Source organism: Sporosarcina sp. So3-204 (assembly GCF_058068165.1).
This window is the reverse complement of the sequence record NZ_CM176485.1, coordinates 807,403-1,038,088: the sequence shown is the minus strand read 5'-3', so window position 1 is coordinate 1,038,088 and position 230,686 is coordinate 807,403. Positions and strand designations below refer to the sequence as shown.

235 protein-coding genes, 1 tRNA gene and 1 other annotated feature (2 of these 237 running past the window's edge) are annotated in these 230,686 nt (G+C 37.7%); of the genes, 35 read left to right on the top strand and 201 right to left on the bottom strand.

The features are described from left to right. From AC3RV6_RS04990 to AC3RV6_RS04690, 61 genes are all read right to left on the bottom strand, one after another. Positions 1-1,624, bottom strand: partial view of a chemotaxis protein CheW gene (locus tag AC3RV6_RS04990; RefSeq protein WP_489748357.1) — the 5' portion only. 431 nt of this gene lie to the left of the window's left edge; the window shows 1,624 of its 2,055 coding nt (coding positions 1-1,624); it begins with the start codon at positions 1,622-1,624; the stop codon falls past the left edge of the window. Between the two features lie 13 nt (positions 1,625-1,637). Beyond that, positions 1,638-2,783: a protein-glutamate methylesterase/protein-glutamine glutaminase gene (locus tag AC3RV6_RS04985; RefSeq protein ID WP_489748356.1), complete on the bottom strand. Its 1,146-nt coding sequence runs from the start codon at positions 2,781-2,783 to the stop codon at positions 1,638-1,640. 1 nt (position 2,784) lies between these two features. Then, positions 2,785-3,651 (bottom strand): MinD/ParA family protein, encoded by an 867-nt coding sequence (locus AC3RV6_RS04980; RefSeq protein WP_489748355.1) that lies wholly within the window; start codon positions 3,649-3,651, stop codon positions 2,785-2,787. Next, a complete protein-coding gene (locus tag AC3RV6_RS04975) occupies positions 3,644-4,756 on the bottom strand; it encodes a flagellar biosynthesis protein FlhF (RefSeq protein ID WP_489748354.1) in 1,113 nt (370 codons plus the stop codon). Before AC3RV6_RS04975 ends, AC3RV6_RS04980 begins: the two co-directional genes overlap by 8 nt. After that, complete coding sequence (flhA, locus tag AC3RV6_RS04970) at positions 4,753-6,786, bottom strand: flagellar biosynthesis protein FlhA (RefSeq protein ID WP_489748353.1); 2,034 nt, start codon at positions 6,784-6,786, stop codon at positions 4,753-4,755. The genes AC3RV6_RS04975 and flhA overlap by 4 nt, the downstream gene beginning before the upstream one ends. Before the next feature lie 22 nt (positions 6,787-6,808). After that, positions 6,809-7,891 carry a flagellar biosynthesis protein FlhB gene (gene flhB, locus AC3RV6_RS04965; RefSeq protein ID WP_489748352.1) on the bottom strand — a complete coding sequence of 361 codons (1,083 nt, stop codon included), beginning with the start codon at positions 7,889-7,891 and terminating at the stop codon, positions 6,809-6,811. A 1-nt stretch (position 7,892) separates the two neighbouring features. Then, positions 7,893-8,669, bottom strand: coding sequence for a flagellar biosynthetic protein FliR (gene fliR, locus AC3RV6_RS04960; protein WP_489748351.1), 777 nt, complete (start codon positions 8,667-8,669; stop codon positions 7,893-7,895). Between the two features lie 4 nt (positions 8,670-8,673). Continuing rightward, positions 8,674-8,943 (bottom strand): flagellar biosynthesis protein FliQ, encoded by a 270-nt coding sequence (gene fliQ / locus AC3RV6_RS04955; RefSeq protein ID WP_489748350.1) that lies wholly within the window; start codon positions 8,941-8,943, stop codon positions 8,674-8,676. A gap of 12 nt (positions 8,944-8,955) precedes the next feature. Further along, on the bottom strand, positions 8,956-9,621 hold the full coding sequence (gene fliP / locus AC3RV6_RS04950; RefSeq protein ID WP_489748349.1) for a flagellar type III secretion system pore protein FliP: 666 nt from the start codon (positions 9,619-9,621) through the stop codon (positions 8,956-8,958). Then, positions 9,614-10,267, bottom strand: a complete 654-nt coding sequence (locus tag AC3RV6_RS04945; protein ID WP_489748348.1) for a flagellar biosynthetic protein FliO — start codon at positions 10,265-10,267, stop codon at positions 9,614-9,616. The genes fliP and AC3RV6_RS04945 overlap by 8 nt, the downstream gene beginning before the upstream one ends. Positions 10,268-10,273: 6 nt before the next feature. Continuing rightward, on the bottom strand, positions 10,274-10,636 hold the full coding sequence (locus AC3RV6_RS04940) for a response regulator (protein ID WP_489748347.1): 363 nt from the start codon (positions 10,634-10,636) through the stop codon (positions 10,274-10,276). A 19-nt stretch (positions 10,637-10,655) separates the two neighbouring features. Beyond that, complete coding sequence (gene fliY / locus AC3RV6_RS04935) at positions 10,656-11,828, bottom strand: flagellar motor switch phosphatase FliY (RefSeq protein ID WP_489748346.1); 1,173 nt, start codon at positions 11,826-11,828, stop codon at positions 10,656-10,658. Continuing rightward, on the bottom strand, positions 11,818-12,819 hold the full coding sequence (gene fliM / locus AC3RV6_RS04930) for a flagellar motor switch protein FliM (RefSeq protein ID WP_489748345.1): 1,002 nt from the start codon (positions 12,817-12,819) through the stop codon (positions 11,818-11,820). The genes fliY and fliM overlap by 11 nt, the downstream gene beginning before the upstream one ends. Before the next feature lie 23 nt (positions 12,820-12,842). After that, a complete protein-coding gene (fliL, locus tag AC3RV6_RS04925; protein ID WP_489748344.1) occupies positions 12,843-13,274 on the bottom strand; it encodes a flagellar basal body-associated protein FliL in 432 nt (143 codons plus the stop codon). Then, complete coding sequence (locus AC3RV6_RS04920; protein WP_489749191.1) at positions 13,264-13,491, bottom strand: flagellar FlbD family protein; 228 nt, start codon at positions 13,489-13,491, stop codon at positions 13,264-13,266. The genes fliL and AC3RV6_RS04920 overlap by 11 nt, the downstream gene beginning before the upstream one ends. A gap of 358 nt (positions 13,492-13,849) precedes the next feature. Continuing rightward, positions 13,850-14,722 carry a flagellar basal body rod protein FlgG gene (gene flgG / locus AC3RV6_RS04915; protein ID WP_489748343.1) on the bottom strand — a complete coding sequence of 291 codons (873 nt, stop codon included), beginning with the start codon at positions 14,720-14,722 and terminating at the stop codon, positions 13,850-13,852. Positions 14,723-14,804: 82 nt separating this feature from the next. After that, on the bottom strand, positions 14,805-15,185 hold the full coding sequence (locus AC3RV6_RS04910) for a TIGR02530 family flagellar biosynthesis protein (protein ID WP_489748342.1): 381 nt from the start codon (positions 15,183-15,185) through the stop codon (positions 14,805-14,807). A 16-nt stretch (positions 15,186-15,201) separates the two neighbouring features. Beyond that, positions 15,202-15,876 (bottom strand): flagellar hook assembly protein FlgD, encoded by a 675-nt coding sequence (gene flgD / locus AC3RV6_RS04905; RefSeq protein ID WP_489748341.1) that lies wholly within the window; start codon positions 15,874-15,876, stop codon positions 15,202-15,204. Between the two features lie 4 nt (positions 15,877-15,880). Then, a complete protein-coding gene (locus AC3RV6_RS04900; RefSeq protein ID WP_489748340.1) occupies positions 15,881-17,179 on the bottom strand; it encodes a flagellar hook-length control protein FliK in 1,299 nt (432 codons plus the stop codon). Positions 17,180-17,216: 37 nt separating this feature from the next. Further along, complete coding sequence (locus tag AC3RV6_RS04895; RefSeq protein ID WP_489748339.1) at positions 17,217-17,828, bottom strand: MotE family protein; 612 nt, start codon at positions 17,826-17,828, stop codon at positions 17,217-17,219. A 1-nt stretch (position 17,829) separates the two neighbouring features. After that, positions 17,830-18,282 carry a flagellar export protein FliJ gene (gene fliJ, locus AC3RV6_RS04890; RefSeq protein WP_489748338.1) on the bottom strand — a complete coding sequence of 151 codons (453 nt, stop codon included), beginning with the start codon at positions 18,280-18,282 and terminating at the stop codon, positions 17,830-17,832. After that, a complete protein-coding gene (fliI, locus tag AC3RV6_RS04885) occupies positions 18,279-19,610 on the bottom strand; it encodes a flagellar protein export ATPase FliI (protein ID WP_489748337.1) in 1,332 nt (443 codons plus the stop codon). The genes fliJ and fliI overlap by 4 nt, the downstream gene beginning before the upstream one ends. 2 nt (positions 19,611-19,612) lie before the next feature. Next, on the bottom strand, positions 19,613-20,383 hold the full coding sequence (locus AC3RV6_RS04880; RefSeq protein WP_489748336.1) for a FliH/SctL family protein: 771 nt from the start codon (positions 20,381-20,383) through the stop codon (positions 19,613-19,615). Then, positions 20,376-21,389, bottom strand: a complete 1,014-nt coding sequence (gene fliG, locus AC3RV6_RS04875; RefSeq protein ID WP_489748335.1) for a flagellar motor switch protein FliG — start codon at positions 21,387-21,389, stop codon at positions 20,376-20,378. The genes AC3RV6_RS04880 and fliG overlap by 8 nt, the downstream gene beginning before the upstream one ends. 17 nt (positions 21,390-21,406) lie before the next feature. Further along, positions 21,407-22,996: a flagellar basal-body MS-ring/collar protein FliF gene (gene fliF / locus AC3RV6_RS04870; protein ID WP_489748334.1), complete on the bottom strand. Its 1,590-nt coding sequence runs from the start codon at positions 22,994-22,996 to the stop codon at positions 21,407-21,409. A gap of 70 nt (positions 22,997-23,066) precedes the next feature. Further along, entirely contained in the window at positions 23,067-23,375 is a 309-nt protein-coding gene (fliE, locus tag AC3RV6_RS04865) for a flagellar hook-basal body complex protein FliE (protein WP_489748333.1), read from the bottom strand. Between the two features lie 23 nt (positions 23,376-23,398). Then, on the bottom strand, positions 23,399-23,860 hold the full coding sequence (gene flgC, locus AC3RV6_RS04860; RefSeq protein WP_489748332.1) for a flagellar basal body rod protein FlgC: 462 nt from the start codon (positions 23,858-23,860) through the stop codon (positions 23,399-23,401). 2 nt (positions 23,861-23,862) lie between these two features. Then, on the bottom strand, positions 23,863-24,255 hold the full coding sequence (gene flgB / locus AC3RV6_RS04855) for a flagellar basal body rod protein FlgB (RefSeq protein ID WP_489748331.1): 393 nt from the start codon (positions 24,253-24,255) through the stop codon (positions 23,863-23,865). 293 nt (positions 24,256-24,548) lie between these two features. Then, positions 24,549-25,325, bottom strand: coding sequence for a GTP-sensing pleiotropic transcriptional regulator CodY (gene codY / locus AC3RV6_RS04850; RefSeq protein WP_489748330.1), 777 nt, complete (start codon positions 25,323-25,325; stop codon positions 24,549-24,551). Positions 25,326-25,413: 88 nt separating this feature from the next. After that, positions 25,414-26,814: an ATP-dependent protease ATPase subunit HslU gene (hslU, locus tag AC3RV6_RS04845; RefSeq protein ID WP_489748329.1), complete on the bottom strand. Its 1,401-nt coding sequence runs from the start codon at positions 26,812-26,814 to the stop codon at positions 25,414-25,416. Next, entirely contained in the window at positions 26,815-27,354 is a 540-nt protein-coding gene (gene hslV / locus AC3RV6_RS04840) for an ATP-dependent protease subunit HslV (protein WP_489748328.1), read from the bottom strand. It abuts the gene before it with no gap. Between the two features lie 12 nt (positions 27,355-27,366). Continuing rightward, positions 27,367-28,266, bottom strand: a complete 900-nt coding sequence (xerC, locus tag AC3RV6_RS04835) for a tyrosine recombinase XerC (RefSeq protein WP_489748327.1) — start codon at positions 28,264-28,266, stop codon at positions 27,367-27,369. Positions 28,267-28,544: 278 nt separating this feature from the next. Then, complete coding sequence (gene topA, locus AC3RV6_RS04830) at positions 28,545-30,626, bottom strand: type I DNA topoisomerase (RefSeq protein ID WP_489748326.1); 2,082 nt, start codon at positions 30,624-30,626, stop codon at positions 28,545-28,547. 115 nt (positions 30,627-30,741) lie between these two features. After that, positions 30,742-31,629: a DNA-processing protein DprA gene (gene dprA, locus AC3RV6_RS04825; protein WP_489748325.1), complete on the bottom strand. Its 888-nt coding sequence runs from the start codon at positions 31,627-31,629 to the stop codon at positions 30,742-30,744. A gap of 61 nt (positions 31,630-31,690) precedes the next feature. Continuing rightward, positions 31,691-32,593, bottom strand: coding sequence for a succinate--CoA ligase subunit alpha (gene sucD, locus AC3RV6_RS04820; protein ID WP_489748324.1), 903 nt, complete (start codon positions 32,591-32,593; stop codon positions 31,691-31,693). 17 nt (positions 32,594-32,610) lie between these two features. After that, positions 32,611-33,771: an ADP-forming succinate--CoA ligase subunit beta gene (sucC, locus tag AC3RV6_RS04815; RefSeq protein ID WP_489748323.1), complete on the bottom strand. Its 1,161-nt coding sequence runs from the start codon at positions 33,769-33,771 to the stop codon at positions 32,611-32,613. A 119-nt stretch (positions 33,772-33,890) separates the two neighbouring features. Continuing rightward, a complete protein-coding gene (locus tag AC3RV6_RS04810) occupies positions 33,891-34,181 on the bottom strand; it encodes an EscU/YscU/HrcU family type III secretion system export apparatus switch protein (protein WP_489748322.1) in 291 nt (96 codons plus the stop codon). Continuing rightward, positions 34,178-36,082: a hypothetical protein gene (locus AC3RV6_RS04805; RefSeq protein ID WP_489748321.1), complete on the bottom strand. Its 1,905-nt coding sequence runs from the start codon at positions 36,080-36,082 to the stop codon at positions 34,178-34,180. The genes AC3RV6_RS04810 and AC3RV6_RS04805 overlap by 4 nt, the downstream gene beginning before the upstream one ends. Further along, positions 36,079-36,861 (bottom strand): ribonuclease HII, encoded by a 783-nt coding sequence (rnhB, locus tag AC3RV6_RS04800; RefSeq protein ID WP_489748320.1) that lies wholly within the window; start codon positions 36,859-36,861, stop codon positions 36,079-36,081. Before rnhB ends, AC3RV6_RS04805 begins: the two co-directional genes overlap by 4 nt. A gap of 134 nt (positions 36,862-36,995) precedes the next feature. Next, positions 36,996-37,847 (bottom strand): ribosome biogenesis GTPase YlqF, encoded by an 852-nt coding sequence (gene ylqF / locus AC3RV6_RS04795; protein ID WP_489748319.1) that lies wholly within the window; start codon positions 37,845-37,847, stop codon positions 36,996-36,998. A gap of 17 nt (positions 37,848-37,864) precedes the next feature. Beyond that, entirely contained in the window at positions 37,865-38,437 is a 573-nt protein-coding gene (gene lepB, locus AC3RV6_RS04790; protein WP_489748318.1) for a signal peptidase I, read from the bottom strand. A gap of 100 nt (positions 38,438-38,537) precedes the next feature. Next, a complete protein-coding gene (gene rplS / locus AC3RV6_RS04785; protein WP_489748317.1) occupies positions 38,538-38,882 on the bottom strand; it encodes a 50S ribosomal protein L19 in 345 nt (114 codons plus the stop codon). Between the two features lie 131 nt (positions 38,883-39,013). Continuing rightward, on the bottom strand, positions 39,014-39,751 hold the full coding sequence (gene trmD, locus AC3RV6_RS04780; RefSeq protein ID WP_489749190.1) for a tRNA (guanosine(37)-N1)-methyltransferase TrmD: 738 nt from the start codon (positions 39,749-39,751) through the stop codon (positions 39,014-39,016). Beyond that, positions 39,751-40,266, bottom strand: coding sequence for a ribosome maturation factor RimM (rimM, locus tag AC3RV6_RS04775; RefSeq protein ID WP_489748316.1), 516 nt, complete (start codon positions 40,264-40,266; stop codon positions 39,751-39,753). Before rimM ends, trmD begins: the two co-directional genes overlap by 1 nt. 81 nt (positions 40,267-40,347) lie before the next feature. Beyond that, positions 40,348-40,581 carry a KH domain-containing protein gene (locus AC3RV6_RS04770; RefSeq protein ID WP_489748315.1) on the bottom strand — a complete coding sequence of 78 codons (234 nt, stop codon included), beginning with the start codon at positions 40,579-40,581 and terminating at the stop codon, positions 40,348-40,350. A 15-nt stretch (positions 40,582-40,596) separates the two neighbouring features. Then, positions 40,597-40,869 carry a 30S ribosomal protein S16 gene (rpsP, locus tag AC3RV6_RS04765; protein ID WP_489748314.1) on the bottom strand — a complete coding sequence of 91 codons (273 nt, stop codon included), beginning with the start codon at positions 40,867-40,869 and terminating at the stop codon, positions 40,597-40,599. 112 nt (positions 40,870-40,981) lie between these two features. Then, the gene (ffh, locus tag AC3RV6_RS04760; RefSeq protein ID WP_489748313.1) at positions 40,982-42,337 is read right to left on the bottom strand and encodes a signal recognition particle protein; all 1,356 of its coding nucleotides are present in this window, start codon (positions 42,335-42,337) and stop codon (positions 40,982-40,984) included. Positions 42,338-42,348: 11 nt separating this feature from the next. After that, a complete protein-coding gene (locus AC3RV6_RS04755; protein ID WP_489748312.1) occupies positions 42,349-42,684 on the bottom strand; it encodes a putative DNA-binding protein in 336 nt (111 codons plus the stop codon). A gap of 72 nt (positions 42,685-42,756) precedes the next feature. Next, positions 42,757-43,770 carry a signal recognition particle-docking protein FtsY gene (ftsY, locus tag AC3RV6_RS04750; RefSeq protein WP_489748311.1) on the bottom strand — a complete coding sequence of 338 codons (1,014 nt, stop codon included), beginning with the start codon at positions 43,768-43,770 and terminating at the stop codon, positions 42,757-42,759. A 62-nt stretch (positions 43,771-43,832) separates the two neighbouring features. Further along, positions 43,833-47,390 (bottom strand): chromosome segregation protein SMC, encoded by a 3,558-nt coding sequence (gene smc, locus AC3RV6_RS04745; RefSeq protein WP_489748310.1) that lies wholly within the window; start codon positions 47,388-47,390, stop codon positions 43,833-43,835. A 3-nt stretch (positions 47,391-47,393) separates the two neighbouring features. Beyond that, the gene (gene rnc / locus AC3RV6_RS04740) at positions 47,394-48,155 is read right to left on the bottom strand and encodes a ribonuclease III (protein WP_489748309.1); all 762 of its coding nucleotides are present in this window, start codon (positions 48,153-48,155) and stop codon (positions 47,394-47,396) included. 201 nt (positions 48,156-48,356) lie between these two features. After that, on the bottom strand, positions 48,357-48,593 hold the full coding sequence (acpP, locus tag AC3RV6_RS04735) for an acyl carrier protein (RefSeq protein ID WP_489748308.1): 237 nt from the start codon (positions 48,591-48,593) through the stop codon (positions 48,357-48,359). A 135-nt stretch (positions 48,594-48,728) separates the two neighbouring features. Continuing rightward, on the bottom strand, positions 48,729-49,475 hold the full coding sequence (gene fabG / locus AC3RV6_RS04730) for a 3-oxoacyl-[acyl-carrier-protein] reductase (protein WP_489748307.1): 747 nt from the start codon (positions 49,473-49,475) through the stop codon (positions 48,729-48,731). Next, positions 49,475-50,419: an ACP S-malonyltransferase gene (gene fabD / locus AC3RV6_RS04725; RefSeq protein WP_489748306.1), complete on the bottom strand. Its 945-nt coding sequence runs from the start codon at positions 50,417-50,419 to the stop codon at positions 49,475-49,477. Before fabD ends, fabG begins: the two co-directional genes overlap by 1 nt. Beyond that, positions 50,416-51,408, bottom strand: a complete 993-nt coding sequence (gene plsX, locus AC3RV6_RS04720) for a phosphate acyltransferase PlsX (RefSeq protein WP_489748305.1) — start codon at positions 51,406-51,408, stop codon at positions 50,416-50,418. The genes fabD and plsX overlap by 4 nt, the downstream gene beginning before the upstream one ends. After that, the gene (gene fapR, locus AC3RV6_RS04715) at positions 51,408-51,989 is read right to left on the bottom strand and encodes a transcription factor FapR (protein ID WP_489748304.1); all 582 of its coding nucleotides are present in this window, start codon (positions 51,987-51,989) and stop codon (positions 51,408-51,410) included. The genes plsX and fapR overlap by 1 nt, the downstream gene beginning before the upstream one ends. 150 nt (positions 51,990-52,139) lie before the next feature. Beyond that, positions 52,140-54,188 carry an ATP-dependent DNA helicase RecG gene (recG, locus tag AC3RV6_RS04710; protein ID WP_489748303.1) on the bottom strand — a complete coding sequence of 683 codons (2,049 nt, stop codon included), beginning with the start codon at positions 54,186-54,188 and terminating at the stop codon, positions 52,140-52,142. After that, positions 54,169-55,074, bottom strand: coding sequence for an L-serine ammonia-lyase, iron-sulfur-dependent, subunit alpha (sdaAA, locus tag AC3RV6_RS04705; RefSeq protein WP_489748302.1), 906 nt, complete (start codon positions 55,072-55,074; stop codon positions 54,169-54,171). The genes recG and sdaAA overlap by 20 nt, the downstream gene beginning before the upstream one ends. Positions 55,075-55,087: 13 nt before the next feature. Then, positions 55,088-55,750 (bottom strand): L-serine ammonia-lyase, iron-sulfur-dependent subunit beta, encoded by a 663-nt coding sequence (gene sdaAB, locus AC3RV6_RS04700; protein ID WP_489748301.1) that lies wholly within the window; start codon positions 55,748-55,750, stop codon positions 55,088-55,090. A gap of 130 nt (positions 55,751-55,880) precedes the next feature. Further along, on the bottom strand, positions 55,881-57,530 hold the full coding sequence (locus AC3RV6_RS04695) for a DAK2 domain-containing protein (protein ID WP_489748300.1): 1,650 nt from the start codon (positions 57,528-57,530) through the stop codon (positions 55,881-55,883). An 18-nt stretch (positions 57,531-57,548) separates the two neighbouring features. After that, entirely contained in the window at positions 57,549-57,911 is a 363-nt protein-coding gene (locus AC3RV6_RS04690; protein WP_489748299.1) for an Asp23/Gls24 family envelope stress response protein, read from the bottom strand. Between the two features lie 223 nt (positions 57,912-58,134). On the opposite strand from AC3RV6_RS04690, the gene rpmB reads away from it, so the two are divergent. Then, positions 58,135-58,323, top strand: coding sequence for a 50S ribosomal protein L28 (rpmB, locus tag AC3RV6_RS04685; RefSeq protein WP_489748298.1), 189 nt, complete (start codon positions 58,135-58,137; stop codon positions 58,321-58,323). A gap of 38 nt (positions 58,324-58,361) precedes the next feature. On the opposite strand, the gene spoVM is transcribed toward rpmB, so the two are convergent. The 13 genes from spoVM to gmk form a co-directional block, all read right to left on the bottom strand. Continuing rightward, complete coding sequence (spoVM, locus tag AC3RV6_RS04680) at positions 58,362-58,508, bottom strand: stage V sporulation protein SpoVM (RefSeq protein WP_489748297.1); 147 nt, start codon at positions 58,506-58,508, stop codon at positions 58,362-58,364. Between the two features lie 13 nt (positions 58,509-58,521). Then, positions 58,522-59,172: a thiamine diphosphokinase gene (locus tag AC3RV6_RS04675; protein ID WP_489748296.1), complete on the bottom strand. Its 651-nt coding sequence runs from the start codon at positions 59,170-59,172 to the stop codon at positions 58,522-58,524. After that, a complete protein-coding gene (rpe, locus tag AC3RV6_RS04670) occupies positions 59,169-59,837 on the bottom strand; it encodes a ribulose-phosphate 3-epimerase (protein WP_489748295.1) in 669 nt (222 codons plus the stop codon). Before rpe ends, AC3RV6_RS04675 begins: the two co-directional genes overlap by 4 nt. A gap of 4 nt (positions 59,838-59,841) precedes the next feature. Further along, positions 59,842-60,753, bottom strand: a complete 912-nt coding sequence (gene rsgA / locus AC3RV6_RS04665) for a ribosome small subunit-dependent GTPase A (RefSeq protein WP_489749189.1) — start codon at positions 60,751-60,753, stop codon at positions 59,842-59,844. Continuing rightward, positions 60,737-62,746 (bottom strand): Stk1 family PASTA domain-containing Ser/Thr kinase, encoded by a 2,010-nt coding sequence (gene pknB, locus AC3RV6_RS04660; protein ID WP_489748294.1) that lies wholly within the window; start codon positions 62,744-62,746, stop codon positions 60,737-60,739. The genes rsgA and pknB overlap by 17 nt, the downstream gene beginning before the upstream one ends. After that, positions 62,743-63,501 (bottom strand): Stp1/IreP family PP2C-type Ser/Thr phosphatase, encoded by a 759-nt coding sequence (locus AC3RV6_RS04655; RefSeq protein ID WP_489748293.1) that lies wholly within the window; start codon positions 63,499-63,501, stop codon positions 62,743-62,745. The genes pknB and AC3RV6_RS04655 overlap by 4 nt, the downstream gene beginning before the upstream one ends. A gap of 44 nt (positions 63,502-63,545) precedes the next feature. Beyond that, positions 63,546-64,907: a 16S rRNA (cytosine(967)-C(5))-methyltransferase RsmB gene (gene rsmB / locus AC3RV6_RS04650; RefSeq protein WP_489748292.1), complete on the bottom strand. Its 1,362-nt coding sequence runs from the start codon at positions 64,905-64,907 to the stop codon at positions 63,546-63,548. Next, entirely contained in the window at positions 64,904-65,845 is a 942-nt protein-coding gene (gene fmt / locus AC3RV6_RS04645; protein WP_489748291.1) for a methionyl-tRNA formyltransferase, read from the bottom strand. Before fmt ends, rsmB begins: the two co-directional genes overlap by 4 nt. Then, positions 65,842-66,348 carry a peptide deformylase gene (gene def, locus AC3RV6_RS04640; RefSeq protein WP_489748290.1) on the bottom strand — a complete coding sequence of 169 codons (507 nt, stop codon included), beginning with the start codon at positions 66,346-66,348 and terminating at the stop codon, positions 65,842-65,844. The genes fmt and def (AC3RV6_RS04640) overlap by 4 nt, the downstream gene beginning before the upstream one ends. Positions 66,349-66,370: 22 nt before the next feature. Then, positions 66,371-68,782: a primosomal protein N' gene (gene priA, locus AC3RV6_RS04635; RefSeq protein ID WP_489748289.1), complete on the bottom strand. Its 2,412-nt coding sequence runs from the start codon at positions 68,780-68,782 to the stop codon at positions 66,371-66,373. Next, on the bottom strand, positions 68,779-69,984 hold the full coding sequence (gene coaBC, locus AC3RV6_RS04630; RefSeq protein WP_489748288.1) for a bifunctional phosphopantothenoylcysteine decarboxylase/phosphopantothenate--cysteine ligase CoaBC: 1,206 nt from the start codon (positions 69,982-69,984) through the stop codon (positions 68,779-68,781). The genes priA and coaBC overlap by 4 nt, the downstream gene beginning before the upstream one ends. Positions 69,985-70,109: 125 nt before the next feature. Next, entirely contained in the window at positions 70,110-70,334 is a 225-nt protein-coding gene (gene rpoZ, locus AC3RV6_RS04625) for a DNA-directed RNA polymerase subunit omega (RefSeq protein ID WP_489748287.1), read from the bottom strand. Beyond that, entirely contained in the window at positions 70,335-70,955 is a 621-nt protein-coding gene (gmk, locus tag AC3RV6_RS04620; RefSeq protein WP_489748286.1) for a guanylate kinase, read from the bottom strand. It lies immediately after the preceding gene. 130 nt (positions 70,956-71,085) lie between these two features. Here gmk and AC3RV6_RS04615 point away from each other — a divergent pair, with 130 nt between their 5' ends. After that, the gene (locus tag AC3RV6_RS04615; RefSeq protein ID WP_489748285.1) at positions 71,086-72,777 is read left to right on the top strand and encodes an Rqc2 family fibronectin-binding protein; all 1,692 of its coding nucleotides are present in this window, start codon (positions 71,086-71,088) and stop codon (positions 72,775-72,777) included. A 474-nt stretch (positions 72,778-73,251) separates the two neighbouring features. On the opposite strand, the gene AC3RV6_RS04610 is transcribed toward AC3RV6_RS04615, so the two are convergent. Both AC3RV6_RS04610 and AC3RV6_RS04605 read right to left on the bottom strand, forming a co-directional pair. Beyond that, positions 73,252-73,488 carry a DUF1450 domain-containing protein gene (locus AC3RV6_RS04610; RefSeq protein ID WP_489748284.1) on the bottom strand — a complete coding sequence of 79 codons (237 nt, stop codon included), beginning with the start codon at positions 73,486-73,488 and terminating at the stop codon, positions 73,252-73,254. 1 nt (position 73,489) lies between these two features. Beyond that, the gene (locus AC3RV6_RS04605) at positions 73,490-74,458 is read right to left on the bottom strand and encodes a cupin domain-containing protein (protein WP_489748283.1); all 969 of its coding nucleotides are present in this window, start codon (positions 74,456-74,458) and stop codon (positions 73,490-73,492) included. A gap of 121 nt (positions 74,459-74,579) precedes the next feature. Between AC3RV6_RS04605 and AC3RV6_RS04600 the strand changes: the two genes are divergently transcribed. Continuing rightward, on the top strand, positions 74,580-75,449 hold the full coding sequence (locus tag AC3RV6_RS04600; RefSeq protein WP_489748282.1) for a LysR family transcriptional regulator: 870 nt from the start codon (positions 74,580-74,582) through the stop codon (positions 75,447-75,449). A 162-nt stretch (positions 75,450-75,611) separates the two neighbouring features. Here the strand turns inward: AC3RV6_RS04600 and pyrE are convergent, their stop codons facing one another. From pyrE to AC3RV6_RS04375, 45 genes are all read right to left on the bottom strand, one after another. Continuing rightward, positions 75,612-76,244, bottom strand: coding sequence for an orotate phosphoribosyltransferase (gene pyrE / locus AC3RV6_RS04595; RefSeq protein WP_489748281.1), 633 nt, complete (start codon positions 76,242-76,244; stop codon positions 75,612-75,614). Next, on the bottom strand, positions 76,245-76,955 hold the full coding sequence (gene pyrF / locus AC3RV6_RS04590; RefSeq protein ID WP_489748280.1) for an orotidine-5'-phosphate decarboxylase: 711 nt from the start codon (positions 76,953-76,955) through the stop codon (positions 76,245-76,247). Beyond that, a complete protein-coding gene (locus AC3RV6_RS04585; RefSeq protein WP_489748279.1) occupies positions 76,952-77,866 on the bottom strand; it encodes a dihydroorotate dehydrogenase in 915 nt (304 codons plus the stop codon). The genes pyrF and AC3RV6_RS04585 overlap by 4 nt, the downstream gene beginning before the upstream one ends. After that, the gene (locus AC3RV6_RS04580) at positions 77,863-78,639 is read right to left on the bottom strand and encodes a dihydroorotate dehydrogenase electron transfer subunit (RefSeq protein WP_489748278.1); all 777 of its coding nucleotides are present in this window, start codon (positions 78,637-78,639) and stop codon (positions 77,863-77,865) included. Before AC3RV6_RS04580 ends, AC3RV6_RS04585 begins: the two co-directional genes overlap by 4 nt. Further along, positions 78,636-81,833 carry a carbamoyl-phosphate synthase large subunit gene (carB, locus tag AC3RV6_RS04575; RefSeq protein ID WP_489748277.1) on the bottom strand — a complete coding sequence of 1,066 codons (3,198 nt, stop codon included), beginning with the start codon at positions 81,831-81,833 and terminating at the stop codon, positions 78,636-78,638. Before carB ends, AC3RV6_RS04580 begins: the two co-directional genes overlap by 4 nt. Then, positions 81,826-82,929 carry a carbamoyl phosphate synthase small subunit gene (locus AC3RV6_RS04570; RefSeq protein ID WP_489749188.1) on the bottom strand — a complete coding sequence of 368 codons (1,104 nt, stop codon included), beginning with the start codon at positions 82,927-82,929 and terminating at the stop codon, positions 81,826-81,828. The genes carB and AC3RV6_RS04570 overlap by 8 nt, the downstream gene beginning before the upstream one ends. Beyond that, a complete protein-coding gene (gene pyrC / locus AC3RV6_RS04565) occupies positions 82,929-84,206 on the bottom strand; it encodes a dihydroorotase (protein WP_489748276.1) in 1,278 nt (425 codons plus the stop codon). Before pyrC ends, AC3RV6_RS04570 begins: the two co-directional genes overlap by 1 nt. Before the next feature lies 1 nt (position 84,207). Then, on the bottom strand, positions 84,208-85,086 hold the full coding sequence (locus AC3RV6_RS04560; RefSeq protein WP_489748275.1) for an aspartate carbamoyltransferase catalytic subunit: 879 nt from the start codon (positions 85,084-85,086) through the stop codon (positions 84,208-84,210). Positions 85,087-85,151: 65 nt separating this feature from the next. Then, positions 85,152-86,438 (bottom strand): uracil-xanthine permease family protein, encoded by a 1,287-nt coding sequence (locus AC3RV6_RS04555; RefSeq protein WP_489748274.1) that lies wholly within the window; start codon positions 86,436-86,438, stop codon positions 85,152-85,154. 26 nt (positions 86,439-86,464) lie between these two features. Continuing rightward, entirely contained in the window at positions 86,465-87,004 is a 540-nt protein-coding gene (gene pyrR / locus AC3RV6_RS04550) for a bifunctional pyr operon transcriptional regulator/uracil phosphoribosyltransferase PyrR (protein WP_489749187.1), read from the bottom strand. Positions 87,005-87,230: 226 nt separating this feature from the next. Next, positions 87,231-88,157 carry an RluA family pseudouridine synthase gene (locus AC3RV6_RS04545; protein WP_489748273.1) on the bottom strand — a complete coding sequence of 309 codons (927 nt, stop codon included), beginning with the start codon at positions 88,155-88,157 and terminating at the stop codon, positions 87,231-87,233. Next, positions 88,158-88,640: a signal peptidase II gene (gene lspA, locus AC3RV6_RS04540; RefSeq protein WP_489748272.1), complete on the bottom strand. Its 483-nt coding sequence runs from the start codon at positions 88,638-88,640 to the stop codon at positions 88,158-88,160. 117 nt (positions 88,641-88,757) lie between these two features. Then, positions 88,758-91,520 carry an isoleucine--tRNA ligase gene (gene ileS / locus AC3RV6_RS04535; RefSeq protein WP_489748271.1) on the bottom strand — a complete coding sequence of 921 codons (2,763 nt, stop codon included), beginning with the start codon at positions 91,518-91,520 and terminating at the stop codon, positions 88,758-88,760. Positions 91,521-91,683: 163 nt separating this feature from the next. Beyond that, positions 91,684-91,899, bottom strand: a binding site (T-box leader). 185 nt (positions 91,900-92,084) lie between these two features. Further along, on the bottom strand, positions 92,085-92,594 hold the full coding sequence (locus AC3RV6_RS04530) for a DivIVA domain-containing protein (protein ID WP_489748270.1): 510 nt from the start codon (positions 92,592-92,594) through the stop codon (positions 92,085-92,087). A 97-nt stretch (positions 92,595-92,691) separates the two neighbouring features. Next, on the bottom strand, positions 92,692-93,468 hold the full coding sequence (locus AC3RV6_RS04525) for a YlmH family RNA-binding protein (protein WP_489748269.1): 777 nt from the start codon (positions 93,466-93,468) through the stop codon (positions 92,692-92,694). A gap of 31 nt (positions 93,469-93,499) precedes the next feature. Then, on the bottom strand, positions 93,500-93,787 hold the full coding sequence (locus tag AC3RV6_RS04520) for a YggT family protein (protein ID WP_489748268.1): 288 nt from the start codon (positions 93,785-93,787) through the stop codon (positions 93,500-93,502). 25 nt (positions 93,788-93,812) lie between these two features. Further along, complete coding sequence (locus tag AC3RV6_RS04515) at positions 93,813-94,277, bottom strand: cell division protein SepF (protein WP_489748267.1); 465 nt, start codon at positions 94,275-94,277, stop codon at positions 93,813-93,815. Between the two features lie 3 nt (positions 94,278-94,280). Next, positions 94,281-94,970 (bottom strand): YggS family pyridoxal phosphate-dependent enzyme, encoded by a 690-nt coding sequence (locus AC3RV6_RS04510; protein ID WP_489748266.1) that lies wholly within the window; start codon positions 94,968-94,970, stop codon positions 94,281-94,283. Positions 94,971-95,039: 69 nt separating this feature from the next. Beyond that, positions 95,040-95,285: a PRC-barrel domain-containing protein gene (locus AC3RV6_RS04505; protein ID WP_489748265.1), complete on the bottom strand. Its 246-nt coding sequence runs from the start codon at positions 95,283-95,285 to the stop codon at positions 95,040-95,042. 78 nt (positions 95,286-95,363) lie between these two features. After that, a complete protein-coding gene (gene sigG / locus AC3RV6_RS04500) occupies positions 95,364-96,149 on the bottom strand; it encodes an RNA polymerase sporulation sigma factor SigG (RefSeq protein WP_489748264.1) in 786 nt (261 codons plus the stop codon). Between the two features lie 93 nt (positions 96,150-96,242). Continuing rightward, entirely contained in the window at positions 96,243-96,953 is a 711-nt protein-coding gene (sigE, locus tag AC3RV6_RS04495; RefSeq protein WP_489748263.1) for an RNA polymerase sporulation sigma factor SigE, read from the bottom strand. Next, positions 96,943-97,797, bottom strand: a complete 855-nt coding sequence (locus AC3RV6_RS04490; protein WP_489748262.1) for a sigma-E processing peptidase SpoIIGA — start codon at positions 97,795-97,797, stop codon at positions 96,943-96,945. Before AC3RV6_RS04490 ends, sigE begins: the two co-directional genes overlap by 11 nt. Positions 97,798-98,029: 232 nt before the next feature. Continuing rightward, positions 98,030-99,214 (bottom strand): cell division protein FtsZ, encoded by a 1,185-nt coding sequence (ftsZ, locus tag AC3RV6_RS04485; RefSeq protein ID WP_489748261.1) that lies wholly within the window; start codon positions 99,212-99,214, stop codon positions 98,030-98,032. A gap of 48 nt (positions 99,215-99,262) precedes the next feature. After that, on the bottom strand, positions 99,263-100,537 hold the full coding sequence (ftsA, locus tag AC3RV6_RS04480; RefSeq protein ID WP_489748260.1) for a cell division protein FtsA: 1,275 nt from the start codon (positions 100,535-100,537) through the stop codon (positions 99,263-99,265). 94 nt (positions 100,538-100,631) lie between these two features. Continuing rightward, complete coding sequence (locus tag AC3RV6_RS04475) at positions 100,632-101,003, bottom strand: small basic family protein (RefSeq protein WP_489748259.1); 372 nt, start codon at positions 101,001-101,003, stop codon at positions 100,632-100,634. Positions 101,004-101,005: 2 nt separating this feature from the next. Next, on the bottom strand, positions 101,006-101,728 hold the full coding sequence (locus tag AC3RV6_RS04470; RefSeq protein ID WP_489748258.1) for a DUF881 domain-containing protein: 723 nt from the start codon (positions 101,726-101,728) through the stop codon (positions 101,006-101,008). Between the two features lie 9 nt (positions 101,729-101,737). Continuing rightward, a complete protein-coding gene (locus AC3RV6_RS04465; protein WP_489748257.1) occupies positions 101,738-102,469 on the bottom strand; it encodes a DUF881 domain-containing protein in 732 nt (243 codons plus the stop codon). After that, entirely contained in the window at positions 102,441-103,229 is a 789-nt protein-coding gene (locus AC3RV6_RS04460; protein WP_489748256.1) for a cell division protein FtsQ/DivIB, read from the bottom strand. The genes AC3RV6_RS04465 and AC3RV6_RS04460 overlap by 29 nt, the downstream gene beginning before the upstream one ends. Before the next feature lie 17 nt (positions 103,230-103,246). Further along, on the bottom strand, positions 103,247-104,338 hold the full coding sequence (gene ftsW / locus AC3RV6_RS04455; protein WP_489748255.1) for a putative lipid II flippase FtsW: 1,092 nt from the start codon (positions 104,336-104,338) through the stop codon (positions 103,247-103,249). 18 nt (positions 104,339-104,356) lie between these two features. Beyond that, positions 104,357-105,712 (bottom strand): UDP-N-acetylmuramoyl-L-alanine--D-glutamate ligase, encoded by a 1,356-nt coding sequence (gene murD / locus AC3RV6_RS04450; protein ID WP_489748254.1) that lies wholly within the window; start codon positions 105,710-105,712, stop codon positions 104,357-104,359. After that, complete coding sequence (mraY, locus tag AC3RV6_RS04445) at positions 105,713-106,690, bottom strand: phospho-N-acetylmuramoyl-pentapeptide-transferase (RefSeq protein ID WP_489748253.1); 978 nt, start codon at positions 106,688-106,690, stop codon at positions 105,713-105,715. It abuts the gene before it with no gap. A 58-nt stretch (positions 106,691-106,748) separates the two neighbouring features. Then, a complete protein-coding gene (locus tag AC3RV6_RS04440; RefSeq protein ID WP_489748252.1) occupies positions 106,749-108,662 on the bottom strand; it encodes a peptidoglycan D,D-transpeptidase FtsI family protein in 1,914 nt (637 codons plus the stop codon). 58 nt (positions 108,663-108,720) lie between these two features. After that, positions 108,721-110,889, bottom strand: a complete 2,169-nt coding sequence (locus AC3RV6_RS04435) for a penicillin-binding protein (RefSeq protein WP_489748251.1) — start codon at positions 110,887-110,889, stop codon at positions 108,721-108,723. Positions 110,890-110,924: 35 nt separating this feature from the next. Beyond that, positions 110,925-111,296, bottom strand: a complete 372-nt coding sequence (ftsL, locus tag AC3RV6_RS04430) for a cell division protein FtsL (protein ID WP_489748250.1) — start codon at positions 111,294-111,296, stop codon at positions 110,925-110,927. A 15-nt stretch (positions 111,297-111,311) separates the two neighbouring features. Then, positions 111,312-112,244 carry a 16S rRNA (cytosine(1402)-N(4))-methyltransferase RsmH gene (rsmH, locus tag AC3RV6_RS04425; RefSeq protein ID WP_489748249.1) on the bottom strand — a complete coding sequence of 311 codons (933 nt, stop codon included), beginning with the start codon at positions 112,242-112,244 and terminating at the stop codon, positions 111,312-111,314. Positions 112,245-112,277: 33 nt separating this feature from the next. Continuing rightward, positions 112,278-112,709 (bottom strand): division/cell wall cluster transcriptional repressor MraZ, encoded by a 432-nt coding sequence (gene mraZ, locus AC3RV6_RS04420; RefSeq protein ID WP_489748248.1) that lies wholly within the window; start codon positions 112,707-112,709, stop codon positions 112,278-112,280. Between the two features lie 186 nt (positions 112,710-112,895). Continuing rightward, the gene (gene bshC, locus AC3RV6_RS04415) at positions 112,896-114,512 is read right to left on the bottom strand and encodes a bacillithiol biosynthesis cysteine-adding enzyme BshC (protein ID WP_489748247.1); all 1,617 of its coding nucleotides are present in this window, start codon (positions 114,510-114,512) and stop codon (positions 112,896-112,898) included. Between the two features lie 78 nt (positions 114,513-114,590). Then, positions 114,591-114,992 carry a DUF3397 family protein gene (locus AC3RV6_RS04410; protein WP_489748246.1) on the bottom strand — a complete coding sequence of 134 codons (402 nt, stop codon included), beginning with the start codon at positions 114,990-114,992 and terminating at the stop codon, positions 114,591-114,593. Then, complete coding sequence (locus AC3RV6_RS04405) at positions 114,992-115,909, bottom strand: ketopantoate reductase family protein (protein WP_489748245.1); 918 nt, start codon at positions 115,907-115,909, stop codon at positions 114,992-114,994. Before AC3RV6_RS04405 ends, AC3RV6_RS04410 begins: the two co-directional genes overlap by 1 nt. Before the next feature lie 122 nt (positions 115,910-116,031). Then, positions 116,032-117,573 (bottom strand): acyl-CoA carboxylase subunit beta, encoded by a 1,542-nt coding sequence (locus AC3RV6_RS04400; protein ID WP_489748244.1) that lies wholly within the window; start codon positions 117,571-117,573, stop codon positions 116,032-116,034. Between the two features lie 32 nt (positions 117,574-117,605). Next, positions 117,606-117,821 (bottom strand): acyl-CoA carboxylase biotin carboxyl carrier protein subunit, encoded by a 216-nt coding sequence (locus AC3RV6_RS04395; protein WP_489748243.1) that lies wholly within the window; start codon positions 117,819-117,821, stop codon positions 117,606-117,608. Further along, the gene (locus tag AC3RV6_RS04390; RefSeq protein ID WP_489748242.1) at positions 117,818-119,179 is read right to left on the bottom strand and encodes an acetyl-CoA carboxylase biotin carboxylase subunit; all 1,362 of its coding nucleotides are present in this window, start codon (positions 119,177-119,179) and stop codon (positions 117,818-117,820) included. The genes AC3RV6_RS04395 and AC3RV6_RS04390 overlap by 4 nt, the downstream gene beginning before the upstream one ends. Positions 119,180-119,324: 145 nt before the next feature. Beyond that, positions 119,325-120,083, bottom strand: coding sequence for an enoyl-CoA hydratase/isomerase family protein (locus AC3RV6_RS04385; RefSeq protein WP_489748241.1), 759 nt, complete (start codon positions 120,081-120,083; stop codon positions 119,325-119,327). Positions 120,084-120,187: 104 nt separating this feature from the next. Continuing rightward, positions 120,188-120,361, bottom strand: a complete 174-nt coding sequence (gene rpmF / locus AC3RV6_RS04380; protein ID WP_489748240.1) for a 50S ribosomal protein L32 — start codon at positions 120,359-120,361, stop codon at positions 120,188-120,190. Positions 120,362-120,387: 26 nt separating this feature from the next. Next, the gene (locus AC3RV6_RS04375; protein ID WP_489748239.1) at positions 120,388-120,921 is read right to left on the bottom strand and encodes a YceD family protein; all 534 of its coding nucleotides are present in this window, start codon (positions 120,919-120,921) and stop codon (positions 120,388-120,390) included. Between the two features lie 117 nt (positions 120,922-121,038). Between AC3RV6_RS04375 and AC3RV6_RS04370 the strand changes: the two genes are divergently transcribed. Next, entirely contained in the window at positions 121,039-122,256 is a 1,218-nt protein-coding gene (locus AC3RV6_RS04370; protein WP_489748238.1) for a nucleotidyltransferase, read from the top strand. Between the two features lie 54 nt (positions 122,257-122,310). Here AC3RV6_RS04370 and AC3RV6_RS04365 read toward each other — a convergent pair whose 3' ends face one another. After that, entirely contained in the window at positions 122,311-123,357 is a 1,047-nt protein-coding gene (locus AC3RV6_RS04365) for a SepM family pheromone-processing serine protease (RefSeq protein WP_489748237.1), read from the bottom strand. A 100-nt stretch (positions 123,358-123,457) separates the two neighbouring features. Here AC3RV6_RS04365 and AC3RV6_RS04360 point away from each other — a divergent pair, with 100 nt between their 5' ends. After that, positions 123,458-124,345 (top strand): hypothetical protein, encoded by an 888-nt coding sequence (locus tag AC3RV6_RS04360; protein WP_489748236.1) that lies wholly within the window; start codon positions 123,458-123,460, stop codon positions 124,343-124,345. Between the two features lie 43 nt (positions 124,346-124,388). Here the strand turns inward: AC3RV6_RS04360 and coaD are convergent, their stop codons facing one another. The 4 genes from coaD to AC3RV6_RS04340 all read right to left on the bottom strand — a co-directional run bounded on the left by coaD (position 124,389) and on the right by AC3RV6_RS04340 (position 127,322). Beyond that, a complete protein-coding gene (gene coaD / locus AC3RV6_RS04355) occupies positions 124,389-124,871 on the bottom strand; it encodes a pantetheine-phosphate adenylyltransferase (RefSeq protein WP_489748235.1) in 483 nt (160 codons plus the stop codon). A 10-nt stretch (positions 124,872-124,881) separates the two neighbouring features. After that, positions 124,882-125,430, bottom strand: coding sequence for a 16S rRNA (guanine(966)-N(2))-methyltransferase RsmD (rsmD, locus tag AC3RV6_RS04350; protein WP_489748234.1), 549 nt, complete (start codon positions 125,428-125,430; stop codon positions 124,882-124,884). Then, complete coding sequence (locus AC3RV6_RS04345) at positions 125,427-126,866, bottom strand: hypothetical protein (protein WP_489748233.1); 1,440 nt, start codon at positions 126,864-126,866, stop codon at positions 125,427-125,429. Before AC3RV6_RS04345 ends, rsmD begins: the two co-directional genes overlap by 4 nt. A 183-nt stretch (positions 126,867-127,049) precedes the next feature. Then, positions 127,050-127,322 (bottom strand): YlbG family protein, encoded by a 273-nt coding sequence (locus AC3RV6_RS04340; protein ID WP_489748232.1) that lies wholly within the window; start codon positions 127,320-127,322, stop codon positions 127,050-127,052. Between the two features lie 132 nt (positions 127,323-127,454). On the opposite strand from AC3RV6_RS04340, the gene AC3RV6_RS04335 reads away from it, so the two are divergent. Further along, positions 127,455-128,366: a glycerophosphodiester phosphodiesterase family protein gene (locus AC3RV6_RS04335; RefSeq protein ID WP_489748231.1), complete on the top strand. Its 912-nt coding sequence runs from the start codon at positions 127,455-127,457 to the stop codon at positions 128,364-128,366. Between the two features lie 123 nt (positions 128,367-128,489). Here the strand turns inward: AC3RV6_RS04335 and AC3RV6_RS04330 are convergent, their stop codons facing one another. Then, positions 128,490-128,933: a YlbF/YmcA family competence regulator gene (locus tag AC3RV6_RS04330; RefSeq protein WP_489748230.1), complete on the bottom strand. Its 444-nt coding sequence runs from the start codon at positions 128,931-128,933 to the stop codon at positions 128,490-128,492. Between the two features lie 79 nt (positions 128,934-129,012). Beyond that, positions 129,013-130,488 (bottom strand): UDP-N-acetylmuramoyl-L-alanyl-D-glutamate--2,6-diaminopimelate ligase, encoded by a 1,476-nt coding sequence (locus tag AC3RV6_RS04325; RefSeq protein ID WP_489748229.1) that lies wholly within the window; start codon positions 130,486-130,488, stop codon positions 129,013-129,015. Positions 130,489-130,677: 189 nt separating this feature from the next. Here AC3RV6_RS04325 and AC3RV6_RS04320 point away from each other — a divergent pair, with 189 nt between their 5' ends. Further along, positions 130,678-131,406 (top strand): amino acid kinase family protein, encoded by a 729-nt coding sequence (locus AC3RV6_RS04320; RefSeq protein WP_489748228.1) that lies wholly within the window; start codon positions 130,678-130,680, stop codon positions 131,404-131,406. Positions 131,407-131,427: 21 nt separating this feature from the next. Here the strand turns inward: AC3RV6_RS04320 and AC3RV6_RS04315 are convergent, their stop codons facing one another. Further along, on the bottom strand, positions 131,428-132,486 hold the full coding sequence (locus tag AC3RV6_RS04315; protein WP_489748227.1) for a CAP domain-containing protein: 1,059 nt from the start codon (positions 132,484-132,486) through the stop codon (positions 131,428-131,430). Positions 132,487-132,631: 145 nt separating this feature from the next. Between AC3RV6_RS04315 and AC3RV6_RS04310 the strand changes: the two genes are divergently transcribed. After that, entirely contained in the window at positions 132,632-133,000 is a 369-nt protein-coding gene (locus tag AC3RV6_RS04310) for a YugN family protein (RefSeq protein WP_489748226.1), read from the top strand. A 95-nt stretch (positions 133,001-133,095) separates the two neighbouring features. Beyond that, positions 133,096-134,154, top strand: a complete 1,059-nt coding sequence (gene ytvI / locus AC3RV6_RS04305) for a sporulation integral membrane protein YtvI (protein ID WP_489748225.1) — start codon at positions 133,096-133,098, stop codon at positions 134,152-134,154. A 313-nt stretch (positions 134,155-134,467) separates the two neighbouring features. On the opposite strand, the gene AC3RV6_RS04300 is transcribed toward ytvI, so the two are convergent. The 7 genes from AC3RV6_RS04300 to cyoE form a co-directional block, all read right to left on the bottom strand. Continuing rightward, a complete protein-coding gene (locus AC3RV6_RS04300; RefSeq protein ID WP_489748224.1) occupies positions 134,468-134,686 on the bottom strand; it encodes a DUF420 domain-containing protein in 219 nt (72 codons plus the stop codon). Positions 134,687-134,703: 17 nt separating this feature from the next. Further along, positions 134,704-135,618 carry a cytochrome c oxidase assembly factor CtaG gene (gene ctaG, locus AC3RV6_RS04295; protein ID WP_489748223.1) on the bottom strand — a complete coding sequence of 305 codons (915 nt, stop codon included), beginning with the start codon at positions 135,616-135,618 and terminating at the stop codon, positions 134,704-134,706. 198 nt (positions 135,619-135,816) lie between these two features. Continuing rightward, positions 135,817-136,167, bottom strand: coding sequence for a cytochrome C oxidase subunit IV family protein (locus tag AC3RV6_RS04290; protein ID WP_489748222.1), 351 nt, complete (start codon positions 136,165-136,167; stop codon positions 135,817-135,819). Position 136,168: 1 nt separating this feature from the next. Beyond that, complete coding sequence (locus tag AC3RV6_RS04285) at positions 136,169-136,795, bottom strand: cytochrome (ubi)quinol oxidase subunit III (RefSeq protein ID WP_489748221.1); 627 nt, start codon at positions 136,793-136,795, stop codon at positions 136,169-136,171. Then, positions 136,795-138,669: a cbb3-type cytochrome c oxidase subunit I gene (locus AC3RV6_RS04280; RefSeq protein WP_489748220.1), complete on the bottom strand. Its 1,875-nt coding sequence runs from the start codon at positions 138,667-138,669 to the stop codon at positions 136,795-136,797. Before AC3RV6_RS04280 ends, AC3RV6_RS04285 begins: the two co-directional genes overlap by 1 nt. Positions 138,670-138,700: 31 nt before the next feature. Further along, positions 138,701-139,783, bottom strand: coding sequence for a cytochrome c oxidase subunit II (gene coxB, locus AC3RV6_RS04275; RefSeq protein WP_489749186.1), 1,083 nt, complete (start codon positions 139,781-139,783; stop codon positions 138,701-138,703). Positions 139,784-139,881: 98 nt separating this feature from the next. Further along, positions 139,882-140,799 (bottom strand): heme o synthase, encoded by a 918-nt coding sequence (gene cyoE / locus AC3RV6_RS04270; RefSeq protein ID WP_489748219.1) that lies wholly within the window; start codon positions 140,797-140,799, stop codon positions 139,882-139,884. A 324-nt stretch (positions 140,800-141,123) separates the two neighbouring features. Between cyoE and AC3RV6_RS04265 the strand changes: the two genes are divergently transcribed. Continuing rightward, positions 141,124-142,038 carry a COX15/CtaA family protein gene (locus tag AC3RV6_RS04265; RefSeq protein ID WP_489748218.1) on the top strand — a complete coding sequence of 305 codons (915 nt, stop codon included), beginning with the start codon at positions 141,124-141,126 and terminating at the stop codon, positions 142,036-142,038. A gap of 166 nt (positions 142,039-142,204) precedes the next feature. On the opposite strand, the gene AC3RV6_RS04260 is transcribed toward AC3RV6_RS04265, so the two are convergent. The 4 genes from AC3RV6_RS04260 to AC3RV6_RS04245 form a co-directional block, all read right to left on the bottom strand. Continuing rightward, positions 142,205-143,662, bottom strand: a complete 1,458-nt coding sequence (locus tag AC3RV6_RS04260; protein ID WP_489748217.1) for an IS1182 family transposase — start codon at positions 143,660-143,662, stop codon at positions 142,205-142,207. A 318-nt stretch (positions 143,663-143,980) separates the two neighbouring features. Further along, the gene (gene pyc / locus AC3RV6_RS04255; protein WP_489748216.1) at positions 143,981-147,415 is read right to left on the bottom strand and encodes a pyruvate carboxylase; all 3,435 of its coding nucleotides are present in this window, start codon (positions 147,413-147,415) and stop codon (positions 143,981-143,983) included. A 21-nt stretch (positions 147,416-147,436) separates the two neighbouring features. Next, entirely contained in the window at positions 147,437-148,615 is a 1,179-nt protein-coding gene (locus tag AC3RV6_RS04250) for an FtsW/RodA/SpoVE family cell cycle protein (RefSeq protein ID WP_489748215.1), read from the bottom strand. Between the two features lie 63 nt (positions 148,616-148,678). After that, positions 148,679-148,960 carry an Fpa/YlaN family protein gene (locus tag AC3RV6_RS04245; protein ID WP_489748214.1) on the bottom strand — a complete coding sequence of 94 codons (282 nt, stop codon included), beginning with the start codon at positions 148,958-148,960 and terminating at the stop codon, positions 148,679-148,681. Positions 148,961-149,141: 181 nt separating this feature from the next. Here AC3RV6_RS04245 and AC3RV6_RS04240 point away from each other — a divergent pair, with 181 nt between their 5' ends. Both AC3RV6_RS04240 and AC3RV6_RS04235 read left to right on the top strand, forming a co-directional pair. After that, positions 149,142-149,642 carry a peptidyl-prolyl cis-trans isomerase gene (locus tag AC3RV6_RS04240; protein ID WP_489748213.1) on the top strand — a complete coding sequence of 167 codons (501 nt, stop codon included), beginning with the start codon at positions 149,142-149,144 and terminating at the stop codon, positions 149,640-149,642. A 12-nt stretch (positions 149,643-149,654) separates the two neighbouring features. Then, the gene (locus AC3RV6_RS04235; RefSeq protein WP_489748212.1) at positions 149,655-149,858 is read left to right on the top strand and encodes a YlaI family protein; all 204 of its coding nucleotides are present in this window, start codon (positions 149,655-149,657) and stop codon (positions 149,856-149,858) included. A 29-nt stretch (positions 149,859-149,887) separates the two neighbouring features. Here the strand turns inward: AC3RV6_RS04235 and AC3RV6_RS04230 are convergent, their stop codons facing one another. Both AC3RV6_RS04230 and typA read right to left on the bottom strand, forming a co-directional pair. Next, entirely contained in the window at positions 149,888-150,235 is a 348-nt protein-coding gene (locus AC3RV6_RS04230; RefSeq protein WP_489748211.1) for a YlaH-like family protein, read from the bottom strand. 105 nt (positions 150,236-150,340) lie between these two features. Beyond that, on the bottom strand, positions 150,341-152,173 hold the full coding sequence (gene typA, locus AC3RV6_RS04225; RefSeq protein WP_489748210.1) for a translational GTPase TypA: 1,833 nt from the start codon (positions 152,171-152,173) through the stop codon (positions 150,341-150,343). A gap of 100 nt (positions 152,174-152,273) precedes the next feature. Between typA and AC3RV6_RS04220 the strand changes: the two genes are divergently transcribed. Next, on the top strand, positions 152,274-152,459 hold the full coding sequence (locus AC3RV6_RS04220; protein ID WP_489748209.1) for a YlaF family protein: 186 nt from the start codon (positions 152,274-152,276) through the stop codon (positions 152,457-152,459). A gap of 50 nt (positions 152,460-152,509) precedes the next feature. On the opposite strand, the gene AC3RV6_RS04215 is transcribed toward AC3RV6_RS04220, so the two are convergent. Beyond that, positions 152,510-153,304 carry an inositol monophosphatase family protein gene (locus tag AC3RV6_RS04215; protein WP_489748208.1) on the bottom strand — a complete coding sequence of 265 codons (795 nt, stop codon included), beginning with the start codon at positions 153,302-153,304 and terminating at the stop codon, positions 152,510-152,512. Between the two features lie 121 nt (positions 153,305-153,425). Continuing rightward, positions 153,426-153,623, bottom strand: coding sequence for a hypothetical protein (locus AC3RV6_RS04210; protein ID WP_489748207.1), 198 nt, complete (start codon positions 153,621-153,623; stop codon positions 153,426-153,428). A gap of 397 nt (positions 153,624-154,020) precedes the next feature. Between AC3RV6_RS04210 and AC3RV6_RS04205 the strand changes: the two genes are divergently transcribed. Beyond that, positions 154,021-154,650, top strand: coding sequence for a YktB family protein (locus tag AC3RV6_RS04205; RefSeq protein ID WP_489748206.1), 630 nt, complete (start codon positions 154,021-154,023; stop codon positions 154,648-154,650). 39 nt (positions 154,651-154,689) lie between these two features. Here the strand turns inward: AC3RV6_RS04205 and AC3RV6_RS04200 are convergent, their stop codons facing one another. The 8 genes from AC3RV6_RS04200 to AC3RV6_RS04165 form a co-directional block, all read right to left on the bottom strand. After that, positions 154,690-154,962, bottom strand: a complete 273-nt coding sequence (locus AC3RV6_RS04200) for a UPF0223 family protein (RefSeq protein WP_489748205.1) — start codon at positions 154,960-154,962, stop codon at positions 154,690-154,692. A gap of 12 nt (positions 154,963-154,974) precedes the next feature. Next, positions 154,975-155,940, bottom strand: a complete 966-nt coding sequence (locus AC3RV6_RS04195; protein WP_489748204.1) for an NAD(P)H-dependent flavin oxidoreductase — start codon at positions 155,938-155,940, stop codon at positions 154,975-154,977. A 107-nt stretch (positions 155,941-156,047) separates the two neighbouring features. Further along, positions 156,048-156,866, bottom strand: a complete 819-nt coding sequence (locus AC3RV6_RS04190; RefSeq protein ID WP_489748203.1) for a polysaccharide deacetylase family protein — start codon at positions 156,864-156,866, stop codon at positions 156,048-156,050. A gap of 113 nt (positions 156,867-156,979) precedes the next feature. Beyond that, positions 156,980-158,386: a dihydrolipoyl dehydrogenase gene (lpdA, locus tag AC3RV6_RS04185; protein WP_489748202.1), complete on the bottom strand. Its 1,407-nt coding sequence runs from the start codon at positions 158,384-158,386 to the stop codon at positions 156,980-156,982. Between the two features lie 2 nt (positions 158,387-158,388). Then, the gene (locus tag AC3RV6_RS04180; protein ID WP_489748201.1) at positions 158,389-159,726 is read right to left on the bottom strand and encodes a dihydrolipoamide acetyltransferase family protein; all 1,338 of its coding nucleotides are present in this window, start codon (positions 159,724-159,726) and stop codon (positions 158,389-158,391) included. Between the two features lie 191 nt (positions 159,727-159,917). Continuing rightward, complete coding sequence (locus AC3RV6_RS04175) at positions 159,918-160,895, bottom strand: alpha-ketoacid dehydrogenase subunit beta (RefSeq protein WP_489748200.1); 978 nt, start codon at positions 160,893-160,895, stop codon at positions 159,918-159,920. A gap of 3 nt (positions 160,896-160,898) precedes the next feature. After that, positions 160,899-162,014, bottom strand: a complete 1,116-nt coding sequence (pdhA, locus tag AC3RV6_RS04170; protein WP_489748199.1) for a pyruvate dehydrogenase (acetyl-transferring) E1 component subunit alpha — start codon at positions 162,012-162,014, stop codon at positions 160,899-160,901. Positions 162,015-162,278: 264 nt separating this feature from the next. Then, complete coding sequence (locus AC3RV6_RS04165; RefSeq protein ID WP_489748198.1) at positions 162,279-162,917, bottom strand: YkyA family protein; 639 nt, start codon at positions 162,915-162,917, stop codon at positions 162,279-162,281. A gap of 135 nt (positions 162,918-163,052) precedes the next feature. Between AC3RV6_RS04165 and def (AC3RV6_RS04160) the strand changes: the two genes are divergently transcribed. The 3 genes from def (AC3RV6_RS04160) to rnjA all read left to right on the top strand — a co-directional run bounded on the left by def (AC3RV6_RS04160) (position 163,053) and on the right by rnjA (position 165,760). Next, on the top strand, positions 163,053-163,610 hold the full coding sequence (gene def, locus AC3RV6_RS04160; RefSeq protein ID WP_489748197.1) for a peptide deformylase: 558 nt from the start codon (positions 163,053-163,055) through the stop codon (positions 163,608-163,610). A 268-nt stretch (positions 163,611-163,878) separates the two neighbouring features. Then, complete coding sequence (locus AC3RV6_RS04155; RefSeq protein ID WP_489748196.1) at positions 163,879-164,088, top strand: DNA-dependent RNA polymerase subunit epsilon; 210 nt, start codon at positions 163,879-163,881, stop codon at positions 164,086-164,088. A 4-nt stretch (positions 164,089-164,092) separates the two neighbouring features. Continuing rightward, a complete protein-coding gene (gene rnjA / locus AC3RV6_RS04150) occupies positions 164,093-165,760 on the top strand; it encodes a ribonuclease J1 (protein WP_489748195.1) in 1,668 nt (555 codons plus the stop codon). 80 nt (positions 165,761-165,840) lie between these two features. On the opposite strand, the gene AC3RV6_RS04145 is transcribed toward rnjA, so the two are convergent. The 5 genes from AC3RV6_RS04145 to AC3RV6_RS04125 all read right to left on the bottom strand — a co-directional run bounded on the left by AC3RV6_RS04145 (position 165,841) and on the right by AC3RV6_RS04125 (position 169,974). Beyond that, positions 165,841-167,414 (bottom strand): IS3 family transposase gene (locus AC3RV6_RS04145; RefSeq protein ID WP_489748194.1). Its coding sequence is split into 2 segments (ribosomal slippage): positions 165,841-166,772 and positions 166,772-167,414, totalling 1,575 coding nucleotides; the frame shifts between segments, so codons are not numbered across the junction. Between the two features lie 90 nt (positions 167,415-167,504). Continuing rightward, entirely contained in the window at positions 167,505-168,164 is a 660-nt protein-coding gene (locus AC3RV6_RS04140) for a potassium channel family protein (RefSeq protein WP_489748193.1), read from the bottom strand. 83 nt (positions 168,165-168,247) lie between these two features. Beyond that, a complete protein-coding gene (locus AC3RV6_RS04135; protein ID WP_489748192.1) occupies positions 168,248-168,709 on the bottom strand; it encodes a TlpA family protein disulfide reductase in 462 nt (153 codons plus the stop codon). A gap of 70 nt (positions 168,710-168,779) precedes the next feature. Further along, positions 168,780-169,322: a peroxiredoxin gene (locus AC3RV6_RS04130; RefSeq protein WP_489748191.1), complete on the bottom strand. Its 543-nt coding sequence runs from the start codon at positions 169,320-169,322 to the stop codon at positions 168,780-168,782. Positions 169,323-169,650: 328 nt separating this feature from the next. Beyond that, positions 169,651-169,974, bottom strand: coding sequence for a hypothetical protein (locus AC3RV6_RS04125; RefSeq protein ID WP_489748190.1), 324 nt, complete (start codon positions 169,972-169,974; stop codon positions 169,651-169,653). 234 nt (positions 169,975-170,208) lie between these two features. Between AC3RV6_RS04125 and AC3RV6_RS04120 the strand changes: the two genes are divergently transcribed. The 5 genes from AC3RV6_RS04120 to AC3RV6_RS04100 all read left to right on the top strand — a co-directional run bounded on the left by AC3RV6_RS04120 (position 170,209) and on the right by AC3RV6_RS04100 (position 175,285). Further along, entirely contained in the window at positions 170,209-171,312 is a 1,104-nt protein-coding gene (locus AC3RV6_RS04120) for an ABC transporter ATP-binding protein (protein WP_489748189.1), read from the top strand. Continuing rightward, the gene (locus tag AC3RV6_RS04115; RefSeq protein WP_489748188.1) at positions 171,305-172,129 is read left to right on the top strand and encodes an ABC transporter permease; all 825 of its coding nucleotides are present in this window, start codon (positions 171,305-171,307) and stop codon (positions 172,127-172,129) included. The genes AC3RV6_RS04120 and AC3RV6_RS04115 overlap by 8 nt, the downstream gene beginning before the upstream one ends. After that, positions 172,113-172,913 (top strand): ABC transporter permease, encoded by an 801-nt coding sequence (locus AC3RV6_RS04110; RefSeq protein WP_489748187.1) that lies wholly within the window; start codon positions 172,113-172,115, stop codon positions 172,911-172,913. The genes AC3RV6_RS04115 and AC3RV6_RS04110 overlap by 17 nt, the downstream gene beginning before the upstream one ends. Further along, positions 172,910-173,983: an ABC transporter substrate-binding protein gene (locus AC3RV6_RS04105; protein WP_489748186.1), complete on the top strand. Its 1,074-nt coding sequence runs from the start codon at positions 172,910-172,912 to the stop codon at positions 173,981-173,983. Before AC3RV6_RS04110 ends, AC3RV6_RS04105 begins: the two co-directional genes overlap by 4 nt. Positions 173,984-174,091: 108 nt before the next feature. Beyond that, positions 174,092-175,285 (top strand): MFS transporter, encoded by a 1,194-nt coding sequence (locus tag AC3RV6_RS04100; RefSeq protein ID WP_489748185.1) that lies wholly within the window; start codon positions 174,092-174,094, stop codon positions 175,283-175,285. A gap of 83 nt (positions 175,286-175,368) precedes the next feature. Here AC3RV6_RS04100 and ccpC read toward each other — a convergent pair whose 3' ends face one another. The 5 genes from ccpC to fadH all read right to left on the bottom strand — a co-directional run bounded on the left by ccpC (position 175,369) and on the right by fadH (position 179,447). Beyond that, positions 175,369-176,268: a transcriptional regulator CcpC gene (gene ccpC, locus AC3RV6_RS04095; RefSeq protein WP_489748184.1), complete on the bottom strand. Its 900-nt coding sequence runs from the start codon at positions 176,266-176,268 to the stop codon at positions 175,369-175,371. Continuing rightward, positions 176,255-177,748, bottom strand: a complete 1,494-nt coding sequence (locus AC3RV6_RS04090; RefSeq protein ID WP_489748183.1) for an MDR family MFS transporter — start codon at positions 177,746-177,748, stop codon at positions 176,255-176,257. Before AC3RV6_RS04090 ends, ccpC begins: the two co-directional genes overlap by 14 nt. Positions 177,749-177,816: 68 nt before the next feature. Further along, complete coding sequence (gene cbpB, locus AC3RV6_RS04085) at positions 177,817-178,254, bottom strand: cyclic-di-AMP-binding protein CbpB (protein WP_489748182.1); 438 nt, start codon at positions 178,252-178,254, stop codon at positions 177,817-177,819. 148 nt (positions 178,255-178,402) lie between these two features. Next, positions 178,403-178,630: a hypothetical protein gene (locus AC3RV6_RS04080; protein ID WP_489748181.1), complete on the bottom strand. Its 228-nt coding sequence runs from the start codon at positions 178,628-178,630 to the stop codon at positions 178,403-178,405. 58 nt (positions 178,631-178,688) lie between these two features. Then, positions 178,689-179,447, bottom strand: coding sequence for a 2,4-dienoyl-CoA reductase (gene fadH, locus AC3RV6_RS04075; RefSeq protein WP_489748180.1), 759 nt, complete (start codon positions 179,445-179,447; stop codon positions 178,689-178,691). A gap of 261 nt (positions 179,448-179,708) precedes the next feature. Between fadH and AC3RV6_RS04070 the strand changes: the two genes are divergently transcribed. After that, positions 179,709-180,173: a YkyB family protein gene (locus AC3RV6_RS04070; protein WP_489748179.1), complete on the top strand. Its 465-nt coding sequence runs from the start codon at positions 179,709-179,711 to the stop codon at positions 180,171-180,173. Between the two features lie 68 nt (positions 180,174-180,241). On the opposite strand, the gene AC3RV6_RS04065 is transcribed toward AC3RV6_RS04070, so the two are convergent. After that, positions 180,242-181,108, bottom strand: a complete 867-nt coding sequence (locus AC3RV6_RS04065; protein WP_489748178.1) for an NAD(P)-dependent oxidoreductase — start codon at positions 181,106-181,108, stop codon at positions 180,242-180,244. 228 nt (positions 181,109-181,336) lie between these two features. Further along, the gene (locus tag AC3RV6_RS04060) at positions 181,337-181,540 is read right to left on the bottom strand and encodes an aspartyl-phosphate phosphatase Spo0E family protein (RefSeq protein WP_489748177.1); all 204 of its coding nucleotides are present in this window, start codon (positions 181,538-181,540) and stop codon (positions 181,337-181,339) included. Between the two features lie 352 nt (positions 181,541-181,892). Between AC3RV6_RS04060 and AC3RV6_RS04055 the strand changes: the two genes are divergently transcribed. After that, the gene (locus AC3RV6_RS04055; RefSeq protein ID WP_489748176.1) at positions 181,893-182,600 is read left to right on the top strand and encodes a hypothetical protein; all 708 of its coding nucleotides are present in this window, start codon (positions 181,893-181,895) and stop codon (positions 182,598-182,600) included. A gap of 55 nt (positions 182,601-182,655) precedes the next feature. On the opposite strand, the gene AC3RV6_RS04050 is transcribed toward AC3RV6_RS04055, so the two are convergent. From AC3RV6_RS04050 to AC3RV6_RS04005, 10 genes are all read right to left on the bottom strand, one after another. Beyond that, positions 182,656-183,096, bottom strand: coding sequence for a MarR family winged helix-turn-helix transcriptional regulator (locus AC3RV6_RS04050; protein WP_489748175.1), 441 nt, complete (start codon positions 183,094-183,096; stop codon positions 182,656-182,658). A 99-nt stretch (positions 183,097-183,195) separates the two neighbouring features. Next, positions 183,196-184,638: an ATP-binding protein gene (locus tag AC3RV6_RS04045; protein ID WP_489748174.1), complete on the bottom strand. Its 1,443-nt coding sequence runs from the start codon at positions 184,636-184,638 to the stop codon at positions 183,196-183,198. A gap of 407 nt (positions 184,639-185,045) precedes the next feature. After that, positions 185,046-186,395, bottom strand: coding sequence for a TrkH family potassium uptake protein (locus AC3RV6_RS04040; protein ID WP_489749185.1), 1,350 nt, complete (start codon positions 186,393-186,395; stop codon positions 185,046-185,048). 37 nt (positions 186,396-186,432) lie between these two features. Continuing rightward, complete coding sequence (locus tag AC3RV6_RS04035; RefSeq protein WP_489748173.1) at positions 186,433-187,200, bottom strand: TerC family protein; 768 nt, start codon at positions 187,198-187,200, stop codon at positions 186,433-186,435. A gap of 236 nt (positions 187,201-187,436) precedes the next feature. Continuing rightward, positions 187,437-188,525: an SDR family oxidoreductase gene (locus tag AC3RV6_RS04030; RefSeq protein WP_489748172.1), complete on the bottom strand. Its 1,089-nt coding sequence runs from the start codon at positions 188,523-188,525 to the stop codon at positions 187,437-187,439. Between the two features lie 291 nt (positions 188,526-188,816). Continuing rightward, positions 188,817-191,882 (bottom strand): efflux RND transporter permease subunit, encoded by a 3,066-nt coding sequence (locus tag AC3RV6_RS04025; RefSeq protein ID WP_489748171.1) that lies wholly within the window; start codon positions 191,880-191,882, stop codon positions 188,817-188,819. Between the two features lie 163 nt (positions 191,883-192,045). Then, a complete protein-coding gene (locus AC3RV6_RS04020) occupies positions 192,046-193,620 on the bottom strand; it encodes a peptide chain release factor 3 (RefSeq protein ID WP_489748170.1) in 1,575 nt (524 codons plus the stop codon). Between the two features lie 137 nt (positions 193,621-193,757). Continuing rightward, positions 193,758-195,242 carry a UDP-N-acetylmuramoyl-L-alanyl-D-glutamate--2,6-diaminopimelate ligase gene (locus AC3RV6_RS04015; protein WP_489748169.1) on the bottom strand — a complete coding sequence of 495 codons (1,485 nt, stop codon included), beginning with the start codon at positions 195,240-195,242 and terminating at the stop codon, positions 193,758-193,760. Between the two features lie 14 nt (positions 195,243-195,256). After that, entirely contained in the window at positions 195,257-196,306 is a 1,050-nt protein-coding gene (locus AC3RV6_RS04010; protein ID WP_489749184.1) for a M42 family metallopeptidase, read from the bottom strand. A gap of 66 nt (positions 196,307-196,372) precedes the next feature. Then, the gene (locus AC3RV6_RS04005) at positions 196,373-197,761 is read right to left on the bottom strand and encodes an aldehyde dehydrogenase (RefSeq protein WP_489748168.1); all 1,389 of its coding nucleotides are present in this window, start codon (positions 197,759-197,761) and stop codon (positions 196,373-196,375) included. A gap of 492 nt (positions 197,762-198,253) precedes the next feature. Here AC3RV6_RS04005 and AC3RV6_RS04000 point away from each other — a divergent pair, with 492 nt between their 5' ends. Then, positions 198,254-198,400, top strand: coding sequence for a hypothetical protein (locus AC3RV6_RS04000; protein WP_489748167.1), 147 nt, complete (start codon positions 198,254-198,256; stop codon positions 198,398-198,400). A 110-nt stretch (positions 198,401-198,510) separates the two neighbouring features. On the opposite strand, the gene AC3RV6_RS03995 is transcribed toward AC3RV6_RS04000, so the two are convergent. Continuing rightward, a complete protein-coding gene (locus AC3RV6_RS03995; protein WP_489748166.1) occupies positions 198,511-199,353 on the bottom strand; it encodes a DNA-3-methyladenine glycosylase family protein in 843 nt (280 codons plus the stop codon). A gap of 132 nt (positions 199,354-199,485) precedes the next feature. Here AC3RV6_RS03995 and AC3RV6_RS03990 point away from each other — a divergent pair. Continuing rightward, positions 199,486-199,558 (top strand) — tRNA-Val (locus AC3RV6_RS03990). A 339-nt stretch (positions 199,559-199,897) separates the two neighbouring features. On the opposite strand, the gene AC3RV6_RS03985 is transcribed toward AC3RV6_RS03990, so the two are convergent. The 6 genes from AC3RV6_RS03985 to AC3RV6_RS03960 all read right to left on the bottom strand — a co-directional run bounded on the left by AC3RV6_RS03985 (position 199,898) and on the right by AC3RV6_RS03960 (position 205,826). Beyond that, positions 199,898-200,800, bottom strand: a complete 903-nt coding sequence (locus AC3RV6_RS03985) for a PfkB family carbohydrate kinase (protein ID WP_489748165.1) — start codon at positions 200,798-200,800, stop codon at positions 199,898-199,900. Further along, positions 200,775-202,160 carry a purine-cytosine permease family protein gene (locus AC3RV6_RS03980; RefSeq protein ID WP_489748164.1) on the bottom strand — a complete coding sequence of 462 codons (1,386 nt, stop codon included), beginning with the start codon at positions 202,158-202,160 and terminating at the stop codon, positions 200,775-200,777. The genes AC3RV6_RS03985 and AC3RV6_RS03980 overlap by 26 nt, the downstream gene beginning before the upstream one ends. Before the next feature lies 1 nt (position 202,161). Beyond that, entirely contained in the window at positions 202,162-203,166 is a 1,005-nt protein-coding gene (locus tag AC3RV6_RS03975; RefSeq protein ID WP_489748163.1) for an ADP-ribosylglycohydrolase family protein, read from the bottom strand. 19 nt (positions 203,167-203,185) lie between these two features. Then, positions 203,186-203,848 carry a GntR family transcriptional regulator gene (locus tag AC3RV6_RS03970; RefSeq protein ID WP_489749183.1) on the bottom strand — a complete coding sequence of 221 codons (663 nt, stop codon included), beginning with the start codon at positions 203,846-203,848 and terminating at the stop codon, positions 203,186-203,188. A gap of 451 nt (positions 203,849-204,299) precedes the next feature. Next, positions 204,300-204,587, bottom strand: coding sequence for a hypothetical protein (locus AC3RV6_RS03965; protein ID WP_489748162.1), 288 nt, complete (start codon positions 204,585-204,587; stop codon positions 204,300-204,302). A 39-nt stretch (positions 204,588-204,626) separates the two neighbouring features. Next, a complete protein-coding gene (locus AC3RV6_RS03960) occupies positions 204,627-205,826 on the bottom strand; it encodes a NupC/NupG family nucleoside CNT transporter (protein WP_489748161.1) in 1,200 nt (399 codons plus the stop codon). Between the two features lie 828 nt (positions 205,827-206,654). On the opposite strand from AC3RV6_RS03960, the gene AC3RV6_RS03955 reads away from it, so the two are divergent. Further along, complete coding sequence (locus tag AC3RV6_RS03955) at positions 206,655-207,671, top strand: LLM class flavin-dependent oxidoreductase (protein WP_489748160.1); 1,017 nt, start codon at positions 206,655-206,657, stop codon at positions 207,669-207,671. Between the two features lie 144 nt (positions 207,672-207,815). Here the strand turns inward: AC3RV6_RS03955 and AC3RV6_RS03950 are convergent, their stop codons facing one another. From AC3RV6_RS03950 to AC3RV6_RS03925, 6 genes are all read right to left on the bottom strand, one after another. Beyond that, positions 207,816-208,253, bottom strand: a complete 438-nt coding sequence (locus AC3RV6_RS03950) for a GNAT family N-acetyltransferase (protein ID WP_489748159.1) — start codon at positions 208,251-208,253, stop codon at positions 207,816-207,818. A 158-nt stretch (positions 208,254-208,411) separates the two neighbouring features. After that, the gene (locus AC3RV6_RS03945; protein WP_489748158.1) at positions 208,412-209,158 is read right to left on the bottom strand and encodes an N-acetylmuramoyl-L-alanine amidase family protein; all 747 of its coding nucleotides are present in this window, start codon (positions 209,156-209,158) and stop codon (positions 208,412-208,414) included. A 226-nt stretch (positions 209,159-209,384) separates the two neighbouring features. Then, positions 209,385-211,427, bottom strand: coding sequence for a TRAP transporter permease (locus AC3RV6_RS03940; protein ID WP_489748157.1), 2,043 nt, complete (start codon positions 211,425-211,427; stop codon positions 209,385-209,387). Next, complete coding sequence (locus tag AC3RV6_RS03935; RefSeq protein WP_489748156.1) at positions 211,414-211,938, bottom strand: DUF1850 domain-containing protein; 525 nt, start codon at positions 211,936-211,938, stop codon at positions 211,414-211,416. Before AC3RV6_RS03935 ends, AC3RV6_RS03940 begins: the two co-directional genes overlap by 14 nt. Positions 211,939-212,125: 187 nt before the next feature. Then, positions 212,126-213,163 (bottom strand): TAXI family TRAP transporter solute-binding subunit, encoded by a 1,038-nt coding sequence (locus tag AC3RV6_RS03930; protein WP_489748155.1) that lies wholly within the window; start codon positions 213,161-213,163, stop codon positions 212,126-212,128. 106 nt (positions 213,164-213,269) lie between these two features. Next, positions 213,270-213,827 carry a phosphatidylglycerophosphatase A family protein gene (locus AC3RV6_RS03925; protein ID WP_489748154.1) on the bottom strand — a complete coding sequence of 186 codons (558 nt, stop codon included), beginning with the start codon at positions 213,825-213,827 and terminating at the stop codon, positions 213,270-213,272. A 133-nt stretch (positions 213,828-213,960) separates the two neighbouring features. Here AC3RV6_RS03925 and AC3RV6_RS03920 point away from each other — a divergent pair, with 133 nt between their 5' ends. The 3 genes from AC3RV6_RS03920 (at position 213,961) to AC3RV6_RS03910 (ending at position 215,721) form a co-directional block, all read left to right on the top strand. Next, complete coding sequence (locus AC3RV6_RS03920) at positions 213,961-214,680, top strand: alpha/beta hydrolase (protein WP_489748153.1); 720 nt, start codon at positions 213,961-213,963, stop codon at positions 214,678-214,680. Positions 214,681-214,770: 90 nt separating this feature from the next. Next, positions 214,771-215,286 carry a YjcG family protein gene (locus AC3RV6_RS03915; RefSeq protein WP_489748152.1) on the top strand — a complete coding sequence of 172 codons (516 nt, stop codon included), beginning with the start codon at positions 214,771-214,773 and terminating at the stop codon, positions 215,284-215,286. A gap of 3 nt (positions 215,287-215,289) precedes the next feature. Beyond that, positions 215,290-215,721 (top strand): GNAT family N-acetyltransferase, encoded by a 432-nt coding sequence (locus tag AC3RV6_RS03910; RefSeq protein WP_489748151.1) that lies wholly within the window; start codon positions 215,290-215,292, stop codon positions 215,719-215,721. Positions 215,722-215,819: 98 nt separating this feature from the next. Here AC3RV6_RS03910 and AC3RV6_RS03905 read toward each other — a convergent pair whose 3' ends face one another. The 7 genes from AC3RV6_RS03905 to AC3RV6_RS03875 all read right to left on the bottom strand — a co-directional run bounded on the left by AC3RV6_RS03905 (position 215,820) and on the right by AC3RV6_RS03875 (position 219,055). Beyond that, positions 215,820-216,128: a hypothetical protein gene (locus tag AC3RV6_RS03905; RefSeq protein ID WP_489748150.1), complete on the bottom strand. Its 309-nt coding sequence runs from the start codon at positions 216,126-216,128 to the stop codon at positions 215,820-215,822. Between the two features lie 101 nt (positions 216,129-216,229). Continuing rightward, the gene (locus AC3RV6_RS03900) at positions 216,230-216,487 is read right to left on the bottom strand and encodes a stage VI sporulation protein F (RefSeq protein WP_489748149.1); all 258 of its coding nucleotides are present in this window, start codon (positions 216,485-216,487) and stop codon (positions 216,230-216,232) included. A gap of 18 nt (positions 216,488-216,505) precedes the next feature. Further along, entirely contained in the window at positions 216,506-216,664 is a 159-nt protein-coding gene (locus AC3RV6_RS03895; RefSeq protein WP_489749182.1) for a YjcZ family sporulation protein, read from the bottom strand. 194 nt (positions 216,665-216,858) lie between these two features. Further along, entirely contained in the window at positions 216,859-217,221 is a 363-nt protein-coding gene (gene spoVAE, locus AC3RV6_RS03890) for a stage V sporulation protein AE (protein WP_489748148.1), read from the bottom strand. 9 nt (positions 217,222-217,230) lie between these two features. Then, a complete protein-coding gene (locus tag AC3RV6_RS03885; RefSeq protein WP_489749181.1) occupies positions 217,231-218,229 on the bottom strand; it encodes a stage V sporulation protein AD in 999 nt (332 codons plus the stop codon). Beyond that, on the bottom strand, positions 218,226-218,684 hold the full coding sequence (gene spoVAC, locus AC3RV6_RS03880) for a stage V sporulation protein AC (protein ID WP_489748147.1): 459 nt from the start codon (positions 218,682-218,684) through the stop codon (positions 218,226-218,228). The genes AC3RV6_RS03885 and spoVAC overlap by 4 nt, the downstream gene beginning before the upstream one ends. Beyond that, positions 218,681-219,055, bottom strand: a complete 375-nt coding sequence (locus tag AC3RV6_RS03875; protein ID WP_489748146.1) for a hypothetical protein — start codon at positions 219,053-219,055, stop codon at positions 218,681-218,683. Before AC3RV6_RS03875 ends, spoVAC begins: the two co-directional genes overlap by 4 nt. A 152-nt stretch (positions 219,056-219,207) precedes the next feature. Here AC3RV6_RS03875 and AC3RV6_RS03870 point away from each other — a divergent pair, with 152 nt between their 5' ends. Further along, positions 219,208-219,744 carry a CotY/CotZ family spore coat protein gene (locus AC3RV6_RS03870; RefSeq protein WP_489748145.1) on the top strand — a complete coding sequence of 179 codons (537 nt, stop codon included), beginning with the start codon at positions 219,208-219,210 and terminating at the stop codon, positions 219,742-219,744. Positions 219,745-219,854: 110 nt separating this feature from the next. On the opposite strand, the gene AC3RV6_RS03865 is transcribed toward AC3RV6_RS03870, so the two are convergent. The 6 genes from AC3RV6_RS03865 to AC3RV6_RS03840 form a co-directional block, all read right to left on the bottom strand. Then, positions 219,855-220,289 (bottom strand): hypothetical protein, encoded by a 435-nt coding sequence (locus AC3RV6_RS03865; RefSeq protein ID WP_489748144.1) that lies wholly within the window; start codon positions 220,287-220,289, stop codon positions 219,855-219,857. A gap of 57 nt (positions 220,290-220,346) precedes the next feature. Continuing rightward, positions 220,347-221,720 carry a magnesium transporter gene (gene mgtE / locus AC3RV6_RS03860; protein WP_489748143.1) on the bottom strand — a complete coding sequence of 458 codons (1,374 nt, stop codon included), beginning with the start codon at positions 221,718-221,720 and terminating at the stop codon, positions 220,347-220,349. Positions 221,721-221,917: 197 nt separating this feature from the next. After that, positions 221,918-222,835 carry an RluA family pseudouridine synthase gene (locus tag AC3RV6_RS03855; protein WP_489749180.1) on the bottom strand — a complete coding sequence of 306 codons (918 nt, stop codon included), beginning with the start codon at positions 222,833-222,835 and terminating at the stop codon, positions 221,918-221,920. Beyond that, positions 222,825-223,625 (bottom strand): NAD kinase, encoded by an 801-nt coding sequence (locus AC3RV6_RS03850; protein ID WP_489748142.1) that lies wholly within the window; start codon positions 223,623-223,625, stop codon positions 222,825-222,827. Before AC3RV6_RS03850 ends, AC3RV6_RS03855 begins: the two co-directional genes overlap by 11 nt. Continuing rightward, on the bottom strand, positions 223,597-224,298 hold the full coding sequence (gene yjbM / locus AC3RV6_RS03845) for a GTP diphosphokinase (protein ID WP_489748141.1): 702 nt from the start codon (positions 224,296-224,298) through the stop codon (positions 223,597-223,599). The genes AC3RV6_RS03850 and yjbM overlap by 29 nt, the downstream gene beginning before the upstream one ends. Before the next feature lie 17 nt (positions 224,299-224,315). Next, complete coding sequence (locus AC3RV6_RS03840; RefSeq protein ID WP_489748140.1) at positions 224,316-224,705, bottom strand: UPF0738 family protein; 390 nt, start codon at positions 224,703-224,705, stop codon at positions 224,316-224,318. A 157-nt stretch (positions 224,706-224,862) separates the two neighbouring features. On the opposite strand from AC3RV6_RS03840, the gene AC3RV6_RS03835 reads away from it, so the two are divergent. The 4 genes from AC3RV6_RS03835 to AC3RV6_RS03820 all read left to right on the top strand — a co-directional run bounded on the left by AC3RV6_RS03835 (position 224,863) and on the right by AC3RV6_RS03820 (position 228,463). Further along, positions 224,863-225,522, top strand: a complete 660-nt coding sequence (locus AC3RV6_RS03835) for a lytic transglycosylase domain-containing protein (protein WP_489748139.1) — start codon at positions 224,863-224,865, stop codon at positions 225,520-225,522. Positions 225,523-225,626: 104 nt separating this feature from the next. After that, entirely contained in the window at positions 225,627-226,019 is a 393-nt protein-coding gene (locus AC3RV6_RS03830) for a globin domain-containing protein (protein ID WP_489748138.1), read from the top strand. A 14-nt stretch (positions 226,020-226,033) separates the two neighbouring features. Continuing rightward, positions 226,034-226,822 (top strand): DsbA family protein, encoded by a 789-nt coding sequence (locus tag AC3RV6_RS03825; protein ID WP_489749179.1) that lies wholly within the window; start codon positions 226,034-226,036, stop codon positions 226,820-226,822. A 283-nt stretch (positions 226,823-227,105) separates the two neighbouring features. Continuing rightward, a protein-coding gene (locus AC3RV6_RS03820) for an IS3 family transposase (protein WP_489746585.1) occupies positions 227,106-228,463 on the top strand; the annotation gives its coding sequence in 2 pieces (ribosomal slippage) (positions 227,106-227,574 and positions 227,574-228,463; 1,359 coding nt in all). 648 nt (positions 228,464-229,111) lie between these two features. On the opposite strand, the gene pepF is transcribed toward AC3RV6_RS03820, so the two are convergent. Further along, positions 229,112-230,686 carry the 3' portion of an oligoendopeptidase F gene (gene pepF, locus AC3RV6_RS03815; protein WP_489748137.1) on the bottom strand. The gene runs 249 nt beyond the window's last position, so 1,575 of the gene's 1,824 nt are visible here — the last part of the coding sequence; its start codon lies off the right edge, out of view — the gene reads right to left on this strand; its stop codon occupies positions 229,112-229,114.

The window sequence follows — 230,686 nt, the reverse complement described above, 5'->3', positions numbered from 1 at the left end:
AAGAACCTTTTCCTTCTGTCGATTCAATAGAAATATGACCACCGAGCGATTCGATTGTTGTTCGGACAACATCCAAACCTACACCTCTACCAGAAACATCTGAAATCTTTTCTGCTGTTGAAAAGCCTGACGCTAAAATTAATTCGGCCACTTGACGGTCTGTCATTAAAAGAGATTCCTCTTCTGTTACGACACCGCTTGAAATTGCTTTCGCAAGAACACGTTCACGGTTAACACCTGCACCGTCATCTTCAAGTTCAATAAACACATGATTCCCAGAATGATAAGCGCTAAGCGTAACAGTTCCCTCTTCTGGCTTACCTTTTGCACGACGCTCTTCTGGTGTCTCTACACCGTGATCAAGCGCATTTCGAATTAGATGGACAAGTGGATCACCTATCTCATCAATTACAGTTCGATCCAGCTCTGTTTCTGCACCAACTATTTCTAGTTTCACTTTCTTGTTCAGGTCACGAGCAAGTTGTCTGACCATAGTAGGGAATCGATTAAATACCGTTTCAACTGGTATCATACGCATATTCAAGATTATATTTTGCAAATCACCAGATACACGTGTAATTCCTTCGACAGTTTCCGTTAATTCTGGATGATGTATTTCATCAGCGATGGACTGAAGTCGTCCTCTGTCAATAACGAGTTCCTCGAATAAGTTCATTAAGATATCTAGTCTTTCAATATTTACACGAATTGTACGATTACTCGCCTGAGCTTGCACGCGATTACTAGGAGCGGCGTTCGGTTTACTCCCAACGACGACTTCTTCTTCTTCTTTCTTCACACTTTCTGACACTTTAATTTTTTCATCGTCATGTGTGCGTTTGCTGTCTAATAAGTACTCATTTGTTATAGATTTAACATGCACTTCTTCAATTTCAGAAACTTTCATTATTTTAGCTTTTATAACGTCTACATCTTCTTTCGAAATGAGGACTGCTGTGAATTGAGAATCAAAATCCTCATCTTCAAGTCGATCAACGGCTGGTTCAGATTTAATAATATCCCCAGCAGATTCAAGTATTTCAAAAACCATAAATACTCTTGCTGCTTTCAAAAGGCAATCTCCGCGTAGTGAAACAGTGATCTCGAAAGCTTCAAATCCTTGTTCAAACGATTGTGACATGACAGTCATTTCAAACTCGTCATAATGCACTGAATTCGTTGCTTCATCTTTTTCGACCTCTAAAGTAACTGCAACTTCCGTTTGTGCTAAAGAAACGTTACTATCGCCTGCCTCTATTCTATTCAGTAGCGCAACAAGTGTAGAAACATCTTTTTTACCAGCTCCACCAGCTTCAATATCGTAAACCATTTGCTCTAGATAAACGACGGATTCAAATACAACATCTAATATTTCTGTTGTAACACGTAGCTTAGAATTTCTAATAGCATCGAGAATGTTTTCCATTACATGCGTTAAATCAGCGATATCTTCATACCCCATCGTCGCAGACATACCTTTTAATGTATGTGCTGAACGAAATATTTCATTTACTATTGCAAGATCTTCCGGATTCTTTTCAAGTTCAAGAAGATGCTCATTACATGCTTGAAGATGTTCCTTGCTTTCTTCAATAAACATGTCCATATATTGATTCGTATCCATTTAAATCCCTCCTTTATGTCTTTAAGTTCCTCATAATTGATGCTGCAATATCCTGTAAATCCACAACTTCGTCGGCAAGCTCAGCATCTACAATTGCTTTGGGCATACCATATACAATTGATGTGTCTATTGACTCTGCGATTGCAATTGTTTGTCCAACTTCCTTAAGTCTTACCATCCCTGCTCTACCATCGTAGCCCATACCTGTCATCACTACGACTAAAAAATTCATATTGGATAACTGGGAAGCAGACTCAAAAAGTACATCAACAGATGGACGGTGTCCTGAACGTGGTGCCTCTAAAGTATCAAGATGAGCAATATAAGATGCACCAATCTTTTTTACTTTCAAGTGCTTTCCTCCAGGCGCGATATAAGCAGTGCCATTTATAAAAGGCTCGCCAGATTCAGCTTCTTTAACGTTTATTTCACTTAGACTGTCTAATCGATCTGCCAATGATTTCGTGAAACCAGGTGGCATATGTTGCACAATCAATATTGGAGCACCTAAGTCCTTGGGTAAATTCGTCAACACTTCTTGTAGTGCTCTAGGTCCGCCTGTAGAAGTACCTATCATAACAAATTTTTTATTCATTTTGTGAAAATTCTGTTTTGGACTATTTCTACTTTGACGTGCTGGTATATTCGATGTCAGATTATTTATCTTTTTAGGTGTTAACAGCGTTTTCTTGTTTTCAGAAAAGTTTTCAATAGGATTTGTCGGTCTAATCTTTTTAAGTTTAGAAATTTGAACACCAGCGGCAGCTACAACTTTTCCAAGAATTTCTTCCTGTACTTCATTTAAATTTAATGAAATCGCACCACCTGGTTTAGCAACAAAATCGAATGCGCCGAATTCAATAGCAAGCATTGTATTTTCCGCCCCTGTTTTAGTTGTACTAGACAGCATGACAACTGGAACTGGACATTTCTCCATAATTACTTGCAATGCCTCAAGTCCGTTCATTAATGGCATCTCAACATCCATAGTTACAACATCAGGTTTTAATGCCAACACTTTATCAATCGCATCTCTACCGTTGCGTGCTGTGCCAATAACTTCTAGCTCTGGATGTGAATTAATAATACTTGAAATTAGTTTACGCATGAACGCTGAGTCATCAACAACGAGAACTTTTTTAATTTTTCCTAGTTCCAAATTAAACACGTCCTTTCACAAACAAATCTTTCAACTTACCAAGGAAACCAATTCCTTTCTCCTTAATATCTTCCGAATTATTTCGAACGAAAGTATTTGCTATTATCATCATCTTTTTCGAAACTGCGGCATTTGGATATAGAAGTAAATATGGTTTTTGTACGATTACTGCTTTTTGTACCATAGGATCTTCCGGTAAGAAGCCTAGTACATTCGTTTCTTTAAATAGAAATTTCTGCATTGCAAATTGTAATCTATCAGCTGCTTCGTCACCATTATTGTCCTTTGAAACTCGGTTACTCAAGATGTGGAATGTCTTATCGGGATCCCTTGCACAAATGAATTTCATCATTGAATAAGCATCCGTAAGTGAGGTCGGCTCTATTGTCGTAATTACAATTACTTCATCAACAGCGATAATTAGTTCAATAGCGCTTTGAGTAGCCCCAGCACCCATATCAAAAAGTATGAAATCATATTCTTTTTGCAAGTGCTCAAAAGCAGTAATAAGTCTTTTGAAGTTATTATCAGACCAATCCATAATCGTATCTAGTCCTGAACCGCCTGAAATAAAATGTAGTCCCTCGGATGTTACATTTATAACATCATTAATTTCCATAGAACCTTCTAAATAATCTTTCAAACTATTTTGTGGTGTCATGCCGAGCAATATGTGAATATTTCCCATTCCAATATCCATATCCACAATGAGCACTTTTTGATTTTTTGAAATTAGGGCATAAGCAAAGTTTGTCGAAAAGTTTGATTTTCCAACACCACCTTTACCACTCACGACAGCTATGGATCTTGAAAGTTTTCCTTGAGCTTTTAGCATTTTGAGTCGTAAATTCTCCGCTTGATCATGCATCTTGAGTACCCTCTAGCAATAAAGCAACTAATTTTTCAGCATTTCCTTCGGTTATATCTTCAGGCACTTCTTGTCCATCAGTATAATAAGCCACACCCATTGAATATTCTTTCATTAAATTAAACATCGGACCAATAGAACTTGTTTCATCCATCTTGGTGAAGATGAATTTCTCGATTGGAAACGACTCAAACTGCTTAATAATACCGCGCATATCTTCCTCTTTCGAAGTCAATGATAGGACTAAAAACGATTCCATATCAAGTGAAAAATCGATTAAGCGAGATAAATCGTCAACGAATTTCACTTCTTTATAATTCCTACCTGCAGTATCTATAAAAACGAGATCTAGATTAGAAAATTTATGTAGTGCTTCTTTAAAATCCGTGCTGTTGTAAACGATTTCAACCGGCGCTTGTAGTAAATTCGCATATGTTCGAAGTTGTTCAATTGCAGCAATTCTATACGTATCAGTCGTAATGAAGCCTACTTTTTTCTTCTGTTCGAGAAGAGCTCGAGCGGCTATTTTAGCAATTGTCGTTGTCTTTCCAACACCCGTTGGACCTATAACATTTACATATTTTTTAGTAAATGAAATACCTCCAAATGGTAACTCCTCAACTTCTTTAATTAAAATCGCTTTCACAATTTCAATTTGTTCATTGATCGAAAAGTCTTTTTTTTCTGTTTTCATTTTTGTGAACAATTCATCTGCCAAGCTCGTTATGAGATCATCTGATAATCCCTGCTGAGTCAATCGATTTAAAAGTGGTTTCATTTCTTCCGGGAAGCGAGAATTATCTGCAATAGGTCGAATCTTTTTAATTAGACTTTTCATTTCAGCCATTTCTTTCTTTAATTCCTCAGTTGAAGTATCTTTCCCTTCAGGAATGAAAGTCGGCACAATTTGTGACGTTTCTGGACGCTGTATTACTTGTTTATCATGACCCGCGACAACTTCAACAGATTTTTTTTGAAATAAACCAAGAAAACCTTTTGATTTTACGACATTTGAACTTAAAATAATCGCATCATCACCAAAGTCAGCACGTACTTTTTTCATTGCATTTACCATTGTATCTGCTGTATACCTTTTCATATTCATGCAATATTCACCACCCCAACACTTTGGACTTCAATAGATGCTTCAAGTTCGTTATATGACAATACAGGTATTTGAGGAAAGTACCGATTTGTAATTTGTCTCAAGTACATTCGTATTGCAGGCGAAGATAATATGATTGGTGATTGATCTAACAGTGCCACTCTCTCTACTTCTTGTGCAATCGATTCTAATATAAGTTGTGATTGCTGCGGATCTATTGATAAGTAATTGCCTTGCTCTGTTTGCTGGATATTATCTGCGATTAATTTTTCTACTTTTCCAGAAACAGTTAATACTTTAAGTGAATTGTTATCACCCGAATATTGTTTAGTAATCTGTCTAGCTAATGCTTGCCTTACATATTCTGTCAAGACATCCACATCGGATGTGTATTTTGAGTAGTCTGCCAGTGTTTCAAAAATAATAGGTAAGTTTCGTATCGATACTTGTTCGCTTAATAATTTTGCAAGAACTTTTTGTATTTCTCCAATGGATAACGGTGTTGGCGTTAACTCATCCACAAGAATTGGATATGTTTCGTGAACATGATCAACAAGTTGTTTTGTTTCTTGACGACCGATTAAATCAGCTGCATTTGCACGAATAATTTCAGTTAAATGAGTTGAAACAACACTCGGAGGATCAACGACTGTAAAGCCTAGAATTTCAGCATCTTCCTTAACAGTTTCTGTAATCCACTTCGCCGGTAAACCAAATGAAGGCTCAATTGTATCGATTCCATCAATAGAGTCTTCTCCACCAGGACTCATTGCTAAATAATGATCAAGAAGTAACTCACCTCTTGCCATTTCACTACCCTTTATTTTAATTCTATACTCATTTGGTTGAAGTTGGATATTATCCCGAATACGTACTACAGGAATTACAAGTCCTAATTCAATCGCCAATTGTCTACGTATCATAACTACCCGGTCAAGGAGATCTCCTCCTTGTGTTGCATCAACAAGCGGAATTAACCCATAACCAAATTCGAATTCAATTGGATCCACATTTAGTAGATTGACAATATTTTCAGGACTTTTCATTTCACCGGTCTCCATATCCTCTTCCATTTCTAACATTTCCTCAGGATTTTCCTCTGGTTTTCGTGACATAAAAAAGGCACTTCCTCCAAGCATAAGTGCAACTGGAAGTGTCAACATATTGCTAATTGGTGTTACTAAGCCAAGTAGTAATATTGTTGAACCTGCAACATATAATAATTTCGGCTGTCCAAGAAGTTGTTTTGTAATGTCAGCACCAAGATTACCTTCAGAAGCTGCACGCGTAACAACTATACCTGTTGCAGTAGAAATTAATAGGGCAGGAATTTGAGAAACGATTCCATCACCGACTGTCAGTTGCGAGAAAAGAAGTGCTGCTTCATTAAAAGGAAGTTTCATTTGCACGACACCGATAATCATACCAACCATCAAATTGATAATGACGATGATAATACCTGCAATTGCATCACCTTTAACAAACTTCGTTGCACCATCCATTGCCCCGTAAAAGTCTGCTTCGTTACTTACTTTTTCACGACGTGCACGCGCATCAACCTCAGAAATCATCCCTGCGTTTAAATCCGCGTCGATACTCATCTGTTTACCAGGCATCGCATCGAGTGTAAATCTAGCAGCAACTTCAGATACCCGCTCGGCACCTTTCGTAATAACAAGAAACTGTATTATGATAAGTATAACGAAGACTACAAGTCCTACAACAACATTGCCGCCTGTTACAAATGTCCCAAACGTTTCAACAACTCCACCCGCATCTCCATTACTTAAGATTGCCCGAGTCGTTGAAACGTTCAGGCCTAGTCTAAACAACGTAAGAAGGAGTAACAATGTTGGGAATATCGAGAACTGTAACGCTTCTTGCATATTCATAGAAGTCAGTAAAACCATCAATCCGAGAGTAATATTTATGATTATCAAAAAACTAAGAAGCCACGGTGGTAGTGGGATGACGAGCATCGCGACAATCATAATAACAGCCGAGAGCACACCTATATCTCTAAATTGCATTGTCATCCCTGCTTTCTACTCGTCAAATTTTGCGCTGTATTCGATATACATACGCCAGTATTTCTGCGGTTACTTTAAAAAACTCTTCTGGAATGCGTTGGCCAATATCAACTTGATCATAAAGTGACCTGGCAAGTGGACGATTTTCAACAGTTACAATTTCATGTTCCTTCGCAATTAACTTTATCTTCTGAGCAACGAAATCAACACCTTTTGCAACTACAATCGGCGCATCCATATTTCCGTCGTCATACTTAATCGCTATAGCGTAATGGGTCGGGTTCGTAATGATAACATCCGCGCTCGGAATTTCTTGCATCATTCTACGCATTGCCATTTCACGTTGGCGCTGCTTTATGCGTGATTTAATCATTGGATCACCGTCGCTATTTTTATGTTCATCCTTAATATCCTGCTTGGACATTCGGAGATTTTTTTCATAGTCAAATTTCTGATACATAAAGTCTAGTATCGAAATGAATAATAATGTAAATGAGGCAGTTATGCCCATTAAAGCAGTAAGCCCACCAACAGTGGACAATGTATCCCAAGGACTCTTAAACGCTAGTCCAAGAACTTTATCAATATTTGAATAGACAATAATAAATGTGACTGATCCAATAAATGAAATTTTTAATATTGATTTAAACAATTCAACAATTGCACGAATTGAAAATATACGTTTAAAACCTTTAATAGGGTCAATTTTCTTTAAATCGAATTTCAAAGGCTCAGCGGTAAACAATAATCCAAACTGTAGTAAATTACCTGCTACAGCCGCAATCATAGCTACAATCATTATAGGTAGTAGAACAATAGCCATAGACATTAAAACATCCACATAAACAAGCATAATCGTATCTGAATCATATGATTTCATCGGTACGTACTGGGAGAATGAATGCTTAAAAAACTGAAAAAAACGATCCCTCATAAAACTCGCGGAAAAAAATAGGAAAAGGAAAACCGAAAGAAGGACAACTGCACTAGTGACATCCTGGCTTTTTAACACTTGACCTTTTTTTCGGGAATCAAGTCGTTTTTTACTTGTAGCTTTTTCAGTTTTTTCACCTGCGAAAAATTGCAGATTAAGCCGTAATTTCATACTAGCCGCCCCCAAGAAGGATCATAATATCCCTCATGCTAATTATCATAAATTCAAACAATTTTTTCATAACTGCAATCATAACGCCCATCATAATACCAAGGACAATAAAACTGACTCCTATCTTAATTGGGAAACCTACTACAAAAATATTCAACTGTGGAACTGTTCTTGCAGTAATACCTAGTGCCAAATCAACAAGAAATAAAGTTGCAACAATCGGTATTGACATTTGAAATGCAATTCCAAAAGAAGCTGCAAAGGTCTTTATAACAAATTCAGCAAAACGCTCTGAACCGAATGCTGGCCATGCTTGATCAACTGGAATAAATTGATAGCTATAAAAAATACCATCTAATAAAAGATAATGTCCATTAAGTGAGAGTAGTAAGAGAATTGCCAATGTGTTAAAGAATTGGCCGAGAAGTGGTGACTGTGCACCGGTTTGCGGATCAATTATATTTGCAATTGCAAAGCCCATCTGAAAATCAATAAAACCTCCGGCAATTTGGATAGCAGACATTACCATAAAGGCAATGATGCCAATTGATAAACCAACCACAGCTTCCTTTAATACAAGTAATAGATACGCACCGTCAATATTAATCTCGGGTATATCCAATGTATAGGCCATCATCCACGCCAGAATTGCAGCAAAAATAATGCGTTGTGTTGCTGGTATTGCTCGGTATGAAAAAAGTGGAACAGTTACAAAAAAGGCAGTGACCCTTGTCAGAATGAGTAAATAACCAGATAACTTTGGGAGTAAATCTTCCATTAAATCACCCGATATACCTAACTAGATTTTCGAAAATATCTGCTGCATAAGAAGTTACCCTTGATAACATCCATGGTCCAAACAGAACAATTCCTACAAGAACTGCAACAATTTTTGGAACGAAAGCTAAAGTTTGTTCTTGTATTTGTGTCGTCGCTTGAAAAATACTGACTGCAAGTCCTGTCGCAAGTGCAACGATTAGGAGAGGCCCGGAAGTCATCAAGATGACCGAGATTGCGCGTTCAGCTATTGATATAACCATTTCGCCTGTCATATAGCACCCCTCCTAAAAACTCTGCAATAAAGACTTGATGATTAGATGCCAACCGTCTACGAGAACGAATAACAATATTTTAAACGGTAACGAAATCATAACTGGTGGTAACATCATCATACCCATTGACATTAGTACACTGGCGACAATCATGTCGATAACTAGAAATGGAATAAAAATCATGAAGCCCATTTGAAATGCTGTTTTTATCTCACTTAAAGCAAATGCAGGAACGAGCATAGTAAGCGGAATATCATTAATCTCTGATGGACGTTCTGCCTTGTTATACTTAAGAAATAATTCTAAATCTTTTTGACGCGTATGCTTAGTCATAAACGTTTTAAGTGGAATACTAGCTTCTTCATAAGCTTCTTCAAGTGTGATTTCATCAGCAAACAATGGTGTCAAAGCAGTTTCATTAATTTGGTTAAATGTTGGTGTCATGATAAAAAATGTTAAAAACAGTGCAAGTCCTACTAGCACTTGGTTCGGTGGCATTTGCTGTGTTGCAAGTGCCGTCCGCACAAACGAAAGTACTATAATAATCCTGGCAAAGGACGTCATTAAAATCAGTATTGCCGGTGCCAATGATAACACAGTAAGAAGAAGCATCATTTTAACAGAAGTCGCTACATTAGATGCATCACTGTCCGAAAAAAATTGGACAAAATCATTCATCTTTGTCGCGCCCCTTTTTAGTCAATTGATCAAAATGCCGCTTACGCTCTTCTTTCATTTCATCAAGTCGCGTGTTAAAAACATTACTAAAATCTGATGTTGTGTCTACTGATTTCATCGATGGTTTTTCTCTAGATAATATGATGTCTAACCATCCTGTTTTTGGTCCACTTTCAGCTTCTTCATAAAATGCCATCAATCTTTCAATTTCAGCTGGGTCTGTAATTTCTTTCAGTAAGCGAATGTCTTCACCCACTCCGATTAAATAAAATGATTCTGCAATGACAACGAGTTGAACTGACTTATGTTGCCCGAGGGTAATCCCGCCCATATTTTTCATTAATCGCGTCTTATCATACATACGATTTTTCCGATTAATAAATTTGAGCAAGAAAAATAATAACCCGACTACGAAAATCAATGCAAAAACTACTTTTATGTATTCCCAAGCACTTAAAGCAACAGCTGGTTTTGTTTCATCTGCATTGTCTTCTATAACCGGTGTGATACTCTCTTCACAATCTTCGTCGTTCTCGATACAATCAAACACATTCCCATCTGCATTTGACTGTATAGGATAAACAACTAACAACATGAAAAGCATAATTAATAGCGTACTTACCTTCCATACATTAACTTGCTTCATCTCTTATTACCCGAGCGCTTTTTCAATAGCTTCAACAACACGATCCGCTTGGAAAGGCTTCACGATGAAATCTTTTGCACCAGCAGAGATAGCATCAATTACCATCGCTTGTTGGCCCATTGCAGAACACATAATAATTTTCGCATTGGGATTCGTTTCTTTAATTTTTTTCAATGCTGCAATTCCATCCATTTCTGGCATTGTAATATCCATTGTCACAAGGTCAGGCTTTAATTCTTCATATTTTTCGACAGCTTGAAGGCCGTCTGCCGCTTCCCCAACTACTTCAAAATTATTTTTCGTTAAAATATCCTTAATCATCATGCGCATAAATGCCGCGTCGTCTACTATTAAAATTCGTCTGCTCATTACAATTACCCCCTATTATTTATCTTAAATTATTTATTCGATCTGACTGGCTTAATATATCTGTAATACGAACACCAAAGTTTTCGTCAATGACAACAACTTCGCCCTTCGCAATTAGACGCTGGTTAACAAGAATATCTACTGGTTCTCCAGCAAGTTTATCTAATTCAATAATCGAACCACTAGACATCTCAAGAATTTCTTTAACAGAACGTTTTGTTCGTCCAAGTTCTACAGTGACTTGAAGTGGTATATCTAATAACAAATTTAAATTCTGAGATTCATTTTCATTTAATGATGGACTCTCAAAACTTGCAAATTGCGCTTGTTGTACTTCAACTTGCTGTTTTTGTTTTTGTGGTTGTATTGACTGCTGTTGTTGTGGCGATTGCATTGCCTGAGCAGTATTAACTTCTAGTGCTGGTGAAGGCATAGGTACCGACTTTACTTCTTCTTTTGGAGGTGCTGTTTCTGCAACAGCTACTGCAGCTTCGTCAGTTCCACCATTCATTAATCTGTCTACGAGTTCCTTCCCAAATTTAAGCGGAAGTAGTTGCATAATCTCAGAGTCTATTAGATCACCTACTTTTAAGGAAAAAGCAACTTTAATCATTAAATCATGGTCAGGAATATTATTTGTTCCTTCTTCATCTTGAACATTCATAAGTTCAATTGAAGGCGGTGAAATATCAACTTTTTGATTAAACATTGTCGACATTGATGTTGCAGCTGAACCCATCATTTGATTCATAGCTTCTTGTACAGCACTTAAATGAATTTCACCTAACTCTCGATTAGGTGTCAAGCCATCACTGCCAAGCATAAGATCCGCTATAATTGCCGCATCAGTTTGCTTGATAACAAGTAAATTCATGCCACTTAGTCCAGCTGTATATTCTACTTTAATCGCGACATATGGATGGATAAATTCTTTTTCAATAACTGCTTCATCAACGACTGAAATCGTCGGCGTTGTAATTTCTACTTTCTGTCCAAGTAACGCAGATAAAGCAGTTGCTGAACTACCAAACGATATATTTCCTATTTCACCAAGAGTATCAATCTCAATTTCAGTTAAATAATCTTCTGTTTTTACTTCCTTGTCCATAGGGTTTGCTTCGTCATTACTCGCCATTGGTGCTCCACTAAGTAACGCTTCGATTTCTTCCTGCGAAAGGATATCACTCATCATCATCATCCCCTCCTGTCAATGTTTCGATAATTTGGACGGCCATCTTACTCTTCAAATGGCCCGGTTGTGCTTTGAATTTTGGAACGTCTCCTACCTTCACGGTAAGTGGTTCATCAATTTTACAATCTAATGAAATTACATCTCCTAACTCAAGGTATAGGAAATCTTCAATCGTCATTTTGCCACGTCCAAGTTCAACAACAACTGATAACGGCGCTTGTTTTAAACGTTTTTCTAGCGCAATACTTTGTTCTGGAGTAGGTTCTTTTTTATTTGTTTGCATCCAGTACCTGACAGACAAATTTGGAACAATCGGTTCAAGTACAACGTGAGGAATACATATATTTATCATCCCACTTGATTCCCCAATAATGATATTAAAAGATATAACTACGACTGTTTCATTAGGCGAAATCATTTGAAGAAACTGTGGATTTGATTCCATTTCAGATAAATAAGGATCAATATCTATAATCCCTGACCAAGCTTCACGTAAGTTATCAAAAGATTTCTCAAATAAATTCATCAAAATCTTCGTTTCGATTTCAGTCAAGACTGCTACCTTACTTGGACTTGAACTAGTACCTATCCCACCCATTAAACGATCAAGCATTGTATAAGCAATATTCGGATTTACTTCCATCAAAATATTACCCTCTAGTGGAGATACTTCAAAGATATTAATTAAAGTCATGTTTGGGATTGAACGAATAAATTCTTCGAAAGGTATTTGATCTACGGAAGCAACTCCGATTTGTACATACGTTCTTAGTTGCGCTGAAAAATAGGTCGTTAGAAGGCGAGCAAAGTTTTCATGTATTCGTGTAAGACTGCGAATTTGATCTTTGGAAAATCGAAGTGCACGTTTAAAGTCATACAACCTGACTTTCCGTGTTTCCTCAACTTTAATGTCTTCCGCAGACATTTCTCCTGTGGATAACGCGGATAACAGCGCATCAATTTCATTTTGGGATAATATGTCGCTGCTCATTATGTCACCTCCTGGTCATGCATTTATTGAATAATATAAGACACGATATATACTTGTGTGATTTCACCCTCTTGCATAAGGGGATTAATAAGCGACTTCAAGGATTCTTCGAAGTTTTGTTTTCCAATTTTCCCTTCGAAATCTTGTGATGTTAGTTCAGACAGTTCTTGAATCACAATATTTTTCACTTGGAATTCGCGTTTCGTTAACTCTTCAGCCGCTTTTTCATTATCCGTTTGAATTGTAAGCGATAGTCGAATGAACTGTTTACTAGATAAATTCGTCGTTATTTCTGGAATTGCCACAGTCGATGCGACAATCTCATCAATCGAAGGCTCTTTCTCTGTTTCATCTACGTCTTTAGAAAACTGCCATATAAGCACAGCTGCAATAACGCCAAGTAGTGTTAATGTTACAAGTACAATTAGTATAATTGTTAGCATTTTATTCTTCATCTTCTTCTTCTACACCCCTGACGTAAGGATTGGACAACAAATGAACTGCTTTATAAAACTCGTTAATACGGCTAAGTACTTCATCAGCCTGATCCAGAACAACGTACTTTTTCCCAGTCGTCATTGATATCGTCGTATCTGGAAATGTTTCGATTGTTTCTATGTAGAGTGCATTCAAGGTAAATATAGCGCCGTTCAAGCGAGTTACTTTTATCATATGTAAGGGCTGGGCATCTATAGCCAAGCCCACCCCTCCTTTTCCCGTGGTGCTAGGTGACGACATAATTCTTGTATTTCGAGTTTTGGCGGCACCTAGCTTCCACGGGTTTTAGGGTGCCAGACTCTGACATCCCATTACAACTGATTTCCGTTTCAGGTGGACGCTTTCCGCGAGCAAGGATCCGAGCCGCACGGAAAGCAGTCTATGTGCGCGACGTCCTGTCGCAATGACTGCATAACCAACATCCTGGTGGCCGCAAGGTCTCGGATCTCTTGCTTTTCCGCAGGAGTCGCCACCTACCACTCCAATCAACCTATTAATTACTAAGACTATTGCTAAGTTATAGAAAAACAGATTAACGTTTCAAGTTCACTAGTTCTTGTAAAATTTCATCTGATGTTGTAATAATTCGCGTATTCGCCTGGAAACCACGTTGCGCGACAATCATTTCTGTGAATTCTTCTGCAAGGTCGACGTTAGACATTTCTAGGAAGCCTGATTCTATTTTACCGATACCTGAAAGAGTAGCTAAATCATATAGTGGGTTTCCTGAGTTACTTGACACTGAATAATTATTACCTCCAACCTTATCCAATCCACCGGGATTTGGGAATTTGGCAAGAATAAGCGTTCCTGCATAATTTAATACACCATCCGAGTTTACAAATGTTACTGCTCCACTTTGACTAATACTCATGCTTTGAGCATCCGTTGGGATTTGTATACGATCATAAGTAGCCCCTGCAATAAATCCTGCTGAAACCTCGGTGCCAGTAGGAGGTACTGATGCACCATTAGTTATTGTTGCTGCGTGTCCAGCTACATAAAGCCCGTCTGCATCTACAAGAAAACCTGCTTTGTCCATATAAAAGTTTCCAGCTCTCGTATAAGTAAAGCCTGTTGATCCTGCCTCTCCTAAAATGAAAAAACCATCCCCGGACAGCGCAAGATCCAATGTATTCCCTGTAAACTGTGTAGATCCTTGTGTATGGAGTGTGTCAATTGCAGCAATTTGCGAACCTAGACCTACTTGCTTTGGGTTTACACCGCCACGAGTCGCCGTCGCTCCTGAAGCACCTGCAACTGTTTGTGATATTAAGTCCTTAAAAACTGTACGGCCCTTTTTAAATCCATAAGTATTCACGTTCGCGATGTTGTTACCAATTACGTCTAGTTTTGTTTGAAAGTTTCGTAGTCCTGATATTCCTGAGTACATTGATCTTAACATTTATAATTGTTCTCCCCTCAATTTTGAGTGTACCGCTTCAATCAGTCTGCGGTACGGTGGCATCCAGTTTAGGTCCTGCCGTTTAGCTAAGCACGATTGTGCCGTCGATATTCGTAAATAATTGGTTTTTCGCTTCCATGCGGTTCATCGCCGTGATGACTGTTGAATTCTTTGCGCTCACGATGAGTGCGGCTTGGTCCAGCAATACGAGCGAGTCTTTAATTCCCTTCGATTTCGCTTCGTTCACTTTGTCTGTAATATGCGCCCATTCTGCTTCTGATATATGGATTTCTCTTTCAGCTAAACGCTCAGTTGCGTGCTTGCTAATTTTAAGTTCAGTCGGCTGTGCCGCTTTGTTTAAATGTTCGAGAAATGATTGTTTAGGGCTTTTAACAGGCTGTACAGTTGAATTTGGGCGAATAATTGGTTGCGATGGTATGCGGTGGATGCTTAAGTTGTCCATACAATCACTCCGTTCGTTATTGTTGACTTATGGAAGTGAAATTCTTTCCATCAATCTTACTACCATCATTTAAGATATATTGTAGTTTTCCATCTTTATTAGAAACCGAAATGACTGTTCCTGATTTTTCTACTTCTCCGTCCATATAGCCGACGTTTTTACCGATTAGCATACTCGCTTCAACAAGGCTATTTGTACTACCTGACCCTGCAAGCACTTCCGAAATATTACCCGGCGTTAATTCTTTGCCGTCAGCCATTGTAAAAACTGCAGAACCGTTGACGAATTTCACTGAATTAATCTTGCCCGTTCCTTCGTTGATGACTGGTTTGCCATCTTCATCCATAACTGGATTACCGTTTTTGTCTTCTGAGATTTGATGCCATTTAATCTCTTTACCAACAAATTGGTTATATTGAATAAGTTGTGATTGACCTTGTGCTTCTGCAAACTTTTCAAATGCTTTAGACAAGTTCATCGTCTGTTCTAGTGCTGAAAACTGTGCCATTTGTGCGATAAACTCATTATCTTTCATTGGGTTCGTAGGATCCTGGTTTTGTAATTGGGCAATAAGTAGTTTCATGAAATCATCTTTCCCCATAACACCATCACCCGTTTTACGTTCATCACGCTTTTTATTAACGAGATAATCAGTACCGCTTATTGTTTTTTGTCCTTCAATATTCGTCATTTATTTATGCCTCCAGCTCAATCATGTATTCCTTGAATGTCATTTCTTCTTCCTGGTTTTGATTGTTTTGTTCAGATGTCTCTTCTTGTTCTTTTCTGAAGTGTTGATTAAATGCTTGATCACGATCATTACGTGTTGTATCTTGTAATGTTTGCGAAATGTCTATGCGCTCTACCTGTAAGTTTTGCTGTAAGAGAGCTGCACGTAATTGATGAGACTGGCTATCTAACATTTCTTTTCCAAGTGCGGTAGACGCGAGAATGCGTGCAGTCATCACACCATTAACTTGCATTAATTCTATTCGAACTTGTCCCAAATGTTCAGGGTACAGCTTAATCATAAGTCGATTCGTGCCACCAGTTTGTCCAAAGTTTGCACGTTTAAAAATATTTTGCATTTCTCTCAGTAACGTTTCATTACGTGTGTTGTTGCGATTTTCAATTTCAGCTATCGACGCTTCACTTTTCAATGCTGATAAATGATTGACGACGGGTTGGTGTACTATTTCTTTCGGGCTTTCATTTAAGTTCTCTTCTTGTGGTTGATTCTGCCCTGCTGCCGCTTGAGGAACCACGCGCATATAGCTAAATCCATCCATTAATTGTACCACGGCTGAACGGTTTTGATTAGAATTATTTATTGCTTCAAGTCTCTCAGAGGTAATCGCTAAAAAACTTTGTAGTGCGATAATTTGATGCTCTTGTTTCGCCATCAAATCAATCTTCGACGCAGTAATTGTGGTCGTTTTTAGAAAAGCTAATAGTTCCATAGCTTGCTGTTTCGAAATTTCACCGTTTCCTTCTAATGCTTGGGACAATTCTGCAAAAAGTTTAGGTGCTACTATGTCTATAATATTTATTAAAACCCAAGGATCATTCGCATACTTTAAACTTTCTAATTCACTTTCACTTAAACCAGATTTTTCTAATAAAATAACAAGACTTTCGATAAGTTGCTCTTTTTCAATTCCAAGCGTCTCGGCAAGTTGTTCAAGTTCTGGTAGTTTCAGGTGATCGAATAGGCCGCTAACATTGCCGTCAGTAACTAACATACTTTCTTCATCTTCATTCAAATTAAGCCCATCTAGTACTTCTTCCGTGGTAGTTGCATTTAAAATCGTTTTAATGGCATTATTCAATTTTGTTTCCGCAGCATCTTTCACTTCCGTTGTAGAATTCGCTGGTTTTCTTGCCAATACGTTATTAAATACAGTACCAAATTGGTTTTTATCTGCAGCCTTTCGAGGTTGGGCATCTAGTTGCTTCACGCTTCTTAATGATGTTGAAATAGATTTGATGTTCAATTTTTCACCTCCCTTCAGATTTATATTACTATTTCACCTATTTTGTTAGCATCATCGTATATTTTGCGGCATCTTCAGCCGTCATTTTTTCTAATATTGCTGCTAAACTATCAGGTTTTAAATTCGTTAATATTTGAAGTGCTTCGGCATCGCTCATATTCGTAATAACTGGAGCAACAGATTTAGCAGACATTTTCTCAAAAGTTGCAATTATTTCCGTGAGCTTCAGTTTAGAATTTTCTTCGCCTCTTTGTAGTACAGCTATTTCATCAAGCAATCTTTCCTGCTCTTTAAGAAAAGCTTCTTTCTCGACTGCTGATGTATCTATCTCTGTTTGCAGTTTAAATAACTCTGCTTCCTTTTCTTTGAGTTCAGCTTGAAGCGTGACCACCCGTTCTTCTAAAACAATATTATCTGAATCTGAAATCTTCCCTTTATCATCTTGATTCCCAATAAAAGGTAAATCGGCTGTCATCTCTTTTGTTTTATCAAAGACGTTCACATCCGTAAACTTAGCAATAATTAGAACCAATGCCATTGTAAACAAAAGTGGAATTAGTATCCAAAGTAATAGTTTTTGAAATACTCCTGGCTGTTTTTCTTTCTTTGCGACAGATATATCAACCGATTCCTTATTTTTCTTCGCCATATTACCACCCGTTTTCTCTTCCGCGGAACGTCATTGTTGATAATTCATCGAGCCGCTTCGCTTCTTCATATTCCGCTTCAACTCGATGCACTTTAAGGTCTTTTTCTTTCATTTTTTCAAACTTTTTTACTTCTAATGATCGTTCTAATAATTTATCTTCAAACCAATTCATTTTTGATCTCGCTTGCATAACTTTTTGCTGAACTTCTGTAATACTTTTTTCTAAACTATCAATAAAACGCGTATAATGATGAATTTCATCGATAAAAAATCCATTAGCCATTCGTTCTGTTTGCTCATCTAATGTCGTTTCTTTCTTCTTCAACAACTCATATAATTCAGTGGCTACTACTTCAAAAGATTCAACGGCAGTTTTAAATTCAGTTTCTGTTTGTGATTTTTCTTGCTCGCGAAATGTTAACACATTTTCAAAACGATAAACATAAGGCTTCAAGTGCTAACACCTTCTATTCCAAGCTCAATTAATTCATTTATACTATCTTCAATAGATATATTTTCGTTATATTTTTGCTTTAAATAGTTTGTAATCAGTGGTTCATATTCAATTGCCATATCTATTTCTTTCGATGTGCCTCTTTTGTAAGCACCAATATTAATTAAGTCCTCAGATTTATTGTACGTGTAATAAAGTTCACGTAACTTCTCTGCTGCTTGCACATGTTTTGGTGAAGCAATATGATTCATGAGTCGACTGACGCTATTTAATATATTAATTGCTGGGAATTGTCCTTTATTAGCAAGTGTTCTATCAAGAACAATGTGACCATCCAAGATTCCCCTAACCGCATCTGCAATCGGCTCATTCATATCATCGCCGTCAACAAGGACTGTATAAAATGCCGTAATCGCACCGTGTTCATTCGTTCCAGAACGTTCCAGAAGTTTTGGAAGTATTGAAAAAACAGACGGGGTATACCCACGAGTTGCCGGTGGTTCACCAACTGCTAGCCCAATTTCTCTTTGCGCCATTGCAACTCTAGTGACGGAATCCATCATAAGCATGACATTCATGCCTTTATCTCGGAAATATTCAGCGATTGCAGTTGCAGTTAGTGCACCTTTAATTCGCATGAGAGCTGGTTGATCTGATGTAGCCGCCACGACAATTGTTCTTTTGAGCCCTTCAGCACCTAGGTCACGTTCAATAAATTCACGTACTTCACGACCTCGTTCACCAATAAGCGCTATTACGTTTAAATCCGCATTTGTATTCCGTGCTATCATTCCGAGCAATGTACTTTTTCCAACTCCAGAGCCTGCAAAAATACCTACCCGTTGACCATTCCCTATAGTTAACATGCCATCAATCGCTTTCACGCCAACAGATATTTTCTCGTTAATCGGTGGACGAATTAGCGCATTTGGAGGATCCGCTTCAACGTTCACTTTAGAAAGTCCCTTTGGTAATTCGCTCCCATCCAAAGGATTTCCCATTGAATCAAGCACCTTACCAATTAAGTTTATACCCACTTTAATTTCTAATGGCTTACCTAATCCCTCAACGAGACATCCACTAGAAATATTACGAATATTCGTATAAGGCATTAAAATAACAATTTCTTCACGAAAACCAACAACTTCAGCCTTAATCAACGCACTGTCACTCATTGTGTTATTTATATGAATATGACATACATCACCAATAGAGCTTTCTGGCCCACGGGATTCAATCATCAGACCAACGACACGGACTACACGGCCGAACTTCTTAAACGTATTTAGTTTTGGAATTAATTCGGTCAGCTCTTCCGCTTTTTTCACCGTCAGTCACCACTTTCCAGGATTTCGATGAGTTGCTCACGCAATATATTCAGTTGTTCATCAATACTAACAACGATGCGACCATGATTCGTTTCTATATAACATTCAGTTGCTTCAAAATCTTCATTTACAAAAATTAAAAATGGTACTTCAGGTGGAAATATTGAAGCTAGTTCTGCACGATTTTTTGATATTAAATCGAAGTAATCTAAAGATACATATAACTTAACTTCTTTCATTTCTCTTGTTTCTTTAACTGCTCTTCGTACGACTGATAAAAACTTTTCTTCGTCGTTCTTAATCGTCTCACCAACTATTCTAGACGCAGAACGCATTGCAAGTTCTAGAATTACTCGTTCCTGGCTATTTTGATAATCTAACGCATTTTCACGCGATGAAACTGTCGCTTCATTCGCTAGTTTAACAACTGAAGCCATATCTGAAGTAACCTTATTACGCCCCTCTTCGTAGCCGATTTGAAACCCTTCATCATAGGCTTGTTTTTGAAGCTCGATTTTTTCTTGCTCCCAAACCTTTTGCATTATCTTTATATCATCCGCTGCAGTCTGACGCATATCCTCTAGAATGCCTTTTTCTATTGCAATTGTTTTATGTGCATCATCCATTAGCCTACTTCTTTCAACCAGTACATCATTAAGAGACAATAATTTTTCAGATGATTCATCTTCTGCTGTGTGAAAACATCGTATGCCTATTTCCCTCTTATTACTTTCTTCTACAAATGTATTTCTCGAGCGGAAAATATTAGACAATGATATCATCTCCTCCACCGCGAGCAATTATAATTTCACCTGACTCTTCAAGCCTTCTCACAATTGCTACAATACGTGACTGTGCTTCTTCTACATCACGTAAACGAACAGGACCCATAATATCCATCTCTTCACGGAATGATTCCGCCATACGCTGTGTCATATTACTGTATAGCACTTCTTGAACTTCCTCACTGGATACTTTGAGAGATAGTATAAGGTCTTCGTTTTCACAATCTCGCACAATTCTTTGAATAGAGCGATTATCGAGCGTAACGATGTCTTCAAACACAAACATACGCTTACGTATCTCTTCAGCTAATTCCGGGTCTTGAATTTCGAGTGCATCCAAAATTGTTTTCTCAGTTGTTCGATCAACACCATTAAGCACTTCGACGACTGCTCCGACGCCACCAGTCTCTGTAAAGTCTTGTGTAACCGTAGAAGACAGTTTGCGTTCAAGAACGGCTTCTATTTCACTTATCACTTCTGGAGAAGTGGAATCCATCGTTGCAATCCTTTTTGCAATATCTGCTTGCACTTCTTGTGGAAGTGACGACAAAATAATACCGGCTTGCTGGGCTTCTAAATAAGATAAAATCAAAGCAATTGTTTGTGGATGCTCATTTTGAATAAAGTTAAAAAGTTGAGTCGGGTCAGCACGTCTAGCAAAATCAAAAGGCTTAACTTGCAAAGAGGAGGTAAGTCGATTTATAACCGCTTGTGCCTGTTCTTTACCAAGTGCTTTTTCTAAAACGGTTTTAGCATAACCAATACCACCTTGCGAAATATAATCTTGCGCAATCGCAATGTTGTGAAATTCTTCTATAACTTCTTCTTTAACAGAAGACTCTACTTTTTTCACGCCTGATATTTCTAAGGTTAACTTTTCTACTTCTTCTTCAGTTAAGCTTTTGTACACTGAAGCTGCTACTTCTGGTCCGAGAGATATGAGCAAGAGCGCCGCCTTTTGTTTACCTGTCATACCTTTTTCCCTCTTAACCATAATTCACCACTTCCCCATCAATCTTCTGAAATCCATGTACGTAATAGTTTTGCAAATTCATCTGGTTTTTCTTTAGCTAATTTCTCAAGTTGTTTTCTGCGAGCTGTTCCTTCTGTTTCAGGATCAGTATTGATCTCATCCAACTCAATTCTTACTTGTTGTTCCTCGATTACAAGTTGGTCTTCTTCATCCGCACGACGTCGATTACGAACAAATAAGAATATTAGTACACCTATTAAAAGTAATAAAATCCCACCAACTACATAAACCCACAAAGGAATTTTAGTCTCTGACTCAGGAAAGCTATCTTCTTTCCCGTTAAACATCTGAACAGAAACGACTATCTTTTCAGTCAGATCTTCATCTGTAAGAGGACCTGCTGCTTCCTTATCAATAGAGGTACGTACAATTGTTGCAAGTATTTCTTCTATATCTTGTTGTAATCCCGGGGGCATATTGGCTACGCCGTCTTCAACAGGAGGTTCAACCATAACTTGAATTCCTATATCTCGAATTTTATAGGGGCTTTCTACAATATCTTTTCGTATTCGATTTACTTCATTGTTTATCGTTTCTTCAATTTTTTCATAATCACCATTTGAACCATTACCTTCACCGAATCCAGTAGCGTTATCAGTAGGATCTTCACCCATCGGAACACCACCTGCTACAGTTCCATTCCCTGTAAATGATTCCGTAATGCGTTGCACACTAAGTGCAATACCTTCCATGTTTTCCTCATCCACTGGCGTGACAAGATTTTCTTCCCTATTTTCGTGCTTGAAATCGATATCAGTTGTTACAGATACCATAACTTTGTCTTGCCCTATCATTGTTCCTAACATTTTTTGTACTTGTCTTTGTAAATCTCTTTCAATCGTCTTTTTCACTGCCATTTGATCAGTTATACTTGTCCCGTTTTGATTATCTTGGGACTTAATATCAAAGTCATCAAAGTATTGATTCGTAATCTCGATATCCTCGACTGCTAAGTTTGGTAAACTTTTCGAAACTAAATTATAAAGTGTTGTAATTTGTCGTTCTGTAAATTTATGTCCTGGCTCTGTATTCAAAATAACGACTGCACTGGCTTGTTGAACTGTTTCGTTTAGAAATACACTTTCTGTAGGTAAGGTAATCATTACATTTGCATCTTTGACTCCTACTATACCTTTAATTAAATTAGCAAGTTCTGTCTGCATTGCAGCAAGTTTCATTACATTAAATTCATTATCCGTCATTCCAAATCCAGCATTCTCCGAAAAAAAGGAATAATCTATCGTACCTGAAGTAGGAAAACCTTCTGCTGCAAGCGAGACGTGTAACTCATCAACTTGTTTTTTAGGCACAAGAATAGATGTACCTCCTGGAGCAACACGACTTAGCACGCCTTGGCTATCTAGCTGTTCCTTTATACGCCCAATTTCCGCAGATGAAACATCCGAATAAAGAGGTACATACTCTGTTTTTGATAAAAAGAAAGTCAAAAAAGCCGAAATTGCTATGATAGATACTAACGAAATACCATATGTAAGTTTTTGTTTTTTTGTACGACTTGACCAAAACGTAGTTACATCTGTTTTGAACTTCGTAAATCTTTCATTCATGTTACTCCTCCGGTCAGCTTTCGTAATTCAAGACAATACACCAATTCGAATAAAACGATAATTTAACTAATCAAATGGGCATCCGGATGATTTCTTGATAAGCTTCGATTACTTTATTCCGAACTTCCATTGTCGCATTTAGTGTTATTGATGCTTTTTGTGCAGCAATCATTACTTGATGTAGTTCGACATCCTTACCGAGTGCAAGCTTTTCAGTTAATACATCTGAATTTACTTGCACTTTATTCACATCATTAATCGCTTCTTTTAAAAACGTACCAAAGTTTAGTTGTGCCTCTGATGGAGAAGGTTTAAGATTGGTTTCCGGAGAAAAAATACTTGCTGTTGGTAAGGCACTAGATATTGATTGAATAGGCATTATCCAACCCCCTTTCTATTAATTTACTTGCCAATTTCAAGAGCTTTCATAAGCATCGATTTATTTGCATTTAATACAGTTACGTTTGCTTCGTATGAGCGAGTGGCCGACATTAAATCAACCATTTCCCTTAAAGGATCAACGTTTGGCATCTCAACATAACCTTGCTCATTTGCATCTGGATGAGACGGATTAAAGACGAGCGTAAAAGGCGTTTCCTTATCTTCTGTTATCTGCGATACTGTGACGCCATATCCCGCAGACCCTTTTGCATTCCTGCCGATTGCAGCATTAAAAAAAGAAGTGAATTGAGCTCCTTTTGGTTGAAATGAAACAGTCTTTCGTCTATACGGTTCCCATTCACCATTTACTAACTTACCCCTTGTTGTGTCTATATTTGCCATATTAGAGGAAATGACATCCATTCGAAGACGCTGAGACGTTAAAGCTGATGCCGAGGTGTTTATACTTTGAAAAATCGTCATTGTTAACGTCCTCCTTTAATAACATTTTGTAAGGAGTTAAATTTACTACTCAGACGATCAACAACAGCGGAGTTGTAAATTTGATTCGTAGCAAGATTTGCTTGTTCTTTATCCATATCTACACCGTTTCCATTATGGCGATAACGAAAATCTGAAAAGCTAAAGACACCTGGTTCGACGTTTCGTTCTTTAAATTCGATATGTTGTGAATTCGTTCGGTATGCATTTAATGTAGTGGCCTTCGCTTCTGTAAAAACATCTTTAAAACTGACTTGTTTGGCCCTATAATTTGGCGTGTCAACATTAGCAATATTCTGCGAGATAGCTTTTCCTTTTATTGCAGCATAGTCTAACCCGCGCTCAAGAGTTGATATGGTATTTCCAAAAAGATTCATTTAAAACACCTCAATTTACTTTTCATTTACCAAAATAATACTTATTGCGACATATTTCGACAAATTGTTCATTATGTATCTATTGTATATAATATATATGTATTTTACTACTTAAAACTGAAAATAATTAGTAGTTAAATAGTATACATTTTATATATTTATAAGAATTTTCATTCACTTCCAAAGTCTAATCTCCTAGTTGCCTACTTATAAACATGAGCATTATATCCAATAAAAAAACACCTCTTTATATAAGAGGCATTTTTTTTATGGATATTAATACTATAATCGAATTATGATTTTTGTTTTTCAAGTTCTTCTAAAAATTTATTATTTAGCACTTTAATATAAGTACCTTTCATTCCTAAAGAACGAGATTCAATTACACCAGCACTTTCAAGTTTACGAAGTGCATTAACGATTACTGAACGAGTGATTCCTACACGATCAGCGATTTTAGATGCAACGAGCAATCCTTCTTCACCATCAAGCTCTTTAAAGATATGTTCAATTGCTTCGTGTTCACTATAAGAAAGTGAATTTATAGCCATTTGAACGACCGCTTTGCTACGAGCTTCTACTTCAATTACAAGAGACTTTTCACGTAGGATTTCCATTCCAACAACTGTTGCGCCGTATTCAGCCAGAATTAGGTCATCATCATGAAACTCATCTTTCATTCTTGCAAGAATAAGTGTGCCTAGGCGCTCGCCACCACCGATAATCGGTACAATTGTAGTCAGTCCGCCTTGAAATAAATCTTTGTTTTCAACAGGGAACACTGTATACGCGCTGTCCACATCTAAGTTAGATGAAGTTTCATTTACTTCAAATAATTTCTTAGTATAATCTTCTGGGAACTGTTTTGTATCGAACATGTTCTTCATACGTTCGTTTTCAATCTGCTGATGTATTTCAAATCCAAGTAATTTACCTTTTCTACTTACGATGAATGCATTACATTCAATAACTGAACTTAATTTATCTGCCATTTCCTTAAAGTTGACGGATTCTCCACCGGTTTCTTGTAGCATAGAATTAATTTTGCGTGTTTTAACTAATAAAGTCATTTCTTCTTTTCCTCCTCAAAATAGGTGCAAGTGTGATTATTGAATATTCTAAAGCTTTTCAATCATTAAATAAACTAATAAGGTCTGATCAAAGGATAAATTGTGACAAATCTTTGTTTTTTGCAATTTCTTGTAATTTTTCGTCGACATAATTCGGCGTTATTTTAATCGTTGCTGGCCCAATTTCTGCAGCTTCAAACGACAATTCTTCAAGTAATTTTTCCAGAATTGTATGCAGTCGTCTTGCACCAATATTTTCAGTATTGTCATTAACATCAAAAGCTATTTCTGCGATTCGACTAACCGCTTCATCTGTAAAATCTATTACAACGCCTTCTGTGTTAAGCAACTTTTCATATTGACGAATAAGCGAGAAATCTGGTTCTTTTAAAATTCGTTCAAAATCACTTTTCGAAAGCTTATCCAATTCGACACGAATCGGGAAACGTCCTTGAAGTTCAGGTATAATATCTGACGGTTTAGACATATGAAATGCGCCAGCAGCAATAAATAAAATAAAATCAGTTTTCACTGTACCATATTTAGTCGAAACTGCCGAACCTTCAACGATTGGTAATATATCCCTTTGGACACCTTCACGCGATACATCTGCAGATGAACCACTTCCACCTGAACTAGCAATCTTATCCATTTCATCAATGAATATTATGCCTGATTGCTCAGTAAGCTCAATTGCTTTTCTGGCGATTTCATCATGATCTATCAGCTTGTCAGCTTCTTCAGCCTCTAAGACTATACGTGCTTCTTTAACTTTCATTTTTCTTTTCGTCGACTTTTTAGGCATTAACGAAGACAACGCATCTTGCACATTTGCACCCATTTGTTCCATTCCTGAACTCTGGAATGCATCATAAAGTGAAGGTGCTTGTGCAGAAACCTCTACCGTCACGACTTCATTTTCGAGTTCGCCAGCCTGAAGACTAATTGCGATATCCGTACGCTTCTTTTTAACTTCCGTTTCTTCTTCAGCATTCGTATGATCCTCTTCCTGCTTTTGACCAAACAGCATTTCAAAAGGATTTTGCATAGTTCCTTGTTTTTTCTTAATTGGTACAATTAATTCAACAAGTCGCTCATTCGCAAGATTTAGCGCTTGGTCCCTAACCTCTTCGCGTTTACGCTCCCGAATTATTCGTACGCCAGCTTCCGTCAAATCTCTAATCATAGATTCAACATCTCTACCAACATAACCTACTTCAGTAAATTTAGTCGCTTCTACTTTTAAGAAAGGTGCATTAACAAGCTTCGCAATTCTCCTAGCGATTTCTGTTTTACCAACGCCCGTAGGTCCAATCATCAGAATATTCTTCGGAATAATTTCATTCTTTTCTTCATCTGTAAGCAAACTTCTTCTATATCGATTACGTATTGCCACCGCAACAGCACGTTTTGCATGATCTTGCCCAATAATATATCGATCCAAATGCTTCGTTAGTTCTCTTGGCGTTAGTTCTTTTTCATTTACCATTTAAAGTACCTCCACAATTATCTGGTCATTGGTAAAGACACATATTTCAGATGCTGTCTCTAGGGCTGCACGGGCTATCTCTTCAGCCGAAAGACTATCTCCGCTATACTTCTTCAAAGCTCTCCCTGCAGCTAGCGCATAATGCCCACCAGAGCCAATTGCAAGGATTCCATCATCAGGTTCGATAACCTCACCTGTTCCTGAAATAAGGAGTAGTTCTTTATCGTTCATTACTAGTAACATGGCCTCAAGTTTGCGAAGTATTCTATCGCCTCGCCATTGTTTGGCAAGTTCTACAGCTGCACGTTGAAGATTACCGTTATACTCAGTGAGTTTACCTTCAAATAAATCAAATAAAGTGAAAGCATCTGCTACTGAGCCAGCAAAACCTGCAAGTACTTTTCCATCAAAAATTCTCCGTACTTTTTTTGCCGTATGCTTCATAACTACCGCATTTCCGACAGTCACCTGTCCATCACCTGACATAGCACAAGAACCTTCGTGGCGTATAGCGAATATCGTCGTTGCATGGAATTCCATTAAAATACCTCCCTATGCTCTCGGATGCGTATTTAGATACGTTTTCCGTAGATGTTCTTTCGTTATATGCGTATATACTTGAGTTGAAGAAAGATGTGAATGTCCAAGTAACTCCTGAACTGTTCGCATATCAGCTCCATTTGCTAGTAGATGTGTGGCAAATGAATGGCGGATCATATGTGGATAAATTTTTGAATGAAGCGAAGCTCGTTCCATCATAGTCGTTAAAATATAACGCACACCACGATCAGTCAAAGGATTTCCACGTAAATTCACAAAAAGTTTGTCATGTTCTTTCTTCTTCATTAGTTTGGGTCGACACGTTTCAACATAAACATCAAGCGCGTCACCCGCATAACTACCAAAGGGAATATAACGTTCTTTTCTCCCTTTTCCCATTACCAAAACGATACCAAGATGATGATCAATATCTGCAATACGAATTGATACGAGTTCACCAACCCTAATTCCTGTTGCATATAAAAGTTCAAGTATTACACGATCACGTACAGATCTGTCATCCTCTCCTTCACAAGCGGAGAATAACAGCTCCATTTCCTTTTCATAAAAAAAAGCAGGTAATCGCTCTTCTTTTTTAGGATGATGTAGTGATCTGAATGCATTATCTGATATACCATATCTTGCGTTTGCAAACTTATAAAAAGAACGTACAGAAGATATCTTCCTAGAAATTGTCGCCCTCGATAATCCACTGTCATATAGTTTAGTCACGTAAAGGCGAGCCTCTGGATAGGTAACTTGATTCAGGTCGGTAATACCTTCGATATCCATGAATGAAAGCAAGGCATCTACATCTGTTTCGTACTCTGAGACGGTGTATGAAGAATAGTTTCGTTCCAATCGTACATACGTAATATATTCTTCTCGAACAACTAACGGATCGATTGCCATACAACTCACTCCTCTTTTAAAAGTTTACATATTATATTAAAGTAATAATATCATCCTAAAAAAAGGCATATAACATTAACTAGAGGTATTCCCGAACTATCAGAAATTCATTCTGTATGCACTGAAAATACGGACTAGTCACTAAACTCGAATGTAGTCCACGTGTAACTATACAATAAAATGCATCAAGTCGGCAACTATAATACTTTAACAGTTTGTTTTATTTATTAACAAAGAAAAAAGAGGAGCAGTTGCCCCCCTACTAACATCCCATTTTCTTACTGAACATCTTCTTGATACTCACATTCTGTACACTGAATACGAACACCTTTTTTAGACTTTTTCTCAACAAGTGTATTGTCACACTTCGGACAAGGTCTTGCAACCGGCTTGTCCCACGATACATAATCACACTCGGGATACTGGTCGCAACCGTAGAAAATTCTTCTCGTCTTACTCCGACGTTCAACGACCTCGCCTTCTTTACAAGTAGGACAAGTAACGCCAATTGGTTTCATAATCGCTTTTGTATTTCGACAATCCGGAAATCCAGAACAGGCCATAAATTTACCATAACGCCCTAACTTATAAACCATTGGCAAGCCACATTTTTCACAATCTTCACCAGCAGGTTCATCTTTAATAACTATCTTTTCCATTTCAGCATCCGCGAACTCAACATGCTTTTCAAAGTCTTGATAAAAATTATCGATTACTTGAACCCACTTTTTATTTCCTTCTTCAACATCATCAAGTTCTTTTTCCATCTGCGCCGTAAACTCTACGTCAATAATATCGGGGAAAAACTCATTGACTGCTTTATGAACTATTCCACCAAGTTCTGTCGGAATAAATCTCTTTGCATCAAGTACAACATAACCCCGCTTTTGAATCGTATCGAGCGTTGGAGCAAATGTTGATGGTCGACCTATTCCTAGTTCTTCTAGCGTCCGCACAAGCCTTGCTTCCGTAAAACGTGGCGGCGGCTGAGTGAAGTGTTGCTTCGGATCAATTTCCTTGAAACTTATCTTCTCCCCTTTTTCAAGCGGGGGTAGTAACCGGTCTTTTTCATCTTGCTCATCTTTTTTATCATCGTCACCTTCAACATAAACTTTCATAAAACCTTCAAACTTCACTTGTGAACCTGTCGCCCTAAAACGTATATCACCGTTTAAAAGATCTGCTCTAACTGTATCTAGAACAGCTGGTGACATTTGACTAGCGACGAGTCGCTCCCAAATCAACTTATACAAGCGTAGTTGATCCCGCGACAAGAAAGCCTTCATCGCAGCCGGTGGACGCATTACAGACGTAGGACGAATTGCTTCGTGCGCATCTTGCGTTTTAGCTTTTGTTTTAACAACCGCTTTAGTCGTTGAAATAAATTCCTTGCCATATGTTGTTTCAATAAACGATTTCGCGTCTTCAATTGCACTATCTGCAATTCTAGTCGAATCCGTTCTCATATAAGTAATAAGTCCGACGATGCCTTCTTTTCCAATATTAATACCTTCATACAATTGCTGCGCAACCATCATCGTTTTTCTAGCACGAAAGTTTAGTTTACGAGCGGCTTCCTGTTGTAAAGAGGAAGTTGTAAAAGGAAGTGCAGGATTACGTTTGCGTTCTTTTTTCACAACTTCATTTACTTCAAAACTATCACCTTTTAGTTGACCTAATATTTCATCGACTTGTTCTTTATTTATAAGTTTCACTTTTTTCTTTGCATCCCCGTAAAAAGCTGCATCGAATTCTACTTTAGATTTATTAAAGAGACCAGAAATACTCCAATATTCTTCTGGTTCAAATGCATTTATTTCGTTTTCACGGTCAATGATTAAACGCAGCGCAACTGATTGTACTCGACCCGCTGAAAGACCTTTTTTTACTTTTTTCCAAAGTATCGGACTAATACTGTATCCTACGAGACGATCAAGAATCCTTCGCGCTTGTTGCGAATCTACAAGATCCATATTAATAGGGCGAGGATTTTTAAATGATTCTTTAATCGCGTCTTTTGTTATTTCATTGAATACAACACGACAATCAGATTCTATATCAACACCAAGTTGGAAAGCTAAATGCCATGCGATTGCTTCCCCTTCTCTGTCGGGGTCAGCCGCGAGAAATATTTTTTTTACTTTTTTAGCATCTTTTTTTAATTCTTGAAGAATCGGACCTTTACCCCGAATTGTAATATACTTCGGTTCGTAATTATTCTCTGTATCTACACCCATTTGACTTCGCGGAAGATCTCGCAAATGCCCAAGTGATGCTCTTACTTTATATTTTTTCCCCAGATAACGTTCGATAGTTTTAGCTTTTGCTGGAGACTCTACAATTACTAAATAATCTGCCATTTAATTTTGCCTCCCCAATATGAGGTTACTTATATGCTCCTCAAAAGAATATTCTGTTGCAAAATGTATATCAGTTTTGAAAAAAAAGCAACCTTTATGAGAAAGTTCTTGACAATCAATGTGTAGAAAATATAGATTCTATTATCTGATAACCATTCCATAATGGCTGTGCACCTTCATCTATGAGCTTATTTGGCCCTCCTGATAACTCGGATGTGACATCCCCTGGAACAGCGTATATATCCTTACCGTGATCAAGAGCGTGCTCCACTGTACTCATTGTTCCGCTTTTAGCCTTTGACTCAGTGACAACTATAGCTGCTGACAGTCCACTAATAATACGGTTACGCATCGGGAATGTCCATCTGGCAGGTTTTACATATGGTGGATATTCGGTAATAAGCAGATTACTTTCACTAATTTCAGATGCAAGTCGAACGTTTTCCTTTGGATACATATGAAAAAAGCCGTGCCCTAGAACCGCTATTGTTTTCCCACCATACGCCATTGCAGCTATATGCGCTATTGTATCAGCACCTTTTGCAAGTCCTGAAACAATAACTGTATTATTATCCACCAAAGGAGGGACTATTAGAGACATCACTTTTTGCGTATAGTTCGTCGCTTCGCGAGAGCCAATTATCGCAACTTTAAAATGCGACAATAAGAGTTCTTTGTCGCCTTTCACATATAAAATAGCTGGTGGATCGATTAATTCTAATAACTTTTTGGGATATAAGGAATTGGTGAATGGAATTGGGGTTATTTGATGTTGTTTATATAACATATCATAAGGGGTGTTTTCATTTTGAAGTAAACTTTCTTTTAACTGCAAGGCTTTCTTTGGTGTCATTTTGAGTATTTTTGATAGAACCTCCACTGAGTATCGCTTATAATCCAGTAGTTCAGGATCCATTTCATACAGCGTATTCAGTCGATTTTTAGGGACTGGTAGTAAATAGTGGAGCGCCAACAAACGCTTCTCCGTTTCAGTTAGTTCCATTTTCATACCTCCTTTTATATTAAAAACAGTGTATCTAATTAGATACACTGCATGACTTATATTAGTGTGTTTTACACTGTTCGTAAAGCCCTTTTTCTTTTATTACTTTAATAAGCGTTTCTCCAATAACAGAAGGTGTTGCTGCAACTTCAACGCCAGCATCGTTAAGAGCTTTAATTTTCTGTGCAGCCGTTCCTTTACCTCCTGAAATTATAGCACCAGCGTGGCCCATACGTTTGCCTTCAGGGGCAGTTTGACCGCCAATGAAACCAACAACTGGTTTTGTCATATTTTCTTTGATCCATGAAGCAGCTTCTTCTTCAGCTGTTCCACCAATCTCACCAATCATGACAACAGCATACGTTTCAGAATCTTCGTTGAAAGCCTTTAGTACGTCAATAAAGTTTGTACCATTTACTGGATCTCCACCGATTCCAACTGCTGTCGTTTGACCAATTCCAGCTTGGCTCAACTGATGAGTCGCTTCATACGTTAGTGTTCCAGAACGGGAAACGATGCCAACATGGCCTTTTGTATGAATATAACCTGGCATAATACCAATTTTACATTCATCAGCTGTAATAACACCTGGACAGTTTGGACCAATTAGACGAGTTTTTTTACCTTCTAAGTAACGTTTTACTTTTACCATATCAAGAATCGGAATATGTTCAGTAATACAAATAGTCATATCAAGATCCGCGTCAACAGCTTCCATAATAGCATCTGCCGCAAATGCTGCAGGTACATAAATGATTGAAACAGTTGCACCAGTTACTTTTACAGCTTCTTGAACCGTATTGAAAACAGGTACACCTTCAGCTTTTTCGCCGCCTCTACCTGGCGTAACACCGCCGACAATTTTCGTGCCGTAGTCAAGCATTTCTTTTGTATGAAAAAGCGCTGTAGTACCTGTGATTCCTTGTACGATAACTTTTGTATCTTTGTTAACATAAATACTCATGTTTGTCCCTGCCTTTCTTAGCCTACGAGTTCAACAATCTTTTGCGCGCCATCTGCCATAGAATCAGCAGCAATTATATTTAGTCCTGAATCATTCAATAAAGCTTTACCTTTGTCGACATTTGTCCCTTCAAGTCGAACGACGAGTGGAACACTTAAGCCAACTTCTTTTGCAGCGATAATAACGCCTTCAGCAATTACGTCACATTTCATAATTCCACCGAAAATATTAATAAAGATCCCTTTAACATTTTCATCGGAAAGAATGATTTTGAATGCTTCGGTAACTTTTTCAGCAGTTGCACCGCCCCCAACGTCCAAAAAGTTTGCGGGCGAGCCGCCATAATAATTAATCGTATCCATCGTTGCCATAGCAAGACCTGCACCATTTACCATACATCCAATGTTGCCATCAAGTGAAATATAGCTTAAGTCATATTTCGATGCTTCGATTTCTTTTGAATCTTCTTCGTCAAAATCACGAAGTTCTATAATATCTTTATTGCGAAAAAGTGCACTTTCATCAAAATTAAACTTCGCGTCAAGCGCAAGGACATTTCCTTCAACAGTGACAACAAGTGGGTTAATTTCAACAATAGACGCATCTTTCTCAATAAACACTTGATATAATCCGAGCATAAATTTCGCAGCTTTATTCACAAGATGTGTCGGTATGCCAATATTATATGACAAACGACGAGCTTGGAATCCCGTCAACCCTACTAATGGGTCGATTACTTCTTTGAATATTTTTTCAGGTGTTGCTTCCGCAACCTCTTCAATATTTACGCCGCCTTCTTCAGATCCCATTAGCGTTATGCGATCCGTAGAATTATCTAGAACAAGACCAATATAGTATTCTTTCTCAATATTAGAGCCCTCTTCAACAAGAAGTCGTTTCACTTCTTTTCCTTCAGGACCAGTCTGTTCTGTGACAAGTATCTTACCAAGAAGTTCTTTGGCATATTCACGCACTTCGTCAATACTTTTCGCTATCTTTACTCCGCCCGCTTTCCCACGGCCACCCGCATGGATTTGAGCTTTAACAACAATGATGTCTGTACCAAGTTCTTTTGCAGCTTTCACAGCATCTTCTGGTGAAAATGCTACAATGCCTTTAGATACAGCGACACCGTAATCTCGTAAAAGTTGTTTACCTTGATATTCATGGATATTCATCTTACATCCTCCAATCAAACTTGCAACTCTAATAATTTACTGCCTAATCAATTATAATTAAAATGTCATTCAATGTCCACAATTGTCGACTTAATATCTAAATTCGGTTCACTTTTTCGTTACTTTTCTTTTCTATTGCCATGTTCTCGATCTAATTGATAAACATAAGCAAAAACTTCTGAAACTGCTTTATATAATTCTTCAGGAATAGATTCATCTATATTTAATTGACCTAAAATTTCAATCATACTTGCGTCTTCCTGAATAGGAATATCAAACTCTTTTGCCTTCGCAACAATATTTTCTGCAATTCTGCCTTTCCCCTTTGCAACGACTTTCGGGGCTGCAGATGTTGTCGGATTATAAGAAAGCGCGACTGCCTCTTTCCTTAAATGCTTTTCTTCACTCATACGCGATAATCAACTCCTTGATTATCGCTATCTTTGTTTTTTACAAGTTTTTTTTCAACTTTCTTTTCTTCGAAGTTTTTAAAGAATACACCAGATAATTTGTAACCTGTAGATTCGAGACCTTCTTTCAACTTATCTGAAAGTACGTCATCTAACGTATTTAGTGCCGAATCTGCATTAAAAATAGTAACTGTAATGATTCTGTTTTGCACTTGCATATCGATAATTGTTTTTTCCAAAGATTGAAGATCCAAATAAAATAATATACGCGCGAAGTCAGGATCTATCTTTCCATCGTCTTTCATTCTTCCATTCCATTGAAGTGTTGCATCGATTCGCTTACCAAAGAACTCAAGCGGCACTTGCATGATAAGTTGATGTTGGACGCCATTTTCACCAGACATTAGAATAGGTCCGTTCATGCGCGCGACGACAATTTCTGCACTTTCACGAACTACTTGCGATATAGTCGGGTCTTGCATAAGGGCAAGTAATTGCGGTTTTAATGCTTCAGCAAGTCGCCCGATGTCCTGCCCTTTCCCAAGTAATGCAGCTTCATAATTTAATCCGAATGAGCGGACGACAGTTTGAATAGCATCCTTCACCGCTTTACCTTCTACAGCACTCGCTACTACTACTTCTGCAGATTGAAGAAGTTTTTGGATTGCTGGATTTTCTGAACGCTCTGCACTTCGAACGAGCATTGTAAGTTTTTCAGAAGCGGATTGTTGACTCAAGTGACCTAGTAATGTTACGAGTGGTTCTTTAAGTCCGTTTGCTATCGTATCTCCACGAAAAGGCGAAGAAATTGAACTTTCTGCTGTCATTCGAATAAGGGCTTGGCTAAATTCTTGAACGAATTTAATAGATGCCTCACTAGAAGGTTTTACATTTGCAGCTAGGTCTATTATCGCTGTTAAATTCGCTTTATTTTGGGTACTTAACTGAGCATCAGCTGAAATTAGGGCTTTTAATCCGTCTAACTGAGCAATCGTCGGAGAAGTGTTAATTTGTCTTAGAATCGTTACTGCTTCTTGTATGGTATTCTTGGAAGCAGTGATTGCAGAGGCTGATGAGTCATTAGTAAGCAGTGATGCTAGGACTTGTGCCAAATTCGCAAGCGATGATCTTTCCGGTAACACGCCAGTATTTTTTAACAGCTGTACAGTCGCGAAACGTGATTCAGCAGGAACTGAAAAGTCTAACAATGCAATTATTGCTTTCCCGAGCAAGGCATTTCCTGTCGCCTCGGTAAAAGGTTTCTCCATCTTTTCAAGCGCAGAAATAATTGCCGATTTTGCTAGCTGTGTAACAGTTTCATCACTTACCAATGTCCCCTTAAGCGTTGAAAGTATTGTATGTAATCCTTCTTTGGACTCTACACCGAATAAAGAACGAAAAATCGATTCCGTAAAAGGTAATTTCAACTCTACAATTTTTTGAATGGACGTAAGTGCTTCAGCTCGCATTTCCGGTGGTACATTTTTCAATAAAATCTCCGCTTGAAGTAGACCTTCCCTCGTAATCGGCAATTTGTTTTTCATAACAAATGTTAGTAGCTGCGTCATTTCAGCAGTCTTCGGGAGTTTCATTGCCTCCATCAGATTGTTTAGCTGGCGACCTTGTCCCTCTGAGACACTTGTAGGTCCAGCAATAATTTTTAACTGTAGCTCTGGTTTTACTGAATTCACTTGAAAATAATAAGAATCTCCTGCCTTCATAGGAATCTCAAGTTTAGCAATCATTGACTGATTTCCTATTTGAATTTCAGCCATTTGTCCCGGGAATAGTTGCTTTATATTTCCATGGACCATTTGACCTTCATTCAGTATAAGAGGTTGATTTTGAACATTATTCACAGTAGGTGACGTTTGTGAAGAAGTAACTACCAGGAAACTCATGAATCTGTCCTCCCTTTTGCGATAATTGACTTAATCGGTTCAAATGTTTTCCTATGATGAACACATGGACCATATGCTTGCAATGCATCTAAGTGCTCTGGCGTTCCATACCCTGCATTCTGGCGAAAATTATATTGAGGATATTGTTGATGTAAATCATCCATGAGTTGATCACGTGTTGTTTTCGCAAGAATGGATGCTGCAGCAACAGCTAAACTTTGTGCATCAGCTTTAACTACAGAAACCGTTGGAGAAGCTATTTTTAGTTTCATCGCGTCCACAATGACGAAATCAGGTCGGACAGAAAGTTTATTTACCGCCCTTTCCATCGAATCGCGTGTAGCTGCATAAATATTTAGCTCATCAATTTTACTCGCTGATTGTATGTGAACTGAATAGTCGACTGCTAAATCTTTAATCTTTAATGCTAAATTTTCTCTTTTTTCCTTTGAAATCATCTTCGAATCATCTAACCCTATTAGTTCAGGTGTCTCTGTTGGCAGTATGACCACGGCTGTCACGACAGGCCCTGCTAACGGTCCACGTCCCGCCTCATCGACTCCCGCAACATAAGCCCCTTGAAACGGCGCAAACGAGCCATCAAACGCAATCTTTCTTTGATGCTGTTCTTTTATATATTCTTTTTTTTCGTAGCTTCGTTCCCATCTCGCAAGTGCTTTTTGAACACCTACTCTTGAATCTTCTCTAAGTGATTCGACCCAGGAAGTGGGTTTAGTCTCCATTTTTAATTGTTGCTCAATTTCTTTTATCGTTCTCATCACAAGCACCTCGTTCAATTTACATATTGTATATATTATCGGTCATTTAAGTCATTTTTTTAATTCAAAGACAAAGAAAGACCGATTACCACAGATAATTTCCCTGTCAGCATCGGCCAGTTGATTTTATTAATTTACAAGATATCAAATGTAAGTTTTCCAAGATACTCATTACGCATATCACGGACGATTAATTCTGCTACTTTATCATAATCAACTTCTCCGCCAGCAGTATATACCTGACGGAGCGCGCCAACATGTTCGAAAATAGCAATAATATCTTCACTTGTATGTCCAATCTTCGTTAGTCCATATCTTTCTGAAAGACGGTTAGGATAATGTTCTTCTAAAAAACGGAGGCCATAGACAGCAAGATCTTCCATATTAAGCAAAACATCTTTAATTGCACCCGTTAGAGCAAGTTTATAACCGGCTTCTTTATCTTCAAACTTTGGCCATAAAATTCCTGGCGTATCAAGCAATTCAAGTTCTTTCCCATACTTTATCCATTGCTGAGCCTTTGTAACACCCGGCATATTGCCTGTTTTGGCAATGTTCTTTTTCGCTAATCGGTTAATAAGCGTTGATTTTCCAACATTCGGTATGCCGACAATCATCGCACGAATAGCACCTGGTCTAATCCCTCTACTAATCATGCGGTCCGTTTTCGGCTTAAGTATATCCTTTGCCGCCTTTGTTACAGCTTGAAGACCCTGACCTTTAAATGAATCAATAGCGATTGCCCGAATATCTCGGTCCTCAAAATATTGAATCCACTTCCTCGTTTCTATAGCATCCGCAAGATCTGCTTTGTTTAAAATAAGCAATCTTGGCTTCTGATGAATAACTTCATCAATCATAGGATTCCTTGATGAGAGCGGCAGTCTTGCGTCAATCAATTCAAAGACGATGTCTACTAGTTTTAGTTTTTCAGTTACTTCGCGACGAGCTTTCGCCATGTGTCCCGGGAACCACTGTATTGTCATGTCTTCATTTCCTTCCGTCAGTCGACGATTCCCAAATCCTTCATTGGCCAAAATACAATTTTTGTACTGCCAATAATTTCATCAATCGCGACGACTCCAATATGTCTAGAATCTTTACTTTTTCTGCGATTGTCCCCCATAACAAATACATGGTCTTTAGGCACAACTTTACTAGGCAAAAATTCCAATTGAAGTTTTTCCTCAAGCTTAAAATCCTCTGTTAAAGGACCCTCTGGTAATTCCGCTTTGTATTTGTCCAGATAGGGTTCTTCATAAGGCTTTCCGTTAATGTAAAGTAAATCATCACGATACTCAATCTCATCTCCAGGAAGACCAATAACCCGTTTAATATAATCTTTTTGTTCGGGGGCGTGGAACACAACAATATCAAATCGATTCGGTTTTCCAACCGTATAGCCAATCTTATTAACAATCATTCGATCTCCGTCTGACAGCGTTGGCATCATGGAAACTCCGTCCACGACAATTGGTGTAAAAAGAAATATCCGAATAATTGCAGCTAGTCCAAAAGCAATTAACAATGCTTTGATCCATTCCCACGTCTCGTTTTTAGTCTTTTTTTCATTCATTCTAAAGGCCTCCCACGTTTGCTTACTCTATTCTACATTCTTTTCATTTATGAGGCAAAAAGAAAGGAGGCCGATTTGCCGGCCTCCTGAATCTGTTTTCTTAGTGACGAATTTCTTTGATGCGTGCTGCTTTTCCACGAAGACTACGTAGGTAGTACAATTTAGCACGACGTACACGTCCACGGCGAACAACATCAATTTTTTCGATTTTAGGCGTATGAACAGGGAATGTACGTTCAACACCAACACCGTTGGAAATTTTACGAACAGTAAATGTTTCGCTAATTCCACCACCGCGGCGCTTAATTACGATTCCTTCATAAATTTGGATACGCTCGCGCGTGCCCTCAACAATTTTAACGTGCAAACGAAGTGTATCTCCCGCACGAAATTGTGGAATTTCACGAAGCTGATCTTTTGTAATTGCTGTAATAATGTTTTGCATTTTTTTCTCTCCTTCTCCGCAGATGTTCATGCACGCGTTCCTTTGCAGCGGAACATCAGTCAGTATGCACTTCCCATAGAAGCACATCTTAGATAATATCACAAAGGATAACACCGTGCAAGATTATCCGTTTAGTTATTTTCTTTTTTTAATTTAGCTAAAAGCTTTTTCTGAATATCTGTTAATTGCGCCGTCTTCAATAAGTCTTTTCTTCGTTCATAAGTTCTAATTAATGACTGTTCCTCACGCCATTGATTTATTTTGGCATGATTACCTGACAATAAAACTTCCGGCACTTGTAAACCATTAAAGTCAGCTGGACGCGTGTACTGTGGATGCTCAAGTAAGCCCGTAGAGAATGAATCTAGCACTGGGGAATCTGAATTACCAAGCACATTAGGTAACAGCCTCACAACACTATCTACAACAGCCATCGCAGCTATCTCACCACCAGTTATGACAAAGTCCCCAATAGAAAGTTCATCCGTCACAAGTACCTCGCGGATTCGCTCGTCATAGCCTTCGTAATGGCCACAAATAAAAATGAGGTGTTCCTCCTGTGAAAGTTCCTCCGCCTTCTTCTGAGTGAAGCGCTCGCCTTGTGGGCACATCAGAATAACACGGGGCGGATTTTCAACATCAGGCGATAAAGCTTCAACAGCCGAAAAAAGAGGTTGTGCTGTCAATAACATACCCGCTCCGCCTCCGTAAGGATAATCGTCAACCTTATGATGCTTATTTTCAGAAAAATCACGGAAGTCCTTAACAGTAAATGTGACGGCATCATTCGTTTGTGCTTTTTTCATAATAGAAGAATGAAGAACCCCATCGAACATTTCTGGAAATAACGAAAGGATATCTATTTTAATCATGTTAGTAAGCCTTCCATAGGATCTATGACGACTTTTTTATTTTCGATATCAATTTCTTTTACAACATCGTCAATAAAAGGTATATATTGCGCCTTCCCCTTTTCAGGAACTACAGTCCATACATCATTTGCACCTGTAACTAAAATTTCAGTGATTGTACCTATCTCTGCACCGTCAATTGTCGAAACAACACAGCCAATAATCTCATGGTGATAAAAAACGCCTTCTTCTAATTCACCAAGGTCTTCTTCGGCTATCCGGAAGATACCGTCTCTATACTTTTCCACATCCTTTAAAAATGGATGATTTTCAAAAGTGAGTAAATCAAATGTTTTATGTTTACGATGACTTGCAACAGTTAAGTATATGGGCGTTTTTTCATCAGGCATAAAAAGAGAGAGCTTATTCCCAACCGTATACCTCTCATCTGGAAAGTCTGTACTTGAAATCACACGAACTTCACCAGTTATTCCGTGCGTGTTAACTATTTTACCGACATTGTACCAATTCATACTTTACACCGTCCTTTATTGTTTCGATATAAGTCTAGCTATAGGAAAAAGGAAGGAACCTAAGCTCCTTCCTTTCCAATATCAATCAATTATTTCGATAAAAACTCTTTTACCGTGGTGACTTCCTGCTGCTGAGTAAACAATAGTACGTATCGCTTTCGCTACACGTCCTTGCTTTCCAATTACTTTGCCCATATCCTCGGCATGCACAGAAAGTTTATACGTGACTCGATTGTTCTTTTCTTCCATTTCAACATGGACATTATCAGGACGATCGACTAACGGTTTAACAATTGTCTCAATCAGCTGCTTCATGGACACCCCTCCTGATTATTTACCGAGTTTTGCGTTATGGTATTTCTCCATAATGCCTTGGTCAGAAAGCAGGTTACGAACTGTATCTGATGGTTTAGCACCATTTTGAAGCCATTTAAGTACTGATTCTTCATTAATTTTTAGTTCCACCGGCTTAGTAAGTGGGTTGTAAGTTCCAACCGTTTCGATTTGACGACCGTCACGTGGTGAACGTGAGTCCGCTACAACAATACGATAGAAAGGAGATCTCTTTGCTCCCATACGCTTAAGACGAATTTTAACTGACATTTTTAATTGCACCTCCGAATAGTTTCACACAAGTTAGTATGTTATCAAGCTTTTTGTTGTTTGTAAAGGTTTTTTTCTTAACACCTTGAAATTCTTTTCTCTGACTGCCTTTTCAATTAAAAAACGAGTCCAAACCAGGCATTTTCATTTTCTTTTTTCCCTTTTGTTGCATGTTCGTCATTTGCTTAACCATCTTCTTCATATCTTCAAATTGTTTTAGTAATCTGTTGACATCTTGAATGGATGTTCCTGAACCTTTTGCAATCCTGCGGCGACGATTCGCGTTAATCACTTCAGGTTTAGTTCGCTCTGTGGGCGTCATAGAACGAATAACTGCTTCCACTCGATCCATTTGACCTTCGTCGACTTGAGCATTTTCAAGCCCTTTAATTTTCCCTGCGCCTGGCATCATTTTCAATAATTCGTCAAGCGGACCCATCTTTTTCACTTGTTGCAACTGTTCCAAGAAGTCATCAAGTGTAAAGGTTTGAGTGCGGAATTTTTCTTCAAGCTCTCTCGCTTTCTCTTCATCAACATTATCTTGTGCTTTTTCAATGAGTGACATGACGTCACCCATACCAAGAATTCTAGATGCCATACGTTCAGGATGGAATGGTTCAAGTGCATCCATTCGTTCCCCGACACCTATAAACTTCACAGGTTTCCCTGTTACAGAACGAATTGACAATGCTGCTCCGCCTCGCGTATCACCGTCTAGCTTTGTTAAAATAACACCAGATATACCTACGGTGTCGTTGAAGTTTTGAGCTACGTTGACAGCGTCCTGTCCTGTCATTGCATCGACAACTAAGAAGACTTCATCAGGAGATGACAATTCATGAATATCTGCCAATTCCTGCATGAGTTTTTCGTCGATATGTAAACGACCAGCTGTATCAATGATTACTACATCATGATGTTCAGATTTCGCTTCATCTAATGCCAGCCTAACAATTTCCACTGGTGATATATCCGTTCCCTGTGAAAAAACAGGTACAGATAATTGCTTACCAAGTGTTTGAAGTTGTTCGATTGCAGCAGGTCGGTAAACGTCTGCTGCGACAAGTAAAGGTTTTTTATTATGCTTTTTACGTAATAAAGATGCAAGTTTTCCGGTCGTCGTTGTCTTACCAGCACCTTGCAACCCAACCATCATGATAACCGTTGGTGAATTCCTCGCGAATTTTATTGGCTCTTGTTCGCCGCCCATCAAATTTGTGAGTTCATCTTTAACAATTTTCACAACTTGTTGGCCAGGTGTTAAGCTCTTCATAACGTCTGAACCTATCGCTTGTTCGCTAACCGTTTTCACGAATTCACGAACAACTTTCAAGTTAACATCGGCTTCAATTAGTGCAAAACGTACTTCACGCATCATATCTTTGACGTCTGCCTCGTTAACCTTACCTTTGCCTTTAATTTTCTGAAGCGTACCTTGGAGCCGCTCAGCTAATCCCTCAAATGCCATGTACGTCCCCCCTACTCTTGATCTTTTAATGCGACCAACAGTTCTCTCAACACTTCCGATTGGTCAGTTGAATTCGCTATGATTACTTCCATGTTCTCAATAATTTCCATGCGTTGTTGAAATTTGGAAAACAAATTCAATTTTAATTCATAATCTTCTAGCATTGATTCTGTCCTGCGCACGTTATCATAGACAGCTTGACGTGAAATACTGAATTCCTCTGCTATTTCACCAAGAGATAAGTCCTCCAAATAATACAAGTTCATATAAGTTCTTTGTTTATCAGTTAAAAGAGACTGGTAAAAATCGAAGAGGAAGTTAATACGGGTCGTTTTTTCAAGCGCCATTTTCTACTTGCCACCTCAATTTTATTATACATTTATAATCCTAATAGGATAATGCTAGACTGTCAAGCAATTTTACTTGTCTGTTTCAAATGATTCAGATTCTAATTCTTGTTCAAGCCCATCAGCGAATAAACCATAGACATATTTCTCATCATCAAATGGTTGCAAGTCATCTATCCCTTCGCCTAAACCAACGAATTTCACAGGAATATTTAGTTTACTACGAATCGCCAGAACGATGCCACCTTTTGCAGTTCCGTCTAGTTTCGTAAGGACTATTCCTGTTACGTTTGTTGCAGCTTTAAATGTCTCTGCTTGAACGAGCGCATTTTGACCGGTTGTCGCATCCAAAGCAAGAAGTACTTCATGCGGAGCACCTTCTACTTCTTTACTTATTACGCGATGTACTTTTTCAAGTTCATTCATCAGGTTAACTTTATTTTGCAATCTCCCTGCTGTATCACAAATTAGAACATCAACGTTACGACTTTTTGCAGCTCGAATCGCGTCGTACATTACCGCAGCTGGATCAGAACCTTCAGATTGTCGAATCACTTCGACACCTGTTCTCTCCCCCCATACGATTAGCTGATTTATTGCACCGGCCCTGAAAGTATCACCAGCTGCCAACATAACTGTTTTTCCTTCTGTCTTTAAACGAGCAGCTAATTTACCAATTGTAGTCGTCTTCCCGACACCATTAACACCTACCATTAATATTACAGTTAGGCCGTCTTCTTGAATGTTTAAGCCGCTATTTTCTGTCTCGCCACCTTGATAGATTTCGACGAGTTTTTCAGAGATTACAGACTGGATGCCAGAAGTATCTTTAATATTTTTCCTTTGCACTTCAAGCTTAAGTTCTTCAATCAATTTCATTACTGTATCAAAACCAACATCCGCTTGTAATAGAAGATCCTCAAGTTCCTCAAAAAACTCCTCATCTACAACTCTAAAACGTGCGACTAGATCATTCACTTTTGACGTGAACTGATTTCGCGTTTTAGATAAACCTTCTTTAAATTTATCAGTTACCGATTCATTTGTACCCGTAATCTTTTCCTTTATTTTCTTAAAAAAAGACAAGTCTTATCTCTCCTTTTCTTCTAATCTCTAGCAGTCATATTACTTAATTTACTTAGATAATTTTAACTTATAGCTTCTCCAGGCACCTCTGAAATCTTAACAGAAATAAGTTTAGATACACCAGATTCTTGCATCGTGATACCATATAATACATCTGCGCCCTCCATCGTGCCTTTCCGATGTGTGATAACAATAAACTGCGTTTTCTCAGAGAACTTTTTTAAATACCTACTGTAACGCGCGACATTTGTCTCGTCGAGTGCCGCTTCGACTTCGTCCAGAATACAGAACGGTACTGGTCTTACCTCTATAATTGAAAATAGCAATGAGATTGCAGTCAACGCTCGCTCTCCACCAGATAACAAGCTGAGATTTTGCAACTTTTTCCCTGGAGGACGTGCAACAATATCGACACCCGTTTCAAGTAAGTTTTCGGGATTAGTCAGAACTAAGTCCGCATCGCCACCGCCGAACATTTCCTTAAAAACATCCCTAAAACGGTTTTGCACCGCATTAAAAGTAGTCGAAAAACGGACAGTCATTTCTACATCCATTTCAGACATAGCATCTTGTAATGTCTTTTTAGCCTCTATGAGGTCATTACGTTGTTCTGATAAAAATGTAAATCTCTCAGATACATCTTTAAATTCTGTGATTGCATTTGGATTCACTGGACCAATTTCCTCGAGATTTAATTTCAGTTTCACAAATTTTTCTCGAAGCAGTAATTCATCAACATCCATAGGTAAATCAGCATCTGGATTTAAACCGTATTCATTGTACAACCTTTGAATAATCGCTTCATAGTTAACTTCCAACCGAGATAAACTAACTGTTACTTTATTATATTGCGCGCTTACTTCGTCTCTATGGGAACGCGTCTTCTTCAGTAACATTTCTTTTTCCACAATATCTGAAGAAAGATTTAATCTTGTTTCCTTGGAAGATCTAATAGCAATTTCAATTTCATTTCTATTTAAAATAGATGTTTCAATCTTCGCTTCGATTTCTCTAGCAGTTAGCTCTTCAACTCCGCCGTCTCCCGTAAAGAATTGAATTTCTTCACTGAGTTCTTTAATTTTATCCTTAGCAGCATTCACGGATATTTCCAACTCGCCAATAGTCGATTTTTGATAGACTGTTTGTTCACGAAGAACAGCTGCTCGTTCACGTAAACCGGTTAATTTGGTTATATGTGCGGCCTCTTCATTGCGCCAATCTATTGCAAAACGCTCAAGTAATTCAACATCATTTTTTAGCTTATCCAATAAACTTTTTATAGCTATATGATTTTTTTCAAGTTCTAACTTTTTATTATAAAGCTCAGATCCAGTCACTTCTGCACCACGACGCCCAACCTCAATTGACGCTGCTTCTATTTCAGATGAATGAAGTGCAATTTCAGTTTCACGTATTCCGGATTCCATAGCAGCAATTTCCAATTGTATTGTTTCTGTTAATTTACGTAATTTATGCGCATTTTCCATTAGTCTTGCAACATCCATTTTCGTGTTACCTACCGTAGTTGTAGCTGTTTCAATTGAAGAAGACATTTGTACAAGTTGGCTTTGTAACGTTTCTAGTTCTGCTTTACGTGTGAAAACAGATGCCCTACTTGTTACACCGCCACCGGTTAGCGAACCGCCAGCATTCACAATATCTCCATCTGTCGTTACAATACGATATCTATAATTTAATGATTTTGAGATTTCAGATGCACCCTGTAGTGAAGATGCAACAATTACATTACCGAGAAGATGCTCTGTAATAATTTTATATGTAGCTGTTGTTTTAACCAATTGATCTGCTGTTCCGATAAAATGCGGATGTTGCTCAATTGATTTTAACGCGGATTGCTGGATTTTTCTAGAACGCATCACATCTAAAGGAAGAAATGTTGCACGACCCGCATTTTTCGCTTTCAAAAAACCAATTGCTTTTCTTGCTTCTGCTTCGGTTGAAGTGACGACGTGTTGCATCGCTCCTCCAAGTGCTGTTTCAACAGCTTTAATATAAGTATTATCTACTGAAATTAGTTCGGCAACGGCACCATTAATACCAGTTAACTTTCCAGACTTTTTAGCGACAAGTACTTCTTTTACACCTGAAAAGAATCCTGAGAAGTCGGCTTCCATACTTTGGAGAGCTCGCATTCTACCTTGCATCTCATGTTGACGGTTATAAGCTTTTTGTAAAAGTTCTTGTTTTATTCGCAACTTTTCTTCGTGTTCACTTAAGTTTTTCGTATTCTGATTAAAGTCAGATTGCGTTTCTTTAAATGTTTGATTGAGTTTTACTAATGACTGTTGCTTCAAATTCTTTTCAGAAGTTAACTTTTTTAAACGTTCGGTTAGTATTGCTGTTTGTTCGATAATTCTTTCAGAGGAAGATTTCTCACCAACAAGCCTCTCCTCAATATGTTTTAATTCATTTCGAAGGGTTGCTTCCTCATTCAGTTTATCAATATAAGTCGATTTTAACTCTTCAATTTCATTTTCAGTCTCTTTTACAGAACGTTTTAAAATTTGTGATATACTGTTTACTTTTCCTGATACTATTTCGTAATCCTTTTGTGTCGTTTCTAATTTACCTTGTGCTTCTTTAAGCTTTAAATCCAGTACTATCTTCCCTTTTTCCGCACTTGTTAATTCTGATTGTATTCTTTCAATCTGACGTCCAGTATTACGCTCTTTTTCCGCTGATAAAAGACGTCTACCTTCCCACTTTTCGGTTTCCGTACTTATGTCTACCAATCTTTTTTGTAATACTTCTAAATCCGTTTCAACAGTTGTCAATTTATTTTTTATTTGAGAAGTTTCATTATCAGCAACTTCTGTAGACTCAATTAACTGTTGTTCTTTATTCTTTAATGTATCTGCTTCTTTTAGCATTTCTTTCATTTCAAGCCCAAAAGTTTTCGCGTCATAATTTAACAGGGTAACATCAATTTTCCGCATTTCTTCTGCACACTTAGTATACTTTTCAGCAGCTTCAGCATGTATTTTAAGTGGTTCAATTCTCGTTTCAAGTTCTTTTAAAATGTCTAGTACACGATCTAGATTATCTGATGTTTCATAAAGTTTATGTTCAGCTTTTCTTTTTCTAGTACGATACTTTAATACTCCAGCAGCTTCATCGAAAATACTTCGTCGATCTTCAGGACGACTATTCAATATTTCATCCACACGGCCTTGTGAAATAATTGAAAATGCTTCTTTTCCAAGTCCAGAATCCATAAACACATCCGTAATATCTTTTAACCGACACTGAAGCCCGTTTAGTAAATACACACTTTCTCCAGAACGAAACACACGTCGACTCACGCTAATATCTGTATAATCAAGTGGGAAAAGACCTTTACTATTATCTAAAACAAGCGTAACTTCAGCGAAATTAAGCGGTTTTCTAGAATCACTTCCTGCAAAAATAACATCTTCCATTTTAGATCCGCGCAGCGATTTAGCAGACTGTTCTCCAAGAACCCATCGAATCGCATCTGTAATATTACTTTTACCGCTACCATTAGGACCAACAATTGCAGTCACACCGGGTACAAAATCGACACAAATCCTTTCAGCAAAAGATTTGAATCCAATAATCTCAAGTCTTTTTAGAAACATTACTTAAATCTTCCCTTCAGCCTGCTGTCTTTTAAGTTCTCCAATAGCATGACGGGCAGCTTCTTGTTCCGCTTCTTTCTTTGATTTCCCTGCACCTGTTCCTAACGCTTCTTTATCAAGTCTAACAACCGTAATAAACGTTTTCGCATGAGCTGGACCCTTTTCTTCAACTACTTCATACTGTAGTTGTCCACTATTTCCCTGTTGAACAATTTCTTGTAATCGACTCTTATAATCCATCACATGAGAAAAAGCACCGACGCTAACTTTCGGAAAAACGATTGTTTCAAGAAATACATTAACTGAATCCATTCCCTGGTCAATATACAACGCACCTATAAAAGCCTCAAATACATCCGCTAGAAGAGCTGGGCGCATCCGACCACCCGTTTGTTCTTCTCCTTTACCAAGAAGTACATAATTGCCAAATTCTAGCTCAGTGGCAAAGTTTACAAGTGCGGGTTCGCAAACGATTGCTGCACGTAATTTCGTCAACTCCCCTTCCGTCATATTAGGTTCTGCGGAATATAGGAATTGAGAAACACCAAGTTCAAGAACTGCATCTCCTAGAAATTCAAGTCGTTCATTATCCGTAAAATTCTTTCTCCGATGCTCATTCACATATGATGAATGAGTAAATGCATTGTATAACAATAAATGATTATTAAATTCCACGTTTAGCCTAAGCTGTAATTCTTTAAAGTTGTTTCGCACTGCCAAAGGAAGCAATGTAGTATTCTTTTTTTCATTACTTTTTCTTGTCATAAGTTTGATTCTGCCTTTCCTTGCATTATGTCTATATTTTACCACTATTATGAACTGGTGAAAACCGAAAAGGGACGCCCCATTCCTTTCAAATAAAAAGGATGAAAGCGTCCCAGATGGAATGCATATGAGGAACTAAGTTTAATTCCACAAATTGGCACGAAATATTATATATTTCGCTCAATGTACAAATTCGCTAAATTAATTTACTTTCGCTTCGATATAAGTTACTACGTCACCGACGGTACCGATTTTTTCAGCGTCCTCATCAGATATTTCCATATCGAATTCGTCTTCTAATTCCATTACAAGCTCTACTACATCCAAAGAGTCTGCACCTAGATCATCACGGAAAGAAGCTTCCAATTTAATTTCACTTTCATCGACGCCTAAGCGTTCGACGACTACTTTAGTTACACGTTCTGTTACTGTTGACAAATTTGTCACCTCCTCTCAATGATTTGGAACGCAGTCTAAGTGCGCGACGTCCTGTCGAAACAAGAACGAATACAGTTCAATTCGTCCCGCATGTCCCACGTCGTGTGGTCCCAAGCGTAGTGTTAACGCCTTCCATTACATCACCATTCCACCATCAACGTGAATTGTCTGCCCTGTAATATAAACGGCATCATCCGAAAGAAGGAACAATACTGTTTTAGCGACATTTTCTGCAGTTCCCATTTTCCCTAGCGGAATATTAACAAGCAACTGAGTTTTCAATTCTTCGCTTAACGTATCTGTCATCTCCGTCGTGATAAAACCCGGTGCCACAGCATTCACATTTATATTTCTTGAAGCTAACTCTTTTGCTACCGTCTTTGTTAAACCAATCACACCAGCCTTAGCAGCGACATAATTCGCCTGCCCTGGATTACCCGAAACACCGACAATCGATGCGACATTCACTATTTTACCAGCACGCTGCCTCATCATTTGACGCGTCACGGCCTTAGTACAAAGGAACACACCTTTTAAGTTAATATCTAGTACATCGTCCCATTCGTCCTCTTTCATACGCATGAGTAAATTATCTCTCGTAATGCCTGCATTATTTACTAGTATATCTATCGAGCCAAAAGTTTCCATTGTTTTGTCGATCATTAATTTTACACTATCAGCATTAGAAACATCTGCTTGAATTGCAAAAGCTTCCCCACCTGTTTCAGTAATTAAAGCAACTACATCATCAGCTTTTTCTTTACTACCACTGTAGTTAACTGCAACACGAGCACCTTCTTGTGCAAGATTTAGCGCAATTTCACGACCAATACCACGTGATGCTCCAGTTACGATTGCTACTTTCCCATCAAACCTACCCATCAAGTCCACTCCTTCGAAGCTTCAATTACTTCTTGTAATGTCTTTTCATCATACACTGCTTGTACAGTAACTGTCTTGTCTATTTTTTTTATTAACCCACTTAATACTTTACCTGGCCCACATTCAATAAAATGTGTCACACCAAGGTCAATCATTAAGCGTACCGAGTCCTCCCATAATACCGGAGAGTACAACTGTTCAACAAGCAAGTCTTTTATTTGTTCACCATTCTCTATAACAGCAGCATTGACATTTGCAATGACCGGAATCGAAGCATTATGTATCGTTAACTCATCTAATGAACTGCGAAGTTTTTCTGCTGCTGGTTTCATTAAGGATGAATGGAAAGGTCCGCTAACATCCAACAGAATAGCTCTTCTTGCGCCTACTTCTTTTAATTCAACACACGCTTGCTCAACACCCATTTTAGTTCCTGATATAACAATTTGTCCTGGACAGTTTAAATTCGCTGGCTGCACTGCATTACCGTTCAAAGTAATTGCATCAGTCACTTTTTTCACTTGCTCACTGTCAAGTCCAAGAATTGCAGCCATGGATCCCACACCTGCGGGAACTGCTTCATTCATATATAGGCCACGGTTATGCACTACTGAAACGGCATCTTCAAAAGAAAGCACATTTGATGCTACGAGTGCTGTGTATTCACCCAAACTATGTCCCGCTGTATAATCTGCAGTTATGCCAGCGTCATTCAACCTTGCAGCAATTAAAGCGCCAACAGTTAGTAACGCTGGTTGCGCGTTATAAGTTACAGTCAATTCTTCTTGTGGTCCCTCTAATAACAGCTTACTCAATGGATATCCAAGAACTTGATCAGCTTCTTTAAAAAAATTCATACTTGCTTCATTTGATTCGACAAGTTCCTGTCCCATTCCGACCTTCTGAGAACCTTGGCCCGGAAAAACAAATGCAATTTTTTTCATTCCACTAGCCCCTTTCCAATCGTATTACGAATTGTTCCACATACATCATATGAAACCATAGTTCGTGCTTGTCGCACAGCATTGTAAATCGCATTAGATCTAGATGAACCATGCGCTTTTATGACAGGTGAATTAAGCCCAAATAACCCGGCACCACCATATTCCGAGTAATCCATTTTCTTTTTCAATCCACGTAAATCATCTTTAATAAGCGACGCAGAGATTTTAGTTTTAATAGATGAACCATATACTTCTTTCAACATTGTAAAAAATCCTGTCGCCGTTCCCTCAATAGTCTTCAGTACCATATTTCCTGTGAAACCATCTGTAACAACAACATCTGCCACACCCATTAACAAATCACGTGCTTCGATATTTCCGATGAAATTAATCGGCGCTTCTTTAAGAATATCATATGCAGCTTTCGTTAAGTCATTTCCTTTTCCCTCTTCAGTTCCAATATTTAATAAACCAATTCGCGGATTTGAAATACCTCGAACTTTCTCTGCATAAATACTTCCCATAATAGCGTACTGTCCAAGATGAGAAGGTTTAGCATTGGCATTGGCACCGACATCTAGCATGACGAAACCTTGCCCATCTACTGTCGGAAGTGTTGGTGCAAGTGCAGGTCGTTCAATTCCATCAATTCTACCAACAACAAATAAACCAACTGACATTAGTGCGCCCGTATTCCCAGCGGAAACACAAGCATCTGCTTCACCGTTTTTTACTGCTTCTGCCATCCGCACCATCGAAGAATCTTTTTTTCTACGAATTGCACGAACAGGATCGTCATCTGCTTCAACGACTTCCGAACAATGAATGACTTTTAAGCGATTATGGTCTTTCATAAATGGTGCCATTTTTTCTTCATCACCATAAATATGTATATGTATATTATCAAATGCCGTAAGACTTTCAATTGCACCAGCAATAATTTCACCAGGTGCATGATCCCCGCCCATTCCGTCCAAAGCTATAATCATTAAAATTCCTCCTGCTTCTTATCTGTCGTCCGGTACATATAAAACTTACCTGTAAACACGATTTCATCTGCTACAGTCGACACGACTTCAACAAGCGTTCTTTTTTTCGTAATGCTATCCTTTAGCACTGTCGCTCGCGCAACAACACGATCGCCCTTTTTAACGGGTTTTAAAAAGTTAATTGATGATTTTGCCGTCAATGCAAGATCATCATCAAGAACTGCTACAGCTAAAGAATTCGCTTGGGCAAAAAGATGATGCCCACGTGCAATCTCGTTTCTATGAAAGACATGGTCATTCGTCACATCAAAAATAGATAACGCACTTTCATCTAATTTAATATCAATAATGTCGCCTATTACTTCATCAGAATCGAGTGATTTCACTTTACTCGACATCGTTTGTGAGGCCACTTTTTTTAACCGTTCACGTAATTCGGGAATGCCACATTCCAGTCTATCAAGTCTAATTGTCTGCACACTGACTTGGTATTGTTCAGACAGATCATCATCTGTAAGAAATGGGTTATGATCAAGCAACTCCATAAGCAAGCGTTGCCTTTCCTTTTTAGGTTTCCGCAATTGATTCACCTTCCAGATTAGCACTTGGTACTAATAGCAGTATATAAAAACTATAAAAAGAATGCAAGTAAGAAAACATCTTTAAACAAGACTAACTATACAAGGTCCTAACTTGTTTAAAGTCTTAAAGAACAATTTAGCACCATCTACTCAATCGATTCTGCTATTACCAAGCGCTCCAGATTGTTCAAGTAGGCTCCTTAAAACCGCGTACTCTGAATCCTCCCAAAACAATGTTGAAGCTAGAAATGTTTCTGCATCTTTCCTCGCTGTATCCAACGCACGGTAATCATGAACAAGATCTGCCACTTTAAACTCGGGCATCCCACTTTGCTTTTTACCGAAAAAGTCACCTGCGCCTCTTAATTCTAAATCTTTTTCTGCTAATATAAATCCATCGTTCGTCTCAGTCATTGACTGCATGCGTTCTTTACCTTCTTCGGTCTTAGGGTCAGCTATAAGCACACAATAGGACTGCTCTTTCCCTCTACCTACCCGACCTCTTAACTGATGTAGCTGAGATAACCCAAAGCGACCTGCATCATAAATTAACATGAAAGTAGCGTTCGGAACATTCACCCCTACCTCAACGACCGTCGTAGATACAAGGACGTCTACCTTGCCCTCACTAAACGCCTGCATCGTTGCTTCTTTTTCATCCGAATGAAGTCTACCATGCATTAACCCTACCGAGAAACGTTCCTTGAAATGTACAGAAAGCTGATTATAGACATCTACCGCATTTTGAACGTCTAACTTATCGGATTCTTCTATTAAAGGACAAATAACATAAGCTTGACACCCTGCCTTTAATTCCTTTTCCATCTTTTGCAAAACCGAATAAAGCGCTTCTTCTTTAAGCCAATGCGTTTCAATTTCTTTCCGCCCTGCTGGAAGTTCATCTAACACCGACACATCCATTTCACCAAATACTGTAATTGCGAGTGTACGTGGAATAGGTGTTGCCGTCATAAAAAGAACATTAGGATTTACGCCTTTATCACGAAGAACACGTCTTTGCTCAACACCAAATCTATGCTGTTCATCTGTAATCACTAAGCCTAAATTTTGAAAAACCACATCCGGTTGAATTAGCGCATGCGTTCCAATAAGTATGTCTACTTCACCAACAGCTAATCTACCAAGCAAGTTTTCTCTCGCCTTCGCTTTCGTTGATCCCGAAAGAAATGCTATTGAAACACCCAGTGGTTCAAACCAATCTTGGAGTGTATCAGCATGCTGTTCAGCTAGTATTTCTGTTGGAGCCATCAAGGCACCTTGAAATCCAGCTGTCACCGCAGCATATAGTGCCACTGCAGCTACAACCGTTTTCCCTGAACCAACATCCCCTTGAAGGAGTCTATTCATTCGAATTTCACTTTTCAACTCCGCACATAATTCGTTGACTACACGTTTTTGAGCTTTCGTTAATTCAAACGGAAGTAAAGAGATAAACGCTTTTATTTTTGCAAGATCATAGTCAATGATTAGTCCTTTTTCAGTGTCTTTTCGTAACTTTTTCATTCCTTGCATTTTTAATTGAAACATTAATAACTCTTCGTATACAAATCTCCTTCGTGCATGTTTAACATCTGCTGGACTTTGCGGGAAGTGAATCATCTCTAGTGCTTGTTCAATTGTAGGTAGTTTATATGCTGTGCGAATATGTTGAGGTAGGGATTCCGTATGTTGACCCGTTACATGGTCAAGTGCATTTCTCATAAAACGTCGAAAAGTTTTTTGATGTATGATACCTTTCAAACTATAAACAGGTTCAAAATCTGCTTGACCATCCTTTGAATTCGCATTAAAATGACTCACACTAATTGACTGTCTACCGCGGTCCCATTTCCCAGTGACAGTTACAGTCGTTCCTTGTATGATTTTATCTTTTAAATAATGTTGATTAAAAAAAACCGCCTTCACTAGATGCCTACCGGCAAGAAGACGGACTTGAAGACGTGATCTATTCTTCCCTAAAAATTGAACTGTAGGTTCACTCTCAACTCTACCTTCAATCGTCACACGTTCGTTATGAGGTGTTTCCGATAAATCCTTTAATGTGAAATCTTCATGACGATACGGGAACGTCATTAGAAGTTCATGGATAGAGATGATGCCGAGCGTTTCAAGCTGCTGCCCGGCCATCTTCCCAATCCCTTTTACAGTAGTTACCGAATCATATAGTGACGTTTTCACTATTTGCGGCCTTACCAAATATTTTCGCTTCTAACGCTTTTCCAGTCGGCGTTGCTGCTAGACCACCTTTTGCAGTTTCCCGTAAAGCAGACGGCATAGACTTGCCAATTTTGTGCATAGCTTCTATCACTTCATCAGTAGGAATTCGACTTACTACACCAGCGAGTGCCATGTCTGCACCTACAAGTGCCTTGGCAGCGCCCATAGCATTACGTTTAACACAAGGAACTTCTACAAGTCCGGCAACCGGGTCACACACAAGCCCCAGCATATTTTTCATAACGATTGAGAAAGCTTCAGCACTTTGCTGTGGTGTTCCCCCAGCCATCTCTACAATCGCTGCAGCCGCCATCGAACCAGCCGAACCCGTTTCAGCCTGACACCCACCTGCTGCTCCTGAAATAGATGCATTATTAGCAACAACAAAGCCAAATGCGCCTGAAGTAAATAAATAATTCAACATTTCTTGGCGAGTTGGATTTAATCTATTTTTAACTGCAAATAAAGTACCAGGTACAATTCCAGCTGCACCAGCTGTTGGTGTCGCACAAATCGTTCCCATAGCAGCATTCACTTCGTTTGTAGCTACAGCTTTACTGACAGCATCCATTACGAGGTCACCGCATAAACTTTTTCCGGATTCCATATACTTTTTAATGAGAACTGCATCGCCACCAGTTAAACCTGATGCTGAATGTACACCATCCAACCCTTTTTCAACTGCCGCTTCCATAACTGTCAGATTCGCATCCATCTGCGCTATTATATCTTCTCTAGACCTTTTAGTAACAAGCATTTCTTGTTCAATCATAATTTCAGATATCGGCTTATTTTGCGATTCCGCAAGTGCAACAAGCTCCTTAACCGAAGTAAATAAAATATCCACCTGTCATTCCTCCTTAATCAGCAACCGTAGAAACTTGTGTAATATGTGGTAATGAACTAAGTTCTGCAATAATCGACTCGTCTATGAATTGATCGAGTTCTATAACCATAAGTGCCATCTTACCTTTTTCTTTTCGGCCAACTTCCATATGGGCAATATTTACGTCTTTTTCGGCCAGCGCGTTGGAAACGCTTGCAATTAATCCTGCGCGGTCCTCATGAACGACTAGAAGCGCCGGATAATTTCCTGATAAACGAAGTGGAAATCCATTTAATTCAACAACTTCAATCTTTCCACCACCGATAGATATCCCCACGAGTTCCATTACACTCTCGCCGTCTCCGATGACAATACGCGCTGTATTTGGATGAGGCATCTCTTCTTCTTCCGGTATGAATTCAAAAGTTAGGCCCACTTTTTCCGCTTCGCTAAATGAAGTTTTAATACGCTCATCAAAAGTTTCATAATCTAACAATCCGCCTATTATAGCTACGTCAGAACTATGTCCTTTATACGTTTCTGCAAAAGATCCATATAAATGAATCCGCGCCCATTCGGGTTGGCGTCCAAAGAGATTACGAGCAACCCTTCCAATCTTCGCAGCACCTGCTGTATGTGAAGATGAAGGTCCAATCATTACTGGACCAATAACATCAAATACCGACCTGAATTTCAATTGAATACCCCCTAATAAATAGACATACCAATACCTTATACGAACTTTACACTTTAAACAAAAGAATCTAACTATATATACTAATCACCTGATACTAGAGTTCATACAAATTTGAAAATTAACCCTTATATTATTCCACTGAAATAATATAAGGGTAAAGAGGTTGTTTTCCATTATAAAACTCAGCTTCAACATGCTCAAAATTATCTTCTATATATTTTTCAATTGACGTCACTTCTTCTTTAGTTACATTTTCACCATAGAAAATTGTAACAATTTCTGAATCTTCGTCAATAATAGTTGACAGCAACTCTTTCATCACATCATCAAGCAAAGCATTTGCTATAACAATTTTCCCACCCGAAATACCCATGAATTCATTTTTCTTTATCACGATGCCATCTATTGTCGTATCTCTGACTGCATGCGTTATTTGAGCTGTTTTCACATGGGATGCAGCTTCATTCATCATACGTTCATTAACACTTACAGCAACTTCCGGATTAAAAGCAAGGATTGCGGCAAGTCCTTCTGGAACTGATTTGGTTGGTACAACCGCTGCTTCAATACCGATAATTTCAGCAGCCTGTTTGGCAGCCATAATAATATTTTTGTTATTCGGCAAGATGAGAACACGCTCAGCACCTATCTCTTCGATTGCCTTAACAATGTCCTCTGTAGAAGGGTTCATTGTTTGACCACCTTCAATAACAGCAGATGCTCCAACGCTTTTTAGTAAGTCTGCAATTCCCGATCCCATTGCAACTGTTACAACTGCATAAGGATACTTGACAAACTTAGGCTTTTCTACAGAATGATTTTCACCTACTAATTCAAGATGTTGTTGACGCATGTTTTCTATTTTTATTTTAATTAACGAACCATATTTCTTACTAAAAGTAAGGACATCACCCGGTTCCTCGGAATGTATATGTACTTTCGCAACTTCATCGTCTGAAATCACAAGTAGTGAATCTCCAAATACGCTTAACTCTTGACGGAAACTTGTTTCATCATAGGCTATCTTATCCGCTTCAAACTTAACCATAAATTCTGTACAATAACCATAGACAATATCTTCTGTGTTCATGAAGCCCTGTAGGCTACGGTTATGTTCTGCACTCACCAATGTGTCAATTGCCTGCGCATCCGTTCTAACTGGCAATTCCTCACCTTTTAAGCAAGCTAAGAACCCTTCATATACATAAACCAATCCTTGTCCACCACTATCAACAACACCAACTTCTTTTAAAACAGAAAGCAGATCAGGTGTACGTTCCAATGAGGCTTTTGACTCCTTAACAATCGCTTCCATAACTTCGATAAAATCATCTGTCGTTTCTGCTTTCACAACGCCCACGTTTGACGCATCTTTAGCAACGGTCAAAATCGTCCCTTCAACAGGTTTCATTACCGCTTTATACGCAGTTTCAACACCATATTTTAGCGCTGCAGCAAATTGCTTACCATCTATAACCGACTCATTTTCAATCGCTTTACCGAAACCACGAAATAACTGAGATAGAATTACGCCAGAATTTCCACGAGCCCCCATAAGTAAGCCCTTTGAAAGAGCTTGAGAAGTCTTACCTATATGTGAAACTGTATTCGCTTCTACTTCTTTCGCTCCCGAAGTCATAGATAAGTTCATATTCGTCCCAGTATCCCCGTCTGGGACTGGGAAAACGTTCAACGAATCAACATAATCAGCATTTTGAAAAAGGTGATGTGCACCTAACTTCACCATTTCAGCAAATTTAAAACCATCAATAGAACCCATTGCAATAAATTCCCCCTTCTACAAGTTCGTCACACGGACACCTTGTACAAAAATATTAATCGTTTCTACGTTCAAACCTATTATTTTTTTCAAAGTATATTTCACCTTAGATTGCACTTGGTAGGCAACTTCGGAAATTTTTGTTCCATAACCAATTATGACATACATATCAATGTGAATTTCTTTTCCAATATTTCTTACAATGACGCCTCGTGAAAAACTTTCCTTCCGAAGAATCTCAGTTAGTCCATCTCGAATCTGATGTCTTGAAGCCATACCGACTACTCCGTAACATTCGATTGCTGCTTCACCAACTACTTCAGCTATCACATCATTTGTAATATCGATTTTCCCGAATTCGTTTTTCACTTCTATTGACATAGATTTATCCCTCCGCATCCTTTTCCATTATTCCTATTATACTATACCCGGCGTTATAATAAAAGAAAGCAATTTCGTTCCAAATAGTCTGTAAAGGTCTTTCACTTGAAAGATATAGAGAAATGGGTTGCAATGTGTTACTTTTTATGATAAATTAAATTGTATGCGAATAAGTTTTTAGTTGTGCATAACTTAATTTTTAGTAACAAGGAGGTACAAAAGAATGGCTAAACAATGTGTTATTACAGGTCGTAAAGCTACTACAGGGAATACTCGCTCCCACGCATTAAACTCAAGCAGACGTACTTGGGGTGCGAACCTTCAAAAAGTTCGGATTCTTATTAACGGAAAACCTAAACGTGTTTGGGTTTCTGCTAGAGCACTTAAATCTGGGAAAGTTCAACGCGTCTAACCCTAGAACAATAAAACGAAACGCCTGGCTGAATTTCTTCAGCCAGGCGTTTTTTCTTGTTTCTTCTTCTTTTTATTAATTGCAGTTTTCGAGACTTTCGGTTGATCTTCTTTATTGAACACAACCATACACTTTCTAACAATGCCACTCACGAATTTCGGTAATGTAAATGTATAAACTCGCAACTCCCCACTCCTTTCAAGCATCTGAACTCCTTACCATTAAGCATATGCCTTCTATGAATGAGATAGTACAACTACAAGTCACGAGTTCATTACTTGTAAATCTGGTCGTGCCTGTTTCTAACGTAGCATCGACAGTTTCATATTTAAACCCCGTAAGCGTAAGCCCTTTCACAGTGCCACCAAAAGGGAAAAATGACGCGTACGGAAATCGATCATCCCGTTCTATTATGTGAACTTTAGGGAGTAGCATCGATAATTCATTATATTGATTTCTAATTGAAAACAAAGTTTCTGGATAGTCAATTTGGAATCGATATAAAAGATGGAGAACTGACTCCGTATGATCCAATCTTCCACCAGTAACACCAGTTAAAATAATCTGTTCTGGTTCATAAGTCAAAGCGCGCAGAACAGCTAATTCAGTATCTGTTTCATCTTTTTCTTTACGGAACTGTTCAACAATTTCAACAGAATCTTTAATACTTTCATATTCCGTTTTTGAAACAGAGTCAAAATCACCGACGGCTTCCTTGGGTACAATCCCTTTTTCTAATAAATGAAAAGCCCCTCTATCTGCACCGATAAAAATGGCTTGTTCTTTAAATTCAGCTAGATCAGGTATCTCATCTGGTGGACCGCCTGCACAAATAACGACATATTTCAATTTTTAATTGCTCTTTCACCAGCATCTTTTATAAGACGTAGCGCAACCCCACGATCTGCCTTACTATATATTGCGGAACCAGCAACTAAGATAGTCGCACCAGCTTCAACACAAGGAATGATTGTTTCTGCATCAACGCCACCATCAATTTCAATTTCAATCGGCAGCCCGCGTTCCTTAATAATTGTGTCTAACTGCTTAACCTTAGGCAGCACTGAATGGATAAACTTTTGACCACCAAATCCAGGATTCACAGTCATGAAAAGTACGATATCAACTTCTTCAAGTACATGCAGAATAGATTCTACTGGCGTATGCGGATTAAGTACAACACCTGATTTTACACCAGTCGAACGAATCAACTGAAGCGTTCTATGAAGATGTCGGCACGCCTCTACATGGACTGTAATATAATCAGCACCAGCTTTAGCAAATTGTTCGATATAAGCGTCTGGGTTTTCAATCATCAAGTGGACATCCAGTGGTAGTTTCGTCACTGGGCGAAGCGCTTCAACGACAATTGCGCCCATCGTAATATTCGGAACGAAATGACCATCCATCACATCAATATGGATAAGATCTGCGCCTGCTTTCTCTACTTCGATTACTTCTTCTGCCAGTCTGGAAAAATCAGCTGCTAAAATTGAAGGTGCTATTTTAATCATACTTCTAATACCTCGGCTTTCGGTCAATTATTTCTTCTAAAAAATGCACATAATTATCGTATCTACTCTTCAGTATTTCTCCGCTTGCTACTTTTTCTTTAACAGCACATTTAGGCTCTTTTAAATGTAAGCACTCTCTAAATTTACAATCCGAAGAGGCTTCTTTCATTTCAATGAAGCAATCGGATAACTTCTCTTTATTAATATGGTCAAACTCAAGCGAACTAAATCCTGGTGAATCTGCAACGAGCCCACCTAAAATTTCTAGTAGCACTACATGACGTGTCGTATGCTTACCACGGCCAAGTGCTTCAGATATTTCTCCAGTCTTTAAATCAAGTTCAGGAAGCACTGTGTTTAACAAAGTTGACTTTCCAACACCTGATTGTCCTGCGAGTACTGTAGTCTTTCCAGCCATAACTGGTTGAAGTACACTTAATAAATTTTCATCATCAATAAAAGTATTCAGTACGGTATATCCTATCTTTTCATAGTAATTTGCAATTTCTATAACGCTTTTTAACACATCTTCTGAAGCTAAATCTTTTTTCGTTAAGCAAATAACTGGTTGAACTTTGTATGATTCTATAACCGTAAGAAATCGATCCAATAGATGAGGACTAAACGCTGGTTCAACAATCGAGAAAACAAGCAGTGCTTGATCTATATTGGAGATTGGTGGTCGAATGAGCTCGTTTTTTCTTTCATGGACAACTGTAACTAACGCATTATTATCCCCATCCGGTTCATACGTTACAAAATCTCCAACTAAAGGATTAATACCCCTTTTTCTAAATACCCCACGTGCTTTGCATTGAATCAATTCCCCGTCTTTTTCAATATAATAAAACCCACTAATTGCTTTCCTAATTTGTCCTTCCAGAAGTGTCCCCTTCTTTCTAATTGGTGTCACCATAATCGAAAGTCTTTTCAGCAATAACTGTCGAGTCTCTCTCAATTCTATAGGCGCCGCGTTGCCCTTCTTCAAGTTCAATTGTTATTACCTTCATTGTCGTTTCTGTAATCATAAATTCGGCATACGGATCCGTCATTGTGTTTTTCCGATCTTGGACATAAATACGAATTTTTTGTGGTGCTTTTTCTGTTTTTATTGGCTGTTCTTCCTCTGTTTCATCTTCTTGCTCATCTGATTCTTCACCAATAATTGGTTTCTCACCAGTATATTCAATAGTAATTGTCTGTACTAAATGCTTCACCGGTTTTTCTGGTGTCCCAGCCGACATAACTACCTCAACTTTTCCACCTTTTTCAATTTCCGAATCCTTTAATGGGCTTTGCCGAATAACATGTCCCTCTCTCACACTTGAAGATTTTACTTTGTCTACTACAAATACATTCAAACCCGAACTCGCTGCATATTGTTTTAATTCAGACTCATCAAATCCAGATAAATCTTTTAGAACAATCATTTCTTTCCCTTTACTCACCTGAAAGACTAAATCGGTTTCACTAGGTACTACTTCAGCATTTTCTTCAAGACTTTGTTCTAAGATTTCCCCTTTTGGTTTAGGAGAAAATACATCATCTTTTTTAATTGATCTAAACTTATGCTTATCTAGAATATCAACTACAGAATCATAATCCCGTCCTCGATAATCATCTAATTCAATCGTTTCCTTGCCTACGCTTACGTAAAGTTTGATAATTGTACCTTTTTCTCTTATCTTTCCCTCTTCAGGGACGGTACTTATTGCTTTCCCTGCTTCAAATTCGTCTGATGGTAGCTCTATTCGTTCTTCTACTTTAAATCCTAATTCTTCAAGTAAATCAACTGCTTCTGCTTCAGTTTTTCCAGAAACTGGTGGTACTTCCACTTTTTTCAGACCTAGTAATCCAGGTAGAATTAATATGAGAAGCGCAATAATAAATAGTGCTACTAAACCACCAATTATTAATGGCCACTTTTTTCGTTTCTTTACAGGTGCTGGGATTGGTTCTTCTTCTACTAGTAAAGGTTCATGTTTTTTTGTATCTGCTATATTACTAAACTTTGACGTATCCGTAACGACTGGAATTGCGCGTGTCATCTCATCTTCATAAAATACTACAAACTTAGCTTCATTGGCTCTTTCAGGTGATAAAACGGTAGATAAATCCTCTTGAATTTCATCCGCTGAACTATATCGAAATATTGGGTCTTTTGCTGTTGTTTTTAATATTATATTTTCCAAACTCTGTGGTATTTCCGGAAACAAAGCACGAACTGAAGGTGTTTCTTCCTGTAAATGCTTTAAAGCAATTGATACCGCAGACTCTCCGGAAAATGGTAAATTTCCTGTTAATAATTCATAAAAAACAATGCCTAATGAATAGATATCTGATTTTTTCGTTGCCATTCCACCACGAGCTTGCTCCGGTGATAGATAATGCACAGTGCCAAGAACAGAATTCGTCTTCGTATGCGCAGTTGCACTAAGCGCCATCGCAATACCGAAGTCCGTTATTTTCAAATTCCCATCATGATCCATCAAAATGTTTTGCGGCTTAATATCTCGATGTACAATATTATTATAATGTGCGTGAGATATCGCCGAAACGAGTTGCTTCATAATAGGTAATGCTCTTTCAGGGGATAATGCACCATTTGAAACGATGAACTCTTTCAACGTCTGCCCCTCAATATACTCCATTACGAGGTAGTGAATATCTCCATCTTCACCGACATCGAAAATATTAACAATGTGCGGATGTGTTAGACTTGTTGCTGATAAAGCTTCCCTCATAAATCTTCTTTTTAATTCTTCTTCGTTAGTAAAGTCATAACTTAATACTTTAACCGCGACGTCACGGTCAAGAATAATGTCATGCGCAAGATATACACGTGACATACCACCGCCACCGATATACTTGATAATCTCATAACGTCCACTAATTCGCTTACCAATCATAGCGCCGACACCTCCGTATCCACTGGTCTAAGAAGGATGACAGATATATTATCTTCGCCGCCAAGTTGATTTGCCTTTTTCACTAGCTCTACTGCCTTCTCATTCAACGTATTATCGGATAATACAATAGTTTGAATCGTAGTGCTCTCGACTTTATTACTTAAGCCATCTGTACAAATTAGTAGAAACATTTCTGCTTCAAGTTCTATAGTATGAAAGTCTGGATCAATCGTTCTTTCTGAACCAAGGGCTTTCATAATCAAATTGCGTTGTGGATGAACAGCCGCCTCTTCTTCCGTAATTTCACCACTATCAATGAGTACATTTACGTAGGAATGATCTCGTGTAACTTGGTTTATACCATTTTTAGTTATCTCATATATACGACTGTCACCGACATGAAAAATGAGGCATGAACGACCAATTATAAGCACTACATCTAATGTGGTTCCCATCCCTTTATACTGTTCATTTTCCTCTGCGTAGTTAAATAATAAACGATTTACATGATAAACGGTTTCCTTTAACCACTCGGCCCAATCACTTCTAGCTAAGAAATCAGATTCCTTTAGCTTAATAAATTCTTCCCCGATGACTCGAATGGCTGTTGAACTAGCAAAGTCGCCACCTTGATGACCACCCATTCCATCAGCAATAACAGCTAGTATAATCTTTTCATTCAACTTAAAGACAGCAGCACCATCTTCATTGACCATTCTTTTCCTACCAATATCCGAAAGAATTTCAAATTGCACGATTCATCCCTCCTTTTCTGCAGCACAATATCCTACTTGCTTTTTTAAGCTTTCTTTCGCATTGCAGCAACGAAAAATCCATCGCCTCCGAAATGTTGCGGCAGTACTTGAGCCGTATGATCTGTAATCGCTAATTTTTTATTGTCCTCTAAATTCGGTAGTGGAATCAATTCCATATCCGTATGGCGTTCTAGAAAACGGTCGACCATGCCGCGATTTTCTGCATATTCAACAGTACATGTACTGTACACAATTACACCTTTAGGTTTAATCAATAACTGAGCTGTATCAAGAAGTTCAGTTTGAATTTTAATGAGACCTTTTAAATCCTCTTCAGTTTTAACATATTTTATTTCAGGTTTTCTTCTAATAACACCAAGACCACTACAAGGAGCATCAAGGAGAATACGGTCAAATGAAGATTCCCCATATTGGTCGACTAATTTTCTGCTGTCGCCACTTTTCGCGGTAATCGATGACAGGCCCAGTCGCTCCGCATTTGCTACAATTAGCGCAATCTTATGTTCATGAATATCATGTGCGAAAACTTCTCCATCATCATTCATCATTTCCGCAATATGCGTTGTTTTCCCACCAGGTGCAGCACACATATCCAGCACTTTCATCCCTGGTACTAGATCAAGCGCGTGGACAGGTAACATTGAACTTTCATCCTGAATTGTAATTAGCCCTTTTTTATAAGTTGCTGTTTGAGAGGGATTTCCAGATTCACTAATTAAACATTCTGGAACTACTTCTCCTTTTCTAACATTAAATCCTTCTGCCTGTAGTGCAGAAACAGCATCTTCTGGAGACATTTTCGCTGTATTTACTCTAAGTGAAATCGCAGCTGGATTGTTATTTTCATGTGCCATAATTGTCGCTTCTTCAGTACCATAAAGTTCAATCCATCTTGCTATTAACCACTCTGGATGGCTCGTTTCTATGGCAATTTTCGCGACACCTTCTTCAAGCTTGTCTAACGACCGGACACCTTCTCTAATAAATGAGCGTAAAATCCCATTTACAGTTGGTGCAATACCTTTATGTCCACGTCTCTTAGCTATTTTTACCGCTTCGTTAACGACTGCATGAGATGGAATTTTTGTTAAATAAACCATCTGATAGATAGACATTCGAAGTAATTCACGAACCCAACTATCAAGCTTCCCACGAACATATGGCTCTAAATAGTAGTCAAGTGTCATACGGTGTTGTAATGTTCCATATGTTAGCTCTGTTAATAGCCCTCTGTCTTTCGCTTCAATTTCATATTTCTCAATTGTTCTATGAAGCAAAAGATTACTATAAGCCTGATTTTCACCAATCTCTATTAAGATTGCGAGTGCTGCATCCCGTACGTTACCGTTCCATATTTTGCGATTCTTATTTGTGTTTTTGTTCATTCGAATTGATCCCCTTTATTCCATGCCGCTCCTATACCGCGGATAAATACTTCCGCTGTCATACGTTTTTTCCCGGCAGGCTGTATATCTGTAATTGCAATGGCAATGTGATCGCCAGTCTTCACGATGATACGATCTAGTTCAATATTAATGATTGTCCCAGGTTCTGCATTCGATGTTGTCTCGACTTTTTCACTCCACCAAACTTTAATGTTAGCCTCTTGAAAGACTGAATAGGCTACTGGCCAAGGGTGAAGCCCTCTAATTTTATCATAGATTGCTTTTCCGTCTTGCTTCCAGTCAATTCGTTCTGCCTCTCGTGATATATTGCGCGCAAATGTCACAAGTGATTCATCCTGGACAATTCGCTCATTTGTACCATTAACAATTGAAGGTAATGTTTCCTTTAATAAAGCTACACCAGCATCTGAGAGTGTTGTAAATAATGATCCTGTATCATCTGTATCTTTAATTGGCACAGTAACTTGCGAGATAATATCTCCCGCATCTAATTTTTCAACCATATACATAATTGTAACGCCTGTTTCTGTTTCACCATCCATAACAGCTTGATGAATCGGCGCACCGCCTCTATATTTTGGCAATAGAGAAGCATGTACATTTATACAACCAAGTTTTGGGGCAACAAGAAGTTCCTTTGGTAATAATTGACCAAAAGCAGCAGTTATAATTAAGTCCGCATTCAGGGCAATAATTTCTTTAAGTTCTACTGAACCTACCAATTTTTCTGGTTGAATTACTGGTAGTCCAAGTCTGAGTGCCTCCGCTTTTACTGGTGGCGGTGTTAACACACGCTTTCTTCCAACTGGTCTGTCCGGTTGCGTAACGACAGCCTTTATTTCATAACCATTCTCTTGAAGCATTGACAAAATGGGCACTGAAAAATCCGGTGTTCCCATGAAGACGATTGATGTCATGTATCTTCACCAACCTCTTCTAGCTCTTCCAACGCTTCTAATTCAGCTAAATCCACAATACGTATAATTTTCGAATCAAATAATATACCATTTAAATGATCAATTTCATGAAGAATAGCACGTGCTTCATAACCTTCTGCTTCAATTTCATATAATGATCCATCTCTTTCTTGCGCTTCTACTTTCACATAAAAAGGTCTTTCTACTTCTCCGTATAATCCTGGAAAACTAAGACAGCCTTCTATTTCAATTTCTGCTCCACCAATTGCAGTTACTACAGGATTTATTAACTCAATTACATCTAAGTCTTGGTCTACTTCAACAACTGCAACTTGCAGCCCTACACCAATTTGCGGCGCAGCTAACCCAACTCCATCTGCAGCTACCATAGTTTCATACATATCATCAAGCAAAGTTGCAAGCTCTTTATCAAACTTTACAACTTCCTTACATTTTTCAATTAATATAGGTGCAGGGTGTTTTACGATTTCTTTTATAGCCAACACAATTCCTCTTTTCCTTCTGTTAGTAAATCGATACAGGATCGATGTCTACAGTCATTGTTAGACCTGACTTAATCCAGCTTGTTCTATACATTTTTATAAGTTGTTGTAGCACTTCCGTTAACTTCGGTTCTTGTTTATATTTTATCAAACATTGGTAACGATATCTATTGTTGACGCGACTAATGGCTGCCGCAGTCGGACCAATAATCATTGTTTCTGTTGATAGCTTTTCCCTGAGAAAGCTTGTACCTTTTTCTGCATAGTCAGCTACCTTCAATAAATCTTCATGCGAAAACTGTATAAGTGTCACGAAATAAAAAGGCGGATAGCCAAATTGCCTTCTAGCAGCCATTTCAGTTTTGTAAAAAGGCTCATAATGCTGATCCTTAGCTAGCTCAATTGCATAATGCTCTGGAGAATAAGTCTGAATGAAAACCTCTCCAGGTAATTCATGCCTACCCGCACGTCCACTTACTTGTGTCATTAGTTGAAACGTTTTTTCTGCAGCCCGAAAATCAGCTAAATGTAATGTCGTGTCTGCAGCTAAAACACCGACAAGTGTAATGTTCGGGAAATCAAGTCCCTTTGCAATCATCTGCGTGCCAAGTAATATATCAGCTTTCCCCTCGCTAAACTGTTTTAGAAGTCGTTCATGAGAGCCTTTTTGCCTTGTCGTATCAACGTCCATACGAAGGACACGTGCTTCTGGAAATAAACTTGCGATTTCCTCTTGCACTTTTTGAGTACCCGTACCAAAAAAACGAATATGTTCACTGGCGCATTCCGGACAAACGAGGGGCACAATTTCATCATGTCCGCAGTAATGACATTTCAGCCGTTCGTGCGCACGGTGATACGTCAGCGAGATATCACAGTTAGGGCATTCTACAGTCGTACCGCAATCCCTACAAAGAACGAAGGAAGAAAAGCCACGACGATTGAGAAACAAAATAATTTGTTCCTTTAATTCCAATCTTTTTCGAATTGCATCCGCCAAATCAACCGAGAACATGGAACGATTTCCTGATTTCAATTCTTCACGCATATCGACAACATTTACTGTAGGAAGTTGCTGATTTCTTGCGCGTTGCATAAGTGTTAGTAATGTATAAACACCCTTTGATGCTCGTGCATAGGACTCTAGCGAAGGTGTTGCGCTGCCTAGTATTACTGGGCAACCATAATATTCAGATCGCTTAATGGCGACGTCTCTTGCATGATAGCGTGGGGTATCTTCTTGCTTATAGGTTGATTCATGTTCTTCATCAAGAATAATAATTCCAAGGTTTTGAAAAGGCGCAAATATCGCAGACCTTGCACCTACGACAACCTTCACTTCGCCGCGCTGAATTTTTCGCCATTCATCATACTTTTCTCCCACAGATAAGGCACTGTGCATAACCGCGACGAGTGATCCAAAACGGGCCTTAAATCTAGCGGTCATTTGTGGGGTTAATGAAATTTCAGGGACAAGCATGATTGCTTCTTTCCCAGTGGATAAAACTTCTTTTATCGAACGCAAGTAAATCTCTGTTTTACCACTTCCAGTGACACCGTGGAGAAGAAATGTTTCCGCTTTTTGCTTACTAAACGAAGTTGAAATTGCGGTTAACGCAACTGTTTGTTCGTCTGTTAAATTTTGAGGAATTGGCACATCTTTTAATTCCGATGCATCTGGCTCACGATATATTTCCAAGTATTCCTCGCTGGCCGCCCCTCGTTCGAGCAACGATTTTAATACAGCAGGTTGAATATTAGTCTTTCCAAATAAACTCTTTGCGCTAATCGTCTTACCTTCGTGTTCAATCATCCAGTTAATAAGCTCAATTTGCCTTTTTGCATTTTGACTTAATATAGCTTTAACCCGTTCAAGCTCAACGCCACCAGCAATATGAATCATTCGTTGCTTTTTCATAGCTGTCTTTTGCTGAACGGTTGTATCTACGGTAATAAAACCTTCTTTCACATATCTTTTCAGTTTAGAAAGAAGTCCCGCAGTTTCCGCTTCTTTCATCGCCACGCGTTTACGTCCAGCTAGAAAACATTTAAAATCTTCATCAGTGATTTTATCTAAATCATCGATTAGCATAAACTTTTCATACTTAGCCCTCATTGCAGCCGGTAACATGACTTGCAGTGCATCAATTTCGTAGGATAATGTATGGTTTGCCAACCATTTTGAAAGTCCAAGTAACTCTTCAGATATGACTGGATCTAGATCAATCAGTTCATCAATCGACTTTAATTTATCAACATCAAGTTCACTTTCACTTTTCAACAATGTCACATAACCAAGTACTTTTCTGGGCCCGAATGGTACCTTAACTCTTGCACCAGGTTCAATAGTTGAAATAATAGCCTTCGGAACAATATAATCAAACGGCCTATCTATTGGATAGGCCGCTACATCAACAATTACTTCAGCAATCATGAATACTGTCGATTCTCTTCAATAATAGCTTGCAGTAAAAGAAGTGCTAATTCTTTTTTTGACATGGCTGGATACAATTTGTTTGTTCCGTTTTTTGAAAGTAATGTAACCACATTCGTCTCACTTCCAAATCCACCATTTGGATCTGTTACATCGTTAATAATAATAAAATCTAAGTTTTTACTTTGAAGTTTTTTCATGCCATTTTGCAGCACATTTTCAGTTTCAGCTGCGAAACCAACAATTAACTGCTTCTCTTTTTTTTCACCAAGTGTCTTTAAAATATCCGTCGTTCTTTCAAGTTCAATGACAGAGTCCCCGTCCGACTTTTTAATTTTCTGTAGTTGTATTTTTGCTGGACGATAATCTGCTACAGCTGCTGATTTTATAACAATTGCCGCATCATCGTAAACTGCACTCACAGCTTCAAGCATTTCAGCTGCACTCTCAACATTTATTACATTTACGCCTTGTGGTTTCTCAAGTGACACAGGCCCTGAAATAAGCGTTGTATCAGCACCCAATTGAAACGCTGCTTCAGCCATCGCATAACCCATTTTCCCACTAGAAAAGTTTGATACATAACGAACTGGGTCGATCCGCTCTCGCGTTGGTCCAGCAGTAATAATCACTTTTTTTCCTTTAAGCGGTAGGTCATTTGATTCAAAATGTTCTCTTACAAGCCCAACAATTTTTTCTGGTTCCTCGAGGCGACCTTTACCTACATAGCCGCAAGCCAAAAATCCTTCTGATGGCTCAATAAATCGATAACCGTCATTATGTAGTGTAGCAATATTACGAACAACCGATTTATTTTCATACATATTCACATTCATAGCAGGTGCAATCCAAACTTCAGTTTTCGTTGCCAGAAGAACAGTAGTTACCATGTCATCTGCAATTCCATTTGCAACCTTGCCAATTACATTTGCTGTTGTAGGAGCTACAATGATTAAATCTGCCCAATCTGCTAAATCAATATGTGCGATTACTTGTGAATCTTTTTCATCAAAAGTATCAAAATATACATCATTATGCGACATTACTTGAAACGATAGAGGTGTGACGAACTTCATTGCTGAATCAGTCATAATAACTTTAACTTCCACTCCAGCTTGTGACAACTTACTAACAAGCGCTACAGCTTTATAGACCGCAATTCCACCCGTTACGCAGATGAGAACTTTTTTATTTAAAAGCACCGCTCTCTTCCTTTCTAAAATAACAAACTCCCAAAGAAAATCTCGTTTCTAAGGGAGTGCTACATAGTTACTATAATAGTGAGGTAAAAAATAAATTTATACGTATTTTATTACAATGGGTAGTATTAAACTTCGTCTTCGTAAATAATTGATTCATCAGAAATTGTTTTAGATAATACACCTGCAGCAATTTCTTCAAGTGCTTTCCCTACGTTCTTATTCGACTGATACTTTGTTAGTAACATATTACCTTCTTCTTGAATCTCACGAGCACGTTTTGAAGCAACTGTAACAAGAATGTATTTCGAGTTAATCTTTTCTTTTAATGAATCAACTGATGGATTTAACATTTAATATTCCCCTTCCAACATCTGGACATATCTTTTTTCTACACGGTCTCTACGACAATGCTCGGCAGTTACAATTGCATTTATGCGATCACATGCATTTTGAACCTCATCATTCTCTACAACATAGTCGTATAAATTCATCATTTCAAGTTCTTGACGTGCTTTCTTTGTTCTTGACTTAATCACTTCTAAAGTTTCAGTCCCTCTTCCGATGAGACGGTCTTCAAGTGAAGATAAGCTTGGTGGTGCAAGAAATATAAATAGACCATCAGGTGCTTTTTCGCGTACTTGTGCTGCACCCACGACTTCAATTTCTAAGAACACATCACGACCCGCATCAAGTGTTGCATTCACATAGTCTAATGGCGTCCCGTAATAATTCCCAACGTATTCTGCATACTCAAGTAACTTACCTTCTCCAATAAGTTTCTCAAATTCATCTCTCGACTTAAAGAAGTAATCAGCGCCGTCCACTTCGCCTTCTCTTGGACTTCTTGTCGTCATCGAGACCGAATATTCATAGTTCGTGTTCGGTTGTGTAAAAAGTTCTTTCCTTACCGTTCCTTTACCTACACCGGATGGCCCAGAAAGAACGATTAAAAGTCCACGTTTTTTGTACATCTGATCCCTCTTCTTGTCCATTTCACTTATTCAATAAGCGATTTTTATTCAAAACAACATGTTCATATTATACCATAAAAGAAGCTTAGAGTGCTAAAATGGAACAAAACGAAGTGAAAGAGGAATTATTATGGCATTTGACGGTTTATTCACAACGGCGATGGTTAAGGAACTACAAGTCTTAATTGGCGGACGTATTTCTAAAATTCATCAGCCTAATTCACAGGAGGTCGTGTTACTTATCCGCTCTGGCGGTAGCAATCACCGACTTCTTATTTCCATCCATCCATCCTATTCACGACTACAGCTTACAGACGAAGCAATTACAAATCCATCGGAGCCACCAATGTTTTGCATGGTACTACGCAAGCACCTAGAAGGTGGATTTATTACATCAATCAACCAACATGAAACTGACCGCATCATTTCAATAGATGTCCGCGCAAAGAATGAGCTTGGTGATGATATTTACAGGAAAATGTACATCGAAATAATGGGGAGACACAGCAACTTAATACTCGTTGATCCTGAGCGCCAGTTAATTATTGATAGTCAGAAACACTTGCCACCTTCAGTGAACAGTTATCGAACTGTATTACCAGGACAACCATACATTCCAGCACCTCCCCAAGATAAACTTGATCCGTTCAAAGTTACTGAAGAGCAGTTTTTAAAAATGTTACCTGAATTTGAAACTGGTCGGAGCTTTGTACAACTATTTTCAGGTTTTTCACCGATTAACGGAGAGGAACTTTTATTCCGTTTACAAAATGACAATGGCGACGATTCGTATAAAATATTCAAATCGTTTCTCTCGTCATTCAATGGTGAAGAAAGTCATCCAAATCTTTCTATTAAAGAAAAGAAGATGGTGTTTTCTGCTGCCTCCTTAACGCATGTTGATAAAACAATTGCTGAATTTAGCACAGTGAGTCAACTGCTTGATAAAGTGTATTTCGAGCGCGCAGAAAGAGAGCGCGTTAAATCCCAAGCCGCTGACCTTGAACGCTGGCTAGACAATGAAATCACAAAATTAGTAACGAAAACTAAAAAGCTTACGAAGGAAAGAGAATCAGCTGGGAAACTTGATACATTCCAATTGTACGGGGAATTACTCACCGCTAATAGTTATGCAATACAAAAAGGACAATTAGAAGCTGTCGTTGATAACTATTATGAACAAGGAACGATGATTACAATCCCTTTGGACCCAAGAAAAACGGCAATTGAAAACGCACAGAGGTTTTATTCACGTTATTCGAAAGCTAAAACAGCGCTTATTATGATTGCCGAACAACTTAAAAAAACTGCTGAGGATATCGAGTACTTCGAAATGCTCAAACAACAGGTGATGCAAGCCTCCCCTGAAGATATCGAAGAAATTCGGGAAGAATTAGCAGAGCTAGGTTTGATGAGGGCACGTAAATCTCGTAAGAAAAAGAGACCTAAGAAACCAAAACCAGAAACGTATACAGCTTCTTCCGGCATTCAAATCTCTGTAGGTAAAAACAATAAGCAAAATGATTATTTAACGTTTAAAGTTGCAGACCGCAATCATGTCTGGCTTCATACGAAGGATATCCCAGGTTCTCATGTTGTTATACATGACAATGCGCCTGATGAAGAAACGATTCTAGAAGCTGCGATGTTATCCGCCTATTTCAGTAAAGCGCGCGAATCATCATCGGTACCTGTTGATTATACTGATGTGAAGCATGTGAAAAAGCCTAATGGTTCAAAACCAGGTTTCGTTATTTATTTTGAACAGAAGACAGTGTTTGTTACACCAGATGAAGATACAGTAAGAAAGCTGCGTAAATAAAAAATGCTACTCCACTTCAACTTAATGTTGTGGGGTAGCATTTTTATTTTTATTTAAAAATTTTAACACAAAACATGTTCTTGACAAATGTTACCGAGTGCCGCAGGATTTCCGCTACAGGCGAACGCTTTCCGCGGGGCGAGCGCGGTGAGGCCACTGAAAAAGTCTGACTATCTGTAACGCCGTTGATTTCCGTTCCGAGCGGACGCTTTCCGCGGACACGTCTTCAATCTCCTCGTCGCGAAAAACACGCTCCTGTGGGGCTTTCAGATCGTGTTGTTTCCGCTGGAGTCGCCGCTCTGCACTTCAATCAACTAGAATGTCTATTAAAATTAGTTTTTCAGCGGCCTCTCGCTAATCCCGCCGGAGTCGTCGCCTTCCGCTCCAATCCAGAAAATGGTACGTAAAATTAGATAGATACTATTTCATTCTTACAATCAAGTACAAACCTTAGTGTTGAGCCAAAACAAATATCTAACCAGTTTCATCAATATGTTCAATTACTTTTTCCACCAATAGGTTAGCATTATCCGCTTCAATCGTATCAAGTTGTACACGACAATAAGGTTTTACCCTACATTGAAGACAACGCCGAAAGCAGTCTGTTTCATAGACATTGAGTAAATCAGCATAATCTGTTCGAAGTGTTTGAAAAGCTTTTCGTGATTCCTCTAAACGAAGATTTTTATTACAAAACTTAGCGGCTCGCATATTATTCTTCGTCGTAATGCGTGAACTGGATATCTAGTGTTCTTAAATACGTTTGCAGTCCAGCATCTTGGATTGGGATAATATAGGCAGGCTCATCAGAATTGTTGTGATGTGAGTGCCACAGTCCAGGCGGTGTAACGAACGCTGTACCTGTTACCCAGTCAATACGAAGTGGATCTATAATTGTACTTGTTGCAGGATCAATTTTATCCCCTACAAGTGTATATGTACCAGGTGCTGCATAAGCTACATAATCTAATGCAACTGATTTATGACTATGTGGCGCTTGGTTTGATCCAACTGGAACAATACCTAACATCGCCCATAATACATGTGTAACTGTTAACGTTTGGTCGAATTTCTTATTGTTCATTAGTATAGAAATACGATTTTTCAGATGTGCGTCAGGCGCATTCATTACTTCATCCAAATGCTGCTTAGCCATTTCAGCTGTGTATAATGTTGGACCAAAACGAGCCTCTGTCGCTTGAACGCCTAAATAATCTAACAGTGGCGTATCTAAAATGTAATAGATTGTCGTATCTTCAGTCGCTGCATGCATACTAACAGATCCAGCTGGTAATGTTAAAAAGTCGCCTTTTTTCCAATTAATCATTTCTCCGTTAACATCCGTACTACCTTTACCTGAAATAATATAATACAGTTCGCTTGTTGCATTTGGATTAGTTTGAATCGATTCTCCAGCATTAATGCGGATAAAGTTTGCTAAAAGTGAAGGACTTGTAGCTAGGAAGTCTGTTTTTAGTTCTTTACTTAGATCAAGTGGTACGATTCTTGTTGCGCCTGAATTGTATAATTCTGGACCAAATTCCTTTGTTGGAATCGCACTTATGATACCGCTTCCAATAGGATCCGCTGCATTTTCATATTCAAAAAATTGTGCGTCTTCTGTCCAATCTGCTGTTAGTTCTCCCACTGATAATTGACCTGCTTTTGCTTTTGTCACCATCTAAATCCCTCCAAATGTTTTATTATTCCAAGTTTAACTTGTTTTTCACCATTCGAGAAATATATAATAAGTATAACAATGATATGTTTATCGAATAGCAAAGATTTTGGAGATGATAAAAATGGAATTAAGACAGCTACAATACTTTATTGCAGTAGCAGAAGAATTAAACTTTAGCCGCGCAGCTGAGCGCATGCATATGACACAGCCTCCATTAAGTATACAAATTCAAAATTTAGAAAAAGAATTAGGTATTCTCTTATTTATTCGCAGTAATCGTAAAGTTGAATTAACGGAAGCTGGTAAATTATTTTATCGTGATGTCCTAAAAACAATGGATTTTCTAGACCATTCAGTTGAAAATGCAAGACGTGTACATCTAGGTGAACTTGGACATCTGCGTGTTGGATTTGTTGGCTCGGCTACTTATGATATTCTTCCTGAAGTTTTAAGGGAATTCCGAAGTCTCTATCCAGATATAAAAGTCCATTTATCGGAGTTATCCACAAATGCACAACTAGATGCACTAAGACAAAACATTATTGACGTAGGAGTATTAAGACCACCTGTACTTGACGATTCATTATGTACGGAAATCGTTTCCATTTCACGATGTATGCTTGCAGTCCCTAAACAACATCCATTACTCCAACTAGATATAGTGACGTTAGCTGATTTAAAACCTTACCCATTTATTTTATTGTCTCCGAAAACTTGGCCAGGTTTATATCATGAGATTTTGGGATTATGTAACCCTATTATTCAACAGGAAGCACTAGAGTTTCAAACAGTAATTGGTTTAGTCGCGGCTGGTATGGGTGTCGCAATTGTTCCTAAATCTGCGATGAATCTCCATACAAAGGAAGTTGTTTATATTGATTTATTACAACAGTTACCGCTGACTTCAATGGGAATAACTTACCGCAGTAATGACCAATCGCAACTTGTAAAAACCTTTTGTGATATAGCCCAGAACGGAATTACTAAGTGATTTCAAAAACTGTTTGGCAGTAAAGTGCAACTCTCTACTATTGCTAGAGGTCGTAGAACTAAAGCTATTTCTCGATTTGTACTGATCCCCCCACAGTAGTTATAGAACTAAAAAACGAGGTATTCGACGATAAACACGTCAAATACCTCGATAATTTATTATTTATCTCTTCAATAAGCCTGCTTTTAACTTACCGTGCCAGTCAAGTAAATCAGTGATTGACTCACTATTAATTTTCTTATCCTCAATTGACGCTTCGATTAATGCACCAAAATTCGTCAAACTTTTATAAGTCAAATCTGCAGACGCGAAAGAATCATCTGCGCTCTTTAATTCGTATGTAAAAATAGAAACCACACCAGTTACTTGTACACCTTCATCGCGAATCGCTTTAGCCGCATTTAAACTACTTCCACCAGTTGATATTAAGTCTTCAATAATAATTGCCTTGTCATTTTCAAGAAAACGACCTTCTATTTGACGACTTCTACCATGCCCTTTAGCAGTCGAACGAATATATACCATTGGTAGGCCTAAAATATCTGCAATCCAAGCAGCATGTGGAATACCAGCTGTTGCTGTTCCTGCAATGACTGTCGTTTCAGGATAATTTTCTCGAATAATTTGTGCTAAACCTTCAGCAATTTTTTTACGACCAACTGGATCCGACATTGTTAAACGGTTATCGCAATAAATAGGTGATTCAATTCCAGATGCCCAAATGAATGGTTCAGTTGGATTTAATTCAACCGCCCCAACGTTCAATAATATTTTTGCAATCTCTATTTTATTCATTTATTTTCTTCCTTCCCACTGTGAAGTGACTGTTTCGTATGCATTGCGCGGATCTTTCGCGCCAGTTATCGCTCTTCCAACGACAATATGTGTCGATCCTGCTAGACGTGCTTCATGTGGTGTCGCAATTCGTTTTTGATCATGGACATTACCATCTACAAGTCGTATACCTGGTGTTACTTTAAAAAATTCTTTCCCACAAACATCAGTAATTACCGGTGCCTCATGAACTGAACATACAACACCGTTTAAGCCAGCAGATTTTGACAACTCTGCATAATGTAAAACCGATTGTTGCAGTGTTGCTTCAATAAGCTGTTCTTTTCGTACTTGTTGCTCATCTGTTGATGTCAATTGTGTAACACCTATTATTGATGGGCGCTTACGTCCTGCAGGTGTTCCTTTATCAAGCCCCTCAAGTGCAGCTTCCATCATCACTTTACCACCAGCAGCATGAACATTTACAAGGTCTGCTCCAACGCCAGCAAGAACTTCCATCGCTGATTTAACCGTATTTGGTATATCATGAAGTTTTAAATCAAGAAATACATCATACCCCTGTTCTTTTAAGCGTGCAATAATTTTTGGTCCTTCTTGATAATACAACTGCATACCAACTTTGACATTTATATCACCTTCAAATGCTTCTAAAAATTTAAAAGCTTCTGTAGCTGAATGAAAATCGAGTGCAATTATCGGTGATGTCTTCATAGTCGATGACTCCTTCCAATTAGTTCAGATATATGGTTTATGCCAAGTTCGTCCAGTTTAGCAGGTAATTCTTTAATGATCGTTGGACAAATAAAAGGATTTACAAAGTTTGCTGTTCCAACGGCGACTGCACTTGCGCCGACTGACATAAAATCAATGACATCTTGAACATCAGTTACGCCGCCCATACCTATAATTGGGATACTAACTACTTGACTGACTTCATAGACCATCTTAATAGCTACTGGTTTAATCGCAGGCCCAGATAAGCCCCCTGTTTTATTGGCGATGATAGGTTTCCCAGTTTTAGCATCTATACGCATACCAAGCAGTGTATTAATCATTGTAATCCCGTCTGCTCCGCCTTCTTCAACAGCCCTTGCAACAACCTTTATATCAGTTACATTAGGTGAGAGCTTAACATAGACCGGAACTTTGGAAACAGCTTTTACCGCTTGTGTTAGTTCTTTGGCAAGTATTGGATCCGTCCCAAATGTAATCCCGCCCTCTTTGACGTTAGGACATGAAATATTTAACTCAATCGCTTTGACATTCGGTGCAGTTGAAATCATCTTGGCAACTTCCACATAGTCATCAGTTTTAGTACCTGCTACATTCGCAATGATTGGTACGTCAAACTTTTCTAACCATGGTAGTTCATTAGCCATTACACTTTCAAGACCTGGATTTTGAAGGCCAATTGCATTTAGTAAACCTGAAGAAGTTTCTGCAAGTCGCGGTGTTGGATTTCCAAATCTCGTTTCAAACGTCGTCGATTTAATCATAATTGCACCTAAAAGTGATAAATCATACATATTACCGTACTCTTTACCAAAACCAAAACAACCTGATGCTGGCATAATTGGATTTCTTAACTGTAAGCCTGGTAAATCTATAGAAAGTCTATTCATATCGACACCACTCCTGCTGGAAAGACGGGGCCATCAGAACAAACTTTAATGTACGCATCGGCATTTCCTTCTGTTGTTTTACATACGCACGCGAAACATGCGCCAATCCCACAGCCCATACGTTGTTCGAATGATAAAAATCCTTTTTTCTTACCGTACATTTTTTGAACAGCATCCAACATCGGCATCGGACCACAACTATAATATGTTGCGAAGTCATTACCAAGCTTCTCCATTACAGTCGTGACGAACCCAGCTGTCCCAACAGTGCCGTCTACCGTTACTATATGTGTTTCACCAAGTGTTTTAAATTCTTCTTCGTAAAAGACGACATTCTCTGATTGAAAGCCTAATACATGTATGCAAGTAACGCCTTTAGCAGTTAGCTGTTTAGATAATTCATAAAGAGGTGGTACACCAATGCCACCGCCTACGAGAACTGCAGTTTCACCCGACTTTGTCTCTTCAACCGGAAAACCATTACCAAGTGGACCAAGTACGTCAACTTCATCGCCTTCGCGTTTCTTAGAAAGTGCAATTGTACCATTACCTTCTGCACGATATAAAATCGTCATCACGTTCTTTTCTTCATTTATAGATGCGATTGAAATCGGTCTTCTCAGTAACATATCGTAAGAATCACTTACACGCATATGAACAAACTGGCCAGGGGAAGTAATTTCCCCGACAAGCTTACCCGTTAACTTCATTTCAAAGATATTATGCGCAATTGCTCTTTGTGACGTAATGGTCATTTTGTCTTGAATAATCATGAACGCACACCTTGACCCGTCATTACTTCCGCTTGAAAAGTCATTGATTCGATAACACGTAGTGTTGCTTCAGCTGTATCAATTGATGTAAAGCAAGGGACGCCATTTTCCACTGATTCACGGCGGATTCTAAAGCCGTCGCGTTCAGGTTCCTTACCCTTCGTCAATGTGTTGATGATCAATTGAGCTTCTCCATTTCGGATAACATCTAAAATAGTTGGCCCACTAGTACCTATTTTTTCTACTACTTCCACGAGAATTCCTGCGTCACTAAATGCTTTTGCAGTTCCACTTGTCGCAAGTACGCGGTAACCGATATTTCTAAACCTTCTAGCGATACCAACCATTTCTTCCTTATCTTTATCCGAAACAGTCATTAATACAGTACCGAACTCTTTAATTTCTACGCCAGAAGCTACAAGCCCTTTATACAATGCTTTTTCTAAAGTTACATCTTTCCCCATAACTTCTCCTGTAGATTTCATTTCAGGTCCAAGTGTCGTATCCACGCGGCCCAATTTTTCAAATGAAAACACCGGTACTTTAACATAGACACCTTCTGGCGCCTCAGCGAGTCCAACTGGATAACCTTGCTCTATAATAGATGTGCCAAGAATTGCTTTTGTCGCTACGTTGGCCATTGGAATATTCGTGATTTTACTAAGGAAGGGTACTGTTCTGCTCGAGCGAGGATTAACCTCAATCACGTACACTTCATCCTTTGAAATAACATATTGAATATTGAGTAGCCCTATAATATTTAATCCCAATGCAAGACGCGTCGTATAATCCGTGAGTGTCTTAATATGTTCGGCTGACAAATTTTGCGGTGGGAATACTGCGATTGAATCACCAGAGTGAACGCCGGCTCTTTCAATATGCTCCATAATTCCTGGGATTAGTACATTTTCACCATCACATATTGCATCGATTTCAATTTCAGTTCCTGTTAAATATCTATCAATTAAAACTGGGTGCTCTGGACTAGCATCAACTGCGTTTTTCATATAATAGATAAGTTCTTCCTCTTGATAAACGATTTCCATTGCACGTCCACCAAGAACGTATGAAGGTCGAACTAATACCGGATAACCAATCTCAGTTGCAATCTCAACTGCTTCTGGTACAGAAATTGCTGTTTTACCAAGTGGTTGTGGAATATTAATTTCACGAAGTGCTTTCTCGAACTTATTACGATTTTCCGCACGATCGATATCTTCAAGCGATGTTCCTAATATCTTAACACCATGCGATTCTAGCCCGGCTGCAAGATTAATCGCAGTCTGTCCACCGAATTGAACAATAACGCCCTCAGGTTGTTCAAGCTCTACGATATGCATCACATCTTCTACCGTTAGTGGCTCGAAGTACAGCTTGTCTGAAATCGAGAAGTCCGTTGATACAGTTTCAGGGTTGTTATTAATGATGATAGCCTCATAACCAGCCTCTTGAATCGCCCACACTGAATGAACTGTCGCATAGTCAAATTCAACACCTTGACCGATACGAATAGGACCTGATCCTAATACGATAACACTTTTCTTATCTGTTCTAACAGATTCATTTTCATCTTCATACGTGCCGTAAAAATAAGGTGTGTCAGATTCAAATTCTCCTGCACATGTATCCACTTTTTTGTAAACAGGTATAATCCCTTGTTCCTTACGGTAATCATAAACCGCTCGCTCGTTTGACGCCCATAATTGTGCGATTGTTATATCCGCGAAACCCATGCGCTTCGCTTGGCGTAATACAACTCTATCAAAAGGATTGTCTTTAATATTTTGTTCGAAGTGGACAATCTTTTCAAACTTACGTAAGAAGAAGATGTCAATCATGCTCCACTCATTAAGTGTTTCAACCGTTACACCTCTGTTGATTGCTTCGCCAATAAAGAAGAGACGTTCGTCACCTGCACGTCGAATTCGCTTCTCAATCCATTCATCAGACATTGTTGAGCCTTTTTTCAATGAAATATTAGAATAGCCTAGTTCTAGTGATCGAATTGCCTTCATTATAGACTCTTCGAATGTACGGCCAATTGCCATTACTTCTCCTGTTGCTTTCATTTGCGTCCCAAGATTTCGTTTAGCTGATTCGAATTTATCAAATGGCCAGCGTGGAATTTTCGTAACGATGTAATCAAGTGCAGGCTCAAAGCAAGCATAAGTAGTTCCGGTAACGGGATTCTTCATTTCATCAAGCGTCATACCGACTGCAATTTTGGCTGCAAGTTTCGCAATTGGATAGCCAGTTGCTTTCGATGCAAGCGCCGATGAACGGCTTACACGCGGATTAACTTCGATAATATAGTAATTAAATGAATGCGGATCAAGAGCTAATTGGACATTACATCCACCTTCGATTCCGAGTGCACGAATAATTTTAAGTGACACATTACGAAGCATTTGATTTTCACGGTCCGTCATTGTTTGACAAGGTGCAACAACGATAGAGTCACCTGTATGAATGCCGACTGCATCGACATTTTCCATATTACAAACAACAATTGCATTATCTGCAGAGTCGCGCATTACTTCATATTCAATTTCTTTAAATCCAGCGATTGATTTTTCAAGTAGGCATTGCTTTACTGGACTTGATTTTAAACCGTTGGCAACAATCTCAATAAGTTGTTTTTCATTTTCACAAATACCGCCGCCTGTTCCACCAAGTGTAAATGCTGGTCGAACAATAACTGGATATCCGATTCTGTTCACAAATGTATATGCTTCTTCAATATTGTGGATTATATCGCTCTCTGGTACGGGTTCACCAAGTTCATTCATCAAAGTTCTAAACAAATCACGATCTTCCGCTTGATGGATCGCATTTAGTTTTGTTCCAAGAATTTCAATATTCAACTCTGCTAAAATACCTGACTCCTCAAGTTCAATCGCCATATTTAATCCGGTTTGTCCACCAAGAGTCGCAAGTAGTGCATCTGGTCTTTCCTTGCGAATAATACGACTAACAAATTCAAGTGTAATTGGTTCAATATAAACTTTGTCAGCGATTTCTGTATCAGTCATAATTGTTGCTGGATTTGAATTTATTAAGATGACGCGGTAACCTTCTTCTTTTAATGAAAGACATCCTTGTGTGCCGGCGTAATCAAATTCTGCTGCTTGTCCAATGACAATAGGTCCTGAACCTATAACTAAAATCGTCTCTATATCTGTTCTTTTAGGCATGATTAGATTGCTCCTTTTCACTATGTTTTTTCATTAAATCTGTAAAGCGGTCAAATAAATGAGTGGAATCTTCTGGTCCAGGTGAAGCTTCTGGATAAAACTGCACAGAGAACGCTGGATAAGTAGTACTTCTTAATCCCGCTATAGAATCATCGTTAATTGCTGTATGTGTAATTTCAAGATTGGTACCTGCTAATGACGACTTATCCACAGCATAACCGTGATTTTGAGCTGTCAATTCCGTGCGTCCTGTCGTTAAGTCTTTTACTGGATGATTACCACCGCGGTGACCAACTTTTAACTTCGTAACATGAGCACCACTTGCAAGGGCAAACAGTTGATGACCTAAGCCGATACCAAAAATTGGTGCGAAGCCAACTAATTCTTTTATTACTTCAACTGCGCCATCCACATTTTCAGGATTTCCAGGGCCATTCGTTAAAAGAATACCATCCGGGTTCAATGCTTTAATGTCGTCTGCTGACGTATTATAAGGAACAACAACGATATCTGCATCACGATTGTTCAATTGGCGTAATATACCAAGCTTCATACCATAATCAATAACAACAACTCGCTCACCGTTGCCAGGACTCGGATACGGTCGCTTCGTTGAAACTTGTGCAACGAGATCAGTAGGTAGCGTAGATGAGTTAACTAAAGCAACTTTTTCTTCGATGTTTACTTCTTCACCTACTGCAGTTAATATCCCTTTAAGAGAACCTTTTTCACGAAGTAAACGCGTAAGTTTACGTGTATCTATTCCTTCAATACCTGGGATTCCTTTTAGTGTTAAGAAATCTCCAAGTGACATATTACTTCTAAAGTTTGATGGTTCATCAGCAAGCTCACGAACGACAAGTCCATTCATAGTAGGTTCAATTGATTCAAAATCGTCACGGTTAATTCCATAATTTCCGATTAGTGGATAAGTCATTACGATAATTGAACCACAACTTGAAGGATTAGAAATCGCTTCCTGATAACCAGTCATTCCAGTCGTGAAAACTGTTTCACCAATTGATGCTTCGTCTGAGCCAAATGCATTTCCTTCAAAAGTTGTTCCGTCTTCTAATATGAGCATTCTCGTTTTAATCATTTTTCTACCTCCCAGACAATTTTCCCACCATAAATTGTTTTTACCGGCCAACCTGTGCATTTCCAACCATCAAACGGCGTGTTCTTCCCCATTGAAACGAATGTTTCTCTATCAATTTCATGTTCTTTGTTTAAATCTATTAAAACTAAATCAGCAGCTTTACCGACTTCAATCGTGCCATAAGGTAATCCAAACACTTCTGCTGGTTTTTTCGTCATCCAATCAATTAATTGCTGTAAAGTCCATAAACCAGTTTTCACAAAGTTTGTATAGAGTAGAGGAAAGGCCGTTTCGAACCCTGTAATACCAAATGGTGCAGTTTTCATACCTACAGCTTTTTCGTCTGCCGTATGTGGTGCATGATCCGTTGCAATGATATCTAGCGTGCCGTCCATTAAACCTTCGCGAAGTGCTTGAAGATCATCTGCTCCTCGAAGTGGTGGATTCATTTTCCAATCGGCATTATCCCCCGGAATATCATTTTCTGAAAGTAGAAGATGATGTGGACTAACTTCAGCAGTGACATGAATGCCAGCCTTTTTCGCATCTCTTATCACACGTACAGACTCTTTTGTGCTGACGTGGCATACATGATAATGTGCACCTGCTGCTTCTGCTAACAATATGTCACGTGCAATATGCACTGATTCAGCAATTGAGGGAATTCCAGGAAGTCCAAGTTCTTTATTACGTTTTCCTTCATGAAGCGCACCGCCGTAAATCAATGTATTATCTTCGCAATGAGCAACAATTGCCATACCGATTTTAGCCGCGTCTTGCATTGCTTCATACATCATGCCAGCTGATTGAACTCCGACCCCATCATCAGTAAAAGCGAAGGCACCGTGTTCTTTTAATTCTGCCAAGTTCGTACGTTCTTTACCGGCTTCGCGAATCGTAATAGAAGCATAAGGAAGGACACGAATGAGTGCATTATCTTCAATTAATCTATTAACATGTGATAACGTTTCTATCGTATCAGGAACAGGTCGCGTGTTCGGCATTGGACAAATTGTCGTGTAACCACCCTTTGCTGCTGCATAAGTCCCACTAGCAATCGTTTCTTTATGTTCCCCGCCTGGTTCACGTAAATGTACATGCACGTCAACAAATCCTGGTGATAGAAAGAGTCCAGTACCATCAATTAATTCTGAAGTATCTGCATCAAGTTGGCTACCAATTTCCGCAATTTTCTCCCCAGTAATGCGAACATCCCGAGTGATAATTACCCCATTTTCATCTAACAACTGAATCCCTTGAATTAGTTTTCCCATCTTAATTCCTCCCTTTCAAAATTGCTTCTAGTACTGCCATTCTTACATAAACACCATTTTCCATTTGTTTAAAAATTCTTGAGTTCGGACTTTCGATTAGTACATCCGCAATTTCAACGCCGCGGTTAAACGGTGCTGGGTGCATAATAATTGCATTGTCTTTCATTTTTCTTGCCCGATCTACTGTTAATCCAAATTCTGCATGATAACTTTCTTTGGTATATGTACTTGTACCATCATGTCTTTCATGTTGTATACGGAGGAGCATAATTACATCACTTTGTAATAGCTCTTCATTCCACTCATGAACCGCTGCAAACTCTCCTGCCCAATCCGCTGGACATAGAAAGGTAACATTTGCACCAAGTCTAGTAAGCGCGTCAGCATTCGACCTTGCGACTCGACTATGATCTATATCACCCGCAATGACTATATTCAAACCTTTGAATGAACCAAACTCTTGCCGAATTGTAAATAAATCCAAAAGTGATTGAGTAGGATGTTGACCAGATCCATCTCCACCATTAATAATAGACACACTTGTTTTTCCAATAAGTTCTTTATAATATCCGACATCGGGATGCCTAATAACGAGTGCATCAAGGCCAATCGCTTCAAGTGTTTTAACTGTATCATAAAGCGTTTCGCCCTTTACGGCACTTGAATGAGATGAGTCGAACGGAACAACATCTAGACCTAATTTCCGCTCTGCTACTTCAAAACTCGTTTTTGTCCTAGTACTTGGCTCATAGAATAAATTGCTTACTGTGTATTTCCCAGGTAATTCACGCGCTCCGTATTTATAAAAGCTTTGAGCACGATCAAGAAGTGCTACGATTTCTAATTCAGTTAATTGCTGCATCGTTACTAAATCGTTCACTTGAATTCCCCTTTCAAATTAACAAATTATATCTATCACTTTCTACCTTATATCTTTATGTCAATTTATTCCGTTTCATCCGTTAATTGTTCTTCAGCTTTTCCTGGAAGTAGTAGATTTAGTAATACCCCTACAATTGCAGCTAACGCCATACCACCAATTTCAAACGTGTCACTGAACTTTATTGTCGCGCCACCAATTCCGACGACCAAGATAACTGATGCTATAACAAGGTTGCGTTGATTGCCAAAGTCTACTTTGTGATCGATGAGCATCCTAAGACCAGATGAAGCGATAATCCCAAACAACAGGATTGAGATACCACCTAACACTGCACCAGGTATTGTCGCAATGAGTGCCATGACTTTACCCATAAATGAGAAAACGATTGCGAATACGGCAGCACCCATAATTACATACACACTATATACACGTGTGATAGCAAGTACACCAATATTTTCACCGTAAGTCGTTTTCGGTGGGCCTCCGATTAATCCACTGATTAGTGTTCCAAGTCCATCTCCTAACAATGAGCGATGAAGTCCGGGTTCTTTTATGTAGTCTCTTTCAACAATTCTTCCTAAAACGAGTTGATGTCCAATATGTTCTGATATTGTAACGATTGCAATAGGTACCATTATTAGAAGCAGTGTTGGCGTAATAACAAAGTCGTAATCGATACCAGGTATAAGCATTTTAGGTATTTCAAACACTTTTGCTTCTGCAACTGCACTAAAGTCTATAATTTTAATAAATGCTGAGTAGATATATCCGATAGTGATGCCGATTAATATTGGCATTAAACTAATAATTCCTTTGAAAAACATTAAGCAAATAATGGCTGAAGCCAAAGTAACGAGTGCGGCTGAAAAATGAAGTAAATTATATACATCATCATCGCCAACTTTTATCGTGCTCGCCATATTTACTGCAATTGGCGCAATGGCTAAACCGATAACCATAATAACTGGACCTACGACGATTGGCGGTAATAGTTTCATAATCCATTTATACCCTGTTTTCCAAATGATGAGCGACACAATCGCATAAACGAGCGCAACGAACATACTTCCTATCATTGCACTACCAACGCCACCAGTCTTAGTTGCTACTGTAATTGGTAAAATAAAAGCAAATGAAGATCCAAGGTATGCAGGAACTTGTCCACGTGTTACGACAATAAAGATGATTGTTGCTATCCCACTTGTTAGTAAAGCAATTGCTGGACTTAAGCCAACAAGTTGAGGTACGAGAATCGTTGCACCAAACATTGCAAACATATGCTGTAAACTTAGCGTTAGCCATTTACCTGGAGTAGGCTTCTCATGTACGTCTAATACTTTATCGCTCATTTAATGATCCTCCTGAATGACTAATTTTATTTCGTATGAATCGAAACGATATCTTGACCGTCTGTTTCAAGAACATTGACGACAACTTTTTCTCCGCTTGAAGTCGGGATGTTTTTCCCTACAAAGTCTGGCCGTATTGGAAGTTCACGATGACCTCTATCAACAAGAACTGCTAATTGAATTTGAGCAGGTCTTCCTAAATCCATAACAGCGTCCATTGCGGCTCTTACAGTTCTACCTGTATACAAAACATCATCAACTAAAATTACTTTAGACTCTCTAACATCATGTGCTATATCTACTTGGTGTACACGGGGCTCGGTATGATCTGCCTTTCTTAACAAGTCGTCCCGATATAATGTAATATCAAGTTCTCCTGTTCGAATTTCTTTACCTTCGATTATTGCAATCTTTTTAGCGAGCCTCTTGGCTAGAAAAGCCCCTCGTGTTTTAATACCTACTAAAATACAATCTTCAATCCCTTTATTACGTTCAATGATTTCATGAGCAATCCTCGTTAATACACGATCAATTGCTTGTTCATCAAGTATGCTTACTTTTTCCACCAATCAAATCTCCTCCTTTTCTCTGTATTTGCAGTCTGTAAAAGTTGAGTGAAGGTTTTTTTCCATTAAAAAAACCCTCCTGCCATAATGGCGGGAGGGTATACTTGCAGAAAATTTGTACAGTAAAATGCGCGCAGCATTTCCTTGTACTTTCCGAGCAACCTTCCCAGCCTCTCTGGACTGATTTTAAAGGTATCGCTATTCAATTCTTTAGTAATTATACAGTCTACTCTTCTATTTTGTCAACATTATTCCGAAGGCTGTCTAGAAGCTCCTCAAAATCTGCCGGAGGCTGTCTTGTAAATTCAACATTTTCACCTGTTTCAGGATGCACGAAACCAAGAGTTCCAGCGTGTAGAACTTGCCCACCAAAATCAATTGTTTCTTTTATTCCATACTTTGGATCACCTACAAGTGGAAAACCAATGTATTTCATATGAACACGAATTTGATGTGTACGGCCCGTTTCAAGGGTACATTCAACGAGTGTATAGTTCCCAAAACGTTCCACTACTTTAAAATGCGTGATTGCCTGTTTCCCTTTATCGGTAACAGTCATACTTTGACGATCTCGTTGATCACGTCCAATTGGTGCATCAATTGTACCGTTATCATGTGGAATATGTCCGTGAACTAATGCTAAATAAACGCGCTTCACAGATCTTGCAACGAGCTGGTCGACAAGCCCAACATGTGCTTTGTCATTTTTAGCTACAATCAACAGTCCTGATGTATCTTTGTCCGTACGATGAACGATACCAGGTCTAAGTATACCATTTATACCAGACAAATCTTTACAGTGATACATGAGTCCATTAACTAGTGTTCCGCTTGCATGGGACTTAGCAGGATGAACAACCATACCACGAGGTTTATTAACAACAAGGACATCTGAATCCTCATAAACAATGTCTAAGTTCAGATTTTCACTTTCAATATTAAGTTCCTCTAATTCAGGTTCCTCAACAGACACTATGTCGCCAATTTTTACACGATAATTTGGTTTAACGACTTTCTCGCCAACTAGAATATTTCCTTCTTTTACCCACATTTGAATTTGAGTACGAGATAAACCAGCACGCGTATCAGCGATTACCTTATCAATACGACTTCCTTCGTTTTCCTCTGTAATTTCGATGAATTGCTTCGTCATTTACAACACCTTTTTCTTTTGCTTATTCTTTGTTTCATCCAGAAGTATATGAATGATGAGTGTTACGACCCCGACTGTTAGTGCAGCGTCTGCGATATTAAAAATAGGAAAATTATAATTTACGACTGGTATAAGTACCGAAATAAAATCTACTACTTCTCCATTAACGATTCGGTCAATAAAATTCCCAATTGCTCCTCCTAGTAGAAGCATTAAACTAACGCCAAAAACCGGAAGTCCTTTTGCCTCTTTGTGGAAATAGTAGATAATACCACCTATAACGACAATCGTCACAATATAAAACAACCACATCTGTCCTTCTAACATACCCCATGCTGCGCCTCTATTACGATGCGAAAATAACGCTATATAAGGATCTATTATGCTAATTTCTTCACCAAGTTGCATATTTTTTACAACGAGCCATTTGGTTAATTGATCAAGTAAAACAACAACCGCCGCTATCGCATAATAAATAAACAATTTCACAACCCCCGTTTAACTAATTCAAATCTCTTCAAACGATAAGAGAAGAAGCAGCTGTAGCATTCCTTCTAGACAGGCTGCCACAACTGCTTCATTATTATATCACTTTTTTAGTTATGAATAGTGATTCTTTACAACATCCGCACATCTGGCACAAATTTCAGGATGTGTTTCGTCTGTACCGACTGTTTCAGATATTGTCCAGCAACGTTCGCACTTTTCTCCATCTGCTTTTTCAACAAGGACAGTAACCGTATCAATTTTAAGTGCTCCTTCAGGTGCTTCATCTTCATTACCCACTTCAAATTTCGATATGATAAAGAACTGGGCATAGTCAACATCAGCAGCTTTGAATACATCTTTTAATTCGGCAGGAACAAATATTGTCACTTTGGCTTCGAGTGATTTACCAATTCCTTTTTCACTTCTTGCAACTTCCAAAGCTTTCAACACATCGTCACGAATAAGCATAAGCGTAGCAAAACGTTCGCGAAGTCCAGCTGCTTCCATACCGAAGTCTTGTGCTTCTGACATATCTGTTAGTTGAACACTTTCTTCGGAAACATGCTCAAGATGCGACCACATTTCATCAGCTGTATGCGGTAAAATCGGCGCTAATACTTTCACTAACGTTACTAATGTTTCGTACATGACCGTCTGCATTGCACGGCGATGCTGGTGCTCTTTGTTCTCAATATAGACAACATCTTTTGCAACATCTAAGTAGAAAGAACTCAAAACACCTGTACAGAAATTATTCACTGCATGATAAACGCCGGCAAATTCATATTTTTCATATGACGTGCGCACTTCTTGAATCAAATCTTGAAGCTTCACATAGACATACTGATCTACTGGGCGAAGCGCCGAGAATTCAATACTGTCCGTTGTAGGATTAAAATCAGACGTATTGCCGTGGAGGAAACGGAATGTATTACGAATTTTACGATATACTTCTGATACTTGCTTAAAGTTTGAATCAGACACTTTTACATCTGCTGTGTAATCAACAGAAGATACCCAAAGACGTAAAATTTCAGCACCAAACATATTCATTACCTTAGCAGGAACAATAACATTACCAAGTGATTTACTCATTTTGCGACCATTTCCATCAAGTGCAAAACCGTGGCTTAATACTCCCTTATAAGGCGCATGTCCATTAATCGCTACACTTGTTGTTAACGATGAGTTAAACCATCCGCGGTATTGGTCTGATCCTTCAAGATATAAATCTGCTGGATAAACAAGGTCATCACGCTCATCAAGTACTGCTTGGTGAGATGAACCCGAGTCAAACCATACATCCATAATATCCGTCTCTTTCGTAAACAAACCATTTGGGCTACCTGCATGTGTAAAGCCTTCAGGAAGCAATTCATTCGCTTCTCTTTCAAACCAAATATTTGAACCATGCTCGCGGAATAAATCCGAGACATGCGCAATTGTTTCATCTGTAATAATAGAATCGCCGTTCTCTGCATAAAATACTGGAATTGGAACGCCCCAAACACGTTGACGTGAAATACACCAATCACCGCGGTCACGAACCATATTATAAAGACGTGTCTCTCCCCACGACGGAGTGAATTTAGTCTCTTTAATTGCTCCTAGTAATTCATCACGGAACGTTTCAATTGAAGCAAACCACTGTGCCGTTGCACGGTAAATGACCGGCTTTTTAGTACGCCAATCATGTGGATATGAGTGCGTAATAAATGATAACTTTTCAAGTGCACCTACTTTTTCAAGTGCCTCACCAACAGCTTTATTCGCATCCTCATAAAACATACCTTCAAAACCGGGTGCTTCATCTGTCATTTTACCTTGATCATCTACCGGACATAATGCATCAATGCCATATGAACGTGAGACGTAGAAATCATCTTCACCATGACCAGGTGCAGTATGAACACAGCCAGTACCAGCATCTGTAGTTACATGTTCACCAAGCATAACGAGTGAATCACGGTTATATAGAGGATGCTTCGCGATAACGCGATCAAGTGAGACACCTTTTAGTTCTTGTTCAATAGAATAATTTTCCCATGCAAGTTCTTCTGCAACAAATGAAAGTAAATCTTGTGCTACGAGGAACTTATCTTCTCCAACTTTAACAACTACATAGTTAAACTCTGGATGTACTGTAATTCCTAGATTTGCTGGGATTGTCCAAGGTGTAGTCGTCCAAATTAAAATTTTGACCCCTTCTTCTACAACACCAAGGCCGTCTTTAACAGCAAAACTAACGTAAATTGACGCTGATTTTTTATCATGGTATTCGATTTCCGCTTCAGCAAGTGCAGATTCACTTGAAGGTGACCAATAAACCGGTCTAAGTCCTTTATAGATATAACCTTTTTTCGCCATTTCACCAAATACTTGAATTTGACGTGCTTCGTAATTAGGTGTCAATGTAATATATGGATTATCCCAATCTCCACGTACACCAATACGCTTGAATTGTGTTCTTTGGCCATTGACTTGTTCGTATGCATAATCTTCACAAAGCTTACGGAATTCAGCAATTGAATAATCTTTACGCTTTACCCCTTTATTAACAAGTGCCTGTTCAATTGGAAGACCGTGTGTATCCCAACCTGGTACGTACGGTGCATGGAAACCAGTCATTGATTTATGACGTACTATCATATCTTTCAATACTTTGTTCAATGCATGCCCCATATGAAGATCTCCATTTGCATAAGGAGGGCCATCATGTAAAACAAAAAATGGGCGGTCTTTTGTTCTTTCCTGAACTTTATTGTAAATATTCATTTCTTCCCATTTCGCTTGTATTTCCGGCTCTTTATTCGGTAAATTCCCTCGCATTGGGAAATCTGTTTTCGGCATTAGTAATGTGTCTTTATATTCCATCAATAAATCCTCCTCTTAATAAAGTTAATCATCAATCAGTGTGGGTTTCCTTCATCCCTACTAATTGTCAGTTTAACTATTTGGGCATTAGAGCAAAATAAACTATATTTTGCTGAATTTTTGGCCCGCTAATGCGGAATAAATAAAAAATCCCCGCCCCTATAAAAGGGACGAGGATTATGCTCGCGTTACCACCCTAACTTGTAACTAAAAATTTAGTTACCGCTCAGACACCATAACGGAGGTGTAACCGTGATTGCGAAACTTCCGCTTTCAAGCTCCAGAGTGATTTTCAGTTCCATTTTAATGATCGGGCTCTCACCATCCCCAATTCGCTTGACGTAAATATGGAAGTTACTATCTCTTTCAACGCTTTTAGACATTTTTATTAGTAATGTATATGCACATAATTATAATTACTTAGCACTATACAGTCAAGTATAGTACAACAATCTTCAGAATTTACTCCCTCAAATCAGTATAACCAGTTAGAAAACTTTATACACGCTTAGTTTTGATTTAATCCTATTTTCTAGATTACTCAAAAAGCTCATATAATAATCTTTAACTTCGCTCCTGAGCGACCATATTTAATTGCTCCGCGTCTATGTCATACTCAAGTAATGTATCCCAGTCATCTGCTTGAACTAAATCTAGTTGAGCTTCTATAAGCATCTTGAAACGATTACGGAACACTTTTGATTGTTTCTTTAAATCCTCAATTTCAACGGAAATTCTCCGTGCGCGCGTCAATGCTTCATTTACAATTCGGTCAGCATTCTTCTCGGCTTCCTTCACAATCAGCTTGGATTCTTTCATGGAATTCCGACGAACATCTTCTGCTGCCTCTGTCGCAATTAGAATTGATTTTTGAAGCGTTTCTTCAATTCTATTAAAATGAGATACTTGCTCTTTTGATTGCTGTAAATCTTTTTCTAAAACTTTATTTTCGGCAAGGACATTTTCGAAATCTTTCATTAATTGTTCTAAAAATTCATTTACTTCATCTTGATCATAGCCACGAAACGAGTTTTTAAATTCTTTGTTATGTATATCCATCGGTGATAAAGCCATTTATGCATCCCCCTATTACTTATTATATTCATTATACAGATAGATGCAGATGATGACATCAATTTTCAATACATTCGGAATAAATTTAAGTCTAAAGTCACTCAAGTTTTCCTGTTAGTAGGCGTATTCGATCTTTACGCGTTCTTCCCTCAATTGTCAGGATTTTAAAACGACCTGAACCTCTAATTGATAAGATGTCTAATTCATATAACTCGAATGTCGATAGATTTTGAGTCGTCCAATTAACACGAACTTTATCGCTTTGTATTATCGAAACTGCTTTTTGTCTAGAAATATTAAGGAGAGAAGCAACAACGGCATCCAGACGCATAGAACCTACTACTTGTAATGTCTCGACCCACAACTCTTGGGATGTGACTAATTCATCTAATAGGGTCACTTCAGAAACTGACACTTTCGCCTTGCCAACTTCCGTAAAATTAAATTTTATATAATCTTTTAATTCAGTGGCAGCAGCAAATTGAACTTCCTCTTCTGCAATTCTAATATCACCGAACTTTGAACGATCTAGGCCAAGTGACATTAGCGACCCAAGAATATCCTTATGCTCCAGCGTGATAAATTTAGTTGCATACTTCACACTAAACACAGTCACGCCAAAATCCACGAGTTCCGGTACATAATAATCGGGATATATAAGCACCCTCATACGTTCCACATCAGAAAAAGCTCCGTTCGCATCAACCAACAAATCAGTATCACCTGTAAGTGACGCTAAAATAAAGCGCTGTCTCGGATCAAGAAAATCAGTTAACTTAGGCGAATAAGTATTCTCAACTTCTCTTATCCAACCAATAACCGTTTCAATATAAGGCTGTTCGTCTTTTCTAAAATGCTGCATGATGGATTCCATTACTTCCTACTCCTTAAATAAAACTCCTCACTTAAAGTAAGGAGTTGATAATCATTAATATTATTTGTTCTATACCTCTTCCAATATAACGCAATGCAAAAATCGCAATAATTGGAGATATATCAATCATGCCTAGTGGCGGTATGAACTTTCTAAATATTGCAAGATACGGTTCTATAATTCTTCCCAATAATATGCCAAATCTTGTTTCACGAGTTGACGGTACCCAAGACATAAGGATATATATAACAAGAAGTATTTGGTATATCCCGATTGCATTCATTAGTAAGTCTTTTATTAAAAATAATATTTGAATCATTGTCTACCTACACCTCATTCAGTTTCTATTGTCCAATATAATCGGTAATTGCACCAGCAACTTCTATATTTTCCGGTACACAGAGAAATATGTCTGACCCGATTCGCTGAATGTCCCCTTCAAGCGCATAGACTGTCCCACTTAAAAAATCAACAATACGAAGTCCTTGATCTCGATCAATTCTTTGCAAATTAACGACTACAGCTCGCTTATTCTTTAAATGCTCAGCTATATCTTGTGCTTCTGCATAAACCCTTGGCTCAACAAGAATAACTTTTGAAGACTTTTGAATACTTTGCAAACTAACAACTTTTGCAGATTGCTGGTCTTCTCCAGTCGGTTGCTGATAATGAGCTCGTTTTTTTCTCGTCTGCCTAATTTGATTATTTGCAGGACGCTCTTCTTCAAGCTTTTTTTTCTGTGGAACTACTTCTTCTTCTTCCTCTTCGTCAAGATAAAACCAGTTTTGGAATTTACTCTTTATACTCATTTGTTAGGCCTCGCTTTCTGCTCCAACTAGTGCAGTTCCAATTCTCAAATAAGTAGCACCTTCTTCAATTGCAATTAAGTAATCATTCGACATCCCCATAGATAGTTCAGTACAGGGTGCATTAGGTATGTCTTTTGAGGCGATACTATCGCGTAGTATTCTCATCTCACAAAAAACCTTACGGATTAAATTAGTATCGTCCGTATTAGGGGCCATTGTCATGAGTCCCACAATACGGACTTTATCATAAACAGCTAATTGTTCAATAAAAGATTCGAGCTCATCAGGTGTTACACCTGATTTAGATGCTTCACCAGATACATTTACTTGTACAAAGCAGTTAAGTGGTTTAGAAACACGCTTTTGAATTTCCTTAGCAATACTTTCCGTGCTTAATGAATGCAAAAAGCTTAAATTACTGACTATATCACGTACTTTTCTACTTTGAATATTACCAATAAAGTGCCAATCAGCATCTGATCTCTTTAATGCTTCTTGCTTGAGGACAAGATTTTCCGAACGATTTTCAGCTAAATTAATCATTCCAGCATCTAGTACATCTTTTGTCAGTGTAGCTGAAACATCCTTTGTAACAGCGACAACTGTAATTTCGGAACGTTCTCGCCCTACTAAATCACAAGTGTTTTGGATATCTTGTTCGATTTTCTGTATACGTTGTTGTAATTTGCTCATTCTAATCACTACTTTTCATATATCTTTCTCTCTATTGTAACAAGCAAATGCCGACTTATCAATGTATTGTCACTTATTCTCATTTTTCTTTCCGACAAGTACAATATCTTTACCAATAATCGTAATATCTTTAAGCGTTATTTTTTTAGGTTCATTCTGTTTGGAATCAAAAAAGTAACCACGATCGCCATCACTTATATGCAAAGCTTCAACAGTTCCTTTCTCGATATCAATCGTAGCATCAGAAACAAATCCAAGAAAAGAACCTTTCGTTCCATCAATTACCTCTTTTTTCTGAATTTCTGAGAACCTCATCTCGTCACTCCTTTATTCATATATATGCTATACAAAGCCAAAAAACGCAATGCAAATTTCGCACCACGTTTCCACACCTTATTTTTCTTGTTCCATTCCATCCCTAATGACACGTACAGCACTCTTTTCAAGTCTGGAAATTTGTGCTTGTGAGATGCCTAATTCTTTTGCGATTTCAGTTTGTGTCTGTCCTAAGAAAAACCTTTTTGAAAGAATTGTTTGTTGTCGCTCATCCATATTCGCAACCGTTTCTTTTACAGATACATACGTTAACCAACGTTCCTCAGACACCGTTTTATCTTGCAGCTGATCCATCAAATAGACAGGATCACCATCCCCCGAATTCATCGGTTCGTGTAGGGACATCGGATCCTGAATCGCATCCAACGCATACAGTATATCATCAGCAGGTATGCCTGTAATCTCAGCTAAATCTGATAACCTTGGATCTGTTTGATGTTCATTAATAAAAGCTTCTCTAGCTCTCATAGCTTGATAAGCCGTATCACGTAGAGATCTAGATACCCTAATTGCTTGATGATCCCTGAGATGTCGTTTAATCTCACCAACAATCATAGGTACTGCGTAAGTTGAAAAACGAACCTTATGTTTCAAGTCAAAGTTATCAATTGATTTTAATAGCCCAATACATCCTACTTGAAATAGATCATCAGCAGGTTCACCTCGGTAAATAAAGCGTTGAACGAGACTAAGAACTAAACGTAAATTGCCTATAACAAGTTCTTCCCTTGCTGATTCATCTCCACTTTGTAATCGAATAAATGTTTCTGTCATGACTTCATTCGTTAGTAAAGGCAGTTGAGACGTATCAATTCCGCATATTTCAACTCGTGTACGTACCATTTATTTTTCCTCCACATTCTATAGGTGACTGTAAAAATAGTCTATCCACAGCGGAGTGAAATATGCAGAATAAAAGTGCTCCAATTTCAACCATTATGCAATTGGATGATTTAGGCGATCACGCAATTCGGTAATAATTTTCTTTTCAAGTCGAGAGATATAAGACTGTGAAATCCCTAATAGTTCAGCGACTTCTTTTTGAGTCATTTCAACTTTCCCAGTCAAACCAAAACGTGTTGCCATAATATACCTTTCCCTATCATCTAGTGTTCGAATTGCCTCTATCATATCTTGTCGTTCAATAGTTCTTTCTACGTCATCAATTATAATATGTGCGTCAGTGCCCATTATATCCGACAACAATAGCTCGTTACCATCCGCATCAGAATTTAGTGGTTCATCAAATGAAATCTCTGATTTTGTTCTATTTGTTTTTCTTAAATGCATAAGTATTTCATTCTCAATACAACGTGATGCATAAGTTGCCAATTTAATATTTTTATCTACTTTGAAAGTTTCGATCGCTTTAATAAGACCGATTGCACCAATACTAATCAGATCTTCAATATGTGTATTTGTATTATCAAAACGACGCGCAATATAGACGACAAGTCGCAGATTTTTTTCAATCAATGTATCCCGCGCATCCATATCCCCTTCCATGAATGCTCTAATTGCAACTGCTTCTTCTTCACGTGTTAATGGCTTTGGAAGAGATCCACGTCCTCCAATATAATAAGTAGCTTTTTTTCGTTTAAAAAATGACTTGATTATCGATAACCATCTCTTTGCTTCATGCAACATGAACAGTTCCCCTTTCTTCGTTTACCGTCTCCATGGCTGATACATGTAATATTGCCCCAGCATTTTCTGGATAACGCTGATCTTCTTTCGTTAACACGATATAACCTTTCTCTAATGCAGAACCGCCATCAATTATCCATTTATCGAACTTAAACCCAATTGCCCAAGAATTGCCTTGTACGGTTAGTATTTTGATGAGTCGGATATCCTTCATAAATGCAGTTGGAAACTCAGTCAACTTTCCCGGTTTAAGAGGATCCCACGAAAATAACGGTCCTTTTAATTCATTCGGGATAATAGCCTCTAGCACTTTCATTGAAATAAAATGAACAGGCGCATCCGACAATGGTTCTGTACAGTTATTACCAGTATCAACAAAAACATTTACCGAAACTTCTTTCCCCCAAATACTAAGGATTGATTCTGCATTCATTGCAGAAACTCTTTTTGAAATTCGTACGTCTAGCCATTTCTTACGCATAAAATAAAGGGAGGCATAAGTTATAACTGCGGATATCAAAATTGATACTGAACGGTCAAAGTTATCAACCTGATATTGAAATGCTGTTAACAATCCTCCTGCAAATACAGCACCAATTAGTACAATCGTTGCGGACTTCTTCCAAGTGTCAACTGATTTTCCAAAAGCACATATTGTCATAAACAAAAAGGAAATGAAAATAGCTATAACAGATGAGGGGAAAATAGTTACGGGAACAGCTCCAATAAAAGAAGCCAGAATAAGACGTCCTTTTTTTGATTGGATATTCCCTACTTTATTCGCAAATGAAAGCACTGCATAGTTGAACACCATATTTAACGTGATAATTAGTTCACCATACATAGACCGCCCTCCCTGTATATCTGTAACAATAGCACGCAAGCTTTGCGATGTTTGTCGGAACAGGTAATGTATTACCCGAAAAAGTTCGACAATTTATCAAAGATGTAAAAAGTTAACTATCCAAATGAGAAATTTACTAATAGCGCAGTGCATCAATAATTTGATATAACAGAAAAAAAACCTCCACCATAAAAGGTGAAGGTTTTTCTATTTTATTTAATTTACGAGACTTTTACTTACGACGTTGTCGATTACGCAAAAATGTTGGTATATCAAGACCGTCATCCGCTTGTCCACTTTGTTGTTGTGAACGAACTGGCTCTGGTTCAGGTTGTGTAAACTGTTCCTGCTCGCTGCGTCGCGGTTCTCTTGAACGCTCAGGTTGTTGCGGCTCACGAACTGCTTGCGCTTGTGGTCTAGCGGAACCACCAAAGCCTCTTGTCGAACGTGGTGGACTAATTTGTTCTTCAGTAAACCCTGTCGCAATAACAGTAACAATAATTTCGTCTTTTAAATTATCATTAATAACAGAACCAAAAATCATATTAACGTCTTCATCAGATGCTGAAGCCACAATATCTGCCGCTTCCTGAACCTCAAAGAGACTCAAATTAGAGCCACCTGTAATATTCATTAATACACCTTTTGCACCATCAATTGACGTTTCAAGTAATGGACTTGAAATCGCTTTTTTGGCAGCCTCAGCCGCGCGGTTTTCACCCGTTGATACGCCGATTCCCATAAGCGCAGATCCTTTGTTGGACATGATTGTTTTAACATCTGCAAAATCTAAGTTTATTAGACCTGGTACAGCAATCAAATCTGATATACCTTGTACACCTTGACGAAGAACATTATCCGCTTCGCGGAACGCCTCTAGCATCGGTGTATTTTTATCAACAATTTCTAATAGCTTGTCATTTGGAATGACGATAAGCGTATCAACTGATTCTTTCATAGCTGTAATGCCACCAATTGCCTGGGTTTGACGCTTACGACCTTCAAATGTGAAAGGACGAGTAACAACGCCTACTGTTAGTGCACCAAGATCTTTTGCGATTTGGGCAATTACAGGAGCGGCACCAGTACCAGTACCTCCACCCATACCAGCAGTAACGAAAACCATGTCAGAACCGCGTAATGCTTCTTCAATTTGTTCTTTACTTTCCTCGGCAGCTTTTTTACCGACTTCTGGATTTGCGCCAGCACCAAGACCTCTTGTTAGTTTATTACCTATTTGTAATTTAACTTCAGCAGATGAAAGATTAAGTGCTTGTGCATCTGTGTTGACTGCAATGAACTCTACACCCTCAACACCGTGTTCAATCATTCGGTTTACTGCATTATTTCCCCCGCCACCTACGCCAATCACTTTAATAACCGCAAGTGCATCGACATTTGTATCAAATTCTAGCATCGGCTCTCCTCCTAGTCTCACTCATCCATATTGGATAAAAATATTTATTTATTCGAAAAAGTTGTCGAACACTTTTTTTGCTTTAACAAAGAAACCCGGTCTATTTGTATCTTGTTTTCTATTCTTACTTACCGGCGATTCTGTACTTGCAGAAACTGAGGAAACTGGGGTTTCCTCGGTTGTAAGACCGAAAAAAGCTTCGTGCATATGTGCATATTTAATTAACCCTACAGCGGTCGAATACATCGGTTCTCGAACACCGATATATTCTGGTGTGTGAACGCGCACTCTCGTTTTAAGAACATGTCTTGCAAGCTGCAGTACTCCGTCCATTTTTGTAATACCACCCGTTAACACGACACCACCAGGTAAATCACGAATACCCATCTTGTATAACTCTTCTAGAACTAGATCGAAAAGTTCCTCCAACCTAACACCGATAATTTCGGATATATATCTTTGGCTGTATTGATCCTTTGAATCAGCACCAATTACAGGGACTTCGAAAAGTTCATCATCTGATGCATCATCATAAAATGCATGTCCATGCTGGTGTTTTATTTTCCTTGCTTGCTCTGTTGGTGTTTTTAGAATGATTGATAAATCTTTTGTAACATGATCACCACCAACTGGTATTACACTAGTTGCCATAAAAAGATCATCACCGAATATGGATACGGTCGTAGAACCACCACCGATATCGATGAAAGCTGTTCCATGATTCTTTTCATCTTCAGAAAGGGCAAAAGTTCCAGCAGCAAGCGGTTGTAAATATATTTCTCTAATTGATAAACCAGCTCGCTCAACACATCTTAGTATATTATGAACAATTGTCTTAGATGTTGTAATCAATGTACCGTCCATTTCTAGACGCACACCTATCATACCACGTGGATCTTTAATTTCGCCGTAATCATCGACTATAAATTGTTTTGGAATAATGTTCACAATTTCTCTTTCAGGTGGTACAGACATTACCTGTGCAGATTTCATAACACGGTCTAAATCATCATCTGTAATTTCACGATTTTCCGAATTGACAGCGACTACTCCCTTGACATCTTGAAGATGCACGCCATTAGCAGGTATACCGAGTATAACTTCATGAATTTTCATTCCAGTCATTCTTTCGGCTTGATCAACAGCTTTCTGGATACTTTCGACTGTTGCATCTATATCGATAATTGTACCCTTGCGAATTCCTGCCGATTGAACATTACCTACGCCGATTACATGTAATGATTCACCATCTACTTCACCTATTAAAACTTTTACTGAAGAAGATCCTATATCTAGTGAAACGTATAATTCTGATTGGTTCAACTCTTGGCACCTCCCAATACAACTCTTATCTTCCATTCTATTGCATTATAAGCATATTGTCTAAATTTTTTCGACATCTCTCATTTATTTCCTTTCAACCCGCATCATTAGTTTCAGATATTTTACTTCGCTCTATCCATTTAGCAAGAATAATTCTGCGAATAACAGCTATATTTTGAAATAGTCTTACCCCAAAAGCAAAGACAGCTGCAAGATATAAATCTATCCCCAGATGTACGCCTAAAAAAGCGAGGCCAGCAGCAAGTGCGATATTAAAAAAGAAACCACTTACAAATACTTTATCATCGTATATCTGTTGTAGATGCGCCCTGATACCGCCGAAAAGAGTATCAAGTGCAGCAAGTACAGCTATCGATAAATAGTTGCCATAAACTTGGGGTATTTGGATATCAGATAATAAACCGAGTGTTACTCCTAGTATCAGTCCAAGTAATGGCAGCCACATGATCATTCTCCTTTCGGTAATTCACGTAAATAAACATGTTCATATTGTTCTTCCCAACCACGTATTTTTACGTCTAATTCTGGTTTTCCAATATCTAAAATCAAATTATCTAGATAAAAATCATCTTGAATTGGAGAAGCCATTAGCGTTGAGTATAATTTTTCGCTGTCAGATATCGTTTTAGTAATGATTTTTATTTTGAACGGTGGCGTTGATATACTCAATTTGTTAACCGAGGTTTTACCATTAATATCACGTATGGAACTAAGCATTGTATATCGCTTCCCGTCGATCTCAAGTGAGTGTCCCTTCATTCGATTCAGCTCGTTAACAAATCGGGTGAGAAGTTCAGGAGATATACTTGTAATTGAAGTACCGAATGCAATACTTTCAGCTGATGGCCGTACTTCTATAGTTAAGCCAGGCCCATCAATATCCGCCATCCCGGCTTGGTCGTAAAGTTTCCCTACCGTTTCAGTTAATGCTATACCCGCATTTTCATCTTTTAACGATTCATATGTATGAATTGTTTTATCAAGTCCTCTTACTTCAGTCAGCAATTCCGAATGAAGTTTCTTTTCCGTAGCAAGCTCCTTACGAATTGCCCATATATCCCGTGTGTCGCGTTCTTTTGGTTCTTGCATTGAATTGTATTGCAGAGCTGCAAGAAACCCGATAAATAGTAATACAACAGAAAACTTGATTTTATTTCGAATTTTAACCACCCCTCATGTTTAACTCTCTTCTCCAAGAGCTGCTAATCGCAGATCTTTAATTTGTTCAGTTGTAACAATAATATTATCATGTGTTAATCCGTCAATTACGCCACCTTTTAAATACATGGCAGCCATTAGTACGTCTGAATCTCCAATTGCCTCTATAACAAATGGTTCTGGAAATGTACGGCCATCTACAGTAATTACTGGACCTGTACATTGTATATAAGAATTGGCTGTTATCCGTTGACCGTTTATAGCTAATCCTTGAGCACCTGAAATTCTAAGTTCATTCACCACTCGAAAAATATGACTTTCATGAACAATGTATTCATTGGGATTCTGTACGACCGGGTCATATTCGGCATCTTTAAGGGTCACTTTTACGCCGGAACCAACGGCTGGAACTACACCAAGCAGCAAGCGAAGATTTTTAGCTTCTTCTACTAAATCAGCATAATCATCTTCACCGCTCGAAAAGGAACGTTCGTATTCACGAATACCTTCCTGCTTGGTGCCGATTTCATCGGAAAGCTCCTTATTGCGTTCTTTTTGATCAATCAATTCTTCACGATACTTTTCTTCGTTTGCGAAAACAGAAGAATGTATATTATCATCCTCATTATTTTTCCCAAGGGTTTTATAAGAAAATGCAAGCATAAATCCAAGAACGATAAAGACAATTGAAAAAAGAATACTTTTCCCTTTTTTCCTGTACTCATCACTCATCTTCTCCGACAATTTCAACATCCTCCTCATTAGGATTATATAGTTTACTAAAAGGTGTAAAAAAAGTACCAACTTCCATATCAATTATACCCTTTTCAAATCCTTGCAACTGCGCTGTGATTTCTGGATAAAAGTCCATTTTCTCAGCAAATGTTGACACGATCGCCCGCACTTCAAATCCGTCATCCATAAACACTGTTATATTATCAGGGTTCTTTTTTGTACCCTTCCAAATAATTTCAGAAATCAGTGGATATACATCCTTGTCCATTTTCTTAAGTTGGGCAGTCAGCTGCTTTCTATCCTCGACATTTGTGAAACCGTTTAAAATCGGTACTTCTTTATCAAGTATTAGTTCCTCTGCAAAAAATATCTCCCCGTTAGCTAATAACAAACTATATTGTCCCCGTTCTTCAATATAAGCCACCGATTTCCACTCTTTAATATCAATTAATACATCTTGCATCCATTTCCTATTTACTTTGACACTCTGGACTCCTTCAACCTTTTGAACTGCTTCGCTAATGTCATTCGTAGAAAATCCCCATAAAGAGGTATCGGCATTTAAACCACTTTCTTCTATATAAAACTGGTCATCGTGAAGCGAAGAACCTTCAACAATCACTTTATTAATTTGACTAAGCGGTGACTGAAAATACAAGATTAAGAGGAGAGCAATTACAAAGACTGCTAGGATAAAAATAAACTTCCGATTGGTCTTACGTCGCCTGCGTTCGCGCATCGCCGGAACTCGTTCTTCAATATCGATAACTTTCTTCATATTGCTCCTCCTTTCAACTATGTTGACCTTCTAGTCATAAAGTGCATAATTACACCCGCTGCCATCCAGGTCGTCAGTAATGACGAACCCCCATAACTTATGAACGGTAAAGTTACACCAGTTACAGGTAACAATCCAGATACAACACCTATATTTAGAAATGTTTGAAAGATAATCATCGATCCCATACCCGAAACCATTAGAAACTGAGCACGCCCTTCGGTTCTTATCGCTATTCCAAATGTCGCGATGAGCAATATTGCGAATAAGCTAATTACAATGGCAGCCCCCATAAAACCCGTCTCTTCTGCAATAATTGAGAAGATAAAATCATTTTGTGGTTCTGGTAAATATAAATATTTCTGACGGCTATTCCCATACCCGTGTCCAAATAATCCACCAGGTGCAATAGCAAATAATGATTGAATACTTTGGAAGCCAGTACCTAAGGGATCGTTCCAAGGATCAATATACGACTTTATTCGGTCTAATCTATACGGGGCAACTGCGATGAGTCCTATAAATGCAGCAAGAGCCGCAGCCCCGATTAACGTGAAAAAGCGCATTGAATAACCTGCTAAAAACAACACAACAAATGCTGCGAACATTAAAATAACAGTTGATCCTAAATCCGGTTGCAACATAATTAATCCAGATGGTAAGAGAATCAATCCTAGATGCTTTAAATTAAAGATTCTTTTCTTTGTTTTAGCTGTACTGAGAACGAATGCTAAATAACCTATTAAGGCAACTTTAGCAAATTCAGCTGGTTGAAGACTTAATGGTCCAAATACAATCCAACTTTGTGATCCGTTTCTAACAGCACCTATACCAGGGATTTTTACCGCAATTAATGCAAGAATAGAGAATATATAAATATATTTCCACATCTTAGGACTCGATGTTAGTCGGCTTTTCATAATGATAAAAGCAGCACCAATTGATATTGCCATGTAAACGGCTTGTTTAACAATAAAAGGGGAGGAATCCGCATAACGTACTGCTCCCCAGTAAGAACCAGCCGAATGAACAAACGCTATACCAATGCAAGATAGCGCAATTGCCGAAACGATAAAAGCGACATTCAATTTCCTTTCCAGTGGACGCATCCTTCCGTAATTTTATACTTACGATTGGAGCGACAATACAGAACTGATGAACGCATCGCCTCTCACTTCAAAACTTTCATACTGATCCCAACTTGCACATGCAGGAGATAATAGAACAATATCTCCTTTTTCTGATAGTGAGTGTGCAAGTGCTACAGCATCTTCCATCGTCTTGGCGTGAACAACTTTTTTTACGCCGGATGATAAAGCAAATTCTCCAACCTTCGTCTGTGTTTCACCAAGTGTAATTACCGCCTTCACATTGCTCATGAATGGTCTTAACTCTTCAAAAGAATGTCCTCTATCCAGACCGCCAGCTAAAAGTATTATCGGAGCATCGAATGCGGCAAGCGCACTTTTCGTTGCACGTGTATTTGTAGCTTTCGAATCATTATAAAACTTTTTACCACCTAATTCTTTTACAAACTGCATTCGATGACGAACACCAGTAAAGGAACTCAAAACATTTTCTATGGTTTCTTTGTCGCATCCTAAAAGAATCGCTGCAGCGGTTGCTGATAAAATGTTTTCAAGATTATGTTGTCCTGGTAGTTTAATAACGGATCGATTTGCAAAAGGTTCGCCGTTCCAATAAATTTTATCTTCATCCGCCGATATTCCAACTTTTTTCATGCCATTTATTGAGAAAGGAACTCTTATAGCACGCGAATTAGATGCAATTGCAAGGATTTCTTCCTGATCGGCATTATAAATAAAAAAGTCATCTTCCAACTGTTTATTCGTGATCTCTGACTTTGCTTTCATATACTCTTCAGATGATCCATGATAATCTAAGTGGGAATCATATAAATTCGTTAGTATTGCAATCTTGGGACGAAATGTTTCAACACCCATAAGCTGAAATGATGAGGCTTCCAGAACAATCACATCATCAACCGTCGCTACCTCGGCAACGGTGCAAGCGACTGTCCCTATATTACCTGCAATTAGTGGGTTTTTACCTCCAATACTAAGCATATGGTATAGCAATGTCGTCGTTGTCGTTTTACCATTAGAACCTGTAATTCCAATAATTGGTGCTTCACTTATTCTATAGGTAAGTTCAATTTCCGTCCAAACGGGGATTCCTTTTTCAAGAGCTCGTTTCACAACAATATTGCTATAGGGAATACCAGGATTTTTAACTACAAGTGTGAAGCCCTCCTCCAAGATTTCTGTTGGATGACTACCGCATACTACGCGAATACCCTCTGAACGAAGTTTCACAACCAGTTCATTTCCCGCTTCAGGAGCCCCATCATTAACCGTTACATCAGCTCCAAAAGAATGAAGCAATTTCGCAGCAGCATAGCCACTTTTAGCAAGGCCTAGAACAAGAATTTTTTTACCATTGAACTGTTCAACGTTTTTCACTTACATCACCTCCACTAGTACAGGAATTATCGCTGCTAGAAATGCGATTCCCCAGAAAACTAATACGACTTTCCATTCTGACCAACCAGATAATTCAAAATGATGATGAATGGGACTCATTTTGAAAACACGTTTCCCTGTCAACTTAAAACTAATTACTTGAATAATGACAGACAAAGTTTCAACAACATAAACAAATCCAATGAACAATAACAGGACTTCTTGCTTAATTAATACTGAAATCATCGCAAGTGCCCCACCAAGCGCTAATGACCCTGTATCTCCCATGAAAGTTTTAGCAGGTTTCATATTGAACAACAGAAATCCGAGCATGGAACCTGTGACGATAAAAGCGAACATCGCAATATCTAACTGTCCATACCTTAATGCAAAAATACCGAAAGTACAAAAAGCAATCGATGAAGTTCCTGCAACCAAACCATCTAACCCGTCAGTTATATTTACTGCATTTGAAAAACCGACAAGCCAAAAAATCAAGAATGCGACATAGAAAATACCTAGGTCAAACTGTATATCTATAAAAGGAATTGAAATTGTTGTATCAAATGGTCCCATCTTTAATAGGAAAAACGCTGCAATCGCAACAATGATTTGTCCGATTAACTTTTGTAGAGACGTTAACCCTAAATTCCTTTTTAGAACGACGATGATAAAATCATCTAAAAATCCGATAATACCAAAACCGACAAAAACTAATAGAAGTACAATTGTTTGCGTCGTTAAAACACCATCGCCATTAATAATGGACAGTAAAAATGTAGAAATAATAATTGAAACAATAAAAATTAGTCCACCCATTGTCGGTGTACCTGCTTTTTTCTGGTGCGTTTTTGGGCCTTCCTCTCGTATGCTTTGCCCAAACTTCATTCTTTTTAGAATTGGTAGGATAATGAATCCCGACATTATCGAAATAATGAATGAGATTGCAATTGCCATCAATGTGCTAATAAGTGTCATAGCTTTTTCTCCCTCTATCTTCTGAAGCGATCCTTTGCCTCAGACTTTGCTTTGTTTATTATTCTGAATATACATGGATTACGTCCTCAATTGTAATTAACGTATCAATCGCTGGAAGCTGATGCTTTACTATATCCCCATCGCCATGCCATTCGACTTGATAAGTAAATAATTGATTGCGTATTTGGTCCTTAGTCATGCCAGTAAGATCAGGCACTCGATGTGTAAGGGGGTCACCCCACCTATACTCTTTTTCGATTTGACCTTCCCTACTTTCAATTCCAACAAGTGGGGCAACTTCTTCAATTATGCGTCCTACAATTGGGGCTGCAATAACGCCACCGAACTGGACTGAGTTTTTAGGACTGTCAATCGCTACGTAAACGAGTAGTTCTGGATCGTCTGCGGGAGCAAATCCAATAAATGAAACAATATAATCTCCATCTTTGTACTTACCGTCTACTACTTTTTGCGCTGTACCGGTTTTCCCACCTACTCGAAGGCCATCGGTGAAAGCATTACGTCCTGAACCGTTTGCAACAACCGACTCTAATGCTTCCCTAACCTGACTTGAAGCCTCTTCACTGATAACTTGCTTTTTTAGTTCCGGTTTAAACGAACGAAGTTTATTCCCCTGATCATCTATAATATTTTTGACGATATAAGGTTTATAAAGTTTCCCGCCATTTATTGCAGCGGCAACTGCCTGCACCTGTTGTATTGGTGTAACTGAAATCCCTTGCCCAAAAGCAGTTGTAGCTTGTTCAACAGGTCCAAATTTCTCTTCTGAGAAAAGAATCCCTTTCGACTCCCCAGCAATACCCGATTCCGTTGACTGTCCAAAACCAAAATCATGAATATATTTATTTAATTTCTTAGCGCCTAATCGCTGCCCGATTTCAACGAAACCTGGGTTACAGGAGTTTTCAACGACATTTAAAAATGTTTGTTGCTTATGCCCTTCCCTTTTCCAACAACGTAGCCTAGCGTTAGCTACCATTACGTAGCCTGGGTCATAGAATTGATCCTTATGTAGATCAATTACTTGTTCTTCTAGACCCGCAGCGAGTGTCAGAATCTTAAATGTCGAGCCAGGTTCAAATGTCATCCAAACCGGTAAGTTCCGATTATAAATACTTTGATCGACGTCTTGATAGTTCTCAGGATCAAATGTAGGAACGGAAGCAAGTGATAGCAGTTCCCCCGTTTTAGGATTCATAACCACCGCAAGTGCTTGTGTCGCATCATATTTTTCCATCGCTTGGAGTAATTCACGTTCAACAACTTTTTGCACATCAATATCAATAGTTAATTCAACAGACGCTCCCTTATTACCGGTTTTAAAACCATCATCGACGTGTGGAAGCGGTACACCCTTTGCATCTGTAAAGAGACGTATTTTGTCCCCTGTTCCCTGCAAAAATTCATCATAAGCATATTCTATACCAGCTAAACCTTGACCATCATATCCCGTAAAGCCTAGCAATCTCGAAAGTAATTCTTTATTCGGATATTCTCTAACATAGTCAACACCTGTGTAGAGTCCTTCTATTTGTAATTTTGATATTTCATCCGCTTGTTCTTTTGTAATATTTTTTCCTTCAGGCGCAATCTTAATCATATACGTTTTTTTAGATAACTTATCTTCTAGTGCAGAAGCATCCGTCTTTAATATACCCGCCAGTACACTTGCAACACTTTTTACTTCTTTATTTTGTGCAGGCATAAAGTATAAAGTCGGTGCCAGTCTACTTCCAGCAATAAGTCCTCCATTTCTATCGACGATTGATCCTCGCATGCCGCCAAATGGTATTTCGATATCCCAATTTTCTTCAGCACGATCTGTTAATAATTCATGTTTAATTATTTGCACGTGAAATAGCTTGAACAATAACATACCAAGAAAAATGAGAAAGATGATAAATACTATACGCAGCCTCTTTTTAGACTGTAACTCTATAATTGTTTTCAACGCAGACACACCTCACATTTTTATACTAACTTATGAGGTAATGTCTCTTCCTATTACTCTAGCCGCCTACAATCATTTCTTCCACTTCGGCTTCATCTGGTTTATAAATCTCTGATGGCTGCTGTAATTGAATAACAATCGGCTCATCAACTGTAGGCACCGTACCTACTGAAAGACTTTGACTAGTTACATAACCGTCACCGTTAATACGTATGTCTAGCCCCGATAACATTTTAAATGAAAGTATTGTTTTTTTCGACCACCCGGTAAAGTCTGGAAGTGAGGTTTCTCCAACTGTTTTTAATATTACCACTGAACCTTCACTTAGCTTTGCACCTTTTTCTGGATTCTGTACAGATATTTTTCCACCATTTCCAATAATAACCCCTTTGTATCCTTGTTGCTTAAGTTCCTCAATGGCTTTTTCAGCCTCCATATTTGTGTAGTCACCTAAAGTTTTCGCTTCAATTATTTCTTCTCCAATTGGAACGATATTCAAGTATTTCAAACTACTTTCCATTACAGGTTTAAATATTTTGGCAACTGGCTCTGAACCGTATTCTCCCGCTTTTAATTTCGGTTGTTGCACAAGTATATATACAATCAACTGCGGGTCTTCAACCGGCGCCATTGCCATAAAGGAGTACAAATAATTGCCATCTCCAGCGTAATACTGGCCATTAGATTTTGGTATTTGGGCCGTACCTGTTTTTCCTGCAATCGTATAGCCATCAAGGGCAAAGTTTCTAGCTGTTCCAAACTCAGAAGTAACAGTTGAAGCAAGTACTTCTTTCACTTTTAAAGCTGTTTCTTTTGAAATAGGCTGACCTTTTTCTACAGGTCCTTCATGTTCTACTACTTTATTATTATTTGGATTTGTAATTTTATCAATTACATATGGTTTCATCATTTTGCCTTCGTTGGCAATTGCAGTTGTTGCTTGTATCATTTGCATTGGTGTTACTGTAGAACCTTGACCATATGCTGTCGTTAAGCGTTCTATTGGATTTTTATCCAATAGAACGCCCGCTGCTTCGTTCGGCAAATTTATTCCTGTTTTTTGACCAAATCCGAATTCCTTAATTTTCTTAAGAAATGCTTCATCACCCATTCGTTCACGTAAGTATGCAATGGACACGTTTGAAGAACGCTGGAAACCTTCAAGGAATGTTATCGTTCCCCAACCATTCCTGTTTACATCTCGAATGGTTCGATCATGAAGTGTATATTGACCTGATTTATAATAAGCATTTGGTTCCCATTTCTTTTCTTCGATTGCTGTGGCAAGCGTGAACATTTTCATTGTTGAACCGGGTTCAATTGTATTTTCAAGCGCTTCATTCAACCAGTTCGCAGTTAACCCTTCTCGGGTCCCCGGATGAAAAGCAGGTCGTTGACTCATAGCCAAAATTGCGCCTGTTTTTGGATCTGCTACTACCGCTAGCATCTTTTTAGGTGAATACTCTTTTTCAACTTCTTTCATCGAATCTTCAACAAAGTTTTGAATGGTTTTATCAATTGTTAATTGAATATCATAGCCATCTTGAGCAGGTGTAATTGCTTGTTCAGTTTTAGGAAGCAACCATCCAAATTTATCTGCTTGGAAATTAACTTTACCGTCAGTCCCGGTCAGTTCCTTATTGAACGTTTTTTCAAGTCCCATCTTACCTTCAGTAGAGACCGTACCATCATCGTGGTCGACACGCGATGCAAATCCTACTAAATACGACGCAAATACACCATTCGGATATAATCTCTTTTTATCTTCTATGAACAGAATTCCAGGCAGCTTCATATCTTCAATCTTTTTAGCAACTTCATGGTTAATATCTCGGCCTGCCTTGCCAAACTCTACTTGTTTTTTTTGGTTATCCTTTATTTGTTGTTCACTTCTCGTTAACCGTTCAAGTATTTCCGCCTTATCAAGCGGTAGATACTGTTCGAGTATTTCAGCAGTTTTTTCTGGATCATCCACATGTCTAGTCTTCTTTGCATCACTTAAACTATCATCCAATACGGCAACTAGCTTGTAACTTAAAGTATCAGATGCTATTAAATCGCCATTCCGATCAACAATAGTACCGCGATCTGCCGTAAGTATCGATTGGCGCGCATATTTAGCTTCAGCAAGCGAAGAAAGTACTTCCCCCTCAACCTCGCCTGTTACTTGAATGAAGAGTATTCGTCCAAATAAAAGTAAAAAGAGCCCTCCAAAGATAAAAAACATTAGAAAGGCTCCCCATTGGAATCGAAATCTTCTCTTCATCGCCCAGGAACTACCTTCACGTTTTTATCGTTAAGGTTTAAGCCTAGCGCCTTTGCTTTTTCCCATACCTTTTCATATGTGGAATTTTCGCGCACTTGGATGGACAATTCAGTATTTTGTTTTTTTGTATCGTTAATCTTGTTACTAATCGTTTGCACTTCTCTATTCATATCGTTTAACTGGCTTTCCGTATGTAAGATCGTAGATGAGAAGAGCACGAGGATTGCTGTAAATAGCACGATTAGAGTCTTTTCCCCGAACGATAAGTATTTACGGGTACGTAAAGTTTTGGTTTTTTGTTTTGGAAGTTCATGCATTTCTTGTTCTTGCACTTGTGTTGATACCATTTTCCTCTGTTCTAATGCCATTTTTCAACTTCCCCCTTAGCTTTTTTCGGCGATTCTTAATTTAGCAGATCTCGCTCTTTTATTTTCTAATACTTCTATTTCAGTTGGAATAATAGGTTTCTTATTTATTAAATTTAAAATAGGCTTCATTCCTTCAGGGATAACCGGCAAATTTCTGGGTAATTCTGGGTATGAAGAAGCTTCTTTAAAGATTGCTTTGCATAATTTATCTTCTAGTGAATGGAATGTAATTACGCTAATTCGGCCTAGCGGATTTAATAGTGTAATTGCATCCGTTAGTGACTCCTCGGCTGCACCTAGCTCATCATTAACAGCGATTCGCACTGCTTGAAATACTCTTCTTGCAGGATGACCGCCCGTTCTTCTTGTCGCGGCTGGAATACCACTTTTTATAAGTTCTGCAAGTTCTGCTGTCGTTTCAATTGGCGACTCTTCTCTTGCTCTTTCAATTTTACGTGCAATACCTTTTGAGAATTTCTCTTCCCCGTAACGAAAGAAGATTCTTACTAAATCTTCATACTTCCACTTGTTTATTACTTCGTAAGCAGTTAATGATGCTTCTGTATCCATTCGCATATCCAATGGAGCGTCATGATTGTAACTAAATCCGCGTTCTGGTGTATCCAATTGTGGGGATGAAACGCCAAGGTCATAAAGTATGCCATCTACAGACGCGATACCGATTTTATGAAGCTCTTCCTTTATATATCTAAAATTAGCATGAATAAACGTTATTTGCGGTAGATATTCTTTCAATCGCTCTTTCGCTACCTCAATTGCCTGGGCGTCTTGGTCAAAACAAATCAATCTGCCATTCCCCGAAAGTTGTTGTGCGATTTCTTTACTATGTCCAGCCCCACCAAGCGTACAATCAACATAGACACCGTCTTCTTTTATATTTAACCCGTTGACAGCCTCGTGCAAGAGCACTGTTGTATGATTGAACAAATGAATCAGCCTTCTTTCATTAATAAACACTTTTTAAAAATCAAAATCGATAATATTTTCTGCTATATCATTAAAAGACTGCTCGGATTCATCGTAATAATCGTCCCAAAGCGTTTTAGACCAAATCTCTATACGACCTGAAACTCCGATAACAACACAATCTTTTTCAACCTTCGCGTACTGTAGTAGAGATGTAGGGATATTAATACGACCTTGCTTGTCTAGTTCAACTTCAGTGGCACCGGAAAAGAAAAACCTTGTAAACGCACGTGCGTCTTTCTTCGTCACTGGTAGTGCTTTAAGTTTTTCTTCGAGTACTTTCCATTCATTCATAGGGTAACCGAAGAGACAGTTGTCCAAACCACGTGTCAACACAAATCCGTCGCCAAGATACTCTCTAAATTTAGAAGGAACGATAAGACGACCTTTTGCATCAACAGTGTGCTGATATTCTCCCATGAACATACTCTTCACCCCACTATATAAAGTAAATGTACCACATCCCCCCACATTCCTCCACCATAAATAAAATTACTACTTAATTTCACTTAAAATGTGCCTTTAGTACTTAGATATTTATAACTAATAACAAAATAAAAAAACATCCACACAAGCACTGTAAATGCCTGTGTGGATGCTATTTTTTCAAGTTTAAAGATAGATTATCTTATGTGTACCATCGATTTCTAAAGGTAATTCCAGCATATCCTTTATTAACGTCGGTCCATAACTATTCAAATACTTATAAGGCGTATAAATTCTTTCCTGGAAAGTTCCCTCTGGATATAACTCAATTTCAATTCCACTAAAATTACGAATAGCCACCTCATGTTTCAAGCGTAATGCCTCATTGTCTTTTTCTTTCAAGTAGTCAAACTGCTCTCTATGGAAAGCAAGATTCTTTTGCAACACAGATTGCATCATTTTCTCATTTTCTTCAACAAAAAGTCCGATTTTTTCATACTCTACAATTAAAGTTTTTTCCGCTTCACTGACAGCAGAAAGAAATTTTTCATTACGCAATCCTTCTATAAACGCTTTTTTTGAAACAGCTACTTTTCCCGACATTACGTCATCAACAGAAAAAGACAATTTATTCAATGATTTAGCCGTACGTCTAGATACAAGTGTTAAAGACATTCTCGGAACAATAATCGGCATTTTCATATCTAATATATGAAATGCTTCTTTCAACAGACTCCAATACGCAATTTCTCCGGGCCCACCAACGAATGCAAGTACCGGAAATACTAGATCTTGCATAAGTGGTCTAGATGCAACGTTATTACTCAAAAGGGAGGGATTGTTTTTAGCAATATACAATAGCTCCTCTTCAGTAAAGCGTAATCCAGCGTTATCATTTACAAAATTATCATTTCTTCTAGTCAGTAAAACTCGTCCAGTTTCATGTATATAAAATAAATTCGCCGCATTATCTTGTGCTTCAATCGGACGACCAAACCCTTCATTATCAAACAGAGTTTCTTTCCGAACAATAACTTCAGCAATTGATGACGAATTATTTATAAGTTTACAGAAATAATCACTTTCAAGTTCTCTTAATGGTTTATAAGCAGAATCAATAAATAGCAATCCTTCTTCCGCAAAAAGTCCGTTCATCAGTCTGACGAAAAAACCAGTGAAAGTTTTCTCCTTAACAACTGTACCCAGTACATCTTCCAAAAGCTCTTTAGTATAAGCTGTTTCACCGTATTTGATGAATACGTCTTTAACGAACTCCGCAAGCTCCTCTTGGTTATACACAGCATCCGAAGCCATTAATTTTAGTACAAACTTTTCTCGAATTTGTTCCTTTGTTAGTTTCCCAGCAGTTTCAGTATAAACATGATTAATTTCATTTAAATCATGATCTTCACCTGCTATCCAAAAAACAGGCACAACTGGTATATCAAGTGCTTCACGCTGTTTTTTGGCAAGTAATATAACAGTAATGGCTTTATGCACTGAATACATTGGACCTGTTAATATTCCGGCTTGTTGTCCACCAATTACAGTAACTGCATCACTTCTAAGCTCTTCAATATGGCTTGCAGCTTTATCAGAAATCCCAAATGGCTCCATAAATGATTGAATCGTCTTAGCCAATTCTTCCCGTTTAAATGTACGCTCATTAAGTTCCGCTATTCTTTTTGGAAATGAAAGTTCACTATTTTTATAATCAAAATAAGTATGTACAAAATCATTATTATTATTGTAGGATTGCATTAGTTTGTTTTGTTCAGGCAAAGCCTTAAGTTCCAATTCCATTTCCCATGCTCCTTTTTACTTTTCTCAATGAAGTATAGCATTTCAAGTTCCTTGATTGAAAAGTAAATGCTTGAAAAGCTAAATTGGTACGCTAATATAATCAATTATTTTCAGTAAGACTCCACCGATTAATAAAAATATATAAACAATTGCCAATACGATAAACAACAGACGCCACACTCTTCTTAGTAAACGAATAATTCGGAACTCTTTATCTTTAATTCTCTCAAATATCGCATAGGCGATTGTCGTAATTAAAGTAAATGTGATCATCAAATAAAAGATTTCTATGTCGAATACAGTACGAGTTACAATATAGACAGAAATAAACAAAAATGGTGTTGTTAAATCAGCGGTAGTCCCAAGAACCGATATCGGCCTTTTACCTTTTTTCTTTAATAGTAAAAATGCTAGAAATGATACTAAGAACGGAAATAAGATAACCGTAGCAAACATAACGGAAAACATTGTACCTACCATTATAATTCCCTTTTTTCTTGAAGCGCATAAAGCATTTTTTCCAACATAAAAAGTAGCGGTAAAGCTTTATTATTTTTATTTGCTTTAGCTATAACCGATGTCACAATCGTATCAATTTCCATTTGGCGTCCCATTTCACGATCTATTAGCATTGACGAGCGATTTCTCGCTGTGTTCTTACAAACCATACGTGCTGATTCGAGTGTAATTTCAGAAATCATCTCTGGAAAAGCAGCCATTAACTCTTCATATAATTCTTCAAACAACACTCGGCAGTATGTATTTGTTAAAAGTTCACCATTTTCCACTTGTAATATCGCTGTAAGAGGATTAATCATACAATTTATTAGCGCTTTCCTCATTAAAATATGCTCTGCATTACAATGCCTTTTCACCGGAAAGCTGTCTGAATGAGTCGCTTCCAATAAATCGAACCGTGTTGCATCGCCTCTACCAGCTCCAATCATTAACATCCCAACGCCATTATGAATAACTGTTCGATCATCAGTACGTAATGCACCGTGTTCAACTGTGGCAAATGCCAGATGCGGTAAACTTGTCTGATTCGCAAGCACAAAATGGCCAATTCCATTTTGAATAAATAATACAGGTGAAGTTACATTTTTTTCAGCCATAAGTAGAAGCAGCTTTGGAACATTAAAGGACTTAACAGCTAAAATCCATAAACTTTCAAGAGGTAATTCAGAAAAATCTGTTACTGCATTTACTCGTGTAACTGTTTTAGTTCCATCAACATTTTCACGAACAATGCCTTTTTCTGAAATGAGCGAAGCCTGCTCCTTTCTCCTTACAAGCATCGTCACTTCTATTCCTTTCTCTGCTAAAAATGAAGCGAGCAACAAACCGACTGAACCTGCTCCCGCAATAATAACACCCTTGATCGCAATTACCTCCAATACAAAAGGCTCGCAAAAAAGCGAGCCTTTTTTTATATTTTTAGGAAACTATAAGTTTTTAATCCTGTGGAGAACTTATTACAGAACGATTACACTTCTAGAATGAAGTACATTTATTGTTATCATACAGGATAAACAGGATGCTTACGCGGTGGTTGCGGAAGCTCTTTAGTACTGTATAGTCTAAATCGATCCGCAAGTACTTCGCGCAAACTAGACGGCGATACAATTTCATCGATTATAAGTTCAGACGCCATTTTATAAATATCTATCTCTTCTGTGTATTCTTTATGCTTTTGTTGAACAAACGCAAGCTTCTCTTTAGGATCCTCTATTGCTTCAATGTGATTTGAATAGACAGCGTTTACCGCAGCTTCAGGACCCATTACAGCGATTTGTGCGGTCGGAAGCGCTATACAGACATCAGGTTCAAATGCAGGTCCTGCCATCGCATATAACCCAGCTCCATATGCTTTTCGAACAATTACGGAAATCTTCGGCACTGTAGCTGAACTCATAGCCATAATAAGTTTTGCACCGTGACGAATAATTCCCGCACGCTCCACACTTGTCCCAATCATGAAACCAGGCACATCTGCCAAGAATAGAAGCGGAATTGAAAACGCATCACATAAATTAATGAATTTTGTCGCTTTATCAGCCGAATCAATGAAGAGAACGCCGCCTTTTACTCTCGGTTGATTGGCGATAATTCCAACAGTTTGTCCTTCAATGCGTGCAAGTCCAGTAATAATTTCAGACGCAAACAATTTCTTCACATCAAAGAAACTACCTTCATCTATTAACGCATCAATCGCTTCATACATATCAAACGGCGCATTTTGATTTTCCGGAATTATTTCTTCTAACGTTCGCCCTACCTTCGCCGCAACTGTTTCTTTCAAAGCGGGTTTTTCTGTAAAGTTAGCTGGAAAATAAGCAAGATAACGGCGAGCTTCTTTAATTGCTTCCTCTTCGTTTACTGCCAGAACATCTCCACAACCACTTACAGAACAATGCATGCGAGCTCCACCCATTTGTTCGAGCGTTACTTTTTCGCCAATTACTTTTTCCGCCATACGCGGAGACCCTAAATACATCGAAGCGTTACCTTCAACCATTATCACAATATCGCAAAATGCTGGAATGTAAGCCCCGCCAGCAGCTGAAGGACCAAATAATATACATATTTGTGGAATAAAACCAGATAATCTCACTTGGTTATGGAATATCTTACCGGCACCACGACGATTCGGAAACATGTCAAGTTGATCAGTTATTCTAGCACCGGCTGAATCAACTAAATAGATCATAGGCACGCGATTCTTCTCAGCTATTTCCTGAATCCGAATAATCTTCTCAACTGTTTTCGCCCCCCACGAACCTGCTTTTACAGTTGAATCATTCGCCATGACACAAACAGTTTGACCATTCACTTTCCCCATAGCCGTCACAACACCGTCAGCCGGAAGATCACCCGCTTCATAATTTGCAAAGCGACCGTCTTCTGTATAAGCACCGTCGTCAAAAAGTAGTTCAAGACGATCTCTAACGAATAGCTTATTTTGTTCTTTTTGGCGTTCGTGGTACTTCGCGTGTCCACCTGCGTATACTTCTTTTATTTTTTCTTCAAGTAGTTCATTATATGCTTTTTTCTCAACCATTCCCTTACACCCCCGATAATTAAATTAGCTAATTATTCCCCTAGCGTTATGAGTAAATCGTGTTCATTAACAAAATCGCCAACTTGTGCATTGATTGCAGATACTTTCCCAGCAGTTTCTGCCTCTATAGGAATTTCCATCTTCATTGATTCTAGCACCATTATAACTTGTCCAGCTGTTACCTCTTCGCCTACCGCCACGTTAACAGTAAAAACCGTTCCAGCCATCGTTGATTTAATTTGTGTCATTTTAATTGCTCCTCTTTTCGTTTTTTCGACCATTCAGTCAACACTTCAGTTGTATAATTACCTGTTCGGAAACACTCATCTTCTAAAAAGTTTATAAATAAAGGAATATTTGATTTTATCCCCTCGACTTCGACGTCTGAAAAAAATACTTTAGCCTTTTCAATCGCTTCATCTCTTGAAGTGCCGTGAACAATAACTTTTGAAATTAACGGATCATAGAACGGTGTGACTTGACCATTCAAAGCATATCCATCATCCACTCTCACGCCTTCTAAGTTACCCCAATTAAGCTTAGAAATCGTTCCTGGTGACGGCATAAACGTAACAGGATCCTCCGCATATACTCTGAACTCAATTGCGTAGCCATCCAATATTATATCATCTTGATTAGTCACTGGTAGTTCCTTACCTCTAGCTACTTCAATTTGCCATTCAACCAAATCAAAGCCTGTTACCTCTTCAGTTACGGGATGCTCTACTTGTAACCTCGTATTCATTTCAAGAAAGTAAATCTTTTCATTCTCATCAACAATAAATTCAACTGTTCCAGCATTTGTATAATTAACAGCCTTCGCTGCATCAATAGCTGCAACATATAATTGTTGCCTTGCACTTTCAGTTAAATCCGGTGATGGAGATTCCTCAATCACTTTTTGATTTCTACGCTGTACAGAGCAATTTCTTTCGAATAAGTGCACGATATTCCCTTTTTTATCTCCAAAAATTTGAACTTCAATATGTCTAGCAGATGTAATAAACTTCTCAAGAAAAACAATATCATTTCCAAAATACATTTTGGCTCTACTTTTTACAGATTCAAACTGTTGACTGAGCGCTTGCTCATCCTCACAGCGTATCATACCTACCCCGCCGCCCCCAGCACTCGCCTTTAACATGACTGGGTAACCAATTTTAGTAGCCGCCTCAACAGCCTCAAGCAAGGTAGAAACACCTTCATCTGTTCCAGGTACAACCGGAACTCCTGCTGCTTTCATAGTCAATCTAGCTTCAATTTTATCGCCCATTTTACGGATTATATCAGCGTCTGGACCAATAAATAGAATACCAGCTTCCTCAGTTAAACGAGCAAATTCAGCATTTTCCGATAATAAACCATAACCTGGATGAATTGCGTCTGCACCAACTCGTAAAGCAAGCTCTATTATATCATTCATCTTTAAATAGGATTGCTGGACTGGCGAAGGTCCAATTAAATAAGCTTCATCCGCTTCTTTTACAAAAGGCATATCTTTATCAGCTTCTGAATAAATTGCGATCGTCTGTATATTTAGACGTTTACACGTAATTATTATTCGTCGTGCAATCTCCCCACGGTTCGCAATAAGTATTTTTTTCATATGTTTTCCCCCTTAGCTATATGAAAATGAATTCTTCCATTCCCTATTAGTCTATACGATATATGAAACCGGTTTCAAGCTTTCTTTATAATAATCATTGTTTTTATTTAATTCAGAACTCGCTTACTCATTGACACATATTATTTTATTTTGCGCTAAGAAATTGTTCCACAGCTTTATGATGCGCTTCACTTTCCCACAAAATTGAGCAATTACGGGATTCCTCTAACATTCTATCTCTCATAAAATCCGCTGTCCATTTACGCAACGCAACGCTTTTATAAGCTTTATGAACTGACGGATGGATGTTTGCCATCTTTTCGAGAAAATTATTCAGGCCCTCTTTAGGTGTACCCTCAAAAAGTTCCGTTGCCCATTCATTCTGCAACATATCATCTGCCGTGTGAACAGCCGCTTCAGATAATAGACGAAACACTCTATCATGTTTTCCATCTTTTTCAAATAATAAAGTTGCGCCTCCCCATCCTGTTGTAATCGCTAATGAACCTTGAACGAATCCAGCCTTAGCATCGCGTGACATCACGCGGTAATCACATGCAGTCGCAATTTCGCAACCACCACCAATTGCTGTGCCGTTTATAAGTGCAATAACTGGTATAGGTAGTGTAGCGAGTCGGTATAACAGGCCAGACATCCTACTTAACATCGGAAACGCCTCATCAGCTGTACGGAATGCATGAAATTCAGACAGATCCCCACCTGAACAAAATGCACGGTCACCTGCCCCAGTAATTACGGCATACGATATCTCTTCATCGTCTACTACCTTATTTATAAATAACTCCAGACCATCCATAACTGCATAGTTAATAGCATTTCGTCTTTCAGGTCTATCAATCGTAAATGTAGCTATTTCCCTATCAACCGAGATTAGGTATGACAATTTATTACCTTCCTTTCGTCTATTCGTTCTCAATATATTATTATACAGAAAAAAGGCCCCAAGAGCCATGGACTCTCGGAACCTTTAATATAAGCAAATCTAGATTATTCGCTTATAATTTCTTTACCTTTGTAATGACCACATGATTTACAAATGTGGTGCATTAATTTAGTTTCGCCACAGTTATCGCAAGTTGTCATTCCTGGAACTTGTAATTTAAAATGTGTACGGCGTTTTTTTGTTACTGTTTTGGACGTTCTTCTTTTTGGTACAGCCATCTGGGGCACCTCCTTAAACGAATTACTTATTCGTCTTTCTTATCAAACAAGTTTGCCAATGCGGCAAGCCTCGGATCCACTTTTGTTTCTTTTTCTTCTTGGAGCCGAGCATTGTAAATCTCGTCGGTCGAATAAGACCAACCTTTTCCATCAATCCGATTCACATTTTCAGCATCTTCGCTGTAAATTTGAAGTGGAATTTCGAGAAGTATTAGCTCCTCAAATACGGGGGTTAAATCAACAAAATCTCCGTCAATTTGACGGATTTCATCTTCTGTCTCAATAGCCACGCCATCCAAACTGAATCGTTCTACAGATTCGATGACAAATGGAAATTTGACATCTTCCCACGTTCGGGCACAAGGTAAGGTCATCGTTCCTTCAAGCCGGAATCGACAAGTAAGTTCACTTGTGCCGATTTTACAACTTCCGGTTACGTGGATAGGCGCGATTGCACGGATTTCTTCATGCCGTTTCATAACGGAATCAAGGTTTACCATTTCATCAATCGGCATATCCCCTTGCCTGTATCTCTGCAATTGATTGATTGACCATTTCATGTCGATCACCTCAAGACAACATTCTTGATTATATAATGGGTGAAAAGGGATGTCAAGATATTTTCTTGTCACATCACAAACCGCATCAGTATAATTAGTATATAGTATAACAAAGGAGTGACGACTTTGAAAGCAACAGGACTAATTGTTGAATATAATCCATTTCATAACGGACATATTTACCACGCGCAAAAAGCTAAAAAAGTTACAAATGCTGACGTTTTGATTGCCGTCATGAGCGGAAACTTCCTACAGCGCGGTGAACCAGCATTTATTGATAAATGGGCTAGAACGAAGATGGCACTTCAGGGTGGCATCGACTTGGTCTTTGAACTACCGTATGCATTTGCAACAGCTCATGCACCTTCATTTGCTAAAGGAGCAATACAAGTCCTAGATGCTGCAAGGTGTCAGGCATTTTGTTTTGGAAGTGAAGAAGGAGAAATAAAACCTTTTCAAAATAGCACAGAGCTAATCAAGCTTCACAAAGACACCTACGAGCGAATAGCGAGCGAATCTATGAGTCGCGGCCTGAGTTACCCAAAAGCGCTAAACGAAGCGTATCGATCTATCAGCGACTTGAGCGCTAGCAGTCAACCGACAGTAGACTTAACAAAACCAAACAATATTTTGGGGTACCATTATATCCAGGCTGCACAAGCCATTGATTCGGATATGAACGCCTTCACAATTCCAAGAATGGGCGCTAATTACCATGATGATGTCGTAGTAGGAAGCAAAATTGCTAGCGCTACTGGTATTAGAAATTCTTTTTTTAATTCTGATAACCTTGAGTCAGTGTGCAGCTTTATGCCAAGTACTACAACTGAAGTATTAAGCAGTTGGCAAACGAACAACGCTTCATTTGGAAATTGGTCAAATTTTTATCTTCTGCTTAGATATACAATTATTAGAGAAGGTCCCGAACGCCTCTCCACAATTGCCGATATTTCGGAAGGTATAGAACATCTTTTCTACCGTGCCGCTAAAAACAACTCTACTTTTGAAGGGTTTATGCGCGAGGTGAAATCTAAACGTTACACTTGGACACGTATCCAACGTATGCTGACGCATATTTTCACCGGATTTACTTATGAACAACGTCTTGCAATTCCTGCACCTAGCTATTTACGTCTTCTCGGCATGACTGAAGCTGGTCAATTTTATTTAAATAAAAATAAAAAACGATTTGGATTACCACTGGTTAGTAAAGTAGCAAACTTTTCTAATGAATCGCTTCAAATGGATATTCACGCAGCAGATATGTATGCGCTCGTAAATACTCCTTCTAAAATAGGAGCCGATTACAAAACATCGCCAATTATTATTAATTGAGCTTTATCCAAGGAACGTTTTTCAGTGGCCTCCTATGGATAAAGATCTATTTCTTCACTTTGGCTCTAACTTTACCAAATACTCAAGTGCATCATCAACTGTTTTGACTGGAACGATTTTCATTTTCGTTCCTATTTTTTTTGCCATTCTTACCGCTTCTTCGTAATTTGTTTCTAAATGTGGGTTTTTAGCAAGTACTTCTGCAGGTAAATCATCATTTGGCGCAAAAAATATTTCCACATCATCACGGTCCGCAGCTATAATTTTAAAGTCCGCACCGCCAATTCTACCAACAGTACCGTCCTCTAACATCTCACCTGTACCGGCAATGTTATAACCTTTTGTCATATCTACATCGAGAAGTTGGTTCATGATTTCTAAAGTGAACATTAACCCGGCAGATGGCCCACCAATATCAGCCGTATGAATCTCGACTTCGGGATCTGTTATCAATGTCCGATCCTCTTGGAATCGAACGCCTAGTCCTACTTGTCCGTCACTTCCAGGTATTTCTTTCAGTTTTATCACAACATCTAAAGATTTTTCTTCCCTTTCTAGAATCATGTCAATTTCTTCGCCAACTTCTTTGTCTGCAATTAAATCAAAAAAATCTCCCGACTTCTCCAATGTAATTCCATTAACAGAACGGATTTTATCTCCCGCTTCTAATAACCCTTCAGCCGCACCTTCTTTTAATACGTTTACAACAAATATTCCATCGTATTCTTCCTCAATAGATAAATCAGCTTTTTTAAAGGCAACAGATATTGCATTAAATTGCGAATCAGTCATCATTTTCTTTTGTCTAACACTGTATTCTTTATCATTTTCATCCGGCTTTCTAACATTATCGGCCGGCAATAACTTCCGGGTTGTAGTCACTTTAGACAACAAATAACTTACTACAGTTGCTTTCGATAATGAAATAGTCATTAAACTAAATGTACCAACATCGTCCTCATCGCCGCCTTGTACTTCAACTAAGGGTGCGAGGTCATAAGCACCTCCTGGTTGTGAAATATATGAATCCAATGGATAAATAAATAGCGCTGCGAGTATGATTAATACTATGGTACTAAAACCAATCCTTTTCATATTCATTTTTTGCACCTCCAATAATTAATAGCATGTACTTTTTTCACATATATATAATAATAATTAAAAAAACGAAAGGAGCGAAGTGTTTGGTCGCGTCAACTATATGATTAATATTCTAATCATTTGGGGACTAATTATACTGTTTCTCTTGCAGCCCGGCGTTGCGCACGACGGAGCCGAAGCTGGTGCACAACTATTCGTCCATGCACTACTCCCTTATTTACTACCTTACATTATTTTAACGCAGTGGCTATTAAAAATGTATGTATCTACTAAGAAAAAAACACTTTGGAAAAGCTCCTTAAAAGCTTATGTACTTGGCTCTTTCGGTGGATTCCCTGTAGGTGCTGTAACTGTTTCTGAAATGAGAAAAAATGAAGAAATTTCCCATAAACAAAGCGGACTCCTTCTTGCAGCCTGCCATGCACCTGGTCCCATGTTTATAATCGGATTTGTTGGAACTGAATTATTCGGCGATATTAGCAAGGGATGGAAGTTACTAATCGCAATTCACATTGCAAATATTGCTTTCTTACTAATATCTTTGATTTTTGTTAATTTAAATAATGAAATACAACCGATAAAAGTAGATCCTCAAAAAAAGGTAATTGATATGCCACTTCTTGCCGCTATAAAGGAAAGTTCAAATATTATTATTCTAGTCGCAACAACTGTTATCTTTTTTTCGTCGCTTGGAACCGTTCTCTCAAAAAGTATTGCGCATATTTTCACGGTCGATGCAAGTACTTCCCAAACAATTACATTATCTATTTTTGAGATGACCTCTGGTATTCAGACGGCAACAATGAATTTTAGTGAGCTTTCCATTTTCCCATTACTCATCGCCGCTATCATTTCCTTAAATGGATTAAGTATACACATGCAAGTAGTCGTCATCTCAAAATCTGCTGGAATCTCCTTGCGACCTTACATTCTTGCAAGACTTTGGAACTTTATTTTGGTACCTGTTATATTCTACCTTATTCTTTAAAATTGAAGAGGCTACCATGAAGAATCTTCACGATAGCCTTTTTTCACAATGAGAACTTTTCTTTTAACGCAAGTTCAACTTGTCGAGGAACAAGTTCTGAAATATTTCCCCCGTATTGCGCAACTTCTTTTACAATACTTGAACTGAGAAAGGAATATTGATTATTTGTCATGATAAAAAATGTTTCTATATCTTTATCCAAAAAACGATTCATTGAAGTAATTCGCATTTCATATTCAAAGTCAGAAACCGCTCGCAGTCCACGCACAATTGCCGCTGCTCCAATACTTTTTGCAAAATCGACGAGTAGACCTTCAGAAGTTAAAACCTTCACATTCGGGATTTCAACAGTTACTTCTTCGATAAGCTTCTTACGTTCTTCAACTGTGAATAGAGACTTTTTAGATGAATTATTTGAAATCACGACATTAACATCACCAAAAACTGCTGCTGCACGCTTTATTATATCTAGATGCCCATTCGTTAATGGATCAAAACTACCCGGTACAACCACTGTTTTCGACATTCGTAATACCTCATTTTCTATAAATTGAAATTGCGCTGTTCCCATAAACCGTACAATTTACTTTCACATACGAACCATACGCCTCTGGCAGATTGGTTCGCTTCTCATGCTCACAAACAATTATTGCATTACTCGAAAGAATGTTTACATCTACGAAACTTTGTACCAATTCATAAAACTGTTCCTCCGCATAAGGAGGATCTATTAATAATAAATCAACTAATTGACCATTCTTCTCCATTATCTTCACAGCGTTTCTCGCATCTGTCCGCTGTATATGTACAACATCTGTATACCGACAAAATTCAATATTTGAACGAATAATTTCAACTGCCTTGCTACTCTTTTCAAAAATAAACGCTTTATCTGCTCCCCGCGATAAAGCCTCAAGAGAAAGAGCCCCACTGCCGCCAAACAATTCTACAACGACTCCACCGTTAAAATAAGGTCCTATTCGGTTAAATAATGATTCCTTAACCTTATCTGAAGTGGGACGCGTATCTGTTCCTTTTAATGACTTTAAATGTAATCCTTTTCTATCCCCAGCAATAATTCTCAATTGATTGTCTTCTCTCCTTCAAACTTCACTCTAGGTATAATATCTATTTTCTCTGCCGTTTTCTCTATACCTAAGATGAAAATACGAATGAGTGGTGCCTCTTCGAAGTAAAATTCATCCCCAATTCGTTCAAACGGGACTGATTTCAAGCTATATTTCCGATCGTTATAAACATAAAATGGTTCTTTTAAAGGGAATCGGAAGCTTCTGTCGACTCCGTCAATATAGAGTGATTGTTCGTTTGACGAAATATCGAATCCAAGCTCACGCATTATTCTTGTTGCTGGGTATAGCACTTTACCATCTTTAATAATAACTGCAACATCTGTACTTTCTTCTCCGTCTATATGAACTTTACGCGTATCTTCAAGTAAAAACGGAAAAATTGCTGCATCATTATTATTTTTAATTAAAAAAGAAGTTTTATAACCTGTTATTTCTTCAATCGCTTCATCCAAAAATGACGCACTAACGGTTTTCTCCTGCATTTCACTAATCTTACTAATTAATTTTTCAAGTTCTTCCTTAGTTAAATTATCAACAAGTGCTTCATAAGTAATAGTTGATTTTTCTATTCCAATTGATTTCCCACTTAAAAGAGACGCAACAACTTCCACAGTTAATTGCTCCTCTTGCGGAATAGAATAACGTTGTCCAACTTGATCAGCAATCAGTGAATTAGCTATCTTATCGCCATCTAATTCATTAGTAACCTTAAAACTCTTTGATACAACAGGTGTACTACTGGCATCCACTACAATGGTCGTGTGTGGTGCTTCAATAGATTCCAATACGGCTTCTGCTCTATCAAACGCCTCTAAATTCGTATCCGTACCGAAAACTGAAAGCTTATCTCCCTCGTAAATGGATGGAAGTAAATTCTTTTGCCAATAAAGATCCGTTAGCTCCCCATGACCACTAAAGAAAGAGTAATTAATCAAGGGCCTTTCTTCGTTACCAAGCAGCTCAAGTCCATTTACCCATAATCCACCAATACCTATTTCATCAGATAAATGTAGAAAATTCGACGTCGCCTCAGAATCAGCTAATGTCGCGAAAACCTTTTTAAATAAAGTCGACTCAACCATCGGTTCTTCTTTTGGAATGAAGTACATAATAGATTGCCTATCTTCTTCTCCTTCTTGAAATGAAGCAGAAGAATCATCTAACCTTGAACAAGCGTTAGTTTCCTCTAAATAGCAAGAACGATTCGTGCTTGATTCTGGCCAAATGATTTCGTACTTACTATTTGACAACCTACTAAAATGATGTCTTATATATAAGCCATCAGCACGATTCGTAACTTCAATTTCCTGTGCATATGTTAGGTGGTCATTATCTTTCGCCGTTACAAATCCCGAGCTATTGTAATGCATATAAAGTAGTAAGCCATTGACGATAACTAATAGGATTAGCGTTCTAGCAAAAAAATTCAAAATACACACCTCCGTCCAGAATAACAATTACTACTTTTACTACTTAGTTCAATCAATTTCATAATAGTGTTTTATTGCTACACCACCACAACATATAGTCGAGTTAGAACGTTCTCGAACAATATGTTGTTCGTTGTAGCAAGTTAAGGTCATTATGAAATTAATTCAGTTATTTAGAGAATTTTAAAGTCCTGCCTTATAATCATACTCTTTCGCTTTATCAGGCTTTGCATTCTCATACTCAGTTTTCAGAAAAGGTCTGTACGAAGGGATTACTTTTTTCACGGCCGGTAACCGCTCTACTTGACTAATAACTGTTTCAACATCCACTTCATTACAATAAAGGACGACATATTTCATCTTTTTAGATATATAATGAACATGACCAAATTTTCTAAATGATTTGGCCTGTCTCAAGTGGTGAAGATAAATGATTACACCTTGCCGATCAACCATAGATTTCGCCTCTTTTCTTTATCTTTACTTTACCATATGTCTGAAATGCGCTGCAACATCTATAGCTGACAGCGTAACACTTTTAACCTATAATGGGGGAAGTACATTAATTTAGATGAGGGGGATTCATTAATGGATAGAAAAAGAAAAGTTGCTCTTACCGTTGGTGCCGCTAGTGTTGCAGCTTGGGCAGCTTCGAAAGTTGTCGCTAAACCTGTTCCACGCATTGGTAAAAAAGCACTTGAATTTGAAAAGCCTGTCGTTCTTGCTAATCGTGGTGGGTTTTCAGAAGCACCTGAACATACACTTGCTGCCTTTACGAACTCCGCAACGCTCGGTGTACATGGCTTTGCAGTTGATGTCAGGCTAACTAAGGACGAAGAAATTGTAGTTTTTCACGATGAATTTGTTGATAGAACAACTAACTTAGCTGGTAAAGTATCTGACTTCACGTTAGCGGAATTAAAAAATGCGGATGCCGGTTACCATTACTTGGATAAAAATAAAGAACTTTCATATCGCGATAAAGGAGAAACTTTAATGTCTCTTCAAGAATTACTTGAAAGTTTCCCACATATGTTTATTACTATAAATTTAAAAGATTCTCCAAATACCTACGAAGGGAGTTTAATGCCTTCAAAGCTTTGGAGACTTATTGAGGAGCTTGGTGCTGAAGACCGAATCGGGGTAACAAGTACATACGAAGAGCAAACTGACCGGTTTAATTTGTATGCACAAAGCCGTATCGCAACAGGCGCAAGCAATGAAGAAGTAAAAAAAGCCTATGCTGCCTATACAAGTCAATTTGGTCATCTTTACAAGCCTGGCGCTGACCTATTTCGTATTCCAGAGAAATTCGGAATCTTCCCACTCGGTACAGAGGGTTTTATTAAATTCCTGACAAAACTAAATGTGCCTGTATATTTTGAAGATGTAAAAAGTAAGGAATCTATTATTTCACTGTTAAAAATAGGTGCAGCTGGATTTATAACAGACTCACCATCACTTACAATTAAAATTGTTCAAGATTATGCTGGCGAATAAAATCAAAGCTGTCCTTTTGTAACAATTATCGACTAAAGGACAGCTTTTCAAACTAACTAATGAAGACTTTATTCAATAAAATGCCCTATCACCGATTTACTCGGTAAATAGGGCATTTTTTAATTAAGCTGAACAAGAACATCCGCCACCGGTACCACAACCGCTGCTGCATGAAGAGTCAGCAAAGAATGCATTTCCAAGTGGTACTTTAACTGACTCAGACACTGAATTGGCGATAATCGTACTAACTTCATCATAGATATACTGTACTTCATTTTCAGCCAGCCTTAGCGCAGCTACCTGTTCATTTAAGTCAAGCTCTCTTTTCTGTAAGCGAATGCTTTTCATTACTATATTATAATCGGGATGATAGCGTCCGAATCGTTGTACTTCCTCATAACGCTCCTTCATCTCCGTGAACTCTTTAATTGATTGTACTAGTGCATCATCTGAATAAACCGCTTCGTGCGCCTTGCGGTATTCATCCATCATTTCTGAAGAAAGTAAGAATCCCGTAAGCTCTTCTCCTTGCTCAATGATGGTGAGCCATTCATCAGTCATCATCATATTATTATCCCCTCCAATCATAACCATCATAACAGACTTTATATAATCCATACAGAAAAAACATTGCCTTCCTCTATATCTATATTTGAAATTTTTCCATCAGTGCTTTTTCCGCCTCTTCTAAATCCGAAAAAGGAAGAATACCTTCTGCAGTATGCTGTGTTTTTTCATGACCTTTTCCAGCAATTAGTACGATATCTCCAGATGCAGCGTATTCAATAGCACTTTTTATCGCTCGCCTTCTATCTGGCTCCACTATCATAGCTGTACAAGATTCACCAAAACCTTCAGTGACCTCCTGAATTATCGTTAAAGGGTCTTCATTACGAGGATTATCAGACGTTACAAAAACACATGATGAATATAAAACAGCTAACTCTCCCATCACACTCCTTTTTCCTTTATCCCGATTTCCGCCACATCCAAACACCGTCAACAGTCTTCTTTGACATACTATATTCAGCGAAAAGAGCACCACTTCAAGCGCGTCAGGTGAATGTGCATAATCAATCACAACCGTGATCCCGCCATGCTCAATACGTTGCATTCTTCCTTCTGGCAAGGTTAGTGAAGGTATTATTGGTAAGAGCTCTTCTAAAGAATAACCTAGACTAAGTAATGCACCAATTGCAGCAATCGCGTTGATGCGATTAAATTCGCCTAGCACTAAAAGTTTTAATTCCCCTTCTTCCGTCCCAGATTTAACTATAAACTTGTGATCACTAAGATTAAGACATACATCTGCTCCATGTTTTGTTCCAAAATAAGTACACGGCTTTGAAGAAGACACCATCATTTGTACACACTCTGCGTCATCGCTATTAACGACGAGTTGCTTTGCCAATCTTACAAGATTTTTTTTAGCTTCAATATATTCCTTTTTTCCCCCATGCTCATCATGATGATCTGAACCAACATTAAGGATAATTCCGATATCAATTGCACAATGTTCTAGTCTAAACGACGAAAGTCCAAGCGACGATGCCTCAAGTACGACATGAGTGACCCCTTCTTCTTCACATCTTTTCAATAAAGAATGGAGATACGGTGCCGGTAACGTTGTCATATCTGGCACCTTAAACTCAATTTTAACGTCGTCAATAAAGACTCCGGTCGTTCCGATTACTGCCGTTTTCACACCAAGTTTTTGCAATAATTGTCCAATAAAATAACTTACTGTCGTCTTACCGTTCGTACCTGTTATCGCAATTATCGTCAAACGTTCTGAAGGATTCCCTGATAGAATAGCACTCGCATGCGATAAAAACATTCTGCAATCCGGTACAGTTACGACTGGAATATGATTCGGAACAGGCTCAAGAAGTGGCTTATCAATAATAATCGCAGCAACACCATATTTGATCGCTTCTTTGACATACATTGAACCATCATTTGTTTTCCCAGATCTTGCAACAAATATATTTCCTTCGTTAACATTTTTTGAGTTTTCAGTTACACCCGTAATTTTCACCCTAAATTCCTCTCCAACAACCCTACACGGCCAGTCTTTAATTAATTCTGTTAAAAGTAGCAACAAAATCCCCTTCCCGAACATTTTTACATCCGCCGAATATATTGAGAATGAACCTTCTGTATACGGTGTTAAAGGGATTCTTTCCCCCCATATAGTAATGCTTCATTATTAGCTTAACCAGTAAGTAATTCTCAACAAGTATTAATCGACGATTTACATTATCGTATGAAGAAGGTGCAAAGAACGACACGAAGAAAGTTGGGAACGCCTATGATCGTCCAAAAGTTTGGCGGAATAGCTATGCAAGATGAAGAAATGCGAGAAAATTGCATTAAGCAAATAAAGGAAGGTGTAAGTAAATACAGCAAAGTAGTCGTAGTAGTCTCTGCAATGGGCCGACTCGGAAACCCATATGCAACAGACAGTCTCCTTAACCTAACAAAATCATTCGCACCATCAACGCAAGCAAGTGATCTTGTCGCTTCATGTGGTGAACTTATTGCGACTTCCGTGTTGTCTGCCGAGTTGCATCAATCGGGAATGAACAATAAAATACTTCACGGTAAACAAACAGGAATAATAACTGCAGGTGAATTTGGCGATGCTTCAATTATTCGAATTGACCCCACGACAATCATCAATCATCTAAATCAAGTCAATTGTATTTTAGTTCCTGGTTTTCAAGGAATGGATGAGTTTTCAAATGTCATGACACTTGGTAGAGGAGGAAGTGACTTAACAGCTATTGCACTCGCATCAGCATTGGGTGCTTCACACACTGAGTTTTACAAAGATGTCCCCGGAGTTATGACCGGTGATCCTACAGTAATGCCAGATAGCCTTAAAATAGATAAAATATCTTTCGAGAAATTCCTAGAACTCCTTGAGTGCGATAATCCGATTATTCAAATGCGAGCAGCTCAGTACGCAAAAAAAACAGCGATACCTCTATACATAAGAGGCATCACTGGAACAGAAGAAGGAACATGGGTTTTTTAGTAATAAGCTAATTCACTAATACTATTCATCGTTTTTTAATATAAAAATTTGTGTATACACATTTCCATATGCACCAACACCTAAATTTGTATAACTTTCGTTAAGTAGTACTTTACGGTGTGCGGCAGAATTATGCCAGCCGTGCACCGCTTCAATCGCATCGATATAGTTAGTAGCAATATTTTCACCAGCTTTACGTTGTTCGACCAATCCTTCTTTTAATCTATCCGAAAGACTAGCAGGTTCAACAGAGCCTTCTGATAAATAACTTTCAAGTGCAAGACTTTTACTATGCTCCTGAGCTAAGCCATCAAGTGCTAAATCATTTTGGAGTTCAGGAACATTATGATTCCCTCTATAGTAATTCGTCAACTCAAAAATTTGTCTTTCAGCCGCACGATCCACTTCAACTTGTTTAGTAGAAGATGGTGAATCTGCCACAAGTAATTTCCCCATAAACGTCATTTCATAAGGTTGATGAAGGACAAGTGTTATTGGATCGATAAATCTTACGCCTTCTAGTTTACCGCTACTACCATCAATATATAACTGTGCATACAATCCTTTATATACAATTAGAAGACGTGTTTGTAAATCATTACTATTCAATGAGAATGTGTAAATATTGTCTTCAATTTCAACATTAATTTCAGATTCAACAATTGTAAAGCGATAAATATCTTCAATATCTTGCCCTATTTTAAAAGGTGTAAGATCAGTTTCCAACTCAGACGTGTATAGCTGATTGACAAAAGCACCATCTGTTATACCAGCCATAAACTTTTCTTCTCCTACATAAATCCACCATTCATAACCAAAACTTGAAGGCTCAATACGATCCGGCTCACCTTTCTCAGCTAAAAGTTCTTCTGTACTCTTACCGATGAAAGTAGATAGACCATTTGCTGGTCGTGACGTTTGCGAAATGACCTCGCCCACACCTTTTTCTTGAACCGGTACAGCCGACCCTTGCTTCACAGGCGCATCCAAAAGGTTGTTTTCTTTCACATGATCAGTTGTATAATAAACAATAAATAGAGCCACTATAAGCAGGAATGCTATTCTTATTACTACCTTCAATAAACTCCCTACTTTCATATAAATACTTTTTTACACATTTGAATACTACGTACACAATGTTGTCATTGCAACTATAGTGGAATTGTTCTATTATAGATAGGTATAGAAAATTGGATAATTGATATATTGAAGGAGGACTTGAATTATGTATATTGAAGATACAGGCATTGAAAATATTGTTGCCGACTTATTTATATTGGATGACATTATGCTAAAACATGACCTAATACGTGGGGGTCAATGGGATTACGAACGGGTGACTTACGATAAAAAGTATTTAATCAAAGATGACACGTTCTACTTACGTATTTTCGGATACACTACTGACGGTGACGTTGATACGCGTGATGCAATCATGAACCTTAAAAAGCCTGTCGTTGGTAAGTATTACTACCCGTTCGGTATTGAATACGGCGAAAATGAAAACTTCCCGAAAAGTCTTTTAAAAGATTGCGAAGCAACATTAAAAGCTGTAAACGAAGCGCTTAAACAATATAACTTAAAAAAAGTATAACACTGTTAGTCCTATCGGAGAACATATAGTTCTCCGGTTTTTTAAACTTCAATAAATTAATTAATAAACGAGCAATCAGTTTGGAGAGATGAACAATGAATAAGTGGTTTTCAAAACGCAATATGATTCTTGTATTAATTGCAGCCATCACTATTCTAATTTTTATTTATATAATTCCGGTATCAATACCAATCATTGTAGCACTACTTACCGCAATAGTTATTGATCCTTTAGTTCTTCTAGTCCAAAGAAAATTTAAATGGAAACGTAAGCTAGCTGTCATATCAGTATATATTTTTATTTTAGCACTAATTACCTCATTAGCTTATTTTACTGTCACACGGCTAATTGGAAAAATTATTGATTTTACGATAGCTGCACCAAGCTATTTTAACACATTATCAGGTAAATGGATTGATATGCAAGATAAACTATTTGTTTACACAGACAGTTTACCACACGATGTTATTGAATCCATTCAAATTGAGTTTAAAGTAATTTTTGATTCAATGAGAGTTGCTGTTCTAGACCTTTTGGATTACGAAAACATTATGTCGCTTATCACTAATGTTCCTAACTTTTTGGTTAGCTTAATTGTTTTCACCATTGCTCTATTCCTTTTCATGCTTGAATTACCAGAGCTCAAAAAGAATATGTTCAATCATTTCACTGAAACAACTGCAGAAAAAGTCCGCTTTATGGTAACAAAACTAAACTCTATTTTATTAGGTTTTATGAAAGCTCAAATTCTTGTGAGTTTAATAATATTAGCTGTTACATTTATTGGTTTACTCATTATTAAACCTGAGTATGCAATCGTTATGTCCCTTGTCATTTGGATTATAGACATTATTCCAATACTAGGTTCAATTATCGTTCTCGCACCCTGGTCAATCTATTATTACCTAAGTGGTGATATTTCTAGCGGAACACAACTAGCTGTGTTAGCAGCCATCTTATTAATAATTCGAAGAACAATCGAGCCAAAAGTCATGGGGTCACAAATCGGTTTAAAACCACTGCCTACGCTAATCGCCATGTTCATCGGTTTAAAATTGATCGGCTTCCTCGGTTTCTTCGTTGGACCACTTGTTGTTATCTTATTTACAACAGCACGCGAAGTGGGTATCATACGAATAAATTTCAAATTATAAAAAGATGCTTCCGTAATTAACGGTTCTTTGTCAAATGACGTTGGTAAGAATAATAGCCAACCATAACTTAGTTATTGTAGGGCTATCCAAGAAGTCAGTAAAGCTGATTTTTTAGGATAGTCCTTTTTCATATAGTCTTCCATGTATCCCGTTGTTTTCCGTTCCAGATGGACGCTTGGAACGGAAACCGGCGGGTAGTAGGATTACCTTATCCAATATACTTATAAAAAATGACGTTAGTGAAGATCCTCCTCATCTCCCTTTAAAGGGATGGGGATTTTCTTTCACCAACGTCATTTATTGTACAACCTAATTAACGGAAGCATCTTTTTAATATCCAAGAATAGCTCTTATCACTGAAGTAGTCTCTCCTCCAGTATAGAAAAGCATAAAGAAGTAAATAGACAGCTCCCCCGGTAATCACAATAAGGAACCACATTAAACTTGTGATAGGTTCTAATTTACGATGCCGTTTCAGATTATTCTTTAAATCTGCACGAATTGTGATTACACCAAGAACTGCAACAGTCATTGCAACAAGTAAAGTACTTAACTATACATTGTTAAGTTTTGTCTTTCAAGCAAATCTTTTCTAGTAATTTCATCAGCATTCTTTCTCTCATCTTGTGCCCAAGCAAAGAAAACCTTACCAATTACAACTACGTAAATAAGTTCTTGCGTAACCTTCATCAGAATACCACCTAACTGCTGATCATATAAGCTAGACATATTCGTGAATAGCTCCGGACCAGATATAGACAGCCCTTGTAATGTTCCAGCGGGCACACAAAGCGCCATGGCCTTTAACCAGGCCTCTCCACTAGTATACGTTTCATATACTGGGACATCCGCAAAGATTATAAGTGTACAAGCAGGCGTAATTAAGATTGCACTTAGAATAACATAGCCAATCTTCTTCAAACCATGAAGCTTTGGCTGATCCTCAAGTGTATTCACAACCGGCCACCACAAGAATATCGCGGAAGCAAATAGTGTAATTGTAAAAACGGAGTGAAATAATAAGCTCATCTTCACGTTATCAAGAACCATTGGATAATGATAAATTGAAAATGCAAAAGTAAATAACATTAAACTAATAATCGGTTTAGTGAAAAATCTAAAGACCCGATCCACTAACTTTATACTAAACACTTTTTTCCATATCCAATTCGGTATCCCCATAATTAAAAATGGTGCAACGACAAGCAAGAGTAACGCCATTTGCATCATATGAACAGAGAATAAAATATGACCAAGCAAATCAACGGGTGAACCTTTTATTACATATAAAAGCACCATTCCACTTAGAAAGTATACGATCTCGCGTCTTGTAATAGGTGTGGTATTTTTAAACCGATCACGCCAAAATATAGTAATTAAAAAGTACAATAGGACGAGCACGACAATTGTCAATATAAACCATGGGCTCCATAAAGCTCGGAAACCAAATATACTTAAAGGCATTTAGCCATCGCTCCTTCGATTTTTGTCTTTCTACAGTATAAGTCCTATTTCAATATAACTCAATGTACGAAGTATGACAAAAATATATATTGTTATGGGATTAATAATAACTAAGGCTCTACATGCACAATATCAAAACATAAAATAATTAATAAAGAAAAAGCCTGCGGGAGAAAAAATCCGCAGGCTACTTTTATCTTAATTCCACCAAACAATTGTGATGAAAGTTAAAATAATTAGGAATGCAGTTAAAATACCACAAACCATGAAAAGTAACGGTGTACCGTGACCTTCCTCATTCATATGCATAAAATAAAACAGTTGTAACCCGCCTAATATAGCTGCAATTAGCATAATTACCGGTATTACGAAGTACTCCGAAAATCCAACAGCTCCGGATTGATAAAGCACAACTATACTAAATGAAACAAGTGTGAAGAAAACCATTAGCGCAAACATAACAATCGTGCTGCGCATGGATTTTCTAGCACGTCTTTGGATAAGATCATATTCGCCTGGAGACTTTTTATAAACTTCGATATCAGCCATATTAACCTACCACTCCCATCAAGTAGACTACAGTGAAGATGAATACCCAGACAACATCAATGAAATGCCAGTACAATGAAAATGTATAAAATTTTGGAGCATTATACAAGTTCAAACCACGTTTAGAGTTACGGAAGATTAATAATGTAATCCACACTAACCCTATCGCAACGTGAAAACCGTGAGTTCCAACAAGCGTAAAGAAAGCTGAACTAAATGCACTATTACTAAACACGAATCCTAATTTTATATAGTGAACGAACTCATACACTTCAAGCATTAAGAAACCAAGTCCAAGAAATGCTGTTATAGCAAGCCATAGTTGCATCTTCTTAAAATCATAATTTCTTAAATGATACATTGCATACACACTTGTTAATGAAGATGTTAGTAGAAGCATCGTCATAACAAACACAAGCGGTAGTTCAAAAAGTTCTTGGGTACTGAACTCAAGATTAGATGGTCCTCTGTTTTTTAGCGCTAGATATGTTGCAAATAACGTTGCGAATAAAACAGTTTCTCCACCAAGGAAAAGCCAAAAACCAACAAATTTATTTTTTCCTTCGAATGTTGCTACTTCAGGCTTATCAGGCCACGTTTCAGGGGTGAATTTTTTATTCAAATCCATTATTTTTGTCCCCCTTTACGTTTCATATCATTCAAAATCTCTTCTTTCGTAACATGATATCCTAAATCATCTTTCAATGATCTAACAGACATCGCAACGAAAATCCAAGCTAATCCAAAGATAAGAAGTGGAAGTCCCCAAGATGTTTCTTGGTGGAACATTGCTCCGAAACCAGCAATAAACATACCAAATGCCATTAAGAATGGAATAATTGAACCATGTGGCATATGGATATCTTGTACAGGTACAGCAGGAGTTATTCCAGATTCATTACCTTCAAGCTTTTCAATCCACACAGTATCTAAACCACGTACAAGTGGTGTTTGCGCAAAGTTATAATAAAGTGGTGGAGATTCGATTGCCCATTCAAGCGTTCGTCCATCACCCCATGGATCGTTTGCAACACGTACATTTTTCACTGATGTAATAATAATATTTATCACAAGTACAATTACACCAATTGCCATTAATAATGCGCCTACAGAACTAATGTAGTTCGCAACATTCCATCCTTGTCCGTCCTGATAAGTCCAAACACGACGTGGCATACCCCAGAATCCTAACCAATGTTGAATCAAGAATGTCAAGTGGAAACCAATAAAGAAAAACCAGAACGTTACAAAACCTAATTTTTCACTTAACATCGTACCAAACATTTTAGGCCAGTATAAATGAACAGCAGCTAATATACCTAATACAACTCCACCAACAATTACATAGTGGAAGTGAGCAACGATGAAATAAGAATCATGCAATTGGTAATCAAGTGGTGCTGCACCTTGCATAACTCCCGTAACTCCACCCATTACGAATGACGGGATAAAACCAATCGCATAAAGCATAGGTGTCGTAACTTTAATACTACCGCCCCACATTGTAAGCAGCCAGTTAAATATCTTAACTCCGGTAGGAACAGCAATTGCCATAGTTGCTACTGCAAAAATAGCATTTGCAGTTGAACCAAGACCTACAGTAAACATATGGTGAGCCCAAACCATGAACCCTAAAAATCCAATAAGAACTGTTGCGAATACCATTGTTGGATATCCAAATAGTCTTTTCCGTGAGAACATCGAAAATATTTCAGAGAAAATACCGAAAGCCGGTAATATCAATATATATACTTCAGGGTGACCAAAAATCCAGAAAATATGCTCCCAAATTATCGTGTTACCACCCATAGTATGATTAAAGAAGTTCCCGTCAAACATTCGATCGAATGTAAGGAAGAACAATCCAACTGTAAGTGGAGGGAATGCAAATAGTACCATCGCCGAAGCAACAAACGTCGTCCATGTAAATAATGGCATACGCATATATGTCATTCCTGGTGCACGCATATTAATAATTGTAACAAGGAAGTTAATCCCCGATATAAGTGTACCACCACCAGCAATTTGTAATCCTATCGCATAAAAATCTACACCATGTCCTTCAGATGTAATTGCCAGAGATGCATAAGAAGTCCATCCTGCATCTGGCACCTGACCTGTTAGCCAAGATACGTTTAGGAACAAACCACCGAATACAAACATCCAAAACCCTAATGAGTTAAGAAATGGAAACGCTACGTCACGCGCACCGATTTGCAGTGGCATAATCGCGTTCATAAAACCAAATAAAATTGGCATGGCAGCAAGGAAAATCATGGTCGTTCCGTGCATAGTTATAATCTGATTAAACACGCCTGCACTGACAAGATCGTTATTCGGCGTTAAGAGCTGTGCACGAATAATCATGGCTTCTATTCCACCAATAACGAAGAACATTCCTCCGCCTAGAAGATAAAGAATACCAATCTTCTTATGGTCGACTGTTGTCATCCAGTCCCATAACCAAGCCGCGCGGCCTTTCTTTTGAGCAACTGAACTCACTTTCTTACCTCCTCGTCAAATTCAAATTACATTACTTTTCAACAGATAATCCCATTAAGTATTCTGCAAGTGCATCTAACTCTTCATCTGAAATCTGATCTTTTCCGAATGAAGGCATGATGTTACCTGGTTTATACAATTGGGTATCTCTGACCCACTCTTTAATTGACTCTTCAGTGTGATCCATATATCCAGCAACTCGGTTACGATCACCAAATGAAGCTAAGTTAGGTCCTATAGCACCTGTTTCACCTACACCAGATGTTGCGTGACATGAGATACAACTCTGTTGGAATACTTCTTCTCCAACACTTACGTCAGCAACTTCAGACGTTTCAGCTTTTTCATCACCTGTAGCTTGCATAGCTGCTACCCAGCCATCAAATTCCGCTCGAGGTAATGTTTTCACTTTAAAGTCCATAAGTGAGTGAGATGGTCCACAAAGTTCTGCACACTTACCATAGAACACGCCATCTTTAAGATCCTTAGAATCTTTTTCGAAGATAAGATAAAACTTATTAACGTTTTCTACGTTGTTATCTAGTTTACCGCCAACCGCTGGTATCCAAAATGAGTGCTTTACATCCGCGGCCATTAGGTTAAAGTAAACTTTTTCATCCATTGGTACGACAAGTTCTTGCGCAGTAACAATTCCTAATTCAGGATATTCAAACTCCCACCAATAAAGTTTCGCCGTAACATCAACAACTAGATTTTCGGCTATTCCTTCATCGTCAACAGCTCCCATTGCAGTTACATCGCCAAGTTTATATGTGTAATAAACTGTCGGCACAGCAAGTACAAGAACAAGAATAATAGGAATGACTGTCCATAAGATTTCTAACGTTTCGCTTCCTTCAACTTGTTCAGGAATATGGTCTTCACCCAATTTCGAACGTCTGAATTTTACAAGTGCAACTACATAGATAATCACTACTACTAAGATTACAAGTAACATGATCCCTGAAGATAATAGTAGCAAATTAAATTGGTCCTTAGCGACTTCGCCCGCTGGAAGAAGCGTCGATAATTCTTCTTGGCCACAACCTGCTAGGAAGATAGTTAAAGCTGCTAGAAGAGAAAAGAGACGCCACTTTTTAAGTCCTTTCATCATCGCCAAATCATACCTCTCTTTCTAAAAATAATTTCTTTGTTTTGAGGACTGCTAACCCCTTTATATGAATTCCTATTCAAAAGAAAGAATTCCGACTGTTAGATAAATAACGAAAATATGATTATCGATACGAATAATATCGTCATATAATTGAGCGAGTATACAAACATACCTGTTGCCCACTTCAAATCATCTTTCGCTTTGAAACCTCTTATTGCTAAGTATAGCCAACCAACGTTAAGTATAGATGCCAATATTAGAAATCCCATTCCAAGTTCTGAAAGTAGAAACGGTAATGGAAAAAGTAACAGTATCCAACCTAACATAGATTTCTTCGTTCTGGCAAACCCTTTGACAACAGGAAGCATCGGTATATTCGCAGCCCGGTACTCCTCTGTTCTACGCATAGCTAACGCATAAAAGTGTGGGGGTTGCCAAATGAACATGATTAAAAATAAAGCCCATGCCCCAGCCCCTAGTGCTGGCTCGACTGCCGACCAGCCAATTAAAGGCGGTATGGCACCAGAAATACTACCCACAACTGTATTGCTAACATATTTTCTCTTTGACCACATAGAATAGAGCACTACATAACTAAAAATACCCGCAAGTCCCCACAGACCCGCAGAGATTGAAGCAGAAAATAATAATACTTCTCCTAATAAAATGAAAGTGAGCGCAAGTGCCAATACAGCAGGTGCTTTAAATCGACCAGTAACTGTAGGCCTCGTCTTTGTTCTCGACATAACCGGATCGATATCACGATCAATTAAATTATTTAGCGCTGCTGATCCCGCAATAATTAAACCCGAACCAGCCAGTGCGTAGAAAAGTAAGTCTAAATTATTAAGGAAGCTCATACCACTCAACTGCAAAGCCAAAAATATTCCTGTGAACACTGTAATCATGTTCGAATTGACTATCCCAATTTTAATGAGCGCCAAGAAATCTTTTAGCAGCGATACAGTGACAACATCTGCTTCCGCAGTAGTCGACAATGCACGACCGTTTGACATATTTCTCCTCCTCTCAATATTATCAATAGTTATCTATTCCCCTTACTATATCGAAATTCCAGTATAATTTCTATACATATACAAAATTCTCTTTGAATGTTGTAAGAATCCGACACATTTGTTCCGCTACACTCTCTATAGTAAATCATTTCTTGTAACCATTTGTGAAGTTATAAGGTCTTTTTTATGAACATTGTGTGAAATCATGATTTTTATCCTTAATTTCAAATGCTAGTCATTGTCTTTTATCATACCATTCGTTATCATCAAACACGCAGGGTCGTTACTTTAAGTTCATCATTTAATTAAAAGTAGGTGTTAATTTTGCGCTATAATAAATTCTTAAAATGGTTCGCTGTTGCTTCTACAGTCGGAATGGCATTAATCCTCCTTGGTGGCGCTCTTGTCACTAAGACAGACAGTGGAATGGGTTGTGGGCGACATTGGCCTGGATGTAATGGACAACTAATTCCAGATGTGATTACGCTTGAAGTACTAATCGAGTTTTCACACCGACTTGTAACAGGTTCTGTAGGAATACTAATTCTTGTCCTAGCAATTTGGTCTTGGAAAGCCATAGGACATGTTAGAGAAACTAAGTTCCTTTCAATTATGTCAGTATTCTTTTTAGTTTTGCAAGCATTGATAGGTGCTGCACAAGTACTATGGGGACAAGGCGATTTCATATTAGCGCTTCATTTCGGCATTTCTCTCATTTCTTTTGCATCTGTACTCCTATTAACTCTTCTCATCTTTGAAGTCGATCAGAAATTTGATACTGACAAATTAGTTATGAGCAAAAAGTTAAAATGGCATACAGTCGGCGTCACAATATATTCTTATATCGTCGTTTATACGGGTGCCCTTGTAAGGCATACCAATTCTAGTCTCGCATGTAAGGATTGGCCCTTATGTCGAAACGATGAGTTCTTTACGCTTCCAACAAACATGTATGAATGGGTGCAAATGGGTCATCGGACAGCTGCAGCACTAATCTTCATTTGGATTGCATATATCGCAATCCACGCTATTCGAAATTACAAAAATCAACCCGTTATTTACTGGGGCTGGATAATAGCTTTAACGCTTGTTTCCTTACAAGTGATTTCTGGTATGACTGTCGTACTAACAAGATTAAGTCTAACAATTGCATTACTCCACTCCTTTTTTATATCTTTACTTTTTGGGTTACTAGCATATATGATTCTTCTTGTTTCTCGAAGCCGGGGAAAAAAGTAATCTTACCAAATATATGCTTTCCCTTACAATTAAATAAAAAACACTCCGACGTTTATAGAGGCCACTGAAAAACTTACGTTTTTAAATTTGTAGTAAATCTCATAGAAAAAAGAGCCGATTCGTTCGATTTTGAACGAATTAGCTCTTTTTTCTTTGCTGTTTCTTACTATGTATCTTTCATTAACGTTATAATCCGTTTAAGATTGACCGCAAAAATGGTCATGGCACCTTGCATTCGCATGCCAAATAGACCCGCTGATTTGGCTACATCATACCCGTGTCTATGTTTTAATTCACTATTCTTCGCTTCGATTTTATAACGAGATTTGGCTTTGACTTTAAATTCATCGCTATTTTGAAACGCTTCTTGATCTTTATGTTCTGTCGATTTAATCGTTACCGAGTAAGTTTTACTTTTCGCACCTTCTTTATAACAACCTTGACGAAACGGGCAGCTTTTACATTTATTAATATCAAAATAATAGGTTTGACATTGATTTCTCACTACATTTTTCTTTTGAGTACGCGCTTTTCTAATCGCCATGTGACCGGCCTTACAAACATACATCCCTGCATCTTTATTAAATTCAAATTCCTCTTCCTTCGTACGACTCCCTTGTGTAATTTGAGGGTGTAATTTTGACACCAGTTCAAGTTCATTTTCCTTGGCATAAAGAATATTATCTTTTCCAGAATAAGCTGTATCCCCAAGCACTGCTTCAATTTCCATGCCTGTTTCCTGACTTTTTTCAATTAAATCTTGAAGGTATTTCCCATCACTTTTTTCTCCAGTTGTCACAATCGCAGCTGTAATCAATCGTTCATCATTTATTGCAATATGTGTTTTGTAGCCAAAGAAAGAGGAGTCTGCTGTTTTATGACCTACGCGTGCATCTGGATCCGTTGAGAAATCGAGCCGTTCTGTATAATCTTCTACAACTTCCTTTAATACATTTAACTTCTCTTTGACGGCTGGAATGTTTACAAGGTGAACCTCTTTTTCAATTACTGAAATCACTTTTTCACAATAAGCCAATTCATCTTCAACTTCGTTAGAAGTTGTTTTCGTTGGGAACTTTTCTTTCATGGTTTCATCGAATTGATACACAGTTTTACGTACATTTTTGGATTTTTCCATTAAAAATTCTTTCGGTGATTTTTGGTTATATCGCGCTTTTGTATGCGTGGCGTCTACAATAATCGATTTACTTTTGATAAGCTCTTTTTCAAGTGCAATTTCAACTGTCTTTTGAATGAGTAAGTCTAATAAATCCAAGTCATTTAGACGTAGCTTGCGAAATTTCGTTAAGGAACTGGGATCAATGACTGAAGCCTCTGGTGCCATATCAAGAAAGTATTTGAAAGACATATCGTACTTAGAGCGTTCGACAACATCAACATCTGATAAATCAAAGATTAATTTAAGTAATAAATATTTAAACATGCGAATCGGCGGGACTGCATTGCGACCGTTATCGTGACAATATTTACTTTTCAATTCCTCTAAAACAAAGGAGAAATCTACAAGTTCATTGATTTGACGCAGCATATTATCTTTTGGTACAACGATATCGTAGATGGCTATATATGGGCTAAGATTGAAGGTTTCTTGAGTAGGGATCATGGGACCACCGCCTGGAATTAGTCCTTTTATTATACAATAAAACAGCGATTCATTTTCGATTTAATCGAAAATGAATCGCTGTTTAGTGTTTTATAGTCTGATTTTTAGCATACTCCGTTGATTGTAGCGGAAGATGGCGACTCCTACGGGATGAAGCGGGACAGGCGAGACCCCACAGGAGCGCGGTTTTCGCGACGAGGAGGCTCACCGCCCGCCCCGTGGAAAGCGTCCATCTGTAGCGGAAATCAACAAATTCTAGAAAACCTCAGGTGAAGAGGACTTTTTCAGTGGCCTCGTTTATATCTGAGTGTTTTTTTATTATTCTATTTCAATAAGTAAATCTCCTGTTGAAATTGATTCACCGGCTACAACGTAAATTTGTTTCACTATACCATCAAATGGTGCTTGTATAGTTGTTTCCATCTTCATCGCTTCTGTAATTAAGAGGTGTTCGCCTCTCTTAACTTTTGCACCTTGATCTACTGCAACTTTCAACACAGTACCCGGCATCGTAGCAGCGATATGCTTAATATTTGTTGGGTCAGCTTTAAGATTTCTAACAACTGTGGATTCAACATTTACATCCTCGACGATTACTTCACGCGGTTGTCCATTTAATTCATAATACATTACTCGTGTCGCATCTGATTGTGGTTCACTAATTGAAACAAGTTTAACGATTAATGTCTTACCTTTTTCAATTTCGATTTCAATCTCTTCACCTAGTCGTAATCCGTAGAGATATTCTGCAGTATCAATAACAGAGACATTACCGAATTCGTTATTCGTCTTTATATAATCCTCAAAGACTTTTGGATACAGCACATGCGAAAGTATTTCATGGCTTGTTACTGGTCTCTCTAGTTTTGTGCTAAGTTCAACTGACAACTTTTCAAAATCAACAGCTTCTAGCAATTCTCCAGGACGAACAGTAATCGGTTTACGATCTTTCAATATCACCTTTTGAAGATCTTCAGGGAATCCGCCATGTGGTTGCCCAATATAGCCTTCGAAAAATTCAATAACCGATTCTGGAAAATCAATAGACTTACCGCGAACAAGCACAGTATTCTCATCCAAATTATTTTGAACCATGAATAATGCCATGTCTCCGACAACTTTAGACGAAGGTGTAACTTTTACAACGTCTCCAAAGAGAAGGTTAACGCGAGAATACATCATTTTGACTTCTTCCCAACGTTCACCAAGACCAACAGCTCTCGCTTGTTGTTGCAAGTTTGAGTATTGTCCTCCCGGCATTTCGTGTACATATATTTCAGAATGTGGACTATTCATACCACTTTCAAAATGTTGATAATATTTCCGTACATCTTCCCAATAATGAGATAATTTTTCAAGCGATTGAACTTCAGTGCGAACTTTACGCTTTCCACCCGACATTGCGTAATACAATGAGCTTGAAGACGGTTGTGATGTTAGTCCTGCCATCGCGCCTAAAGCTGTATCTACAATATCTACACCTGCATCAATTGCACGTGCATAAGTGTAAATACCATTGCCGCTCGTATCATGGATATGGAGGTGAATCGGTATGTCAACCGTTGCTTTTAATTCTGACACAAGTTGGAATGCCGCTTCAGGCTTTAATAACCCCGCCATATCTTTGATAGCAAGTATATGAGCACCTGCTGATTCAAGTTCTTTTGCCATTTTCTTATAATAAGCAATCGTATACTTATCTCGTGAACTATCTAAAATATCACCTGTATAACAAATTGCAGCTTCTGCAATCTTGCCAGAATTTCTTGTCGCATCAATCGCGATTTCCATACCCTTAATCCAATTTAAACTGTCGAAGATACGGAATACATCTATTCCAGCTTCTGCTGATTCCTTAATAAATTCTCTTATGACATTATCCGGATAATTCGTATACCCTACAGCATTAGCACCTCTAAATAGCATTTGGAATAATGTATTTGGTATTTGTTCCCTTAATTGAATAAGTCTGTCCCACGGATTTTCTTTTAGGAACCTATAAGCTACATCGAATGTTGCCCCGCCCCACATCTCATAAGAAAATAAATCTGGCATTAATCTGGCTGATTCGGAAGCTATATTTGTCATATCCTTCGTACGCATCCGTGTTGCTAACAAGGACTGATGCGCATCTCTAAATGTAGTATCGGTTAACAAAACATCATCTTGTTCTTTTATCCATTTTACTAATCCTTCTGGACCCAGTTCATCAAGAATTTGTTTCGTACCTTGCTTAGGTGGCGTTAATAGGTCGATTGAAGGCTTTCGAATTGGATGGAATACTGGTTTTGACCGATTGTCAATACCCGGGAATCCGTTAACCGTTACATTACTTAGGTAATTCAATATTTTAGTGCCGCGATCTAGTCTTGTTGGGAACAGGAATAATTCAGGTGTCGTATCTATGAAGCTTGTATCATAGTCCCCTACAAGAAACTCTTTATGTCTAACTACGTTTTCTAAAAAAGGAATATTCGTTTTAATTCCGCGAATTCTAAATTCTTGCAAGTTTCTGTCCATTTTAGCCGCAGCTTCTCTAAATGTCATACCCCAAGTAGATACTTTAACGAGAAGTGAATCATAATGTGGTGTAATCACTGCACCTTGGAAACCATTTCCTGCATCTAAACGAACACCAAATCCTCCACCTGAACGATACACAGTTAACTTACCAGTGTCTGGCATAAAATCATTTGCTGGGTCTTCCGTAGTTACTCGTGACTGTATTGCAAAACCAAACAAAGGTATCTTGTCTTGTGAAGGTATCGCTTCAATTCCTTCGTGGATATTTTTGCCATCCGCAATATGTATTTGCGCATGCACAACGTCAATTCCTGTAATCATTTCAGTAATCGTATGCTCTACTTGAATACGTGGATTAACTTCAATAAAGTAAAATTGTCCGTCAGCTACAAGAAACTCAACTGTTCCTGCATTTAGATAGTTAACATTTTTCATTAGCTTAACTGCTGCATCACAAATATCTTGACGTAATTTATCACCCAATGATAGTGAGGGTGCAATTTCAACAACTTTTTGATGTCTTCGCTGAATCGAACAATCTCTTTCATAAAGATGAACTATATTGCCATGAGTATCACCAAGAATTTGTACTTCTATATGTTTTGGATTAATTATACATTTCTCAACATACATTTCATCGGACCCGAATGCAGCTTTCGCTTCTGATTGCGCTCTTTCATAAGCCTGATGTAACTCTTCTTCAGAATTAACAACACGCATTCCACGACCGCCACCACCTAGGGATGCTTTAACCATAACTGGATAGCCGTGAGACTTCGCAAATTCCGCAACGCCATTGACTGAATCAACAGGACCATCACTACCAGGTATAATGGGAATTCCCGCCGCAACTGCCTGATCACGCGCTTTAACTTTATCTCCAAACATGTCTAAATGTGTTGATGTTGGACCGATGAATATAATACCTTCTTCTTCAAGACGTCGAGCAAAATTTACGTTCTCTGCCAAGAAGCCGTATCCTGGATGAATTGCGTCTGCTCCACAATCTTTAGCGATTTTAATAATACCTTCAATATCTAAATAAGCATCAATTGGTTTCTTACCTTCACCTACTAAGTATGATTCATCCGCCTTGTAGCGGTGGAAAGCGCCGTTATCTTCAGTTGAATAAATACCGACCGTAGCTATTTCTAATTCAGTACATGCTCGGAATATACGAATCGCGATTTCTCCGCGGTTCGCTACGAGGATCTTATTAATGTTTTTCAACAAAGACACTTCCTTTTCCTGTTATTTAGTCCGCTCCATTTTCACAAACATTGACACATTAACCAAGATTCCTGTTGCAATTGAAAGCAGTATAATCGATGTTCCACCATAACTAATAAATGGTAACGGCACGCCCGTTAATGGAATAAGTCCTGTTAAACCACCAATGTTAACGAAGGTTTGAATTCCAATCATACTTCCAATTCCAGCAGCTAGCATTCTTGCATGGGGATCTTTCGCTTTAAGCGCAATCACCAATGCACGTAAAACAATGAAACCTAACCCACCTATTACTATTATAGATCCCAGTACACCTAACTCCTCTGAGATAATTGCCATAATAACATCTGTATGCGGTTCAGGCAAATAACCCATTTTTTGAATTGAATTTCCAAGCCCATTTCCTTTTACTCCACCTGAACCGATCGCGATGTATCCGTTGGCAATTTGATAACCAGAACCTTGTAAATAATCGAAAGGGTTTAGATAAGACAACAAACGGCCTTTTCTACTTCCTGTCATAATCGTTCCCCAATTAAAATAAATAATTGGAGCAGCACAAACCAAACCAAATATAATTAAACTAGACATCTTCAAAAACGTTCGTTTTCTAATTCCACTTGCCGCCATTACACCAAAAGCTGTCATAATGATAATGAAAGTTGTGCCTATATCCGTTTCCATCATTACAGATCCAGCTACTAGTACAAGGATAATAATCGGAGGTCCAATTGATTGATTTAAACTATCAATCGTTCCAGCTTCATACTTTTTCGCAAATATACTTGAAAAGTAAATTACTATGACTAGCTTTGCTACTTCAGACGGCTGAATACTACCGATACTGAAACTACCGAGCTTAATCGCAATCCAACTTTGGGCACCAACTGCTTCGCCATAACCAATAAAATGTACCAATAACAGGAGTATCATCATAGTACCAACAGAGAAAATCATAAATTTTTTGCGTTTATAATTTTTATATGGAAAAAAAGCGGCTAAAAAGAAAGCCGGGATTGCAATCGCCAGGTTAATCAGTTGTTTTTTGAAAAAATGGTCAGGATCCCAATGATATTTACTTACCGACCAAACAAGGCTCGAACTATAAATCATAACTAGTCCAAACATGCATAACAGAAAATATGTAATAAAAATCGGATAATCAAAATTCCGAACAAAGCGCTTAATATAATTTTGCATTGGTAGGACCTCTTCTACATTAAACAAAAAACCCAAACTATTAAATAAGTTTGAGTCCTTTGTTTATTTACTAGTATATAAGTCGTGCAAGACCGTCATTTCTTGTTCTAGTGAAGAAAGAATTTCATTCCCACTGTCTCGCTCAATTAGTCCTAACTTTACCGCAAAATCAATTTCGCGAGCAAGTCCGAACATTTGAGTGTCTAGCACTTCTTCGTATAATGGACATTGAGGCATAGTCAAATGATCCATCTGTACTTTTATCAATTGAGCAATTTTGTCAGCATCAGCTTTAAGCTGTATAGTTGCTTTTTCCTGATATGTTTCTTGCATTTCAATATCCATGAGGACGCCCCCATCAAGCTATTATTTCTAATCTACGATTATTAGTAAATTGTATCTTTTGAACATGAAAATTGCAAGCGATTCCCTTATTTTTCACAGAACTGATTCTAAACCTTTTCCCCGTCGACTGAAAGCGTTATACTAAAAGGAGCTAGTTATTGATAAGTAAGGGGATGTAAAATTGAAAAAGATTATTCCTATTAAAGGAAATGTACGTTTCAAAATAACACTTGATCCAACTGTCTGGATCTTTGATGACCGAAGGATAGACCTAGATCTTTTCTTTTCGGATGACTATGTTGAAAAAGATGACGTAGAAGAATATAAGAAGAATATGGGAAAGCATTGGTCTCGTGAAATAATGGAAGGTGCAGTTTTCCCACCCACACTGGAAAGCGAAAGAAACTTTGAAGAAACAAATTCCATAGAGGGAACCTACGGTATGTACTTAAAGCACTTCTTAAAAAATGCTGAACCAAATGACAACGCTGAAATTATTCGATTTGAAACTGCAAATGGGGAGAATCATTCTTATCAGTTAACAAATCTCGATGATTTCATATTAAAATATAGCATTGACGGCAAACCTATTCTTGAAGACGGCCCCATACATCTTCTCTTTAGAGACGGTTCAAATACCGAAAATCCTATACGAAACATCGTTGCAATAACAATCGAATAGGAGGAGATTTCATTGCGTGTTAAATGTGTAATTTGTGACGAGATAGGACAACTTGACGACAATGCCCCTCTCGCCAAAAGATTAAGGAATCGTCCAATCCATACTTATATGTGTAATCAGTGTAACGAAAGAATTACTACCAGAACAATAGAGCGTATAGCGACCGGCAACTATGTTTTCAGACGTAGTTCACACCCTATTGAAAATGATTTTTAAATTATATGCAAAAGAAGACTCCTTCGCAATTACGCGATGGAGTCTTCTTTATCACCTTTGTATTCATTCATACGCCTTGCTCGATAAATAATCAATATTAAAGCAGCTACAATAAGCCCTTCGACGATTGGTAAGAAAAATGCTAAGAATGTCAAAACTATACACCCTACAAACAAAAATGTATAGATGATTAGCGTTTGAAGAAGCTTTAATTTTCTAGCAAATCCAAGTTTGTATACCAATGCCGACAAAAGAAATATTAATGCGAGTAATACGTAGCCTGCACTGTCAAAAGAAGGCATGAATTCGTAAATAAAGCGTGAGATTCCAGACATCCGATCTGAGACCAGTTGGGAATCCTCAACCCTTACATTCATTTAAAACAGTCCTTTCACGAAAGGCTAACTGAACTTAAATTAGCCTAACTGACATTCTACAAAATAACACTTTTATAGTTAAACAAGTAAATTAAATGATTCAGATTAAGATCTTGTCTTTTTCGTTACACGTTCACGTTCACTCTTACCAAGAATCTTTTTACGAAGACGAATTGACAGAGGTGTAACCTCACAAAGCTCATCATCATCCAAATATTCAAGAGACTCTTCAAGGGTCATAATACGTGGTTTTTTAATTGCTACAGTTTGGTCTTTATTCGCAGTACGAATATTTGATTGTTGTTTTGCCTTTGTTAAGTTAATCGTTAGGTCAACATCACGGTTATGCTCTCCAACAATCATACCTTCGTAAACTTCTGTGCCTGGCTCAATGAATATTACTCCACGATCTTCTACATGAAGAATACCATAAGGAGTAGCTGTTCCGTTCTCCATTGATACAAGAACACCTTGCGCACGTTTACCGACACGACCAGCACTCATCGGCTGATAGCTGTCGAACGTGTGATTAATAATACCGTAACCTCTAGTCATTGTAAGGAATTCTGTTGAATACCCAATCAATCCACGTGCTGGTACTAAGAATATTAAGCGTACAGTACCTGTCCCATTATTAACCATATCAATCATTTCACCTTTACGGTTACTGATTGACTCAATAACGTTACCTGTATATTGTTCCGGCGCTTCAATTTGAACCCGTTCAACCGGCTCACACTTTTTGCCATCAATTTCACGTATAATAACTTCTGGTTTAGAAACTTGTAGTTCAAAACCTTCACGTCTCATATTTTCAATTAAGATTGACAAATGAAGTTCACCGCGACCAGAAACGACCCAAGAATCTGCTCCTGAAGATTCAACTCTTAAAGATACATCTGTTTGAAGTTGTTGGTTAAGACGCTCTTCAATTTTTCTTGATGTAACCCATTTACCTTCACGACCAGCAAAAGGACTGTTATTTACTAAGAACGCCATTTGTAACGTCGGCTCGTCTACATGTAGTTCAGGAAGTGCTTCAGGGTGTTCGATTGGACAAATCGTGTCACTTACATCGATTCCTTCCATACCTGATACCGCGACAAGGTCACCAGCATAAGCTGTTTGAATCTCAATTCTTTTCAGTCCAAGGAAACCTGACATTTTCGTAACACGGAAGTTTTTCTTACTGCCGTCACGTTTAATTACCGATACTTGTTGTCCTACGTTCATCGTACCTCGGAAGATACGTCCAATTCCAATACGTCCTACATAGTCACTATAATCCAATAAAGAAACTTGGAATTGAAGTGGCTCATCGCGATTGTCGATTGGTGCAGGGATTTTTTCAAGAATTGCTTCATAAAGAACGCGTAGCGTTTCTTCTTGATCAGCTGGATCTCCAGATAAGCTTGCTGTACCGTTAAAACCAGATGCAAAGACAACTGGGAATTCAAGCTGTTCATCATTTGCTTCAAGCTCTATGAATAACTCAAGCACTTCATCAACAACTTCTTCTGGACGTGCAAACTCACGGTCGATTTTATTAACGACAACAATCGGCTTCAAGTTTTGTTCTAATGCTTTTTTCAACACAAAACGAGTTTGTGGCATACATCCTTCATATGCGTCAACAACTAAAAGTACACCGTCAACCATTTTCAGAATACGTTCCACTTCTCCACCGAAGTCAGCGTGACCTGGTGTATCCAAAATATTGATTTTTGTACCGTTGTATTCAATCGCTGTGTTTTTCGCAAGAATTGTTATTCCGCGTTCACGCTCTATATCATCCGAGTCCATCGCACGGTCATCGACTTGTTCATTAGATCTAAATATGCCTGATTGCTTCAATAGCTGATCTACAAGCGTTGTTTTTCCATGGTCTACGTGTGCGATAATTGCAATATTCCTTAAGTCTGTACGTTCTTTAGTCATGATTTCACTCCATTACTCTTTTTTCATATGCCTAACTGTGATATTATAGCATAAGATTATTAATATTAAAAACTTTTTTATATATTTTGGAGGGATTTAATTGAAAGATATACAATGGATCTTCATACCTTACTCTGTTGGTGCTGTTTTAGCTATGTGTGGAATAGGTGTCGCTGTTGCAACAAAAAGTATTATTGGTGGCATCGTTGCAATAATAGCACTTATCCTAATTATGGGCTACGGCTTCAAAATGAAGAAAAAGTTACGTGAGCAAGGCGCTCTATAATAAATCACTTATGCTGTCCTCGACCTAATTTAAGGTTGGGGTGGCTTTTTTTATTTTAACAAACGAATATAGTCCGTTAAAATATTATCATGTAGTCCTGGGCATGCAACGATAAACGAATCTTGACCAAGTAATTCAGGCTTTTCCCCTTTCAAATTAGTTGACATAGCACCGACCTCTTGCGCTATAACGATCCCCCCCGCAACATCCCATGGCGACAGTCTCACCGATATATACGCATCCAACCTACCCGAAGCAACATAAGCCATTTCTAACGCAGCCGAACCGTATGAGCGTGACCCTCTACACTCCAGAACAAGTCCAATCATTTTCTCATGATCCAAATAACGATTTGGCGCAACCCATCTTGCATTAATCCCGATAATTGCTTGACTAAGTGGCTTGACTTCAAGTTGTGGTAGAAGTTCATCATTTAAATAAGCTCCCCCACCTTTAGAAGCACAATAAAAATCATCGCGTGTGACATCGTAAATATAACCAAGCATACCGACACCATCCAAATAAATTCCAAGTGAAATGGCAAAATTTCGTTTTTGATGGATAAAGTTCGTTGTTCCATCAATCGGATCTATAATCCAGGTCACTCCTTCTAGCGAATCAACCGCTTTACCCATTCCTTCTTCACCCAAAATTTTATGTCCAACAAAATCGGTCTCAATTCGATTTATAAAAAAAGATTCAATTTCACGATCAATATTCGTCACTAGATCATTAGCATTTGTCTTGGTATCGATATGTATACGACTAAAAAAAGAAATACGTATTTTATGTCCAGCCTCTTTTATTAATGACTTTGCATAACGGTCAATATATTCCCAATTCAAATCCACCACCCCTTCCAATGTAATCTCCTATTCTTTATAGTATAACGAAAAAGGCACCTGATTACATGACTCCCGATTGGGAATATTGTATCAAATGCCTGTTTATGTCATTTTTTTGTTTTCATGCAAAGCCATTTAACGTCTCCAACTCACGATGAATCTCCCTTAACCTGTTTTCACTTCTCAATTTTTGCTTACTGTCAGCCTGCTGTATTGCATCGAACAACGTCGCTAATTCATAATCTAACTCTAGATGTAATACCTTCACATATTCTTTTTCAATGTCAGCTTTCCTAATAATGTGTACAACTTGTTTCACTGTCGCCACCCCTTTTCATTTATTTTGATTAATTATTCTGTCTATTGTTATTATAGTATGCAGTGCGTGTTAGCAATTCTAGTCACAAGCCCTTATAAATTTATTATCCCCTAAAACCTGATACAATAAACGTGAAAAGATTAATTAAAACATAACTTAATTGCGTCCAGATTTTTTCAGGCTCGTTTGAATAAAACCCGAAATCCTGTAACTACAAAGAGGTATTGCGCTTTATTCCATCAAGGGGAAATGAAACTTAATTCAGCCAGGGTTTAATCTCTACCGAACAACTGGCATATTAGATCATTGCCTAAGAGAGAGAGCCAACTGCCTCTCTCGCCGTTTCACTTATAGAAGCGGGTGACTACTGCTAAATTCAGTCAAAGGAGTGAACGTATTGAATAAAAAATTTTGGGACATTGAGGATTTCAATCTTTTTTTACTAGAAGGGCTTGAAAACCGAATGAGCGCACTGCAAAACCAAGTTCAACCTAAATTCGCAATACTTGGCGACCAACTAGTTAATCGTTTATCGGCACATGGAACTGGGGAGTTTTTCACACATATCGCCCGCCATGCACGAAGAACCGTTAATCCTCCAACAGATAGTTGGGTAGCTATGGCACCATCCAAAAGAGGTTATAAAGCAATTCCTCACTTTCAGATTGGCTTATGGAGCACACATTTATTCATTATTATTGCAGTTATTTATGAAAACCCTGATAAAAAAGGAATTGCTGAACGACTTGAACAAAATTTACATACCGTTACATCACTTCCTGACTCCTATATCGTATCGGGAGATCATATGAAGCCAGAAGCTTTTGTGATCAATGATTTTGGTGAAGTTAAAGTTTTAAATTTACTTGAACGACTAAAGACTGTCAAAAAGGCTGAATTTCTTGTCGGTCGTCATTTATCCAACGAAGATGCAGCAAAAATGACAAAAAATGAATTTATAAATTTTACTACAGAAACAATTGACGAACTTTTGCCAGTTTACGATGTAATTATTGGTAATTATTAATGAATCTTTTCCTTCGATAAAAAAGAGCGTAACTTGGCGTTACGCTCCTTTAATGATATCTCCTTTTAAGCCTTCTGTTGCTGCTTTTACTACACGGTAACTGCTATAGCCACTTGCATCTTCAAACTCTTTAAACAATGTCTTCTCTTCTGATTTTGAAGGTACAATCTTTTTGAATAAACGATAGGCATTCATCACTTTTTCCTGCAAGACACCGTCCTCATACGCACCTTCAATTAACTCAAAAAAATCTATAACCGTGATAATTTCGTCTGTCGACCAATCCTGCCGAAGCGGATAACTATATTCCATCGATAATTCCTCCTATTTATGAAAGTTCCAACCAACTCGAATCACTTCTGCCTCTCGGACCATTTTCTCGAAAAGTTCGGCAACAGTAGGAATATCTTCAATCAAGCCAGCTACTTGGCCAGCCCAGCCATAACCATTTTCTGAATCGCCGTCATGTATAAAGCGCTTATTTGCTTCCCCACTAATAAACTCTTTCAGTATCTCATAATCCGCATTATTTTCTTCCAACTCAATAATTTTATTCGTCCACGCCCCTGACAAAGCTCTTGCAGGTGCACCAATTGTTCTTTTTATAACGGTAGTTCCTGTTTCCTTACTATTTAATAATGCCTCTAGATATGCTTTAGATGCGTGGACACATTCCTTTGTAGCTATAAATCTCGTGCCCATTTCAATTCCATCCGCCCCTAGTGCATGCGCCGCCATCCAACCACGCCCATCCCCGATTCCTCCAGAGGAAATGACAGGTATAGATACTGCGTCTACAACTAATGGTGTTAATACCATTGTTCCAATATCATCACGACCCAAATGACCGCCGCCTTCCTGGCCGACAACCATCACAGCATCCGCTCCTAATTCTTCTGCTTTTTCAGCTTGTCGTTTAGCCGCCACAAGTACAAGTGTCTTTACGTCCTTTCCTTTAATTTGTTTAAAAAAAGGAGCAGGATTACCACCTGTAACAGACATAATTTTCACACCTTCATCAAGTGCAGCGCTTAACATATCTTCAAAAGGTCTCCCATGTTGACTAATCGCAAAGTTTACACCAAATGGCATATTAGTTATTTCTTTGACTTTTCTAATTTCAGCTACCAACGCTTCTGGAGATTCAAGACTCATTGCAGTAATTTGGCCAAGTCCACCAGCCTTGGAAACTGCTGAGCAAAGTTCTGCATAAGCGAGGTGTGCAAGTCCCCCTTGTATAATTGGATACTTAATACCAAACAGTTCAGTTACTCTCGTTTTCCATTCCATCAAACGCACCCCCATTTTACTACACAATTAAACTATTCTTTACTTTCTAGTAAAACCCTTCTTCTCATTTCTAACTAAGTTACTTTACATAGCTTTATTTTCATTTTTTATTGTTCTATCCCTTGAATTGTTTCCGGAGTAATAAAATTATAACCCTTTTCTCGTAACCCCTCAACGATGCCTTTTAATGCCGCCGCAGTCCATTCACGATCATGCATTAGCAGATTCGAGCCGTCATGTAGTAATTCTGTGTTCACCATAATATCTGTTAACTTATCTGCGTTCATATAGTCTTTTTCCCAATCATACCCATACGACCAATTCATGAGCAACATTCCTTCTTCTTTAACTAAAGCTTTACTATAATCTGTATTCTGCCCAAATGGTGCACGGAAAAATTTTGGCCGTTCCCCAATTACTTCTTCTACTTCATCACTGACGGAAACTATTTCTTCCCTTTGTTTTTCTTCAGTAAGGGATTGTAAGTTAGAATGAGTCGCTGTATGATTACCAATCTGAAAACCCATATTATGTATTTCTTTCAAAATCTCTTTTTTCTCATCTGACTTAATAAAATGTCCATTAACAAAAAATATAGCAGGTACATCTAACTCTTTTAAAGTCTTGGCCATTTCAAGAGCATACTTATCGGGTGCATCATCTATTGTTAAAAGCACAACTTTTGAATCGGCTTCTCCAATCGGTTGAAAACCCCAATTATTAGTCAATTCATATTTTGGTAGTTCAATTTCAGGTTCCTCGATTTGTTCTTTTTCAACTTCATCTACAACCTCTTCATCAGTTACAACAGGTACAACTTCCTTAACCACTGATTTTTCAAGTTTAGGTTCGGTTTCTTCTTTTTGTATACAAGCACTGAGCACCAGTATTAAAACACTGAGAATAAAAATAGGTAGTTTCCTCAAATAATTCATCTCCTTTTCATTATCTCATACCTTATCAGTATATTAAAAAACCGTCTACCAGTAGCGTTTTACGCACTGTAGACGGTCTATATTTCTATAATAGAGTATTAATATTACATCATGTGAATAGGACGACCAAGCACTACTTCAGCAGCTTCAGCTGTAATTTCACCCAATGTAGGGTGTGCGTGAATTGTCATTGCAATATCTTCCACAGTCATTCCCGCTTCGATTGCAAGCGCAAGTTCTGAAATCATATCAGAAGCACCTTCACCAACAATTTGTCCACCTAGAAGAAGTCCATCTTCTTTACGAGCAACAAGTTTAACGAAACCATCAGTTGCATCAAGTGCAATTGCGCGTCCGTTTGCTGCATAAGGGAATTTACCGCCGACTACTTCATAGCCTGCATCTTTAGCTTCTTTTTCGTTCAATCCAACAGTTGCAAGTTCTGGGTCTGTGAAACAGACAGCTGGAATTGCTAAGTAATCAACTTCAGATTTTTCTCCAGAAATTGCTTCAGCTGCAATTTTAGCTTCATAAGAAGCTTTGTGTGCAAGTTGAAGACCCGGCACGATATCACCGACCGCATAAATAGATGGAACGCTAGTACGACATTGTTTATCGACTTCAATAATACCTCTATCAGTCATTTTAATGCCCATTTCTTCTAAACCGATTTCATCCGTATTCGGACGACGACCAACCGTTACAAGAACATAATCTGCTTCGATTGTTTTCGCTTCTCCGCCTACTTCATAACTTACAGTAACGCCTGTTTCGGTTTCTTCTACGCCAGAAGCAGATGCTTTTGTAATAATTTCAACATCTTTTTTCTTCAAGCCTTTTTTAACCATTTGCGTCATTTGTTTTTCGAATCCTGCTAAAATATCATTCGCACCTTCAATAATCGTCACTTTTGAACCAAGGTTCGCATAAGCCGACCCAAGTTCAGTACCGATATAACCCCCACCAATAACGACAAGTTTACCCGGGACTTCAGGAAGACTAAGTGCACCTGTAGAACTTAGTACACGTTTCGAAAATTTAAAAGTAGGAATTTCAATTGGACGTGATCCAGTAGCTAGAATTGCATTTTTAAATTTATACGTTTGTGCAGAATCATCATTAATTACGCGAACAGTGTTTTCATCAACGAAATAAGCTTCTCCTGATACTACATTTACCTTATTTCCTTTAAGAAGACCTGCAACGCCGCCTGTTAATTTATTAACGACTCCGTTTTTAAACTCTTGCGCTTTCGTAAAATCTAATTTTACGTCAGTTGCTGTAATACCCATATTGTCAGAGTTTTTCGCTTTAACAAAACGTTGTCCAACAGAAATTAATGCTTTAGAAGGGATACATCCAACGTTCAAACATACTCCACCTAAATCTGCTTTTTCCACTACAGTAACTTCTTGACCCAGTTGAGCTGCACGAATAGCTGCAACATAACCCCCAGGTCCTGAACCTACAACAAGTGTTTCTACTTCGATAGGAAAGTCTCCTACTACCATTTTTACCCCTCCATTAATAGTAATTCTGGATTGCTGAGTAATCTCTTAATGTGGTTAAGTGCATGCTGCGCTGTAGCCCCATCCATCATTCTGTGATCAAATACTAGAGATAGTGCAAGTACTGGTGCTGCAACAATCTCGCCGTCTTTAACGACAGGTTTTTCCGCAATTCGACCTATGCCAAGAATCGCAACTTCTGGATGGTTAATAATCGGTGTAAACCATAATCCGCCCGCAGAACCAATATTCGTAATTGAACACGAAGCACCACTCATTTCAGATAATGCTAACTTGCCGTCACGTGCTTTTCCTGCAAGCTCATTAATTTCTGCTGAAATCGCAAACACCGATTTACGCTCTGCATGTTTAACTACAGGTACGAGAAGTCCTCGATCCGTATCTGCTGCAATTCCAATATTATAATAATGCTTTTGAATAACTTCTTCTGTCGCATCGTCAAATGATGTGTTTAGTTGAGGATATTCTCGCAATGTACTTACAAGCGCCTTTACAACATACGGCAAATATGTAAGCTTAATATCTTGTTCAGCAGCGATGCCTTTGAATTTGTTGCGGTGAGCAACTAGTTCAGTCACATCTACTTCGTCTAACAGTGTAACATGTGGAGCTGTATGTTTCGAGTTAACCATTGCTTTAGCAATAATTTTTCTCATTGCAGGCATTTTTTCACGCGTTTCTGGGAATTCACCTTCAAGCGGTACATAAGCTTCCTGCTTAACGCTTTCAGTTTCATCATTTGTTGTAGCTTCTACCTCTTCTACCTCTACTGTTACTGGAGTTTGGTCACCTTTCAGGAAGGCTTCGACATCTTCTTTCAAAATACGGTCATTTTTTCCAGAACCCGCTACTTGACGTATATCGACATCATTATCACGTGCAAATTTACGGACAGAAGGCATTGCAATAATACGACGATCCAGATCTACATCTCCACCTGAAGTTGGCGTTGAATTCGCATTATCTTTTTCAGCTTTTGGCGCTTCTTCTTTTTCAACAGATTGGCCTGATTCAGCAGTTGCTTGCACTTGGGTTTCTGTTTCATCTTCAGTGGCTTCATCTTTCACAATAAGATGTTCATAACCAGGCGCATTAATTCGAATTAGAGAGTCACCTACAATAGCAACAGTTCCTTCAGCAACAATAATTTCTTCGACAACACCTGTAACTGGTGATGGTATTTCTACTACTGCTTTATCGTTTTGAACTTCACATAGCGTATCATCTTCATTAATTGTATCGCCAACAGCTACAAACCACTTTACAATCTCACCCTCATGTATACCTTCACCAATATCTGGTAAGCGGAATTCATATGACATAAACTTCATCCTTTCAAGCCATTTGGTATTTACAAATGGCCTCCCTTATTTTCATTACTTTAAATAACATTTAGCACTTAAAATGGCCTTCATTATTGTAATTACTTTTAATACCATTTGGTACTTACAAATGGCTTCCCTTTTATCTTGCTTAACTGCTAGATCAATCTATATTAATATCGTTAATATTATTAAAATGTTAGAACTTTTTTCGCTGTTTCCATAATATCTTTAGAATTCGGCAACCAAGAATTTTCACCTTGTGCAAACGGATAAATCGTATCCGGTGCAGTTACACGAAGAACAGGTGCTTCCAAACTTAAAATTGAGCGTTCAGTAATTTCAGCTACCACATTTGCTGCGATTCCAGCTTGCTTCTGTGCCTCTTGAACAACAATTGCACGATTCGTTTTTTCAACAGATGCAATAATTGTTTCAATATCTAAAGGATGCACTGTGCGAAGATCAACTACTTCTACTGAATGCCCTTCTTTTTCAAGTGCTTCTGCTGCTTTTAAGCTTTCTTGCACCATTGCACCGTATGCAAAGATAGAAAGATCTGTTCCTTCACGTTTTACATCTGCTTTACCAAGTGGAATCGTATATTCTTCTTCAGGAACTTCTTGTCTAAATGAACGATAAAGCTTCATATGCTCTAAGAATACAACCGGGTTATTATCACGAATTGCCGATATTAGAAGACCCTTCGCATCATATGGAGTTGACGGAATAACAACTTTTATTCCAGGTTGTGATGCCATAAGTCCTTCAAGGCTATCAGCATGCATTTCAGGAGTAGCAACACCACCACCGAAAGGTGCACGAATTGTTACTGGTGCGTTATAGCGACCTCCACTACGGAAACTCATTCTAGCCAGTTGACCACTTACCGAGTCCATAACTTCATAAATAAAACCGAAAAACTGAATTTCCATAACCGAACGGAATCCCGTAAGTGATAAACCAACTGCAAGACCGCCAATTCCGGACTCCGCAAGTGGCGTATCAAAAACACGATCTACTCCAAACTCTTTTTGCAGTCCTTCAGTAGCACGGAAAACGCCTCCGTTATTACCAACATCTTCACCGTAAACGAGGACATTTTCATCATTTTTAAGTTCTGTACTAAGCGCATTATTTATCGCTTGAATCATTGTCATTTGTGCCATCGGTTACTTCGACTCCTTCTCAGTGTAGATTGCTAGCTGTTCTTCTAAGTTATATGGTAGTTCATCTTTAAAGGTAAAATTAATAAAATCACTAACTTTTTGTTTAGGTGCTGCATCAGCCTCTTTAATTGCGGCCTTAATATCTTCTGTTGCGCGTTCAATAACTTCCGCTTCTTTATCTTCAGTCCATAGACCTTTAGCTTCTAGGTACTTACGGAAACGAAGGATTGGATCGCGCTTTTCCCATTTGCTATCCGTCTCAGAAGTACGGTAGCGAGTAGGGTCATCACCAGCCATTGTGTGTGGTCCGTAACGGTAACAATATGTTTCAATCAGCGTCGGGCCATCACCATTAACAGCACGCTCACGCGCATCTTTTGTAACCGCATATACTGCGAGTGGATCCATTCCATCAACAAACACACTAGGTACACCTGCTGCGATTCCTTTTTGAGCGAGTGTTTTACCGACAGATTGTACTTCTCTTGGTGTTGAAATTGCATATTGGTTATTTTGAATAATAAAAATAGCTGGAGAACGGAATGATCCTGCAAAAACAAGTCCTTCATAGAAGTCACCTTGTGATGTGCCGCCGTCCCCTGTATATGTTATTGCAACCGATTTTTGTCCACGTTTTTGCATGCCAAGCGCAATACCAGCAGCTTGAATATATTGTGCACCAATAATAATTTGTGGCGGGAATACATTTACTCCTTCAGGAATAACACCGCCTTGAAAATGACCTCTTGACCATAAAAACGCCTGTGCAAGTGGTAGTCCGTGCCAAATCATCTGTGGTACATCACGATAACCTGGTAAGATAAAGTCTTCTTTTTCAAGCGCAAATTGTGATGCTAATTGTGAAGCCTCTTGACCTGCAGTAGGTGCATAAAATCCTAGACGGCCTTGTCTATTTAATGAAATAGAACGTTGATCTAAAATACGCGTATAAACCATTCGAGACATTAATTCGACAAGATCCTCGTCAGACATTTTCGGATCTAACGACTCATTAACAACCTCCCCGTCCTCATTTAAAACTTGAAGCATTTCAAATTTTTCTTCTATCTCATGTAGCACCTTAACTGGATCAAACTGCTTGTCTGTTTTAGCAACCATTGTGACAACTCTCCTTTATTAACTGTATTATTAACACGAACTTAAATCATTGGTACAACGTCTACAATTATTAGTATACGTAAATGAAATGTTTTCGTCAATCATTGATTTTACTAGGACCAATCATCATTCCAATTAATTTAATTTATATAAAAATTATTAACTGTATTAGCACAATAAATCATCTGTGTTATAATAGTGCATAAAAAAAGAGATTAATGATTACGCTTTCATCATTAATCCTTTTGTTTGCTATGTTTGACATTACTTCGGCTCTAATTTGTCCAAAATAACTTCTTTCAATTCATTAACTTTAGCAGTAGATTCATTAAATAATTGAATGGCATCTTGCACGGTTTCATTTTGTTTATTTACTTCCCCTACTTTTTCTTGCAGCAAAGATAAATCTGTCTCTTTATCAAGAAGCATGTCGTAAAGCTCTTTTTGAACATCTGCTAACTTTTTGTATTCCGTTACAACTTTAGCATGATTTGAGTAACGACTTTTTATCTCTTTTTTTAGTTGTTCAACATCTTCTTTATTACCCTCTACAGCTTTGTCGACGATATCATCAAACAAAATGAGTGATTCCTTCGCTTTCTTTATTGAGGATTCTTCTTTAACTATTAATACAAGACGTTCTTCTAATGATGATAAAAGTGCTTTCACATTTTTTTCGAGTTCTTCTGGTTCTTCTTGCGTTAAAGACATAGTCTCATTAAACAGGATTTGCTCTTTGCTTTCTAAATCACCCAAAACCGTTTGCGCTTCACGATACTTATCTTCAGAACTAAACATGGTAGATAGTGCATTAGATAATTGGGACTCCAAAGATGGAGCAATATTACAGCCAGTGAGTAGTATTGTAACAACTAAAACAATCATGAACATATATTTTTTCAAGGGTATACGCCTCCAATTTCCTTTAAACTATAGCTGTTTAAAACGATTATGTAAACAGTGCATCAAAACTCTTTCAAGCTTTTTAGCATTCGATTATACTATTGTATATACTGTTGTATGAAAGGATGTCGAATAATGATTTTGATGAAAGATATAGTCCGGGAAGGTCACCCTTCACTACGTAAACGTGCAGCTGATGTAGTATTCCCTTTATCTAAAGTCGACCTTACACTTTGTGATGATTTACTTGAATACTTAAAAAATAGCCGCGACCCTGAAATATCCGAGAAATACGATTTACGGGCAGGCATTGGTCTTGCAGCACCTCAGGTAAATGCCTCTAAACGCATATTCGCTCTGCATATCACAGAAATGAAAGGTGACCCTATAAGCTTCATCGCAATTAATCCTAAAATCGTAAGCCATTCAGTTGAGAAAACATATTTATCTTCTGGTGAAGGTTGTCTTTCGGTTGACCGCAATATAGAAGGTTTTGTCCCCCGTTATAAAAGAATATCAATAACGGCATTTGATATGGATGGAAACCAATTCAAAAAGAGATTAAAAGGGCTTGCTGCAATTGCATTTCAACACGAGCTTGATCATTTAAACGGAATCATGTTTTATGATTATATCGACAATAATAACCCATTTAAAGAAATCCCAGATGCTGTACCCTATGATCGTGATTAAATCATTAAGAAATTTAACTATAAAGCCTTTTACCTTGACAGACCTAAAACTTTATAGTATACTTCCTTTATAGGGAGTGATTCGCCATGTACAAACGCCTAAGACGCAGATTGCTGAAACGGCTTAGTGGCATAATCGGAAAAAAGACAATTGCTTAACTTTTTAAGCTGACCATAACTTTTGGTCAGCTTTTCTTTATTTTAAACAAGTGTCATGCTACTATATAGAGAATGATTTCAATTGAACGTAAAAAAAGGAGAGCAAACTTATGATCTACAAAGTTTATTATCAAGATACGAAGCTTCAAATACCTATCCGCGAAAACACGAAAAGCCTTTACATTGATTCTGATTCAGAAAAATCAGTCCGCAAACTGCTGAAGGAAAAGAATTATAATATCGAATTCATTCAGCTACTTGAAGGAACTCATCTTGAACACGAGCAATCTTCACCGCATTTCGAGCTCGAGCAGGTCTAATTATATGAATTCTATTAAAAATAACGAAACTGGCGTTTTCGCTCTAGGCGGACTAGGCGAAATCGGTAAAAACACATACGGTGTTCAATTTCAAGATGAAATTATATTAATCGATGCAGGTATTAAATTCCCAGATGACGAATTACTCGGAATCGACTACGTAATTCCAGACTATACTTATCTCGAACGTAATATCGACAAAATTAAAGGACTTTTTATCACACATGGTCACGAAGACCATATTGGCGGTATCCCTTACTTACTTCGAAAAGTAAATGTTCCTGTCTATGGTGGTAAGCTTGCACTTGGACTACTTCGTAATAAGCTTGAAGAACATGGCTTATTAAGAACAACAAAGCTTATACCATTTGACGAAGATGACGTTATTAAATTCAGAAAAACTTCTGTCACATTTTACAGAACAGCACACAGTATTCCAGATGCATTTGGTGTCGTAGTTAAAACACCTTCAGGCAATATTGTTCATACAGGAGATTTCAAATTCGACTTTACACCAGTTGGAGAACCTGCTAACTTAACGAAAATGGCAAAAATCGGTGGCGAAGGCGTTCTTTGTCTTCTGTCGGATAGCACAAATGCTGAAGTTCCTAATTTTACAATGTCAGAACGTAAAGTTGGCGAAAGCTTAAATGAAATATTTAGAAAAGTAGATGGTCGTATCATTTTTGCGACATTCGCTTCTAATATTCATAGACTGCAGCAGGTTATTGAAGCAGCAAAACAATTCGGACGAAAAATCGCTGTATTTGGTCGCAGTATGGACAACGCAATTCGCATCGGGCGAGAACTAGGCTATATTGATGCTCCAAAAGAATTATTTGTCGATACGCATTCTTTAAATAGATTGCAAGCGAGTGAAGTGATGATTTTATGCACCGGAAGTCAAGGTGAACCTATGGCAGCACTTTCACGTATTGCCAACGGAACACATAGACAAGTTCAAATTCATCCAGGTGATACAGTTATTTTTTCTTCATCACCGATTCCCGGTAACACGCTCAGCATAAATAAGACGATTAACTCACTATTCCGTGCAGGTGCTGAAGTTTTACACGGTTCGCTTAATAATATCCATACATCTGGTCACGGTTCTCAAGAAGAACAAAAATTGATGTTACGACTTATTAAACCAAAATACTTTATGCCGATTCATGGTGAATACAGAATGATGAAGATGCATACAGAACTTGCGGTCGACTGTGATGTGCCACAAGAAAATACTTTCATCTTAAGTAATGGCGACATGCTTGCACTGACTGCTGATAGCGCTAGACTTGCAGGACGTATCCCATCTGGCGATGTTTACATCGATGGTAGTGGAATTGGTGATATTGGTAGCGTAGTGTTACGTGACCGTAAAATGCTCTCTGAAGATGGACTAGTTATTGTTGTGGCGACAATTGATAAAGCAAAAAATAAAATTGTATCTGGACCAGACATTATTTCACGTGGTTTTGTTTACATGCGTGAATCTGGAATCCTAATTCATGATGCCCAGCGTATGCTTTCTAGACAACTACAAAAGAAATTAGCAACTTCACCAGCAGATACTGCAGCACTAAAAACAGAAATCACTGATCTGCTTGGACCTTATTTATACGATAAGACCGAACGGAAACCTATGGTACTACCAGTAATATTGGAAGTATAATTTAATTTTCAAAAAAATAACCACCATGCATGATTTGAACTGCTCCCTGTCAAGTAGACAGTGGAAATAATAAAAAATCGTTAAGCGGCTTGAGCTCTGTATTCTAAAGGGCTTAAGCCGTTTAATCGTTTTTGGTAACGACTTGTATTATAGAAGTGAATATACAAGGCGATGGCCTCTTCCAAATCCCTGTAAGTATGAAACTTGCTCAAATAATACATTTCACATTTCAAAGAACCCCAAAACCCTTCGATTGGCGCATTATCTAGACAACGACCAGGACGTGACATGCTATGGGTCATATTTGCCTTTTCTGTTGTTCGTTTAAAACCTTTTGATGTGTACTGATAACCACGATCGCTATGAATGAGTGGACGTGCCCCAAACGGCAGTCCCTGAATGGCTGGTTTTATCGTCTCAAACACGAGTGGATTATTATTCGAGCGACCAAATCGATAGCTAACGATTGATCCATCATACAAATCAATAATCGCACTCAAATAAGCCTTTTTCCCAACGCCATATTTGAATTCCGTCACATCCGTACACCATTTTTCGTTTGGCTTGTCTGCTTTAAATTCACGATTCAATAGATTGTCTGCGACATGATCAGCCTTTGTTTTACGATAACCTTTTCGTTTTCGGCGAATCACCGACTGTAAATTATGTGTAGACATAATTCGGTAAATGCGCTTCTCATTAATTAGGGGTTGATTAGCCAATGCCCGATAACGATTAATCGTTAACGTCACACGACGATAGCCATATATGCCTTTTACTTGTTGCGCAAGTAATTGAATCCCGACCCATAGACGGTCATTTTCCAGCTCCCTCGCTGGAGCTGTTCGATGAAGCCATTTATAGTACGCAGCACGCGAAACATCCGCGATTTCGCAAAGTAAACTGATTGCCAGCCGTGCTTCTTTATGCAGCTCTTGAATCGCTAGATAGCGCTGTTGTAATCGGATTTGACTTAGCGATGCCTCCTTTCGATTTCCTCTAACTTTTTTAAAAATAGATTTTCCCCGCGTAATCGTTCATTTTCACGCTCAATTCGTTTGATTTCTACTTGTAGTTTTTCTTCCGCTGTTAACTCAATTACTTCTTTGGTACGTCCACGGCGATCGTGTAAACCAGCTTCACCAACGGCTTCAAATTTCTTTACCCATTGGTAAGTCTGTTGGTACGAAACTCCGTATGTTTCGGATGTTACTTGATAATTTTTCTGATGTCTTAAACAATGATCAACAATTTGGATACGTTCTTCAAGAGTTGTTTTTCTTCCCTTAGTCATAGTTCGGCTCCTTCCTTTACCCGAATCTTTTACCTCACTATGACTAGTATACTTTTTTACCCATGCTCTTAAAACAGAACCATCGCTAATATTATACTTTTCCAAAACCTCAATAAGCGTAAAGTCATTGGATAGAAGGTCTTCAACTGCGTACATCTTCAATTCTTTCGAATATTTTTTCCAAGTAGTCGACTCGATTAGCCCATCCAATCCATCTTGATCAAATTTCATCCTCCATCGATGAATCGTGCTTTTAGTGACAGAGAACTTTTCACATAATTCTCTTTGAGAATAGTCCCCTTCATTTAACAGCTGAAGAACTTGTAGTTTCACTTCAACGGAATGTTTACTTCTGGCCATAAAAAATACTCCCCTTAGGTCAACAGATTTTATTTTTTAATCTGTCTACCTTATGGGGAGCATATCAATTCATTATGCATGGTGGTTATTTTAATGTAATGCTTTCTTTTCAAAATTATGGATGTCAGCATCTGATCCGATGACAATTAAAATATCATTCGTCTTAATTGTCTCATCAGCTTGAGGAGAAACTACAATATTTACACCCCGTTTAATCGCTACAATATTCACACCATACTTGGCCCGGATATCTATATCTACTAATGTATGTCCAACTAGTTTTTCGTTAGCAATAATCTCTGCTATAGAATGTTCGTCTGATAAATCTAGATAGTCTAGAATATTATTCGAAACCATATTATTTGCAATTCGTATTCCCATATCACGTTCTGGGTGTACGACATGATCCGCACCAATTTTCATCAATACTTTTTCATGGTAATCATTTTGCGCTTTAACAGTAATTTTTGGTACACCAATTTCTTTTAGCATTAATGTCGTCAAAATACTCGCTTGAATATTTTCACCTATCGCTACAATAACATGCTCGAAGTTACGTATACCAAGAGAATGAAGAACCGATTCATCAGTAGTATCGGCTGTAGCTGCTTGAGTAGCAATTAAAGCATATTCATCAACTCTGGCTGGTGAAATATCTATTGCCAGAACATCAGCATCCAATTCTATAAGTTCTTTAACGATACTTCCTCCAAATCTACCTAAACCAATTACAGCGAATTCTTTTTTCATCTATATACCCCCTTCTTTCCTTCTAAAATAAAAATTGCCCGAAAGCGTACCTTATACGCTAACAGACAATTTCCCAACAAAAATTAATTTTCTTTGGCGTTTCTCATCTCATCAAGAACTCGGTTAACTCGCTTTTCTAACATTTTCATTCCACTTCCACCAGCTTGGAAATGACGAAGTTGCCCGTCCTTATCAAATACATAATAAGCCGGAACGTGTTCATTAGTAAATGCATCTGTAAGTTTCATAGCATTGTCAACAAAGATAGGTTGTGTAATGTCATGTTCTACTGCTGATGATTTAATAAGTTCTAAATCTAAATCGTCTTCAGAACGTGGCATATGAACAGCAACAACATTCAACTCTTCTTTAAATTGATCTCTAAACACGTTAACATCCGGCATTGCTTCTTTACACATATGGCAACTTACTGACCAAAAATGAATCAGGGTTGGTTTTTCGCCAACTAGCTCGGATTTTGTTTTTTCTCCATTTAGCCAGATTGTTGCACCTTCGAGTTCAGGCATTTGTTCACGTAATTTCAAAGTTTTTCCTCCTCATTTATCAAAAAATTCCCCACTACACGTTAATGCGTGGGGATCTTGACTGTTAATATTATAGTGTTTCTTGTCCAGGTCTCCAGTTTGCTGGGCAAAGTCCACCAGTTTGAAGAGCTTGTAAAACACGAAGTGACTCGTCAACATCGCGCCCAATATTGTTGTGGAACACTGTTTGATATTGTAGTTCACCTTCAGGATTGATGATGAATAATCCACGAAGTGCAATACCCTCTTCTTCAATTAATACGCCATAATCACTTGATACTTTATGGTTTGTATCAGCTGCAAGTGGGTATTTTAACTGCTCAAGGCCATTATCTTTACGGTCTGTATTGATCCATGCAAGGTGAGTATGTACTGAGTCAGTAGATACACCAATTACTTCAGCATCTAAATCTTCAAACTCATCAAAGCGATCTGACATTGCAGTAATTTCTGTTGGACAAACGAATGTGAAATCCATTGGATAAAAGAATAATACTGTCCATTTATCATTTTTTAAGTTTTCTTGCAAACTAACTTTCCCAAAAGATTTATCTGCTAATACTGCTTCCATTGTAAAATCTGGAGCCTGTTTACCTACCATACGTAAATTCATTAAAAATCCCTCCAAAGCGTTATTATGTACAGGTATTTCCTACACCATACAATCTAATTATTACATTATCAAATCGCTTGTCCAAATTCAAACAGATTGACTCAGCTAAATTAAATAGATTCAATCTTATAATTTAATTCACTTTTATACTTATCTAAGGTTAGTTTTTATTTCATTCTTTATTTCCTCGCAAGGCATGATGAATTCACATCTTCCCTCGTCGACCAAAGTTTACATTAATCAGCGTTTCAAACTGCATAACGCAAGCCCGATCTAGTAGCAATCAGGCCTGCATTAATTGAAATAACATGACTTTTACCGACAATTATCATTTGCAATCCGAAGGTTTATTTGGTCGTTCTAAACAATATTCACAATTGGGATCTGCACATGGGGTATCGCGCCATTCGTCACAAGGTAAACAATACACTGAATCAAATTCGTCATTATAAGTTAATCTAGCAAGACAATCCGGACAATAATCAGGCATCTCGGATAATTCAATAATTTTTCCTTTGTTGGCAAAAAATATGGCTTCTATAGTTTTTTTTTCAGTAGCCGTATTTAGTAGGTCATCCCAACTAAGACCGAGATCTTCCATTGTCCATTTTCGTTCATTTGGATCCAAATAAAAAATCTTTTTTTTCCCCAATTGGCTTCACCCCTTCATTCGATATATTGTACCATGAAATGCATGAAATTCAATTACTTAAGATGAACTAACATAATGTAATTACTTTGAACAATAAGTGTATACTTACAGTTAATAAACTTGTTGCATCTCGTTTTAAAATAGTGCTTGCTTTCCACAACAGTTTTCGTATACTTTAAAAATGTTTATAACATTAGACTAATTAATTATGATTGTTTGAATAGGAGGATTTCATTGCAAAACCAACCAATAATACGTTTTGAAAATGTCACAAAAAAATATGATGAACAGACAACTGTACTGAATAACGTTTCCTTTGAGATGGAACGCGGTAAATTTTATACATTACTAGGGCCTTCAGGTTGCGGAAAAACGACCATTTTAAGATTAATAGCAGGTTTTATCGAACCGTCAGCAGGAACGATTTTATTCGATGAAAAAAAGATTAATGACTTACCTGCTAATGAACGTAAAGTAAATACAGTATTTCAAGATTATGCCTTATTTCCTCACCTAAATGTTTTTGAAAATGTTGCCTTTGGTCTGCGAATAAAAAAGGTGAAAAAAGATGAAATAATGAGTCGTGTGAAAGAAGCATTAAAATTTGTGAATTTAGATGGCTACGAAACTAGGGAAATCAATGAAATGTCTGGCGGACAAAGGCAGCGTGTCGCAATCGCAAGAGCCATTGTAAATGATCCCGAAGTTATTTTACTTGATGAACCACTTTCTGCGTTAGATTTAAAATTGCGCACTGAAATGCAATATGAACTTCGTGATTTACAAAAACGACTGGGTAAAACATTTGTTTTCGTTACACATGACCAGGAAGAAGCACTTGCTATGTCAGATGAGATATTCGTTATGAATAATGGTGAAATTCAGCAATCAGGTACACCACTAGATATCTACGATGAACCGATTAACCGCTTTGTTGCAGACTTTATTGGCGAATCTAATATTGTCCCCGGAATTATGATTGAAGATTATACTGTTCAATTTACTGGAAAAAGATTCACCTGTGTCGATGAAGGTCTAAATCCAAATGAAAATATAGATATTGTTATTCGTCCTGAGGATTTGGAGCTAACTACTGTGGAAAAAGGTAAATTAACCGTTACTGTGGATACGCAGTTATTTCGAGGTGTTCACTATGAGCTTTCGACATATGACGAAGATGGAAATGAATGGCTTGTGCACTCAACTAAAAAAGCGCAAGTTGGTGAATCGGTAGGCCTAAATTTTGATGCCGAAGATATTCATGTTATGCGACTAAATGAAACTGAAGAAGATTTTGACGCTCGTCTCGAATCCTACGGAGGACCGGAAGATGAATAATAAGCAACTGAATCCATTTTCCGTTGTTCCTTACGCGACTTGGATTCTTCTTTTTGTACTAGCACCTATCGCACTCATCATTTACTATTCTTTTTTAGATTTGTCTGGCGCTTTTACTTTAGAAAACTATAAAAACTTTTTCACATCTGTTTATTTCAGTTTGACAATCAATTCTTTTTGGTATGCATTCCTAATTACTTTTTTCACATTGCTCTTTGCTTATCCAACAGCTTACTTCTTAACAAAAACCAAGCATAAACAGCTTTTATTACTCCTTATCATTATTCCATCTTGGATTAATTTGCTGTTAAAGACCTATGCGTTCATTGGTTTATTCGGACTTTACGGACCTGTAAATGCATTCTTAAAAGTCGTTGGTATTGGGCAACACCAACTTCTTTTTACAGATTTTAGTTTTGTATTCGTTTCTGTTTATATTTTCATACCTTTTATGATTTTGCCTATTTTTAATTCGCTCGATAAACTTAACCCCTCCCTATTTGATGCCGCTCATGATCTCGGCGCAAATTCGTGGACTACTTTTCACCGTGTCATTTTACCCTTGACGATGAACGGAGTAAAATCCGGCATACAAGTTGTATTCATACCAGCATTATCATTATTTATGATTACGCGGCTCATCGCTGGCAATAAAGTAATCACACTTGGTACTGCAATCGAGCAACAATTTCTTGTTACCCAAAATTGGGGAATGGGCTCAACTATTGCAGTGTTTCTTATCTTATTCATGTTCATCATAATGTTGTTAACGAACAGTACAGAAAAGGGGGCGAACGTCAGTGGCAAAAGGAAATAAGTTCCCTAAATTTTATTTGGCGTTCGTCTTTTTAATCTTATACGCGCCAATATTTTACTTAATATTTTATTCTTTTAATTCAGGTGGATCAATGTCTGGTTTTGAATCTTTTACTTTGGAGCACTATGCTGCTGTTTTCGAAGATAAACGTCTTATTGTAATTCTAATCAATACAATTATTGTCGCATTATTATCTGCTCTCATAGCAACGGTAATTGGGGTGCTTGGTGCCTTAGCCATTTTTTTCATTCGCAATAAAGCGATGCGAAAAGCAGTGCTGTCTTTAAATAATATCCTCATCGTAAGTCCTGATGTAATTATCGGGGCATCATTTCTAATTTTATTTACGATGATTGGAATTAAGCTCGGGTTCATTTCTGTGCTCATTTCACATATTGCTTTCAGCATCCCTATCGTCGTTATTATGGTCTTGCCCAAACTGCAGGAAATGAGTCCGTCCCTAATAGATGCGGCGCTCGATTTAGGTGCTACAAAGCGTGACGTTTTAACGCGTGTCATTGTGCCTTTTATTAAACCTGGGATTTTTGCTGGTTTTTTCTTAGCACTCACCTATTCGCTTGATGATTTTGCCGTAACTTTTTTCGTGACAGGAAATGGGTTTTCAACGCTATCAGTAGAAATATATTCAATGGCACGTGCAGGTATTACTTTAACGATTAATGCATTATCAGGACTCATTTTCATTGTCACAATTATATTGGTGTTTGGGTATTACGCATTTAGCCGCAGAGTAAAAGCCCCAGTATCGGAGGTGCGGAAATGAAAGATATTACACGTGCTGCAATAGGTATTGTCATCATTTCAATACTTCTAATTTTTATCAATTCAAAATTAAATGACAGTGGGGATGGAACAAGTAAAAATACGATAACTGTTTTTAATTGGGGAGAGTATATTGATCCAGATTTACTAAAACAGTTTGAGAAAGAAACTGGTATTAAAGTGAGTTATGAAACATTTGATTCCAACGAAGCGATGATGACAAAGATTGAACAAGGTGGAACTACTTACGATGTAGCCATGCCCTCCGAATATGCGATTGAAAAAATGAAAGAAGCGAATTTACTTATTCCGATTGATCAATCTCAATTATCAAACATAGCCAATATCGATTCCTACTTTCTTGATTTACCATTTGATCCAGGCAATGAGTATTCAATTCCATACTTTTGGGGTACCGTTGGAATCGCCTTTAACCCTACTCTTCTAGAAGGACAAACCTTTAAAAGTTGGGAAGATTTATGGGACCCCACTCTAAAACAAGAAGTCGTATTCGTAGATAGCGCACGCGAAGTTATTGGGATGGGACTAAATTTACTAGGCTATTCTTTAAACTCAACAAACATGGATGAGCTTGAACAGGCTGCAGCTAAATTAAGCGAACTCAACCCGAATGTTAAAGCTGTAATTGGTGATGAAATTACACAACTTATGGTGAACGAAGAGGCTGCAGTTGCACTAACATGGTCAGGACAAGCTGCAGATATGATGGCTGACAACGAGAATATAGATTTCGTTATTCCTGAAGAAGGCTCAAATTTATGGTTTGATAATATGGTTATTCCACGCACAGCGGATAACTTAGAAGGTAGCTACGCCTTTATTAACTTTATGTTAGACGCAGAGGTTGCTGCTCAAAATGCAGATTACGTCGGATATTCGACACCTAACTTAGCTGCATTAGATTATATGGATCCTGAAGTAATTGAAGATGAACGTTATTATCCTGACGAGGAAGCACGAGAACATTTAGAAGTATACAGAAACTTGGGACTTGATATGTTAGGTACGTATAATGAACTATTCTTGAAATTCAAAATGGATTTGAGATAATAAAAGACTGACTTTGACCTTCAATGTCAGTCCTTTATTCTCCTTTATTTTGCCTCAGTATGATAAGATATTTAGATACACGAAATACTAAAGGAAGCTGTGATGTGATTGGAAAATAAAACTAATAAACTTGCATTGATATTACTTATGTTTAATTTATTTGTTGTAATGTCGGGAGTCGGGCTCATTATCCCAATTATGCCCGAATATTTAAGTACATTTGGCGTTGCAGGACAGGCACTAGGTTTTCTTATTGCGGCTTTTTCATTATCACAATTTATCTTTTCTCCACTCGCTGGCGATTTATCAGATAAACACGGGCGGAAGAAGCTTATTATAGTCGGATTAATCATATACGGTCTTTCACAACTTGCATTCGGGTTATCAACTCAATTATGGATGTTATATGTGGCTAGGTTCTTCTCTGGACTAGGTGCTGCATTTATTATGCCACCAACAATGGCATTTGTTGCAGATATAACAACACCTCAAAACAGAGGAAAAGGAATGGGACTTCTTGGTGCTTCCATTTCGCTTGGTTTTATGATTGGACCTGCAATCGGTGGTTTTCTATCAAAAATCAGCCTTGAATTTCCGTTTTACTTTGGGGCTTCCGTTGCTATTATCGCTGCAATTATTTCTTTATTCTATTTACCAAACCCTCCTCCAATCGTTAAAAACGAAAAAAGCATTGTTAAAAAGAGCGAAGGTTTAATTCAACAAATGAGGCGCTCTGCTAAAACACCGTATTTTATCATGTTCATTGTGACATTCGTCTTTTCATTTGGCCTAGCTAATTTCCAGTCAACGATCTCCCTTTATGTTGACCATAAATACAGTTACACGCCTTCACAAATTGCTGTCATTATTACAATCGGTGGATTTGTCGGCGTCATTGCACAAACCTTTTTTGTCAACCGATTATTTAATAAATTCGGTGAGATGCGTGTTATTTTGGTGAACCTCGTTATTGCCGCAATTGCTATGATTGGGATTGTTTTTGTAAATTCATTCTTTTCAATTATACTTGTTTCCTCTATATTTTTTACCGCGACATCGCTTCTTCGTCCTGCCGTCAATACGCTTGTTTCAAAACTTGCAGGGTCTGAACAAGGTTTTGCGGCTGGAATGATTGCCGCCTATATGAGTCTTGGAAATATGATTGGACCTGCACTTGCAGGTATACTATTTGACATCAATATTATCTTTCCATATATTATTGGAACAATCGTCTTACTCATCTGCTTTACCATTGCGTTTCTTTGGTCTAAGCGAAGTGCGGAGTTACTATCAGAAATTTAACCATAACAAAAAGGATATGCCAGTAACATTAATGGCATATCCTTTTTGTTATTCCAATCTTCAATATTAAACCGATTTCTAATTCAAGTATCAATTCCATTATTTATTCGCAGGCGATGTGCCTGTTCTTGAATGACTTCCGTAAAAGCAGCGACTTGTTTTAATTCAAAAGTTGATTCATAACCAATTAGCCATGTATCTCTTGTAAGCTCAAATTCTTCATCATCATTTAATAGTGGAATTTTATTTACAACTTCATCCCCCGTTAACGTAATGGCCGGTAAGATTGCATATCCAATACCGTTAAGCGCAAGTTGTTTACACGTTTCAATTTGATCGACCGTAATTTGACGTCCCGGCTTTCTAGCAAAATGACGATGCCACCAACGCTGTATTTCAAGATGGTAATTTGAATCACTTTTAAATTGAATAAACGGTCGTTTGGAATCAGTTAATTGATCTATCGAAGAAATTTCTTGGTCCACGAGATAAAGCTGATCCCTAAACAAATGCGTCTTCCTACTTTTCCAATCTATATGACCACGTACAATACCAATATGTGCTTCACGTTCATATAGAGCCTTGACAATTTCGGAGCTCCAACCTGTTATTAATGAAATTTGGGCATCCGGATAACGTTCAACATACTCTTTCAATACTTGTGGTAGCCATGTATGACCAATAAGCGTAGAACAACCTATTTTCAGTGTTCCATGTACTTTATCAACCATTGATGCAATCATACCAAAAGTTTCTTCACGCTTAATAAGGGCTTCCCTGGCATAAGCAATGATGATTTCACCCGCCGGGGTTGCTTCAAGCCCCTTTTGTGAACGAATAAAAAGCATTGTTTCCCACTCTTTTTCAATAGATTGCAATCTTTGAGATAATGCAGGTTGTGATAAAAAAAGTCTCTCAGCAGCTTTACGCATATTTCCTTCCTCAGCTAGTGCTTTTATAATTTCGAGTTCAGTCATATTCATTATCTAACCCCCTCCCGCGTGGTATCCGTAATATGAGTACAAAACTTAGAATTGCAAAGCATGCGACCCCTATATAAACCCATTGCAATGATTGAGCCAAAGCCTGTTGAAGAAATTCTATATTATCAAACGAAATAGATTGTCGTTGTTCATCTGTTAATAACAAATTTACATCATCTAACTCAAAACTCGAACCGTTAGCTTTAAACTTTGATAGTAACGCGCCATTCAAAATTGCGCCATATAAAGCGGCACCTATAGTATTTCCGAAGTTCCTCATAAACGTATTGGCTGCCGTTGCCGAGCCCCGAATTTCACGAGGTACTGCACCTTGAATTGTTACAATGAAAGACGTTGTTGTTAAGCCCATTCCAACGCCTATAAAAAAGCTGGCTATTGCAACATACCAAGGACCGTAAGCTGCTTGCATAAAGACAAATAATACAGCACCAACTATAAACGCAAGCCCGCCAAAAAAAGATACAATAAATGTACCAAAACGAATTAATAAATGTCCTGCAAATGAAGATGCTATTGGCCAACCAATCGACATCGCTGTTAACGTAAAACCAGCAATAATAGCAGGTTGTACCATCACACCCATCACATATGTCGGTAAATATGTAGTAACACCAATCAATATAAAACCAGTGGTAAATGAAACAAGATTAGCATAAAGGATGACCTTATTCTTCCAAATGACAAATGGCATAATTGGATCTTTTGTAGCGCGTTCTGCGATGATAAAAAAAACAAACAAGCCCAAACCTAATACAATAATTAAAGATCCAATCATAGATAATCTACCAAATGATTGTCCACCTTCAACTAACCAAAATATAATTGCAGAAAGCGAAAACGTTAATAGTACTGCACCTTTATAATTGATTGAAGTTTTTCCAGTCCGCCTAGGCTCATGAAGAAACAAGCCAATCCCGAGAATAGAAAGTAAACCTAGTGGTACATTTATCCAGAATATTAATTGCCAACTAAAGTAATGGACAATACTACCACCAATAACAGGACCTAAAACAGCTGAAATACCCCAAATACTTGCCAAATAACCTTGTACCTTTGCCCGTTCCTTGGTCGAATAAATATCTCCAATAATTGTAGTAGTAATTGGCATTACTGCACCAGCACCTAACCCTTGAACAAGCCTAAAAATAATTAACTGTGTCATAGAATCTGCTAAACCACATAAAATTGATCCGATTAAAAAGATTGTTAATCCGATGAATAAAATACGCTTTCTTCCGTATATGTCCGCAAGTTTTCCATAAATGAGTACAGTTACTGTGCTCATTAATAAGTATGCAGAGAACACCCAACTATATCTCGAAAAACCACCAAGTTCTGATGCAATGACTGGCATTGCTGTCGTCACAATGGTTGCTTCAACCGCTCCTACAAACATAGCTAACATGACAGATATGAGCACAAGTGGGCGGTTCGTTATCTTTTCCACTTTAGTAATCATTATATTTATGCCTCCAATCAGAAAAAGACTCCTATTACAGGAGCCTTACTAATAATATTACATCATTATTAATTCGAATATATATACTTTTTCAGCTCTTTTAATAAAACTCGCCTCGTCAAAATGCCAGCAAATACTCCATCCTGATCCACTACACAAAGAAACGGATGATCGATGAGCAGATCGAACCCTCGCTGAAATGTATCTGTCGTTCGCATTGAAGCAAATTCAGTACTCATTATTTCATCAACTTTTAAATCAGGTAATCGCTCATACTCAATATGAGAAAGACCAAGAATAGAATCTGTAACAGTGGTAATACTTAGTAAACCATGTAATCTATCCGATGAATCAAGAACCGGTACTGAAGAATAGCCTGTTTTCGTTAAAACGAGTAAAGCGTGCTCCGCACTATTACCCGCCGAAACATTCGCTACTTTTTCAGCAGGAATAATATGGTCCTTTATAGGCATAAATAAAAATTCTTTGTTATTCACAGAAATCATGTAAGTCGACTCCTTCTATCACTCTGCAGTTTCGTCATATCTTTCACTCCCCATTGTACCATAAGATGTAGTATTGGGAATACAGAATGATAAAGTGAAAAAGTTTCGTTAGACTAATATATTTATAACGCGCAAAAAACCTCTTTCACTAGAAAGAGGTGGCGTAATAGACAATTGCGAAGCCCATAAATAAATACGAAATTATAATCACCCAGAGTAGTGGATTTAAAGTAACCGGACGCTCCTCAATTACTTCACTAATTTCAGATCTACCTTTCACATCCGATTTACCTTTCGAAGATTTTCTAATCGAAGAGTAAGTAATCCAAATGATAATAAGCGTAACAAAAACAAGCCATTTCATCATAAAGTCCAAAATCATATCACTCCTTTTCAAGAAAGGATGTGCAAGTTAGACTTATTTATTCAGTTAGTTAGAACGGAAACTGATTCAACCATTGACCACCGTCAAGTGTCACAATTTCCCCATTCATATAAGAAGCTTTATCAGACATGATAAATGCCGCGAGCTCAGCTACTTCTTCTGGTTTTCCAAGTCTGCGAAGAGGAATTGAATCTATTGTGCGTTTAGCCGCCTCTTCAGACTCCCATAACTTGTCTGCTCCGCCTGTACGCTCGATAGGTCCAGGCGCTATCCCGTTTACCCTAATTCCGTATTGCGTGCCCCATTCAACCGCCAACGTACGTGTAAGTGACATCACTCCTGCTTTAGCTGCAGCTGAATGAATGACACCTGGCCCAGCGTCCCAAGCGTACGTCGCCAGCATATTTAAAATATTACCTTGTTGTTTTTTCTCAATCCAATATTTCCCCACAGCACTTGAACAATAAAAAGTGCCGTTTAACACTATATCAATAACCGAATTCCAACCATTTGGTGATAAATCTTCTGCACGTACAATGAAATTACCAGCAGCATTATTCACAAGACCGTCTATGCGACCGAATAATCCATCAGTGAATTCGACAAGTGCAGAAACAGACTCAACTTTTCTGACGTCCATTTGAAATATATGAGCGTTGTCTCCAATTTCTTCTTGAGCAGACTTCAAACGTTCAAGGTCTCTCCCTGTAATAACTACTTTTGCACCTTCATTTGCAAACTTTTGCGCCATATACTTTCCCATTCCATTAGATCCACCAGTAACAATAATCACTTTTCCGTCATACATTCTAATTCCCCCTTTGTAGTGAATGAACAGTCACTCATTATTGTAGCACGAGGAATGACTAAAAACGATAAATGATTTGACATCTAGTAAAATTAAACCACATAATATAAAAATAGACTTCACCCTATATTACTTTATCTATACAATTGCAAATATACTATTTTCTGTTATGATTTCATGTACATTCTGAGGTATTCTTGTTACTATACAATTATAAAGATTAGTTCAAAAGTATTTAAACTATAAAGTAGGAGGACCATATTGGAGAATAAAAATTATATCCGTCAACTAACAATAGCAATTTACACAGTAAACCGACATGCAAAAACTGCACCTAATAATAAAGAGCTTTATGCACTAAAAAAGATTGCTCTAGATAAACTAATTAGTTCAGGGGATGCAATAAAAATCGGCTTACACTTTGTCGAAAATCCTAAATTTAGTAAACAACATTCAACAACACTTGTTACATGCTGCGATTTTCTCTTTCATATGATTCCCGAGAAAGAAGATTTTGATACACTCCCTCACCTCGGCCATCAAGATCAGACTTCACGGAATCCACAAGAACGAATGAGCCTTCGTGCAGCCAAAGAACTTCTTGATAAGTTTGCAGATGTCCCCCAAAATAATACTCATGAAAAAAAACAACAGCCCTCAATTAAAAAAAATCATGTAATGGACAATGCCACTAACTTTAGATCGTCATATTTAGATGGCTACTAATTATATCCCAGCAAAAAAAGGACAATCAAGCATTTTATGCAGATGATTGTCCTTTTTTAAATTAGAGTTTACTCATAACTTTTATAAAGTGCTTGCGTCCCTTTATCCCCATATCCACTAACAACTAAATCATTATATAAACTACGCGCCAATTTCAATCCAGGTAAATTTAGTTTCATTAATTCTGCCTCTTGAAGAGCGATATCCATATCCTTCATGAAATGCTTTACATAAAAACCAGGCTCAAAATCACCTTTCAACATTCGGGGAGCAAGATTTGATAATGACCAAGATCCAGCTGCACCGGATGAAATTGAAGACAATACTTTATCTGGATCTAGCCCAGCATTTATTGCATAAGAAACAGCTTCACACACGCCAATCATACTCGTTGCAATCACGACTTGATTACACATTTTCGTATGCTGACCCGCTCCCGCTGATCCCTGATAAACAATACCTTCCCCGAAAACAGATAGTAATGGTAAAACTTTTTCAAATATTTCTGCATCCCCACCACACATTATTGACAAAGTTCCATTTTTCGCACCAATATCACCACCAGAAACTGGCGCATCAATTGAAGACATTTTACGTTTTTCAGCCTCTTTCGCAATCCTTATCGCCAGTGCAGGACTTGAAGTCGTCATATCAACAAGAATTTGCCCCTCATGACTCCCTTCAAAAATCCCATTCTCACCAAAGTAAATTTGCTCAACATCTGAAGGATATCCAACCATAGTGATAATTACGTCTGCACTAGAAGTCGCCTCACTCGCTGTCTCAGCCCATGTCGCACCATCTTTAATTAGTGTAGCCGCTTTTTCTTTTGTACGTGTATATACTGTAACCTCATATTTCTTACTTAGTAAGTGCCTAACTACACTACTACCCATAACACCCGTGCCAATGAACGCAACCTTTTTCATAATCATCACTTCTTTCTTTATGTATTAACTACTCAATTTATTCTATCAGAAAATACAAAATTCACCATTACTTCATTTTAATTTAGACATAAAAAGAGAGCATACCGTTTTACCGGTCTGCTCTAAAAAGGGGGAAATGAGAATATTTCGGTGTTCTTTTATATTGTGCCCCTTTAATAAAAAAATTAAACATAAAATTAATATTTAAACGTTCATTAAAATTAATCAGAAATTCTATATATCATTCAATTTATCTTTTTTAACCATATTCAAATTATTTGGTTTAGGCTTGGAAGTTTTAACCGTAAATTCATTCATCAATTTATCAAGATCACGACTCAATTGCAACGTCTCACTTGCGGAACGACCTTTTTTCATAGCAACTTCTAACATCGCTTTGCGCATTGATTCAATTTCTTTTTTTAATGAATAATTCAAAATTATCCCTCCCCAAACAAGTCTGGCGATTTTAATTATGATTATACATCACTCTTATAGTTATTGCTATCAGAACCTTCAAAGTATTTACTTTATTTATAAAAATGAATAATGTGAGAGTTAGTATGTAAAGTCTAATAGGAGAATTAAAGGAAAATCTACCATCGATAGATTTTACTTAATTCAGTTTACCAGTGTTAATAGTTCATTCTTTCACATTTTTAAAATAGTACATTACAGGAAAAGATATATAAAACCTTTACCTATTTCATCTTTTAAGGCAAAATAGAAGGAGACAAGATGAAACTTTTAATCTACTAGGTTCGTCTGTTTATCTTAAGGAGGAGTTATTATGAAGAACAAATTACGCTTACTTTACCTAATTTCCGTCTTAGCACTAGTCCTGGCAGCGTGTGGTACGAGCGATACCGAAAAAAGCGACCCAGCCCCAGAGGATGATACAACAGTAACAGAAGTTAATGACAACAGTGAAGTAAATGATAAAACACCGTCAGAAACTGAGACCCAAACAGAGGAACCTATTGAAGATAATGAAGTTGTTTCAGGTACAGAAGATATTGAAATTGATAAAGAACCAACTGAAACAGATACAGAAATAGACATTACAGCAGAAACGACACTTGTCGATAGCGATGAACAGGCATTTTCAATAAATGTCCTGCCTAACTATAAACTTTCTAGCGAAGAACCAGGAAGAGACATTTTATATTTAGAATCCGATGATTCTGTTTTCATGAGAGTTGAGACAATGGAAGCAGAAGAAGGTACTTATGATTATTTAGCTGAAAATATGTTAGTTGTACTCGAAGCTTCTGGTAATGGAGAGAAACCTGTAGAAGTTACAAATGTAGATTTACTTCCTTCAAACGAAGCGCTAGAAAATGTCCAAGTCTATCAAATTAGTACTAATGATGCCCCCGTGACAGGTATATTATTCAAAAAGGACAATTTAATCGTTCGACTTACAATTTTCGATTCTGTAAAATCTGAGTATTATAGTGATTTTCTTCATATGGGTGAAACAGTTACTAGTAAATAATTTAACTACAACGAAAAAGCGGTCCTCTGATCAAACCCAGAGGTACCGCTTTTTTTTATGAAAGATCCTTTACAGACAATCCAAGCTTACGAAGTAATTCAATTGCCGCATCCTGCTCGTTTGAATTTAATTCTGACATAAGCATTTCTATATTTTCAGCATGCTTAGGAAAAATTGATTGTATTAAATCCTTGCCCAGTTCTGTAATCGAGATATATGTGATGCGTTTATCTTTTGCACAGCAAACCCGTGTCAATAAACCTTTTTTTTCTAACTTATCCACAACATATGTCATAGATCCACTTCCCATTAGGATCTTTTTACCTATTTGCTGAATAGGCTGCTGTCCCCGGTGATAAAGTAGTTCGAGAACGCCAAATTCAGTTGAGTTTAAACCAATATCATCAATTAATTTTTGTGATTCTTCAGCGATTACTTTACTAGCACGCGTTAAAACGATAAATAGTTTTAACGCGCGTTCTGTATCTTTTTCCATGCTCTATTTCACCCTTATCCATTCGGAGATTGAGTATGATTATAACTGAATTCCAATTAAAACACCAAAGTGGCCATTGATATATTACTTTTAAAGTAATTAAGCCATGAACCCTAATAGCGTTAACTCTTCTTCATCTAATATTTCATTCCCAGCTACTTTAACAGTTGTGGGAAATGTCAAAGTGAACTTCGTACCCTTCCCGACATTACTTTCAACATCAATTGAGCCACCATGATCATTAATCGTATTATAAACAAATGGTAATCCAAAACCATTCCCGTCTGAACGTGTCGTAAAATAAGGACTAAAAATTTGTTTTAAATGTTCTACACTTATACCTTTACCTGTATCTTCAATTGTCGCTATTATTTGAGTCTCATTTTCTTTTTTAATTCCGATAGTAAGTACACCACTGTGCGACATCGATTCCATAGCATTTTTTATTATATTTAAAAGAGCTTGTTTCAGCTTAATTTCATCACCATAAATCAAATCATGTGGGATGTTATTACTTTTCCAATTAATTTCAATACCCTCTAAACTAGCTTTTGGCGTAATAATTTTAGCCATATCCGATAATAGCTTTTGTAATGAAATAAGTCTCCGCTCATTTTTACTTGGTTTCGATAGCACAAGCATTTCACTTAATATAGATTCCATTCGATTTATTTCATCATCAATTACGTTTAAATATCTAATTGTTTCCCCATCTGCAGAAATCTTTAATAGTTGTGTAAACCCCTTCAAAGTAGTTAAAGGATTTCTAATTTCATGAGCAATACTTGCTGCTAATTCACCTACAGACGATAATGAATTTGAATGCGACAACTTATCTTCTAGTGTTATTTCATGTGTTCGGTCTATTACTCTTGTTATAAAAGTACACGTTTCATCATCGTACTCTGTCGAAAAAAAGTAATACCGGAAGCTCTCGTCTTCTTTTTCATAACGCACTAAACTACTAGAACTTCCATTGACAAGAGCCAACTCCATATATTTCTGGAACTTTTCAGGTGTACTAGAAAACAAATTTATAAATTCCGTCATTTTTTTCCCAATAAAGAAATCGGGTGATAAATCGAAAAACCTTCGCGATGAATCATTAACATCACGTATAACGCCATCTTGATCCGCAAGTATCATTAATATTCCTGCAGTATGAAATGCATTTGAATAAACATTTTTAGGTTCTTCATAGCTCTTTTTTATTTCTTTAAAGTAAACAGCAAAGTATGAAGTAGTATTACAGTAAATTACAATTAGTTTCATATGCGTAACTTGTTGAATGTTTAAGCGTAATTTTATTTCAAAATCAATATTTTTATTTTTCTCGGCAAGTCTGGCATATTCGCACCACATATCCAATCTGTTATCTTTGGATAAATCCTGAATTCTACCTAATCTTTGCATCTCAAATTTTTTGCGAAAGGCATCGTTTAATTGGACGACAGTTCCGTCTTTGTTTAAAATAGCCAATGGTTTATTGGTACTTCTGAAAATATGATCATAATTAAATGCTGTAATTTCTTCAAACTTCATGTTTATTCCTCCTGTTCCTATCTATAAACAGTATGAAAAACAATTCCAATTCATTCTTATTTAAAATCTTCATGAAATGTATCTTCAATTCAGATTATTACATACAAAACAAAATTTTAACATAGGTAATTAGTTCTACAGAATAAAATTTTCCCACTAATCAAAAAATTAGGTTATAAATAAGCAATATTAATATCACTATAAAAAGATAGTGATATTAAAAAAAATCACTTTAATCCAATTAAGATTAAAGTGATTTTCAGTTATAAGTCTTAAATTACGTTGTTTTCATAAAACAACATAAGGAACCTTCACTATTTTGAAATAGTGAAATTCCCTTTTATTATTCTTTCTACTGTGTTTTCATTTAAAAATATCAGGAGTAAAGACCTTTCATTCTTTTAAATTCAACCAATTATGACACGTTCTTTCGGAAAATGATAAGGCGACTTTTTCGTTTTCCCACCAAGTGTATACAAGAATGAAATAAGCCCCACGCGACCGATGAACATAAGCACCATTAAAACAACTTTTCCAACAACGGAAAGATCTGACGTAATACCAAGGGACATTCCGCAAGTACCAAACGCAGAGGTAATTTCGAATAGTAACGCAACAACAGACACATTTGGTTCTGTAATGATAAGTAAAATCAAAGCAACAAAAACCATCATAGTTGCCACTATAATGACTGCATAGGAACGAAATACATCAATTACTTTTATTTGTCTATTAAAAATATGAATGACTTCATTTCCTCTAGCAAAATTAATAAGGAATAAAATAGCTATCGCTACGGTAGTTGTCCTAATTCCACCTCCAACAGAACTTGGAGAAGCGCCAATAAACATAAGCAAACTAATGAAAATATCTGTCGCATCACTAAACTGCGTTATATCGAATGTTGTTAGCCCTCCAGATCTCGAAGATACGGAATGAAATAGCGATGTGAAAACTTTTTCATGCCAAGCCATTCCTTTAAATGAATTTACTGACTCCAAAATAAAAATCATAATAGCCCCAAATGCGAGTAGTATCCCAAAGGTTGCGGTAGTAATCTTTGTAAAAAGCGAAAAGCGGAAATGTTTATTCTTTTTCGATAAAAAGCTCTTCACTTCTATTAACACAGGAAATCCAATCGCACCTAAAATAATTAAAATCATTGTTACTATTTGAATAAAATAATCGTCGAAATAAGGACGAAGTGATTCCCCTGTCAGGTCGAATCCTGTGTTTGTCGTAGCGGATACTGACATAAATACACCATGTAGTAATGCTTCCCAAAAAGAATCATAAAACCTCATAATATAGGCGGTAAATAATAACCCGCCCACCAATTCAATGATGAAAATTAAAGATACTATTTGCCTTATTAATTGGACAACGCCGGCAACACTATACTGGTTGTGATCAACCATTATAAGTTGCCTTTCACGCATACCAATTCTTTTTTTCATAATGAGCCAGAAAAATGTACCCATCGACATAATGCCGATACCGCCAATTTGTAAAACAAGCATAATCATTACGACACCAAATGCTGAATACGTTTCTGAAATATTAATGGATGTTAATCCCGTAACACTAACGGCACTAACCGCTGTAAATAGACTATCTATAAAAGATACTTTAACACCAGGCTTATAAACTCCTGGTAAGTTTAATATTAAAAATGATGATGATATAGCAAGGAAATAATAAAATACAATGATTTGAGCAGGAGTGAATTTCCTCAAACTTTCACGATTAAATTTAATTAGATACGACTCCCTTCATCACAGGAAATTAATTTCCTTACTTTGCCGATTTGTTATTCTTATGATCTTTCCGTACCCCAGAGAAATAACCGTTAAGACCAATAAACACTAAGACAATCCAGAACGTCGCATTCCATAATGTTGAATGAGGGAAGCCAGGATCTAGCACTTGTATTTCAGGATGAGCAAGTGTCATGACAAGTAACTTCACGCCTACCCAACCTACAATAAGAAAGGCTGCTGTTTCGAGTGATGGATACTTTTCCAATACAACAACAAACTGTCTAGCTGCAAATCTCATGATTACCAAACCGATGATACCACCTAAAAGCATTACAGTAAATTGACCTCCGTTAATGCCACCGATTTCGAAATCCCCTAATTCAGGAAGCGTAACAGCGAGCGCTACTGCAGCTAACATTGAATCAAGTGCAAATGCGATATCCGCAAGTTCCACTTTCACAACCGTCATCCAAAAACCAGACTTTTTTCGCGCTTTTAAATCAATCTCATTATTCTCGTGCTTTCGTTGATCAATGATACTTTTTATAGAAATAAACAGTAGATATGCTGCACCTAATGCCTGAATCCACCACATATTAACAAGAAAAGTAATCATAAACAATGCAGCAAAACGGAAAACAAAAGCCCCTAATAATCCGTAAAATAATGCTTTCTTCTGTTCAAGTCGGGGTAAATGTTTGACCATAACAGCCATTACCACCGCATTATCTGCCGCTAATAGTCCTTCTAATACGATTAACACAACGAGCACCCATGCATATTGTAACAAAATTGCTTCCAATGTAATTCCCCCTATAAGTAAATATAAAAAGACCCTCACCTAATAAATAGGCAAAGGTCTCGCTAAGACGGAATTTATGTTACAAATTTCGGCTATCATAACCGGTGGCAAAACCACGTATTGACGACTATGAAATAGGTTTCCCTAAAGCTACTCCCCTTCGACAACTGTCAAAAGTTATTAAGTTAACGGTCTTTTAAGTTAGTATACCATTTAATATGCGAAAGTAAACATATTTATTCAATTGTAACGTGAAATTCTGCATTATTTTTATGGTCATTATAGAAATAAGCCATTGTCGGAATTGAAGTAATAAAATCTGCACATTTAATATCGCTATTTTTTAATAATCGTTCAGCAACTGTTGTATCAAAAGTTGCATTCCAAGTTAAATAATCGAGTGTCTCAGCTTCCACGCCTAGTTTCCGCCTTAGGATTTTAAATGATAGACCTATTTCTGCTAATGATTTTGGCAACCTTCCCTTCGGTTCATTACCAGTTAATTCAATAACCATTGCTCGATAAACTTCTTCAATACCATGAGGTGAAGGATCCGTTAAATGGACAGTAGATCCAGCAGCTTCTTGATGATCTGACAAATAAATAGCCGCTTCAATAATATAATCAATCGGAACCACATTAATTTTCGCTTTAGACCTTCCAACATATGGTATGAAAGGTAGCCATTTTAGTCGATCAATCAAATTCATAAAAAAGTAAGGTCCATCAAATTTAATTGTTCCACCTGTTTTAGAATGTCCGCGCACAATGCCAGGTCGAATAATTGTGACTGGTACCATTCCTTTTAATTGTTCAATGACTAGCTCCGCCTCATACTTTGTTTCCTCATAATGATTTTTAAACGCTTTTGGACGAATTAATTCGGTTTCAAGCAAATTTCCTTCACGCGTTCCTGCAACATAAGCTGTACTAAAATACATTAAACGTTCAATTGATGGATGACTTCCAATAAAATCACTTACCCTTTTTGTTCCATCCACATTTACTTTCCAAGCAATCTCCTCCTTTACAGCGAGATCATAGATAGCTGCAAGATGCCATACGACAAGTGATTCCTTTTCTAATATAGCAAGCATGTCGGAATCCAGGCCAAGATTTGGAAGTGTAATATCCCCACAAATTACTACTAACTGTATATCGGATTCTAATTCTGCATTTATTGCCGCAGCACGAGTTTTAGCCAACTCTATTTGTGAAGCTTGAACGAGTGTGTAAAATTTCTTAACGTGCCCTTTTTTTATTAACCCTTTTATTAGTTCAGTCGTTATAAATCCAGGAAAACCAGTAAAGAAATGAGTTTTCATGAAATCCCCCCTTTTCGTTATTATATCAACCTATTTTTATTTTACTATAGCAATTATCAGAATAAACTACTACACAACGAGAGCAACGTGCATTGATTCAAGATTAAATTATAAAATCACTTGAATCAATTTCATAATGACCTTAATCTGCTACAACGACGCAATATATAGTTTGAGAACGCTTCAACTCAACTATATATTGTAGTGGAGTAGAAATAAAACCCAATTATGAAATTGATTGACTTATATTAAATATAAAAAGAACCTCCTGAGAAAAAAGGAGGTCCAACATTATTTCTTAGGTACTGCTCTGCGCATCGTTTGTCGATCAAATAGACTGTATATGACAGGTACTACATACAATGTTAAGAACGTTGAACTTATGAGGCCGCCAATAACTGCTATCCCCATTGGTTGGTTCATTTCCGTTCCTTCTCCAATTCCTAATGCTAGTGGTAACAACCCAAGAATTGTTGTCAACGCCGTCATTAGTATTGGACGAACTCGGTCTTTAACAGAAGTGATAATCGCGTCATACGAACCCATACCAGCTTCTTTCCGTTGATTAATATAATCAACAAGAACAATTCCATTATTTACGACTATCCCAACGAGGACGAGTAACCCAATAACAGCCGTTACACTAATTGGCGTACTCGTTACAAATAGCCCAACTGACACTCCAATAATCATTAATGGAACAGAGAACATAATTACAAACGGATACTTAAACGATTCAAATTGCGCCGCCATAACAATATAAACCAGTACTACCGCCAATAAAATTGCCATCAACATATCATTAATTGCACTTTCGAAAAGTTCACGATCTCCGCCAAATGACACTTCGACTTCATCTGGAAACTTAAGTTTATCAATTAAATCATTGACCTTTGTCGTCATTTGACCCAGTGACTCTGTCGATACATACTTCACATTAAACGTTACAGAATGTGTCTGATCAACTCGTTGAATTGTCACTGGACCTTCAGCAATACTCACTTTTGCTACATCACTTAATGCAACAAAAGTACCCGTCTGCGTACGTAATTTCAACTTTTTCAATTGTTCAATGCTATTACGATACTTTTCATCGTACTGCACATTGACAGCATAAACTTCATTATTTTCTCCAATAATTTGTGTAGCAAATGATCCACGTGTTATATTATTGACCGTTTGAGCAATCTCATAAGGAACAATTCCTTTTTCAGATGCCTGTTTCCGATTCACTTCAATACGAATTTCTTCTACTGTATCTTGAAGTGTGTTTGAAACTTCTGTCACAGAATCAAGCTTGCCTAACTTTTCATTCAACTTTGTTACAGCTTCATCTAAACGCTGCTCATCCGTATCATTTAAGGAAAATGTCAATACATTCGGACTTGACCCTGATGCCGTTTGCAAGTCAAAACTTACTTTGGCATCTTCGCCAACCGCCTTCAACACCTTCGGCTGAACTTTATCAACAAACTCAAAAACTGAACGATCTCGATCTGCTAACGGAACAAGTTTCACATACATTTCTGCAACATTGGCCTCAGATGATCCTTGCGCCAAACTTTGCTGCGTTCCACCAACCAAACTTACATAAACTTCAACATCTTTTTCTTTTTTCAGCTGAGTTTCTATGCGCTTCACAACATCATCTGTCGCTGATGGTGAAGAACCGTTCGGCAAATTTACTGCTATACTAAAAAAACCTTCATCCGTTGCAGGTAAAAATTCCGTTCCCACTTTAAATAACCCGAAACCACTAAAGACAATCATCACAGTCGTTATTAATAATACAATGACTCTATGTTTTAATGACCATTTTACCGAACGCTCAAAACGATTTAACGTTTTTGAACGACGCCTTCTTGCTTCTACATTACGTCGCGGCTTTTTCAACATACGGCTTGCCATCATAGGAACAACCGTCAAAGCAACAACTAGTGAGGCAAATAAACTGAATGATATCGTCAGTGCGAATTCAGTAAAAATTTCTCCTATCAAACCACTGATAAAAATAACTGGAACAAAAACAGCTAAGGTCGTTAATGTAGAAGCGATAATTGCGCCGCCAACTTCTTTTGAACCTTCAGAGGCAGCTTGTTTTGGATCTTTTCCCATCGATAGATGTCGTTCTATATTTTCAATAACAACAATTGCATTATCTACAAGCATACCAATCCCTAAAGCAAGTGCCCCAAGCGTCATAATGTTAAGCGAGAAATTTGCAAAATACATTAGAACAAAAGTAACAATAACTGAATATGGAATTGCAACACCGATAATTAAAGGGCTTTTTATACCTCTTAAAAAGAAGAATAAGACAAGCATCGCAAAAATTCCACCCAAGATGAGTGACTGTCCAATATTACTAATCGCAAGCTTTACATAGTCCCCTTGGTCAAATAATATATCTGACTCGACACCTTTAAATTGCTCCTCTTCTAAAAGGTTATCTAGCGCATCCTTAAACGACGTTGAGACATCCGCAGTGTTTGCACCTGATTCTTGCAGCACAGACATAAGAACGGCTTTCTCTTCATTTGCACGTGTTTCTGTTGTAGATACAGCTTCAGCAAGCGCAACTTTCGCAACATCCTTCACTTTAACCTGATTACCAGTAACGGGATTCACAGCAACATTCAGTTCACTAATATCTTCTACAGACGTTAATAAACTGATGATTCGAGTCGTCAATTGCTTTCCATCATCAGTTTCAATCGGTTCACCAGGCATGGACACATTACTTGCCTGAATAAGTTGAACGATATCTGCTTGTGAAAGTCCAAATTCAACAAGTTTTTTTTCATCTAAAGTAATTTGTACTTCTTCCGTTAACTGACCTGAAACAGTGACACTTGCGACACCTTTTGTTCTGCGTAATTCTTGCTCCAACTCTTCAGCAATGACACGAATATCTACATCAGGATTTGTCGCTCTCAGCGATAGCTGAATTACTGGAAATTGTGACGGATCAAATTTTAAAAACCGGGGTTTATTTGCACCCTCTGGTACAGGAACTTGATCCACACGTTGCATAATATCCATTTGAACATCGTCAATTTTCGTCGACCAATCAAACATTAGAAAAATAAAGTTTGACCCTTCTGCAGAGGAAGATTGAATGGTTTTTAAACCAGGCGTTGTGGATAAACTATCTTCGAGTGGTTTTGTAATCTTTTCGCTTACTTCCGTTGGTGATGCACCAGGATAGCTTGTCACAACCACAGCCACAGGTGGATTTAGTTCTGGAATTAGCGTAACAGGAATACGAAAAAAAGACACCGCTCCTAATATAATTACAAGAAACATTGTAACAATTGTAAATACAGGTCTTCTTATAGAAAAATCACTTATTTTCATATTTTCTCCCTTTCTTCTAAAGTATTGAATTATTCTCATCATAATGAAAACAACTACTTACTTCAAATTAGAGGTACGATTTACAACTAATTTCGCACGACTGTCACATAATGGAAATAATAAAACCTGATCAGACGACCAATTCGTCCAACCAGGTTCAATCTTACAATAGGTTATATAAGTTAATAGTAGGATGTTTATCATGGAACCATCGCATTGCAAAGTCATTTTCGAATAAAAAGACAAATTTATCATGTCGATCCTTAACGAGCATTGCCCGTTGGCCAGCCATCGATTCTTTGACATCTTCTTCATTTTCAATCCAGCGCGCTACTTTCGAGCCAAGATACTCCATTTTGACCTCAACATTGTATTCATGTTTCATACGATGCTCAAAGACTTCAAATTGTAGTTGACCCACTGCACCTAAAAGGACATCTTCAGTATGAAGTGTTCGATAATACTGAATAGCACCTTCTTGAACAAGTTGCAATATACCTTTGTGGAAATGCTTTGACTTCATAACGTTTTTAGCTGTTACACGCACAAATAATTCAGGTGTAAACTGTGGTAATGCATCAAATGTGAAATTAGATTTCCCGCCAATAATCGTATCTCCAATTTGATAATTCCCTGTATCATGAATACCAATAATATCTCCAGCAACTGCTTCGTTCACGATTTCACGGTCATCTGCAAGAAATTGCGTCGTTTGAGTTAGTTTAAATGTTCTTGAAATCCTCGGTACTGTTACGGTCATCCCACGCTCAAATGATCCTGAGACGATTCGAACAAAAGCAATCCGATCTCGGTGAGCAGGGTTCATATTAGCTTGGATTTTGAAAATAAATCCTGAAAACTCTTCCGACTGTGGACTGATTAAGACTTCATCTTTCGTCAACCGAGGTTGTGGTGGAGGTGAAAATTGTAAGAATGTTTCTAGAAAAGTTTGTACACCAAAATTAGTTAATGCACTTCCGAAAAATACAGGCGTTAGTTCACCTTTAGCAATAAGCTCTTCATCAAAATCATTTCCGGCTTCATTTAAAAGGAGGACATCTTCCAATGCTTGTTTATAATAACTTGTTTTTTCCATTGAATGCGGTTCTGCAAGTCCTCCTGCATCATTTAATTCTATAAAACGATTGTCATTTTCAGGCTTCACCGGCTCAACACGTTTATTAAAACGATCATAGATGCCGTAGAATTCTTTCCCCATACCGATTGGCCAGTTCATCGCATAAGATTGAATGCCTAATACCTCTTCTAATTCTTCCATTAAATCCAATGGTTCTTTACCTTGTCTATCCATTTTATTAATAAATGTAAAGATTGGAATACCACGCATCCGACATACTTTAAATAATTTAATTGTCTGTGGTTCAATACCTCGTGCTACGTCAACCATCATTACAGCAGCATCAACTGCCATAAGCGTACGATACGTGTCTTCACTAAAATCATCATGACCTGGTGTATCTAGTATATTTACTCTTTTTCCATCATAATCAAATTGCATGACAGAAGAAGTAACTGATATCCCACGCTGTTTTTCAATTTCCATCCAATCCGATGTCGCAAACTTTCCAGACTTTTTCCCTTTAACCGTTCCAGCATCTCGAATTGCCCCACCGAAATAAAGGAGTTTTTCTGTAATAGTTGTTTTTCCGGCATCCGGATGTGAAATAATGGCAAACGTTCGCCTTGTTGCAATTTTTTCATCTATCGACTTGTTCATAATAAGTAATCTCCTTCTATACTGCTGTTCTAATCATAAAGACATACGGCTCATAATTCAACAATTTTTCTTGTATCATAAAATGAATGCATGAAAAAATAATAAAACTGTCTAACGAACTAGACAGCTTTTAACAATTACTTCTTCACATTGCGTACACCAAACTTTTTCTCCGCTTCTTCTATTGCAATATCTGCATCCGAATGAGGATACTTTGTAGAGCCAATAATTTGATAATCCTCATGTCCCTTGCCTGCGAAAATAATAATATCATCATGCTCTGCAACAGCTATTGCATGTCGAACTGCTTCTTGACGATCACCAATGCAGGCGTATTTTGAATGAGTCATTCCTACTTCAAGCTCACCCAAAATTGTCTCATAAGGTTCATCCCGTGGATCATCTGTTGTCAAAACCACATAATCTGCAACAGAAGCCTTTTGGGCCATAATCGGTCGTTTAATTCGATCCCGATTCCCACCTGTTCCAATGACAAATATTAACTTGTTTTTCTTATAAGGCAGAACCGCAGCAATCGCTTTTTCAATCGCATCTGGTGAATGTGCATAATCAATATACATCGTTAGCGGCAATGCTGTCTCTACTTTCTCCATGCGCCCTTTCACAAAACCGATTTTACTAATATATGTAACAATTGCCGAGGTCTTTAATCCTTTTGCATATACTGCAGCTGTTGCCGCAAGCACATTCAAGACACTAAATTCACCAATTAAATCCATCTTAACTTCAAATTCTCCATCTGGTGCAACTAAAGTAAATGTCGTGCCGTCTGCATTTAATACAATGTTTTTCGCACGAAATGTTGCTTCATTATAAATACCAAAAGTTAAGACCGGAAAACTAGTCTTCTCTAACATACGCATACTCCAAGGATCATCCGCATTGATAACTGCAAACTTCTGACTTTCAAAATCCTGTCCCAGCTGTGCAAAAAGAAGCCCTTTGGCGTCACCGTAATTTTCCATCGTTCCGTGAAAATCCAAGTGATCATGTGTCAAATTAGTAAAAACAGCAATATCAAAAACTGTTCCCGCGAGCCTACCAAGTATAAGTCCATGCGAAGATACTTCCATCGTCATCGTTTGGCAGTCTTCGTTCGCCGCTCGCGAAATCATCGCTTGTGTTGTAAGTGCATCGCCTGTAGTATTATCTGTTTCATATAAAGTACCATCTAAATCAAACCCAATTGTCCCTGAAACAGCTGACTTCTCACCTGCTTCACGGAGAATTGCGTGTATAATCCCACTTACACTTGTCTTACCATTTGTCCCTGTTACACCAATCATCGTCATGCGTTTTGATGGATAATCATAATAGCGTGATGCCAATAAACCAATAGCACGTGATGTGTCTTCAACAGTAATTACAGCGACTTTTTCCAAATCAACCTCTATTGGTTTTGACGCGACAATCACCTGAGCACCACTAGCCACAGCTTTCTCAACATAATCATGGCCATCTACTGTATAACCTTCAATACAAACGAACATTCCGCCTGCAGCGATAGCCCGCGAATCCACCGCAAGATCAGTTATCGAATCCGGTATAGCACCCTCTACTTTTTTAATTGGTAACACTGACAACAATAACTCCGTATTCATCATATTTCCTCCGTTCAATCAATCATCGTAGATTTAACATACACTTCTAATAACTCCGCAGTTGCACGCATCGAATCCATATGCGTTCGTTCAAGCGCATGTGAAGATTCTATGCCAGGACCAAACAGTGCATGCCTTACATCAAAGCCCGCCCGAATTGCAGCAGATGCATCCGATCCATAATACGGATATATATCAAGCTTAAATGGTATATCCTTCTGCTTCGCCAGTCCTACAAGATGTTGCGTTAAGCCATAATTATAAGGTCCACTTGAATCTTTTGCACAAATAGACACAGTATACTCATCAGATGCTTGTCCATCTCCTAAAGCACCCATATCGACAGCGATATACTCAACTGTTTCAATAGGTATATTGGAGTTTCCACCATATCCAATCTCTTCATTATTAGAGATATAAAAATGTGTTGTATTAGGCAATTGAATACCTTCTTCAACAATACCACGAATTAATTCAATCAAAAGAGCAGTACTCGCTTTATCATCTAAGTGACGGGACTTTATAAAACCGCTATCGGAAACCTCAAAACGAGGATTAAACGACACAAAATCTCCTATTTCAACACCAAGTGCCCTCGTTTCATCCGCGTTTTTTACAACTTCATCTATACGAACTTCAATATTGTCCTCACTTCTTTTTGCGCTTCCCGCTTCTTTATAGACATGCACAGAAGTTTGGTGCATCAATATTGTTCCGCTATATTTCTTACCACTGGCTGTATGAATCGAACAATATTCACCTTCTACAGCATCCCATTTAAAACCGCCAATCATCGACAATTTTAAGCGGCCATCACTTTTAACTTCTTTTACCATTGCGCCTAATGTATCTACATGCGCAGTTAATAAACGATGTCTCTTTGTTTCAGCACCTTGTATCGTTGCAATGACTGCTCCCTTATTTGTTGTAATAAAAGGAACGCCAATACTTTCAAATTCTTTTTTTATAATAGCTAGAACATCAGCAGTGTAGCCAGACGGACTCGGCGTTTCAACTAACTTCTGTAAAACTTCAATTATTCGCTTTTGATTAAACATATTCATCACAATCCTTTTCTTCTATATAGTATACTTTTTTTGACCTATAAATGAAAAGAAAAACCGCCTCCATTATCGGATAAGCGGTTTTACTAATTTCAATTTGTTGTCATAAGGTGGAAATACAAGTTTCATCGGAATCTTCGTACTTCGTTTCATAATTGACTTAGCATGCGTAAAGACATTAAAACTATCCTTACCGTGATAAGCATTTATTCCTGAAGTTCCAACACCGCCAAATGGCAGATTCGTATTGCCTACATGAGATATAGTATCGTTTATGCATCCGCCACCAAATGTTAAACTTTCTAAGAAGTAATCTGCAGCTTGCTCATTTTCAGTAAACATGTATGCAGACAAAGGTTTCGGCAATTTACGCACTTGATGAATCACTTCTCCTAAGTTGTCGTAAGTCAATATCGGTAAAAGTGGTCCAAATATTTCATCTTCCATTAATGCACTATCCCAGTCCAAACCAGCAAACAAAGTTGGCTCAATGTATAAGTTATCTCGGTCAGCATTGCCTCCATTTACAATATACTGCTGGTCTTTGTCCATCATATTGACTAATCGATCAAATTGACGAGAATTTATAATTCTTCCGTAATCAGGACTTTTCGCAATGTCTTTACCATAAAACTTTTTAATCGTTGCAATCATTCTTTTGATTAATTCATCCTTAACTGAAGTATGCACAAGTACATAATCAGGCGCTACACAAGTTTGTCCGGTATTCAGGTATTTTCCCCAAACAATTCTTTCTGCAGCATTCGTTAAATTCGCTGTTGGATCAACAATTGCAGGACTCTTCCCGCCTAGTTCTAGCGTCACCGGCGTCAATTTATCTGCAGCTGCGCGCATAATTACTTTACCTACGGCAACACTACCTGTGAAGAAAATATAATCAAAGGAAGCATTGATAAGCGCAGTCGTCTCTTCTTTTTCTCCCTCTACTACTCGTACAAACTCTGGTGTAAATGTACTGGATAAAATCTTACGCACGACCGCTAAAGTATGAACGGCTGATTCAGACGGCTTTACAATTGCACAATTCCCACCAACAATCGCGCCGACGAGCGGTTCCATCACTAATTGAAAAGGGTAATTATACGGACCGATAATTAGCACTGAGCCATAAGGTTCGCGAACAATAAAACTTTTTGCAGGTTGTAAATAAATTGGTGTCTTTACGGATTCAGGCGCCATCCACCGATCTACGTTTTTCAACATCTCTGAAATACTTGATATTACAAATCCAATTTCAGTTACATAAGACTCAAATGCGCTTTTTCCTAAGTCTTTGTATAGCGCATCTGTAATCTCATCTTCATGGGCTATAATCGCTTCCCTTAAATTAGTAAGCATTTCTTTTCTAAATGCTGCTTTTTTTGTTTGTCCTGAAAAGTAAAATTCTCGTTGAGAGGCAATCATTGATTCAACATCTTTGGTCGTTAAAGTCATCAATTTTCCTCCATTCTATATATGTACTAATGTTAACTAGATTACTAGAAGAATGCAACGCGTCCAACTTCTATTTAAGTTTTACATATTTCACTACAACTCAGTTTCAAATATACATTACAATATTACATACTTTGAGAAAGTCAACATCTCAAAAGTACCGTTTTTTACGAGTCACTATTTTCCAACCAATTGCGCAGTTTCAAAATAGCTATTTCTCCATATACTATGTTCAACAGCTTAGATATTTTTCATCACGAAATCACTATTATTTATAAGGCGGAATGAATTGACAACTTGTTTTTATTATTAATAAAATAATCCTACTGAAACAATTTACTTTATGAAGTTTTTTAATTTTCAACATGAATCGTGGTTATCTGATAGTTCTCATAGGACTTGCGAATTTTATTAAGCTGTATAGGTTTGTTTTATTTTGACAGGGGTATTTAACTAATTACAAAGATAACTTAGAATAGGGGAGGAAATAAAATGACAGCAACAGGAACTTGGTGGGAAGAAGTTTTCGAGGGACAATTAGCTCACGGCATCAATAAAGAAAGACTTAAAGAATTAGAAGAAGAAAGTTTCCTTTATTTTGAACATGAAGAAGTAAATAATGAACTGTTTCTTTCTTAATATATTATTCAACGGCTCCGGCCTTAATTCTGAACAAATTAACAAGGTCGGAGAATGGAATAGAATAGGCTATACATAGATAGGATTTTCTGGCGGAGTTTCTCAAGTACTCATTCAATGCTCCGCCATAAATAAAGCGCAGCATAACTTAAATACGGTGACCAGTCTTTAAAACGAGCATTTATTTCTACTTTCGACGGTTTTCGATTTAGATTCCATAACTTTTTCAATGCATTTTGTAAGCCAATATCCGCGATTGGAAATAAATTGGGTCTTCCAAGACCAGACATCAAGAAACTTTGCGCCGTCCACGGACCAATCCCTCTAAATGAAGTAAGTACCAAAATTACTTCTGTATCATTCATATGACGCAAGCGTTCCAAATTTAATTCTCCGTTTACAATCGCTTTTGAGACATCAATTATATATTCTGCTTTTCGTGTACTAAATTGCATGTCACGAAGAGTGGATACTTCAAGATTCGCAGTAATATCAGGCGTTGGATATTGCAAAACTCCGTCAATAGAACTACCGAATTTCTCAATAATACGCATGGATAAAGTATTTGCGAATGACATATTTAATTGTTGATGAATAATACTTCGGATTAGAGTTCCATAAAGGGAAAAACTCTTAACGAGTGGAAAACCTGCATGATCTATAAAAATCTTCGCCAAATCCGTTCTTGCAAAGTGTGCCCCAATTTCAGCAAGTGATTCATTCATACCGAAAATGGATTGTATTTTCTTAACTTGATCTTCATCAATGGCATTTTCAATTACAAAAGCAGGGCTCTGTGTCGAACCAATACCACGAAGTGTGACTATATTTCCTTCTTCCATTGGTATACATACAAAGCGCTCCTTAATATTTACATAATTTATCGGATCACCTGCAAGTCGCTTTATAGCATTGTCAAAATCATAAATGAACGGTATTGTAAATTCACGCAACGTAGAACCCCTCCTTTTATATTTACAAGTATACGACTTATGAAATTATCTTTAAAAACAGTTGACTTATTTCGGATATTCGATATAATAATAGATGTCCAGTAAATATGGTCTTTAAAAATAATCTATATCGACTCTGTAGCTCAGCTGGGAGAGCGCTACCTCGACAAGGTAGAGGTCGGCGGTTCGAGCCCGTCCAGGGTCATTGGGTGCAAACCCACTTTGAGACCCTATGGAACTAAGGTTTCTTTGCAAAACACCACCTCTTCGGAGGTGGTGTTTTTTGTGATTTTAAGTGCACATATCTTTTATCCACTTAACATATTTACCTAATATTTGACTTGCTGATCTACACGAGCGTGTACTGCATTCTAATTATAGACTTTACACATGCCTAGTTAGATTATTTATCAATCTACTGTGCCTTAGCGTAATTGCGTCCACTACAATCTACTCAGCAATCCAATAAGCATAAAATGAGTCCTACCAAAATCTAAAAAACCCTTTTACGCAAAGCTACAACGTAAAAGAGCATTTACTATATTTATAAACCAACAAATGTTCCACCAGATTGTTGTACCACATTTGCAGAAACTTTATTGCCAAGAAGACAAGCTTCCTCTGTTGATAGTCCGCATGCAAGTCCAGTAATAAAAGCACCTGTATGCGAATCACCAGCACCTATAAAATCGACAACTTTCACTTTTTCAGTTGGGAGATGATTCATTTTGTTTTTATCAATAAAATCACTCCCATCCTTACCCAAAGTTATAACAACGGCTTCTTTTGTTAATGCATGTAGTTTTTCCGCCGCTTTTTCAATTGTATGATCCGGAAATAATGTTAATAACTCACTATCATTACAATGTACAATTGCACCCGAATGCAATATAGTATCCAAAACAAAATCTGATATGAATTCAGTTCTGGGACCAGGATCGAATATTAATTTAGTGTTAGACTCTTTTTTATTTATAATTTGGTCGATAATCACATCCCCGGAAGGGCCTTCCAGTTCGTATCCAGATATATAAATAAAATCGAATTCGGACAGATTTAGATGATTAAACCACTCTTTTTTCCAATTTATTTCTACTCCTGGAATCGTTAAAAACGTTCTTTCTCCAGTATCCTCTACAAATGAAATATTCCAGCCATTGTCTTGGGTAAAGTCTTCTAAATGAATTGGAATCTCTTTTAGCAAAAATTGATTTCGAATAATATCAGCATAAGTTCCCTTTCCAATCGGTACAAATAAAGTGTTATCCAAACCAAAATGACTAATTACCTGTTGAACGTTATATGCACACCCACCTACAATTGTACGTTCGTGGGTTCCCATAACGTCTTCACCTGTATTAGGTAATTTATTGACATGAATAACCATATCAACAACCGCTGATCCTACGACTAAAATCTTTTTAGTTGATTTTAACGTTGTTTCCATTAGAGTCACCGTCTTTCTGGGAAATAAATCTTAATAGTGCATATGCAATAAAACTGAAGAAAAAAGCAAGCAAAAGACCTAAACTATTGTCTACGAATATCCCCTTCGCAAAAGGTCCACTAAAAAAGTCTGTATTTGTAAAAAGAAAACCAATTATTGTTCCAATTCCCCAACTAAGAACACCTGTTATATTCACATTATTTGTACCACCAATTAATAGCAAAGAATGATCATAACCATTCTTTCTATTAAATATAGCATCCGCAACAAATACTGCTGCCCAAGCAGCTAATCCAATTCCTAGCATCCCAAGGAAGAGTTGAAAGTTATACAAGAAGTTTTGCGAAACGAATAAAACATAAAGAGGAATCAAAAACATAATGGAACCGTGAAGACCTAATGAAACTTTATTAGAAACCTTGATATTTAGTGTTTCTAGATTCACTCGAGCTGACTTCAAACTAATAATACATTGTGGTATTAATCCACCAACGGCAGTAACAAAGTAAATTACTGTCAACCAAGATGGTAACGCTTGACCTATAACATCAATTGGATTATCTGATGTTGTAATATTTGGCATAGATGTACTAAGCAAAATTCCGACAAACATTATTATAAATAATGGAATTACAGCACCTAATACAACACTAGAAAATACAGCAGAGTTTTTACTTTTTGGAGATTGATATGAACTATAGTCTGCTCCAGCAATAGACCAACTAATTCCTGTCCCTGCAATAATAATTGAAACTGCAGGTAAAAACCCTGTAAGCCAACTACCATTTGGCATATTCATTAGTTGCTGCCAATCCGTCCCTATAATTAAAATTGTTAAAACTATTAAAGTTAAACCACCAAAAACATATGTAAAGAACATTTGTAGGAGAACCAATTTATTTTGATTTAAAATTCCTGACAATAATATTAAAGAAGCGAAAACAAGTAGACATAAAAGCATGTTAAATCCATTTTGTTTAATTTGAAAAACATTTAACAATGACAGTAAAATTAATGTTCCGGTTACTACATTTACAGCAAGCCATCCTATTAGATTTAACCATCCCAGGAAGTTGGGTATCCAGTTCCCTTTAGTTCCGAAAGCTGCACGAGAAAGCATAAACGTACTTATACCATTATTTTTACCTACGATACTAATATATCCAACAAGTACAAAAGATAGGGCTGCTACCAAAGCGGCCAAAGTGGATTGAAAAAAGCTTAATTGGAAGCTAACTATCATCGCACCATAAACTACACCTAAGATACCAATACTACTTGCAAACCAAATAAAAAATAATTCACTTGGTTTACCAGTCCGTTCTTCCTTTGGCACACAAATAGTTTCTTTTTTCTCCATATCAATTTCCCCCATTTACTTTGTCTCTATAGCATATAATTTGGTCAGCATAATCAATTAAATTCACAGGGTTCGCAACATCAATTTGCTCTATAAACTCTTTTTTAATATTGGACATCCCTTGTTTAGCGCCACATATCGCTGTTGCCATTGCACCAATTGTATCTGTATCTCCGCCAATATTAGCGCATAATAATGCACAGCGTTCTACTGTTTTCGCATAATATGCGATGCTCAGAGCTGCAGGAACCGATTCGCTCGTTAATACACCGCATCCAATGACATGATAGATATTAGAAGCAAATGCTTCTTCATCATCCGAAAAGTTTTCGGCATACATCAAACCCAGCTCTAAGCGAGCACGTAAAGATGCGCTGTATGTTTCAGCTCCGTAAATAATTGCTTCGTCATAAATATTAAGTGCATGCGCAATAATATCATCCCAACTATAATCTGCCGCCGCTGCGCTTACTGCTCCTGCAATCATAGATGCCCCTGCAATTGCAACATCAGAAGCGTGGGTTACTTTACTAACATTCCAAACATAATCGATTAAAGCTTTAGACTTTTCTGGAATAAATAAACATCCGATAGGCGCAATGCGCATGGCCGCACCATTCGTTTCTGCAAGAGCTGTAATAGGAGATGGATCTTCACCATTTTTAATTGCTGTCAAAGCGGCTTTCGAACTAGGTCCTAAAATATTATTTTCAAAAGCATTAATTCGTTCCGCCCAAACTAAAATTGAAGAAGAAATCTTATGATCATCCGGTTTAAATTCATTGTTTATTAATGCATCTAAGATTAATAAAGCCTGTGAAGTATCGTCCGTATACTCTCCTTTGACAAAATTGCATGCCACCTCATTGGATTTTGGCCCATCCAAAAACGTCTCAATCACCCCAAAATATTCCTTAACTTTTCTTCTACTCCACAATTCCGAAGGCATTCCCATTGAATCCCCAATAGCCATTCCATAAAGTGTTCCTAAAATTTTATCTCTCAAAACTCTATCCCCTTTAAATTTAAATTGTTATAACAAAATTGAAATCTGCATTTGGACTGTATATAACATCAACTCTTTCTATTAACATTCCATCAGAATCAAAAACCTCACCTTTAACATTTAAAAGCGGTACAGTACTTTCTAATTCAAAAAAGTTCATAAGCACTGCACTTGCAGAAATAGGGGTTACATTTAATCTTGCATTACTAGGTACCGTATCAAAATCTTTTTTTAAAGTCTCATATAAAGAGTTTACTCCAAAGTCATATTGATTTAACCCAGGAAAATTCGAAAGGGATAATATAGATGTATCTAATGTCAGCCATTGTGTCTTTTCTTGGATTAAAACTCCACGAAGACGAACCAACTTTAAATAAGTTACTTTTTGATCAATAAAGAATTCGTTTTTAATTAATTTAGTAACGGGTTTATAATTCGCTCTTTTAGCATAATCGGAAAAACCACTAAAATTCCAAATACTTTCACGAATGGCACGCAATCTAACATAGGTACCTTTCCCATGAATTCGCTCAATTAATCCATCATTGACCAAAACAGACAAAGCCTTTTGTACCGTTGAACGTGTAACATTATATGTACGAATCAATTCACTTTCCGAAGGAAGTCGATCACCTTCCGAATACTTTCCAGCTTGTATAAGTGATTTAATATCTTCTCCAATTTGTAAATAGATGGGCGTGAAGTTTTTTTTATTAATAGAAAATACAATCCTTTCCTCTGAAGTCTACTCGAGTACACAAGTTAGATTAAAGTCATTGATAACGCTTTCATCAAGAGTACTATCTTAAACTGATTTCGTCAATAAACTTTTATCGAGTTCAAGAAAAGTAAAATTGCACTCTTCATTTATTTTAATACTTACTCATTCAGAATTACATTTTTTTGTGTCTTAGAATTAAATAAAACCTTGAAAGCTCAACGAGAATATTTGTAAAAACTATAATAAAGTGGCTCTTATGAACTTTTGAGGAATCAACTCGTTGCGCCACTTTATTAGGGATAGATACTATCTTAATATATCTTGCACTCATAAAGGACACGGTTTTTCGGTACTTGAAACCCTACTCTTCCGTTCATCATTCGCTTAATTGTTTTTAATCGATTGACATGTCCTAATACGAGGCCGTTGTTCCATAGCACCTGAATGATCTTCTGTCGAATTGAAACTGTTTTTTCTTGGCTTGTCTAGTGTTGCGTCGTTCTACTGCAATGATTGTGTTTAAAATGGAACGTGAGCCAGTATAACCTTCCAAACGACAGGTTTCTTCTACTTGCGATGCCTGCAAAAGGAAAGTTTTTCTTGATGAAAGTAATTTCAAGGACTCTTCTAAGAAGTCTGTAATGGCTAACAGGAATATGAAGCAACTGATATACTTTTCCGCAGTTTGACAATTAGTCAAGAACGATATCTCCCGCCAGCCATTAATGATTCAAATTAATTACCAAACAAATAAGCCTACCATCATTGCTGTTAAGCTAGAAACCAGAATACCACTTAATAGAAGAAGCCATGTATATTTCGCAATAAACTTAGATTTCTTTTCCCCAAATAGTGACTGCATACTCCCTAGGATGATTCCGATTGTTGCAAAGTTACAAAACGAAACGAGGAATGTTGTAGCAACCGCTTGCGTATGCGGATTGAAGCCAGAAAGCAATTTGCTTAAGTTTGTCATTGCAACAAACTCATTTAACACAATCTTCACACCCATTAACTGGCCAACTGTTAGTACTTGCGGAAATTCGACGCCCATTAACAAACTGAGCGGAGAGAAAATAATACCGAAAATATTTTCCAAAGATAGTTGCGTGTTAATTAAGCCTAAGAAACTATTTGCCGCAGTTATAAGCGATACGAAACCAATAAGCATAACAGCAATAATCAATGCCAATTTACCACCTGTTATCATGCTGTTCGAAATCGTATCAAAGAAATTTCCTCTATCTTTTTTTGATGGTTTATAGATAATATCTTCTTCTGTAGACACTGTATATGGATTGAGCAAAGAAGTAATGATGAGTGCTCCAATTGCATTTAACGGGATCGCTGTTAGCACGTACTTCGGTTCTAATAACTGTAAATATCCACCCAGCATACCAGCACTCACACAAGACATACTAATCATCGCGACTGTTAAAAGTCGCTTGTCATTCATTTTGTTCAATTGATCTCTTGTAACCGCTAATGCTTCATTATTCCCCAAAAACATTACTTGAATGGCATAAAAGCTTTCAAAGCGAGGTATTTTTGTAACTTTAGAAAATACGAAGCCGAAACCATTAATGATGAACGGTAAAATACCAAAGTAAGTCAATATGTCAAAAAACGTAACAACAAAGATAATCGGCAGTAATACGTTAATGAAAAACGTAAAAGTCGAACCATCGACAGGTGCGAAATCCCCGAACACAAAATTTATTCCTGACATTGCACTACCTATCAACCAAAGAAAAAAGTCTGAAACGACCGTTATGACCGTACCTCCAACATCTGTAGTTAACATAAACCAAGTTGTAAATAGCTGTAATACAAGCAATATAATTAAAGGCTTATATACAACTTCTTTTTTATTGAATGATAAAAGAAAGGCAATCCCTAATACAACTACAATTCCAATACAATTAATAATAAAATACACTATTTTTTCTCCCTTCCTTTTCCCTTATTTAATTTTTCAGTATAATTCCACAAAATAATAAACGACCCATGTTGTATTGTTCACTTTAATTGAGTGAACAATACTTATTGGGTCGTAATAATTATATATACTCTTTAAAAAATTCATTGTAACAAGGGAAATGGCATCTCAACTAAAATAAAAAACATCGTTAAAATTACTACTTCTTAAAAATTGCCGCGTTCAAATGGCGCTCCCTAAACATCGTAAAAGTCTGCGTTTCGTGCCGGTTAAAGTTTATTAGGCCAAGGCAGCTTTTAAACCACAATAAAAGCTCGTTTCTAGAGACACTCTTTTCATTGTAGTTTTTTACTAATGTCCACCAAATCGCATTAATTATTATACAATGATTTCTTTCCTCTTTCAATTATAGAACTGTTAGTAATTATAAATTTTACTTCAATTTTCAGATTATATATTCGAGTTGGGTGAAGTAGTTTGCACCAAAAATGATAATCCTTATAGTGTTCAGTCTAATATATCAAGAAATTACTGAAAAATTACCTGTTTTTTTCATTAAACGTGTAAATCAAAAAGGTGGTTTTTCTTTCTTATAATTAAAATCTACTTCAACAACAATTAGTTTGATATTTGAATCGGTTGTCTTTGATTGCAACTCTAATTTCGTAAAAATTCACTCAAGTTGATTTCCAAGCTTACTTATAGTAAGTTAAGAAGTATAGTTCTATATGTATTAGATAGTAAATAATTGAATTGCCAACTAATAACTATTTAATAAATAATATCCCTAGTTTTATGAGGCTATTAAACGATGAGGAGTGAATGTAATTGTCTTTAATTAAAATAAAGAAATTTAACGATATTCCGTTATCCGTTCTTGATTTAGCAATGATTAATGAAGGAAGTAATGCAAGTCAATCATTTAAAAACAGTGTAGATCTTGCACAACATGTAGAAAATTGGGGATTCAATCGTTACTGGCTTGCAGAACACCATAATATGTCTGGTGTCGCTAGTTCCGCTACATCCGTTGTAATTGGACATATTGCAGGCGCTACGAAAAGTATTAGAGTCGGCGCTGGTGGAGTTATGTTGCCAAATCACGCACCACTTGTCATAGCTGAACAGTTCGGTACACTTGAAGCTATGTATCCGAACCGAATCGATCTCGGACTTGGACGTGCACCAGGGAGTGACCGGGCTACTGCTCATGCGTTAAGGCGTTCACTACAAAATGGTGGTGAGGATTTCCCTCAATTATTAGAAGAGCTACGGGATTATTTTAAACCGAATCCAACAGGACTCGTTCGGGCATTTCCAGGAGAAGGACAAGAAATACCAGTTTGGCTACTTGGTTCAAGTGGTTTTAGTGCACAACTCGCGGCACAACTTGGTCTGCCATTTTCATTTGCAAGCCATTTTGCACCCGCATATACGATGCAGGCATTACAGCTTTACCATCAAAACTTTAAACCTTCTAAAGACCTTAAAGAACCATATGCAATGTTAGGCATTAATATCGTTGCTGCAGATACTGACGAAAAAGCACAATGGTTAGCCACATCATTGCAACAGCAGTTTCTTAATATCACCAAAGGTGTTTCTACACAATTTAAACCTCCTATTGATGATATAGACGCTGTTTGGTCTGCACATGAAAAAAATTCAGTCGCAAATCTACTAGGTTCACATGCAACTATTATCGGTAGTCCCGAAACTGTCAAACGGAAATTAGAATTCTTTTTAAATGAAACGAGAGCGAATGAGTTCATCATAAGTTCTGGTATTTATAATCATGAAGACCGTCTCCGTTCGTACGAGATTATCGCAGATTTGATGGATTAATATATATAAATTCAACATATAAACCTTTTATGCTAAAAACCGAACATCCCACCTATTTATCTTAGGTAGGATGCTCGGTTTTATTTGTTAAAATTATTCAAGGTTTATCTCGTTTGCATTCAAATTTATTTTATAAAATTAGATTTACACCTCATAAAAGTAAAATAAATTCGTTTCTTTTACAAACCCGATATGATCATATATGGCTTGCGCTGGCGTATTTTCAATATTCGTTTCAAGTAGGACACCTTTCGCCCCTGATTCTTTTGCAAAAGAAAGAACCCCTTTAATTAATTTACTACCAAATCCTTTACCTCTGACCTCTTCTTTCACATAAAGGTCGTTTAACACCCAAATCGACCTCATACTGACAGAGGAAAATGAAGGATAAAGTTGTGCAAAACCAATAGGAATACCTTGATCAAATGCTAGAAAGAGGATTGATTCATCGTTCTTAATTCTTTCTCCGATAAACGCCCTTGCTGCTTTAATATCTGATGCTTTACCATAAAAGATTCTGTATAAATCAAACAGTTCCACTAAAGAATCTAGCTCCTTAATACCAGCTTTTTTAATAACCACTTAAAATCAACTCCCGTTTGATTATGATAACTTCACAATACCATTGTCAGAATAAAAATGCTAGATACTTAGAAAGATTCTATTGTTTAATGAGTTCCTTTACGCTAATGACTTAATCATCAAAAGTCAGCACTCCGAAATAATCCTTTTCAATTCGTTTAATTATTTAAATCTTCATATCTTTTTAATACAGTCGCTAATTGTTCTCGTGTCAAATAATCACCTGGCCGCTCCCCGTTTAATAAGCCCTTCTCGGTTGCCCAAATCCAAGCGTCTTTATGCGATTCACTTACTGGACTGTCCTTAGCCAATTCAGGTTTTATCTCTTCTATTGATTTTAATTTCAACCTGTAATATACAACTAAACCTTCTGCAATTGCCTCCCCATGCGCTATTAAATACTTATCATTACGTAATTTCACAATATCAATTGTCGAATCCATAAAGCCACCTTCTATTAATATAGCTGGCATGATTGTCTCTCTCAATACATGAAAATTCGCTTTTTTAATTCCTCGATTTAGCAAATCCATCGCTTTGACAACTTTAGGATGAATCAACTTAGCTATATCAAGAGACTTTGGATTTGCTTGTGGATGATCAAAAGTAAAAGTCTCGACACCACTATGCTGCCCCCAAACACCCCCTAGTGCGTTATGATGAATCGCTACATATACATCCGCCTTCCAATTATTCGCCCAATCTGTTCTTGTTTTAAGTGGAACATCAGTCTTTCCGGTTGAATCATCTACGCGAAGTATTTGAATATCTTCATACATATTTAGTTTAGCTATAGCTGCACGCGCTACTTTATTACTAAACGACCATTCTCGTTCACCGTCTGGTGTTCGTTTTCCAGGCGTATTAAATCCATGCCCTGCATCAATTACAATTTTTTTCATCATTATTCCCCTCTCATACTCTATATAGATAGATTTAGTTTAGAAGGGTACATGAATTGAACCCAACACCTTATATTATGATTTTTTTCAGGACATCCTTGAGCATTTGTGTCATCCTCAACTTTCTATACTCCGAATTATTAGTAAATATAGTGAATGTCTATAAAAAAAATGAAAGTACAAAAAAAATCCCATCCACTAGCCTAAGTGGATGGGAACTTTAATATTATTATGAAGTTACAGTAACTGACTTATCATTATCATCTCTATGACGCGTCGTATATTGAATAGCAATAAGTACAGCAAATGATGCAATTCCAATAATATCTGTAATTGTTTCTGGGAATATTAATGCAAGTCCAGTGGCTACTGCTAGCAATCGTTCAATCCAATTACATTTTCTATACCAATAACCAATTAATCCGGCCCCTATCGCAACCATCCCTATAAATGCTGTGAAGACAACCCATACAATCTCAGTAACGGAGGCACCCATCATTAACATCGCTGGATTGTAGACGAACATGTAAGGAATAATAAATGCCGCGACCGCAAGTTTTGCTGCGACGAATCCGGTTTTAATTGGATCCCCACCCGATACACCTGATGCAGCAAATGCAGCAAGTGCAACTGGTGGTGTAATATCTGCGACAATTCCGAAGAAGAATACAAATAAATGTGCAGAAAGCGCGACAACAAGTGGAACAGTCGCTTCCGGATTATCAAGCATAAGAAGCGTAATAATCGCAGGAGCTGCAATTGTAGATGTAATAACATAGTTTGCAGTCGTTGGAGAACCCATTCCAAGTACAATCGATGCAAGCATTGTAAAGAATAAAGTCAAGAAAATATTTCCGCCTGAAGCAGTAACTAAACCTGTTGCTAGGCTTAAACCTAATCCTGTTTTCACAACAACTCCGACAATAATACCCGCACACGCAGTCGCAACTGCAACCGCAAGCGCTGTACGCGCACCATCAACAAGCGCATCAATCATATCTTTAAATCCAAGACGTGTTGTCTTATCAAAAGAGCTTACAATTAATGTTAAAACAATACCATAAAGCGCAGCCTGCATCGTCGGAATTCCTATTAAAAGGAATACGATGATACCAAGTATCGGTAATAGAAGATAAATTTTCTTCAGTACCTTTTTCCGATCAGGCATTTGGTCTTCAGTCATACCTTTTAAGCCAACACGTTTCGCTTCGAAATGCGTCATAATCCAAATTCCTGTGAAATAAAGGAGGGCTGGAATGGCAGCAGCTTTCGCAATTTGCCAATAAGTAATCCCACCGATAAATTCAACCATTAAGAAGGCAGCTGCCCCCATAATTGGTGGCATAAGTTGTCCGCCCGTTGAAGCGGCTGCTTCAACGCCACCAGCAAATTCCTTTTTATACCCTAGCTTTTTCATCATTGGAATCGTATATGATCCAGATGTAACTACGTTTGCAACTGAACTTCCAGAAATCGTCCCTTGAAGTGCACTAGAAAAAATTGCAACTTTCGCAGGTCCACCTACTAATTTCCCTGCTAATACAACAGCCAAATCGTTAAAGTAACTACCCACCCCGGTTTTCACAAGGAAAGCACCGAACAGAAGGAAAACAAAGATAAACGTAGCGGATACACTAATCGGCGTACCTAATATACCGTCCGTAGTATAGAACATTAACTGAACTACACTTTTTAAATCTTGACCACGATGGCCTAGGAAACCTGGAAAATGTGGCCCGAAAAATGCATAGAATAAAAATATGCTAGAAATAAGTGCAATTGGCATTCCTACTGCACGTCTTGCCGCCTCTATGGTAAGGACGATTGCAAGTGTACCGACAATAATATCTAAATCTGTAACTCTTCCCAATCTAAATACAAGTTCATTAATATATAATGGCCAGTAAAGACCGACACCAATAGATAGAAGCGCCAGAATAATATCATAAAAAGGTACCTTATCTCGCTTTTCCGTAACTTTTTTGCGTGCTGGAAACAAGATAAATACAAGCGATAGCGCGAAACCTAAGTGAATCGAACGTTGAATATAAGCCGTATATTGACCAAAAATTGCAGTATATAATTGAAACAATGAAAAGGCTAATAGGCCAATGAATACAATTTTCTTCATATTCCCTTTTACTTTTCTAGTATTCGACTCCGGATCATATTTTTCAAGTATCTTTTGCTGCTCTTCTTCAGAAAGCATGGCAAATTCTTCGCCTTGTAAATCAATTTCTTGTTCATCTTTTTGTTCTTTATTTTTCGGCATTTATGTTTACTCCTCTCAGCAACTGATAGTTTGATTGTTTGGTAACGCTTACTTTATAAGACTTTCCTTGTTCCAATTTCTCTTTCAAATTCAGCTCAATTCCTTGATATTGTAAAGCCAATTCTGCATCGATTGTAGCAATAAACATCGTAAATGAATCTATTACTCTGTCATCGTATGAAAGCGTGTACAATCCATCTATAACAGAAAAAGTTTCACCCACTCCAGCAGAGCCTGGTAAACCAATTCCAATATTTTCATAAGTCATTGACATCAAACGTATCTTTTCATCGGGTGTTATTTCATAAGTTTCAAAAACATTAGTGAGGAAAATCGAGTGTACATACCTAATGATAAACTCTGGATCATCTTTTATTTGAATATAATATTCTTTGGGGCTGTCCGTTTTTTGTTCCGTAAATAATAGTACCTGTTTAAAAGGTATAAGTAAAATAAACAGAATAAGTGCAATACTTAGGAGCATGAGCGGTACTACTTTACGTTTACTCAACCGCTTCACCCTTTCTTTCTTTCAAATAAGTTGCGATGGGTTATAACTGGATCCAAATCTGGGTAACTATTATGATATTTGAACATAAAAAAGTAGTTTTTAGATCTTTAATTATAATAGGACGGCTGAAGCATCATGCCTCACCGCCCTATTATAATTACTTATTTAGCTATTTTCTAAATGAAAATTATTTATTTACTTCATCAAAGTATCTTTGTGCACCTGGGTGAACTGCAATACCAATACCATCAAGGCCGTTTTCAGCTTTGATAAATTTACCTTTGTCGTGTTGAAGTGATGATGCATTGTCATAAATTGCTTTTGTAATTTCATAAGCAAGATCATCTGATACATCATTTGTAATAACAAGCATTGCACCTACAGACACAGCATTTGTATCTGCTTCAGAACCATAAGTACCTGCTGGAATTACTTCTTTTGCGTAGTACTGATATTTAGCAATCAGTTCATCAGCTTTAGCCTCTTCGATTGGAACGATAAATACGTTCTTAACTGCATTTAATCCTTCAACAGCTCCTGTTGGAGTACCTGCTGTAATAAATGCTGCATCAATTTGTCCTGATTGCAAACCTTCAGTAGACTCACCAAAATCAAGGTTTTGCGCCTTAATATCATCCATAGTTAGACCATGAATTTCAAGTAGTTGCTCTGCGTTCGCATACGTACCTGAACCTGGTGCACCAACTGAAACGCTTTTTCCTTTTAAATCTTCGAAAGATTCAATACCATTCTCTTTAAGTGTAACTAGTTGTACAGTCTCAGGGTAAAGTGAACCAATTGCCGATACACCGTCAATTACTTCTCCTTCAAACATGAACTCACCCTTAGAAGCATAATAAGCAATGTCCGTTTGAACAAATGCGATTTCAGCTTCTCCGTCTTTAAGTGCAGTCATATTAGCAGCTGATGCTTGTGAAACCTCAGCTGTTGTTTTAACGCCTGTATCTTCAGAAATAAAGTTAGCAAGAGGTCCACCTAACGCGTAGTATGTCCCTTGCGTTCCGCCTGTTAAAATACTTAAGTAATCGTATTCTTTAGCTTCTTCTTCTTCTTCTGCTTCTTCTGGTGAAGCCTCTTCAACAGAATCCGTGGAACCGCTTTCTTTTTCAGGTTCTTTATCTGCTTCCTTCGAACCGCAAGCTGACAATACTAGTAAAGCCATCAAAGTCATAAATGCTAATAAACGTAATGCTTTTTTACTCATTTACAATTTCCTCCCCAATTTTGAATAATTATCCAACAATTTAATAGTAACATATCTTTAAGAGGCTTTGTCAAACTATTTTACCACACTATCGTTTCATATAAATTCAAAGATCCCTTTCTTCTGGGTTAAAATAACCCGAACCTTCGCTTGCCTCTTCAATATCTCTCGTTCTGTGCGCGATTCTAGATGCTGCGGATGCTGCAATACTTGCGACCAGATCATCAAGGAAAGTATGCACTTTTCCACCTTTCACTGTATCTAGCTCGTTAATAATACCCACTTTATTTTTATCAAGATGGCCAAATGTCGTTACCGCAATAGAACCATAAGTAAATACAGCACCAAGCGCAATTGTTTCATCTACACCAAATAACCCTTCATCCGATTGAATAATTTGTAGTAACGGCTCAGATAATTTCCCTTGCTCTGCAAGTTCATCCAATTCGATACCTACAAGAATTGCATGTTGAAGTTCTCGCTTACGAAGTACACCTTCAACAGACTCAAGGCAAAGTTCCATTTTTAAATTTGGATTGTATGGCAATTGTAACTTATACACAATTTCAGCTACATCTTTAAGCGTAACGCCCCGTCTTAACAATGCATCCTTCGTTGCTTTAGCTACAACTTTGGAATGTACAATATTTTTTCTATTATCCATTTCTAATCAACCCCTTATAATTTTTCTTCCAAATTAAATGAAACAATTATACCCAAAAATAACACGTATGTTACACTTTTAAATATAATTAACACAAAAAATCATTATTTAATTGCATAGGAGGAAACACTTAATGAAACAAGGAAAGATTGAAGAGTTTATAATTCATAGTAAAGAACTTGGGGAAGATATGCAAGTGCTCGTACACTTACCACATAACTACACTCCACTTTACAAATACGCTGTACTTATCGCTTCAGATGGCAAAGATTACATACAATACGGTCGCGTTGGTCGCGTCATCGACGAACTCATCGATGAAGGTGAAATTGATGATGTTATTTTTTTCGGAATTCCTTATAAAACAGTGAATGAAAGAAGACGTATGTATCACCCGGATGGCGATAGAAGGGAAGCTTACACACGTTTTCTTGCACATGAATTAGTTCCTTATATCGATCAAAACTATCCAACTTATCAAGTAGGTTCTGGAAGAGGATTAATGGGTGATTCCCTAGCTGCTACAATCTCTCTTTTAACAGCATCAAAATATCCGAGTATTTTTGGAAAAGTCATCTTACATTCACCACTTGTCAATGAAGATGTTTTAGCTGCAGTTGACTCAGTGAAAGATACTGCAGCAATTACGATATACCACGTCATAGGCAAGGATGAAACAGAAGTCCAGACACTTGAAGACGGTATACAAAACTTTTTAATTCCAAATCGCGACCTGAACAACTTAATTGAAACGAAAGGGTTTGAGTACTTTTACGACGAGTTTAATGGCGATCATACGTGGAAACATTGGAAACCAGATATTCGACGTGCGCTTTTGAAAACTTATAGTTAAATATAGTTATATGACATCCCTAGAGAATCTCTGTTATAATTAAGAAGATTACTTCAATATACAATTCAATCTTAAAAGGAGGTTTTTATTATGAAATATGGCATTGTTGCATTTCCGTCAAAAGAACTTCAAGACATAGCTAATGGATATCGTAAAAGATATGACCCGCATTACGCTCTTATTACTCCACACCTAACAATTAAAGGACTTTTTGATGCGGATGATAAGGAAATTGAAGATGTGGCAAAATCAATATTAGAGGTTACAAAAAATCACGGTCCTTTTGAATTAAAAGTATCTAAAGTTAGCACATTTGCACCTATTACAAATACAATTTACTTCAAAGCCGATGAAAATGATGAACTTCTTAGACTTCATAAAGATTTAAATTATGACTTTTTCGGTAATGAACCTGTGTATCAATTCGTTCCCCACATTACGATTGCACAAAACTTAACTTCAAGCGAGCACGACGATATAATTGGCCAACTCAAAATGGTTGGTGTAAACCATAGTGAAATAGTAGATCGTCTACATCTCCTTTATCAGCTTGAAGATGGGTCATGGACTGTTTATGAAACATTCCGTCTTGAAGGTAATAAATAAAAATTGTTCAACATTACAATTGCCAAGATAGAAAAGGAACGCGAAGATGCATTTTCTGTTAGAAGAAAAGTATTTGTCGAAGAGCAAGGTGTACCACTTAGCCTTGAATTGGATGAGCTTGATAAAACAGCCGACCACTTCGTCATCTACTCTGCAGAAGACCCAATTGGGGCAGGCAGAATACGTGAATCTTCTACTGGCATTGGTAAAGTAGAACGTGTCTGTATACTACCTGAGTATCGTGGGAAACACTTGGGTAATCTAATTATGAACACACTCGAAAAGCACGCTACTGGTAAAGGCTTTGAGAAGATAGTTTTAAACGCACAGTCCTATGCCGTCCCTTTCTATGAAAAGTTAGGCTTTGTCATCACATCTCCAGAGTTTATGGATGCTGATATTCCGCACCGAGCAATGGTGAAACAATTGGATTAACGATTAAAATGAGTTGCATTTAATATCTCCAAAGTTTTCGCAATATAAAAAGGAAGTAAGCGCAAAGTCTTAAATGCGCCACTTCCTTTTTTTTTTACTTATATATAGGTATTGATGTTGATACCTTTCCCTACAATCCTTGAAATTGCAGGCGATAAATTAGCTGGATTTGGATAGATAGAACCAAATTTGTATAGAGATGAGTTAGATGGCGATGTCTTTTCATCATCTTTTTCTTCCTTTTCCTGTTCACGATCAGCTAGAGACTCTTCATACTCTTCAAGAAAGTCTGATTTTAGTTTAACTAATTGCACCCTTTCAATTTTCGCAAAATTATACGGTTCCATATTCAACCGATTTGCATATTGTCCAGATTGGATAGGATTGATTGGTAAAATATAACCCATTCTACTCACCTCCGTAACATTATTTTTATAGTAAACACTCTTGCCTTTACTATATCCATAAACTAACGAAGTTAAACCTATTAATAAAACTAATTTTCATATTATCCTTTTCTATTAATTAATTTTTCTATTTCTGCAAAATTAACTGCTTTACCATCTTTAACAATCGACTGAACAAGATCATCTTCCATATGCTGTGGTACATTTTTGTTAGCTAGATTACCAACATTTTTAATAATCTGTCTGACTTGTCGCTCATCACTGAAATCCGCAAATTGAATGGCATTTGCTAATGCAAATACTTCTTCCATCGGAACGCCAGTTTTTGATTCGATTTTCTTGAAAAATGAATCGTTCATTCGCTAAACCCCTCTCTTTTATACGAAACAACTTCCGACGATAATTAACAAGATGAAGAGAACAACGATTAGTACAAAAGTAGATCCACCATATGATCCGCCTCTTCTATTCTCACACCCATACGCCGGTCCACGTCCTGGTCCGTAACCTGGTCCTGGTCCGTATCCTGGCCCCATTCCTATTCCGCAAGGATTATACATAAAAAATCCCTCCTCTCTTTCTACATATAGTATGCAGAGGTTTCTGAAAGGAGGGGGCTAATGTACATCTTTTTTATTAAATACACTTCTAAGTAAGTAAAACTATTTTTTATAGGCATCAATTTTATTTATACAATTCTATTTAAGTCATGAATTTCGGCTGAAGAAAATTAAATTTTCCCTTTTGGTTTAAATATAAATGCAGCAATAAAACCAAATAAAATTGCTGAACTTATCCCTGAACTTGTTACTTCAAACATCCCTGTTACTACGCCAATTAAACCATGCTTCTCTGCCTCAGCCATGGCACCGTGTGTAAGTGAATTGCCAAATGACGTTATTGGAATCGTAGCACCAGCACCAGCGAAATCAATTAGCGGTTCATAAATACCTAATCCATCCATAATTGAACCAGCAACAACCATTATACATAGCGTATGCGCTGGCGTTAATTTCGCAACATCAAATAATAATTGACCTATTACACAAATAAGACCACCGACGATAAACGCCGTTATAAAAATAGATACCATCTAACTCACTCATTTCATCGTTAATTCAACTGCATGTGCAATACACGGAATCGTATTTCCTTGTTGATAAGATAAAGGTGATAATAAAGCTCCTGTCGCAATAAGAAGTACCCTCTTATACTCTCCACTCATCATCTTAGAATAAACCTCACTAAAATACGTTGCTGCCGAACAACCTGAACCACTTGCACCTGCTTGAAATAGTGGATCACCTCCGTAAAATTCTTCACCTGCATCACGGAAATTTTCTCCTGCTATAATCCCATCTCTTTCAAGTAGTTTCTTAAATAATATAAATCCAACTTTCGCAAGATCCCCAGTCATAATGACATCATAATCAGACACTTTCGTTCCATGCCCTTCTAAATGTCTTTGTAATGTGTCCGCCGCAGCTGGTGCCATTGCAGCCCCCATATTCAAAGGGTCAATCATGCCGAGATCAACAGCACGCCCAATTGTTCCACATACAATTGCCGGAACCCCTTTCTTATTAGGAGTCACTACACAAATACCTGCAGCAGTAGCAGTCCATTGTGAAGTTGCTGGCTTCTGTGCACCGTATTCTATTGGATAGCGAAACTGTCGCTCAATTGCATTATGCTGACTTCCTGAACCTGCCACGGAACAAGTTGACATACCCGCTTCTGTTAATAAAGCGGCAGTTAGAAGAGATGATACCGAAGTTGCACAAGCGGCAAATAAACCGATATATGGAATTCCAAGCGATGTAGCTGAAAAGCTAGATGGCGTCATCTGGTTAACTAAATCACCCATAATTAAGTAATCCGCATCGCTCGGAGTGGAATCTACTTTACTCAAAGCAATCATACAAGCATCTTCCATCATTTTTGCATGTCCTTTTTCATTCGTTGGAAGTCCACATCGTTCATCGTCATAAATCTTATCGAACAAAGCGGCAAAAGGACTACTTTTTTCAAGTGGTCCAGCTGTTACGCCTGTTGCAGCAATAGAAGGTAGTGATGCGAAAGTTAATAAACCTCTTTTCACCAAGAAACAACCCCTAACTTCACCAGAATTGTTTTAATAAGTGCAACAACGAAAGCTGAAAAAACACCGAATAATATGACAGATCCTGCAAGTTTGAACATATTTCCACCAACGCCTAGGACATATCCTTCACTTTTATGTTCAATCGCAGCTGATATCACTGCATTTCCAAATCCTGTGATAGGTATTGCAGAACCAGCCCCGCCGAACTGACCTATTTTTTTATACTGACCAAAACCTGTTAAGAGCATTGCAATGAAAATCATGGTCGCAACTGTTGGGTTACTAGAAGTCCGTTCTGTAAAGTCAAAATAAGTCATATAGAAGACAGAGATTGCCTGACCGATGAAACAAATCGTTCCACCAGTTATAAACGCTTTAATGACATTTTTCAGCAAAGGTGTTTTAGGTGATATTTCTTTTTCTAGCGCCGCATACTCTTTTTCATCAATCATGTTTCTGCCTCCACAAGTAATAATAACTGCTTTATTTTCTTACTTAGTTCTTTTCCATCTTTTATCTTTGATATTTTTCTTGTTTCCATGACAATCTTACTGTCAGCAGATACCATTATATTCGCGTTTGGATATTCTTTTTCCAATTCCTTTTTTAATTCTTTTTCTATTTTCGCTTTATGAAATCTTGAAAATGTTCCTACTGTTATACCTGAGAGTAGGTCATTATTATGAAATATGACAAATGCACTTCGGAGACGTTCATCATTCGCTAACACTTTTTCCACTTTTTCGATATTTTCATTTGTATTGTTTTGAATTTGAATACCATTTACATTTCCTATACAACCAGTTAATAAAAGTATTAGCATTATATATAATCCCGATTTCTTAATAATGAACTCCTCCTTTTTAAATTAGTATGGGAGACTTACTGATCTTTTAATCAAATCTAGTTAAGCGCCCTGTTTCATTGTTTAAAGCCGCATAAGTTATAGAGAATTGAGAATAGGAGGTGGAATTAATGGGATGTGGAAAAGAAGTTGAAGTTGAGGGCGTACACCGCCACGATGGTTGTGTTTGTGAAGCACTCCGCTTTATTAAACGGTTACAAGATATACAAACAGATGATGACTGTTTAGAATGTAATACAGATTGTTTCATGAGGCCATTAGGTAGTCTAAATTGTCCAACACAAAGCCCAATCAACACGCGTGTATTTTCGCTTTTAACAAAAACAGGTGACCAATTTAAATCGAGTTTCCAACCAATTAGCACTGGTACAAATCCAGCAGTAACGAATTGCTACTCTGTCTTCTTTAGAGTACAAAATATTTTCAACGATTGCTGTGCAACGCTTCAAGTACTTGCACCATTTAAAGATGCAGGATTTAAACACCCTGTGAAAGTTATTACTGATTGCGGTAAATTAAATCTTAATGCACTATGTGAAGCAAAATATTTCAAAGCTACAAACACATGTATCACAGTGGATTTAAGCTGTTTCTGTGGCGTACAATGTCTAGATGATATATTTGTCGACTTCTGTAAAATAAACTAATTATATCTCCTGCAATGCCCAAACTGCTTAACCAGATTACAAAGGTTAAGCAGTTTTTTATATAGAAAAAAGACAGGACATATACTTAGTCCTGTCTTTGTTTAATGAAGTTAAATTTCAGCAAATGGTTTCCCACGCCAGCTAATTTCTTCAATCTTGCTAATTTCCAAAGCGACCACCTTATTGTGCTCCCCATGAAGTTCTATGAAGACGATTTCGTTATCACTCTTATCGATTGATCCTATTACACTTGAATTTCCAGTATCAAATTGCAATGGACGATACATTTCTTTTTGCAAAGCACCTTCGAGATAGTTAATTCTTCTACGAACAGATGGATTATCCACTATTTCAGGTTCGTACCTAATTACTTCCACATTCAACTCAGTAACTTCTAACTGACCTAAATTAGGACTTTCATCAACTTCCTCTGCCATAGAAAAAACAGAAGTACTTTCCTCATCTGAAATCGGTATATCTACTCTTATAAATACAGGTGGTCCATGTACGAATAATAACGGCTCATTATTTAAAATGATATGCACATCCTTTTTTTGTAGTGTATGCGCCTACCTAATTCAGTGTTCACCGTTTTTTACTAATTAAAGACCACTAATAAATGTCGTTGCCAACCCTAGATAAATGAGCGTACTTAGCAAATCATTTAAAGTTGTTATAAAAGGTCCCGAAGCAACTGCAGGGTCAACACCCAATTTATGCATAAATAAAGGAATAAACGAGCCTGATATTGTTGCTACAAAAATCGATACAAATATTGCCGCTCCAACAAGAAGACCTAAAAGAAATTCTTGCTTCCAAACATAAATAAGTCCAACAACGAACACAGCACAAATAATTCCTGTTATAAGTCCAGTACCTGCTTCTCTCATCAATAGTTTGACTTTACTTTCATCCTCAATATCACGTGTTGCGATTCCGCGTACAGCAACGGCTAGAGCTTGCGTTCCGCTATTACCAGCAGTTCCTGCAATTAATGGAATAAATGCTGCAAGTAGTGCAACTTTTTCAATTGTAGCTTCAAATGCTCCGATTAAGTTTGCCGTTAACATACCAAGAACTAATAATATAAGTAACCAAGGAAGCCTTTTTTTAGCCGCAGACAATGAGTTTTTATCAAATGTACTCATATCTGAGACACCTGCAAATTTAGAATAGTCATCAGAAGCTTCCTCTTCTATAACATCTAAAATATCATCGACAGTAATAATTCCAAGCATATGTTGTTGGAAATCAACAACAGGTACAGCCAGGAAATTATAATCCTTAATTGTTCGTGCAACATCTTCCTGATCATCACTTACTAAAACACTTACAACTCGATCATTTGTAATTGTGCTAATTAGCGTATCTTCTTCGGCGATAATTAGGTCTCGAAGCGAAACAACACCCTTCAATCTCTCGTCATCATCTACTACAAAAACATAATAGATTGTCTCTGCCTTAGGTGCAGCATTACGCAGAATTGTCATAGCAGAGCGTACTGTGGAGTTTTCTGGTATAACAACGTATTCTGTCGTCATGATTGATCCGGCAGTATATTCTTCATAATGAAGAAGTGCTTTAATTTCAATAGCTGCTTCCTGATTCATAAGCGTTAAATAACTAACGACTTGCGCTTTGTCTAGTTCATTCAGGACATCTACCGCGTTATCAACAAACATATAAGAAAACATGTCCGCCGCATACATCGAGTCCATCTCCTGAAGGAACTTTTTGTAATCTTCATCGTCAATTTCACTTAGTTCAAAGATTTCAGCGAGCTCTTTTGGTGATAAGTAATTATAAATGAGTTTTCTTAGTTTAGAACCAATTTTTTTGTAGAATGTTGCTCTGTCATAAGGATGCAACATAAAGTATTCTGTTCTAAATGTATTAATATCGTTATTTGTCAGTGTTTCTAATAATCTTTCTTCATCAAAGACTATTTCTTCTTTATTTTCTTGTTCTACATTCATTACAAAACATCCTTTCCTTTTACGCCTTCTTCAAGGATTAATATGAATTACTTTAAGCCTTGAAGCTGAAGTCTAATGACGTGCAGGACTCAACTAATTCAGACAGTACAACCCATTTTCCGTACTGGGTTTACAAAATATTTCAAAAATGTACATAAAAAAACGATTTATTCCCCAGGAAATTATGTTTACTGCATCTATATAAGTATATTCTCCATATCAATCGGAAGTTTACTCGTAAATACAACTATTTCCTCCGTGATTGGATGCTTAAACTCGAGGAGCGTGCAGTGAAGTGCTTGACGTTTTATCAGTTCTCGACTTCCCGCGTATAAATCATCTCCTGCAAGGGGAAATCCAGCCCATTTCATATGAACACGAATTTGATGTGTTCTACCTGTATGGAGTACAAGCTTAATTTTTGTCAATTGATGACCTGAATGCACAAATCTTCCCGTAACGAATACATCAGTCAATGCTTTTTGACCATCTTCACGTACAATTCTTTCAATAATACTATCTTCTTTTCGCCCTATGGGTTCATTAATTGTAAAACAATCTTTCGTAATATGCCCTTCCACAACTGCCTCATACTGTCTATTAAACTGAGCATTCATCATCTGCTTTCCAAGAAGATGATGAATATGACGGTTTTTAGCTATACAAAGAAGGCCTGATGTATCATGATCTAGCCGTGTAACAATATGTACTGTTGCAGAAATTCGTTCGCGAATAAATTTTCCTGCTACAAAGTTTGCTACTGTGCCTGATGGATGATTACGCGATGGTATTGTGCTTTGTGCCGCACTTTTATTTAGAATTAAAATGGCTTCATCTTCATAAACTATATCAAGTACGCCTATCTCTGGTTTAAGTCCTGGACTTAGTTCCTCACGCGGAAAAATTACATCTACTTTATCTTCCCTACTTAAAATATAACGTACATTTTGCTCATTACCATTTACTACTAGCTTGCCACCGCCATATTTAATGGCTGCTAATGTCCTGCTGGATATTTCCTTTTGGGTTAAAAAGTCACGCAAAGATAACCTATCCTCATGAACTTCATAAGATAGACGGAATCTATTATCTACTTCGTTCATTTCAATTATCATTGGCAATAAATGAATCTCTAACACGTTGCCAAAATGGGAATGGACGGAAACGTGCAAATCGAATTTTTTCATCAGAAACTTCATATTCAATTGACTTCACATTTTTATGCAGAAAGTGATGATGATCAACTGTTACCATGAAGTCTTTTGCCATAACAGGTTTCAATATACATTTATGATGAGCTGGTAAGACTAGCGGTGAGCCAACTGTTCTAAATACCCGGTTATTAATAGAAGCCATTTCAGTGAGCTGCATAGTTGCAAGTGACGGATGCATGATTGCACCACCTAATGACTTACTATATGCAGTTGATCCTGATGGCGTAGACATGCATAAGCCGTCCCCACGGAATCGCTCAAAATGATGTCCGTTTAGTTCAACATCCATAACAAGTGTAACATCAGGAGATTTCACGGACGATTCATTTAAAGCTAAGTAGCGCGAACTTTCTTTACCACTCATATGATTAATTGTTACATCAAGTAGCGGATAATCAATCACTTTGAAATCTTGTCGAGAAATCATAATGACTAGCTTTTCAATTTCAGATGGTTTCCAGTCAGCATAAAAACCTAGATGCCCCGTATGAATCCCTACGAATGCAGTTTCTTTCAACCGATGTCGATGCTTATGAAAAGCATGGAGTAAAGTTCCGTCACCACCTATTGAAAGGACAATATTAGGCTGTTCATCATCATAGATTAATCCAAAATCCGTTAAATACTGTTTAGCCTCATCCTTAAGTTGGTTTGAAATATCATCATTTCTCGTCTGTATCGAAAACTTCAATTTTTTGTCCTCCTTTCCTTCTTTCCTCATCGTATCTTCCTGTAGCAGTCTGTTTATACGCACTAAAATATTGCTGTGCATCTTGGATTTCATCTCTAATTAAAGACATTTCTTCATCTAAGCGAAATGCAGCTTCTGCGGCAAGTTCCAAACGGTGATTAATTTCATCCGGAAGCTCCCCTTCGTATTTATAATTCAACGAATGTTCAATTGAAGCCCAAAAATTCATTGCGAGCGTTCTAATTTGAATTTCAGCTAATATCTTTTTCTCGCCGTGAATTGTTTGAACAGGATATTTAATAATCATATGATATGAACGATAGCCACTTGCCTTTTTATTCGATATATAATCTCGTTCTTCAATCACTTCGATGTCATTACGTTCTCTTAATATTTGAGCTACCGCATTAATATCATCAACGAACTGGCACATGATTCTTAGTCCAGCAATATCAGGTATTTCAGCGGCTAACTCTTCAGATGTTTCAAACGGGATTCCTTTTTCAAGTGTCTTGTCATAAATGCTAGCAAGTGGCTTTACCCTACCAGTTACAAATTCAACAGGCATATGTATATCCTCTAACTTATATTGTGAGCGAATCCCTTTAAGCTTCACTTTCAATTCATCTACCGCTTGCTTATAGGGTTGTATAAACTGGTTCCACTTCAGCATTTGCATCCCTCCTGGTATTACTCGATACTTTGAAGTTTCTTGGCGAATGCTTGCTCGACAGCCGTAGAGAATCTTACACCATAATTCTCATTTCCTTCGATATTAAATATTAGCATCATAAGTTCTTCTTTAAAATTTGTTAGCTTTATCGACTGTTCTCCAACCATTAATATTGGATCATCTGACGCATCCAATACTTCAACCATAAGTGGCCAAACCGCTTGCGTAAAATGGATTTGTCCATAACCTTCTTCTTCATCTAAAAGATAAACAAATGTAAGTTTTTCTGAATCAGTTATCATTTTCCCAGCTGGTAATCCTACAGAATTTTCAGGTTTATTAGCAATTAAGAAGCGTATTTCTGCTCCTTCTTGAACACCATTTTCAACGATGATTTGTGTAAGCATAATAACAACATCCTTTCATGTTTTACTACGTTCATTCTATCATATGAAGCGGCGTCTTGCAGTTCATAAATGCCTTCTCCTTCAATTCTTGGTATACTTATACTATAGTTACAATTAATAATGACTTGTGAAATTCCTATAGAAAGGATTGATTCCAATGGACGCTAGCAATCTACGGATTTTAATGGACATTAATTCCCTACAATCATTTGGCACAGTACAATCCTATGCGAATAATAATACTTCATCCCCGAATTTATTCACACAAATGCTGAAAGAAGTGCTAGGCAGTACATCCAATAACTTATCCGAACAAATCACAGCATCCGACAACTTAAAATATACTGGTGATAATCGTGTTTTCCAACCGTCAATGTTAGCTTCTATGATTGCAAATAAAAGTGATTCACCAACACTATCCTATAGCCCGTCTATAAAAGACGGTCAATATACAGATATTATTAAACAAGCATCGATGCAATATGACATACCTGAAGACTTGATATCTTCCGTTATTCGTCAGGAATCAAACTTTAAAAACAATATTGTTAGTAAATCAGGTGCACAGGGACTTATGCAACTAATGCCTGGTACAGCTAAATTTCTAGGTGTCAAGGACAGTTTTGATCCTGTACAGAACATAACTGGTGGTGCGCGTTATTTACGCCAAATGCTCGACCAATTTAATGGAAACATCGAACTTGCTTTAGCTGCCTATAATGCCGGCCCGGGTAATGTAAAAAAACACGGCGGAATTCCCCCATTCAAAGAAACACAGAACTACGTAAAGAAAGTATTAAATACATTTCATTCATAACCACAAGTATGTCAAGCGATAACCATGGTAGATGCTATTTATTTGTGTATGTCCACTTCCGTTGATAGAATAGCAGTACAGTCAGAGCAAAGGAGAGAGATACAATGATTCGTAAACCTTTGATCCCGTATGAGGAGATCGGTGCAGATAAATTATCGGAGCTTATCGATGTATTTTATTCAAAAGTGGCCGTTCATCCAGACTTATACCCGATTTTCCCGAAAGACCTGACAGAAACTGCCCGTAAACAAAAACAATTTCAAACACAATATTTAGGCGGTCCAAATCTATTTAGTGAAGAACATGGTCACCCCATGATGAAAGCAAGACATATGCCATTTCCCATTACACCAGTTCGCGCTGAAGCATGGTTATCATGTATGGCAGAAGCAATGGATGAGGTAGAACTTGATGAGAAAATACGTGATTTTTATTTTAAGCGTCTCGTTTTAACTGCAAAACATATGGTTAACCGGAGCGAGGAGGGAATTATTTGATTCCACGTCCATTGATGGAAAACCCAATAGGTCCTTCAATCGCAACGAGACCGATTGAACTCTATGTTTTTATCAATCCAACATGTGATGATTGCTGGTCACTGCAGCCGATTCTTAGGAAACTTCAAATTGACTATGAGCAGTACTTTTCACTAAGAATCATTTTGCATACATCGCTTCCCGCAATGAATGTTTCATGTTCAAGAGGTACTGAAATGCATGGAATGCGTGAGAAAATTCATCCGTCTTTCCCTTCACTCGCCATCAAAGCAGCTGAATTTCAAGGAAAGCGTGCAGGATTTCGTTTTTTATCAAAACTTTTTGAATACTCACATTTAAAATCAAGAAATGTCACATCTCTACCTGTATTAATTGAGATTGCCGAACTTCTTAACCTCGATGTCGATGAATTTATTCGTGATTTTTCTTCAGAAAATGTATTACGTGCCTTGCAGGTCGATCTTTATATGGCAAAAGAAATGGAAGTATATCAAGCACCAACATTTGTCTTCTTTAATGAAAATATTGAAGATGAAGGTTTAAAGATTGATGGTCTATATTCTTACGATGTCTATGAACATATTCTGGAAAAACTTATTGGTTATGAAATTATTCCTAAATCTCCACCTTCGCTAGATGATTTATTTATACGTTTTGATACATTGGCTACAAAAGAAATTGCAGAGATATATAGCATTACAGATAAATCTGCAGATCGAGAACTTAAAAAGAGACTTCTCCAACAACATGTGGAGCGGCATACTTTTCAAGATATCACGTTATGGCGTAAAAAGTGTCATTAATAAAAAACTGATTATTTGCTGAGTAAAGCAGATAATCAGTTTTTTAGGTTCTTTGTCAAATGACGTTGGTGAAGAATAATAGCCAACCATAACTTAGTTATTGTAGGGCTATCCAAGAAGTCAGTAAAGCTGATTTTTTAGGTTAGTCCTTTTTCATGTATCCCGTTGTTTTCCGTTCCAGATGGACGCTTTCCGCGGGCACGGCTTCAGCCTCCTCGTCGCGAAAAGCTGAGCTGCACCCCTAATATTGGACACGTCATCTAATATTAGGAGGTCTAAAAAAGTGTCCAAGTATACTAAAGAATTTAAACTTCTAGTCGCCAAACGTTACGAACATGAAGATATTAGTTACCGAGATCTTGCAGGACAGGTTGGCGTCGACAACTCTGTAATTCGTTACTGGGTGCTTCTGTTTAGACATCATGGTGATAATGCGTTTGACTTTCCCTATACAAACTATCCAAAAGCCTTTAAACTTAGAGTAATTCAATTTATCAATGACACGGATTACTCTGTTCGAGAGGCATCGGCTATTTTCCATATCCCGGATCCTAGTATGGTCCGCAGGTGGAAGAAAAAGTGGGAGACAGCTGGAGAAGGTGCCTTTAAAACGAAAGAAAAGGGGCCTTCTACAATGAAATCTCGCAATCAAAAGAAAACCACTTCCAAAGATCTTGGCGACCAGTCAAAGGACGCCATGAAAAAAGAACTTGAATATCTTCGTATGGAAAATGCCTATCTAAAAAAGCTGGAAGCCTTAGTTCAGGAAGAAAAATCACTAAAAAGATTAAAGCGAAAGTAATATTTGAACTAAGGCATGAATTCCCAGTAAACAAGATGGTCAAGATAGCCGGTATGGTAAGAAGCACCTACTACTACATCATTAATAGTTTCAAGCAGCCAGATCCCGATCGCAAGTGGAAGAGAAGGATCAACTTCATCTACCAGCGACACAAAGGGCGCCTTGGGTATCGCCGGATCACCGACGTCCTGATCGAAAAAGGACACACGATAAACAAAAAGAAAGTACTTCGGATTATGCGAGAACTGGGGCTTCAATGTATTGTCCGAATGAAGAAGTACAAATCCTATAAAGGTGCATTTGGGAAAGCAGCTCCAAATGTCTTGAACCGTAATTTCAAAGCAGGAAAACCCAACGAAAAATGGGTGACAGACGTTACGGAATTTAAATTATTTGGACAAAAATTATATCTCTCACCTGTTTTAGACCTGTTCAATGGTGAAATCATTACCTATACGCTTCAATCGAGGCCTACGTTTGATTTGGTGGAAACAATGTTGAAGCAGTCACTTGAATACGTAAAAGAAGACGATAAGCTCTTGATCCATTCCGATCAAGGCTGGCATTATCGAATGCCGCAGTATTGTCAGCTACTAAAGGAAAACAACATCACACAGAGCATGTCTCGAAAAGGCAACTGTTACGACAACGCCGTCATCGAGAACTTTTTTGGAATTCTTAAATATGAATTCCTGTTCCTGCAGGAATTTGATAATCTTGAACACTTTAAACACGAACTAGAGGAGTATATCCACTACTATAATCATTTGAGAATCAAGTCCAGATTGAATCGGAAAAGCCCAGCGGGCTATCGGATGATATTCGAATCAGCTGCTTAGAAAAATAGCGTCCAATTTTAAGGGTCCAGTGCAAAAGCACGCTCCTGTGGGGTCTTCAGCTCGCGTTGTTCCCGCTGGAGTCGCCATCTTGCACTACAAACAACTAGTATTGCACTTGTGAATTATATAAAAATAGACAAAAGACTTTCAAGCCTATTAAATTCTCATAAATGTTACGCAGCGTCAAAATGGGATTTTCCTTCACCAACGTCATTTATTTTACAACCTTTTTTATTAATTTATATAATAGAAAAGAGTATCCACTCCTGGGGGGGAGTTGGATACTCTTATACAAAGGGAATGGAAGAAATGTTCACATTCAAACAAAGGGGTATTTGTTTGGTTAGTGATTTAATTCACAAACTTATTTTATCACGAAATAATTGTAACATCAACTTTTCACAATCCAATTAACAAGATTGTCACATTATAAATCTCGTCCAGACTTTTTTCTAGTTTGAAAACACGAAGAGGAATTGAACTTCATTCCTCCAATTTCAGGCGGTAGAAATTCGCCTTCATTTTTTCAATAGACAGTGTACATTCTTTCGCCGCATTTTCACTTATAAATACAGGGAAGTTTTATTGATTTCAAAAAAAGAGTCCAATCCTTCCTAAATAAATTAGGTTGGATTGAACTACTGTAAATTACTTGTTTTTCAATAACAAAGCTTCCAGTTCATTTAACTTTTCTTCAAATACTCGGCATGCTTCTTCGATTGGCGCGGCACTTGTCATATCCACACCAGCCTTTTTAAGTACTTCTATTGGATAATCGGATGAACCAGCCTTCAAAAAGTTATTGATATATCGTTCCACCGCGGGCTCGCCCTCAGTGAGAATTTGATTGCTGAGTGCAACAGCTGCACTATATCCAGTTGCATATTGATAAACGTAATAATTATAATAAAAGTGTGGAATTCTAGCCCACTCTACCCCTATTTCCTCGTCGATTACTATATCTTCACCAAAATACTTTTGATTCAAGGCATAGTATTCAGCAGTTAGCTTTTCAGCAGTTAGTGCAACGCCTTGCTGATCTAGCTCATGTATCAAATGTTCAAATTCAGCAAACATCGTCTGACGGAAGACAGTACCACGGAAACCATCAAGCCAGTAATTTAGTAAATAAATACGTTTTTGTTCATCTTCTGTTGTTTTCAATAAATGATCGTTTAGAATCGCTTCATTTACAGTTGATGCAACCTCAGCAACAAAAATAGAATAACCGCTGTAAACATAAGGCTGATGTTTTCTTGAATAATAACTGTGTACACTATGGCCAAACTCATGCGCCAAAGTAAATAAATTGCTAACATTATCTTGCCAGTTCATCAGCACATACGGATTTGTACCATAAGCACCTGATGAATAAGCACCTGAACGTTTACCAACGTTCTCACGCACATCAACCCAACGATTTTCAAGACCTTCCTTGACAATCTCACCGTACTCTTCTCCAAGTGGATGAAAACTATCTAACATCGTTTTTGAAGCATCTTCATATGTGATTTTCATATCGGCATCCGGAACAAGTGGTGCAAACAAATCCCACATATGGAGTTCATCAAGTTCAAATACTTTTTTCCTTAAAGCTACGTATCTTTGAAGCAAATGCACATTTTTATTAATTGTCGACACAAGGTTATCATAAACTTGCTCCGGAATATGATTGCTCGACATTGCAGCAGCTCGTGCAGATGGATAATTTCTAATGCGCGCACTTACATTATCACTTTTTATATTTCCAGATAATGTAGAAGCGAATGTATTTTGGAATTTCCCGTAAGTTGAATACATCGCCTTAAATGCAGCTTCTCTAACTTTCTCATCATTACTTTCGAGAAAACCAATATAACGACCATGGGACAGTTCAACCTCTTCCCCGTCCTCATTCTTCACTTTCGGAAATTTAAGATCCGCGTTATTCAGCATACTAAAAGTTTCTGAAGCACTTCCGGTAACCTCTGATAACTGCGCAAGAAGTGCCTCTTGTTCAGCAGGCAATACATGTGGACGTTCCGTATTGATTTCTTCAATCTCTTGTTTATAAAGAAGTAGCGCTTCATTATTTTCAACAAGATTGTTTAATGTTTCTTCATCAATTGATAGGAGTTCTGGTAAGAAAAATGACAATGCTGTCGATGCTTTAACGAGTAATGTTTTGGCACGACTTTCCATCGCTTGGTAAAAACTATTTATTGTATCTTGATCAGTTTTTAA

Excerpts from the sequence above, each read along its gene's own strand:
- AC3RV6_RS04980 (WP_489748355.1), bottom strand. The coding sequence starts at position 3,651 with ATGCATGATCAAGCGGAGAATTTACGACTCAAAATGCTAAAAGCTCAA.
- AC3RV6_RS04975 (WP_489748354.1), bottom strand. The coding sequence starts at position 4,756 with ATGAATATGAAAAGGTATACAGCAGATACAATGGTAAATGCAATGAAA.
- flhA (WP_489748353.1), bottom strand. The coding sequence starts at position 6,786 with ATGCAATTTAGAGATATAGGTGTGCTCTCGGCTGTTATTATGATTGTC.
- flhB (WP_489748352.1), bottom strand. The coding sequence starts at position 7,891 with ATGAAATTACGGCTTAATCTGCAATTTTTCGCAGGTGAAAAAACTGAA.
- fliR (WP_489748351.1), bottom strand. The coding sequence starts at position 8,669 with ATGGAAGATTTACTCCCAAAGTTATCTGGTTATTTACTCATTCTGACA.
- fliQ (WP_489748350.1), bottom strand. The coding sequence starts at position 8,943 with ATGACAGGCGAAATGGTTATATCAATAGCTGAACGCGCAATCTCGGTC.
- fliP (WP_489748349.1), bottom strand. The coding sequence starts at position 9,621 with ATGAATGATTTTGTCCAATTTTTTTCGGACAGTGATGCATCTAATGTA.
- AC3RV6_RS04945 (WP_489748348.1), bottom strand. The coding sequence starts at position 10,267 with ATGAAGCAAGTTAATGTATGGAAGGTAAGTACGCTATTAATTATGCTT.
- AC3RV6_RS04940 (WP_489748347.1), bottom strand. The coding sequence starts at position 10,636 with ATGAGCAGACGAATTTTAATAGTAGACGACGCGGCATTTATGCGCATG.
- fliY (WP_489748346.1), bottom strand. The coding sequence starts at position 11,828 with ATGATGAGTGATATCCTTTCGCAGGAAGAAATCGAAGCGTTACTTAGT.
- fliM (WP_489748345.1), bottom strand. The coding sequence starts at position 12,819 with ATGAGCAGCGACATATTATCCCAAAATGAAATTGATGCGCTGTTATCC.
- fliL (WP_489748344.1), bottom strand. The coding sequence starts at position 13,274 with ATGAAGAATAAAATGCTAACAATTATACTAATTGTACTTGTAACATTA.
- AC3RV6_RS04920 (WP_489749191.1), bottom strand. The coding sequence starts at position 13,491 with ATGATAAAAGTAACTCGCTTGAACGGCGCTATATTTACCTTGAATGCA.
- flgG (WP_489748343.1), bottom strand. The coding sequence starts at position 14,722 with ATGTTAAGATCAATGTACTCAGGAATATCAGGACTACGAAACTTTCAA.
- AC3RV6_RS04910 (WP_489748342.1), bottom strand. The coding sequence starts at position 15,185 with ATGGACAACTTAAGCATCCACCGCATACCATCGCAACCAATTATTCGC.
- flgD (WP_489748341.1), bottom strand. The coding sequence starts at position 15,876 with ATGACGAATATTGAAGGACAAAAAACAATAAGCGGTACTGATTATCTC.
- AC3RV6_RS04895 (WP_489748339.1), bottom strand. The coding sequence starts at position 17,828 with ATGGCGAAGAAAAATAAGGAATCGGTTGATATATCTGTCGCAAAGAAA.
- fliG (WP_489748335.1), bottom strand. The coding sequence starts at position 21,389 with ATGGTTAAGAGGGAAAAAGGTATGACAGGTAAACAAAAGGCGGCGCTC.
- fliF (WP_489748334.1), bottom strand. The coding sequence starts at position 22,996 with ATGAATGAAAGATTTACGAAGTTCAAAACAGATGTAACTACGTTTTGG.
- fliE (WP_489748333.1), bottom strand. The coding sequence starts at position 23,375 with ATGCCTATTCAATCAATATCTAGTGCCTTACCAACAGCAAGTATTTTT.
- flgC (WP_489748332.1), bottom strand. The coding sequence starts at position 23,860 with ATGACGATTTTTCAAAGTATAAACACCTCGGCATCAGCTTTAACGTCT.
- flgB (WP_489748331.1), bottom strand. The coding sequence starts at position 24,255 with ATGAATCTTTTTGGAAATACCATATCAACTCTTGAGCGCGGGTTAGAC.
- codY (WP_489748330.1), bottom strand. The coding sequence starts at position 25,325 with ATGACTTTATTAGTTAAAACACGCAAAATTAATTCTATGCTACAAGAA.
- hslU (WP_489748329.1), bottom strand. The coding sequence starts at position 26,814 with ATGGTAAATGAAAAAGAACTAACGCCAAGAGAACTAACGAAGCATTTG.
- hslV (WP_489748328.1), bottom strand. The coding sequence starts at position 27,354 with ATGGAATTCCATGCAACGACGATATTCGCTATACGCCACGAAGGTTCT.
- xerC (WP_489748327.1), bottom strand. The coding sequence starts at position 28,266 with ATGGCAATCGATCCGTTAGTTGTTCGAGAAGAATATATTACGTATGTA.
- topA (WP_489748326.1), bottom strand. The coding sequence starts at position 30,626 with ATGGCAGATTATTTAGTAATTGTAGAGTCTCCAGCAAAAGCTAAAACT.
- dprA (WP_489748325.1), bottom strand. The coding sequence starts at position 31,629 with ATGGAACTAACTGAAACGGAGAAGCGTTTGTTGGCGCTCCACTATTTA.
- sucD (WP_489748324.1), bottom strand. The coding sequence starts at position 32,593 with ATGAGTATTTATGTTAACAAAGATACAAAAGTTATCGTACAAGGAATC.
- sucC (WP_489748323.1), bottom strand. The coding sequence starts at position 33,771 with ATGAATATCCATGAATATCAAGGTAAACAACTTTTACGAGATTACGGT.
- AC3RV6_RS04810 (WP_489748322.1), bottom strand. The coding sequence starts at position 34,181 with ATGAGTGAAGAAAAGCATTTAAGGAAAGAGGCAGTCGCGCTTTCTTAT.
- AC3RV6_RS04805 (WP_489748321.1), bottom strand. The coding sequence starts at position 36,082 with ATGAGTTTCCTGGTAGTTACTTCTTCACAAACGTCACCTACTGTGAAT.
- rnhB (WP_489748320.1), bottom strand. The coding sequence starts at position 36,861 with ATGAGAACGATAAAAGAAATTGAGCAACAATTAAAAATGGAGACTAAA.
- ylqF (WP_489748319.1), bottom strand. The coding sequence starts at position 37,847 with ATGACAATACAGTGGTTCCCGGGACACATGGCGAAAGCTCGTCGCGAA.
- lepB (WP_489748318.1), bottom strand. The coding sequence starts at position 38,437 with ATGAATGAAAAAAAGACTAAAAACGAGACGTGGGAATGGATCAAAGCA.
- rplS (WP_489748317.1), bottom strand. The coding sequence starts at position 38,882 with ATGCAAAACATTATTACAGCAATTACAAAAGATCAGCTTCGTGAAATT.
- rimM (WP_489748316.1), bottom strand. The coding sequence starts at position 40,266 with ATGAATTGGTACAATGTCGGTAAAATAGTTAACACGCACGGAATAACT.
- AC3RV6_RS04770 (WP_489748315.1), bottom strand. The coding sequence starts at position 40,581 with ATGAAGCAGCTGATTGAGACAATTGTTAAACCGTTAGTCGATCGTCCT.
- rpsP (WP_489748314.1), bottom strand. The coding sequence starts at position 40,869 with ATGTCAGTTAAAATTCGTCTTAAGCGTATGGGAGCAAAGAGATCTCCT.
- ffh (WP_489748313.1), bottom strand. The coding sequence starts at position 42,337 with ATGGCATTTGAGGGATTAGCTGAGCGGCTCCAAGGTACGCTTCAGAAA.
- AC3RV6_RS04755 (WP_489748312.1), bottom strand. The coding sequence starts at position 42,684 with ATGGCGCTTGAAAAAACGACCCGTATTAACTTCCTCTTCGATTTTTAC.
- smc (WP_489748310.1), bottom strand. The coding sequence starts at position 47,390 with ATGTTTCTAAAAAGACTTGAGATTATTGGATTCAAATCTTTTGCTGAA.
- rnc (WP_489748309.1), bottom strand. The coding sequence starts at position 48,155 with ATGACAAGAAAAAGTAATGAAAAAAAGAATACTACATTGCTTCCTTTG.
- fabG (WP_489748307.1), bottom strand. The coding sequence starts at position 49,475 with ATGGGTAGGTTTGATGGGAAAGTAGCAATCGTAACTGGAGCATCACGT.
- fabD (WP_489748306.1), bottom strand. The coding sequence starts at position 50,419 with ATGAAAAAAATTGCATTTGTTTTTCCGGGCCAAGGTTCTCAGAAGGTC.
- plsX (WP_489748305.1), bottom strand. The coding sequence starts at position 51,408 with ATGATTATAGCTTTGGACGGAATGGGCGGGGATCATGCACCTGGTGAA.
- AC3RV6_RS04695 (WP_489748300.1), bottom strand. The coding sequence starts at position 57,530 with ATGGGTTCTATTGATGGTTTTAAATTTGCTGAAATGGTGAAGTTAGGT.
- AC3RV6_RS04690 (WP_489748299.1), bottom strand. The coding sequence starts at position 57,911 with ATGTCAATAGAAGTGAAAAACGAATTCGGGAAAATCGATATTACAAAT.
- rpmB (WP_489748298.1), top strand. The coding sequence starts at position 58,135 with ATGGCTAAACAATGTGTTATTACAGGTCGTAAAGCTACTACAGGGAAT.
- rpe (WP_489748295.1), bottom strand. The coding sequence starts at position 59,837 with ATGATTAAAATAGCACCTTCAATTTTAGCAGCTGATTTTTCCAGACTG.
- rsgA (WP_489749189.1), bottom strand. The coding sequence starts at position 60,753 with ATGGTGACACCAATTAGAAAGAAGGGGACACTTCTGGAAGGACAAATT.
- pknB (WP_489748294.1), bottom strand. The coding sequence starts at position 62,746 with ATGATTGGTAAGCGAATTAGTGGACGTTATGAGATTATCAAGTATATC.
- rsmB (WP_489748292.1), bottom strand. The coding sequence starts at position 64,907 with ATGAACAAAAACACAAATAAGAATCGCAAAATATGGAACGGTAACGTA.
- fmt (WP_489748291.1), bottom strand. The coding sequence starts at position 65,845 with ATGACATCAATCGTCTTCATGGGAACACCGGATTTTTCAGTGCCCATT.
- priA (WP_489748289.1), bottom strand. The coding sequence starts at position 68,782 with ATGATTGCTGAAGTAATTGTTGATGTAGCGGCCTATCCAATAGATAGG.
- rpoZ (WP_489748287.1), bottom strand. The coding sequence starts at position 70,334 with ATGTTAAATCCATCAGTTGATTCATTAAAAGAAAAGATTAACTCGAAA.
- gmk (WP_489748286.1), bottom strand. The coding sequence starts at position 70,955 with ATGTACAAAAAACGTGGACTTTTAATCGTTCTTTCTGGGCCATCCGGT.
- AC3RV6_RS04615 (WP_489748285.1), top strand. The coding sequence starts at position 71,086 with ATGGCATTTGACGGTTTATTCACAACGGCGATGGTTAAGGAACTACAA.
- AC3RV6_RS04610 (WP_489748284.1), bottom strand. The coding sequence starts at position 73,488 with ATGCGAGCCGCTAAGTTTTGTAATAAAAATCTTCGTTTAGAGGAATCA.
- AC3RV6_RS04605 (WP_489748283.1), bottom strand. The coding sequence starts at position 74,458 with ATGGTGACAAAAGCAAAAGCAGGTCAATTATCAGTGGGAGAACTAACA.
- AC3RV6_RS04600 (WP_489748282.1), top strand. The coding sequence starts at position 74,580 with ATGGAATTAAGACAGCTACAATACTTTATTGCAGTAGCAGAAGAATTA.
- pyrE (WP_489748281.1), bottom strand. The coding sequence starts at position 76,244 with ATGAATAAAATAGAGATTGCAAAAATATTATTGAACGTTGGGGCGGTT.
- pyrF (WP_489748280.1), bottom strand. The coding sequence starts at position 76,955 with ATGAAGACATCACCGATAATTGCACTCGATTTTCATTCAGCTACAGAA.
- AC3RV6_RS04585 (WP_489748279.1), bottom strand. The coding sequence starts at position 77,866 with ATGAATAGACTTTCTATAGATTTACCAGGCTTACAGTTAAGAAATCCA.
- AC3RV6_RS04580 (WP_489748278.1), bottom strand. The coding sequence starts at position 78,639 with ATGATTATTCAAGACAAAATGACCATTACGTCACAAAGAGCAATTGCG.
- carB (WP_489748277.1), bottom strand. The coding sequence starts at position 81,833 with ATGCCTAAAAGAACAGATATAGAGACGATTTTAGTTATAGGTTCAGGA.
- pyrC (WP_489748276.1), bottom strand. The coding sequence starts at position 84,206 with ATGGGAAAACTAATTCAAGGGATTCAGTTGTTAGATGAAAATGGGGTA.
- AC3RV6_RS04555 (WP_489748274.1), bottom strand. The coding sequence starts at position 86,438 with ATGAGCGATAAAGTATTAGACGTACATGAGAAGCCTACTCCAGGTAAA.
- AC3RV6_RS04545 (WP_489748273.1), bottom strand. The coding sequence starts at position 88,157 with ATGACGAAGCAATTCATCGAAATTACAGAGGAAAACGAAGGAAGTCGT.
- ileS (WP_489748271.1), bottom strand. The coding sequence starts at position 91,520 with ATGGAATATAAAGACACATTACTAATGCCGAAAACAGATTTCCCAATG.
- AC3RV6_RS04530 (WP_489748270.1), bottom strand. The coding sequence starts at position 92,594 with ATGGCTTTATCACCGATGGATATACATAACAAAGAATTTAAAAACTCG.
- AC3RV6_RS04525 (WP_489748269.1), bottom strand. The coding sequence starts at position 93,468 with ATGGAATCCATCATGCAGCATTTTAGAAAAGACGAACAGCCTTATATT.
- AC3RV6_RS04520 (WP_489748268.1), bottom strand. The coding sequence starts at position 93,787 with ATGATTCAAATATTATTTTTAATAAAAGACTTACTAATGAATGCAATC.
- AC3RV6_RS04515 (WP_489748267.1), bottom strand. The coding sequence starts at position 94,277 with ATGAGTATAAAGAGTAAATTCCAAAACTGGTTTTATCTTGACGAAGAG.
- AC3RV6_RS04510 (WP_489748266.1), bottom strand. The coding sequence starts at position 94,970 with ATGAGCAAATTACAACAACGTATACAGAAAATCGAACAAGATATCCAA.
- AC3RV6_RS04505 (WP_489748265.1), bottom strand. The coding sequence starts at position 95,285 with ATGAGGTTCTCAGAAATTCAGAAAAAAGAGGTAATTGATGGAACGAAA.
- sigG (WP_489748264.1), bottom strand. The coding sequence starts at position 96,149 with ATGGTACGTACACGAGTTGAAATATGCGGAATTGATACGTCTCAACTG.
- sigE (WP_489748263.1), bottom strand. The coding sequence starts at position 96,953 with ATGTTGCATGAAGCAAAGAGATGGTTATCGATAATCAAGTCATTTTTT.
- AC3RV6_RS04490 (WP_489748262.1), bottom strand. The coding sequence starts at position 97,797 with ATGTATGGTGAACTAATTATCACGTTAAATATGGTGTTCAACTATGCA.
- ftsZ (WP_489748261.1), bottom strand. The coding sequence starts at position 99,214 with ATGCTAGAATTTGATACAAATGTCGATGCACTTGCGGTTATTAAAGTG.
- AC3RV6_RS04475 (WP_489748259.1), bottom strand. The coding sequence starts at position 101,003 with ATGTGGCTGCCATTACTTGGACTGATACTAGGAGTAACACTCGGTTTA.
- AC3RV6_RS04465 (WP_489748257.1), bottom strand. The coding sequence starts at position 102,469 with ATGTTGAAATTGTCGGAGAAGATGAGTGATGAGTACAGGAAAAAAGGG.
- AC3RV6_RS04460 (WP_489748256.1), bottom strand. The coding sequence starts at position 103,229 with ATGAAGAAAGTTATCGATATTGAAGAACGAGTTCCGGCGATGCGCGAA.
- ftsW (WP_489748255.1), bottom strand. The coding sequence starts at position 104,338 with ATGCGTCCACTGGAAAGGAAATTGAATGTCGCTTTTATCGTTTCGGCA.
- mraY (WP_489748253.1), bottom strand. The coding sequence starts at position 106,690 with ATGACACTTATTAGCACATTGATGGCAATTGCAATCTCATTCATTATT.
- AC3RV6_RS04435 (WP_489748251.1), bottom strand. The coding sequence starts at position 110,889 with ATGTTTTTTATCTTTGGAGGGCTCTTTTTACTTTTATTTGGACGAATA.
- ftsL (WP_489748250.1), bottom strand. The coding sequence starts at position 111,296 with ATGGCATTAGAACAGAGGAAAATGGTATCAACACAAGTGCAAGAACAA.
- mraZ (WP_489748248.1), bottom strand. The coding sequence starts at position 112,709 with ATGTTCATGGGAGAATATCAGCACACTGTTGATGCAAAAGGTCGTCTT.
- bshC (WP_489748247.1), bottom strand. The coding sequence starts at position 114,512 with ATGGAATTGGAACTTAAGGCTTTGCCTGAACAAAACAAACTAATGCAA.
- AC3RV6_RS04410 (WP_489748246.1), bottom strand. The coding sequence starts at position 114,992 with ATGGTAGGTACAATGTTTTCCGTTATGTTTGCTACGGTTATCTTATTT.
- AC3RV6_RS04400 (WP_489748244.1), bottom strand. The coding sequence starts at position 117,573 with ATGGTTGAGAAAAAAGCATATAATGAACTACTTGAAGAAAAAATAAAA.
- AC3RV6_RS04395 (WP_489748243.1), bottom strand. The coding sequence starts at position 117,821 with ATGACACAAATTAAATCAACGATGGCTGGAACGGTTTTTACTGTTAAC.
- AC3RV6_RS04390 (WP_489748242.1), bottom strand. The coding sequence starts at position 119,179 with ATGAAAAAAATACTTATTGCGAACCGTGGGGAGATTGCACGACGAATA.
- rpmF (WP_489748240.1), bottom strand. The coding sequence starts at position 120,361 with ATGGCTGTACCAAAAAGAAGAACGTCCAAAACAGTAACAAAAAAACGC.
- AC3RV6_RS04375 (WP_489748239.1), bottom strand. The coding sequence starts at position 120,921 with ATGAAATGGTCAATCAATCAATTGCAGAGATACAGGCAAGGGGATATG.
- AC3RV6_RS04365 (WP_489748237.1), bottom strand. The coding sequence starts at position 123,357 with ATGAATATGAAAAGGATTGGTTTTAGTACCATAGTATTAATCATACTC.
- AC3RV6_RS04360 (WP_489748236.1), top strand. The coding sequence starts at position 123,458 with ATGATTAATATTCTAATCATTTGGGGACTAATTATACTGTTTCTCTTG.
- coaD (WP_489748235.1), bottom strand. The coding sequence starts at position 124,871 with ATGTCGAAAACAGTGGTTGTACCGGGTAGTTTTGATCCATTAACGAAT.
- AC3RV6_RS04340 (WP_489748232.1), bottom strand. The coding sequence starts at position 127,322 with ATGGTTGATCGGCAAGGTGTAATCATTTATCTTCACCACTTGAGACAG.
- AC3RV6_RS04335 (WP_489748231.1), top strand. The coding sequence starts at position 127,455 with ATGGATAGAAAAAGAAAAGTTGCTCTTACCGTTGGTGCCGCTAGTGTT.
- AC3RV6_RS04330 (WP_489748230.1), bottom strand. The coding sequence starts at position 128,933 with ATGATGATGACTGATGAATGGCTCACCATCATTGAGCAAGGAGAAGAG.
- AC3RV6_RS04325 (WP_489748229.1), bottom strand. The coding sequence starts at position 130,488 with ATGTTCGGGAAGGGGATTTTGTTGCTACTTTTAACAGAATTAATTAAA.
- AC3RV6_RS04320 (WP_489748228.1), top strand. The coding sequence starts at position 130,678 with ATGATCGTCCAAAAGTTTGGCGGAATAGCTATGCAAGATGAAGAAATG.
- AC3RV6_RS04310 (WP_489748226.1), top strand. The coding sequence starts at position 132,632 with ATGTATATTGAAGATACAGGCATTGAAAATATTGTTGCCGACTTATTT.
- ytvI (WP_489748225.1), top strand. The coding sequence starts at position 133,096 with ATGAATAAGTGGTTTTCAAAACGCAATATGATTCTTGTATTAATTGCA.
- AC3RV6_RS04300 (WP_489748224.1), bottom strand. The coding sequence starts at position 134,686 with ATGACTGTTGCAGTTCTTGGTGTAATCACAATTCGTGCAGATTTAAAG.
- ctaG (WP_489748223.1), bottom strand. The coding sequence starts at position 135,618 with ATGCCTTTAAGTATATTTGGTTTCCGAGCTTTATGGAGCCCATGGTTT.
- AC3RV6_RS04290 (WP_489748222.1), bottom strand. The coding sequence starts at position 136,167 with ATGGCTGATATCGAAGTTTATAAAAAGTCTCCAGGCGAATATGATCTT.
- AC3RV6_RS04285 (WP_489748221.1), bottom strand. The coding sequence starts at position 136,795 with ATGGATTTGAATAAAAAATTCACCCCTGAAACGTGGCCTGATAAGCCT.
- coxB (WP_489749186.1), bottom strand. The coding sequence starts at position 139,783 with ATGATGAAAGGACTTAAAAAGTGGCGTCTCTTTTCTCTTCTAGCAGCT.
- cyoE (WP_489748219.1), bottom strand. The coding sequence starts at position 140,799 with ATGTCAAACGGTCGTGCATTGTCGACTACTGCGGAAGCAGATGTTGTC.
- AC3RV6_RS04260 (WP_489748217.1), bottom strand. The coding sequence starts at position 143,662 with ATGATCCCTACTCAAGAAACCTTCAATCTTAGCCCATATATAGCCATC.
- AC3RV6_RS04250 (WP_489748215.1), bottom strand. The coding sequence starts at position 148,615 with ATGCAAAATTATATTAAGCGCTTTGTTCGGAATTTTGATTATCCGATT.
- AC3RV6_RS04245 (WP_489748214.1), bottom strand. The coding sequence starts at position 148,960 with ATGGATATTGAAATGCAAGAAACATATCAGGAAAAAGCAACTATACAG.
- AC3RV6_RS04230 (WP_489748211.1), bottom strand. The coding sequence starts at position 150,235 with ATGAATGTAAGGGTTGAGGATTCCCAACTGGTCTCAGATCGGATGTCT.
- typA (WP_489748210.1), bottom strand. The coding sequence starts at position 152,173 with ATGACTAAAGAACGTACAGACTTAAGGAATATTGCAATTATCGCACAC.
- AC3RV6_RS04200 (WP_489748205.1), bottom strand. The coding sequence starts at position 154,962 with ATGGAATATAGTTATCCGCTTCGGCAGGATTGGTCGACAGACGAAATT.
- AC3RV6_RS04195 (WP_489748204.1), bottom strand. The coding sequence starts at position 155,940 with ATGGAATGGAAAACGAGAGTAACTGAACTGTTTGGTATTAAGTATCCA.
- lpdA (WP_489748202.1), bottom strand. The coding sequence starts at position 158,386 with ATGGTAGTAGGAGACTTTCCTATCGAAGTAGAAACACTTGTTGTAGGT.
- AC3RV6_RS04180 (WP_489748201.1), bottom strand. The coding sequence starts at position 159,726 with ATGTCATATGAATTCCGCTTACCAGATATTGGTGAAGGTATACATGAG.
- AC3RV6_RS04175 (WP_489748200.1), bottom strand. The coding sequence starts at position 160,895 with ATGGCACAAATGACAATGATTCAAGCGATAAATAATGCGCTTAGTACA.
- pdhA (WP_489748199.1), bottom strand. The coding sequence starts at position 162,014 with ATGGTTGCTAAAACAGACAAGCAGTTTGATCCAGTTAAGGTGCTACAT.
- def (WP_489748197.1), top strand. The coding sequence starts at position 163,053 with ATGATTTTGATGAAAGATATAGTCCGGGAAGGTCACCCTTCACTACGT.
- AC3RV6_RS04155 (WP_489748196.1), top strand. The coding sequence starts at position 163,879 with ATGATCTACAAAGTTTATTATCAAGATACGAAGCTTCAAATACCTATC.
- rnjA (WP_489748195.1), top strand. The coding sequence starts at position 164,093 with ATGAATTCTATTAAAAATAACGAAACTGGCGTTTTCGCTCTAGGCGGA.
- AC3RV6_RS04140 (WP_489748193.1), bottom strand. The coding sequence starts at position 168,164 with ATGAAAAAAGAATTCGCTGTAATTGGTTTAGGTAGATTTGGAGGAAGT.
- AC3RV6_RS04130 (WP_489748191.1), bottom strand. The coding sequence starts at position 169,322 with ATGAATTTACGTATGGTAGGTAAACAGGCTCCAGATTTTACAATGGAA.
- AC3RV6_RS04115 (WP_489748188.1), top strand. The coding sequence starts at position 171,305 with ATGAATAATAAGCAACTGAATCCATTTTCCGTTGTTCCTTACGCGACT.
- AC3RV6_RS04105 (WP_489748186.1), top strand. The coding sequence starts at position 172,910 with ATGAAAGATATTACACGTGCTGCAATAGGTATTGTCATCATTTCAATA.
- ccpC (WP_489748184.1), bottom strand. The coding sequence starts at position 176,268 with ATGAATATGACTGAACTCGAAATTATAAAAGCACTAGCTGAGGAAGGA.
- AC3RV6_RS04090 (WP_489748183.1), bottom strand. The coding sequence starts at position 177,748 with ATGATTACTAAAGTGGAAAAGATAACGAACCGCCCACTTGTGCTCATA.
- cbpB (WP_489748182.1), bottom strand. The coding sequence starts at position 178,254 with ATGATTTCTGTGAATAACAAAGAATTTTTATTTATGCCTATAAAGGAC.
- fadH (WP_489748180.1), bottom strand. The coding sequence starts at position 179,447 with ATGTATGACGGAAAAGTGATTATTGTTACTGGTGGATCTAATGGAATG.
- AC3RV6_RS04065 (WP_489748178.1), bottom strand. The coding sequence starts at position 181,108 with ATGATTATGAAAAAGGTTGCGTTCATTGGCACGGGTGTTATGGGTAGT.
- AC3RV6_RS04055 (WP_489748176.1), top strand. The coding sequence starts at position 181,893 with ATGAAGAACAAATTACGCTTACTTTACCTAATTTCCGTCTTAGCACTA.
- AC3RV6_RS04050 (WP_489748175.1), bottom strand. The coding sequence starts at position 183,096 with ATGGAAAAAGATACAGAACGCGCGTTAAAACTATTTATCGTTTTAACG.
- AC3RV6_RS04045 (WP_489748174.1), bottom strand. The coding sequence starts at position 184,638 with ATGAAGTTTGAAGAAATTACAGCATTTAATTATGATCATATTTTCAGA.
- AC3RV6_RS04030 (WP_489748172.1), bottom strand. The coding sequence starts at position 188,525 with ATGAAAACTCATTTCTTTACTGGTTTTCCTGGATTTATAACGACTGAA.
- AC3RV6_RS04025 (WP_489748171.1), bottom strand. The coding sequence starts at position 191,882 with ATGAAAATAAGTGATTTTTCTATAAGAAGACCTGTATTTACAATTGTT.
- AC3RV6_RS04020 (WP_489748170.1), bottom strand. The coding sequence starts at position 193,620 with ATGAACAAGTCGATAGATGAAAAAATTGCAACAAGGCGAACGTTTGCC.
- AC3RV6_RS04015 (WP_489748169.1), bottom strand. The coding sequence starts at position 195,242 with ATGAATACGGAGTTATTGTTGTCAGTGTTACCAATTAAAAAAGTAGAG.
- AC3RV6_RS04010 (WP_489749184.1), bottom strand. The coding sequence starts at position 196,306 with ATGAATATGTTTAATCAAAAGCGAATAATTGAAGTTTTACAGAAGTTA.
- AC3RV6_RS04005 (WP_489748168.1), bottom strand. The coding sequence starts at position 197,761 with ATGACTTTAACGACCAAAGATGTTGAATCAATGATTGCCTCTCAACGA.
- AC3RV6_RS04000 (WP_489748167.1), top strand. The coding sequence starts at position 198,254 with ATGACAGCAACAGGAACTTGGTGGGAAGAAGTTTTCGAGGGACAATTA.
- AC3RV6_RS03985 (WP_489748165.1), bottom strand. The coding sequence starts at position 200,800 with ATGGAAACAACGTTAAAATCAACTAAAAAGATTTTAGTCGTAGGATCA.
- AC3RV6_RS03980 (WP_489748164.1), bottom strand. The coding sequence starts at position 202,160 with ATGGAGAAAAAAGAAACTATTTGTGTGCCAAAGGAAGAACGGACTGGT.
- AC3RV6_RS03945 (WP_489748158.1), bottom strand. The coding sequence starts at position 209,158 with ATGATGAAAAAAATTGTAATTGATGCAGGGCATGGATTTAATACGCCT.
- AC3RV6_RS03940 (WP_489748157.1), bottom strand. The coding sequence starts at position 211,427 with ATGCCGAAAAATAAAGAACAAAAAGATGAACAAGAAATTGATTTACAA.
- AC3RV6_RS03930 (WP_489748155.1), bottom strand. The coding sequence starts at position 213,163 with ATGAGTAAAAAAGCATTACGTTTATTAGCATTTATGACTTTGATGGCT.
- AC3RV6_RS03925 (WP_489748154.1), bottom strand. The coding sequence starts at position 213,827 with ATGGATAATAGAAAAAATATTGTACATTCCAAAGTTGTAGCTAAAGCA.
- AC3RV6_RS03920 (WP_489748153.1), top strand. The coding sequence starts at position 213,961 with ATGAAACAAGGAAAGATTGAAGAGTTTATAATTCATAGTAAAGAACTT.
- AC3RV6_RS03915 (WP_489748152.1), top strand. The coding sequence starts at position 214,771 with ATGAAATATGGCATTGTTGCATTTCCGTCAAAAGAACTTCAAGACATA.
- AC3RV6_RS03905 (WP_489748150.1), bottom strand. The coding sequence starts at position 216,128 with ATGGGTTATATTTTACCAATCAATCCTATCCAATCTGGACAATATGCA.
- AC3RV6_RS03900 (WP_489748149.1), bottom strand. The coding sequence starts at position 216,487 with ATGAACGATTCATTTTTCAAGAAAATCGAATCAAAAACTGGCGTTCCG.
- AC3RV6_RS03895 (WP_489749182.1), bottom strand. The coding sequence starts at position 216,664 with ATGGGGCCAGGATACGGACCAGGACCAGGTTACGGACCAGGACGTGGA.
- spoVAE (WP_489748148.1), bottom strand. The coding sequence starts at position 217,221 with ATGGTATCTATTTTTATAACGGCGTTTATCGTCGGTGGTCTTATTTGT.
- spoVAC (WP_489748147.1), bottom strand. The coding sequence starts at position 218,684 with ATGATTGATGAAAAAGAGTATGCGGCGCTAGAAAAAGAAATATCACCT.
- AC3RV6_RS03875 (WP_489748146.1), bottom strand. The coding sequence starts at position 219,055 with ATGCTAATACTTTTATTAACTGGTTGTATAGGAAATGTAAATGGTATT.
- AC3RV6_RS03870 (WP_489748145.1), top strand. The coding sequence starts at position 219,208 with ATGGGATGTGGAAAAGAAGTTGAAGTTGAGGGCGTACACCGCCACGAT.
- mgtE (WP_489748143.1), bottom strand. The coding sequence starts at position 221,720 with ATGAATGTAGAACAAGAAAATAAAGAAGAAATAGTCTTTGATGAAGAA.
- AC3RV6_RS03855 (WP_489749180.1), bottom strand. The coding sequence starts at position 222,835 with ATGATAATTGAAATGAACGAAGTAGATAATAGATTCCGTCTATCTTAT.
- yjbM (WP_489748141.1), bottom strand. The coding sequence starts at position 224,298 with ATGCTGAAGTGGAACCAGTTTATACAACCCTATAAGCAAGCGGTAGAT.
- AC3RV6_RS03840 (WP_489748140.1), bottom strand. The coding sequence starts at position 224,705 with ATGCTTACACAAATCATCGTTGAAAATGGTGTTCAAGAAGGAGCAGAA.
- AC3RV6_RS03835 (WP_489748139.1), top strand. The coding sequence starts at position 224,863 with ATGGACGCTAGCAATCTACGGATTTTAATGGACATTAATTCCCTACAA.
- AC3RV6_RS03830 (WP_489748138.1), top strand. The coding sequence starts at position 225,627 with ATGATTCGTAAACCTTTGATCCCGTATGAGGAGATCGGTGCAGATAAA.
- AC3RV6_RS03825 (WP_489749179.1), top strand. The coding sequence starts at position 226,034 with ATGGAAAACCCAATAGGTCCTTCAATCGCAACGAGACCGATTGAACTC.